Consider the following 229,626-nt stretch of genomic DNA (forward strand, 5'->3'; position numbering starts at 1 on the left):
CCCTGGTAGGGGCCGTGCTTCACCGTACAGCGCCCGTCGCGGAAAAGGAGGCGCGTGCGCGATTTGCTGCCACTCAGGCCGGCGCCATCGACGAAGCGACCGCTCTTCGCGTACTCGCCGATGAACGCGCCCATCTTGGTGACCAACTCCATCGGCGGCGGCTGCCCCGCTTCGGTCTGCGGATCGTTTTTGTGCATGATCATGAAACGCATGTTCGACTCCTGGGTGGACCGGCGGCTGCCGGCGTTTCCAATGACACGACGAACGGCGCCCCGGTCAAGCGACAAAGAGGGACGATCTTTTTGTAAGTGCGCGAAACCTGGGGTCTTTTTTTTCGCTACCCTCGAAGCATGCACGACATTCGAGAAGGTACGTGTCCCCTCTGCCATCACAATGAAATCGTGCGGGCGATGCCGCGAGCCATCGACGATAGCGACGACGCAGGCTCCTACATGCTCACCGTCACGCACGCCCGAACCGCGCAGCTATCCGGGATGGTCTTCAGCCTGAGGCCTCCGGTGGCCTTCGGCATCATCGAAGCCTACGTTTGTCGCCGCTGCGGCTTCGTTCAGACGTTTGCACGCGAGCCGGAGAAAATCCCCATTGGCGAGAAGTTCGAGACCACCCTCGTCCGCGGACCTCAAAACCGAGACGCTTATCGCTAACATGGCGAGGGCACGCCCATGAGTTACGACCTTCACTTTCGCCCCCGCAACGCCTCGCCATCGTCCATGGACGAGATGCGGAGATGGTTCGAAAAGCGCGCTCGCTACCGCTTCCACGGCACCCCGAGCAGCGGCCAAGCCGCCTACGCGAACGAAGCCACGGGCGTCCATTTTCAGTTTGACTTCGAGGCCGTCGATCAGGACCCCGAGGCTCCGGCCGTGCTGCCCATTGCGTTCAACATGAACTATTTCCGCCCGCATGTGTTCGCCCTGGAGGCGGAGCCCGAGATCGCGGCGTTCGTGCGGCATTTCGACCTGGGCGTCGACGATCCGCAGGGCGTCATCGCGGGCATCGACTACGACGGAGCCGGGTTTCTTCGAGGCTGGGACGAAGGCAACCGCGCAGCCTCCCGCATCTTGCTGAAAGGGAACGACGAGTCACCGTGGACCTTGCCCTCGGCCGACATCGCCAGCACCTGGCGTTGGAACATCGCCACGGAGGCTCTGACGAAACACATGGACGACGAGCTCATTGCCTGCTTCGTCCCGAGGATTTTGCTCCTTCGGTCCGATCTGGCGCCGGGGCGTGTGCTGCGTGCGGTCGCGTGGGATGGAAGCTGTGGCATCCTCCTGCCCGAGGTCGACTTGGTCGTCCGCAGCAACAACGAAGGCGGTCTGGGCTACATCTGGATGCAGGATCTCACCGCCGTGCTTCCGCCCTCGAATGCATGGCCCGATCCCCCTGCCCGCATGCTTCCCGTGGAGCAGCTTGGCGATGCACTTCCGGCGCGCATGAAGGGCCTATTTCAGCCTTTCCAGGCCACGCGTCTCGAGACGGGTCAGGTGCTCGATGCGGAGCTCGTCGCGTCATCGAGGGCGGGCTGACGTGCAAGCTCGTGAAGGCGCCGCGCGAAGAAGGCGAGAATCTCGTCGCGCGCAGCCAGGGTTGGCTGGCCCGCCTCGTCGATGAGGTGCGCGGTCACCACGCTGTGCGGGCAGCCCACGTGCTGCGCGAAGAACGGAGCAACGTCGGTGTTGGCGGCGCTGTCCGGAAGAACGCGCCCCACGAAGCGTTTGCCGAGAGCACCGGCGTACGCGGCAAAGCGTTGGGCCGTGCAGAATCGGTCTCCTTCGAATCGATAGGCGAGTACCGTGAGATTCTCCCGTTCGAGACGTTCGCGGACGATCTCGAGCTCGCCGGGCGCGATTTCGACCCCCGCGGGATCGTCGAGCGGCAGCGCGGGCTGGCACAATACCGGTGCCAGCATCGAGCGTTCGAGCATCATCGACAGGGCAAAGTTTCCCGTGAAGCACATACCGATGGCGCCGACGCCGGGGCCGCCACACTCTTCGTGCGCGAGCCGGGCCAGGGCCCTGAGCCATCGGGTCGCGGGGCTCGATTCGTTGGCGGCGAAGGCACGGAACTCCGCGCTGACGCACGCGCGCCGGAACACCTCGGCACCTTCCTTGGCACCGGGTACGGCACCATCGCGGCCAAAGAGCGACGGCATGTAGACCGTAAACCCGGCGTCGCGAACCCACCGGCTGAAACGCGCGACATGAGGGCTGATGCCGGGCATCTCGGTCATCACGATCACGGCTGGGCCCGTCCCCATCCGATGCACCGTCTTGGCGATGCCTTCGAGCGTGACGTGGCGATGCTCGAAGTCGTCCAGCGGATCGTCTTGCTTCATGCTGCGTTCCGTCATCGTGCGCGCTCCTTTTTCGAGGCCATGTTCCGTCACAGGATTGCCCCGGGGCGCGTCTGAGCACTAGTGTCGAATAAGACATACTTCAGGGATATCTCGCCATGCGCAACGTCACGGTTCTCGAGCTACCCGGTGGCATGGCCTCGAGCCTTGCCATCGCCTTGGACGCGCTAAAAGCCGCCAATGTGCTTTGCGTGCATGCGGGCCGGCGGGCGCCCTTCGAGATCCGCTCGCTGAAGGTCACTCGCGCGAGCAGCTGCACGTTTGGCAGCGGCGATATCGTCATCGTCCCGGGATTGGGCGGCTTTTCGGAGGCCGATTTGACGGCGCGCCTTTCCACGCCGATGGTGCGGCGGGCCGTTCGCCTCGTCGAGGAGGCTCGCTCGGCAGGAGCCGTGGTCGCCGCCTCGTGCGCGGGGACGTTCATCCTTGCCGAGGCGGGATTGCTCGCCGGCCGGCGCGCGACGACCACGTGGTGGTTGGCGCCCACGTTCCGCAAGCGCTACCCCGACGTCGAGCTCTGCGCCGAACAGGTGGTGGTGGCCGATTGGCCCATCGCAACGGCCGGCGCGGCGATGGCCCAGATGGACCTGATGCTCGCGGTGATTGCCAAGTTCGCGGGAACGCGAACGGCGGAGGACTGCGCGCGGTATCTGCTCATCGATCGCCGAGCGTCCCAGGTCCCTTACATGGCCATGACGTTCCTGGCCGGCCAGGACGAGCAAATCGCGCGGGCCGAGAGCTGGCTGCGGAAAAACATCGAGCGCGAAGTCACGATGGACGACCTGGCCGCCGCCGCCGGATTGACGTCGCGCACATTTGCGCGCCGCTTGCACACGGTATGCGGGATGTCGCCGGTCCGATTTGCGCAGAGGATCCGCGGCGAGGTCGCGACGATGCTTCTCGAGACCACCCGCCTTTCGATCGACGAAATCGCCCAGCGTGTGGGCTACGCGGAACCGTCCACACTGCGGCGACTGCTGCGCCGCGATACGAGCCACCCGCCCTCGAGGCTGCGGCGACCGGGTTAGGAGGGCGCGCGACGCCGATCGCGAAGAACGCATCAGACGCCGAGAGCGATCCAAATCATGACGGACTACACCCGAGTATTTCGTCTCGACGGCAAAGCTGCGCTTGTCACGGGTGCGGCCCGCGGTCTGGGCGCCGAGATCGCCGGTGCGCTGGCGCAGGCGGGGGCCAAAGTGCTGGTCACCGACATTGCGGATGACGGGGCCTACGCGACCGCTCAGGCCATCCGCGCATCCGGCGGGACCGCCGAGCACCTGGTTCAGGACGTCACCATCGAGCCGCAATGGGAAGCTGCGATCGCCGTGGCGGTCAGAAAGCTGGGCGGGCTCGACATCCTCGTGAACGACGCGGGCATCGAGAGCAGCGCGATGCTGGCGCAGTGCAGCCTGGAAGACTTCCGACGCCTCCACTCGGTCAATGTGGAGGGCGTATTTCTCGGCATCAAGCACGCCGTACGCGCGATGTCCCCGGGCGGTGCGGCGGGCAAGGGCGGCTCGATTGTCAACCTTTCGTCGGTCGCCGGAATGATCGGCGTCACCGCGAAAGGCGCATACTGCACCACCAAGGGTGCTGTGCGCGCCCTCACGAAGGCCGCTGCCGTGGAATGCGGCCGGATGGGCACGGGCATTCGGGTCAACTCGATCCATCCCGGCCTGATTCTCACGGAGATGGGCAAGCAATTCGTGAACAGTTACGTGGAACAGGGCCTCGCGCCCGACCGCGATGCCGCGCTTGCAGCGCTACTGGCCCTGCATCCAATGGGCCGCTTGGGCGAGCCTCGCGATATCGCGGCGGCGGCCTTGTATCTGGCATCGGACGCAGCGAAGTGGGTGACCGGCGCCGAATTGGTGGTCGATGGCGGCGTTGCCGCCGCGTGAACCGCGGCGCTATTGACAATGTGTCTAATAGCGCTACGCCTTCGTCCATGAACGAGCTTCGTGTCTCAGGCAGCGGCGGGGCGTCCCTGTACGTGCGCACGTGGGGCGATTCCCGACAGCCCGCGCTCGTACTCGTCCACGGCTATCCGGACAATTCGGACGTCTGGTCGCGCGTGATCCCTGCCCTTTCCGCACGCTTCTTCGTCGTGGCGTACGACGTGCGCGGGGCGGGCCGCTCGAGCGCAGGCTCGATGTTCGGCGGCTACGCCCTCGAGCACCTGGTGGGCGATCTCCACGCGGTGATCGAGGCCACCGTTCCCGATGGACGCAAGGTCCACCTCGTCGGCCACGATTGGGGCTCGATCCAAGCCTGGGAAGCCGTCTTCGACGAACGCACGAAAGACCGCCTTGCCTCGTTCACGACGTTCGGCGCACCGTGCCTGGATCACGCGGCGTGGTGGATCCGCAAGCGCCTGGGCCTCCCCCCGAGAAAGCTCGTGGAGCTTGCCGGACAACTCGCCCGCTCCTGGTACATCTTCGCCTTTCAGGCGCCGCTCCTCGCACCGCTTGCGTGGAAAGGTGGCATCGCCAAGGCGTGGCCGTGGCTGCTGCGGCTCGATGGCGCGAAGCACCCCGAGGTGAACCCGACGCAGGCCGAAGATGGGGCGCGCGGCGTGTGGCTCTATCGCGCGAACTTCGCGCAGAAGCTTCTTCACCCGCGTGAAGCAAGGACGGATCTGCCTGTGCAAACGATCGCGAGCACGAACGATCCGTTCGTCTCCCCGGCGCTGTACGAGGAACTCGCGCTGCGCGTCCCCAATCTGTGGCGTCGCGACTTGAAGGCCGGTCACTGGACGCCGCTCAGCCACCCCGCCGAGCTCGCGCGCTGGATTGGAGAGTTCGTCGATCAGGTGGAGAACAAGGCCGAGAGTCCGGCACTCGCGAGCGCGCGAACGCATGCCCGTGCGCTCGCCACCACGAAAGGGCGCTTCGACGGCCGACTGGTGCTCGTCACCGGTGCCGGGAGCGGCATCGGCCAGAAGACGGCCCTCGCGTTCGCGAACCTCGGCGCCACGGTCGTGGCGGTGGATCGCGACGAGGCCACGGCAAGAGGTACCGCGGAGCTCTGCGAGGCCTCCGGCGCGCGTGCACACGCGTATGCCGTGGATGTCGCCGACCGCGCGGGAATGGAGAAGCTCGCCCACGAGGTCATGGGCGCGCACGGCGTGCCGTACGTCGTCGTGAACAATGCGGGAATCGGCCTAGCCGGCTCGTTTCTCGACACGTCGCTCGATGATTTCCAGCGCGTGCTCGACGTGAACCTCTGGGGCGTGATTCACGGCGCAAAACTCTTCGGCGACGCCATGGCGAAGAGCGGCGTCGGCGGCCATATCGTCAATGTGGCCTCGCTCGCCGCCTACGCGCCGTCGCGCACCCTTTCGGCATATTGCACGAGCAAGGCGGCCGTGCTGATGCTCAGCGAGTGCATGCGCGCCGACCTCGCATCCTCGGGCGTGAATGTCACGGCCATCTGCCCCGGCTTCGTGAACACCAATATCACGCGAACGACACGCTTCGTCGGCGAGAGCGAAGACGGCGAGGCCAAACGCCGCGCGAAAACGTCGGCACTCTATGCACGGCGCAACTACGGCCCGCAGGGCGTCGCGCACGCCATCGTTCGCGCCTGCATCGACGACCGCCCCGTGGTGCCGGTGACCGCCGAGGCCAAGGTGTTCGCGGCACTCGGCCGCATCTCGCCCGACGCGCTCCGCCTCGCCGCGAAAATCGACCCGGCGTGACGCGGCGGCGGCTCGATCCCGAAGAGCGCCGCGGTGAGCTCATCGCCGCAGCGCTGCGCCTCCTCGCCAAGCGGCCCGCGCATGCCATCTTGCCGGAGGACGTGACCCGCGAGGCGGAGGTCTCCCGCGCCCTCTTCTACCGCTACTTCTCGAGCGTGGAAGAGCTCGAGCTCGCGGCGTTGCGCAATGTCGCCGAACGCCTGCCCTTCCTCCCGCCGCCGAACGCATCGCTCCGCGAGCAAGTCGTGCAAGCCATCCACGCGTTCTTCGATTTTGCTGCCATGCTCAAGGGGCCGACGATCGCGCTGCTCGGCCACGGGCCACGCGCATCGCCCAAAGCGCACGAGCTCATCGAGGCGGGGCGCGATCGCATCGTCGCCATCATGTGCGAGCGCGCGGGCATCACCAAACCGAGCCCGCTCGTCGAGCTGACGCTTCGATCGTGGACCGGTGTGGTCGACCGGGCCGTGGTGGGCTGGCTCGAAAAGGGCGACAAGCCGATCCCGCGCACCGAGCTCGAGGCGTGGCTTCTCGAGGAGCTCGTGCACATGCTCGAGCCGGTCGTCCGGCGCGAGCGCCTCACGATCCCGTGGTCCGCCTCCAGGCGCGCTTGACAATCGATAAGTTAAAACTTATCTATCATCCATGCAGGTTGCACTCGCGGCCGAAAACAAGATTTTCCAGGCACTGGCGGATCCCAGCCGACGGGCGATCTTCGAGTCGCTCACGCGGGGTGAGGCGGCGGTGAAGGATCTCACGGCGCGCTTCGAGATTTCGCAGCCGGCGATCTCGCAGCATCTGGCCGCGTTGAAAGACGCTGGGCTCGTGAGCGGCCGGCGCGAGGGGCGAAGCGTCTATTACCGGGTGGAGCCGCGCGGGTTGAAGCCACTCATCGATTGGATTGCGCACTACCAAGCCTTCTGGACCGAGCATGTCGGTCGCCTCGAAAAGCTTTTGGAGAAGATGGACGAATGACCCTTGCCGACAAAACCGCGCCGTCGCAGACGGAACGCCTTTCCTTCGAATTCGAGTTTCGTCATTCGCCCGCGAAGGTGTGGCGCGCGCTCACCGATCCCGTGTTGCTCGCGGAGTGGCTTCTGCCCGTCGTCGGTCTCGAGCTTGCGCCGGGGGCCGCATTCACGTTCACGGCGCAGCCGATGCCGGGTTGGGACGGCCGCGTGAATTGCCGCATGCTCGAAATCGAAGAGGGTCGGAAGATCAGCTACACGTGGGTCGTCGGCGACATGGACACAGTCGTGACGTTCACGCTCACGCCAACGGAAACGAAAACGGGAACGGGCACGCGGCTTTCCCTCCTGCACACGGGCTTCAAGCCCACCCAGAAGCAGAACTTCGGCGGGGCGCGTTACGGGTGGAAGTTGATGGGCGGAAAGCTCGTCGACCTGCTCGAGAAAACTCCATGAGCCGGGTTCACACCGTCGACAGTCAATGACAACATCGCAAATCATGGCCTCCCCTAACCATCCGCACAAAGCCGACAGCCACGACTTGATCCGCGTCCAGGGTGCTCGAGAGAACAACCTGAAGGACGTCAGTGTAGAGATCCCCAAGCGGCGGCTGACGGTGTTCACCGGCGTATCGGGATCGGGTAAGTCGTCGCTGGTGTTCGGCACCATCGCGGCCGAGTCGCAGCGGCTCATCAACGAGACCTACAGCACCTTCGTGCAGGGCTTCATGCCGACCCTCGGCCGGCCCGAGGTCGACGTGCTCGAAGGGCTGACCACCGCGATCAGCGTCGACCAGGAGCGAATGGGCGGAAACCCGCGCTCGACGGTCGGCACGGCCACCGACGCCAGCGCGATGCTGCGCGTGCTGTGGAGCCGTCTGGGCAAGCCGCACATCGGCTCGTCCAACGCCTTCTCCTTCAACGTTCCGTCGGTGCGAGCAGCCGGCTCGATTACCGTCGAAAAGGCAGGCGGGAAGACCGAGAAGGTCATCTTCAACCGCGCCGGCGGCATGTGCCCGCGATGCGAGGGCATGGGCTCGGTGAGCGACATCGACCTGTCGCAGCTCTACGACGACAAGAAATCGCTCAACGAGGGAGCGCTCACCATTCCCGGCTACAGCATGGATGGCTGGTACGGCCGCATCTTCAGGGGCTGTGGCTTCTTCGACCCGGACAAGGCGATCCGCAAGTTCTCCAAGAAGGAGCTGCACGACCTGCTCCACAAGGAGCCGACCAAGATCAAGGTCGACGGCATCAACCTGACGTACACGGGCCTCATCCCGCAGATTCAGAAATCGTTCCTCTCCAAGGACGTCGATTCGCTGCAGCCGCACGTCCGCGCGTTCGTGGAGCGCGCGGTCACGTTCGCCACGTGCCCCGAGTGCAAGGGCACCCGGCTCAACGAGGCTGCGCGGTCGTCCAAGATCAAGGGCATCAACATCGCCGAGGCCTGTGCGATGCAGATCAACGAGCTGGCCGAGTGGGTGCGCGGCTTGAAGGAGCCCTCGGTCGCGCCGCTCTTGGCGACGCTGGGGCACACGCTCGACTCGTTCGTGGAGATCGGGCTCGGCTACCTGAGTCTCGATCGGCCGTCGGGCACCCTGTCGGGTGGTGAGGCGCAGCGCACCAAGATGATCGGCCACCTCGGCTCGTCGCTCACGGACGTGACCTATGTCTTCGACGAGCCCACGATCGGGCTGCACCCGCACGATATCCAGCGGATGAACGACTTGCTGCTGCGGTTGCGGGACAAGGGCAACACGGTCCTCGTGGTCGAACACAAGCCGGAGACGATCGCGATCGCCGACCACGTCATCGATCTCGGTCCCGGCGCCGGAAGCGGCGGCGGTGAGGTGGTCTTCCAGGGCACCGTCGACGGGCTCCGGGCCAGCGGCACGCTCACCGGGCGTCACCTGAGCGATCGGGCCTCGCTGAAGCCGTCGGTGCGAAAGCCGTCGGGGGTGATGAAGGTGCGCGGTGCCCGCACGCACAATCTGAAGAATGTCGACGTCGACATCCCCCTCGGCGTGCTGGTGGTCATCACCGGCGTGGCGGGATCGGGTAAGAGCTCGCTGATCCACGGCTCGGTGTCGGGCCGGGAGGGGGTCGTATCGGTCGATCAGGCCCCGATCCGTGGCTCGCGCCGGAGCAACCCCGCCACGTACACCGATCTGCTGGAGCCGATCCGCAAGGCGTTCGCGAAGGCCAACGGCGTGAAGCCGGCCCTGTTCAGCGCCAACTCCGAGGGCGCCTGTCCGACGTGCAACGGTGCCGGTGTAATCTACACGGACCTGGTGATGATGGCCGGCGTCAGCACGGTCTGCGAAGATTGCGCGGGCCGGCGGTTTCAGGCGTCGGTGCTGAACTATCGGCTCGGAAAGCTCAACATCGCCGAGGTGCTCGATCTTTCCGTACAGGAGGCCGTCAGCTTCTTCGGCACGGGCGACGCGCGTACGCCGGCCGCGCACGCGATTCTGCAGCGCATGGCCGATGTGGGGCTCGGCTACCTGCGACTCGGCCAGCCGCTCACCACGCTCTCGGGTGGCGAGCGACAGCGGCTCAAGCTTGCGACGCACATGGGGGAGGACGGCGGCGTTTACGTGCTCGATGAGCCGACCACCGGCTTGCACTTGGCCGATCTCGAGCAGCTGCTCGGGCTCTTGGATCGGCTGGTGGACTCCGGCAAGTCGGTCATCGTGATCGAGCACCACCTGGCCGTGATGGCGCACGCCGATTGGATGATCGACCTCGGACCGGGCGCGGGCCACGATGGCGGGCGAGTCGTCTTCGAGGGTCCGCCGGCCGACCTGGTGGCGGCGAAGTCGACACTGACCGGCGAGCATCTGGCGGCGTTCGTGGGCAGCCCTGCCCGCCCCGATCGCGGAAAAAACGGCGACGTCACTCATCGTCCGGGCCGAGTCGGACGCGACGCACGAGGCGATCGCGAAGGAAAGCGGGCAACGCGCTAAGCACGCGCATCGCCTGCACCACGGAAAAAGGGAAATCGATGCGCGCCGGCGCCTTTGGCAACCGGCGCACGATAAAATGGGCCGCGTCGTCGGCGCTCCACACCATCGGGGGCTGCATCGAAAAGGCATCGGCGAACGGGGTGCGAACGAAGCCCGGGTGCACGGCGGTGGCATGAACACCGCTGTCCCCAAGCTCGATGCGAAGATTGTCGAGAAAGGTCGTGAGCCCGGCCTTGGTCGCACGGTATCCGCTGCCTCCCGGCGTGGGCCCGTAAACGGCCACGGAGCTGATGCCCACCAGATGGCCGCGGCCGCGGCGCACCATCTCGGGCAGCACGGCCGTCAAGGTGGCCAACGCACCGGTGAAATTCGTCGCGAAGAGCGGCGACATCTTTTCCCAGCTCAACGAGCGCGCCGGCTGCGGCCATCCAATGCCGGCATTGGCAACGACGAGGTCCAAGCCTCCAACGTCCGCGTCGACCCGGCGAATCGCGGCCACGGTGTCGTCCGGTCGCGTGACGTCCAGTTCGAGCACACGGGCACTTCCGCGGCGCGCCCGGATCGAGCGGGCCGTCGCCTCGAGCAGTTCGATGCGCCGGGCCGCGAGGACGACCTCGGTGCCACCTTCGGCAAGCCGATGCGCGAGCGCGGCGCCGATGCCGCTCGATGCCCCCGTAACGAGAGCCGTTCGCCATGGGGTCGGTCGCGCAAGGCTCGGTTTTCCCACTTGGATGTGGGACAGATTCGCCATATCGAGGTCCCCGCGTCAATGCGCGTTCAGAAAACTCAGCACGGCCGTCTGGTATTCGGTGTTGAACGGGGCCTTTTCGATGCGCGGCGTATGGTTCGCCCCCGCAATGCGCACGAGCTCCGCGCGCCCGTGGCCAATGCTCCCGTACGAGGCTTGAAGGTCCTCGGCATCGGATTGCGTCGCGATGTCGTCCACCGTCCCCTGGATGATGAGGCCTGGAGCACGCGCATGGGTCGGGTCGAACCACGGAAGCCCATGGGTATGTGCAAGCATCGGGTCCACGGCGTAGGTTCCCGGTTGCTTGGCGAAGATCTCAGCCGCGACGGGCTCGGGTGAGCGCGGCGCGATGTTGAAGTACATGGCCTCGGTCACGTTCATATAGCCCTTCGGCTGATTGTCGATCATCGCGATGAACGCCGGGTCGAAGTACACGGAGGTGAAGAACGGAGTCCCGGTTCGGTAAATCATCGACGACATGACGCAAGTGCGCGCCGCCGGATCGGCACAGAGTTCGGCAGCCACGGCCCCTCCGTTCGCCTCCCCCAGAACGTCCACCCGGGGAACGCCGCGGAGAACGCGAATCGCATTCAACACCATGCGACCTTCGTCCACCAGGAACGAATGGGTTACGGAATGGCCATCGTCGGGGTAACTGCTCTCGCCACTTCCCTCGGAATCGATGGCAAAGGTAAAAAATCCTGCCTTTGCGAGATCGCTCTGAAAGCGGTAACCGTCCACGTCGATGTCGTAGAAGTTTGACTTCACGATGGTGCCCGGCAAGAGCAACACGACGCGCCGCTCGGGCCGAAGCCAACTCCGCAACGTGAACTTCTCCACGGCGTGCACCCGTCGCCTGGGACCGACCGTGACGAAATGGTCGAGCGTGTAAACCCGGTCGAGCTCTCCTTCCGTCTTGACGAGTGCGGATCGATCGTCCGGCGAGGGGGAGCCCTCCCCTTCTGAAGACCCCGCGCAGCCTGCAAAAGTGGCCACGCACGTCACCACGCCTATCCATTTGCCAGACGGCCAATTCATATTCTTGTCTCCCCTTGGCGTTCGTATGGATGGCCGCACGCCAATACGCACACGGCCGAGGCGTTACCTTTGCGATTCTGTTTGAAATGGTCAAGGAGGCGTTCAATTAAATAGTCTCGGCACGATTCGCCAACGCAGGCATTTTCTCGGCAACCAAATCGCGATTTCGGCCGAACTACATTTTAAAGACCGGCCGAATCCGCATTTGCGCGCAACCCGCGAATTCGGGGGACCGACATACTTTGCGTGCGAAAAAGGCATCATCCGCAAGCACGAATAAGTCACCCGTCGGATACGGATTTTAGCAACCGAGGGACGCTCGTGCCGATTGGCGCGTGCTCCTATTGGTTGAGGTAGCCCATGAACGAAATGTTCGAGATTTCCGCTCAGGAGGTGGGGCCGCCGCCATCACGCCGCCCATCGCCCGGGCCTGGTGTACCCCGAGCGCCCGAATGCGCAACCGACCGGGCTGAAAAAACGCGTTGCGCCGACCGGCTCGTGGATGTCTTGGAGCGGGCGGGCGTCGACACCATTTATGGTGTACCGGGTGGTGCCATCAGTCCCATTTACGATGCGCTCATGGACCATCCCGGCATTCGCGTCGTGCACGCACGGCATGAAACGAGCGCTGTCTTCATGGCCATTGGGCACACGAGGCTCCGCCCCAAGGCACTCCCCTGCGTGCTCGTGACGTCGGGTCCGGGTGTCACGAATTGCGTCACCGGATTGGCTGCCGCGCAAGGAGAGGGTGTACCCGTGGTCGTGCTCGGTGGCGAAGTCCCCCGAAGCAAGTTCGGTCGCCGCGCGCTGCAGGAGGGAAGCAACGAGACCATCGACGTGGTGAACATCGTGCGTACGGTGACGCGCTCCGCGGCCAGCGTCACGATACCGGGCCAGGCGCCGTATCAACTCGCCATGGCCATCGACCGGGCGCGCTCCGAACGCGGTCCCGTTTTCTTGTCGCTTCCGCTGGACGTGGCCATCGCTCCGGTTCCGGCGGTCCAATTCGCGCGCCCGCCGCGGCCACGCCCCAAGCTCGAGGGGGCGCGGCTCGAGGATGCCGCACACGCCCTCCGAAAGGCCGAGCGCCCTCTCCTTCTCGTAGGCTCCGGCGCACGGAGAGCCGCCGGCGAAGTTCGAGCTATGGCGGAGACTCTGCGGATTCCCGTGATCACGTCACCCAAGGCCAAAGGAATCGTGCCCGAAAGCGCTCCCTATTGCCTTGGAGTCTTTGGTTACGGAGGCCACGTTTCGGCCCTCGAGCACCTCCAGCAGAATCCGCCGGACGTCGTGCTCGCATTGGGCTGCGGCCTCACCGAGCCCAGTACGAACAGCTGGTCCACACTGTTGCAAGCCTCGCGCACGATGATCCAAGTGGATATCGACCCGACGCAATTTGGGCGGAACTACCGCGCCGATCTCGCCCTCGAGGCCGACGTGGAGGACGTGGTGCGCGAACTTCGCGTGCGGCTCGCCGGTCGCGCTCCGTGGGGAGGCCCCCTCCGTGGCGTGCGGTACTTCGAGCCGGAAAAGCTCGAGCAGGATCGGAGCCCGCTCCCTCCCGCGCGAATCCTGCGCGTACTCCAAGAGGAAATGCCACCGAGCACGGTCTATACGTCCGACATTGGGGAGCATCTTCTGTTCGCGCTGCACTATTTGCAATTGTCCTTGCCGGATCAATTCATTGCTTCGTACGCGCTCGGATCCATGGGCTCGGGCATCTGCGCGGCCATCGGTGCAAAGCTCGCCGCGCCGGAGCGAAACGTGGTTGCCATCTGCGGCGACTACGGTTTCCAGATGTACGGTATGGACCTCAACACCTGCGTGCAGGAACGCCTCGGCGTCGTCTTCGTGGTGATGAACGATGACCGAATGCGCATGGTCGAAGCGGGCGTCGAGCGCATCTACAAGCGCACCTTTCCGATGCACGGCCCGCGGGTCAACTTCGCCGAAATCGCACGCGCCCACGGCGCCCAGGGCTTCGTCGCAACCACCGTCGAGGAGCTGCGCACCGCCGCAAGGAGCATCCGCCCGAGCATCCCCACGGTCATCGACGTCCGCGTCGACCCCACCGCAGCATTTCCAATGAATGCGCGGGTGCAGGAGATCAGCAACTTCACATCGGGTTGACGTGCGGTATCACCCGCCATGCGGCGGTCCGAGCATCACGCAAACGCCACGGCTTGTCGCACACCGACCACGGTATCGATGGCCGCCTTGGGAATGGCACGCGCCCCCACGTCCTTCGTCCACGGCCCCGACCAGGCAAGGTTCACCAGGCCGTACCCAACTTGAAGGACGGGACGCTGGTTCATCATCTCCGTCAGCGCACGACGAACCGGCTCGGTGAGCAGAGACAGCGATATCTCGGCGCCCGTGATCCAAAAGCGATCGTCGAAGGGCTCGACACCCAATTGCCGTTCCGTCGCGAGGCGGAGTGCCCTGGTCAACTTGAAATCCAGGTTCTCTTTCTGGACTCCACAATAGGGAATCGCCTCCGGAATGCTCGTGCGCAATGCGCTCGTAAAGCCATTTGCACTCCCGGGCAGAATCATCTCGATGAACGTGGGCCGCCCCGATTCGTTCGGGAATACCATTCGCGTGGTAAAGATGAGCGGAATATCCTCGACACGGAACTTCGAAATGTAGCCAAAATCGCCCCACCGCTCGAGCCGGGCCCCCGGAGCGAAGTCCTTTAGCCAACTTGCCACCGCGGCACGAAACTCGAGCGAAGGCCGCTCTTCGATGAGCCAGGGACCTTCTTCGGCGGGCGGCGGCGGATTGGGCACCTCGTCCGGGCACCGCCGCAGATTCGGCGCCTCCATGCGTGCGTCCTCGAAAATCGCCAGCAGTGCATCCAGCGCCCCCACGATGTTCACGAGGGATGCCATGTCGCCATCGTCGACGGCTGCGAACGCACGCGGATAGCACTCCGCGATGGCCTCCCGCACGTGAACGGGCAAGAGGCTATGCAGCAGCGGAGAAATTTCCCGCCAAAGGCCCCCGAGAGCCGCCCGCTTTTCCACGATTTGGTTCGTCAGCCCCGCCAACCCGTCTCGGTACATCGTCATCGAGCATGCCGCATCGGCGCCTGCTGGCGCAAGGTGGGCAGCGACCGATGTCCTTTTCGTCACCGCACTCGAACATCGGGCCGAGATCGTTCGCGTCCGCTCAGCCAGCCGCGGATCGACAGCGGCCCCTCCCCACCCAGAACCAAGGCAGCGAGCGCGGCCAAATAGAGCAGATTCGTCTCGTATCCCGGCTCACCGAAATGTGCGCCGGCTGCCGTAACCGATTGGAGCTTGATGGCGCTGAAGCCGTAGGGCAGATGAACCGTGAAGATGGCGACGAGCATGACCACGGCCATCGGTAGGCTGGCAAGCGGGATCCCATACCCCACGAGAACCGCAAGACCTCCGAGGAGCTCTACGGCGATCGTGGCCCACGCCAGCACCGCGGGCGCGGGTGTTCCCAGCGCCGCCAACAGGTGCGCGAAAACATCGGGGCCGCGAACCAGCTTCGCATACCCGTGTGCCAAGAAGCCGTATCCCACGATCAGGCGCAGAGGCAGCGCGGACCAGGACGGCGAGCGCGACATGATGGTCGAGGTCCAGGAGTCGATGAATTTGGGCATCATGGAACCGGGTACGCGGCCGGCGACCGACGGTTTCCTGAAAAGGACGTCATGACGTCACGACGTCGATTTTTCACGAAAACCCTGCCAATTATTGACCATGAGACATCATGACGTCATGATGTCTCGGTGAAGCCCACAGCTCCGCATCGCGGCCCCCTTTATGCACAGATCGAAGATGCCCTTACGGCAAACATGGCGGACGGTACGCTGCCGCAGGGAAGCCAGCTTCCGCCGGAAGACAGCCTCATCGCGCGGTTCAAAGTCAGTCGCACCACGGTTCGACAGGCGATTCAAAATTTAGCGAATCGTGGCCTCGTCGAAATTCGACGTGGCAGAGGAACCTTCGTTGCAAAGTCGAAGATCACCCAAGAGATCACCCATCTCACGGGCTTCGTCGAGGACATGCAGGCTCAGGGTCGCCATCCCACCGCGCGCGTTCTTCAAAAAGAGATCGTCACCGCCACCAAAGGCGTTGCCAAACATCTCGATCTGGCAGAAGGAGCCCGCGTCGTTCGAATCCGCCGCGTACGCCTTGCCGATGGTATTCCCATCTCGCTCGACGAAACGTACCTTCCTCATGCCATCGGCAAGAAGATTCTCTCGAACGACCTGGAAAGGGAGCCCATTTTTGCCTTGCTCGAGCAGAAATATGGAACGCCTCTCATCGAAGCGAAATATACGCTCGAGGCAGTCGTTGCCGAGGCAAGCATCGCGAAAGCGCTCGCCATCGAACCGAAGAGTGCCATTTTCCTAATCGAGCGCACCGTCTACAGCAGCGAACACCGGCCCGTCGATTACGAAAAACTCTATTACCGGGGCGACCAAATTCGTTTCACCACGCGCCTCGCGCGGGCGACGCGAGAGGGCTAAGTTTTCGTGGGGCCGACGATGCTCCAGCAGTGGCCATAGGGATCCACCAGCTTGCCCATGCGGCCGTAGAACTCGTCGTTGAGCGGGCGTAGCACCTTGGCCCCCGCGGCGACAGCGCGGTCGAACCAGCTGTCGGCATCGCTCACCGCGAGCGAAATGGTGGTCGTCGTGCCGCCGAGCGACTTGGGTGTCCGCACGCCCGTGATCTCGACCGGAAATTCGTCGGAGAGCATGATTTCTCCGCCGTTGATTGAAAGCGTGGCATGCCCGAGCTTTCCCTCGTACGGGTAGGTATCGATGATGGTTGCATCGAAAGCGCGTTTGTAGAAATCGAGTGCTGCGTTGCCATCGTGCACGACGAGATACGGGGCGAGGGGCGCGGGCTTTCGTTCGGTCATGGCCATCTCCTGGTGGCCCATCGTACTGACTCCCCTCGACCGAGGCGAGCGGAAGGCTAGCTGATGCTCGCGTCACCCGCGATTATTCGCTGCGCGCATAATGCTTATGTCTTCGATGGGCCTTCGCTTTCTCGATGCCGAGCCCACAATGAATCGACAGAATGACCCTCCAAGAACAACTCGACGACTTCAAGACGAGATTCGAGAACGGGGAGTTTTCGTTCAAGCCTACGCGAACTCAGCTCGACATCATGGATCGGGCCACGTCGGAGCTCATCGACGGCAAAGCCGCAGTGCGTGCGCTCGAAGTCGGCGAGCTCGCACCGAGCTTCGTGTTGAAGGATACGGACGGGCGCACCGTCCGCTCGGAGGACATCCTTGCGCGGGGCCCGCTCGTCGTCAGCTTCTACCGCGGCGTATGGTGCCCATACTCCAACCTGGATCTGCAGGCGCTCGAAGCATCCCGCGCGGCGATCGCAACGCACGGTGCCGAGCTCGTGGCCATCTCTCCGCAGAGCCCCGCCAACAGCCGCATGTCTCAGCGCCAGAACCGCGTCGGATTCCCGATTCTGAGCGATCCGCAGGGCGAGGTGGCCGTCGCATTCAAAGTCCGCTTCGAGCTGCCCGATTACCTCGTAGAACTCTACAAAGGCATCGGCATCAACCTCCCCATCGTGAACGACGATTCGTCCTGGGCACTCCCCATGCCCGCCCGCTACGTGATCGCCTCCGACCGCACGATCGCCTACGCGGAGGTAAGCCCTGACTATACGCGGCGCCCCGATCCTCCCGTGCTTTTGCCGGTATTGGAACGACTCCGCACCGCATCGAGGCATCGATCGTTCTAGATTCGCCCGCGGGAGGAGCCAGGTTTGCCGTCGGAGGTAAATCCATGTTCCTGTCGCGTCGATCGGTCCTTGCGGCCACCACCACGTTCCTTCCCCTGCCCTTCGCAGCCGCGTGCACGGCACCGCGCGCGCACTCGGGCTCGTCGACGACGGCGGCCCCTCGTAAACTGCGCGTCGGTTTTGCGATCAGTGAGGGCTTCAACGTCATGGATATGGCGGGGCCTTGGGAGACGTTTCAGGACGTCGTCGTTCGTGACGAGATGGCTTGCGAGCTCACGACCGTGGCGGGATCGCACGCGCTCGTCGAGGGCACGGGCGGCATGCGCGTCGAGGCGCGTTGGTCGTATGCCGACGCGCCGCAGTTCGATGTGATCGTCGTGGGCGCACAGAAAGGCGGCCCGGCGCTCCACGAGTGGCTGCGCGCACAGGCGAAGGGCGCGCGCGTGATCATGTCGGTGTGCACAGGGGCCTTTCAGCTCGCGCGCGCCGGACTCCTTCATGGAAGATCCGCAACCACGCACCACGATTACTACGACGCATTCGAGCGTGAGTTCACCCATGTGAAGCTCGTGCGGGGCCCGCGCTTCGTCGACGAAGGCTCGGTGTGCTCGGCGGGTGGCATCACCTCGGGCGTGCACCTCGCGATCCATGTGGTCGCACGCATCTTCGGCGAAGACGTCGCGAACGCCACCGCCCGTGAATTGGAGTTCGTCCCCACGGAGCGACCGACATGAGCAAGGGTTACCGCGCCCGCGGCATCCGCCTTCGAAACGCGGCCGGCATGCTCCCCGTCAAGCGGCGGAAAACGCGCGTAAAGTAGCTTTGATCGGTGAATCCGCAGTCGAATGCCACCTTGCCAATCGGGGCGCCGGCGACGAGGAGGCGGCAAGCCCGCTGGATGCGATGGAACTGCACGTCCTCGCCCACGGAGCGTCCGCGGAATGCCCTGTACGTCTCGATGGAGAAGGCGTCGTAGACAATCGACCTACCGCCGCTTCGTTCTTCGTAGTCGCCGTCGACCAGGAGTGAAAAATAGGGCCGCTCGTGCGCATGCTCGGCGAGCGCTCGCCCGCATCGATGCCGAATGACACTCAGCAAGGCCCCGGCCATCGTGACGCGTCGCTCGGTCTATCCATGGAACACGCCCGCTGGGAGCGTGGTGATCGAGTGCGTTGCAGACGGGAAGGTCGTCGCCATACTTACGCGAGAACATGGCTCCGTTCCGGGCGCGGCGCGAAGGTGCCATCGGTGTCCACTCGAGTGGACAGGTGAGCACGTGAGGGGACACGGTGGTGCGCGAAAAGGCTAAAAATGCCCGCGATCCTGCTCCATGGGCCGTGGTGTGACTCGTGCTGAAGGGGGACCGGCGCGTCGTCGCGCCAAGGAGATATCCCCTATGAAATACACATTTTTCGGCCCGCTCCTCGTCGTGGCCGCGTGCAGCACGGCGTTGTATGCGTGCGCCAGTTCCGATGCGGGCGAACCGACCCCGCAAACCACCGAGAAGGCCCTGACACTGACGGGGCATACGCCCACGCTCCTCGAAGGAACGTTCGTGGACGCGAATGCGAACTTGAGCTTCAAATCCGTGGAGAGCGCCCCGCGCAAGGTGGACTTGACGGTGCGCGCGGGCGCGACGGAGCTTCGGTTCCATCTCGATTTCGCTCGAGGTGAGGGCGACTTCGATGCTCACTCGGGCCGGCTCGATGCGGAGCAAATTGCGGCGATGCCGCGGGTCATCGATGCGCTCTCCAAGGAGTTGCCCGATGAAAATACCCTCGCCGCCGACGCGCTCGGGCGAACACTGAACTTGCTCGGGGCGGCCCCCGCGTCGGAGACGCTTCGCACGTTCAAGTTCGTTTCCGAAAATGGGTGGGCCCACCTGCCCTGTAGCTGCGGCGTGCGAAGCATCGGCGGCGGTCGCAGGGCCCGCGTGGGCAAGGGCGAGACGTGCGGCAGCCAACCCGCACCACACTGCCCTGGCCGTTGCGGGGTGGGATGCGGTCCCGACAACCTCGTCGCGCGTTGGGGCTCGGGCGTCTACACGGTGGATTGCGCTCGACACGATTACGGAATCGGCACCTGGGAAGCCGCGTTCGACGATTACTCGTTCGCTCCGAAAAATTGCCCGTGAGTTCCATGGCGCAGGAAGGGGAGCTTGCGCCGCTCATCGTCGGGGGCGCGCCGGATGCCCATCACGATGCCGTGGTGGCGCTCGCCGCGCTCCCCGTGGAGTACGGCGAGCGCCCCCAGGCCATGTGCACCGCTACGCTCATTGCCCCGCGTGTCGCGCTCACCGCCGCCCATTGCGTGGCCCATGTCGATGCGGATGGAGTCGAGGTCGTGCTGGGCGGCGACGTCTCCGCCCCCGACGCGCGGCATATCCGAATTACGGAGATCGTGCGGCATCCAAAGTGGGATTCACCGTCGCACGACTTGGCCCTCGTGCAGCTCGGCGACGATGCAGGCATCACACCCATCGCGCTCATCGACGCGCCGGGCGCGGCCTCGCTCCAAGGTCAAGCGGTGACCCTCGTCGGCTATGGACGCGACGACCGTGGTCAGGGCGGCGTACGACACGCGGGCACCGCACGCGTGGTGGAAACCCTGGAGAAGCACATTCGCATCCGGCGAGAGCCCGCGCTGAGCTGCGCCGGCGACTCGGGCGGCCCGGCCTTGGCCATCGCCGACGGCCATGCGCAGGTGGCGGGGGTGGCCTCTTACGGCGATCCGAGTTGCGCGGAGTTTGCCACCTATGCGCGGCTGGACATCGAGCTCGCGGAATTCGTTCTTCCGGTCCTCGCGCAGCTCCAAAGCGCGCACGCACCGCCCTCCGCGGGCTGCGCCTCCACGCCCCACGTACCCGCCGCGTCGATCGGGCTCGCGCTGACCATCCCGCTCGCCCTTCTTTGCCGCCGGTTCACACGCGCCGTTTCCACGTACGAAACGACAAGGGCACGGCAAAGAGCGAGCCGACGGCGGCGATGATGAACAGCGAGCTCAATCCTCGTGCCATGGTCTGCCCACGTTCGAGTCCCATTTCCAACCACGCCGTGCCAAGGCCGCTGAAGAGCGCGGTCGCGAGGGATTGCACGATTTGCAATGCGCCGGCCACGACGCTCTTGTCGTCTTCGTCGGCCCGAGCGAGTGCGCCACTCACCACCGCATTGAGGGAAAGGCCGGTGCCGAATCCTCCGATGGCCCAGCCGAGAACTCCGAGAAACACGGGCACCTCGGTCAGCGTGCATGCGGCGCCGATGCCGCTCACGCCGACGAACAGCAAAAGGGCCCCCGCGATGGCGTTTCGGCGTTGCGCGCGGTCGTTGGAGCCGGTGCGTGCTTGAAGGCTGGAGCCCGCGACCCAGGAAATGGCGCCCACGGAAAGCGAAAGGCCCGCACGCGTCAGGCTCAATCCGCGGACATGGGTGAAGCCGAGGGGGACGAAGGTTTCGCTGCCGAGGTAACCTGCACTGATCAGGAATCGAGCCCACAATGCGGAGGGGGCGCCTTCGGCGAACTTCAATGTTCCTTTTGGCATCACGCGGGCGAAGCCCCATAGGCCCAAGGCGACGCCTGCTGCCGTCAGGACATAACCTACCCACGGTACCTGCCCTTGCGCGGAGAACACGAGGGCGATGCCCAGGGTAAGGGCTGCGCTCTGCACGATGACGTTGTCGCGAAGTCGTGAAGCCGGCGCCTCGGCGCGCAGGGTCGATGGCGCAGGCGTGGGCTCGATGCTCGACATGGCCATGGGCCACGCCATCGCGACGAACGGTACGATGGCCCAGAATACCGAGCGCCATCCGAGTCGCTCGGCCAATGCGCCCGCAATGGTGGGGCCGATCAATCCGGGGATGGTCCACGCGGCGGAGAGCCAGGCCATCATGGCTGCACTCGCCGATTCGGGGTACTGCTTCGCGACCAAAATGAAGCACACCCCGCTGATGCCGCCGGCGCCCAATCCCTGCGCGCTGCGCGCGATCAAGAAAAGCCACCACGATGGTGCCAGTGCACCGAGAACGCACCCCACGAGAAAGAGCAGGGTGCCGGCGGTGAAGAGCGTTCGCGTTCCGAACTGGGCATCGCCTTTGCCGATGATGGCCGACCCCATGATCTGGGCCAGCGTGAACGTCGAAAACGCGAGGCCATACGAATGCATCCCGCCAAGTTGCTCGGCCGTCGCTGGCATGACGGTGCCCACCCCCATGTACTCGAAGGCCATGGCGCTGCTGGCGCAGAGAAGGCCAACGGTCAAAAGGCGATGCGACGGCGAAAAGGGGCGCGATGGGCTCGATGAACTGACGATGGAGGGCGACATGAACGTGTATCGGGAAGCGTGGGGCGAAGATCGCCCACGACCAGGACGATTCTTCTTAATGAGAATTTTGCCAATCGGCTAGGCCGTCCCGACCCACGCTTACTCGAGACGAGTCCCTAGCCGCGCATCAATTGCGTGATCTGAAGGAGGTTGCCACAGCTGTCGTTCAGCGTGGCGATCTTCGACGCGGTCACGTCGGTTGGCGGCATGGAAAACTCGGCGCCGCGCGCCTTCATGCGCTCGTAGTCGGCCTGCACGTCGTCGGAGAAGAACATGGCGGCGGGCTGGCCCTGCTGGAACATCGCCTGCTGGTAGGCTTTGGTCGCCGGCTTGTCGCAGAGCGCGAGCTGCAGCTCCGTTCCGTTCGGGTCCTCGGGTGAAGCGACCGTGAGCCACCGGAACGGTCCCTGGCTGAAGTCAGCCTTTTTCACGAAGCCCAACACCTCCGTATAGAAACGGAGAGCCTTCTCTTGGTCGTCGACGTACACGGTGGTCAGCTTGATCTTCATTGGCTTTTTCTCCTGTTGTCACATTCGAGTCGGAATTCATTCGTCCATCTCGTCGAGCCGCTGCTCGAGGCGACGGACATGGTTCATCCAAAAGGCGCGGTAGTACGCGAGCCAGTCCCTGAGCGCTTTCATCCCACGCGCCTCCTCGCAACCTCCGCCAGCACCTGGGAAAGCTTGTGTTCGGCCACCATCGTGCTGTGCATGACCATTTCATAAGCCATGACTTATGAGATGTCAAGCGCCGGATCGACGGGCTCGTGACGATGCCTCGCCGAGCTGGTTCGTGGGGGAGTCCGCAGCAGAGAACAGGAAGCTCACAGGCCCCATTGGCGCAATCGTCCACCGCACGCAGCCGGTATCGTGCGCACCACGCATGTTAGGTTGCGCGAATGAATCTTATCGATCCCGTCCTCAATCACGCCATGCTCGTGGTTCGCAGCGTTCTCTCCGAACGGTGGGTTGCGGCGGAACCGGAACAGTACACGTTTCAATTTCAGCATCTTACGGATTGCGGAGTCCCACTCACGGGGCTGATTTGGATCAACCCTGCAGCCCACGCGCTCCACCTTCGCGTCCTCTTCCAGAATGTCGAACCCGCAGCGCGCGAGGAGGTGGTCCAATACATGACCGCCGTCAATTACCAGCTTCCCAATGGCTGCTTCGCCATGGATCCCGATTCAGGCGAACTGCGGTTCAAGGCCAGCATTTTCTTCCGAGGGGCAGAATTGTCGTACGCGCTCGTTTCGAATTTGGTCGAATCCTCGCTCGAATTCGTCGATGCGCATGCGCACCAATTCATCCACGTGATGATGGGCGGAGAGGCGGCTACGGCCGATGCGCATGTCGAAGAGGAGAACGACGGTTCTTCGTCGGATCCCCGCCCGCCATTCGAGCAGTATCTCGACGACTATTTGCACCATTTGCTTCGTGAAGCGGGCATGGCGCTCGTTTCACGCGAAGACGTGCGCTCGCTCGGTGCATATTTCGAAGAGACGACGGGGACCCGTTTTCCCGTGGAGGTGTTCGAGGGGCTGCCCGCATCGACGCGAACGCCACAAGGCATGTTGCGTGCGTACCAAGCGCGCACCCTTCGCTTTTCCACGAGCGGCAAAGGGCAGCAGATGGTGCTCGACTTCGTGACCGCCCATCGTCGCCAAAAGCTGCCGCGGCATTAGGTAGAAGCTAACGCGGAGCCTCGTGGAGCTCGATCGGATTGCCGTCGGGGTCTTCGACCTGGATCTGCCTGCCGCCGGGCCCCACCTCCACCTGGTTTCGGAAGGCGGTTCCGGCGCTCCGAAGGGCGGCCACGGTGACGTCGAGGTCGTCGACGTAGAGGACAATCCTGTTCCACCCGCCGGGTTCCTGCCGGCGGCCGTCCGGCATCGGCCGCGAGCCCGAGCTGTCCGGTCCACTCAGCAAAAGGTGCAGGTCGCCGCGCGACACGGTCGCGAAGACCGGACCGAACCGCTGCTTCGATTCGAAGCCGAGGTGCTCGGTGTAGAACGCGATGGCGCGCTCCACGTCTCGAACCTGGTAGCGGATGACGGCCGCCTTGGTATCTGCGGAGAAGGGCGCTGTTTGCGCGCTGCGTGCTTCGCTCATCGTCAAACCTCCGTGTGGTTCTTGGCCCTAAATAGGCACGGACGCGGACGGAGTCTTGGACGGATTTTACCCCGCATCGGACAGAGCGACGTGGTTCTCCTTGACGTGGGTCCGACGCAGAGCCAGGAACTCGCCCGGCGAAACGCCGGTAAGCTCCACCCAATCGCGACAGAGGTGAGCCTGATCGAAGTAGCCGCACTCGAGCGCCACGCGGGACCATTTCGGCCGTGGGCTCTGCATCGTGAGCGCGAGGGCACGCTGGAATCGACGCACCCTGGAGTAGCGCTTCGGCGTCATGCCGACGTCCTCCGTGAAGATCTCGATGAAGCGCCGTCGACTGAGGCCGAGCGTTCTGGTGATCTCTCCGATTTCGACCTCGGGTCGGTCGAGGCAGGAGAGCGACGACCTCACCGAATCGCGCACCGCCCGGCTGCGTCGTAGCCGCGCGAACAGAGCGCCCTCGAGGATCCGAAACCGCTGGTACGAATCGGCTGCGGCGCAGAGCCGCTCGCGAAGCTCGATTGCGCGAGCCCCCCACAGAGCATCGAGACCAACGTGCGCATCGGCGAGCTCGCCAGGGGGCGCGCCAAGCAGGCCGCCAACCCCACCAGGCCTGAAATGAACGCCCATGACGGAGGCATGCTCGCGCGTGTCGATCCCGAAGGACGTGCCGTAGCAGCCGGACACCATCGCTCCCGGAAACCGATGGCAGACCTCACCCGCGGGCTCGAAACCGTAAATGCGAAATTCGTCCTCTTGCAGGTTGATGACCAGCTCGATGGTACCGCTGGGAACGATCCGCTCGCGCGCGTGATCGGGGACGTCGCTCAAATACCAAAGGTAGTCCACGATCCCACGCAGAGGCGGGCTCGGTTTGCAAACGCGGTAACGCATCGAATGGCCACCCTCCTCGCCGGGAAGAAACGAGCGTACTGGAAACACCTCGAACGGCAAGACGGGCTCGGCGCCTCTCATTCGATGAATCTTGGAAACGCTTGAGACAAGAGCATCATCCAAGTTTCGCTCCCCTGCCCGGCGTCCCGCCCCCCCCTTTGGACGCCTGGTCGATGAAGTCCCTCTCCAGGAGTCCTCCATGGCACTTCGTTGGTATGCGGTCGCGACCGGTGTGTCCGCGGCCCTGCTCTGCGGCTGCGCATCGAGCCATGATTCGAGTGGCGGCGCCCGATCCGATGGGATCGTCGACGTTCCCCAGACCCCCGTGGAGCGTCAATCGATTGGAAACTGTTGGCTCTACGCCGAGGCCAGTTGGATCGAGTCCATGCACCTGTCCGCCACCGGCGAAGTATTCGATATTTCGCAGTCGTATTGGACCTATTGGCATTGGTTCGATCAAATCGCCGCGCAGGGCGCGAACACCATCGAGACCGGCGGCAACAACGAGATTGGCAATCGCATCGTGGCTTTGCGCGGGCTGGTGCGCGGCGCCGATTTCGTGGCGACGGATCCCAACGGCGAAATGTCCGAGCGGCAGAAAAGCGCCCTCGAAGCGATTCAGCGGGAGCTCGCCTCCGGACGGCTATCGGCCTTTTCGGGCCGCGGGAACGGCGCACTGATCCGCCAGGTGCTCGACGATGCGTGGGATCTGCCACGAGAAACCCGTGCCTGGCTCGACCGCGCATTTGGCGCAGATGCCTCGCGCGCGCTCACGCCGCAGGATACGCCGATCGTTTCGCCCGGCGCATTCCAGGTTCGATATGCCGATCGCAGTACCGATTCCGAAAAGGCGGCCTTCAAAACGGCGAGCCTATCCCATGCCCTCGCCGACTGGCATTCGGTGCCTTATCCCGCGGACGAGCGCCCACGACGCGACTTCCTCGTGCGGGTCCAGAAGGCTTTGCACGATCGGCAGCCGGTGCTCCTGTCGTGGGACGTCGACTTCAATGCCTTGGAGTCCGGCAACAATGAACGGCGCGGCTCCTTCAACATGACGACCCTTCGCGCCGCCGGCGGGCCGGGCACCCAGGGCGGGCACATGGTGGTCCTCGAAGACTACCAAGCCACCACCGAGTCCTTCGGCTTGCTTCGTGCGGGGACGACCCTCGATCCCAATCAGCCGGCGGACAAGTCCAAGTTGGACGCGGCGCTCCTGCCGTCGACGCAAATTCAGTTCCTGCGCGTCAAGAATTCGTGGGGCACCTTCCGGGAGGACCGAGGGACCGTGCCCGGGTTTCCGGGCTATCACGATCTCTATATGGATTATTTGAACGGCCCCATCGCATGGTGCCCCGGCTCGTCGTGGTTCTGTGGTGGCATGACCATTCCATTGCGGACGGTGGGCCTGCCACCCGGGTATTGACGGCGTCTACCGGCTCTCGAGCCACGCCATCGACCCGGTGTGCAGGTTCACCCGACGGGGGTTGCTGGCGTGGGCCGCCTCGAGTGCGCGTCGGTTGATCGGGTTCGTCGTGAGAAAGCGCATTCTCGCGGTGGAGTCGCCGATGGCATCGGCGCGGGTCCCAAGTTGTTCGATGACACTTTCGAGAATGCGCTCTGCCGAGTGATCCCCGGCGGACGCGTAGGCTTCGAAGGCGGCGAGCTTCAATCGCACCTCGGCGAAGCCGCCGCCGCCGAGGCGATCGAGACGGAGAAGCGCCGCATTCGCGTACTCGCGTGCCTCGGCATTTCGGCCGCGGCGCAGCGAGACCTTCACCCGGGCAGCATCGGCGTAAGGACGAATGGCGACGAAGTCGACCAGTCTATCGAGCGCTTGCGCCAGGTGCTGCTCCGCCGCATCGAGCGCGCCACGATCGAGGAAGATCTGCCCGAGGATGGCATTGGCAAACGCTGCCAAGTTCTCGTCACCCGGATGCTCCAAAAAGCTTCGAAGCATCTGCTCCGCCTCCTCGAGCGCGGACGCGTCTTCCTTGTCGACCAGCGTCATGGCCAATTGAAGCGTGGCGATGCCGTTCGTGAATTTGTCGCCATCCCGCAAAGCCTCCGCGCGGGCGGTTCGCAGTTTTTCTTCGCCGGCGTCGATGTTCCCCAGATGCGCGAGCGATACGCCTCGGTAGATCCGCGCCTTGGTGAGATGGCGCCGGTGGCTGGCCGTCTCGAACAAAGCTTCGGCGCGGGCGGCGGCCATCGATGCCGACCAGGGATCGCGCGAAAGGAACCAGCCTGCATGGGCGTGCGAAAATTCCCACGACCCCCGAACCGAGAGCCTATCGCTCGTTTCGACGATGGCGTCCATTCGGGCCAAGTAGGTTTGGACCTGCTCGCGGCGCCACAACAAGGTCAGCATGGCCGACAGGCTGCGCAACGATTCCACGTAAGCCCCGACCGCGTCGGGCTCCGGATCGGTCGTACGCAGGACTTCGCCCCATTCGAGCGCCTCGTCGTAGCGGTTGAGTGACGACAACATGGCCACGACCATCGTTCCCACCGCATTGCACCAATCGACGCTACCGCGATGGAGCAAGGGGAGCGCCTCGGAGACGAGCTCGTATCCCTTCAGGTAATCGCAGTCCAACATGAGGGCCCGCGCCTGCACGCCGCGAAGGGTGCCGCGCAGCTCACCACTCGCTCCACACGCGATTCCCTGTTCGGCGAGCCGCGAAACCTCCCGAAGGTTCGCATGGTCGAGGGCCTGCGCGGCCGCGCGCGCAAACAGCACGGTCGCGCGATCCAACTCGCCGCCAAGCGCGTAATGCTCCGCCAGGACGTGCGGCGCGTGCTCGCCGGTCGATTGGAGAAATTCGGCGGCGGCGCGGTGGCCTGCCTTTCGGCCGTCGTCGGTCAGCAGACCGTGCGCCGCCTCACGCACGAGCGCATGGCGAAAGGTGTATTCGGTATCCCCGAGAAGCCGGCTGGTGCCGTTCTTCGTGATGAGCTCGCGACGCGTCAGCTCCTCCAGGTGTTTGTCGACCCGGCTTGCAGGCATGTATTGCCGCATCAGGGCCAGAACGCCGCCGCGCCAGAAAGTGCCACCGTAGACGCTCGCAGCGCGGAGCACCCGCCGCAGCTCGGGCTCGAGGTGCTCGAGCCGGGCCTGCAAAATGGCCACCACCGTGTCCGGCAAGATATCGGTTCGGTCCTCCGCAACGAAACGGATCAATTCCTCCAGAAAGAGCACATTGCCCGCAGCCTGCTCGACGATGCGCATGACGATCCCCGGTGTGACGCCGCCACCGAGGGCCTGCACCACGAGCTGCGCACTCGCCCGCGTGCTCAAGCCATCCAGGTAGAGATCCTCGCCTTTGCACTCGTGCCAGAGCTTCGGATACAGCGCTTCGACCTCGGGCCTCGCCAGAGCGAGAACCATCACGGGCTTGTCATGGCAATCTCGGAGCGATGCGTCGATCACCCGCACCGTGAGATCGTCGCCCCAGTGCAGATCTTCCAGGACGAGCAGCACCGGATGCGCGGTGCATTCCGCGCGTAAGAACGAGACGAACGCAGCCGAAATGTGCGCGTCCATGCTGCGCCGATCCAATCGCGCGTCCCAGAGCTTCGGGCTCGTGTTCGAGGGAAAGGGGATCCCGCAAAGCTCGCCCAGAAATTCGCTGACGAATCGAGCTTCGTCCGGCGGCACGTGCCGGCGCACCCGCTCGGCGAGCTTGCCTTGCTGCACGGCCAGCTCCTCGTCGTCGTGCACGTCGACCAGCCGGCGCAGGGCATCGGCGAGCAAACCATAGGGCGTACCGGCACGCGTTGGATCGCTCCGTCCAATCCAGACGTCCACGGATTGTCCCTGACGCACGCCGCGCACGAATTCGTGACGCAGACGCGACTTGCCCACCCCAGGTTGCCCGATCACCAGGCCGAGGCGCGCGGCCGACTCCCCGCGGCACTCGTCGAAAAGGCGCTGCAGCTGCGCGAGCTCGCGATCGCGACCAATGCACGGCATGGGCTTGCCGAGAAGCAACCGCGCCTCGTCGACGGCGAGTTCGGAGTCCAAGACGAAGAATCCGGAATCCGCAGGCCGCATTTTGAATCGCGCATCGAGCAGATGCGCGGTCATGGCGTCGAGGTAAATGCCGGGCCAACCGCCCGAGGCGGACTGGACTTCGCCGCTGGGCATATGCTGTCCTGCGACCACGACGGGGCCGGTCGTGATCACCACCCGCCGCGAGGGAAAGCGCCCGCGTAGAAAGAGGGCGCAGCGCGCGGCCTGCACGCACTGGTCGGTCGCGGTCGTGCGCTCCGTGAGCGCCAAGGTCACCAGCATCGAACCGCCGCTCGGCCCTTCGATCCGCGCATCGAAGCGGTCACGGAGCGTGTCGCCGAGAGCCCGGAATTTCTCGTCGAAGGCCGGATCTTCGTTCGGCGGCGCGCGCTCCTCGATCACGGAGATGACGCTGACCAGCCGCATCGCCTCGGTCTCCTCGGAAAGGAGCGAGTGGGCGCGCGCCTGGCGTGAGCTCTTCGGTGCACTCTCCTCCAGAGGCCCCAGCGCATTGAGCTCCTCCAGCAATGCGCCGGCATCTTTGGGCCGCCGCTCCGGATCCTTTTCGAGCATGCGCTGGAGCAGCAGGTCCAACTTTTCCGGCATGTCCGGTCGGACCGCGCGCAGGTTCAGAAAATCGTCGAGGAGCACGCTCGGGAGTACGATGGTGGCCTGGCCGGCCACGAGCGGCGTGAGGCCGGTCAGGCACGTGTACATCAAGCACCCGAGCGCAAAGACATCGGCGCTCGGCCCGATGTTTCGCTCCCCGCGGGCCTGCTCGGGGGCCATATAAAGCGGGGTTCCGATGGCGTGCCCCGCCCCCGTCAATTCGGACGCCATCAGCCGCCCTACCCCGAAATCGAGCAAAATGGGACGAGCAGGGAGTCCGTGACGGAGAAAGATGTTTTCCGGTTTGAGATCCCGATGCACGAACCCTCGCCGGTGCGCGGCCGAAAGCGCGTCGGCGATACCGCGGAACATGCTGACCGTCTCGACCAGCGTCAGGCCGCAGCGCTCGAGCCGCTCGTCGAGATCCTCGCCATCGAGCCACTCCATTGCCAGAAAGGCGCGGCCGCGCGCGGAGATTCCATGATCGACGTACGCAACGATGCCCGGGTGCCGGAGCTCCGAGAGCATGTACGCTTCGCGGCAAAATCGCTCTAGGAAAAAGCGACGGTTCGCAAAAGGGTGCAGCACCTTGAGCGCCACGGTTGCGCCACTGCATTGCCGATCGCGCGCCCGGTAGACGACACCCATGCCGCCCTTGCCCGCAACCCGCTCGACGATGAACCGGTCCGCGAAGACCGTCCCGGGGGCGAGTTCCGTATTGTCCATCGTATCGGAGTTACCTCTCTCCTTCCGATGTCGGCTCGAAACTCCGGACGGCGCTCGCAATCCACAAATTGTTCGATAAATTTGGCAACTCAAGCAGCGATTCGCCGCGCACCCACTGAGCAAAATATTGCTCAAATTGTTGCCCTAACACCTAATGACATTGAACAGCATCCGCGCAAACGCGGATTTATGCGGGCAATTCGCCGGCGAACGCCCGAATACGAATTATCCCCATAACGAGGATTGCGCACGACGTCGAATTGGCGTGTACCGACGGACTCGACGGACGGTATGGAAATCTTCTAACTACACACACATTTAGTGCCTCACCATTTGCCCAGTGATCATCAGAACAGCAAGAAACGTGAGCCCGCAAAGTCGCGGGTTGGAACGTTAGGGGAGGTCACGACAATGATTCGATCTAATTGGTTTCGTGCAGGAGTAATTGCACTTTTCGCGGCATCGATCGGAGCACTCGGTTGCGCTTCGGGCGACAGCGGCACTTCTTCGAGCGACCAGCTCACCGGAGATCAGGGTGCGAAGCCGGTGCCTGCGGCCGTCAAGGCCAAGGGTCACTCGGGTCGCGCGGTGGCGGCGTCCGTGGATTTCAAGCCGTTTGGACTGGGTAACTACGGCGGGCTGAACGTCGCTGACCCGGGCGCCCTCGACGCAGCGGGCACGCCCAAGGCCTGGACGTTGACTGGCGTTAACGCGGACAACCTCGCGCAATATGCCAACCTCAACGCCTCGGTCAAGGGCTCGGACAGCGGCACCCATGCCGCCTCGGCGAGCGTCAATGGCACGGTCTTCGAGGCCGCGCCCGAGGGCTCTTTGCTGAGCGACCTCTTTGCGCCAGGCGGCGGCGGCATCATCATCGACCTCGCGAAGCTCCTGCAGGGCCTCGGGTTGTCCGATCTGATCGATGACCTCGTTGGCAAGAACGCGCCCGACTACCTCAAGCTGATGATCACCTACGACGTCATTCAGCAAGACGCGGACGCATCGTGCTCGGCGGGCGGCCCGGTGGTGTCGGCGAAGACGACCATCACGAACATGAAACTCAATGGCAAGCCCATTGTCGACTACACGGCCGTCCCGAACACGGTGGTGTACGATCTCAAGGACGTCCTGGGGCTCAACCTCGGGTACATGACCATCAATGCACAGTCGAGCGACGGCAGCTCGATCGACTCGGCCGCCGTGGTCCTGAACGTGTTGGACCTGGTGGAAGTCAAGCTCTCGCGTGCGAGCGCCGGCGTGGAATGCGCCGCGGGCGACCACTGAGTAGCTAACGGATAGTACCGCGGGCTCGACCGAGGCGAGCCCGCTTATTCTCGCTGACGCGTAACGCGCGTCTCGTCACTGGATTTCGCTCGCATGGTCCGTACGGGTTTTTGGGAGGGGACCGTCTCGGATCTTGGCGGGCGAAATCCAGAAATTCAAATGAATGGACGCTGGCCGCGTCCTCGGAGGGACGTGGCCACCGCCAGGACGCCAGGGCCGCCGCCGACAAGGGGTTAATCCCCCCCTCATGCGCCGGCGGCCCTTGCGTCCTGGCGGTTTGTCTTGAATACGAGCCCGACATTTCAGATCCGTCCTAACGGTCATATCTGCGACCGATTTCGCGAACGGATTCCTGATTTGGTCGCCGGCGCCAGCGACGGCACCTAGGATCCCCCGTGGACCGCCAACGCAGGGGGCGCCATGGCCGTAGACAGGCTCGAGCTCAAGACAATCTTCGCCGAACGCTTCCTCGTGGAGGCGGTGGCGGGCACGGGCGGAATGGCCGTCGTTTACCGTGCGCTCGATCAAAAGCGCGGCAGCGCACCGGTGGCCCTCAAGGTACTTCGTCGACTCGGACACATGCTCCGTCCGCACGAGCGATTCGCACGCGAGGCGTTCGTTTTGTCGACATTGCAACATCCCGGAATCGTGTCGTACATCGATCACGGGATCACACCGCAGGGTGATGCCTTTCTCGTGATGGAATGGCTCGAGGGAGAGAGCCTCGGCCAACGATTGCACCGGCAAGGCCTGTCGCTCGTCGAGACGGTGACCCTTTTCCGAGGCATCGCCGAGGCCCTTTCCGTCGCACATCGCCTCGGCATCGTGCACCGTGACATCAAGCCCGAGAACATCTTCCTTCGCGGGGGCCAACCGGAACGCGCATCGCTGCTCGACTTTGGCGTGGCACGTCTGATTTCGTCCGATCTCACATCGACGCAAGTTGCACTGGGGACACCTCATTACATGGCCCCGGAGCAGGCGCGCGGGGAGGCCATCGGTCCGAGCGCGGACGTGTTCGCGCTAGGGTGCGTGATGTTCCAATGCCTGACCGGGCGGGTGCTCTTCGAGGGAGCCCACCCCACGATGGTCATGGCGGGCATCCTGCTGAACGAGGCCCCCGCACTGTGTTCGATGCGGCCCTCGATGCCGAAGGATCTGGAGACGCTGCTCGCGCGGATGTTGGCCAAGGATCCCGAGCGGCGTCCCAAGGATGCGAGCGCGCTGCTCGAAGCACTGAACCAGCTTGCGCCCCTCTCGAACGATGCCGCCCCCGAGCGTGCGTTGACGCTTCTCGCTCCGGTCGCCCCTCTATCGGGCGAGCAACAACTGGTGAGCGTCATCCTGTCGCTCGCCCGAGCGCCCGTCGAAGGCAAGGTGCATCACGCGCTCGTCGGGCCTCTCGCCGAAGCGCTGCGCGGTCGCTTCGGCGCACGGGTCGAGCACCTCATGGACGGCTCGATGATTGCCACGCTCGCGCAGACGGAAAGCATGACCGCGACCGATCAAGCCGTGCAGGCGGCGCGGTGTGCGCTCTTCCTTCGCGAAGAGGCCCCGACCCCTTTGCAACGCATCGTGGTCACGACGGGTCGGGGCATCGTGGGGGAGCACCTGCCGGGCGGCGAGGTCATGGATCGCGCGGGCAAGCTGGTCCAGCTGTCGCACGCGTCGGAACCGCCGCCCACCACCGGTGCCGTCTGGGTCGATGACGTGACGGCGCAATTGCTCGATGCGCGCTTCCGCACGAGTCGAACGGAATCCGGTGTCTGCATCTTGAATGCGGAGCGGACGACGGACGAAAGCCGGCTTCTGCTCGGCAAACCGACGCCATGCATCGGTCGCCAGCGCGAGCTCGCGCAGCTTCGCATGCTGCTCGCGGAATGCTGCGAGAACTCCGTGTCGCGGCTCGCCGTGGTGCTCGCGCCGCCCGGTATTGGCAAATCGCACCTGCGTCGCGAATTCGTTCGGCAGGTGCAGCGCGATCCTCCGAGCAGCGTGCCGACGGTGCAGGTGTGGCTCGGACGCAGCGATCCGACGCGGGCGGGTGCTCCGTACGGTTTGCTCTGGGATGCGTTGCGAAGCCTCATTCACGTCCACGATGGCGAGGAGCTTGCGACGCAACGAAGCCGGCTTCACGAGAGGGTGCGACGGCACGTGCCCGCGGGCGAAGCGCAATTCGTCACGGAATTCATCGGCGAGCTCTGTAGGATCCCTTTTCCCTCGGAGACCAGCCCGCGGCTTCGAAGCGCGCGCACGCAGTCGGACATCATGGCCGACCAGGTGAGCGCAGCCTTCGTCGCCTTCGTGCGCGCCGAGTCCAGCGCACACCCCGTGCTGCTCGTGCTGGAGGATCTCCATTGGGGCGACGGGCTCACGGTGCGGCTCATCGACGACATGCTGCGCGAGTGCAGCGACCGCCCCGTCATGGTGCTGGCCCTCGCGCGGCCCGAGGTCGAGGCGCTTCACCCGAAGCTCTGGGCGGAACGCAAACGCGAGGATCTCCGGCTCGACGGGCTGACGAAAAAGGCGAGCAGGCAGCTCGTCACCCAGGCCTTGGGCGCGCACGTCACACCCGACGTCGTGGAACGCATCGTCGAACAAGCCGGCGGAAACGCGCTCTTTCTGGAGGAGCTGATTCGGTTCGTGGCCCAGAACAGGTCCGACGCCATTCCCGATACCGTGATTGCGATGTTGCAGGCGCGGCTCCAGCGCCTCGAGCCCGAGCTGCGCCGGGTGCTTCGCGCGGCCAGCGTTTACGGGGCAACGTTTTGGCGCGCCGGGTTGATCGCCTTGCTCGGAGAGCACGATTCGGCCCAAAGCATCGACACCTGGCTCGAGGCGCTGCTCGATCAGGAGCTGCTCGCGCGAAATGTCACCAGTCGCTTCCTCGCGGACACGCAATATTCGTTTCGGCATGCGCTGCTGCGGGAAGCGGCTCACGGCACGCTGACCGATGCGGATCGCGCGGCGGGTCATCGCGCCGCCGCCGCGTTTCTCGAATCGATGGGGGAGCGCGATCCCGGTGTTCTCGCCGAACATTTCGCACTCGGCGGCGACAACGAGCTCGCGGCGGTCCATTACGCGCGGGCAGCGACCGAGGCGATCAACAACAACGAGCTTGCCGCCGCGGCGAAGCACTCCGAACGCGGACTCGCATGCGGGGCAACGGGCGACGTCCTCGGAGCGCTCATCACCGCGCGAGGGCGAGTAAGCTTCTTCGTCTTCGACCTCGGGAACGCTCGCTCGCTGCTCCAAGAAGCGCTGTCGCTCCTCCGCCCCGGAAGCGACGATTGGTGGCTCGCCGCCGGGACGCTGATGCTGGTGACGACGGCCCTCCTTCGCTGGGACGAAGCCTTGGAGTTGGGCGACAAACTGCGGACGGCTCCTTGCGAGCCGGAGGCGGTGTCGATGCGGATGCGGGCCCTGTGCTCGTTGATCATGAAGCTGGTCTGGTCCGGGCAGCACGCCAAGATCGCGCCGTACGTGGCGCACGTGGACGGGTTGATCGATTCGCTCGACGAAGCGCATGGAAGGGCCTGGTGGGAGCTGGCGCACCTCGTCGATGACTTGTGCTCCCAGCCGAATCCATGGGAGGCCTCGATGGCGGCCTCTCGGGCGGAGGCTCTGCTCGAGCAAGACGAATTTCTGCGCCTCCTCGCGTTCGTGAGGGTCTTTCGAGGCTACGCGCTCGTTCATCTCGGCAGCTTCGATGCGGGTGAGCCGAAACTCCGAGCGGCCTTCGAAGTGGCGCGGCACAAACGCGAGCCGTGGTTGCTCTCGGTGGCCGTGCCCTATCTCGCGCTGGCGTTGATCGAGAAAGGAGACACGGCCTCGATCGACGAAGCCGAGCGCATCCTTCGCGCATTCTTGGAAGGTCCGGGCGATCCCAGCATGCAAGGCCACGCGAAGAGCCTCCTGGCGGAAATTCACCTCGGGCGCGGTGAGCTTGAGCCCGCAGAACGCCTCGCGCGAGGCGCGCTCGAGATGATCGCGGAGTTCGTGGTGCTAAGGCCACATGCCGACGCCGTATTGACGAATGTCCTCCGGCACAACGGTCGCCTTGCCGAGGCCTGCACGCATGCGGACACCGCGCTTGCCTGGGCCGAGTCCATCGGGGGCTGCGGCACCTTCGAGGTGCGACTTCGCGTTGCAGCATTCGAAGCTCACGCTGCGGCGCGTAGCGCGAAAGCTTTGCGCATTTTGGAGGACGCGCTCGAGCAGCTCCGCCTGCGAGCGAAAGGGATCCCCGACGCGCGCCTTCGAGAGCGCTTCCTGACGACGGATCCGTCGAACCGGCGCACCCTCGAGGAAGCGCGAAAATTGCTGCCGGCTTGGCTCATGGAGCCGTTTGCGGATTACGTTGGTATCACCGGCTACTAAAGAACCGAGAGACTGAGGAGACCGAGGGAAGCGCCAATGGAACTCAAGACCGTCTTCGCAGGACGGTTCATCATCGAAGAGCTTGCGGGGACCGGCGGCATGGGCGTCGTGTACCGCGCGCGCGATCAGCAGCGCGATGGCGCGATGGTGGCGCTCAAGGTGCTCGCCCCGACCGCGTACGTGCGCCATCTTCACGAGCGATTCACGCGCGAGGCCAGCGTCCTGTCGCAACTGCGGCATCCGGGGATCGTCTCGTACATCGACCATGGAACCACCCCGCAGGGTGAAGCCTTTCTCGTCATGGAGTGGCTCGAAGGCGAGGACCTGGACCAACGCCTGGCGCGGCAAGGTCTCACGCTTCCCGAAACGGTGACCGTGTTTCGACAGATCGCGGAGGCACTCTCGGCGGCGCATCGGCACGGAATCGTGCACCGCGATCTGAAGCCCGAGAATATCTTCCTGGTCGGCCGCCACCTGGACAAGGTGTCGCTCCTCGACTTCGGTGTGGCACGGCTGGTTTCCTCCGAGCTCACGGCCGCCGGCCTGGCCGTGGGAACGCCTCTGTACATGGCGCCGGAGCAAGCGCGCGGCGAGCGCAACGTCGGTCCGGCTGCGGACGTGTTCACGCTGGGGTGCGTGATGTTCGAGTGCCTGACGGGGCGATTGCCCTTCGCGGGGGATCACACCTCGCTGATCATGGCGAGCATCCTTTTGCAAGAAGCACCTCGCCTGCGAACCCTGCGGCCGGCGATGCCGGAGGCCGTGGAGGACCTGCTTGCGCGCATGCTCGCCAAGGATCCCGCGCAGCGTCCGAAAGATGCCAGCGCGCTCCTGCGCGAGCTCGTTGCGCTGGGGCCGCTCTCGGATGTGCCCGCCCCCGATGCTCCGTCGAGCACGCAGCGTGTTCCTGCGACCACGGCGCGGCCTCTGAGTGAAGAGCAGCAGCTCGTGAGCATCGTCGTGTCCGTCGGCGCGAATGCGCGGCACCGCGCCATGCTCGCCGACGCCATACGCGGGCGGTTCGGGGCCCACGTCGAGCTCCTCGTCGATGGGTCGATGATTGCCATTCTCGCCCAAACGGAGCGAATGACCGCCACCGAGCAGGCGGTGCAAGCCGCACGGTGTGCACTCCTCGTCCGCGAAGTCGAACCCTCGTTCCGGGTCGCGGTGACGACCGGGCGAGGCGTCGTGGGGGCGCATCTGCCGAGCGGCGAAGCCATCGAGCGCGCGGGCACGTTCCTTCGGACGCTCGCGCAGTTGGAACCGCCGCCGGACTCGAGCGGCGTGTGGGTCGACGATGTCACGGCGCAGCTTCTCGACCCACGGTTTCAAGTGGGCCAAACGGCCTCCGGGTTCCGGGTCATCGAAGGGGAGCTCCCCGCCGACGAAGCGCGGCCACTGCTCGGGAAGCCGACGCCCTGTGTGGGGCGCGATCGGGAGCTCGCCCTGCTTCGTATGCTGCTTTCGGAGTGCTGCGAAGAACCGGTGGCCCGGCTCGCGATGCTCATCGCGCCGCCGGGCATTGGCAAGTCCAGGCTGCGTCGCGAGTTTCTGCGGCAAGTCGCCGCCGAGGTGGACGGGCTCCAGATCTTGGTCGGCCGAAGCGATCCAACGCGCGCTGGAGCGCCGTACGGCCTTTTGTGGGATGCCTTCCGCGAGCTCTTCGACATCCGTGACGGGGAGGACCCGTCGACGCAGCAGACCAAACTTCGCGACCGCGTCCGGCGTTTCGTGCCCGCCAACGAAGTGCAATTCGTCAGCGAATTCCTCGGTGAGCTATGCGGAATTCCGTTTCCTTCGGAGAGCAGTCCCAGGCTGCGCGATGCACGGAGCGAACCCCACTCGATGTTCGGTCACGTGAGCTCCGCGTTGGTCTCGTTCTTCCGAGCCGAGAGCACGGCGCATCCCGTGCTGCTCGTCCTCGAAGATCTGCAATGGGGCGATGTTCTCACCGTGCGTGCCGTGGATACGATGTTGCGCGAGTGCAGCGACAAGCCCATCATGGTTTTGGCCTTGGCCCGGCCCGAGGTGGATGATCTTTTTCCGAAGCTCTGGTCGGAGCGCAAACGCCAAGATTTCCGCCTCGACGGCCTCACGAAAAAGGCGAGCACCCAGCTCGTGGCACGCGTCCTCGGGGAAGATGTCGCGCCGGCCATCGTGGCACGCATCGTCGACCAGGCCGCGGGCAATGCGCTCTTCTTGGAAGAATTGATTCGCTTCGTGGTCGAGGGCGACTCAGGGGCCATGCCTGCCACGGTGCTCGCGATGCTGCAGGCGCGCCTCAAACGCCTCGCACCGGATCTGCGGCGCGTGCTGCGGGCGGCCAGTGTTTTCGGCGGCACCTTCTGGCGCGGCGGCGTGCTCGCGCTCCTCGGGGAACACGAGTCCGGTGCGAGTGTGGACGACTGGCTCGGGAGCCTGGTCAATCAGGAGCTCGTCTTGCGTGACGCCGGGGGACGATTCCTCGGCGACGTCCAGTATTCGTTCCGACACGATCTGGTGCGCGAGGCGACGTACAGCATGCTGACCGATGCGGACCGAATCGCAGGACATCGGGCGACGGCCGCCTTCCTCGAATCGATGGGCGAGCGCGATCCGCGTGTGCTGGCGGAGCATTTCGCGCTCGGCGACATGATGACGCAGGCGGCAGGCTGCTACACGAAGGCGGCCATCGACGCGTTCGATCAGAGCGATCTCCAAGCCGTCATTCCCCTCACCGAGCGCGCCATCGTGTGCGGCGCCGAGGGCGAGCTCCTGGGCACCTTGCTCACGGTGCGCGCGCGGGCGCACGCGCTGGATTGCGACTTCGCCAACGTGCATCCGCTCCTCGTGCGGGCGCTCCCTCTCCTGCCCCGCGGCGGCAAGGCTTGGTACATGGCTGCGGGAATGATGCTCATGGCCGCGGGAATTCTCGTGCGGCCGGAGGAGGTGTCTCGTTGGGGTGAGGAGCTTTGGGCGGCCGAGTGCGACGCGAAGAGCACGGTGACGCGCATGGAGGCCGCGTGGCTCGCGGCGGGGTACTTCGCCCGCGCGGGGGCGCGAGCGCAAGCCGAGCGGCATCTCGCGAAGATGGACGAGCACGTCGCGCCCATCACGAGCCTCTTTGGAAAGGGCCTCTGGCGGCTCGCCCACGCAGAATACGCCTGGTACCTGCGCCCGGAGCCCTGGGCCGCGTCCACGGCGGCCGCGGATGCCGAAGGCATGTTCGAAGCATGCGGCCACCACCGCCTGGTTGCGTTTGCGCGCATCTACCGAGGCATCTCACTGGCCCACGTTGGCAACATCGATGCCGGCGAGCAAAAATTGCGAGCCGCCTTGGCCGAGGCGCACCGCTCGCGGGAAGCCTGGCTCATCTCGAATGCAACGCCTTATCTGGCCATGCTCCTGCTCGACAAGGGCGACACGGGCTCGATCGAGGAGGCCGAGCGGCATCTTCGCGCCTTTTTGGAACAGCCGGGCGATCGGAGCTTCCATGGGCTGTCGAACGCGATTCTCGCGGAGATTCTGCTGCTGCACGGCGACATCGGGTCGGCGGAAAAGCACGCCCGGCTCGGCCTCGAGATGATCACGGGGTTTTCGATTTACAGGGCTCATGCCAGCGCCGTGCTGACGAGAATCCTGCTGCGCAGCCGGCGAGCGCCCGAGGCGTGCAGCCTCGTGGACGCGGCCATCGCCTCGTATGCGGACGGTGGCTGCGGTTTCATGGAGGTGGGGCTTTGGCTAGCTGCCTTCGAGGCTTACGCGGCCGCAAAGAGCGCCGCGGCCACGCGGGCACTGGAGGGCGCCGTCGAACGGGTGCGCCTTCGCGCAGAGCACATTTTGGACGCCGACCTTCGCATGCGCTTTCTCACGAAAAACGCGGTGAACCGGCGCGTGCTCGAGGAGGCAGAAAAGCTTCTGCCTCCTTCGGCCCTGGAATTTGCGACCAAGCACTCACAATCCCATCGATCGCCGTCACGCGGGCGTTGATCGGTTAGCTTCGCGCTTCGCGGAATGCCTGCAGATAGCTGATGGGCGAATGATCGCCCACCGAATAGGGCAGACGAACCCGATGCAAAACCGGAATTTGATCGAATACCCACGCCGCCATTCCGACGGGAATGCTCAACGCAGCCGATATGACTTGTTGCGAGAGCTTGCTCCGAGGTGACCACCCGTCCTCACCCCCGTGAAACTCGTAGCCAAAATGCTCGAAGTCTCCCAGGATGATCGATGGCAGCCGGGTCACCAGATCTTTTCCGTAGACGTGCCGGAATACCATTTTGTCGAAGCGCCCGCAGGTCTTGGCGAACTCCTTGTCGCCCACCATCGGTTGCCCGTACGTATAGATTCCGCGCACGAGCGGCCGCCAGTTCACGTACACGGGGCGGCCGAAGATGAGCGCGGCGGCCACGATGGCCATGGCCCCACCCAAGCTATGGCCCGTGATGTAGAGGGCCTTGAGGCGCTTGTCCTCGGCCTGATCGTCGATGGCCTTCTGGACCGAATCGGCCAGCTCGGACCACACGGCGCGCACGTTTCGCACGAAGCCGCCGTGGACGCGGCCCATGGCGAGGAAGTCGACCATTCTGCAGTTGGCATCGGTTAGAAAGTTGATGGCGTTGGCCGGCTCCGTCCCACGAAACGCAATGACGCCGACGTTGCCGGCGCGAATGAAAAAGGCCGTCGCCACCACGAGCATCGGGTGGTTCGATACCGACACCTGTTTGCAGGTCGCCCCGCCGGGGCCGATGATGCCGCGATGCTGGAGCTCGTCCAGGAGGACCTCACAGTCGGAGTACGCCCATGAGGCTACGTCGGCCAGAATATCGGCCGCTTGCCGGTAGTAATAAACCGAGTGATCGTGGGCGGTGGCAACGTCCAGCGAGGAGAGCTGCCGCGAAGGCCCTGTAGAAACCGCGAGCGCCGCATTTCCAGGAACGGCGTCGAGCCCGTTCACGAGTCCAGAATAGGGTTCAATCTCGTAGGTGCTGACTTTGCCCAATCGTTGCAGATTGCCCATCATGCATCCCCCTTCCCTATTTCGAACTCTACGCACGAGAAGCGGCGCGCGCCTCTGGGTCAAATTCGACATCGCCCAGCACGGCCTCGGGAGCCTTGCCCACGGCTGGGGCAATTCGCAACTCTACCGCGATATCGAGCTTCCGGTCACAATGCCGTTACTGCAGTGTCGCGGCGAACCGCTCGATGGCTGCAACGAGGAACGTCGCGCTCGGGGAAGCCTCGGCACGCAGCCGTTCCAGCAAGGGTGCCAGCATCGCCCGTGGACCGAGATCGCGAACGAGGACGGCAAGTGCGAGGCCATCTCGCAGGTGGGGCATGTGTTGTAGCCAGTGATCCCGCAGCCCCTCATCCGTGACCCGCGCGTCGAGGAATGGAAAAGCATGCTCTTCGAGCACCAAACGAAGTTTCGTACCAAACTCCGCGAGGTTCGTATCGGGACGAACCGACCACCACGTATCCCGCGCCTCCGGCAGAAGATGGCCAATCCGTTGCCGAAGGTGGCAGTCCGGTTCCGTTGGTACCCCGGTGACGTCGGGCATCCACGTGATCTCCGAGAGCACCCTCTGGATGCGGCCCGAGAAGACGCCGAGGTTGATGGTGAACTGGACCGTGGCGGCGGTCGAGGCTTGGCTCTTCTGCAGCTGGACAAGCCCAAAGTTGTCCGCGACCTGACGATAGAACGTGAGGCCTTTGGTGCGGAAGCCGCGTGCCTTGAATGTCGGCCTCAATTCGTCGGCCACGAGCTGCTTCACTGCATCCTGCGCGGTCAAGGGCATTTGTCGTATCCTTCGTGCGAATTGCGGGAACCTTCGAGAGAACGCGGTCGATAGGTCTTACAATGGCATGTGAGCTCGATCCACTCTTCGCGGCGATGGCGGCGTCTCTTCCCGAATCGGAGGACGACGACTCGTTTGCCCTTTCAGCCGACACGCTGCCCCGCCCCCCCCCGCAGTCCTGACGACGGACCGTCTCGTGATCGAGAAGAGTGGGCTGGAGAGAAGATTGAAGTGGCAATCAGCCTCGATACTCTCCAATACAGTGCATGTTATACGACACGACGATACGGGTTGCTTTTATCGCGCAACACGGTATGTACGAATGTGGCGTCGCCACCATTGAGGCGATGAAATTGCCCCAGGAAGGCGCAATTCACGGTCTCGCGTCCATGATCGCGTGATTCCCGCACGCGTGGTTCGTGCGATTTTTTGCCGCCATTTCCCAAGAGATGGCGTGTTGTGCCACATGCGGAAAGTACGGCATGCGGTTCGCACCAGGCACGCGCCGAAGGGAGCTACTACTTTGAAATCGCTCGGATGCATTCGACCGACCTTCGGTCTCGCAGGCCTCTTCGTTGCAGGTGCATTGACAATGTCCGCATGCTCCTCCCCCTCGGAGACGGACCCGAACTCGGAGACAAACCCCACGCCCAACGTGGACCATGAATCGGACCCCGGAGTCACGTCCGACACGGACTCGGATTCGGCTGCCGCAAATGACACCGGTCCCATGATCGACACGGAGTCCGCCCAGCTGGCGAACAGTGTCTTGCCGTTCGACATGCCCTCGCGGACCGAACTCGCCAAGAGCGAATACAAAGTATTCGCGCATTGGCACGATTATACCGTGCGGTATTACGACAACCTGGGAGGCGGAAACTACAAGAACCATTATACCGAATGGCTCACGCCGACGGGAACCTATGCGGAATTCGGCGGGCGGCTACGGGATCAACCGATTCCGATCCTGGCCGTCCCCGGGCCAGCCGGCTACGGCAAGGCCGATATGAAAGCGGACATCACGACCGCCGCCGCCGTCGGCATCGACGGATTCCTGTTCAACTTTTGGTTCCCACCGAGCGATCGACGCTGGCAGAAACTCGTCGATCTCTTCGACGCCGCGGACGAGTTCACCGCAGCGAACCCGAACGCGCCGTTCTACGTCATTCCCAACATCGATAGCCACATCATGTCGGGCAAAACGCCCGCAGATAGGGATCCTCGCGGCCGGGCGGACCACATCGCGGCATTCAAGAACCGAGCGTCGTGGCGCAAAATCGGAGGCAAATACGTCGTAGGCAGCTTCCGACCAGAGGCATTGCCGGCTTCCTTTTACGACGAATTTTTCGATCAGCTCGAGAAGGTTCACGGCATCAAGGCGGTGCTATGGGGATCGTTGCTCTCCCCCACGGAGGCCAACCGCAATGCGATGAAGCCCTTCATGAAAGGGGCCACCTATTCGCGCTGGGACAACGTTCCGTACACCAACGACCCGAGCTCGGGGATCAAAACGTTGAAAGACTGGGGCGACGCGAACGGTGTCCCCTATTCACCGCCGGTCAGCCACACGGACAATCGGCCTTATCTATCCATCACCACCGAAACAGCAGGGTTCAAGACGCAGGCCAATACATGGACCGCGGCCATCAATTCCGGGGTGAAGATGGTCCAGGCCATCACTTGGAACGATCACGCCGAAGGGCACGCATTGCGTCCGAATTCCGCCACGCAATATGCGTTTTACGATTTGACAGCGTATTACGCGACGTGGTTCAAGACGCGTAAGAAGCCGGCGATCGTACGCGACGTGCTGTATTATGCGCACCGCATGCACAAGAGCACCGCGGCTCGCGATACGGCCAAGCAACCCGTCGCAACCAAATCGAAAAACGACGTTCCGTTTGTGGATCGCGTCTTCGTGCTCGGCATGCTCAAGTCTCCCGGAACCATTCAAATCACCTCCGGCGGTGCCAACACGAAGGTCGACGTTGCCGCCGGTCCGCAATTCGTCGACGCACCGCTGGCCGCCAACGACCGCCCGAGCTTTCAGCTCACACGCGATGGCGCCGTCGTGACGTCGTTCAAGAGCGCGTTTCAGACCCGTTCGCCCATCGTGTGGCAGGATCTACTCTATCGCGCCGGTAGCTCGTCGCGTCCGGCCGTGGCGGGGGTTCAGAACAATCTGCCGCAAGATCGGGACTGAGCTAGGGGCCATCCCCCTCCTTTGCGTATGGTCCTTTGGACCATGGAAAATTCCACGCAACGAGCATCACGTTTCAAGAAACTGGGGATGGCTCTAGCGGGCCTGGTAATCATTGGGCAGGTGGCGGCGTGTGCAAAGGATACGCCGCCTCCTGCGTCCCCCTTGTCCTCCCTGGAGCAGCGGACGCACGCGGGCGAGTTCCCGAACATTCATTCCGTGCTGGTGCTGCAGCATGGCCAGACCCTGGCCGAATGGTATTTCACCGGTAATGACGAAGAGCGTGGCCGCCCGCTGGGGACCGTGAAGTTCGACGCGGCAACGCTCCACGATGTACGCTCGGTCACCAAGAGCATCGTCTCACTTCTATTCGGAATTGCCGTTTCCGAGGGCGCGGTAAAAAACCTCGATGCGCCGGTACTCGAGTATTTCCCGGAGTATGCCGATTTGCACACCCCCGAGCGGATGAAGATCCGCGTGCGCGACGTGCTGTCCATGACCTCGGGGCTGGCGTGGGACGAAGACACCCTCCCCTATACCGACCCACGCAACAGCGAAATTGCCATGGATCTGGCCCCTGACGGCAACCGCTACGTCTTGGAACAGGCCATCGTGACCCCACCCGGCGAAACATTCCGCTACAGCGGGGGCGACGTCGCGATCGCCGCGACGATTTTGGCCCGGGCCACCCAGACGCCCGTGGAGATTTATGCCGAGCAAAAGATCTGGAAGCCTCTGGAGATTACCCAGCACGTCTGGCTGAAGAACGACAAGGGAGTGCCCTTTGCCGCCTCGGGCCTGCGGCTCACCCCGCGCGACATGGGAAAGATTGGCCAGATGATGCTGGCGCACGGCCAATGGAATGGCCACCAAGTGGTCCCTGCCGCGTGGGTCGATGAAGCCACCGCGAGCCACGCGCAAGTCGGGACGGATCCGAAATGCGGCACGCGTTATGGCTATTTCTGGTGGCTGTCGCCGGGTTGCACCGTCACCCCGACGACACCTTGGTACTGGGCCAATGGCAATGGCGGACAACGCATCTGGATCATTCCCTCACGCGATCTGGTGGTGGTCATGACCGCGGGCAATTACAACGTACCGAACCATAGTGCGTCCGCCTCGGCGTTGCTTTCCGCCGTACTGGCGGCCGTTCCCGCGCCCTAGTGGATTCCGTGTCAATGCGACGTCGGGATATCGCGCTGGACGATTCGCCAAGTTCGATGCAGCATGGGATCATGGAGCTCGCACCCGGATCTCAGTTGCGCGCCGGCCGTCTCAAGACGATCATCGCGTACGGCGCGATGATCGCCGCCTCCGTCGGATTGTTCCTCGGTATCCGATCTTTCGGATCGGATCTCATCGCGCCCGATCCCAAAGGGCCCATTTTCGGAGCCGGCGGAGGAAGCGCGGGCGCGCATGCGATACTGCACGTGCTGCTCGCGATGCTGGTCGTCATCATCGCTTCGCGCGCGCTGGGTGCTCTCTTTCGCTACCTCCATCAGCCGCCGGTCATCGGCGAGGTCATCGCCGGCATCCTGCTCGGACCGTCGCTGCTCGGTCGCATCGCGCCCTCCGCGTCGGCGTTCCTGCTCCCGACCACGGTGGCGCCCTACCTGGGCATCATCGCGCAGGTGGGGGCGATTCTCTTCATGTTCCTCGTCGGCCTCGAGCTCGACACGTCGCTTCTGCGCAAAAAGTCCCACGCCACGCTCGCGATTTCCCACGCGTCCATCCTCGCGCCCTTCCTTCTCGGCTCGGGCCTGGCCCTCTGGCTCTATCCGAAGCTCTCGAGCTCGGATGTGCCCTTCAGCGTGTTCGCGCTCTTCATGGGCGTGTCGATGTCCGTCACGGCCTTTCCGGTTCTCGCGCGCATCCTCACGGATCGGGGCATCCACAAGACGCGGCTCGGCGTCATCGCCATCAGCTGCGCCGCCGTCGATGACGTGACCGCGTGGTGCCTGCTGGCCTTCGTCGTGAGCGTCGCGCAGGCTCGGCCCTCTGGGGCGCTGCTCACGATCGGGCTCTCCATCGTCTACATCGCATTCATGCTCGGCGCCGTCCGCCCGCTCGTGCAGCGGGCCGTGCGCAAGATGGAGCTCACCAAGGAGCTCGGCCAGAACACGTCGGCGCTCGTTTTTGGGGGTTTGCTCCTCTCGGCGCTCACCACGGACTTCATCGGCATCCATCCCGTGTTCGGTGCGTTCTTGCTCGGTGCGATCATTCCGCACGAGTCGCTGCTCGCCAAGAGCCTGAAACAGAAGCTCGAAGACCTCGTCGTCGTGCTGCTGCTCCCTGCCTACTTTGCGTTCACGGGCATGCGCACCCAGATCGGGCTCGTCAGCGGAATGGAGCACTGGCTGTTCTGCGGCGCCATCATCGTGGTGGCCTGCATGGGCAAATTCGGCGGCAGCAGCATTGCGGCGCGGCTCGCCGGGCTCGAGTGGCGAGATGCATCGAGCCTCGGGATCCTCATGAACACGCGCGGCCTCATGGAGCTCATCGTGCTCAACATGGGCCTCGACCTGCGGGTCATCTCTCCGACGCTTTTCGCGATGATGATCATCATGGCGCTCGTTACCACGTTCGCCACCACGCCCATCTTGCACCTCTTGATCCGCAGCCGTTCGCTCGACGAGCCTGCGACCTCCACGGCCATCGGCGGAGCGACGTAACCGCGCGGAGCTGGAAAGGCTTCGCTATATTTCCATGATGGCGAACGAACGTGACTTAACGCGCGATATCCGGCTTCTCAAGATTTACGCAATCGTGTCGACCGTGGCCATGATCGCTTTGGCGCTCGTGGTCTTGCGCTCCCGCGAGAAACAGCACATCACGCGGCTCGAGGTGGAACGCCTCGATGTCGTCGAGCCGGATGGCAAAGTGGGATACGTGCTGGCCAACCGCGCGCGCGTGCCCAACCCCGTTTTGGATGGCAAGGAGCTCGTGCGACACGCGGTGCCGTCCAACAGCATGATCTTTTTCAACGATCGCGGCGACGAAAACGGCGGATTCTACTTCGATAGCAAAACCGAGGCGGACGGGAAGTACGTGGCGGCCGCCGGACTACTGTTCGATCAGCACCGCGGTGATCAAATCATCGGAATGACATACGACGAGGAAAATGGGAAACCCGAAGCGGGGTTCCGCATTTGGGAGCACAAGCTCAGTGGCTCCGAGTATCACCGACTCCTCGATGCCGCGAAAGCCATGCCGCCTGGCCCCACGCGCGATGCGAAAATCGAAGAGATACGCATGCAATGGGGCGAGGAGCGCATGTTCCTCGGCCGCCACGCCGATGGAGTCGCCGAGCTGGTGATTGCGGACCGCGAAGGTCACGCACGCATCCGGCTGGCCGTCGACGATGCGGGCAATCCGCGGTTCGAGCTGCTCGACGCCGAAGGGCACGTGCTCAAAGCCATCCACGGCGTGGAGCCGTGAGGGCCGAAGGGCGCTTTTCCCCTCGGCCCGATGGTCAGCTCACTGACTCAGCAGCTGTCCAGTCGATCGAACGAGCCGGGCCACCACGAGTAGGTATAGCCCGTGCGGTGCGCCGGGATTCGGATGCAATTCGAATCCCGTCCCCAGCTGATGATGACACGCACACCCGTATCGAAGTTGCAATCGCTGCTGAGATGGATCTGGTTGCTGCTCAAGAAGGTCTTCTTGATGCACGAGGGTGCGGCCCCCAAGGTCGTCAAGCCTTCGGTCGCAACCCCAGAAACTTCGGAAGCGACTTCTTCCGGCGCGGCGCCAATGGCTTCTTCGGAAACGACCGCTTCGGACGCGGTGCCTTCGGAAGCCACGTTCTCCGTGCCCTCTTCGCCTTGATCGGCCGCGCAACCAACCGTGGCGGCACACGTCAGACCGACCATGAGAGCGAAAATGTTCCTACCCGTTGTCATGCGTTTCTCCTGCCCCATCCAAGAGGCGCTCGAGCACACCGTGCGCTCTGAACGTCCTCTACGCAGGAATCGGGAATTCATTTGATGACCGAATCCCCATTTCGATAGGCCTTCATCGAAAGGCGCCCGTCGACCGCTCAACTCGTAGTGGCTTTTCCGTCCTGGTCCATATGACGTCCACGCGGACGAATGACTCAAGAATCGATATGCTGGCGAATCCACGAAAGGTGCTGGGCCGTGCCCGAGTAAGCCGTCGTTCCGCCGCAATGAGGTTCGCTGGTATTGCCCACTCCGCTGGTGGCGCCAACGAGGATCCATGCGTCGTTGGACTTCACCAATGCCGGACCACCGGAGTCGCCGTGGCAAATGGCTTGGGTCGGTGATCCCGAAATGCACACACCCTTTGCGGCGTTTCGCGAATTCGGGCAGCGGCTGTTCGCGAGAACCTGGAGATCGATTTGCTGCAAAATGACGGGATCCGTCTCCGGAGGCCAGCTGGTGTCGCCCCAACCCAAAAGGCGGGCGTCCGTGGCTGCGGCGGGAGCGCTTTCCGCGATTTTGATGGGCGTCGCTTGGGCGGGGCTCTTCAACTTCACCAGCGCGATGTCGTCGCCTCCAAGCACGTAGCCACTCGAGCGAAAACCATACGTCTTTTCGATGTCGATCAGCTCTCCGCCTTCATCCTTGTTGTTCGAGCCAATGCGGGCAGCCACCAAACGGCTTCCCTCGATGCAGTGTTGTGCGGTGACGATCCATTGCGGAGCCACCAAGCTTCCACCACAGTAATGGCCGCCATCGGACGTTTTCAGTGACACGATGAAGGAATAGGCTTCGGTCGCGTCCACACCGCCGATGACAGGGTCGCTCGACGCACCCACCGACTCGGTGGGGGACGATGCACTGCAACCTGCTGCCACGGACAACATCGTCATCATCGCAAACATCACGGATCGATTCATCGCGATCTCCGTCAGTGGGTGGCTTCCCGCCTCGCGATGAAACACGGTCGATGCGACGTGCTTTCAGCGACGGGCCAGGTAGCCAGGTAGCCGGGTGGCCGTTGGCGTTGCTCGTGAGAAGCAGCTCGCAAGCGCATTCGCGACCCGCCGCTCGTAGCGAAGCGGCCGCAAAGCCCACTCATCCGAAGTGCTCCGTCCTGTACGGCCATTATTAGCCACACGTTCGGAGCGTTGACAACGAAATATTCATGATTCGAATATCTCGCAAACGCATGATCGCTTGATGAAGTGACCGGCACACGAGATGGCGTCGCCCGAGCGGTGCTCGGGCGACATTCACCGAATCATCCTCGTTCGGCCACCATGATGGAACTTGGCAAGCCCGCTGCCGGATACACCTTGAATGCGCCAAGGCCGGCCGCTTTGCTCCACGCCCCGTAATCCGAGCTGGCAAACGCTTGGCCTTTTTTGGTCGTGCCGAGCATCGTGATGGAAAACATCCGTGCTGCCGGGTTGTCGCCGTCGATCAAAAAGTCGTGGATGACGAGCTTTCCATCGGGCTTCAGGGCCGCAGCGGCCTTCTTCAACAAGGACTGACAGACCGTCGGTTCGAAGTGATGAAGGATATGGCTCATGACGATGACATCGTAAGGTCCGCCGAACGGGGCCTCGAAGAGGTTCCCCTCGATGAACTGGACGCGCGAGGAATCGACCCCAAGGCGACCTGCCATCTGACGCGTCTCGACCAACACATTCGGCCAATCCAGCAACGTCGCCCGCAGCGCGGGATTTTCCTTCACCAGCGTGAAGCCATAGGTGCCGCTGCCCGCAGCGACATCGAGCGCGGTGGGCGCCGAACGCGATGCGAGCCACGGCGCCAAGATGCCCTGAATGGCCATGGCCGCCGGAACGGACATACCGACGGTGCTTTTGGCAAAGATCTCCCAAAACGGAAGCTGCGGGGTTTCGGCGTGTTCCGGAAGGACGCTGCCGCCCGCCTTCACCGATTCTTTCAGGTGCGTCATGGCACGCCAAAGGTGCTCCGATCCCATGATGCTCGAGACGCCGCCGAGGTATTGCGGCTTGCCGGGCACGAGGTGCTCGGCGGCGATGGGACCGAGGGAATACCTCTCCCCATCTTTGGTCAGAAGCCCGAGCACCGCAAGGGCCTCGGCCACGACGCGCGTGGTCCTTTCCGGACACTGGATCTTGGCTGCAATCGCCGCCGCATCGTGCGCTCCGTCGTGGACGGCGGCAAACAGCCCCAGGTCGATGGCCGTCGTGAGGACAGCGGTTACATGATGTGCCTGAAGCATCTGAAATAGCGCCTCCGGCCCCGATACGTTCTTGTTGTCCATCGCGAACGATTCTCCTTTTCGCGCTCCAACATAGAACGATATCGACGTCGGCGTCGACGGACCACGAGAGCTCATCCCCGTAGTCGTTTTGGCTCCACGGCTCGGGCGATGCAAACGACGACGGCGATTGGCGCGAGGAGTGCGGCCAGAACGAGCGAACTGCCGGCCGGGCCCATGACTGCAAAGAGATAATCGAACATGGCTGTCGGCCTCCAATATTGTCAACGACAACATTAGGTCCGAAGTTGGCATCGTCAACATCGATCTTGTCATTGACTACATGCGTTGGGCTCGCTAGGTTACGGCTGTGGCTCGCGTTGCACGTCCATACCATCACGGCGATCTTCGGAACGCGCTGCTCGCCGAGGCGGCGAAAGTCGTTGAAACGGATGGCGTCGCGGCCCTGACGTTGCGCGAGCTCGCACGGCGGCTCGGTGTCTCACATGCGGCCCCGACGAACCACTTTCCCGACAAGGATGCGCTGCTTGCCGAGCTCGCCGCGCAAGGCTTCGACGAGCTCGCACGCGATCTCGAGGCGGGTGCGCATGGCCGGTCCCCGGAGGTTCGGCTTCGGGAGCTCGGACGCGCGTACGTGCGCTTTGCACTGCGCCGTCCAGGGCATTACCGCGTCATGTTCGGGCGCGGCTTTGCGAAGGAGTCACGCACGCGCCTCGCCGAAGCGGGCGACCGCGCGTTTTCGACGCTGCAGCAAGCCGTCACCGCGGCCATGCCGCCCACGCGCGCGCGCTCCGCTCAGCGCGTCCGCGAGGCGTGTTTCCTTGCCTGCTCCGTCGTGCACGGCGCCGCCATGCTCCTTCTCGACGGCCCCTTGGCGCCGCATCTATCGATTTCGCCCGACGACGAGGCTGCCGTGTCGGAGCTCATCGATCAAGCGACGGCGTCGGTGTCCACCGCCATCCGCGAGGGGCGCTGATCCGGATCACACGATGGCCCGAATGCGGCGCATCGCCCGGCGAAACGATGCCGGATCGTCCAGCGCACGCGCCAGGACGATGGCTCCCTGAATGGTCGCCACGATCTCCTCGGCGCGTTCCCTCGCCGCCTTTCGATCGAGCCCCGTTCGTACCAGCGTCCGAGCGAGCGCGTCTCGCCAAGCGGCAAAATAGACATGAATGGTCTCGGCGAAACGATCCCGCGCGTCGCCGAGGGCAAAGGCTCCGACGAGGCAAATGCGCATTCCCGATTGGAAATACGTTTCCACGGCGGTGAGCATGCGCGCCAAGCCCTTTCGCGGATCCTCTTCGCTACGCAGCGGTTCGAACATGTTGCCTTCGAACCACGCGCTGACGTCGGCGAGGACGGCGGCGGCCATCTCGTCTTTTCCTCCCGGAAAGAAGTGGTAGAGGCTTCCCTTTCCAAGCCCGGTGCGCTCGCCAATGATCGATAGACTCGCCCCTTCGAAGCCGTGCTCGCGAAAGACTTCGGCCAATGCGGGAATGACGTCTTGGCGCTCTCGAACGATTCTGGGCATACCGTTGCTCAGAGACCAAGTTCGGTGAGCCCTGGAAAATCCGCCGGGCGCGGGCCCAGCGGCCAGGTGAACTTGCGATCGGCCTCCGGAATGGGAACGTCATTGATGCTCGCCTCGCGGCGGCGCATCAATCCGTTCGAATCGAACTCCCATTGTTCGTTGCCGTGGGCGCGGAACCAGTTTCCTGCATCGTCCCGCCATTCGTATTGGAAGCGCACGGAAATGCGGTCGCCGTGAAAGGCCCAGAGCTCCTTGATCAGACGATACTCGTGCTCCTTGGCCCATTTGCGGCCGAGAAACTCCACGATCGCGCGGCGCCCGGCGAAGAACTCGGACCGGTTTCGCCAGCGGCTATCTTCGGTGTACGCCAGCGCGACGCGCTCGGGATCCCGGGTGTTCCATGCGTCTTCGGCCAGGCGGACTTTCTGGATGGCGGTCTCGAGTGAAAACGGCGGAACGGGAGGACGCGCAGTGGACATGTACCGATCGTTACACACTTTACCGAATGGTACAATCGTCACAGTCGCTTCGCGCAGACCTTCACCACGTTGGAGCGCTGCGGGTCCGCGCCGGAGAAGGGACGGGCTCCGCCGTGGTTCGGGCTGGCCCAGTCGGCCAGGTGATCCACCACGGCTTCCACGGTGTATCCCAACACGTGCTCGGCGGTGTCTTGGGTAAGCTCGTTCGTGTTGGTTGCGATGATGGCCCGGTATCCTTTTTCCCGGGCGCGCCGAATCAGCTCTTCCTCCATGAAGAGCATCGCCCGGACCCGCTCCGCCGGCGACGAAATCGCACTCCGAGCCACGGCGACCACGAATCCGTGCAGGACCTTCTCGGTTCCATTCGCGAGAAGGCGGGCCAGCGGGACGCGTTCGACCTCGGTCAGGAACTCGACAATCATACCGACCAGCTTCATGTTCGGTAGTTCCTGCGGCGGATGCTCCTCGTCGAGGTTCAAACAAATGCCGGCCAATTGGCCCTGTCGTTCGATGCCAAACGAGATTCCATCATGCAAGAAATAAGGCCACATGGCGCGAAGCAGTGCCTTCATCTCGGAATCGCAAATGGCCATTCGTTCGGGGTGGTGACCATGAAGCATGGTGAGCAGGGTCTCGTCCTCCAGGAAACTCGCCGTTACGAGACGAATCGCCGAGGCTTCGTCCAGCTCGGCCGCCGGGACGACGTCGAAAGCACTCGGACTACGCGCTCCCTGCTGCCCCCCGGGTCGGAGAGCCAATGTGGCGACGATCTCTTCCAAGCTCGCCGCCGCCAGGAACGATTCCATCGATACATCGAACGAGCGGCTTCGCAATTTGCAAATGGCCGAAATCGCATTCATCGACGTGCCGCCCACGGCGAAGAAGTCGCTTTGCCATGCGCTGGGATCGGAGGGGGCTTCGATGCCCAGCTCCTCCATCACCTCGATCAACGCCCGGCGCGCCGGGACGATATCGGTGGACTCGATTCGGATGCGCGTGGCCCGGTGCATCTGCAACAATCGCTGCCGATCGATTTTTCCCGAGCCGGGCAGGAAGGGCAGTTCGTCCACTCGAACGATGCGCGGAATGGCATACCCGGGTAACCACCTTGCCATGCTCGCGCGGTCCAGGTTCACCGGCTGCTCGTCGCGGCTCAGAAATGCGACGACGGTGTCCCCGTCCAATGCGACGACCGGTTGCTTGCATGCACAATGATTTCGCAAGATCGCCTCGACCTCATCCAGGGCGAAACGATTCCCAGCGATTTTTACCTGGCTATCGTCGCGCCCCACGTACACGACGGATCCGTCCGCGAGCAGTTTTCCGCGGTCGCCGGTTCGAAAGCAGATTTCGGCATCCGGGAGTTCGATTCCCAGCGATGCGGGCGCGACGAACTGGCCCGGGCCGTTGGTACCCGCCGGGGTCCCGAGATATCCCGACGCGACGCCCGCACCGGCGAAGACCATTTCGCCGACCCCCTGGGCGTCGACATCGTGCAGGATCAACGTGGTGTTGTCGATGGGCCGTCCAATGGCCACGCGGCTGCCATCGCCATATCGATGGATGTCCTCGATGCCGCGGAAAGATTGCGTGAGAACGTCGCCCATGACCTCGGTGCTGCCGTAATAATTGCTCAAGGTGCAGCGGGACCCGTCGAAGGCACGAAAGAAATCGCGTCCCAGATCGGGCGGCAAGACTTCGCCGCTGGCGACGACATGCTTCAACGAAGTCGGTATTTCGCCCGATGCGAGGATGTGGTCCACCAGAACGCGAAGGAGGGATGGAACGAGAATGAGCCTGGTCACGTGGAATCGCTGGAGCACCGCCACGGTTTTCTCGGGCGACATCAGGAAGCGCTTTGGGAGCGTGACCAATGGGACGCCGCGGAGCAACGGGGCCCACCATTCGGCAATCGAATCGACGAATGCGAGCGACGTCTTTGCACATGCGACTTCGCCGGCTTCGTCGAAGGGAACCGACGCCCATTGCCAATGAATTCGGTTCAAGACTGCGCGATGAGGGATGCGTACACCCTTCGGCTTTCCGGCGCTGCCGGAGGTGTAGAGGATGCAAAAGGCGTCCTCCTCGGTTGCACGCATGGGCAATTGCGATGCGGACGGCGCCGGGCCATTCATGACGTCGTGAAAGCTCCGCCACGGGACGGTGCCCGTCGGAAAGACGGGGCGTCCCTCACCAAGGACGATGTCGATGCCGCTGTCACGCGCAATCCATGCGAGGCGTTCCGGCGGAAGGCTCGGGTCCAGGGCGACGTAGGTCAGGCCCCGCCGCACGATCCCGGCCACCGTGATGATGGCCTCGAGGGACGGGTTCATGCAAATACCGATACGCGTGTCGTCGGCGAACGCGATATGGGCTCGTGCGATATGGGCGCTCGCCCGGGCCAATTCACCGAAGGAAAGCGTTGCCTCGGATTCGGCATCGATGGCGCAGACACGCGATTCGAGGTGCGGGTCTGCGAGCAGCCGCTCGAGAAGGCCCCCCATGCTTCGAATGCGCGGCGGCAAACTTCGAGAAGGGCCTCGTAGGATGACCATGGTTTCCCGTCTGCGTTATAGCCTAGTTTGCCCCTTTCCGGTTTCTCGCATCGCAAACGTGATGGCTGTACACGCAACTGCCAGGCAAGCGATCTGCAGCGCGAGGATCCTCGCATCTGCACCGCCGATTTTCGCGTTGAGGTAGCCGGACAGCGAGCCCGCGCTCATCTCGAGAAGGCCCAGGATGGCCGAAGCCGTCCCCGCGATGGCCGGAACTGGCGCCATGGCCATCGCGGTGGCGCTCGGGCTCATGAGTCCGAGTCCAAAGAAACAGGCGAGCATGGGAAGCACGAGGCCTAGCGCTCCCGTGGCAGGCGCATGCACCAACGCGAGCGCAAGCAGCCCGCCGCCGAGAAGCGCGTAGGCCCCGAAGGCCACGACATGCCGTGGTGCGAGACCCTTTCCCAGGAGGCGAGCTCCCCATGCCGAGCCAAGCATGAGCGCGACGGCGGTGGCACCGAAATAGATGGCAAAGTGAGACGGATGGACCCGGTAGCCTTCGAGGAGAACGAAGGGCGAGGCGGAAATGAATGCAAACTGACACGCAAACGAGAGCGCGACGATGCACGCGGGCAGCCGGGTGGCCGGCGTTCGAACGAATTGCAGCATGCCCGTCGCCATCCCGCCCAGCGAAGGCGGATGCCGCGCTTCGAGTGTCTCGTTCAAGGTCAGTGCGCTGAGGGCTGCGAGCACCGCGCCGCAAAGACCCAGGGTCACGAAAATCGCACGCCATCCCGCGTACGCCAGGAGCTGCCCGCCCACCAGCGGAGCGAGCGTGGGGGCGAGGGCAAGTATCGCGATCATGCGCGCGAAGACACGCGCAGCGCCTGCTTCGGTGTGCGTGTCCCGAACCATTGCCTGGGCAACCACCGTGCCGGACGCGGCGCCGAGCCCTTGAACGAAGCGCCATGCAATCAAGAGGCGGAGGCTGGTGGACGCGGCGCAGGCAAATCCCGCCAACGAGAAGACGACGAGCCCCGTCAGGAGAACCCCTCGCCGCCCGCGGGCATCGGCGAGGTATCCCGCGATGGGTTGGCCCATCGCGTAGCCCATCAAAAACACGCTCAATGTCAGCTGTGCGTGATCGGATATCGTGCGGAATTCGCGAACGAGGGTCGGCTGGGCCGGCAAACTCATGTCGATGGCCAGCGCCGTGATGGCAATCAAGGCCGACATGGAGGCTATCCAGCGCCGTGAGCCGACCGGCGACGGAAAACGAGGCACGAAGATCGATTACAACGAGATCAGCGATAGGGTGACAGGACCGCCGATCTCCCGCACACCGGCGGGGGTGGCACACGCAAGGGGATCCAACGTGAGCAGTGCACCAGGCGAGGCGACGGTGGAGCCTTTGAACTTGCCTGCCGTGACCGTGCCGGTGACGACGACGACAGCTTCGCCCGCGGGCTGTGCGATGACACCGAAGGTGTACGAAATGGTACTTTTTTCGCCGGTGTTCCAGCGGATTTCCTCGACGGTGGATCCATCCGAGGTGAGGCAATTCAGCTTACCGGCGCCGGTGACGCGGGATCGTCCCGAGGTGATCGCCGGATCGGTTCCGATGCATCCGGTGTACTGCCCCTCGCCGGTGATGGTCGTATCTTGCACGGTGAAGGTCAAACCGGGATCGAACTGCACCACATTGGTGCCGACCAAGCAGTTGATGGTGCCCAGCGCAGCGGAGGCCCTGGGTGCAAACATGAGAATCCCGAAGGCTGCCGCACCAAAAATGGTCAGCGCCGTGAAAATCGGTCCACCCCTTTTCATGTTACCGATCCTTTCGTCCTTGCGAAACAGGCGTCAAACTAGGGCCCCATTGCAGACTGTCAATCATCTTTCGACAGGAATGCAATTCAGTTACCGGTCGGTCACGTCGGAATGAGTCGCTTGGTTCGATGCACTCGCGACATCACCGCCCTCGGGCATTGGAATACGAAATACTCAATTGCGGCCACTCGAAGGTTGCCCGCACGTGCACATGCCGTCCCCGGGTCGCGCATGAGAACGCATTGCGGCAAACCGCAGTATCACGCGTTCGTATCCGCATTACCAGACTGGACACTACCTCCGAGTATGCGAAGGTATTTGCATGCGGAAACGCATCATCGTGGCCATGCTTTCGTTCTCAGTGGGCAGCATCCTCGCTGCGGGGTGCGGACTCGACGAGGGCGGATTTTCCCTGGCCTCCGAGGATGGATCGCCTGGCCCCCGCCCCGATACGGGTACGTCGAATCCGCCCGTCGACGGCGGCGGCATCGGCGATGCGAAGGGCGACGTGTCGAGCGGCCATGACGCGGGAGCATGCGCCGCATGCCCGCCGCAAACGGTGTGCGTGGAGAATGCGTGCGGCGCCGCCCGGCGCGTTTTCGTATCGAGCACGCAATCGACGGCAGCCTTTGGCGGAGTATCCGGCGCCGACACCAAGTGCCAGAATCTTGCAGATGGAATGAAATTGGGCGGAAATTGGCGAGCGTGGATCTCGGATCAGATCAACTCACCGTCCGCTCGTTTCGCAAAGGCCAACGTTCCCTATCGTTTGCTCGACGGAACGCTCGTTGCGGACAATTGGAGCGATCTGACCGATGGCGCGTTGGACCATGGCATCGACCGCGATGAAAAAGGCAATCTCGTGGACGACGCCGAAGTGTGGACCGGTACGACGGCGTCGGGCGGCGTCACCGGGGATCATTGCAACAATTTCAGCAGCGAAAGCCCCACGGGCTACCTGGCAACGGTGGGAAATACCACCTTGCTCGCCAACTGGACGGCTCGATACAAGCAATTTTGCAATCGCACCGACGTGCGCATTTACTGCTTCGAACAATGAAACGGGTCCGACGTGGGTGGCAACGACGTCCACCCACGTCCGGCCCCGAAAATACGGCTACTCCTTCAGCGTGCGGTACACCGCACCACCGTAGCTCCCGATCCAATACAGGTATTGATCGTCCAAGGTCATGTCCCCGGGGGTGACGAGGCCACGCCGCAGTCGGGTGCTCGTCGTGCTGGTTTGGACCTTCTCGATGGACACCGTGTTCGCCTGTCGATTGTACAATCGGAAGTAGATATTTCCCTGCGCGTCGGGGTGGTACGACTGGATACCGACGCGCTGCTGGGCGAAATTCAAGCTTCCACCACCGGCCGCGGGCGCGTAGGTGAGACCTTCGTCGCGCAGCCAATAGGCATTGCCGCCGAGGATCGTGGCATCGTGCGGGTAGTGCTGAGAGGTTGCCAGCGAGGTGGGCGTGGTGTTCGAGACCGTGATCGTGTGCACCCAACCGCCGCTTCCCCCCGCGGGGTAAACGATGCGGTTGGTGACCGGCCCGTCCAACGCGAAATCGTTGCCGTAACCGATGTTGGAGATCAGGCGCGTAAAACCAGTGCCCGAGGGGCTCGTCACCGAGACGCGCTGGATCGAGTTCTGCGTGCGGCAATAAATGTGGCGGGTATCGGCCGCGATGTACGTGCAGTTCTCTCCGGCCGAATACCTCAAGGGCGGTGCGGCGAGGTTCGTGGTGTCGAAGGCCGTGACTCCTCCTTCACCCTCTTGGAAAACGAGGTACTTCGAATTGGCGTCGGCGTGCAACTGCCTGAGAAAGCGATAGGTCCCCATCGAGTCGAAAAGGGTGGTCACCGTACCGCCCGGGGTGGCGCTCGCCGCCAGGATGTACGAGCCCGTCGACCCCTCGCACAGCCAAAAGAGTTTGCCGTCCTTGGCGACAATCCGGCGACCGATTTCACTCGCGTCGCGGCATGCGTAAATGGGGGTCCCGTCCCCCGTGAGGCACACCTGATTGGCGAGGATCTGTTGATCCGTGCGAATCTCCGTTGCGCCATCGGTGCAGGTCACATCGAAGCGCCCGTCGGCGCGTTTGGTCATCGTTTGGATGTCGCTGACCGCCGGGGACTGGGCCGACGACACGTCTTCGTTCGCATCGGGAAGGTGCGTTTCCGCCGCACATCCCGACGCAAGAAGGGCAACTGATCCGATGGCAAGATGAAGTTTCAATTTCATTGGGCTCCCGTCTTCTACGGCGGGGGCCGTAACAAATTCCCAATGGATGGCGAGCGCCATCCGCGTCGCCCTCAGCGTGTGCGGCGAGTCCTGGATGGGCTAGGGCGATTGGCGACGGTGACGTCGGCGGGCGTGAGCGCGCGGCCGTCTTTCGAGAGGATGCGGAGCGGGGCCACCTTTTCTCCGCGCTCGGCGTCGACCAAAAAGTTGTCGCATTCGCCCGGCGCGAACAGGTAACGCTCGCCCCACTGTCGCAGGGCCGCGAGGATGACGAACAGATCGCGGCCTTTCTCGGTGAGGACGTATTCCTGGTAGGCACTTCCGTCCGACGCAGGCACGAGCTCCATCACGCCGTCGGCCACGAGCTTGCGCAGACGCGCGGCGAGGATGTTCTTCGCGAGCCCGAGGCTCTTTTGAAAATCGCCGAAGCGGCGCCTGCCCCGAAGCGCGTCGCGCACGATGAGGAGCGACCACCAGTCGCCAATCGTGTCCAGCGATCGAGCGATGGGGCAGTTGTCGCCCTGCAGGCTACGGCGCTTCATGTCCTCGCTCCGGGTGCACGGCTCCCATGGCTCGATCTTTAGAGCCACTTGCGCGTTTCGCGAGCTTTTTTCCGCAGGATGGCCGTGTGGCGCTCTCATGCACGAAATCTGGTTGCATCATGAAACCACGACCCCATAGTGACGCTGGTTGCAATATTAAACCAGTTCAGCAGGAGAGACGACCATGTCGAATCAGCGGAAGCTCGAAGGCAAAACAGCGCTCATTACGGGCGGAAACAGTGGACTCGGACTCGCGACCGCGCGCCTGTTCATTCAGGAGGGCGCCAAAGTGGCCATCACCGGGCGCGACCAGGCGTCGCTGGACGCGGCCGTCAAGGAGCTCGGGCCCCATGCGGTAGCGTCCAGGACGGACGTCACCGATCCCGCCGGGCGCGAGCAGCTGGTGGCGAGCCTGCGCGAGCGATTCGGAAAGCTCGACATCGTCTTTGCCAATGCGGGCATCAGCGGCAACACCCCGGTGGGTTCGACGGAACAGAAGGCGTTCGAGTCGGTGATCGACATCAATGTCACCGCGGTGTTCTTCACCGTTCAATCGGCACTGCCGCTTTTGCGCGACGGAGCGTCCATCATCCTCAATGGCTCGGTCATCGCTTCGCTCGGAAGCCCGGGGTACGCGGCTTACGCCGCCAGCAAAGGCGCGGTCAGCTCGATGGCCCGAGTCCTGGCCGCGGAGTTGAGCCCGCGCAATATCCGTGTGAACGTGGTCGTCCCCGGACCGATTCGCACCCCCATTTGGGCACGGGGCCGAGGCGAAGAGGGGGCGCGCGCCATCGAGCCGTACCTCGCAAGCATGGTACCGCTCGGGCGAATGGGAGAAGCCGAGGAACTCGCAAAGGCGGTGCTTTTCCTCGCGTCCACCGATTCTTCGTTCGTCCAAGGCACGGAGCTCTTCGTCGACGGCGGTTCCGTGGGCGTGCCCTCCGGCTGGCCGCGCAATCTGGTGAGGTGAATCGGGGTCGGGATAACGAACGACGAACCGAGCGTTAATACTCGAGCATGTCGCAACGCTTGAAGCTGGCGCTCGTGATGGTGATGGCCGCTATCGGAATGATGGCGGCCTTACGCTTTTTGTCGCATTCGACCTCGGCCGAACCGCTGCGTGCAGCATCCGATGACGCCAGTGCGGACGTGGTCGACGCAGGCGCTCCCCTGCCCCTCGTGGATCTGCTGCACCGGACGCACGCCGCGGTCGCCGTTTCGAGCCAGGTGAAGGGCGAAAAAGAGCGGCCCGAACATCTTGTCGACGGCCGCCCCGAAACGGCGTGGCAAAGTCGCCCGAACGATCTCGTGGGGGCGTGGATCCAGTTCCGCACGTCGCCCGCGACCACCGTGAAACGGATTGGGCTGACCGTTGGATACGATGCCATCTCGCCGAAGCACGGCGACTTGTTCACATTGAATCATCGAATTGCCAAGGTGCTCGTCCGCCGAGACGGCGTCATCCTCGGTCAATGGGCCCTCGACGTGGAAAACCGTGGTGTCCAATACTTCGATGTGGAGGCTTCTGGCGGCGAGTACAAGCTCGAGATCCTCGAGGTGAAACCGGGCCGTAAGAAAGAATGGCGCGAGGTCTGCGTATCGGAGTTGGTTGTCCTCGGGACGTCGGACGTCCTCGTCGACGAGCATGTGCCGGTCGTCGAGGTGGGGGACCTGGCTGTCAACGAGCGCTTTCCCCTCGTCGCGGACGCCGTGCCATCGCCCGCGGATCGCTGCAACGACAAGAGCCTGCATGATTGGAACGGCGGTATGGCGGTATGGAACACGTGCCCGGGCGACGAGCAGAACGTCGACTTCACGCCGGATGCCGTGTTTCAGGAGCTCGTGGCCTACGAAGGCTGGATGAACCACTTCGAGGCGCGCGTGAACGGCAAGTGGTTCGTGCTACCCCTCGAATTCTCCCACGAGCCATTTGGGGACACCCATGGTGGGCAGGAGGCGCGCGTGATGGAGGCGAAGGTCGAGCAGTCGCATTTGTGGCTTCGCGTCCGTTATGCGAAAGACGATTTTCGCAAATTCGATGAACATGGGAACGGCGTGTACCCCGCGACGGCCGTGTACTCGGAAAAGACCATGGTCTGCCGAAAGAGCGGAAGCGACCTTCGCTGCCTCGTCGAAGAAACGGCCACCGCCTCCGAGCGGGTCGGCGGAAAGCTCGCCGACGCGAAGTGGACGACGACGCAAACGGTGCGAATGGGCACCTCGGGCCGCGTCATCGTCGCGAATGCCATTGATTTGTGATCGACTCCCGGCAAATCCGAGCTCGGCGTCTTCGCCCCACGAGCAGGCGCGACCGTTGCTGTAAATCGAATGTTAAGAGCATTAATAGCATTTACGCGATACCCGGTCGGATGGGACATGCCGGACATATTTAACCGCGAGATAACCTTTCCCCCGGGAAGATAAACCCCATCGTTGCTTTGCCCGAAGGTAACCGGTGGAATGAAGGCCGATTCATGATGGCCTCATCGGCCACAGCGCGTGTCGAATCTGCATTTCGTCCGAAATATGGATTCATTCGCCCGCGCGCTTCGCGTCGATGAAAATTCGTTTCGTCGCACGAAACGATCCGCTGCGTTGGACAGAGAAGGAGCAAACGACATGGCATTGAAGAACCTGTTTGGTCATCCGTCGAATGGACCGTTCAAGCGCGCTCTGACGCTCGTCGTATCGGCGAGCCTCATCGCCGCCACCACGAGTTTGCCCGTCCATGCGGAGGACGCATCCGAGGCCGCCGAGCTCTCGGAAGCAGCGGATTCTTCGGCGCAAGCCGACGAAAACTGGCACCGGGTCAGCACGACGGCACGCACGCACACGCCTGTCGCCGCGGCCATCTTGCGTGGCCGCGAATGGTTCTTCCTTCGCGGCAACGACGACAATCATATTTGGTACTCCAGCGACGGTCAGAACTTCAATCAGCATCCGCACGGCGGAGCGACCGATGCAGCGCCCGCGGCGGTCGTATTCCACGACACGCTTTACGTATTCCACGTCGGCCAGGGCGGCGATCTCTGGTACAGCACCCTCACGCCCGGCCCCGGAAGCGGTTTCTCGGAGTGGCACCGGGTGCCGGGCAGCGAAGGACTCCACCTCCGGACCACCGAGCCTCCGACCGTCACGGCCTCGGCGCGAGCGCTGTATGTCCTCGGCATGCGGAATGACGAGCACATCGTCTTCGCGCGCACCAACGACGGAACCCACTGGAGCAACTTCGATGAGCCGACGGGCAACGCGGCAGGCCCGCGCACACTCTCCGCCGTCGGTGCGACGGCCGCGACCGATGGCTCGGGCACCGACTGGCTCGTCGTCGCACACCGCGGGACGAACAACGGCGTTTACTGGTCCGGCCGCCGAGAATCGGATGGGTTTTGGCTTCCTTGGACCGAGCAAAATCCTGGTGCGAGGACGCTCAGCCAACCCTCTCTCGAATCCTTCTATGGCGACGATCGACACGCGTACATTGGCGCGAGCATCGAGGGTATCGACCATCGTGTTTGGGCCCGCTCTTGGGACTTCTCCACTGGCCAGAACCACGGATGGAGACACGTGGACGATGGTTCCAATGTCGTAACGACCGACGTTGCACCCACCTTGATTTGGCTTGCGCGCGCCGCCGTCCTCCTCCTCGCAGTCTCGCAGAACGGCATCATTTTCCAGAAGCAATTTGGCGGTGTCCAGTGAAGGAATCTGCCCTCCTCCCAGCTCTGTTCATCGCAGCAGCCGCTGGCTGCACCTCCGAGGTGACGGACGACCCCCCGCCGCCCAAACCGCCGCCCATGACGCTTTCGATTCAAGGCCACGCATCCAGCAGGGCCACGGCCGAGACACGTACCATGAGCGTGACTCTGTACGGTGCATGGGACAATACCCCGCCCGGCGCGAACATCGCGTATCCGAAGATACATGGTAAAGCGGGTGGCACCGGTACATTCTCCGACCCGGTGACCTTTGCATCCAACAAGGACGAATTCGCCCCGGGCAGCAAGGTCTATTATCCCTTTCTGAAGAAGTATTTCATCATGGAAGACGATTGCACCCGGTGCGACACCGATTGGTCCAACGGAAAGAAGTGGCACATCGATCTATGGGCGGGGAATTCCACGGACCCGGCAATCGGTGACTGCGAGCGATCGCTCACGCGGAGCGGGGAGGTCATCCTCAATCCGCCGAGCAACGAACCCGTGGACACCACGCCGATTTTCGACCCAGATACACACCGGTGCTACCGGCCCTGAAGCCGGATCGAGCCCGAGCTGATTCAGCCGCAAACGTCGGCGAAGAGGCGGGCGAAGTTGCCACCCATGATCTTGTCGAGCCGCGCTTGACCATGACCGCGCGCGCGAAGTTTGTCGCGCAGGATTCGAAACTTTTGCGGCGTATTCAGATCGGGGCACAGCGGAAAGACATTGGGATCTTCGCCGGGCGCGGAGATCCCTTTCTTTCGACGCTCCTCGACTTCCTTGCGAAACTCCTGCACGTAGGCGGGATCGTTGATGTTCACCGTGGAGACGCTCCCGTCGGAGCCGATGCCCACGTGGTCCTCGCCGCACACGTTGATGGCATGCTCGAGGTGCGCGATGACGTCGGCGGCCATTTGCTGTCCCTGCGCGCGCAGAAACGGCATGAAGTAGATGCCGGCCACACCGCCTTTGTCGGCGCATCGTTTGAGCTCTTCGTCCCGCTTGTTGCGTGGATGATTGACGACGGCGGAGCAACCCGTATGGGTGATGGCAATGGGCTGTTTCGAGAGCTCGATGGCCTCGGCGGTCGTGCGCTGGCCGCAATGGCTCACATCGATGAGGACGCGGCTCGTGTTCATTCGCTCGACGGCGCGTCGCCCGAGTGTGCTGAGTCCCGCATTCCCCGCTTCGAGACAGCCGTCGCCGAGGAGGTTCCGCGTGTTGTACGTGAGCTGCATCACGCGGACACCAAGGCCGTACAGCAGATCGAAATGCTCGAGCGCAGGCCCCAGTGCGGTGGCACCTTGAAATGCGAAAATGAAGCCGACGCGCTTCGTCGCTTTGGCAGCTCGCACATCCGCCGCGTTGCGCACCAACATGAGCGACTCGGGATGGGCAGCAATTTCCCGAAGGCGCACGGAGATCGTTTGCATCGTGTGATCGAACGAGTGCTCGCTGTTGGTCACATCGTCGACCGTGATGCTCACGCACGTCAGACCCGAGCGCAATCCATCTTGGATCTCGGATGCGGTCAGCGGCGGGTCCCATTCGTAACGGCCAATGCCGCCGCTGCCATCGAAGATGATTCCGTCGTCGAAGGCCGCCTTCGGACCGGGCGCTCGGTCCGCGGCTTGAGCATCCCTGCCCTGCCCTGCGCAACCGGAAAGCGCAATTCCGGATGCAAACTGCACGAAATGACGCCGGGTCACTCGACTCAAGGACATGGAGGCCTCCTCAGACCCCCGGTTATAGGGCGTGGCTGTCCCCCGATGCCGATATTTCGATTCAGAATTTGCCAGTCAGGGTAAAGCCCGCGGTGGTCGGCCCCAACACGGGTATGACGGACATCTCCACGGGCTCGAATGGCCCTGGCGAACGCGGCGTACGCTCGATGGGATGCGACCGCGGTGGAGGCACCGCCGGTGGGTCGAAGGCGTGGAGCACGATCCCCGTCGCGAGCGCCGCGCCTCCCACCGAGAACGCTGCGATGGACGCGGTCCGCCACCGATCGCGCGCTTCCCGAGCATCGCGGTAGTCCTGGTCGTCGCCCTCCAAACGGAGGCGGGACCTCTGCGCTTCCTGCACATCGAGAGCCGCCTGTTGCTGCTTCAACGCGAGCACGATGAACACGCCGCTGGCCACGACGAGCGCGCCTCCCCCGATCATCAACGAGCGCGCGAGGACTCGTTGCCCCGTCGGACGCAGCGCGACGGACAGCGCCCTGCGCTCGTTGCGGCGAAAATCGATATCCTGCGAGAACGTCCTGTATCCATTCTTCGTGACCGAGATCCGATGAACCCCGGAGGCGATTTCGAAGAAATCGGGCCGAGGCGTTATCCCGACGGTTTGCCCATCGATGGCAATTGCACAGTCCTTCGGCGCCGAAACGGTAAGACGCGCAGGGCGCTCTCGCAGCTCCACCGGCACCGGAACGAGAACGTGATCGACGGCGAGCACCTCGCGATCCTCATCGAAATAGCCATCGAGGCTCACGTGGATGCGATGCTTGCCGGCCGAGACGTCCGCGGCATACGGAGCCTTCCACCATCGCCCGCCGTCGACGGATACCCGTGCGCCGCTCGGCTGCGTCGTGATCATGAGCCGTGCAGGCTCCTCCTTGCTGCGCGCGCCGAGCTCTTTCGCGCCCCCCGTTCGCGCGACAATCGACTCCAGCTCGGACAGAGACTCCACGGCCTCGGCACGACGGCCGCCAATAGGGACCTGCTGCACGTACGATTGGAAATTCGCAATCGCCTTTTGGAGATGCTCGGGATTGCGGTCGATGAAATACTGCCGCCGGTGTGCCTGCGCCAACGAATAGACGATGGCAGGCGTGGGCGTTGCACGATTCGCCGCAGTGAAGGCCTGAATCGCAGCCGCGTATTGCCCGGAGGCATAGGCTTGGCCCCCCGAGCTGAAAAGCATTTTTGCACGCTCGTCCTCGGCATGTTTCACATCGTCCGCCGCCCCGGCAACCCCAACGAGACCGGTCATGGCCAGTGCGAAAAAGGACGCGGCCGCGCGGTGCTTCATCGCCGTCCTCGCGGAGGGTCCGACGTGGTGGGCGTCCCCTTCAACAAGGTAGCCTCTCGCCCAGTCGAATAAACGATGTCATCGACTCCATCGCCGTCGATGTCGCCGGCCGTGATGCTGCCTCGGAAGCGACTCGATGAAACGGCCGCCCCCGGCCGCAAGGCGAGTGCGGATTCCTTGGCCTGCAAGGCACGAGGGGCAGAAAAGCTTCTTTTGGTGGCGTCGGTCGTCAGTACGAAGACATGCGCTTCGCCATTCGGATCGCTCGATTCGCGCACGAGAACGACGAGGTCCTTCTTGTCCTTTGCGGCGGAATGGGGATCCGCGTGGAGCCATGCACAATCGACCATGTCGTAGCCGGGCATGGCAATCGAGACAGGATTCCCCAGCGTTCCGGTTTGGTCATTGAAGTAGACGTCGAGCTTCACCCGCGTGCGACCGTCTTCCTCCTTGCCCTCTTCGAACAGGACCGCGAGGTCCTTGGCTTGGTCGCCGTCGATGTCGACTGCCTGCACCTTCCAAGGTATGCGGGACTCGAGGGCGTCCCCGAGGGGCCGAGACGATTCGATCGCCCACTTGCCTTCGACGAGCCGTGCGACGACGAGGGCTCCTTTGGGGTCCTTGCTCTCTGCCGGTGGAACGGCGATCAGCAGCTCGTCCAGCGGCACATCCGACTTGGGATCGAGGTCCAGCGCGGCAATCGAGGCCTTCTTCCACGCGAGCGGCCGCAAAGGATCCTTCGGGAATGCCTCGTAGGTCGACCCTCCCAAAATGACTTGGGCATCGCCGGCCAACGGAAGTCGCCAGAGGCCATGGGCCGGCCGATCCTCCGCGGACTCCACGAGCGCAGCGATGCCCAAGCGACCATCGTCGGCAAAACGGCCCACGGCCACCGCCAGCGACTCGAACGACTCATTCTTGCCGCGGAGGTGGTCGAGTTCGAGCGGGGAGACCATTTCCTTCGCGGCCGATCCCTGAAGCAATGCCAGATACCGCGAATCCGCCTCGCTCGATTTGCCCACGATAGCGATGTCCGCGAGTCCGTCCGACCCCAAATGGCCGGACACCATTCGCTCGATGGGCGGGAATTGCCCCATGGGCACGCTCACGTCCTCCTTCTCGGTGCGCGCCTCGTCCGGCGAGCTCACGTTGTATACGACCCGGAGCTCGGAGTGGGTGGCATCCGAAATGGAACACGCGGCATCTGGCTGCGAATCCCCATCGAAGTCGCCCACGACGAATCCCGTCACATCGCTCACGGTATGATTGGCACGCATCATCACCATGGGTTCTTTCGACCCCTGGTGAAACATGAGCGCACCCTTGGATCGAGTCACGATATCTGGAAAGCCATCGCCATTGAAATCGTCGATTTTGGCCTCTTCCCACCGAACGTGCGGCGGCGAAGGTTGCTTTACGTATCGTTCTTTTTCGGAAAATCGAAATAGGATCCCATCAGGGAAAACGAAATCGCAAAGACGCTCGTCGCTGGGACCAACATTGGTCAGTTGGCCCGCGGCCAACGGAAACGAGGAGCCCAGTTGCACGGACGGATCGGGATTCCATATCGAGGCGTGTCCGTCGCCGTGGCCCGTGGGCGAAGGGTTCGGCGACGAGTCGAACGTTCCGTTGCCCAGACCGTAGGCGACAGCGATTGGCGACTTGGATGCGCCGCCTTCGACGTGCACCAGGATGTCACGCTTTCCGTCACCGTCGAGATCCTCCAGGAGAATTCCTTTGCCGCCAACGACGTAGCCGCTGGGCAGCGCCACCGTCATGTCGGAGGGTGGTTGGGCGGGCAAGAAGACGTCGACGACCGTACTCCCTTTGAATGCAAAGGCCATATCGGCTAGCTTGTCCCCACTGAGGTCGGCAATCTGCACCTCGCCGGCCAGTCTCGCCGGCGGCTCCCGCAGTAGATGAATCAGCTTGGGGACGTGCGCCTGCAACCGCGCGATATGAGGACCAAGCCCGTCGGAACTCGGCCTGAAGAGGTACAACTCGGCCCCCGGCGACGCCTCACCGTCGATCGTCAAGTGGGTGTCCGCAGCCACCACGCGCAGCCCCTCCGCATGCTCGAACACCACGGTTGGATATTGCACCGGCTCCAAGGTGTGCGAGCGCGCGTCAGGAAGCCATACGGCCAGCCTTCCGGCCGAGAAAAGCAACGCATCACCGCCGGGCCCGAGCCAGGGGGTGACGACGGGCCTGACGTAATCCCGATCAGAACTCCAATTTGGAATTTTGATGAAAACCTTGCTGAACGCCGCATCCGTTGGGTTGAAGCGCCGCGGATTCCACGAGTAAGCTTGCGTGAGCGACGACGACGTCGCGATCACTTCTTTCACTCCGTCTCCATCGACGTCGGCCACGTCGAGGAACGCCTTGGAGGCCGCTTGAAGCGGGATGACCTCGAAGTTGCCAGATGGAGCACGGCATCGGTGCTGTTTGTCGTCCCGAGGTCCGCCTGGCCATGTTCGATCGGCTTTCGGGGCGCAGAAATAGCCAATTGGGCAGTCGATGCGCTCGGATGTCGTGCTGTCCGGCGCCGTGCACCGAAAACGGCATTCCTTGCACACCGTCCCCGGCAATGTACCGTCGCAGTCTTCCCCCGCCTCGGCAACGTCGTTTCCGCACTCGCCCGTATCGGGCAATGCGCGACAGGAGAACATACCGGCCAGCCCCGCAACCAGGACTCCGCCGAATCGTCGAAATTTCATCCGCCTCCTCGTCTCATTGCTCGTGAATGTCCGTCGGAATCTCTCCTCTTTGACTCGGAGCTCGAGGTGGTGGCGCTTTGACGCCCGCCGCGGGGCGCGCGACCATCCTGGTGAGCGTCACGACGGCACTCGCGTTGCTGCTCGTGTCGACGACGATGTCCGAGGACTTGTACCCCTCGGCCTTCACCGTGAGACGCGTCGTGCCAAGGGTTCGCGGAAGCCGGAAGGGGCCCGGCGCGGTCCCGAGCTTCTCTTCGCCATGCCAGACCATCGCATTCGGGGGCGTGGCTTGCACGATGACCGAAACGTCGTTCGCCTGCACCTCACTCGGCGCAGGAGAAGGGGCTTGCACATGATCGACGGCGGCCGCGAACGACGTTGGCGCAGGCCATCCATCGGGCCGACTCGCTTGTCGTATCAGCCCGGCGCCAATCAAAATGAGTGCGATCGTCACCAATGCGCCAGCGCCCGCAAAGCCTACCCTGGTCAATCGAACGACGGACCGCCGCAGCGGGGGAACGTCGGCCGCGACGGGAGCCGGCAACGTCATGGCCGCACCGGTTCTTGGCGTGGGCCGAACACGGCGCACCGGCGAATGGGGCACTCCGCGCTCGGTCGCAAGGGCGCCTGCCGTACTCACGCGAAAACCTGCCGCCTTCGCGACAGAGGCCAGCAACTCCGCGGCCTCGCCGGCCGATTCGGGGCGAGACGCGGGATCTTTTTCCAGCATTTGCAATACGGGCGCGTCGAGCGCCGGAGGGACCGCACGGCAGACCGACGACATGGGAGCCGGCGCCTCGTTGGTCTGCTTGAGCAGCACCTCCACCACATCGTTGCCGCGAAACGGGACGTTGCCCGTCAAAAGCTCGTAGGTGAGCACACCGAACGAATAGATGTCCGTGCGCTGGTCCACGGCCCGCCCGCGGCATTGTTCCGGCGACATGTAGCTCGGCGTGCCGATGGGCGTGCCCGTTTGCGTTTTGCACCCCAGCGCCGCCTCCGCATCCCTCAACTTGGCCACGCCAAAGTCGAGCAACTTGGGGAGAGGGCTGCCGTCTTCGTCGAACGAAAGGAAGATGTTTTCCGGCTTCAGATCGCGATGAATGATGCCCGCCGCATGCGCCGCGTCGAGCGCGCGTGCCACACCGCGTAAAATCGGAATCGCCTCTTCGGGGATGAGGCGTCCTTTTTCGCTTCTCAAATATTTGTCGAGCGGCATCCCATCCAGGAGCTCCATGACGAGGTACTGCCGCCCATCGTCCAGGGCCCCGAAGGAAAAGATATCGACGATATGCCGGTGCCGAATCTGATTGACCGCTCGGGCCTCCGCAATGAATCGCGTGACCATCCGGGGGTTGGAAGAGCTCTGGCGATTCAACACCTTGATGGCCGCCGCTTTGCCAATCAGCGGATGGATCGCGCGATAAACGGAGCCGAAGCCCCCCTCTCCTATCTTCTCCTCGACCCGGTATTCTCCGACGACTTGACCAGGTTCGAGATCGCGATCCACGCCGCTGAAGGCAGCATCCGGCAACAGTGCCGCGCCATCTTGCGCACATATGCTCACGCTATCCGGGTAGTGCCCCCGACAATTCGGACAGGTCGCCATGCGATACTCGGGTTTCCGACTCTTACATGGCCGAGCTTCCTCGCATGCATCGAAGAACGAACGACGCCAACGCCGATCGAGTCTGCGTTCACGCGATCGTTACAAATGGCGAAAAGGCCGTTGGCACGACCGGTCAATGCGGTGCCGCCAACGCTACTTCTTGTCGATCGTCGTCAAATTCTTCTCATTGGTGTCGACGACGAATACGGCCAGCAATTTCGCAGGCTCGGTCTTGCTGGCGTTTTCGCTGACACCGTGGTGGTCGCCCGGCAATTCCGTGAAGCTCTCGCCGGTCCGGTACGTGATGACGGGGCCTCCATTCACCGAGCTGCGAATCGCTCCCTGCAACACGGTTGCGTAGATGAACGCGGATTTGGCATGCGTGTGCCCGGCGTCGAATCCGCCCGGCGCGTATTCGACGAGGAAACTCTTCACGCTTTTGCCAGGAATATTGGAAATGGCATGGTCGTAGACCAGTGTCACTTTGTTGCCCAAACCATCGGCCGCCTGGGCGGAGGGATCGGGCACGAATGCGAGGGCGATCGTCATCGCCCAGAGAGCTCTCTTGATCAAGGTCATTCTCCTCAGTGAAATGGTGCTAAACAGCCGATTTTTCGAGCCAGTCCGCGAAGCGGGTCGCTCCAATGTGGGCCGTGCCTCCGGGCAGGAGGGAGCGCTCGTGGAGGAGGGTACCGAAGTACTGCGCGTTCGGGTCCCCGAGCACCAAGCGGGGATCCTTGCGCGCGCTCAAGCCCTGTCGAACGAGTTCGTCGAGTTGGAAGGTCTCGGGACCTGCAATCTCGATGATTCCGTTCACGGGCTTGGTGAGCGAGGCTTCGGCGAGCGCGTAAGCGACATTGTCTGCCGCGAGGGGCTGAATGAGGGCCGTCGGCAGACGAACCGTACCGTTTTCGGTCGCGGAGTCGGCGATGCCCTTCACGAATTCGAAGAATTGGGTGGCGCGGACGATCGTGTACGGGATCGAGCCGGCCTTGATGAGCAGTTCCTGGGCGACCTTCGCGCGGAGATAGCCGCTGTCCGGCATGCGCTCACAGCCAACGACCGACAAGGCCACGTAGTGCTTCACGCCCAGCGCCGCAGCTGCGGTCAGCAGGTTCTTGGTCGACTTCGTGAAGAACTCCAGAACGGCCGCATCCTCGAAGGACGGCGAATTGGAAACGTCGACGAGAACCGACGCATCCGTGAGAGCTTCGCGCAGCCCATCGCCGGTGAGCGTGTTGACCCCCGTATTCGGTGACGCTGCAAGAGCCTGGTGACCGGCCGCGGTGAGCTTGCTTACCAGCTTCGACCCGATGAGCCCCGTACCGCCAATGACTACGATTTTCATGGAAACGACCTTCCGTGGTTCGCGTGGCGTTGGCCGCCACCCGGTTGCAGCAAGGACCGGGCAGCCCACCGTTTCGTGACAGGTCGTTCGAAGAAATTTTCAAGCCGAGGTCAGCGTTGAGCCGACCCCAAGCACGATGCGACATCGTCGAGCTTCGCCGGGTTCATCACCCACAGCAGACGTTCAATCCCCTGCTCCGACGCATCGAGGGTCACCAGGCCAAAGGCCTTGCCGTCGCGTGAAATCAGAATCGATGCGCGAGCGTTGGCCTCCACCCAGGTGAACTCGACACCGCCCCAGAATTTCTCCGGGAAGGACGCGACGAACTTCGCGACGGTTGCCCTCCCCACCACGGGAACGCGAGCGACACCGCGGATGCCGCCGCCATCCGAGTAGTTCGCGATATCGGCGACGAAGAGCGATTCCAAAGCCGTTCGATCGCCCGCCTGCGCCGCCTTCAGGAACGTGCCCAGGAGCCGTCGTTGCTCGGCCGGGCTCACGGGCGTACGCCGCTCGGAAGCCAGGTGCGTTCGGGCGCGGGTCACCAGCTGGCGCGCGTTGGCTTCGTTGATCTCGAGAATAGCGGCAATCTGCGAATACGCGTAATCGAACGCCTCGCGCAGCACGTACGCGGCGCGCTCCGTGGCGGAAAGCTTCTCCAGGAGAAACAACACCGCAATCTCCAAAGCTTCTCCGCGCACCGCCCCGAGCTCGGGATCCGCGTGCGTATCCACGGGCTCGGGAAGCCACGGGCCAATATAGGTCTCGCGACGCGCGCGCGCCGACTGCACGGCATTGATGGCCAGTCGCACCGCCGTGGTCACGAGAAATGCGGCGGGGTCCAACACCTGGCTGCGCTCGTCGTACGTTTGCCACCGCAGCCAGACTTCCTGCACGACGTCCTCGGCTTCTGCCTTGCTGCCCAGCATGCGGTAGGCCAGCCCGAACAAGCGACGGCGGACCCCTGCAAAAATGGAAGCTGCCTCATCGAGATTGGCCGCCGTGCCGTCGGGATCCGCGTGCATGTCATCCACGCTAGCACCCCGGCGAAGGCTTGGAAGAAAACGGCGCGGGACGCTCGTGCTCGGCGGCGAAGTTTCTTTTATTTTCGTTTTCTTTCGTTTCCCGTGCGCCTCCCCACTCCGACTCGCGTCTACGGAACGGAGGGCAAAGCAAAGTTATGAAATGGTCGAAACTCGCTTTTCGAAAAACGATGTTGCGCGCGGGTGCGCGGTCGACGGCTTGTCTTGCGGCGGCTTCGTTCGTGGGCGCACTGGGTTGCAGCTCCGACGTGAGCCCCGACGGAGGTCGAAACGACACGCGCCCGCCGCCGTCCGAGGAAAAATTCCCACTGGGGCTCTCCGAGAGGAGCCTTGCGGCCACGGGCACCATCCCCGATCCCACCCAACCGGGGCCGAACGCCGTGACGAGCGCGGAATACCGATTTGCCGCGACCGAGGATCCCGACGTGCTTCGGGACGTGAAAACGGAGCTATGGGCACGCGTTTATCGCCCCACGGATCTTGGGAATACACCGCACCCGCTCATCGTGTTTCTCCACGGCAACCATTACACGTGCGGAACGGGGCAGAATCCGCGCATCGACGACGTCAGCGACTACACCGATTCCGGCACGTGCCCGAGCGGCTACGTCGTAACACCGAATCATCTTGGCTACGGATACCTTGCCGAGCGGCTCGCCTCGTTGGGATACGTCGTCGTCTCCATCAATGCCAACCGCGGTATCACGGCAGGTCAGGGCGTTTTCGGCGATGAAGGACTCAATCTCGCGCGCGGCCGGCTCGTCTTGAAGCATTTGCAGCGTCTCGGTGAGTGGAATGCGAACGGCGGGACGCCGGCGTCGCTCGGTGTGGAGCTGAAGAACAAACTCGATTTGTCGCAGGTCGGCCTCGTCGGGCATTCGCGCGGCGGTGAAGGCGTGCGCGCCGCGTACAATCTTTATCGCGATCCCGGCAGCAAGTGGCCTGCGAGGATTGGGCACCCGGTCGGCATTCGAGGCATCTTCGAGATCGCTCCCGTCGATGGCCAGACGCACAGTCGCACGCTCGATGCCGATGGGACCGCGTGGGCCGTGCTGCTCCCCATGTGCGACGGCGATGTATACGGTCTCAGTGGGATCAAGCCGTTCGACCGCATGCTGCAAGCGCAGTCGGAATCGTCCGCCACGATGAAGGCCGTTTTCACGGTGTGGGGAGCCAATCACAATTTCTACAATACGGAATGGCAAACGAGCGACTCGACCGGCTGCGTGGGCCATAGGGCCCTATTCCCGCAGGCAAATGGCTCGGCCGCGCAACGCACGACGGGACTGGCCAGCATCATGGCCTTCTTCCGCGCGCACGTCGGCGCGCAGACCCTTCCGATTTACGATCGGGTCTTCAATCCGCTTTACGCGCTTCCGGACGTCGTATCCAACGTCACGCGCGTAGACCGGGGTTACACGGATTCGCCACACGCCTCGGTCACCCGCGTACGGGAGGACTTCGACCAAGCCGAGGGAACCAGCTCCGCAGGCTTTTCCAACGATGCCGTGGGGATCACCCTTCGTCACGACGTCGTTCCGGATCACGACGAGTCGCTTCGGGCGGGGCTCATTTCCTGGACGGAGGCTTCCGACAATGCCTATTTTCAGACGAATTGGGCGGAGGACGGCCAAGGAGACGACTTGAGCGCGTACAAGACGCTCGATTTTCGGGTCGCACGTCAGCGAAGCACGCTCAATCCAGCCGGCCAGACCGACTTTGGCATTCGCCTCGTGCTCGCCGACGGAACGGTCTCCAACGCCGTGTCCCTCGCGAACTACGTCGATCTCACCGGGCCGGTGGGCGGGATTTATCGGAATCGACCGAACTACCACTCGATCCTGCAATCCGTGCGCATTCCGCTGGGTGACTTCGGTGGCGTCGACCTCACCAAGGTGCGAGGCGCGCGGTTCGTCTTCAACGCGACCTCGAAGGGCGCCATCTACCTGGCGAACGTGCGATTGTCCACCATCGGGGTGGCGCGCTCCTCGCTTCCGGCCATCGCGCGCATCGAAAACGATGCTTGGGCATCGCGAAGCCGTTCGGCGCGCGACGTGTCCGAGGACGCGGCAAACGCGGTCGCCCCCGCTCATTTTACACGAGGCAATGCCATTACCCGTGTTCGGGACGTGGTCGCGACGAACGTGGACGATAGCCATGAAGCCGCTGTCGAAATCGAGCTGCGGAGCGATGAGAAATTCTTGATCGGTGATGCGCTTCCCATTCTGCAGATCGGAGAGCGCGCCTTCGATCTGGGGTACCAGCCAAACGGCGATACGCACCGCATCGTCTTCGTCGTCCGCCGTGCCGACTTCGCCCAGTTGTCCGACGGCGTCGACGTGAGCGTCCACCTCGGCGCCCCCGACAGCGGCGCTCACTGGAGCTTCGGTCACTTCGACAAACGCGCACTGCGCCGCTGAGCGGATTGGGGGGGCGGATGCGCGGGAGCATTCACCATTCGCTGGCAGCGCATGCGTCCATGATGAGGCTACGCAGCCAGCGATGTCCGTCCTGCTGGTGCGTGCGCGGATGCCAGACCATCGAAATGGCCACGTCGGCGACATCGAGCGGTGCGCGGAACACGTCGAGCGGCAGAAGCTCCGCGAGGGCATGGGCAATGCCATGCGGCAGCGTCGCGATGGCGTCCGAGCGGGCAACGATTTTCGCCGCGACGAGGAAGTCCGGTGTTCGAACCAGCACGCGCTGCCCGAGGCCGCGATCGGTGAGGGCCGTATCGGCGATGCCGCCCGGCCACGCATCGGGTGAGACCACCACGTGAGCCAATTCACCGAATGCGCGCAGGGTCAGTCGCCGGCGCGTCTTTGGGTGGCCGCGCCGCGCAATGCAGGCAAAGCCATCGTGGCGCAAAAGATACGAGTGGAGGTGGGTGGGAATTTTCGACCAAATGCCCACGAACAGGTCGACCCGTCCGGTGCGAAGCTCTTCCTCCGTGTCGCTCGTTGCACGCGTCACCAGCAGTTCGACGTTTGGCGCGATGTTCGCCACGCGGGGCGCGAGGTCCGGCAAAAGCGAAAGCTCGAAGTCGGCGGTGCTCTCGATGCGAAATCGATGGCTGCTCGTCGCCGGGTCGAACGACTGCGTCTGTGCGAGCACCTGGCGGGCATCCATCAGAAGACGGTGCACGGGCGCGGCCAAATCCAGGGCTCGCGCGGTGGGTTCCATTCCGTGGCCGGTCCGCACGAGAACCGGATCCTCGAGGAGATCGCGCAGCCGAGCGAGCGCGTTGCTCATCGCCGGTTGGCTGAGCCCCATCCGCTGCGCGGCACGCGTGACGCTTCGCTCGGACAAAAGTGCGTCCAGGGCCACGAGCAGGTTCAGGTCGACGCCGGCGAGGCTAACATTGGCCATGTGAATAACGATTATAAGACAAATCCGTTTGATGAATGAAGGGTCGAACCGTAGCTTCCAGGCATGGACTTCTACACGAACCCTCTGTCTCCAAACTGTCGCAAGGTCGACGCCGTGGCCAAGCAGCTGGGCATCGACCTCAATGTCAAATTGATCGACATCCGCAAGGGTGAGAACCGGGAGCCGGCCTATTTGGCGATCAACCCGAACGGAAAGATCCCCACCCTCGTCGACGGGGATCTCACGCTTTGGGAGAGCAACGCCATCCAGTGCTACATCGCCAGCAAGAAAGACAATGATCTCTGGCCGAAGTCGAACCTGCGCTACGACATCATGAAGTGGCAGGCCTGGGAGCTTGCGCACTTCGGCGCCGCCGGGCGCGGGCTCATTTTTCAGCGGATCGTCAAGCAGATCCTCAACATTGGCCCCGCGGACGAGGCGCGCTGTGCCGAAGACGAGGCGAACTTCAAACGATTCGGGGCGGTGCTGGACAATGCACTCAAAGGCAAGCGTTTCGTCTGCGGCGATCAGTTGACCCTCGCGGATTTCTGCCTAGCCTCGACCCTCACCTTCGCCGAACACGCAAAGTTCCCGGTGGCCGATTTCGCCAACATCCGCCGCTGGGTCGCCTCCCTCGACGAGCAACCCGGCTGGCGCGCAAGCAAGCCCCCGCCGATGTGAAGGACGACTGGCTCGTTTTTTGACCATCGCAAGCAGGGCGGCCGATACTTGCCATGCGAGGAGCCCACGTTGTCCGTATCGGTCAAGCCTGCGTATCTTTTGCTCCCCGCTCCAGCGGTGGCACTCGGTGTGGTCGTGGCCATGCGGCACGGAGCTTCGCCCATGGCGTTTGCGCCCAATGTTCTCGCGATGGTGCTTGGTGCCATCGCGAGCGTTGCCTTCGCGGGGCAGACGGCGCAACGGCAGCAACGGATCCTCGGGTGGGCCGCCGTTGCAGCGTGCGCCCTCGTGGGGTTGACGCTCGCTTCGAGCGGCCTCGAAGGGGTGCATCGCTGGATCCGCCTCGGCCCCGTGTGGCTGAACGCGTCGATGGCCTTCTCACCGTGGGTCCTCGGCGCTGCACTTGCGCGGTCGCGGGCTTGGGCTTCGGCGATGCTGTTGGCGCTTTTGGGCCTGCATGCCGTGCAACCCGACGCAGGGCAAGCGACCGCGCTGGGCGCAGCCATCGTGGCGATCACGCTGAGGCGTTCTCCTTTGTCGGTGCTCGCCGTGCTGGCGCTGGTGGCGGGCACTTGGATGCGGGCCGACCCGCTCTCGCCGGTCGATCACGTGGAACGGATCCTCGTGCTCGCCGTATCCGATGGGCCGCTGCTCGCCGGCGCGGCGGTCCTGGCGCTTGGGGTGCTCTTTCTGCCGATGGTGCAGGCGCTCAAGCACGCCAATACCGAATACCGATGGCTCGGCATGGCCTTCGGGCTTTATTTCGCCGGGGAAATCGCCATGACGTTCGTCGGGAATTTCCCCGTTCCCATCATGGGCGCCGGAGCGGGCGCCGTTCTCGGTTGGTATGCCATGCTGATCAACCTCCGTGCGGGCGTGTGAGCGTCACTCCTTCTTTCGCGAGTAGCGAAAGTCGCAGTGGCTGGCGCCCTGCATGATGGTTCGCGTGCGCGACAATTGCACGCCACCGCCGAAGCCTTCGGCCATGGGAAAGTCGGCACTGCACACCAAGAGAAAGCCCAGCTCCGGAACGCCGATTTTCTCGTAAAATTGGGCGTAGCGGCATCCGGTGACATTCACGTCGAATGCATCCGGACCTTGCTGCAGCACCTCGTAATCCAGGGCGTCTCCGGCGGCAAATCCCTCGAAGCTCGCAGCCATGTTCTCACCGAGGTTGGTCCCCGCCTGCGCCCGCCACCATCGCTCGCCAAGCTTGCGATAGTGGGCACCGAGAGCCTTGCGAACGAGGGCATTCGCGCGCTCCTCCCCCAGCTCGGCTTGCAGAGTCTCGACGAGTGGAACCAACACCCGGGCTTGGATCTTGACTTGCTCGATCAGCGGAATGTCCATGGTTAACTCCCGCCCTCAGAATAAATCCGAACGGCGGCGACTTGACGATTTCTGAAACGCGAATAAATGATTCGCGTATGAGCACTGGACACGACGGGGCGCTTCTCGCGCAGCTCGACGCTACGGCCCAGGCGGAGCTGGTGGCACGTGGTGAACTAACGGCTACCGAGCTGCTCGACGCGTGCGAGGCGCGCATCGCGGCGCTCGAGCCGCTCCTGAACGCGATTCCCACGCTGGACATGGGACGCGCCCGCGCGCAGACGCCCGGCGCGGGGCCCTTTCGAGGCGTGCCCTTCCTGGTCAAAGACGTGGTGCCCTACCCCGGTTTGCGCTGGTCGCTGGGTTCGCGGCTCATGGCGCACAACACCGCGCCGTCCTCCACGCCATTTTCGGAGCGTCTCGATGCGGCGGGCCTGGTCACCATTGGCAAGAGCGCCACGTCGGAGTTCGGGCTGCTCGGAAGCACCGAGACCCGTCTCGAGGGCGTGACGCACAATCCCTGGGATCTCTCGCTCTCGGCCGGAGGATCGTCGGGCGGCGCCGTCGCCGCGGTGGCGGCCGGTCTCGTTCCGATGGCACACGCCAGCGATGGCGGCGGTTCGATCCGCGGCCCCGCCTCCATGTGCGGACTCTTTGGCTTCATGCCAACCCGCGGGCGGCCGGTCTCCTCGGGCTACGCCTCGTCCGAATTTACGGACTTCGTCGTGGATCACTGCGTGAGTCGCTCGGTGCGCGACAGTGCGCTTTTTCTCTCGCTCATCGAAGAAAATGCCGTGGGCTTCGTGCGTGAGCCTTCGCGCGGGCGCCTTCGCATCGGGGCATGGACGCGTACCCTTTCGGGTGGCGAGCCCGATCCGGAGGTGCGGCGTGCGCACGATCGCGCGGTGGCACTGCTTGGCGAGCTCGGACATCACGTCGAGGAAGCCACGCCCCCGGCCATCGACGGTGCCGCGATGGGTGACGCGTTTTTTCTCGTGGGCGGCGCCATGGTCGCGGGCATCGTCCAAATGGTGGCGTCGCTGCGCGGTGAGCCGGTGCGGCCCGACGAGCTGGAGCCCTTCGCCTGGTGGACTGCCGAGAACTTCCTTCGGCGCGGCCCCGCGGCATTGGCGGAGGCGCGCACGATCTTCGCGACGGCCGAGCGCACGTACCTCGAAGCCACCGCGCGCTACGACGTCGTGCTCACGCCCACGCTGGCCGTGCTTCCGTGGCGTCTCGGTCATTTCTCGTCGTTCGTGCCCGGCGAGGAACTCATGCGACGCATGCGCGAGGCCATGGGCTACACGCCCATTCACAACGTCGTCGGTTGCCCGGCGATGTCGGTGCCTTTGCATTTCACCGATGGCGGCATTCCCGTCGGCGCACACTTCGCCGCCGCGCGTGGTCAGGATTCGACCTTGCTCGCCCTCGCCTACGAGCTCGAGCAAGCGCGCCCGTGGGCCGCTCGCCATGCGCCCTTCTCGTGTGCGAAACTCCTTGCGACCTGATGCCGCAAGTCCTGAAAATCGAGGTCCGCGCACGCATCCTCGAGGCCGCCCTCGAGATCATGGCCGCACACGGCTACGAGCGCGCCACCATGGGCGCCATCGCCGAGCGCGCGGGCCTGGGTACGGCGAGCCTCTATCGCTACTACGCCTCCAAAGAGGAGCTTTTCGATGCGGTGATCTCGCCCGACTTGGCGCGACGGTTCGAGCAGCTCATGGAGCGCCGCGTGCGCGCACTCGCCCGCAACACGCAGAGTGGTGTTCCCACCGACGACTTGGGCGGCGATATGTTGACGTTCTGGTTGGAGAATCGCCTTGCGGTGGTCATCCTGCTCGACCGCGCCGCGGGAACCCCTTATGCCGGATTCGGCGAGCGCTTCGTCGAACAGCTGACGGCCCATACGCTCACGGAAATCCGCGGCCTGCATCCGGGCGTGAAGATCAGCGCGGGCGCGCGCTTCGTGCTGTCGCGCATTTTCGAGAACACGCGCCGGCTTCTCGCCACCATTCTCGAGCAACACGCGGATCCGGCGGCCATGCGGCACGCCATCGAGGCCTTCTGGAGCTACCACATCGCGGGCTTGCACGGATTCACCTCATGGATTGGTGAGCCCTAAGCCTCTGCAGCAACGACCGAGAAAATTACGCGCGAAGCGGTGTCTAATGTCGTATGGCTGACGCAATGCCACTGCGTGCGGAATCATCACACATCGGGTCCTCGTTGTTCGGCGCGCTGCCAACATCGCGGTCGATGCGGCAATGGTAACCGATATTTACAAGAGCAGTATTCGACTGCTTGTCGACGATATGTGCCGCCTACTCAAGGGAGTTAAACTCATGAAGAAGACTTCTCCGACGCGGAGCATATTGGCAATCATCCTTGGGCTGTCGGTCGCCGCCGGTTGTGCCTCGGGAGCCGACGACGGCAAAACAAGTGGAAATGACACATCGAAGGACGGCTCCTCCGCGCTTTCGATCGTGAATGGACACGTTACGGCTCAAGGCTCGGGCAAGGCCGAGCTAGGATTCGCGGGATCGGCGGCCGTCGATCTGGCGAAGACGGTCACCATCTCCGCGCTGGGGGCCACCGGTCAACTGACCGCGATTGTCGAAACGACGCTCGACGCGACCGGCTTCTTCTCGGCGAAGATTCCCATCGATGCGAAGCTGCTCATCGTGCAGGCCCTCGACGCCTCTGGTCACGTCGTCGGCTCTTCGATTTTGGAAGCTGCCTCGAAAATTGCAGGTCAAGTGACCCTTGCCACGCCGATTTCGACGGAGTCGTCGATTGAAGCGCAGGCACTCATCGACATTGCAAGCTCAATCACCGGCGCGATCTCGGCCAATGGCTCGCTCAATGCCAATATTGCGGCCACGCTTCGCGCGCTCGTCGACGCCAATCTGGCCGGCTCGATCTCTGCGGCCATCTCCGCAGGTGCCGACGTTCAAGCCATCGTGCACGCCGTGGCCAAGGCCACCGTCGTCGCCGCGCACACGCAGGCCCTCGCCATCACCAACGCGGGCGGGAAGCTCGATGCGAGCGCCTTTGCCGACCTCGAAGCAAAAGCCGCGCTGGCACTCAATGGGGTGCTGGACGCCAAAGTTTCCGCGAACGCGGTGGCCAATGCCACGGCGCAGTTCTCCGCCGATCTCGACGCAGCCCTGAAAGCTGCGGCCTCGGGTTCGATTTCCGCCGAGGTGGCTGCGCTGGCCCATGCCGCCGCGAACCTCACGTTCAACTCTTCGCTCGAGGCATCGCTCGCCGGGATACCGCTGACGAAGGGCATTGCCTTCTCGGCACTCAAGTCTGCCGCGACGGTGGAGGCGACCCAGATCACCAATGCGATCGCCGACATCCTGAAGGGAAGCAACGCGCTGGATGCCGCAATCGAGGCCACGACGAAGCTCACGGCATCGATTTCGGCAGCGACCAATGCGGGCGACATCGCCAAAGCGCGCACCGACTTCGCGAGTGCGATCACCGGCAGCCTTTCCGGTGGTGTGGGCTCGCTCCTGGCGCAGCTCACGGGGAACGTTCAGGCGACACTCGACGGGCTTCTGGACACGTCGAGCCTCTTGAACGGGCGGCTCGATGGTGCGCTGAAGGCGGCCCTCGATGCGGTGGCCAAGCTCGATCTGGGCGCCCTGACTTCCGGCAAACTCGATGTGGTTCTGCAGCAAGTGATCGATGCGTTCACGAGCTTCGCCCATGGGTTGGACCTGAAGATTCCGGAGCTGACCGCGCTCGGCGCAACGTTGGATCAGGCCAAAGCCATTACGGATCTCATCACGGTCGTGCAGGGCGCGCTGAAGAGCGCACTCCCGCTCGGTCGCTGATTCGCGTCCATTCGATTGACCCGCGAGGGTACCACGACTGGCGTCCGTGGTGCCCTCGCGGCATTCCATGCGTACAGCAAGATGCGCCACGCCGTGAGACGACGTGCAAAGTTGGAGGCGATGCGGCTAACGTGCGGCCATGTTGCAATGGAAGCAGCTAGGGTTCGTCGCGAGTATTTTGGCAACGGCTGCGGGGGTGGTGGCGGCCGTGGCCTGCAGCTCCGACGACAAGGGCGGTTCGGGCAATATGTGGGATGAGGATTTTCGCCGCTCGTGGTGCATCGACCCCAAATCGGTCGAAGACGGAACACTGCGACCGGACGGCGTTCCGCCTGGAGCAACCTTGGCGCAAATTCAGCGCGCGAAGGACCAAACCTGCGAAGGAACCATGTACTACTTCCGAGAGCGCACCGATGCGGGCGCAGAGCAGTATTGGCAGGCCCTCGCCACCAATTGCCTTCCGCACACCATGCGAGGCAACGACGGTGGATACGTTCACAACAACGGCTTTCCCGCGGACTGCTTCGTCAAGCCAGGAGCGTCGGGCCCGATCGACTCATTTGCCATTACGACCCATTGCGTCTGCTGTGCCGAGGATCAATGCGGACGATATTGCCGCCCGCGCCTATTCCCAAGCAGCGATGACGCAGGCACCTATGGCATCTCGTGCGCAGACTACAGCTACGACTTCAAGGCTGCGACGATTGGAGATCCGGCTACGAGTCCGCATTGCGATTGCCAGGGCTTTTGACGCATTCGTCAGAATCCGATGGATCGAAGTAGCGCTTCGCTGAAGAGCGGCATGGTCAGCGCAAAGATGGCGACGACGTAGGCATGGCCAAGGGCGCGGGGCCAGCTTCGTGCTCCGAGGCGTGGCTCGAGGGCGACCGCGGCTCCGTGCACGAGGAAGAAGGCGCCCATCGCCATCGCCGGTGCGAGGCCTGCACCGATGGCCGTGGGGTAGACGTGAACGAGACCGCTCACCGCGAATGCGAGGAGCGTCCCCGTGCGGCGCAAGCCCACGCGTGCGAGCGGCGCGTGAATGTGTTCGCGGAGCCAGGTGGTCACCGGGAGGTTCCATCGCTGGCCCCAGAATTCCACGAGTGTGCGCGATAGGGCCGGGGCTCGGTACAAAGGCGGGATTTCGAACCCCGCGGCTGCGCCGGCGACGCGAACGAGCCGGTCCATGCTTTCGCCTGCGGCCAATACGGCCAGCGCCGCCATCATGCTGCGTGCGAACTGACGCGTGGAGCCGAATGGAGGCTCGGCCGCGAAAAAGAGATGGGCCGTGACGAAGAGCGCCATGCTCGCGGCCCCGAGGGCGATGCCCGCGACCGCACGCCCCCACGGAAATCCGCGCTCGCGCATCCGAGACACACGCCGTGGGTCGACGATCGGAAGGATGAGAATGGCGATGCGTTGAACCGGTCGAAAGGTCTCGGGCGCACACGCGAGGTCGATGACGCGAAGAAGGCACGCGGCGGCGGCGTACCCCGCAAGCGTTCGCGCGGCCACGGCCTCCGCGGGAATGCACAATGGCGCCGCAAGCATCGCGGTGCCGAGAAAGATGACGGCGAATGCGATCACGAAATGAGATTACGCGCAGCTGCGCTACGGAAACAAATGAATACGCGTCGAACAATGCCCCACCACACGGTCGTTCTGCATGCAGGAAAACGCGGTTGGTCATCATCGAACGCGGCGGCAACACGACGCAGGTGGACATGTTCGGTTTTCCCATGACGGCGCGTCTGCAGCAGACGGCCATCGGCTACGATCAGACCGTGGGCATCACGCGGACGCGCGATCAGGTGATCACTTTGGCCACGCGAGATCGACCCAATCGGACCATGCCTTGACCCTCTGCGAATCGGCACCAAGCTGCGTCGCGGCGATGATTCCGTATTGATTGTACTGATCCGTCGTCGTCTGGGTTACGTCGTTCTTGATATAGTAGCGGCCCTTGTCGTCTTTCAACACGGCCGAGCGCGCCTTGTCCAAGCAGAATCGGAATCCCGCAAGCGGTTCACCGCCCGCATTGTCGCCCAGTGACGTGTTGCTCGGATCGCAGCGGCGCCAATCGGCGGGATTGGTGCCCGCGAACAAGGCATTGTATTGCGAAATCGCGCCGTTGACCACTTTGAGAAACAAGCCGGGCGCCAACTTGTCCAGCGCACGATTCGGATGCTGCTGATTGGCATTGGGGCCCCAATCGAGGAAGTTCGTCGGCACCAGGTGCTTGATCACCTGACCGCGCCCGTAGCGCCCCCGGTTGTTCAGCAGGTTCTCCGGATCCTTGGGATCCGGTTGATTCAAGGGAATCGCGTTGTTCACGTACTGCGCGGACTTGATTCGATCGTGCAACAGCCGGAAATACTGCGCATTGCGCATCTCCGTGTGCGCCGGTGTCGATGAACCGATGGCGTCGGCCAACACTTGATCGAACCGGGTGAGGTACGGCCAGTCGATGGGAAAATTCACCCAATCGCCCTGCCCGCCCGGATTCAGGCTGACCTGCATCGCATACCACTGGTTCGTACGATAGTACGAGGCAACCTTGGTGTCGGCCTCCCAAGCAAAGTACCATTCGCGTTTGCCGTTGGCCGTCTGCTCCTCCTGATAGAGCATGTGCGGTGCGAGGAAAAACGCGCCCGCGGTGTTGAAGGGGGATCCGCGCGACTCACCGCGCCCCTTCCACTTGCCCGAAGCGTCTTTTTCGCCCATGAACCACTGCTGATTGCCTTCCAAGCCGTATCTGTGCTGGAGCTCCCATATCTTCGTGGTCACCCAATGCATGCCGCTCGACATCGCGCGCTCGATGAACGCGGCATCGGTGAAGGCCGCCGGAAAGCTGGCCGTGGTGCTGGACGAGGCCAGCGCCTTCAGGTTCTTGGCACCATATTGCAAGCCATACAGGCCCGAGCCTGCGTAGACATGATTGCCGCGCCCGCCGCCCATGAAGCGGTACATGTCCCAGCCGAAGTTCTTCAATAGCCCCTGGAGCGTCGCGCGCTCGTCGGCGGTCAGGTGGCTCCAGTCGCCGTACTTGCCATTCGGGTTCACGTGCGAGGCGAGCCATGTATCGAGCTTTCGGTAGCTTGCGAGCGGCGACGGGCGCGAACCATCTGCGAATTGGCCGCCCGTCTCGAAGGACCCTTCGGCGCGATTCTCGTTCGGCCACACGTCGACCGGGTGCGTGGTGGGAAGCCACGCATTCCAGTCGGGATACTGGAGCGGCACGGGCATCTCCCGCGCATTCATGGTCGCGGAAGGATTCATGACTCGGTCGACATCGGCCTGCGAGATCGCGCTGGGCGAGCCGTCCAGCGGTTTTCCAAAAATGGCATTCACGGTTGCCGAGGCACTGGAGAGCACGGCATCGAGACCGCCGCCCGCGGCCCACTCGACCACCGGCTTGCCATCCAGCCCCGCCGCCGGCTGGTACGGCGGCGCCCAGGGCGACGCTTGCGGCACGTGAGGAACATCGCGCTGCGAATAACGAATGAACGCGGCGATTTGTTTGCCCTGCTGCTCCGTGAGCCCGTGAAAGCGGCTGCGTTGCACGATGGAGTTGTTCGAATAATTGAAATACTGCAAGTCGCGCGCATTCTCGGCATGACACGATGAACAACTCGCGTGGATCTTCCGATTCACGATGGCCGACTTCGAAAGAATGTCGGCGCCGTACCATAGATTCTTCCCCGCCTCGGCATCGGCGGACGCACCCTTGCCGGCGTCTTTTTCCACCTTTGGATCGGTTTTCTGGATGGTCGTCTTGCCGATGTCGGCCGCCGTGGCATCGCGCATGCGCACGTCGAGAATGCGGAAGCCGTTGGACTCGCCATCGGTTCCATTGAATCGGAACTGAATCCGATTGAACGATGGAAGCCCGACCAACCGTGCCCGCGTCGGCGCGTCCAAGTCGACGGTGATGTGCGTGGTGTAAAAGCCGCCGTTCACCCCGCCGCTGACCCTCTCGGGGTCGGCGAGTTGGACATTCGCATCCGTGATGTCGACCCAGGGAACCGAAGCATCGTTGGCGGCATCGCCACCGCCGATCACGCGAAAGCTCGCTTTGACCTTGGTGGGCGCGGCGGTGGTGGCCTCGAATTCCGGCGCCGCGTAAGAGCCACACCGACTGCACACGAAATAAAGCTTGGCGGCTTTCGCCACATTGGCGGACTCGATACCCAAGTTGGTTTCCGCAATGGCCGGGGCCGAGGGCGAGCCGCTGCCCAGCACCTCGATGGGAAGCACCATCGTGCCGGGCGGCGCGACCGAGAGCTCGGGGTTGGGCGCGCCATTCCCTTGGCTGCCGTCGCCTTCATCGCTGCTTCCAGAGCTGCTGCACGCACTCGCCCAAACACCCAATACGACTGCCAAGGAGAGACACGAGCGCGTCTCCCACTTCGCCGAGAAGGTTCGCATTTAGTGACAATGATAAATATCATCATTGTGAGCAAGAGGCATTGAGCCGTCGCGCGCACTTCCAGTCACCAGGTCAAACTCATCTCCAGCTGGAAATGCGCACCGTTTCATCGAGTTTTTGTGGCGGCTGCGGTATTGCCGCGCGCGTGGCAAGCTTCCCCCGTTAGGGGCGAGTCCCCCCAAATGACATCACTCTACGACATGTGCCCATAGGGCTGCGCGCGACGCGGCAAAGTTATGTACGTTGCTTTCCTTCAAGGAGGTACGCATGAAAGCCATTTCGTTCGTTCGGCATCGCCTCGCCATGTGGAGCGCCGGTTTGCTGCTTGGTTTGCTTCCATTGGCCAGTGGATGCGCATCGGACGAGGGCGATGGGCTCGTTCGGAACGATGGCCGTGTGGCGCTGGCGCCCACTGGGCTCGCCGAACAGCTCGATGGCATTCTGGCGAGCCCTCTTCTCGAAGGAGCACTGGCGGGTGTGGTCGTCCGGGATGCGCGAACGGGCGAAGTACTTTATTCGCACCGTGGAAATGATCGACTCGTTCCGGCGTCGAATGCCAAGTTGCTGACCGCCGCGGCGGCCCTGGAGGTGCTGGGCACGGGCCATCGCTTCGAGACCAGCGTCTGGACCGATGGGCAGCGACGGGGGCCCATTCTTCAGGGCAATCTCTATTTGAAGGGGACGGGCGACCCGAGCATGCTCGCGCAGGATTACGATGCGCTGGCGGCCAAGCTGGCCGATTCGGGACTGACCTTCGTCCAAGGCGAGCTTTGGGCCGACGATACGTGGTTCGATGACGTGCGCCTCGGGAGCGGATGGGAATGGGAGGACGAGCCCTTCTATTACGCTGCGCAGGTTTCGGCCCTCACCGTCTCGCCGGACGAGGACTTCGATGCCGGCAACATCGTCGTGGACGTGAACCCGGGCTCTGCGGTGGGGCAACCGCCGCGGGTCGCGCTCCTGCCCAATACGGATTACATCACGATCGACAATCGCGCGATCACGGCGGAGGCCGGATCGTCCAGCACGCTCTCGGTCGAGCGCCAGCACGGGACGAATACGTTTCTCGTTACCGGGTCGATGCCGCTCGGCGCGGATACGGACCGCAGCTACAACAGCGTGTCGCAGCCCACCGGTTATGCAGCCGCCATTTTTCGTGCGGCGTTGGAGGCACACGGGGTTCGCGTACTGGCGCCCGCGACGCACTTCGGGCCTACCCCGTCGTCGGCAACGCAGTTGCTGAAACGGAGCTCCCCTCCTCTTTCCGAGTTGCTCCCGCTTTTTCTCAAACTCAGCAACAATGGGCACGCGGAAATTTTGACCAAGACAATGGGCAAAACCCTTCATGGTGAAGGGAGTTGGGACGCCGGAATCCAGGTTATCTCGGAGTTCCTTTCCGCGAACGGGGTCGATGCGAATACCTTGCAGATCAGCGACGGATCGGGTCTTTCCCGTCACAATTTGATCTCCGCCGCGCACCTCACGGCCTTGTTGCTGGCCGTTCGCAACAAGCCATGGTTTGCGACCTTCTACGATGCGCTGCCCATCGCTGGGGTGCCGCAAAGGCTGGTCGGAGGTACGCTGCGGTCCCGCATGAAAAATACGGCGGCCGCCGGGAATGTTCATGCCAAAACCGGCAATTTGGATTCCGTCTCTTCTTTGTCGGGCTACGTCACCAGTGCGGCTGGAGATCCTTTGGTATTCTCCATTCTGCTGAATCACTACTTGCAATCGGGGGTGGCTCGCCTCGAGGATGCCATCGCCATCACCCTCGCCAATTCTGGGGCCAATCCGCGGGTGCAGCCGCCGGCCCCTCCGATCGACGTCCAGGCACGCCCCCGACTCGAGTGCGGCTGGACCAAGGGTTGCTAGCTCACGACGAAGGTCGATGGCATTTGATCGATGCATGCGCATCGATCTGCGCCGGCGCCAGGTCTTTTGGTCGCCGGCGCATTTCTTTTGTACTCGCCTAAAGGACCGCGCCCGAGCCGCGTAAATGCATGTAGACCCCATGCTTACGCCATCCCTCCCGTCGGAGTCACGTGCGTCATTGGACGATCTCGCGCAGGCCGAGCGGGCGCTTTCGACCCATGCCGAGTTCGGCGACTCCATTCAAATCGAAACGCGGGTGCTCGCCCGATATCGCTTTGGGCTGGAAGTCCTCGCAGAGTATCTCCCGTCGCTCCGTGACAGCGTCGAGCGCGTGAACGATGCCCCGGACGAATGGGCGCGGCATTTCCTGTACGATCCCGGCCTGCGGCTGGCCATCGAGAACGCCCTCGCGATGCTCGAACGGAAGTCGCTCCGCTCCCCCGATCTGCTGGAAGCGTGGCTCCCTGCGGCATGGAATGCCATCGAGCGCGATCCGGATCGGACGTATTCGGAATCGGCCTTCGCCCCATCGGGATCCGTCCGCGTGGGTCCAGGCAAATGGTCCTGGGTGGCTCCATTCGACCAGACATCGGATCCGCTGCTGCAACCACTTCGCAGAAACCTCGAGGCTGCACTGCCTACGACGTCGACCTGCCTGGCCACTTCGCCGTGGATCATCCAACGACTCGATACTGCATGTTCGTTGCTCGGAGCCGTCCTTCCGCAATTGGGGGCCAGCACACTCCGCCACATTGCGGCCATCAGCGTCATCGAGACGAAGGCAGAAGAGGGGAATCTACTCTCGGCATCGGGTGGGGACGTAGCCCCATCGACGATGGTCGTCTCGCCGCGTCAGCTCGAAAACCCGTGGGATGCAGCTGGCCATCTCCTGCACGAAGGTTTGCATCTGAAGTTGTTCGACGTGGCGCGTTCGCACGCACTCTTGCGCGACCCGGACGAACGGGTCGAGATCCCCTGGCGTCAGGTCCCTTTCACCCTATCGCGGGTGGTCTTTTCGTTTCACGTATACGTCCACATGCTGCTCTTCAAAGCAGCGGTCGAACGCCGCGGCGCCAGATATTTCCATATCTACGGCGAGCCTCGTGCTCATGACACGCGCGCCCAGGCCATGTCCGTCGTACGCAACGATGAATCGGCACGATTCGGTCGCGCCATCGACCGAACGCGGTTTCTCTACGAGCGGCTCTCGGGTCCGTGGTCATCGCATCTCACACGCGACGGTCTCCGGCTGGTGGAGTGGCTCACGTCCAGCGTCGAACGCATCGAGGGGAGTCTTCGCCCGCCGTCGGGGGAACGAACATGAGCACGGATCGACGCATCGAGAAGACGCCTGGACTGCGGGTCAAACCATTGATGGACTCGGGTTATCTTTTGGTATTCACGCCGGATCGGCCCAAGATCCATTGGCTGAATGCCAAGGCGTGGCTGATTTTCGAACTCTGCGAGAACACGCCGGAGGACGAAATCTTTTTGGAGTATGCATCCGCGTGCGCGCCTGGCGAAGGGCCCGCACCGTCGAGGGGGGAGCTTCGCGCAGGAATCGACGACCTCTTACGCAGCGGGATCGTTCGAGAAGCTCTCTCTCCGTATCGTTCATTTCAACATTCAAACAAGGAGTCAGACGTATGAACAGCAAGTCGCTCGACAAGAAGAACACCATCGAAACGCTGAAGAAGATTGTCGCGAGCAAAGGCATCGCGGAGCCGAGGGTGACGGCGGACTCCGGACAGGAGCGCCGTTGGTACCCGCCATTCATCGTTGCAGAGTGATCTAGAAGCTTGAAGGAACGGAGGGCTGTTCGGAAGCATCGGGCGGCCCTCCGTGATTGAGTCCCACCCTTGGAATGGTGACCATCATGTCGACCCATGTCACGGAATCCATGATCCGCGCGGCGGACCGCGCGCTGGCCCAACATCCGGAATTCGGGGACTCATCGGCCATTTCGACATTGGTGACGGAGCGCTACAAGTTCGGGCTCGATCTTTTCGCTCCCGCACTTCCCGGCGTGGCGCGGGCCCTGCCAATCCTGGAGACCTGGGAGGAGTCCACCACGAACGCGCTCTTCGCCGATCCGCTGATCCAATTTTCCATCGAGCGCGCATTCGAGAGCCTTGCGAATGGCGAGCCGGCCACATCGCCCCACGAGCTGGAGAGGTGGCTGGGGGTTGCGACAGCCTCGTTTGCGCGGGGCGGGCGGCTCGGTTTGGTGCAGGATCAAATGAATCGTCCGTGGCCGGTCGCAAAGGGAAAGACGTACCTATGGGATCTCCCAGCGGCCAACCCGGTGACCTCGGAGCTCGAACGAAATTTCCGTGAGCACTTCATGACGGGACGCGACGTGCAGGTCGAATTCGTCGCGCCCGACGAACGCACCGCTGGAGCGGTCGACCGTGCCTGTTCGCTATTTGGGGAACTCCTTCCAGAGACGGCGGACAGCGTGTTCCGCCACGTATCCGCCATGGCGTTGGCCGTCATGCGCGCGGGTGGCGGCCGGCTTCTCACGGGCTCCGCGGGGGACGGTGTTCCCGGTACGGTCATCCTTTCGTCCGAGGAAATCGACAATCCGTGGGATACCGCGGCGCATCTGCTCCACGAGGGATTGCACGAAAAATTCGCAGACATTACGCGCTTTGCCAGCTTGATTCGGGACAACGTCCCCGTCGGGTTCCCGTGGCGCGCCGACGAAGAAGGCTTCACCTTGGCTCGGGCGCTTTCCGCGTTTCACGTTTATGTTCACTTCGTCCTCTACGAGTCCGCGGTGCGATGCTACGGCGCGCGGCTCACGGGCCGTTATGGTTCACTCGATGCCCACCCCGTGAGTGCCCACGCCATGTCGGTCGTACGAACGGGATCGGGCCCCTACGCGCGCGGGGCCGAGCGATGTCGGTATCTCGGGAAGCAGCTTTCCACGACGTGGGCGGCCCATTTGACGTCCGCAGGGCAGCGCTTCGTGCATTGGCTCTTGGAGTGCATCGAACCCATCGGCGTCACCGAATCGCCGCCGGTGCGGCTTACGGGCGAGGCGCCGCCCATCGTGCGGGTGTCGAGAGCCGTTGGCTATCGAAAGAATCCCCATTTGAAGGAGCGGCCCCTGGAGAACGAAGGTCTCTTGTTCGCGTTTGCGCCCGAAATGCCGAGGGTTCAACTGCTGACGCTCAACTCGTGGATCATTTCCGAATTGTGCGACGGGAGCACGATGGAGGCCATCGGCGAGCGATACTTCGATATCGTCGGGGCCAGGCTCACACCCGCCGAGGCGCAGCAGCAGCTCGCGCTCGGGTTGCAGCAACTCGAGCGCGGCCGCGTCATTGAAAAGGTTCCCTAGGGTGCACGCGAATGCCGGGCCAGGCCATAGCTCGTGGCCAATGAGGCGAAGAGCAGCGCGAAGCCCAGCGCGATGACCGTCGAACCCCACGCGACGAGCGAGTGCGGTATTGGAACGAGGCCCGCGGCGAGCACGCCATGCACGATGCACGCAAGGGCTGGTAGCACGGATATTCGCATGCGCGCGCGCCATGCGAGCAGGATCATGGTGAGGATCAGCACCAGGTCGAGCGCGAGAATGTGCGCCGGCCAAGGGCCGCCGGACCAACGAAGCGTCCAAACGCCGAAGTAGACCGCGACGAGTGCGCCCACCACGCCACGAAGGTGAACACCACGCCAACGAGAAGCCAGATGGAGGACTCGCGCCGGATCCACCGCACCGCGACCAGCGCCATGGCGGGAACGAATGGCGCAATATCGAGCGCCTGGGCGGTCGACCACATGTAAATGTGCAAACCCGCGAGCCCGAGCCAAATGAGCCACGTGGCGCGCATCACCCGCCGCAGGACGACCGCCGCCCACGCGTCGAGTGGCACGAGGCTCGTAATCCCATGGCGCTCGTGCAGCATGATCAACGAAAAGAGCCACATGCCGATGAGCACACTGCGCTGGCTCGGTCCGAACCCCGGGAGAACACGCGGAATCAGTACGAGCCCGAGCGCCCCCACGATGGCCGTTGCCAATGAACGCGTCGATGCGCGTATCTGGAATATCCATGCGAGCACGCGCAGCTTGGCAACGAATGCCGCGAACCAAATGACCGAGGCCACGGCGCCGGCCATGCCGAGGTACGCGCACGTCTCGGTGTGGAGCGTCAGGTCACCTTGATAGACCACGGTGAGCAGCGCCAGCAGGACGGCCGGCCTTCGCTGGCCAAGGCGCGTCAGGAGCGCGGCGCCACCGAGCAGCGCCATGGCATAAAGCTCCGCCACCGCGGCAACGCCGAGCGAGCCATAGACGCTGCCCTCTTGCGCGAGACCGCGCGACCAGATCATCGTCCCAACGAGAACGAGCGTTGCGCTGCACAGATAGAATGGATTGTATTCGATGAACCATCGGTGAAGGAGGCGCGCCCAAAACGCATTCGCCCCCTCCCCGGCCGGCACCGGCATCGTTGCGGATTGCTCTTCCATGACGCCTCCTCAAAAAGGGTGCCTCTGCAACGCCGGGCCTCCTTGCAGAATGCCCGCCAAAGTGTCAATCGCTATTCGCGTGCCAGTGCCACGACGAAGTCCAAAAAGGCGCGGACCTTCGCCGACATCCATTGGGCGGAATGGTGGTACGCATAGAGAGGATACGTTTCCTCCGCCCAGTCGGGGAGCACCTGAACGAGGCGCCCGTCGGCGAGGAATTCGCGCACGTAGAGCTCGATCAGCTGCGTAATGCCTTGTCCTGCAAGGCACGCCGCGATGAGTGAACCACTTCCGTTCACCATGAGCTGTCCGGTGGCATTCACCGGAACGACTTTCTTGCCGCGAATGAATTCCCATTCGTAGTGGCTTCCCGTGCTGGGATTTCGCATCAGAACGCACCGATGCTTCTCGAGATCGCGCGGGCGGCGGGGCGTGCCGTGGCGCTCGAGGTAGGCCGGTGAGGCGCAGGTGACCACGTGCGTGCGCATGAGCAAACGGGATTTCAAGGACGAGGGCTCCGGATGGCCAAAGCGGACAGCGACATCGAAGCCTTCGCGGACCAGATCGACCATGCGATCGCGCACGGCCAGCTCCACGGAAAGATCGGGATGCTGCTCGAGGAACGGCTCCAGGCGGGGCGTCAGCACGAATTGCCCGATGCCCTCGTCGATGAGCACCCGCAGGCGGCCGCGGACCTTGGTCGAGGAGCCGCCGGCTTCGATTGCGGCATCCTCGATGGCGGCCAGGTGCGGTGCGACCGACTCGTAGAAGCGAAGCCCCTCGTCGGTCAGCGAGATGGATCGGGGCGTGCGACGGAACATGCGCACGCCGACCCGATCCTCGACGCGTGCCACCGCGCGGCTGACCGCGGATTGCGTGAGGCCGAGCGCCTCGCCTGCCCGCACGAAGCTCCCCGACTCCACCACCGTGCGCAGGATGCCGAGACCATCGAGTGCGTGCCTGTCGAATCCGCGAGACCTACTTTTGCTCATGCTTAGTCTTCCCAATATGCACGTGCAGAAGGCTCAGGGAAACGCCAATCTCTCCCCATGGATGCCGCAGCGTTGCGGCGGACCAGCTTTTCACAAGGGGATTGAACCATGCGTGTCTTCGTTACGGGGGCTACGGGATTCATTGGCTCGGCCATCGTTCAGGAACTCATTGGCGCCGGCCATCAGGTGCTCGGCCTGGCTCGCTCGGAGGCAGCCGCCGAGCGCCTTGCGGCGATTGGCGCCGAGGTGCATCGAGGGAGTCTCGAGGATCATGACAGCCTAAAACGCGGGGTGGCGGCATCGGAAGGCGTGATCCACACCGGGTTCATTCACGACTTCCGCAACATTGCGGCTTCGGGCGAGACGGACCGGTCCGCGATCGAAACCATGGGCAAGGCCCTCGAGGGTTCGGGCCGACCTTTCGTCGTCACCTCCGTCACGGTGCTCCTCGCGCCCGGCTACCTCGGTACGGAGGACGATGTGCTCGATCCCGAGCGGCCCATGGGCGCGCATCGCCGGGGCTCGGACCAAGCAGCGTTCGCGCTGGCATCGCGCGGCATGCGCGTGTCGTTGGTGCGCCTCCCACCCTCCGTCCACGGAGATGGCGATTACGGTTTCGTTCCCGCGCTCATCCGCATCGCCCGCGAAAAGGGGATTTCGGCGTACATCGGCGATGGACGCAACCGGTGGCCTGCGGTGCACCGGCTCGACGTCGCTCGCCTTTACCGGCTGGCGCTGGAGAAAGGGCCCGCGGGGGCGACCTTTCACGGGGTTGCCGAAGAGGGCATGCCGACACGTGACATCGCGGAGGTCATCGGGCGGCGCTTGAACGTCCCCGTCGTGTCGAAATCGCGCGACGAGGCCGCCGCGCACTTCGGCTGGCTTGCGCACTTCTTCGGGTACGACAACCCAACGTCGAGCACGCGAACGCAGAAGCAGCTGGCATGGGTCCCACGGCAGCCAGGACTCATCTCGGACCTCGAGCAAGGCCGGTATTTCGAGCCAGTTTGACGGCGCCTGCTGCTAGTGATAGAAATATCACTATGCGGATGGAGGTCGGCGCGACGGGCGGAGGGGTGCACGTGGCCGGGGTCGATATCGCGTACGACGACGCGGGGCCGAAGTCGGCGAGGACGACGCTGGTGTGCACGCACGCCATCGGCCATGGGGCGCGCGATTTCGAACTGCTGCGCGATCGCCTCGGCGGGGATCATCGGGTGGTGGCATTCGATTGGCCGGGGCAAGGAGGCTCCGGCCCGGATGACGCGCCCCCGTCGAGCGCGCGGTATGCGGAGATCCTCGCGGCGTTCCTCGCCAAGCTTGGAATCGAACGCCCCATTCTCGTGGGCAACTCGATTGGTGGCGCCGCGGCATTCGAATTGGTTGCCACCCGACCCGAGGCGGCGCGGGCGCTGGTCGTCGCCAACCTCGGGGGCCTCTTCCAACGAAATGCGATGTCGCGCCTGGTCACCCGCTCGTTTGCGCGCTTCTTCGAGGCGGGCGCACGCGGAGCGTGGTGGTATCCGCGCGCCTTTGCTGCGTATTACCGCATGGTGCTGCCGCAGCCACCCGCGCATGCACAACGCGCGCGCATCGTGGCCAGCGCACGAGAGATTGCGCCGATCCTCGCCGCCGCTTGGCGTGGGTTCGGCGACACGACGAGCGATCTGCGTCCGCTCGCCCCTCGCGTGCAGGTCCCCGTGCTCGTCGCATGGGCCATGGGCGACGTGTTCAATCCGCTCTGGGGAAGCCTCGATGCGATTCGCTCCATACCGCACGCGCGCGTCGTGAAGCTTCGGGCCGGGCACAACCCGTTTCTCGAGTGCGCCGACGAGGCGGCGGCGGCCGTGCGCGACTTCGAAGCGGACTTGCCCTCGTGAAGGAGCGCCTACCCCGAATGGGACGCCGGCCCCGGCGGGGCCATCCGGAGGACACCGCATTGCGCCTCACCGTGGCCGCAGCGCGCATGTTCGAGGAACATGGATACTTCGCGACCGACTCCAACGCCATTGCGCGCGCCGCCGGATATGCACCAGGCACGTTCTACAAGCACTTCCGCGACAAGACGGACGCATTCGTTGCAGTATACACATGGTGGGTAGAGAACGTCTGGGCCGAGGTGGACGCATCGTGGTCGGCGCCGCTCGAACGCGAAGATCGGGCGCGCACGGCCATTGCGCACGTGGTCCGCGTGCACGCAGCCTGGCCGCGGTTTCGCCGCGATCTCCGTCACCTCGCGGAGAGCGATCCCCGCGTGCAGAAGGCCTTCACGGAGAATCGCCGCGCCCAGCTCGCCCGCCTGGTGGCGATGGCCGGTAAGCCGCGCCGTGCATCCTGTTTCGGGCTGCTGCTCGCCATCGAGCGCACGGCGGACGCCATCGCCATGGGCGAGGCATCGCGCATGGGCATCTCGCCCGAAGTCCTGGAGGCCGAGCTCGTGACCGCCGTGCGGGCCTTGCTGGCCCCCTGAGCAAGACGAGCAGCGAGCTCCGGATTTCACCGGGCACGATCGCAGAGGGCGTGCTCCGCCAGCTGGAATGCGGCGGCGTTGGTCGATTCTTCGTCGATGGTGCTGGTCAGCGAGAGGACGATGCTTCGGGCACCATCGGCCGTGACCCCGGTGCGCGTATGCGGGGCCACGGGGCTATCGCCTGCATGATGCCAATAGCCGCCGCATACCGTGGGGGTCCAAAAGATGCCGAGGCCGGCGCGCGTCCCCTCCGGCCCTACGCCCTCGGGCATCGGTACCGTGCGTTGCATTTCCGTGAGCTCTTGGGCGCGAAGCAGCTTTCCCGTCATGAGCGCACGGTAAAACCGATTCAGATCCGCCGTGGTGCTGACAATGGCCGAATCGGCCGTATGCTCGAGGGTATTTTCCGTCGTATCGATGGGGTCCGCCCCCGCGGTGACTCTGAAGTACGCCTGGGCGTGCGGAGTCGGGAGCACGGGATCGGTGGTCGTCACGAACGTGTGTTTCAATTCGAGCGGCACCACGATTCGTCGGACGACCTCCTCGGACCAATCGCGGCCGGTGATGGTCTTGATGATCATGCCGGCAAGCAAATAGTTGGTATTCGAATAACCCCAACGTTGGCCCGGCGCGAACGCCGGCGGATGTTTCATGGCCATGGCGACGAGGGTTTCGGGCGGTGTCTGATCGGAAAGGGCGCGCGCGAAGTCTTCGGACAAATATTTCTGCAGCTGCTCGTCTCGGACATAATCGAAGATTCCGCTGGTATGTTGCAGCAATTGACGCACCGTGATCGCGTTGCCGTCGTAGCCCTGCCCCGCTACGACGCCGGGTAGCCATCGCTCGACGGAATCTTCCAGCGACAGCTCGGCCTCGCCGACGAGCTGCAGGACGACGATGGCGACGAAGGATTTCGTGACGCTGGCCACGCGAAATTGTGCGTCCCACGGCACCGGCTCCTCTTTTCCGAGGGTGCCGACGCCGGCGCGCGCGCGGATCACGCCCTCCGGCGTCATGACTTCGGCCAGCGCACCGACGATGTCGGCGCTTCGCCGCACGCTTTCGAGTTCCGCGCGAAGGGATGCTTCATCGAACCGTGCCGGGGCTTCGTTCTTGTCGTCCGAGCAGCCGAAGGCAGCGATTCCAAAGACGAGTACAGGCCAAGGGAAACGAAGGGTCATGCGTCAAGGTGCCCGAACGCGCCTCGGACGTTCATGGGCTCGCGATTCGGTTCGGGACCGCGGAGTTGACAGTGACAACATCGGGTCTATATTGACACTGCCAACATGCCGCTCCTATCCCTCGTCATCATCACGGGCCTCGCGCGACTCGCGGGCTGGCGCCGCCTCGGCGGAAATCGATTCAACTCGCTGTCCGGCGCACTTCAGGCCGGGGTGGCCGCCCTGTTCGTGCTCACCGGCACGGTCCATTTCGTCGGGCTTCGTGCAGAGCTCATGAAAATGGTGCCGCCCATGTTCGGCGATCCCGGATTCTGGGTGACCGTCACCGGAATCGCGGAACTCGCAGGGGCCATTGGCCTCTTGCTACCGACGACACGCCGCCCGGCAGCCGCCGGTCTCCTTCTGCTGCTCCTCGCGGTGCTTCCGGCCAACGTGTACGCGGCAACCCACCACGTCACCTTCGACGGCGCGCCCGCCACGCCCCTGCTTCCAAGGTTGCTCGAGCAACTTCTGTATTTGGCCGCCGTGGCCTGGGCTGGATTCGGCTCGGCGCATCGCGGAAAGGTCAATGCCGGCCCGCGCGGATCGAGGTCCATGCGAGTGCGCTCCCAAGCAGGAGCATCGCCGTCGAAATGAGTGCGGCGCGTCCGACGCCGGTGACGATGTGTGCGGGGCCGCCGGCGACCAGTGCGCCGAAGAGGGCCACGCCGATGGCGGCGCCGGCTTGACGGGCGGCGTTGAGTACGGCGGATGCGGTGCCGGACCATTCGCGATCCACGCTGGCCAGCGTTGCGGTGGTCATGGCAGGAACGGCGAAGCCCATGCCGCTTGGGATGAGGAGAAAGGCAGGGAGCATTTCTCCGTAGCTGCTCGTGGCGTCGAGTCGGACCAAGAGCACGTACCCCAACGCGCCCACGAGTGCGCCCACGGTCATGGGCAAACGCGAACCCACGCGCGCGGCCACGCGGCCGCTCAACAGGTTCGATACGAAGAAGCTGCCCGTGAGCGGCAGGTATGCGAGGCCCGCACGAAGCACGCTGTAGCCAAGGGCCTGCTGCAAATAGAGGCTGAGCACGAAGATCATTCCGTAATACGTGAAGTTCACCAGCACGCCGAAAGCGACAGCCGGCGTGAAGTTCGGCCGGCGAAAGAAGCGCAGAGGCAGCATGGGCGTGCGCGCATGGGCCTCGGTCCACACGAAGGCCGCGCCGGCCACGAGCGCGAGCAACATGCCGCCGGCCACCACGGGGTGCGATGCGCCCAGCGGACGCCATTCGATGACGGCGCCCGTCATGCCCGTGAGCGCGAGCACCGCGAAGATCTGCCCGGGTACGTCCAGGCCACGCGGCGTGTTGCTCTTTGGCGCGGGTGGCACGTGCGCCCCCACGAGCCACACGCCAATGGCGCAGAGCGGCAGATTGACGAGAAAGATGCTGCGCCAGCCGAAGGCGGTGAGCAGCAAGCTGCCCAGCACGGGGCCCGCCGCAATGGAGATGGCGCCGGCCGCCGTCCACTGCCCCACGGCCCGCGCACGCACGTCGGACGCATGCCCCGTCGCATGGTTCAGAAGCGCGAGCGAGTTGGGCACGAGCAGCGCAGCCCCGGCCCCCTGCACCGCCCGCGCAGCCACGAGCGCCGCCGCATGGGGGGCCAGGCCGCATGCGGCGGACGCGGCGCCGAAGAGCAGAAAGCCACACTGGTACGCTCGCTTCGAGCCATACCGGTCCCCGAGCACGCCGGCCGAAAGCAAGAGTACGGCAAAAGCGAGCGTGTAGCCGTCCACCACCCACTGCAGCGCCGCTACGCCTGCCCCGAGGTCCGAAGCGATACTCGGCAGTGCGACATTGACGATGGTCACATCGAGCTGCGCCACCACGAAGCCGAAACTCGTCGCCGTAACCGTCCAGAGCAAATCGCGCGCATGCGTCCTCACGCACGCTACTCTAGGGTCGATGCATGCGCCGACACTTCGACGCCCATCGAAGTGTCGTTCCATCCTGGACCGGCCGCCGCGCGCCGGCCCGAGCCATTAGACGATCGGGTATGCGAATGAACCTCTGGATGGCGGCCATCGCCATCACCTTTCTTGCCGTTGTTTCTTTTTCGATCGGCGGAGGCGGCGACCACGCGGATAAAATCCCACGCTCGCTGCCGGTGGTGGTGAGCCACGGTCAGCGTCGGCTGGCTCACGCGGAGTTCGCGCGCGGCGGCCGTCAGGTTGCCGTGCCGTGCAATGGCCGTCCGTGTCCCGCAACATCGGTCGGGCTCACCGTTCGATGAGGTTCGCTGGGCTATCGCTTTGCAATCAATGGGGAGAGATGACGAGATACGTCAATAGTTGATCTCGAGGATGGGCCGCGTCCCCGCCGGCGCTTCCATCGAATGGAAAGATGCAATTTCGACGTTGCGCTCGCCGGTAAGCAAAATACCGTTGTTCGCGCCGCTCGTGCACCACCGTTTGGCGATGGCGGTGACATCCCATTTGTACCAAGCGCACCCGTGATCGACGACGGCGGTGCTGACGATGGGGCCGAACCCGGGCATCGCAAACGGGACCGCATTGGTCGATGCGACATTGCAGGTGGAACAGGCATTTGGCGAATAGCCACTCCCGCCGGGCACCCACGGGCCGGAGACCCAATGGGTGGAGACCGGCATGCCGAAGCCCTGATCGGCCAAAAGCCTCAAGGTCGCGCTCGAGAGCGTCGAGCAAACGGTGGAGAGGGGTACGGGGAATTTCAACAGAGCAAGTGCTGGTATGGACGATGTGTGGATGTCGTTGACACGCAATTCGCAGCTCTTCCCGTAGTCGACGAAGCCGCTGGAGGTCCTTTGGACCCAGGTATCCGCATTGGGATTGAGATTCAATACGAGGGCCTGGTCGACCGAGCCCACGTTTTCCGCGTCGTTCGCGTTTTCCGCGTCGGTGCCGGAAACACACGCAATGGCACCGGACATCGCCAACGCAAGCCCCAAATGCACAACGATAGGACGTGTACCCATAACGCTCATCTCCCTTCGAGCATGGGCCGCGCCACCGTACCGGCAGCGCTGGTAAACCTACTCTCGCCCTTATCTAAGAGCGGCGCTCGGCACCCGCGATACCTCCGAACGGACGACACGTGTGCAACTCGGAGTTGACCGCTCGAAGCGCGAGTGGTGCGTTCGCACTGTCGAGGAATTCGACGGTGATGAATAGCAACTCGGTATTGCCCACGTTCTCGAGGTCGTGGACCATGAATTCGCCTTGACCGAACGAGACGTGCTTCGTGTCCCCTGCTGCATAGTTCACGCGAATCTCGCGGCCATCGTGATACCGCGCCAGGCCCTCGCCGGAGGTGACCGCCGTCCAGAAGTAGTCGAGCACGTGGCGATGAAATGGCATGCGCTCGCCGGGCTTCAGGCGGATGGCCCATACCCGCACGCGTTTCGTCTCGGAGAGCAGCACCTGCCCTACCCGCCCGTCACCTTGCCGTTGGGCGAATTCACGCTTCGACATGTCGTCCCAGTATTCGGGAGTGATCATCGATTCATGCGTCAACGAGGCAACCCAAGGGATGGCCGAAAGGCCCGGTCCGTGATGGATCACGATGGCTCCGAGCCACGCGCCGAATGGCTCGCCCCAGATTGAACGCTGCGATGTTGAAGCTCGATGCGAGGCTCTGGCCCGTGCCCTCCGCCGCGCCGAGGACCTGCATTTGCAGCGCGGGGGCAATACCGAATCCTGCCGCACCGAGACAGGCTACGAGCAAGACGATGGCCGTCTTCTGGTGCACGGCCCATGTCATGGTCGCAAGCACTGCCGCCCGGCATGCGAGGCTGCCAAATAGCGCCGACACCGCATGTCGGTCTGCCATTTTTCTACCCACGATATTGCCGAGGACCATTCCCGCCCCCAACACGATGAGAATGGGCGATACCGCAGTTTCGGAGAAGCCGCCGATTCGAGTGAGAATCGGCCCGAGGTATGTGAGCATCATGGACAACCCCGCCCAGCCGAGCGCGGTGGTCAACAGGCTCAGAAGAACCGAACCACGTCCAAGCATCGCCACGTCGTCTCGCAGACTCCCACGTTATTGGGTAAGAGTCGCCCGCCAGCCCAACGCACCGGCCAGCCACGTCCCGCCGGGGACTCCGACGATATTGGCCAATGTGAGACCGGCAAACATCGTCGCCACGGCGGACGCCTTCTTTTGGGAAGGGACCATATGGGTGGCCACCACCGAGCCAACTCCAAGATACGTACGATGAGCCAAAGACGTCACCACCCGGGCGGCCATGAGGAGCGGATACGATGGGGCAAGCGCGCAAGCCGCATTGCCGACGGTGAAGATCAGCATCAAGAGCGCTAAAACCATCTTGCGCGGCAGCTGTCGGCTCAACGCCGTAAGCGCAGGCGCCCCCACCGCAGCCCCCATGGCGTAACCCGATACGAGAAGCCCTGTCGAAGCAATCGACACATCGAGATCCGCAGCGATTGGGACGAGCAACCCCGTCATGACGAACTCGGTCACACCGATTCCAAAGGCACCGACGGTAAGGGCATAGAGGGCCAGGGGCATCGAGCAATCTCCCTTTCGACGAAGTGCCGAAAGCAAGTTTCTACATGCTCGCCCCCGCGCCCCGAGACCAGATTGCAAATGCAGTACTTGTGCCCTGAAATCACGAATGCCGGACGTACTACGGACCGTTCCCGAGGCAGCGAAAGCGATCCTCGTCATGGTCACAACAGCCAGCGGCAACGTTGCGCCGACAAGGATTCGTCTTGGGAAATCTCACGTGCACGCCGCACGGAAGCTCCATGGCGTACATCTCTTCCTTCCCCGGGCCCGCGCTCGCTCGCGGAAGGGCGACGTAGAACCAGTCCGCGACGACCACGAAGCGGGCGGGCCAGGGTCCATCGTCCATGCCGCAATCCATCGTGTAGCCGCTCGGGGCGGGATAAGGCCTCACGGCGCAGACATTCTCCGCCGTCTCCCATTCGAAGGATTGCGAAACGCCGGGAATCGCAGCACGAAGCCGCCACGTGTGCGACGCAACGCGGGACACGCCTAGTCGCATGTCCACGCTCCTCGACGGCTCGTCTCCTCGACAACGGGACGCGTGCGCCCGGGCCCACGCGTCCCTCATGGGCGCCAAATCGTGGTCTTCGAGGGACGTGGTCCCGAAACGAACCACCGCTCCAGGCGGTATTGGGAATCGCACCGGCGCAGCACCGTTGAGCGATTCGACGATGGCGGCCGCCTCCCTCGTGGCGACCATCGTATCGATCTCGCCGCGCGGGGAGATGCACGCCACCTCCAGGTGCTCGCCATCGGCCGCGCCTCGACAGAGATCTCGGAGGCCAACAGGTGCTTTGCCAAAGTGGGGCAGCGTAATCTCGAGCTTCAGGACCTCGCCAGCCGGATACATCGATTCGGACGCCCCCGACATTCGGACTGAACGCGATAATTTGAGGCTGCCGCCATTCGCAAAGTCATACTGAAATGCGGCGACATCCACGGTAACCGTGGCGGGTGGCGCTGTCGGCGATGCATCGTATTCCACAACGGGCGCGGGCCGCGGCAGCCATGGCACCAGAGCGGGCTTGCCGACAATCTGGTCCTCGCGATGCTCGAAGCACGAGACCTTGTTCCATGATGAGGATCACGAGAGGTCGAAGCGGTTCGGTGGAAAGCCCGCGAGTGCACGCACCATAAGCATCTTGAAAAGGGCCAATAAGGATCGTGAACGTCGTCATCACCGATCGACGAACATCGTCGCCGCGAACGAGTTCCGCGACCTCACGATCGATGCCGGCTGACCGAATCCGTCCCGACGCAACGATGTGGGCGCTGCCGCACGGGCAGCCGCGGTGAAGCGCTCGGGGCCTTCCAGGCTCATCCCGCTTTGCGACGGAAGTGGAGCGCCTGCACGCCGGACTTGAACCGCTGCGTCGATAGGAGCTCGAGATGCCGCGCACTCGACAGGCCATGAAACAACGTCGGCCCGCGGCCACTGATGATGGGATGAACGACGATGCGGTACTCGTCGATGAGCCCCAACTCCTCGAGCGCACCCGCGAGCTTGGGCGCTCCGACGAGGACACCCCGCTCGGTCTTCGCTTTCAGCGCCGAAATCGCCTCGCGAAGGTCACCCTCCACCTTGATCGTGTTCTGCCACGGAAAGTCGCTCCGCGAGCCCGACACGACGTACTTCGCCTTCGCCTCGAGCTTCTGTGCCCACTCGCGCATCGCGCGCGGCGCCTTTTCGTCGCGTGCCACCGCGGGCCAGGCTCCCTCCATCAGCTCGTAGGTGTTGCGCCCGAAGAGCATCGCCCCGCTCTGATCCATGAGCTGCGTCCAATAGTCGTGCAGCTCGTCGTCCGCGATCGCCTGGGTATGATCGATGCACCCGTCCAAAGTCACATTGAGACCGAAGGTGAGGAGGCCCATGACGTGGGATTCTACGAAGAGCGCGCCCACCGGGCAATGCCCATCCCCCGTGGGTATCGGCGCGCAGAAACTCGACACACCCATCACCCGGATCTGCTGCAGAAACCAGCCCCCATCACGGGCGATTCGTCGAACGAATACGTAACTTCTCTCTCCCCAGTCTCGGCCCGAAACACCCGGAGAGATCGATCGGACGACCGCCGCGACGGCCGCGAAGAATCGAAGCCCCGGCCACCTCGCGACGACCGGGCTCCTGTTCAACTGGCGGTCGCCTGGTTGAAAGGCGCTCCTCGTCCCGAATGCCGGGGTAGTCTGCCCCTTCCCGGCCGCTCCCGTAAGCATGTCGTCTGCAAGGGGCTTACGGCATGACACCGTAAAATGGCAATCATCGTCCTCTCCTTCGTTACCGACGGCGTTGGAACGTCCGATGCTCTTCGCCTGGAGGGATCACTCGCAACGCGCGCGAAATGCACATAAGTTCCTCACTTTCACGAAGGTGGCGTGCGTTGCGATTCTGCTCCGTCAACCCATGGTTCGCGGAGCCGGGCTTTCGTCGACACCGAGCAAGCGGTGGCGACGCCAACCATCTCGAGCGAGCCACGTTCGCGCAGGTTGCACAGGTGGCGAGAGTCCAGCGTTGCCATCGAGATCGCGCAGTGCGTACTCGAAAAAGACGTCTTTTCGCCATCCGTCGAACCAGCCGGCGGACGAACGCGGATCGAGCCAGGCGGGGGATGCTTGGTGCTTTCGATGATTCATGAGCACGTAGAGAAGCGCGTTGCGAACCTCTCGGGGACGTGTGAGTGCATGCGCGTGATAACGCTCTTTCCAGACGGGTCCCCGACGCATGAGGCCACGATTGATGGCACGCGCCAGCCGAATCGCGAGTCCGCGCATTCCGCGTGACAAGCTGACCTTGTCCTGGGCTTCCACGATGAGATGAACATGGTCATCCTGAACCGAGAAATGCACGATGCGAAATTCCGCGTGAGATGCCACCCTGATGCTTCGCACCACCAAAGCGAATACGGCCGCCGCTCGCAACCCGCGCACATTCTCTCGGGCTCGCAGTGTCGCATGAACTGGGTGCGCCGCTTTGTGAACGGGGCGCGCGCGATGAGGCACCCCGGATCTGGGATTGCGCTTCCTCCCCGCCCCCTGCCGCCGCCCACCCCATGAGCGGCAAGGCGGCAGCTCGAGCTGTACTGGCTTGATGGCTCGCCTCATCTTGAATAAGGCTATATCTTATTCATCGAACAATCAAGCCAAATACCCTCCAGATCGTCTGGAGAGATGGTGACATATTTCGTTCGCAGGGAGACGCTTCGCGCTCACCAACTTGTCATCCGGTGACACGGCAACACGACTAAAGCGAGAGCGTGTAGCCTTGCCCCAGGGCGAGATGTTTGCCGTGGAGCAGAGGAAACCATTCGTCACCTCGTATATGGACAAGGAAAAGAGTCTCGAGGAACTCCGTCGAACGCCATATGCCGGAAGACCGGATACAAGTGATTCACCCGATTCTACGCCATTGCGAGCTCGAAGACCGTCCGCGTCAACCGCACTCGAGGCCCTCCTGCCGTAGCGCAATGTCGCATGAACCGGGTGCGCCGCTTTGTGAACGGGGCGCGCGCGATGAGGCACCCCGGACCTGGGATTGCGCTTCCTCCCCGCCCCCTGCCGCCGCCCACCCATGAGCGGCAAGGCGGTAGCTCGAGCTGTACTGGCTTGATGGCCCGCCTCATCTTGAATAAGGCTATATCTCATTCATCGAACAATCAAGCCAAATACCCACCAGATCGTCTGGAGAGATGGTGACATATTTCGTTCGCAGCGAGTCATAGCGCGCTCACAAACTTGTCATCCGGTGGCAACGGCAACACCGGCCCCTTCTCCGCCTCCCGGCATGGTGGTTAGAACTTTGCATTGTCGACAAGGGCATCGAGCCGGGGCAAACCGCAGCAAACCGATCATCACGAATCGCAGCGTCTCACGCTCTACTTGATACGGCATTAGCGCCAAGCATTCGATGCACGCTCAGCAGCGCGCCAAAGCTTGCCCGAACCGTCCTTTGAAAGCCCTGGCAATTCGCCGCCCGCGCGTACTGTAAGAGGGCGACAGGTTCAGTCCGCGAGCGCGGTGGCGCCGCCCGCCCCACCAGCACCACCCGTCATTCATCGTCCTCGACCCCTCACGGGCGAATGGGCTGGGCCGCGCTGGTGCCGGCGACGGTGGTCCATTCGCGCACGCGCCAGGAGGTGACGCATCCGCTCACCACATAAGGGTCCTCGCGGGCGAAGCGGCGGACGACTTCGGCGTTTTCAGCTTGGAAGAGGAGGACGGCGCCGTCGATGGGGTCGGCGAGGGCGCCGCCGAGGAGGAGCTCACCGCGGTCGTGGGCGGCCCATGCTTTCTCGAGGTGGGCGGCGCGGTATTGCGCGCGCCGCTCGGTGTAGTCTGCTCCGACTTCGTAAAAGAGAAGGAAATGACGCATGCTCGTTGCTCCTTTATTCGAGGCGTACGACCCATTCATGAGGATCGCGCGCTTTTCCCGTCATGATGGCCACCAGCGACTCTTTCACCTTGGGTGCGATGCGGCGCTGTTCCACGGGGGGCAAGATGAAATCGCGGTCGCGCCAGCGGATTCGTCGGATATGGGACACCGTGGCGGCCGTGCCGGTGCCGAAGCATTCCTCCAGTGCCCCGCGATCGAACGCGCGCGCGACTTCTTCGATGGATAAGGCCACCTCGTGGACCGTCACGCCTTGGTCGCGGAGAAGCGTTATCACGCTATCGCGCGTGACCCCCGGCAAAATGGTGCCACCGAGTGGCGGCGTGAATACCTGCCCGTCGATGACGAAGAATACGTTCATGACGCCGCACTCCTCGACTTGCGTGCGCGTGAGGCCGTCGAGCCATAGTGCCGATTGGCAACCGGCGGCAGCGGCCTCTCGCTCGGCGAGCAGCGCAGCGGCGTAATTGCCGGCAGGCTTGATATCCCCCGTACCGCCGGGAAAAGCGCGCACGTATCGTTCGGTGGCGTATACGTCGATGGATGCACTGTAATAGTTGGCAAATGGGAACGTGAACATCACGAATCGACACGCCTCCGCGGGCTTCACGCGGATGGATGCATCGATGGAAAACAGGCAAGGCCGAATGTAGAGCGCCCCACGGTCGCCCGGCGGAACCCATGCGGCATCGATGTCCAGCAAGGCGCGCAGCCACGCGAGGAAACGCTCGGGCGGCAACGGTGGCAATGCGAGCCGCTCGGCGGAGCGCACCAAGCGCTGCGCGTTCAGCTCGGGCCTGAAAAGAAGCACCTCGCCCGACGGCGAGCGATGCGCCTTCATCCCCTCGAAAACCGATAAGCCGTATTGCAGTGCACTTATTCCAGGTACCAGGGGCATGGGCCCGTGCGGCACGATGCGCGCCTCGCCCCACGCGCCTCGTGCGAAGTCCGCGACGAGCATGTGATCGCTCATCTCGGAGCCAAACACGGATGCGCCTAGGTCGAAGCTGGGAAGGCGGCTCGCCGAAATGCGTTCGACGCGAACGTCGACAGCCCCGAACGCACTCATCGCTGCACCTCCGCGAGACCATCTAGCAGCACCATATTTCCGTCGGTCGATGACTGACGAAGCGCGCGCAAGGGCCGGTAATCCGCGGAATCCCACCAACGCCGCCCCTCCAACATGGATGAAAACTCGACCAGCACCAAGCGCCCCGGACTCCACGTCCCCTCGAGCACGTCCACTCTGCCGCCACGTGCCAAATAGCGCCCGCCGGCGCGTTCCAGCCCCGGTGTCACCCTTTCACGGTACTGCGCATAGGCGTCCGGATCGCGGACGCGCGTCACATCGACAATGAGGTATGCAGCCATCGAGTGCCCTCCGATGCGCTCAACATAGGCATCTCGGACTATGTGTCCAATGCATAATATTCATGTATACTATGCGTAATGGATTTAGAGGACGTGCATACCTTCGTGAATCTCGCGACGACATGTTCCTTCAGCCGCACCGCGGACGAGTTGCATCTGACGCAACCCGCGGTGACGCGGCGTCTGCAGCGGCTCGAGACCGCCGTGGGTGCAGCCCTCGTGGATCGCACACGCAGACCGCTGCGCCTCACGCCAGCGGGCCGGTTGGCGCTCGAAGCGTGTCGCCATCTGCTGAATGCGCGCGAGGAGCTGCTCACCTCCGTATCGGGCAGCGCCGGTCAGCCGCTCAGCGAGATCCGTCTGGGTGTGGCACATGCCCTCACCGAGCACGCCCTTCTCTCTCCCGTAGACCAATTGCGGCGTGCGCGTCCCGATGTCCGATTGGTCCTCACGACGGGATGGAGCCATGACCTTTTGGGTCAGCTCAAATCGGGCCGCCTCGACGCCGCCCTGGTTCTACTCGACCGGCGCGAGAAGCTGGGGCTCGGCCTCCAAGGGCAAGTCTTGGCGAACGAACGACTCGTGGCCATTGCCGCGCGATCGCTGGACAATCCTCCGCATAAAATGGCCGACTTCGGCAACTCGGACTGGATCCTCAATCCCGAAGGTTGTGCAGCGCGAGCGGCGCTCGAGCAGGCCTTTCATCGTGCGGGCGCAGCCATGCGCGTCATCGTCGAGACCTATACCTACGAATTGCAGATGGCGCTGGTTGCCCAAGCCCGCGGACTTGGATTGGTCCCCGCACGACTGCTCGCACGGAGTAGCTCGCGACGCAGGCTGCAACCGCTGGCACTCGACTTCCCTGGACAGGATCTGCATGTGTGGCTCGCCGCGCGTTCGCTGCCCTCGTCCTTGGAGAGCGCCGTGGCCGCACTCGCGGCCGCCGTCGTGCGCTCTCTTGGAGATCCCGACACACGCACACGCCGGCGGCCGCCCCACCGCACGGTTCGATGAACGCGCGTTCCGGAAACAACGCCTACAATTGATTTCGTAAAGGTTCTTTCCTAACAATGACGCCATGAAATCCGATGAACGCGTTGCACGGCGTAGTTTCCTGGTGGGCTCGGCGGGTATCGCGGGCGCGGTGGCTTTGCCCGCGGCGGCTTCGGCCCAGGAAGAGGGCATCTCACGCGATGTGTACGAGGTCCTCGTCAACCAGGTTGGTTACGAAGCGGCAGGCCCGAAGCGGGCCATCGTCGCCGCATGGGATCCGCGGCGAGTGCCTCTATTTTTCTCGGTTCTCGATCGCACGGGGCGCACGATCCATCGCGGCCGAACGGTGCCGGCCGGCGCGGTCGACGATTGGCAGCGCGACCGATTTCCGGAGGGGCCTGATCACTATTGGACAGCGGACTTCACCGCAGTGACCGCGCCGGGGGAATACACCCTGGAGGTGACCGGCCCCGGGGCCTCGGGCCGATCGTGGCCATTTCGCATCGAGCAGAATGCGCTCGAGCGCTACACGCTCTCACAAGTCATCCACTATTTCCGAGACTCCCGCTCGGACGGACAGTACGACAAAGCCGACCGGCACCTCGCCATTCCCGGAACCTCGCGGTTCTGGGACGCACATGGCGGCTGGTACGACGCAGCGGCCGATTGGGGGAAACACTTCACGCAGCTTTCGCAGCTGTCCTATTTCAACACGTTGTCGATTCCGCTCACCGCGTGGGTGTTGTTCGCGGCACACGGGAACCTCGCCCGCCGCAACGACTCGAACTTTGCGGCCGCACTCTCGTGGTTGCTCGACGAAGGCTTCTACGGGGCCGATTTCCTCGCGCGCATGCACGAACCCGGGCTGTCGTTCTACGGCTCGATCCATCAGCCCGAGGCCGACGATCTGAGCATCGACCCCACGCAGCGGACGATGGACGCGAACCAGATGAATTTCCGCGAGGGCGCCGGCCTCGCCATCGCGGCACTCGCCAGGGCCAGCACCTACGGCATCTCCGGCGAATACCACCCCGCGGATTACCTCGCCGTAGCCATCGATGCCTTTGCCTATTTGCAAGCCAACAACGTTGCGCTCACCAATGATGGCAAAGAGAATATCCAAGACGACTACAATGCCCTTTTGGCCGCGACCGAATTGGCCAAAGCCACCGGGGATACGCAATACCTGCGGGCCGCGGATGCGCGCGCAACCAGTCTACTCGACCGACTCGCGTCGTGGCGGAATTATCGAGATTATTGGCGCGCCGATTCCGCGGATCGCCCCTTCTTTCACCCGTCGGACGCGGGCTTGCCCGTGGTGAGCCTCCTCACGTATTTCAATATTGCCCCAGCCGACATGCGCACGCGCATCGGCGCGGTGGTGCGGCGTTCCCTGGAGTTCGAACTCGCCATCACCGGCGAGGTGACGAATCCGTTTGGCTATGCGCGACAGCTCATTCAAGGGCGAGCGGGCAATCGCTACAGCGGTTTCTTCATGCCGCACGATATCTCGCGCCCCGGAGACTTCAATTGGTGGCAAGGCGAAAACGCGCGCATCGCCTCGCTCGCCGCGGCAGCACGGCACGCCGCACGCATGTTTTCCGACGGCACCATCGATACGGATGCCGCCTTCGCACGCAAACTCGCCGACTATGCGCAGAACCAGATCGATTGGATCCTCGGGCGCAATCCGTTCAACGTCTGCATGATGGAGGGCCCCGGCCGGGCCGTGGCGCTCTATTTGGAATATGCAGACGCGGTGGGATCGTGGCGCTGGCTGCGTTCGGCCGGTGGCATCGTCAACGGCGTGACCGGCAAGGGTGACGACGGACGCGGACTCCATTGGGATCCAGGATTGGCCAGCACGGGCCCGAACACGGATTGGCGCTGGCTGGAGCAGTGGCTGCCGCACTCGACCTGGTACCTCTATGCCATTACGGTCGGCGCCCTTCCCGTCGGCTGATCGCATCGCCTGAGCACGGCAGCCGACGAGCCCCGCGCCCCTTGACGTTAGCATGCTAGCATCCTAGTTTCCTTGCAGATGGCCGACGACGTGAAGCAATTCAACGTGTACTTGCCCACCGAGCTCATTCGGGAGGTCAAGCACCATGCCGTTGAAACGGAGCAATCGCTGTCGGCCATCGTCGCGGCCGCGCTGCGTGCCTACTTGGACGATCCGCGCCGCAAACGGAGGAAACATGGAGACTGAGGGCATCGAAGGTTTGCTCATCGAGACGCACAACTGGGGCAAAACGGTCGCGTTCTGGAAGGCACTGGGCTACGAGCTCGAGTTCGAGACGGATCACCACTCGGGGCAGCTTCGCCACCCGCGGGGCGGGCCATACATCTTCATCGCCGAGCGGCCCGAGGACCAGGTGCTGCAAGTGCAGCTCGCGGTGGGCGTGCGCGATGCCGCGAAGTTCTCGCCGCCGAGCTCCGGGGTCGTGGTCAGCCCCTTCGAGCCACAGCATTGGCCGGTGCTGCAAATGGTGGTCGCCGATCCCGACGGCCGGCACATCAGCGTGCACGCGCCCCTGCCCGCGACGGAGGGAAAATCCCATGGCTAACGTTCCCGATCACACGGCGGTGCGCGTCGCATTGTGGCGAGCGATGCACGTTCAATTGGATGCGGCACCGCACGTTCTCGAGGACGAGGTGGGCCTGCGCTTGGCGGCGCCGCCCGAGGACTGGCGCCAGCGCCCGGACATGGACGCGAACTTCACGCGCAGCTTTCGAGCCTCCATCGTGGCCCGGGCGCGCTTCATCGAAGACCTGGTGGGCGAACAATCCGGACTCGGAATTTCACAATACGTCATCCTCGGCGCCGGACTGGACACCTTCGCGCAGCGCAGACCGGAACTGGCTTCGCGCCTGCGCGTCTTCGAGGTGGACCAGCCGGACACCCAGGCCTGGAAGCGACAGCGCCTCGTCGATCTCGGCTTCGGTATTCCGGAATGGCTACGGCTCGTGCCCGTGGACTTCGAGGCGGGTGGCTCCTGGTGGGATGCGCTCGCGCAGGCCGGCTTCGATGCGCGCCAGCCGGCGGTGGTGGTCTCCACGGGCGTGAGCATGTACCTCACGAAGGAGGCAATCGCCGCCACGCTGCGCCAAGTAGCCGCGTTGGCACCGCGTTCCACCTTGGCCATGACGTACATGCTGCCGGTCGATCGCGTCGATCCCGAAGAGCGCCCCAGTCGCCTCGCGTCCGAGAATGGCGCACGCGCCTCGGGAACGCCGTTCATTAGCTTCTTCGCGCCGGAGGAAATCGTGGCCCTCGCGCGCGAAACGGGTTTTCGAGAGGCCCACCACGTGTCGGCGGCAAATTACATTCAGCGCTATTTCGCCAATAGAGCGGACGGTCTCCGCCCGGCGAGCTCCGAAGAGCTGCTGATTGCCACGACGTAGCGCACTCAGTCCTTGAACGCCGTAGGGCCAGTCGGACATGCGGCAACGGGCTCGTTGCGGGTCGGGTCCGAGCGGAGCGACCAGCACTCGTCGAGCACGGAGCAGTAACAGATGACCATGGTCAGGCGATGGACCTGGCTCGCAAGGGACTTGGCCAAGGATTCATCGAGAACATGAAGGGTCTCGACGCGCGCTCCGGCCGCAGCCGAGTAGCACGATACGACGAGGGCCAGCGCTGCAATGAAGCTCGCAAGAAGGGCCGCCGTCACCTCGAGACGGAGCCTACGCGTCTTTGCAGGCGCTTCGGTCGCGGTTTCCTTCTCGGGAATCGAGTCGGCGTCGGGCATGGCAATGGCGGCAGCATAACATTAGCTTGCCTCCGCATTGGAAGATGCTAGGTATCCAAGCAATGCGCCGTTTTGGGATGCATCACCATCTTTGACGCTTTTTCAAGTTTGGGGCTCCGCCGCCCCAAAGCCCAAAAGATGGATTGTGCCCGGAGCGCGCTCGACGAAGCCTCGAAATAGGCGTTCCGGGTTTTGGACCATGAATATCCGAACCATGGAGAACGAACATGTTACGAGGGACCCGATTCATCGAAGGCCGTGAAGCCGCGCAATTCTCGAGTGTGACGGAGGGTATGCGGAGGTTGCTTCATCGACGCCGGCTATGAAGAAATCATCGTACCCGCGCTCTGGAGCCAGCAAACCTTCATCGACAAAGGCGGCGCGGAAATCGTCGAGCAAATGTATGCATTCGGCGACAAAAAGGGCCGTCCAATTTGCCTCGTCCCCGAGATCACCGGCATGGTGCAAGAGATGTGGCGGCGCGACTGGTGCAAACGCACCCGCGGCGCGAGACGTCTCTTTTACGTAGCCCGCTGTTACCGTTACGAGCGCCCGCAACGCGGACGCTACCGGGAGTTCACCCAGATTGGCATCGAGCTATTGAACGGCATCGCGCCAGGCGATCGGCGTGAAGTCGAAGAACTCCTCTGCCGTGTGCTGGACGCGACCAATGTCAATTACACACTCGAGCGCGAGGTAAAACGAGGCCTCGGCTATTACGTGGAAGGCGGCTTCGAAGCACGATGCCCCGAACTCGGCGCGCAACAGCAAATCGCTGGCGGCGGACGCTATGCCGAAGGCATCGGTTGGGCCATCGGTTTGGAGCGCCTTCTCCTGGCGCTGGAGGCCTCATGAACCTCCGCCGAATTCCTTGTCCAATTGCTTCGCGGCGATTGTCGCCCCATTCGGGATGATTCGACTGGCCAAGGCGCGGGCGCGCGCTTTCATTTCGGCGCCCGAACATTTGCGCAATGCCGAGACCATGGCATTCACGGTCAGGTGCTCACGGCGGGGGCCGTACACGCCCACGCCCAGCGTCTGCACCCGGCGCGCGAAGTAAAACTGGTCATACATGTGCGGTGCGATGATCTGCGGCTGGCCTGCCCTCGCGGCGGCGGTCGTCGTTCCCGCACCGCCATGGTGCACCACCCCAGCGACACGCGCGAACAATCGCTCGTGATTGACGTCGCCGATGGATATGCAATCGTCGCCGGCATCGGCCGTGCGGAGATTTCCCCATCCTCGCGAGAAAATCGATCGCAGTCCCAGGGCTCGCGCGGCCTCGAGCAGCAGGCGGCCGGTTCGTTGCGATCCACGCATGCTGCCAAAACCGAAATAGACCGGCGGCTCGCCGCCCGCGAGAAAGCGCTCGAGATCGTCCGGCAAGGGACTCTCGTCGGGCAGAAACCACGCACCGGTCTGCACGATGTGGAGGGCAGCGCCGGACGAATCCGGGGCGAGCGCGGGATCGGCACAGAGCCACGGTCGCTCGGTGAAGATATGACGTTTGACGCTGTCGACAGGGGCCAGCCCGAGTTTGGCGCGCTCCTCGTTGAGTGTGGCGAGGAATGCTCGGTTGAAACTGCGCTCTTCTTCCTTCCATAGGAGACGAAAGCGGCGCCGCTCCCTCGAGGGACTTCGTCGAGTTCGGCCGACCGCCGGCAACCATTGCGGATGGGGCAGCCCCATCTTCAGCGGTGGATAATCCGGAGAGGGAAACGTGACCGGACAATAGGCCGCAAAGACATACGGAATCCCGAGCGCCTCGGCCACGGAGCGAGCCGCAATCTGCAGCGCCCCCGCGCCGACGACGAGATCGCACCCGCGGACTGCCTCGCCCAATACCTGAAACTGGTGACGGACCGTGGCGATGCCAAGCTGGCGTCTCTGTTCCGGAGTGGGCACGAAAGGCTTCGCAGGATCACTCCTAGGAAAGTCCTTTTCGAGATCGGGCCCTATTGGAACGCACCGCAGTCCAAGAGACTCCACCCAATGCTTGTAATTCGGAGGCACGCACAAACTCGCGTGATGCCCCAGAGCGCGCAGTTCGAGTGCCAACGCGAGAACGGGTTGTACTTCACCACGGGTGCCTATGCTGGAGATGAGGACGTTCATGCAGACGCCAGCACACAAGAAATCGCGCACCACGGCAACTGCTCGAGATTTTTCGTTACGTCGCGAACGCGCTCTATTTTATAATATATAAATAGCATCTATTCATTTTGGACTCAAGACTTCACGACACGGAAATTTCCTGGAACCGTCAAGCCCGGCGAGAGAAACATGCATCGTTGACCTCGCTGGCGTCGCACCGGGTGGCTTGACGTAGGTGCACCCTACGCAGCATCGTGTGGGGCACGGCAACATGGCATTCCCGCGTCCATCCAGCTCCGAGCGCGTTCTGTCGCGCATCGGAACGACGGTTCGAGGCTATCGCATCGAGCGTCTCGTGGGGATGGGCGGCATGGCGGCGGTTTATGCGGCCACCCACCCCGATGGACATCAGGTCGCGCTCAAGTTCATGCTCGAGCGCTTTCTCGATGATGCAGCCGTGCGCGAATTGTTCGTGCGCGAGGCCTACCTGGCCAACCAAGTAGGCCACCCGGGTGCGGTGCCCGTGCTCGGCCAGGACTTCGACGACGACGGCTGCGCCTTCTTGGTCATGCCGCTCCTTCGCGGGGAAACCCTGCGCGCGCGCTGGGAGCGGGCGGGCAAGCGGCTCGCAACCGGTGAGGTCGGCGTCTTGGTGGCCGATGCGCTCGACGTGCTCGCGAGCGCCCACATGCGGGGGCTGGTGCATCGCGACATCAAACCGGAGAACCTGTTCGTCCTGGCGACGGGCGAAATCCGCGTGCTCGATTTCGGAATTGCACGGCGCGTCGATGGCACCGGCACCGCGAGCCTCGTGGGAAGCATGATCGGCACCCCCGCGTTCATGCCTCCGGAGCAAGCACTCGGCCGAATCGGCGACATCGGACCCCATAGCGATTGCTGGGCCGTCGGGGCGACGATCTTCACCTTGCTCTCGGGCGAATTCGTCCATGCGGCGGACAGCGCGCCCGAACAACTCGCCGCGGCGGCCACGCGGCGTGCGCGCTCGCTGGGCGAGGTATCGCCGAATCTACCGCCGTCGATCGCACGGTTCGTCGACAAGGCGCTCGCCTTCGATCCCGAGGCGCGATGGCGTACCGCACGTGAAATGCGCGATGCACTGCTCGAGGCCTTCGAGGACGTGCTGGGCAAGTCGGTGGCCGCCGCCGCACCCGACATTCGCAGCGCCATCGCCACCGAGTTGCTGCGCGAGGTCGAGGCAACCCACGTCAAGGCCACGCTCCGCTCGGAAGGGGAACCCGCTGCACCAGCCAAGCCAAAGCGCGCGCCGGAACGCGATCTCGCCGGATTCGAGTGCGATGTCGGCGATCTGCTGAGCGCGTTCCGGCTGATGCCCGCCGCGGTCCACACGATCCTAGCCAAACATGGCCTCGGCGAATTCGCGAGCGATGGAAAATTCGTCCCCCACCCGCAAACGTGGTGGCCCGTTGCAACGTATGCCGCGGTCACGCGCGAAGTTGCGGCGGCACTCGGCTCCACCAAGACGATGGAGCTCGTCAAACTGGTCACCCAGTACCACGATCTTTCGACGTCGGTGCGCGACATTCATTCGGCGCTCCAGGACCTCGATCCTGCCTTCCGCATGCGGCACCGCAAGGATGGCAAACCGCTCGGCGATCCCGCCGGGCCGGACGAGCCGCTCGGCCATTTCCAATACCGCGGCGAGCCGGGCGCCAACCTCGTGGCCATCGAATCCGATTATCCGTATGCCTGCGATTGGGAGCGTGGCTGCTTATTTGGAATCGTGCGCCGCTTCGAGCCTCACTCGCTGGTCGAGCACGCGACGGGCCCATGCCGCAAAAACGGCGACGATCGCTGCATCTACCACATCACCTGGTGGTAACGGCCTGGATCATCAGATCGACGGCGAAGTCGAACTCCTCGTCGTGATCGCAGCGTGCGAGGAATGCTGCGCTCTCGGCCAGCGCGGGAAGGCCCGCGGTTTCCAATGTCTTTCGACGGCGCGCGATGCCCTCGAGATCGCGCACGCCAAACGCGGGCCCGGCGTGGACCTCGCGAAGCAGCGTGCCCACCACCGTCGCTAGGAGCGCGCGCAGCAGATGCACCGACTCGTCGGGCGAATAGCCGGCGCGGAGAAGTACGGACATCACCGCCTCCACCGGCCGAAGCGCCTCCAACGACGCGAGCTGGCGCGTGAGCACCAACGCGGCCGCATGCCGATGGGCCAGCGTCGCACGCCGAAATGCACGCGCGATGGCCCGCAGATCGTCGGCCAAGGAGCCCGTGGGCTTGGGGATGCGAATGCCCGCCAGTACGTGCTCCGCCACCGCGTCGAGCAGTCCATCTTTACCGTCGACGTGGTGATAGAGGCTTTTCGCATCGACCCCCATCTCCCGCGCCACGCTTCGCATGCTCACCGCCTCGATGCCCTCCGCGTCGATCACCGCCAAGGCGGCCTTGAGAATGGCCTCGCGGGAAAGCGGTTCGGCACCTTTCGGCGGTCGGCCTCGACGGGGCGGCTTTGTCATGGCCGCATGATGCATTTGGCCTTGCAGAAATCCACACTGTGGGTAAAGTTTCCATAAAACCCACACCGTGGATTAATTCATGCCCGAACGCTTCGACATGCCCAGCGCCGACGTGCTCCGCGCACGCGAGAAGCTCGTCCTCGATCATTTCCACGGTGAGGTGGCGCAGCGGTGGGACGATGTTCTCGCCACCTTCCCTCACCCGCATTACGAACTCATCGCGACGATGACCGTGCACGACGGCGATGCCAACGTGCGCCGCTATTACCGCGACACGCGCGCAGCCTTTCCCGATCAGCACCATGAGATCATCGCATTGCGCCACAGCGCCGACGCGGTCATCGTCGAGTTCTGGCTGATGGGCACGCACCAGGGACCGCTCGGAGGCATTCCGCCCACGGGGCAACGGTTCCGCGTGCGGATGAACGCGTTTTTCGTCTTCGACGCGAACGAGACGCTCGTCTGCGAGCGCGTGTACTTCGATAGCTTGACCATGTTGAAACAACTGCTCCGCGGCCTGAGCCTCAAGGATCCGCGCAACTGGCCCAAGCTCGTCCGGGCGCTGCGCGGGCTTGCCGCCATGACGCGGGAGCCCGATCCGAGGCTGCTCTAGCTGATCAACGAAACATGCGCGTTCATCACCTCAATTGCGGCTCGATGCGGATGCCCGGCGCGCCGCTCGTGTGCCATGTGCTGCTGCTGGAAACACGCAACGGGCTCGCGCTCGTCGATACCGGGTTCGGTTCGGCGGATATTGCCGATCCGGCGGGACGCATTGGCTTCTATCGTCACGTGACGCGGCCGTTGCTCGATCCCGCGGAGACGGCCATCGAGCAGGTGCGGCAACGCGGATTCGATCCGGCCGACGTGCGCGATATCGTGCTCACGCACTTCGATTCGGACCACGTCGGCGGCTTGTCGGATTTCCCGTGGGCCCGCATCCACACGACGGCGGACGAGTGGGCCGCCGCCTCGAACCGATGGTCATCACTGGAACGCGCGCGATACCGCCCCGCGCAGTGGACGCACGGTCCAAAGATGGTGCCCCACGGGGCCGGCGGCGATGTGTGGCGTGGTTTCGCCTCGGCCAAATGCCTGACCGAGATCGACGACGCCATCGTGCTCATCCCGTTGCCAGGCCACACGCGCGGCCACGCCGCCGTTGCCATTGACGCAGACCACCCGCGTCGTCGGACGATCCTGCACGCCGGCGACGCCTTCTACGACCGAAGCATCGTCGCAGGCATTGGGCGCGAACCGCTGGTTTTGACCGTCCAAGAGTGGTTCGTGGCCCACGACTGGGCACGCGTCCGCTCGAATCACGAGCGACTTGCGGAGCTGCATCGGACCGATCCCGAATTGCTACTCGTGAGCGCCCACGATCCGGCGCTTCTCACCCAGGCCCTGGGCACCGAAGATCGAACGCGGCTCAGGTAAACGCGGCCTCGTGCACGCGCTTGCCGAGGTGTACGATGACGCAGCATCGAGGTGCGCACGGATGGCGCACGATGCGGGGGAGACACGTCATGGGAATCTTCGACAAGGCAAAGGAAGCCACGAGCTCGGCCAGCATGAAGGCCGCCGAAGTGAAGAACGATGTGGCGGCGAAGGCCGGTGAGCTCAAAGAACAAGCTTCGGCCAAGGCGACGGCGCTGAAGGACTCGGCGACCCAAAAGGGTGTCGAGCTTCTGGAAGGCGCCGTGGCCAAGGTCAAAGACACCATGCGCGATTTCAATTCCGCGCTGCCCATCGTTCGCAAGGCGGGTTACACGCTGCAGGGCGTGTCGGTCACCCTGGGCCTGCCGCCGCAGGTGCACGCCGATTTCGACGCGGTTCACCCGCTGAGCGACGAGGCCGTTCAAGAGCTGCTGGCGGCCAATGCCGAAAACAAATTGGCCGTCGTTCTGGTCAAATGCCTTTCGCGTGCGCAGCGATTGCAGAACAATATTCAATTTGCGGGAATGGCACCGCGGGGCATGACCGTCGAGTTGGGCCTCATCCCCACGTTGGTCATTCGCTTCGGCGCGCCACTCGTCGTCGACATCGCCCCGGTCGTGACCGTCCTTCCCGCGGCCGTGGCACCCGCAGTGGAATAGGCGCTATTTCGCGCTTCGGCGCAAGATGGGGGCGAACAACTTCGACAGCCACCACCACAGGGCACGCCGATTCGCCTTCGGGCCACCGGTAGGCTCGGGCGTTTTCCCACGTGCCACGAGATCCAACACGAGGGGGAACTTCTTTCGCAGCATGGCGCCCCAACCCGCACCAAGGATGAACGAGGTCAGCACGGCCGGGAGCCCGTCGAATCCCGTGTGCTCCAGCACGAGGCGCGTTGCCGGCCGCGCGTAGAGAATCGCATCTTCCAGGCGAAAGGTCACCGTGGTGTCGATGGATCCTCCTCGCCACGACCAGCGCATCAAGCGCTCGAGTTCCATGTCGACGACCTTGCAATGCACGATGCCGTCGAAGCCGGGCCCTGGGTCGGTGCGAAAGGTGAACTCGTGCCCAATCTCGGCGACGAAATCGTTGGGCATGAGCCATGTCGCAAGCAATTCCGGATCGGAGAGTGCACTCCACACCAGCGCACGAGGGTGAGGGTAAATGCGCTCGAGCTGGAGGCTACGCTTCATGGTTCCCGCGCCGTCGCTTGGCAGCCTCGCGATCGAGCGTCCGCCCGAGCGCATCGAGTTTGCTCGTCCAAAAGGTTTCGTAATAGGCGACCCAGTCGAATACCGCCCGCATGGGCTGCGGATCCAATTCGTAGTAAATCATGCGACCTTCGCGGATGGTTCGCACCAACCCGGCATCGCGAAGCACCTTGAGATGCTGCGATACCGCCGACTGCGTCACATCGAAGAGTGCGCACAGCTCGGACACGTTTTTGTTGCCGCCCGCCAGCGAATCGAGAATGCGCCGGCGCGTGATGTCCGAGACGGCTCGAAATGTCGCATCGTGCTCCTGGGTCGATCGGTCCATTAGGGTTTCTTAGGAAAGTACTTCTGCGCTCCTTCGTCGAGTTGTTCTTCGGTGGGGGTGGCCTTTTCCGTGGCCAGCGACCATCGATGCCCGAACGGATCGGTCACGATGCCGTAACGCGCACCCCAGAACATGTCCTGCAAGGGCATCGCCACCGACGCTCCGGCCTTCAGCGCACGCGCCCAGACGGCGTCGACGTCGGACAGGTCGAGATGAATGGTGACCGGCGTCCCGCCGAGCGCTTCGGGCGTTTGCTTGGCGCCCTGGTGCATCTCGGGAAACGCGTCGCAAAGCATGACCACGCCACCACGCTCGTTCTCCATGGAACAGTGAACGATTTTGGCCTTGTCGGGCGTCTCCTGCAAACGCGTGACCTTGAAGCCGAAGGCATTCTCGTAAAAGGCAATCGCGGCCCGCGCGCCGTCAACGGTGAGATGGGGGATGACAGAGGGGTTGTTCATTGTAGAAGGCAACATATTAGATATTTCTAATATGTCAAGCGCCGTCATCCAGCCCTACATCGTGTGGATGGCCGGGACGAGTACCTCGCGGGCGAAGTCGGTGATGGAACGCGGCGCGTGGCCCGTCATGTTCGCGAGATTGGGTGTCGTAAAATCGCCCCAACCCTTGGCGTAGGCTGCGCAATATTCGGTGAGGACGGAGGCGGTCCATGCGTCGGTGCCGAATCTGCGGGCGGCTTCGCCGGCGGCCTCCGGTGAAATGGGAACGTAGCCAACGTCGCGGCCGAGCTCCGACGCGATGGCGGCGGCGACGGTTTCGAAATCGATGGCGGCGGGGCCGGTCAGCTCGAAGGTTCCGCCGTCCCAGGTTTCGCGGATCGAAGCGACGACGGCAGCGTCGGCGATGTCGCGCGCGTCGATCATGCCGATTTTCCCCGAGCCGGAGCCGAAGTACAGCTTTCCCTCGTCGCGGATGCTTCGAATGCCCTTGAGGATGTTTTGCATGAAGCAATGCCCGCGGAGGATCACGTGGGTGAGGCCACACTCGCGGAGATGGTTCTCGGTGCGGCCGTCTTGACGGGTGGGATCCGTTGGACCGTCGACGCTCGCTTTGAGCGAGGAGACGCGAACGATTTTGCGAACCCCCACAGCGCACGCGGTGTCGATGGCCGTTTTCGCTTGCTCCGCCGCGGTCGCCCCGGCGGTGATGAGGACCACCGTATCGGCGCCGGCAAAGCCCGCCTGGAGCGATGCGCTATCCTCCAAGGTACCGCGCCGGAGGACCGCTCCGGCCGCGGCGAGCGGCGATGCCTTGAGTGGATCGCGCACGAAGGCAATCACGTTTCCATGATTGCCGTGTTGGCCATGGTTGCGCGCGGCAAGCTCGAGCACGACGCGGCTGCCGATGTTTCCCGTAGCGCCAGTAACGACGATGTTTTTCATGCCCCCATGGGTAGCGTCGTCGATGGCGGTGCACTAGTACGCTATACGGAAAGCCATTGCTATCATGGATGCACGAATCAACTTGGACCTCAACGACGTGGCGCTGTTCGTGCGCGTCGTCCAGACGCGCAGCTTCGCCGCGGCTGCGCGCGAACGCGGCGTCCCCGGATCCACGGTGAGTCGACGCATCGCGCGGCTCGAGTCGGTGCTCGGGATTCGTCTTCTCGAGCGCACCACGCGCAACCTTCGCCTCACCGACGCGGGACGTGCTTACTTCGCGCATGCGGAACGCGCCGTCGATGACGTGTGGCAAGGAACCGACTTCGTCCGGGAGCTACGAAAGGAGCCGCGCGGACGCGTTCGTGTCCTCGCCCCGCTCGTACTCGGCGCCGCCGTGTCGAAGGTCATTCACGTGTATCTTGCAAAGTACCCTGGCGTATCGATCGACCTGGAGCTCGACGACCGGCGCCTCGACCTGCTCGCCGAAGGATTCGACATTGCGATGGTCACGGGAAAGGTCGATAGCGCCGACTTCGTCGCGCGCGAACTATGGCGCTCCACGCGCAAGCTCCTGTACGCGAGCCCGCGTTACCTCGAGGCACGCGGCAAGCCGCGGCGTACGAAGGACCTTGCGCGGCACGATTGCATTGCCACCCGCGCGCGCGACGGCTTTGCAACGTGGACCCTCGGCCGCGGGCGCCGCAAGCGAAGGATCACCTTCGCGCCACGGCTCTACGTCAGTGAATTCTCCGCCGCCCACCGCGCGGCACTGGCCGGCGTCGGCATCGCGATGATCCCCGAGATACTCTGCGCAGAGGACGTGCGCACGAAGCGCCTCACACGCGTCCTTCCAGGGTACGAGGGTGAGACCGGCGGCGTCTATCTTCTCTATCGCGCCCACCGCTCGATGACCGCGGCCGTCCGTACGTGCATCGATCATTTGTTGACCGAGCTGCCGGCCACCGATCCAAGCCGCGGGGCATGATGCGGGGGAACGGCTCCGTTTCTGCGAAGGAGTTGTACAATCCTGCAAATGAAAACTGGATGCATCGAGCAATGGTAGATTCCTAGCAAACGATGCACGATGCTTCCGTCCTCATCGTCGAAGCGCGACGCGCCTTGCGGATGGAGGGGATCGATGTGACGACGGCGGGCCTCCGCGTCGGCTACTCGAGCCTGTCGCAATTCAGTCGCGAGTACGCACGGCAATTTGGAGCGTCGCCGCGATTCGATGTTCAAAAGGCGGCACGGCCCTCCTGATGCGGTGACGTGGTGCTAGGATGACGGCTCGTGAAGCGCGCCCTCGTTGTTTTCGCAGTTCTCATCGGAATGGCGGGCATCAACGTTGATCAGAAAATCCGTCCCGTCGTTCGAAAGGAATACGAGCACTCGTTTTCATCGTCGCCGTTCAGATATGATATCGGGCACGCACCATGAGCTATGTCGAGCGCGCCACGGCCGTGATGGAATCGGCGGACGGTACGGGCACGACCAGGCTCCTGGTTTACGGGACCTTGCTCTCCGGGCAGCCGAATTCCTGGTGGCTTCGCGATGCGCGCTTCGTCGGGCCGGCGCGCACGGAGCGGGGTTTTCGGCTGCATGATCTCGGAGTGTATCCCGGCCTGGTGGCGGGCGGTGATACGTCCGTGGCGGGCGAGCTGTATGAGGTGGATGCGCACACCCTCGCCGCACTCGATGCCTTCGAGGGTGACGAGTACCACCGCGAACACATCACGCTCGACGATGGGCAGTGCGCCGAAGCGTACCTGCTCGCGCGCGAGATCGCCGCGGGATTTCCGCTTATCGCATCGGGTGACTGGCGCGCCCACCGGCAGAACGCTCAGCGATTGACCAGCCGCTGAAGGTGTTCGGGATAACGAGCGCCGTGCACCTCGATGTTGGAGAGGGCCGCATCGATCTCGTGCAAATCGTCCGCGCCGAGCTCGATGGAGGCCGCGCCAAGATTTTCCGTCAGGCGGGTCAACTTCGTAGTGCCTGGAATGGGGACCATCCACGGCTTCTGCGCAAGGAGCCACGCCAGTGCGATTTGCGCCGCGGTGGCGTTCTTTCCCTGCGCGATGCGGCCGAGCACATCGACCAGCGCCTGATTCGCTTCGAGAGCCTCGGGCGTAAAACGCGGAAAGCCTGCGCGGATATCGTTGCTTTCGAACTTCGTCGCTTGGTTCACCGTCCCGGTGAGAAAGCCCCTGCCGAGCGGCGAGAACGGAACGAACCCGATGCCCAACTCTTCGAGCGTGGGGAGCACCTCCGCCTCCGGATCCCGCGTCCACAACGAGTACTCGCTCTGAAGGGCCGCGACGGGCTGGACGGCATGCGCGCGACGGATCGTCTGGGCGCCGGCCTCCGAGAGACCGAAGTGTTTGACCTTCCCCTGCTGAATGAGATCCTTCACCGTCCCGGCGACGTCCTCGATGGGAACCGCCGGATCGACGCGGTGCTGGTAGAAGAGGTCGATGGCATCGACTTTGAGCCTGCGGAGCGAGGCTTCGGCGACAGCACGAATGTTGTCGGGCCGGCTATTGACCTGAGTGAAGCGCGCGGTCCCTTCCAGTTTGGGGGAGAATCCGAACTTGGTGGCAATGACCACCCGCCCTCGGAAGGGAGCGAGCGCTTCGCCCACCAGCTCTTCGTTCGTGAAGGGGCCGTAAATCTCGGCGGTGTCGAAGAAGGTAACCCCACGACCCACCGCGGTGCGGAGAAGCGCGATCATCTCCTGCTTGTCGGGAGGCGGGCCAAAGCCATAGCTCATGCCCATGCAGCCGAGTCCGATGGCGGAGACCTCGAGGCCGCTTTTTCCCAGTTTTCGCTTTTGCATGTTGCTCTCCTTCGATGCAATGGCCAGGAAGATAGGGCGCAAGCCCCGTCCTGATACATGGGTGAAACGCAAAGGGGGTATTTAGGAAATCTTCATGATGGACGTGCGCGGCCGCGGGGACGGCGTGCTTGGGTACGACCGTTGACCACGGCGATGATGGCATCGCGGATCCAGCGATGGCCCGTGTGTCCTTGAGTGCGCTCGTGCCACACCATGCCAACGGCGAAGCCTTCGGCCGGCGGGAACTCGACGATTTTCAGCCTGTCGATGCGATCGCGCACGAGGCGCTCCGGTACCAGCGCGACGAAGTCCGATTGGGCGACGATTTCCGGAACGAAGAGGAAGGATGCTGCCGAGAAGACCACATGGCGACTACGCCCCAGCGCCGTCAACGTATCGTCCACGGGTGTGACGAAGGCACCCCCGCGCAAGGAGACGATCACGTGCTCCAACCGGGCGAATTCATCGAGTGTGATGCCGTGTCGGAGCCCCGGGTGATTCCGCCGTCCGATGAGCACGTAACGCTCGTCGAACAGGTGCCGTGTGCGAAGGCTGGGCGGAGCGACTTGCGGCGTCATCAGCGCCAAATCGACATCGCCCCGCGCCATCTGCGCCTCCAACTGGTCTAGATCGAGGTGGCGCACGGCCACACGCACACCGGGCGCCTTTCGACGGAGATCCATGACCAGGGGCATCACCACGGCGGCCTGCACGTAGTCGGTGCACGCGATGGTGATGGTGAGCTTCGCCTTCGCCGGGTGGAAGGTCCTTTCGGTGGCGACGATGGCGCGCACTTGATCCAGCGCGTGGCGCAAAGGGTCGAGCAATTCGAGCCCTCGGGCCGTGGGCGTCATGCCGCGGTGGGCGGGAATGAGGAGAGGGTCCTCGAAAACGTCCCGCAGGCGACTCAATTGAGCACTGACCGCGGGTTGACTGAGGTGCAGGCGAGCAGCCGCCTTCGTCACATTCTGCTCCACGAGCAACGCCTCGAGCGTGACGAGCAGGTTGAGATCGAGTCGCTTGGTATCCACCAGGTGGATAGTAGCCAAGAACTTATATGGTTTCACGAATAGCTTCGTTGGGCCCAAGCTTCATGACTGGAAGCAGACAGGTCGACTTTTTTTCGAAGGAAGATGAAACCGTGAAAAAGAATGTGCTGATCGTTCACGCGCACCCCGAGCCCACGTCGTTGACCCACCAGCTCGTCCAGGTGACGCGGCAGACGCTGGAGAAAGGGGGGCATCAGGTCTCGTCGTCGGATTTGTATGGCATGCACTGGAAGGCGGTATTCGATGAACATGATTTTCCAGCGCGCCTCAATCGGCGGCGGCTGTCGTTCATCGAGGAGTCGGGACATGCCTATTCGACGGGGCAACAGACGGCAGATGTGACGGCGGAACAGGAAAAGCTGCTCGCCGCAGATGCGTTGATTTTGCAGTTTCCGCTTTGGTGGTTCGGGATGCCCGCCATTCTCAAGGGCTGGGTGGACCGGGTGTTTGCCTATGGATTGGCATATGGGTACAAGGGCGAAGGCAATCGCTATCGCTATGGCGATGGTGGATTGAAGGGCAAGCGGGCCCTGTTGTCGGTCATCGTCGGCGGGCCGGCGGAGGACTATGGGCCCCGCGGGATCAATGGGCCACTCGAGGAATTGCTGTTTCCCATCACGCACGGGATGCTCTTTTTTGCCGGAATGGAGGTGCTGCCGACACATGCAGTTTATGGCAGCGGCCGAATGACCGAGGCCGCCGTCGAAGAGGCGAAAGAGGGTTGGCGCACACGTCTCGAGCGGCTGTTCGAAGACGCGCCCATTCCCTTCCGGCCGCAGAACGGCGGGGACTATCCCGACCGGCACATGCTCGCGAACCACGTGGCCAGCGGGCAGTCGGGGTTGCGAGCTCACATCGAGGCACCGCGCACGTGACCGGGACCCAGAGGAAACAATGGCGGCCGCCGCTGGAATGGGCGCCGTCGGCTCTCCTGGGTTGCTTATGCCGGGCTGAGCTGATGCGCGGCGTCGCCCCCAGTGAACCGCGGGCACCGCCACATTGACGCGACTCATGCCAGCACGCCGCTTCGCGCGAGCCTTCGTCGACCTTCTCATCGCGGAGGTTTCAGCGGCGGTGGCGGCTTAAAATGGCCTGCGCGCCGCAACCCAGGAGCGGCGGCGGGCGGATCGTGCTGCAGATCGCGCCAGATCACGCAACCCAGGAGAGGAGCGCGGCGCCCGATTGTGCCTGGGCGGGACGATCTGTGCCGGCAGCTTGGGGCAGTTAGAAACGAGAGAATACCAAGGTTGCGTTCGTGCCGCCGAAGCCGAAGCCGTTCGACATGGCGTGGCGCACGGCGCGCTTGCGGGCGACATTGGGCACCACGTCGATGGGGCACTCGGGATCCTGCGCATCCACATTGATGGTCGGCGGGATCACTCCTTCGCGGATTGCGAGCACCGTGAAGATCGCTTCCACGGCGCCCGCGGCCCCCAAAAGATGCCCGGTCATGCTCTTCGTGGCGCTGACCGCAAGCTTCCCATCCCGAGCATGCGCCCCGAACACGTGAAGAACACCATCGCTCTCGGCCTTGTCGCCCACCGACGTGGACGTGGCGTGCGCATTGAGATGCTCAATCGCGTCCGCCGGCAACCCCGCGTCGTCGAGGGCCATGCGCATGGCGCGCTGGCAGCCCTCGCCTTCGGCCGCAGGCCCGGTAATGTGAAACGCGTCACTGGAGGCTCCGTAGCCAGTGAGCTCGGCGTAAATCCGGGCGCCGCGGCGCCGCGCACGCGTGAGGGACTCGAGGACGACGACACCACCGCCTTCGCCGCAGACGAACCCGTCGCGGGCGCAATCGAAGGGCCGACTCGCACGCTCCGGTGCGTCATTGCGCCGGGAAAGTGCGTGCATCGCTTGAAAGCCGCCAATGCCGATGGGCGTGATGGTCGATTCGGCCCCGCCGGCCACCATCACATCAGCGGCCCCGCGGCGAATCCACTCGGCGGCCTCTCCGATGGCGTGCGCCCCGGTTGCGCAGGCGCTCGTCGTGGCGAAGCTCGGTCCACGCAAGCGATGCGCAATGGAGACTTGGCCGGCAGCCAGATTGGCGATGATGCGCGGTATCGTATACGGACTAAGTTTCGACGGGCCTTTTTCGAGGAGCGTCTTCGCCGCCGTTTCGAGCGCCGAAAGCCCACCGAGTCCGACGCCAATGAAGCAGCCCGCACGTTCCTCTTCATGCTCGGCCAGGGAGAGCGACGCATCATCGATGGCCATCTTCGCCGCCGCCATCGCGAACTCGGAAAATCGGTCGAGCTCCTTGAGCTTCTTTCGCTCGATGAACGGAGCGGGATCCCACCCCTTCACTTCGCAGGCAAAGCGAACCGCAAAGGAGGATGCATCGAAGAGCGCGATGGGCGCCGCGCCACTGCGCCCGGCAATGAGTGACGACCACGTCGAGGCCACATCGTGTCCGAGTGGTGTAACGACCCCCATTCCCGTGACAACGACCCGTTCGCGTGAGGAATTTCCCATGGTGGCTCCTATGTCCCCGGATCCGACCCGGACGACGTGCTGGACATCGCCTCCGGTGCACTTGCGAGCCGCACTGGTGCGCGGAGCGACGTCCGGAGTTGCTTGCTCGCCCCTGGCCCCGCACCGAGCCCCACGGCTCCGGCCCGAATGGGCTTGGACGTCGCGCGATCGACGAGCACCGGCTCGATGCGCGCCCCCGTCTTCGGCTCGACCGGAACGATGAGCGCACCGCCCGGAGCAAGCCAACGGTTGCCCCATTCACCGAGCAAGAGAAGCACGGGCAAGAGCTCCGCCCCCTTCTCGGTGAGCTCGTACTCGTCGCGCGGAGGTCGGCTTTGATAGCTTCGCCGCTGCAAAATCCCGCATTCGCAAAGCCCTGCGAGGCGGCGGGTCAGCGTACTCGGTGGAATTCCGAGCCGCTCCTCGAATTCGGCAAAGCAACGCGCACCCTTGAAGGCCTCGCGCAGCACGAGCAGGCACCACCCTTCGCCGATTTCGTCGACGGCCCTGGCAATCGGGCACTCCATCTCCGCAAAGGACGTCCGCTGCATATCCCGTCGAATATCATCGTCACTATCATCATGCAAGTGACATCTTCGCCGTGGGGTTGAAACCGTGCGATAGCGCGCTGATTTCGAAGAAGACCTCCCACGCGTCATCTTTGACGAAGTGGCCGTCCGCCATGCCTTCTTCGAGCATACGTACGGCGAGGTTGGCCGTCGGCGAGCGGCTGGCTTTGAAGTCGCGCGGATACCGGCGGGCGCCGTCACGCTTGGCCAGAAACATGAGGTCATACAGCGCAGGGCTGATCATGGCCGGTCGAGGTACATCTCCGCGAGCTTGATGAGGCGTTGCTCGAAGTCGCCGGTGAGGCGCTTGCGGGCAATCGTGGCTGCAAGCTCCTCGAAGCCGTCGTTCGCCACCGCATTCAGCAGCGCCGCGCGATCGCGGTAGTGGCGGTAGATCGCCATGGCCGTAAGCCCCGCGGCATCGGCGACGCGACGCATGCTGACCGCGCTCGGCCCCTCTTCCAGCAGGCGCCGAGCAGCCAGGAGGAGTCATCGCGCGGTCGATGCCATGTGTATATTGCATACGTCGCAGTGGCGGGTGTGCACGGCGCCCTCGTGCGGAAGCCAGAATCAATGTCCGCGGTGCTTTTCTTTCCGGCGGGCGACGCGAAGGTCCCAGCGGCGCTCCGCCTCGCGTAAGCGCGCTTCGCGCGAAAGGACCTCCCGTTCGACGGCGTTCGCCTCGAGGGCGGCTTTCAAGGCATCCTGGGCGCGCGTCGAGATCCCGCGCTCGGAGCTGGCGCGGGAGGCCTCCCGCTGCGCTCTTTTGGGATTTCGCGGTCGCGACTCGTTCACGTCGTCAGGGCAAAAGGCGCCACGACGGAACTGCATCCGCCGGAAGCCTTGAAGCGCCCAGTCGCGCAGCTCCGCGCCGGTCGGCTCCGCGCCAAAGACCACGCGAGCGATGGAGAGGCCGTCGTCGTCCTCTCGTTCGGCGACGCCGACCCAAAATGGTGCCTCGTAAAACACGGTGAATTTGCCACGCATCGCGACCTCCGGAGTCCGCTCAGCGCACACGGGTGCCTTGCGGACGATCCGATCGCGGGTTCCTCGATGAATCGAGGATACCGAAGCCCACCGTTGGGCTGGCCGGCCTCACCATACCGGCCTGTCGTTTTTCGACCGACGTACCGCGGCGGAATCTGACACGCGGCCTCGCGAGCGTCAACCCCGGTGAGTTTGCGTCATTTGACATTTCGTCCAGTTGTAGACAGTATGAACAAAATGCAGTCCACGGCGTCGTCCAAGCACCAATTCCTGCGTTTGGTCGACGGGGAGCAGGTGCGGGCGCTGCTCTCGCACGAGGACGCGCTGCAGGCGGTGCGTGAAGCCTTCGTGCTGCACAGTCGCAGGGAGGGGCGCGTTTTCCCCGTGGTGCGGGAGGCGCTCGCCACGGGCGGCGTGTTTGGGATCAAGTCGGGAGACGTCGCGGCCCAGGGACTCCTCGGATTCAAGGCGGCTGGATTTTGGCCCAACAATCGTGCACACGGCGGCGAGCCGCATCAAGCCACCATTGCGCTGTTCGATCCGGCGACGGGCCGGCCCCTCTGCATCATCGATGGAAACGCCATCACCACGATGCGCACGGGCGCGGCCGGAGGGCTCGCGCTGCAGGAGCTCGCGCGCCGGGAAAGCACGCGGCTCTGTGTCTTTGGCACGGGGACGCAGGCGCACATTCAGGTGGAGTTCGCGCTGCGCCTATGCCCTTCGCTGCATCTCGTTCGATACGTGCGCGCGGATGGATCGCGAGATGCGAAGTTCGAGGCTCGATTCGCAGGCCGATGCGATATCGAACACACGCAAGCGGGCAGTGCAGCCGTCTCGGAAAGCGATATCGTGATCACGGCAACTCCGGGTCGGACCGCTCTGTTCGACGTGGCGGCCATACGTCCGGGGACGCACTTCAATTGCGTCGGGGCCGACACGAAGGGCAAGCGCGAGCTTCCCGAAGGTGCCCTGCAGCGCGTTCGCCTGTTCGTCGACGATCGCGCGCAAGCGCGCCAGATCGGCGAGATGCAATGGGCAACGGACGCGGACTGCATGGAATTCGGTGATTTGTTGAGCGGAAAGGAGACTTTCCATCGCAGGGCCGAGGATGTCACTTTGTTCGATATGACGGGGCTCGCGTTGCAAGATCTCACGGTGGCTCGTGTCGTGTGCGAGCGTGCCGAGGCAACGGACACGGGTACCGTCGTCGCCTGGCCTTGGTGATTGGATATACCATGACGAATCTGGATTCCTCCTATCTCGCCGAACTCGACACGCCGGCAGCCGTGATCGATGTGAGCCGCATGCATCGCAACATCGAGCGGATGCAACGCTGCGTAGATGGTTTCGGCGTTCGTTTTCGGCCGCACGTAAAGACGAGCAAGTGCACACCCGTGGTGCGTGCGCAGCTCGCCGCAGGGGGGCGAGGCATCACCGTGTCGACACTCAAAGAAGCGGCGCAGTTTCACGCAGACGGCATCGACGATATTCTGTATGCCGTGGGAATCGTTCCCACCAAGCTGCCGCAGGTCTGGGCGCTGCGACGGCGCGGGTGCGATTTGAAGGTGATTACCGATAGCGTCGCTTCCGCGTCGGCCATTGCCGAATTTGGCCGTGCGCAGGGCGAAGCGTTCGAGGTGTGGATCGAGATCGACACCGACGGGCATCGATCGGGGATCGAGCCCGAAAGCGGCGCGCTGCTCGAGGTAGCGCGTATGTTGCGCGATGGTGGTGCGCGGCTCGGCGGGGTGATGACTCACGCGGGATCGAGCTACGATCTCGATACGCCGGGGGAGCTGGCCGCCATGGCAGAGCAGGAGCGCGCCGGTTGCGTGCTGGCCGCCGAGCGCCTTCGTGCGGACGGGCTTCCTTGCCCCGTGGTGAGCGTAGGTTCGACCCCAACGGCGCTATCTGCCGGCTGCCTCGATCGGGTGACGGAAGTACGGGCCGGCGTCTATGTTTTCTTCGATTTGGTGATGCACAACATCGGTGTCTGTACCCTGGACGATATTGCGCTCAGCGTGCTGACGACGGTCATCGGGCACCAAGTCGACAAGGGATGGGCCATCGTCGACGCGGGCTGGATGGCCATGAGCCGCGACCGAGGCACCGAGAAGCAAAAACGCGACTTCGGGTACGGACAGGTTTGCAGCGTGGACGGAACGCCGCTCCTGGGTTACGCCTTGCGCGGCGCAAATCAGGAGCACGGGATCGTGTGGCGCGAGGGGGAGCGTGACGCGGATATCGTTGCGCGATTTCCTCTCGGTAGCCGGCTTCGCATTTTGCCCAATCACGCCTGCGCAACGGGAGCGCAATTCCCCGAGTACCACGCGCTTGACGGACACGGACTTACCCGGTGGAGCCGGTTGCACGGTTGGTGAGTCATCGGTGCGGGCGCGGTCCTCAACCCCGGAGCTTGAGAGAATGAAGAAAAAGGCGAATAAGCTGCTGTTGGACACACTGCAAAATATCGCCGAGGGGTTAGCCGAGACGTTCGCCCCATTCTGCGAGGTGGTTGTTCACGATCTGCGCAACCCAGGAAACGCGATTCACGGAATTTACAACAATCTGAGCGGTCGCGGCATAGGAGAGCCAGCTACCGAGCTGGGCTTGGCGCGCATTCGCGATCCGGGGTTTCCCGCGCGCTTCTCCAACTACGCGAACACGTTCTCGGATGGCCGAAAGGTGAAGAGCACATCAATCGGTATCAAGGACGATAGCGGCGCGTATGTCGCCGCCCTATGCATCAACGTCGACCTGACACTTTTTCAAAGCTTTCAGAGCGCGATTTCGCAGTTTACGCGAATCGATGACGGCCGAATCCACGAACACCTGGATCGAACCCCGGCGGAACGTATTCATGCAAGGATCGACGAATTTGCGGCATCGAGAGCAACTACGGTGCGCTCGCTGAGCGCAATGGACAGAAAACAGCTTGTACAAGAACTAAAAAAGGAAGGCCTTCTGGAGGTTCGTCGAGGCGCCAACATCGCGGCTGCACACATGGGAGTCTCCCGCGCCACCATCTATGGCGACGCCAAGTGAGGCCCCCCACCGGCAAAGCCATCTTATTCGACTTATTGACGGCGCTGCTCGACTCATGGACAGCCTGGAATCAGGCCGCCGGCAACGAAGCCGCTGGCCGCCGATGGCGTGCACGCTACCTCGAGCTCACTTACGCCTGCGGTCCCTACCGTCCCTACGAGGAGCTGGTGCGAGAGGCGGGGAGAGATATCGGCCTCAACCCAGGAGCGGCCGATCGCCTGGAATTCGGCTGGCCCGACCTCCAACCCTGGAGTGGGGCGACGGAAGCTGTTCTTGCACTCGCGACGAGCCATCCCCTGGGCATCGTCACGAATTGCTCGACGCGATTGGGCCGGCTCGCCGCCAAGTGCATTCCCGTAGACTGGCAAGTTATCGTTACCGCCGAAGAAGCAGGTTACTACAAGCCGCACCCTCGCCCATACGAGCTCGCGCTGAAGCAGCTCGGTGTATCGGCGACGCACGCGCTCTTCGTTGCGGGATCTGGCTATGACCTATTCGGCACCACCGCCGTAGGTTTGCCAACCTATTGGCATAATAGGGTCGGTCTCCCGTTGCCGCACGACGCCCCTGCCCCCGACGTCGAGGCACGCGACCTCACGGGCCTCGCCACATGGGTGAATGCACACGGCGCAGCCCAATCGGTCCCGCGTTGACAATGCCATGTACCGTTAGGTCGAACGCAACTCGCGTCTCGAGTTACCGTCGTGCAACATGCAAATCCGATGGATTGCGGCGCTTTTATGTGAGAGGTGTCTGGCGCCGCCTCCGCCGCGAAGTGCGAACGAAAGCGCAGCATCCAGTAGGTACCTATCGGGAACTCGACACCAACCTCGCCACGCTGAAAGCGCAATCGCGCGCTACGATGCGCCAAGCGAAACGCACGAAGAGCCAAGAGCTCACGCGTGCGGCGTTCTCGGTCGCGGCATGCGATATACGGTCTTAGATTGCGCCGAGCCTCGACCGTGGGCGGAGAGTCGGTAGGTGACATCCTCAAGACATTCTTGCGTCCGAGCACACGGCGGCCGTTCCTAAGGCGCTTTTTCCGGGCGAGTTCCTCCGCCGCTTGCACCGCCTTTGCAATCTGGTTCCTCCAAGCGTCCTCACTCAGGCCTTCGTAGCCTTCGAGTGGTTCCGGCTTGAGCGTAACCTCCTCCGGCATTGTCCCGTCCGCACGGAAGAAGATGCGCGGGCGCTTGACGGTTTTTGCCCGATTCCTGAGGTGAAGGCTGTACGAGGATGCTCCAGGCCAGTCCGCAATGCGGTCGACGAGATCGCTCGATACTGGATTTGCAAGCAAATAGACGAGCTTCTCGAAGGCATCGCTTGGAGTAACCAAATGGACCGCGTTTGGCTGTTCGGTCGCCCAAAGATTTTCCCATCGACCACGGTACGTGTTCATCACCTTTGCGACCATCTTGTGAAAATGCGCGAGGAACTCCGGGAAGTTGGCTCGGTTATCACGCACGAGCACGTGCTCGTGATTGCTCATTGCGACCCAACCGTGCAACGTAATACCAAATCGCTCGGCAGCCTCCCCCAAGCAGTACTCGTACGCCTCCTCTACGAACCGATCGGGGCGTAGCAGATACTGCCTCTGGGTACAGCGGCGAGTGAGCAAATAGGTCCGGCCTTCGACTACTTGTCGTGCGATTGTCACGAATCCGCTCGTCAGCAGGTTCGAGGCCATTGCGAACTCGCGTAATTCTCGATGCTTCTGCACTTCGCTGCCTGTCCCGGACAGTCAGCCACCTGTCCCGGCCACCTAGCTCTACCCATAATGGTGAGGCACGCGGATCTCAACTCGGGAGCGGCTTGCTCACTGTCCGCCCATCCCGCGCCCTCCCCCGCCACGCACAAGAACTATGGCGCGAAGTCAACCGAATAGACGACGGAGACGTCACCACCTCGTGGACGCGGGAAGATCAAGGAAAACATCGTGCGCGCAATGCACGGGACGATCGCGGGACGTACGTCGGACTCCACGTGGCCGGTAGCTACCTTGCCGTCCGCTCGTATGACAAAGTGCATGTCGACACGCATGGGCGGCTGGTCGTCCATATCCTCATAGCACTGGCGCAACTCAGGAAACTTTGCGCGCACCGTCTGTTGGATCATGGCCTGCGACAAGCCCTCGCTCGGAGGTGCTGCCTTTCGAGTAGCCCAGGAGGTGTGCGCGACGGATAAGCAACTCAGGAACCCTACGCCGAGGAAAAACGTTCTTCGTCGAGACATGCGCCTGCTCAACGCATGGGGCATGCCGCCGTTGTGCGCGGGAACTCGCAGTCGCCGGATGCACGAACTTCCGCGAAATTCGTCCCACGCTGTTCCGCAACCCAGGTGCCCTCATGGAAGCGCGCCTTCCGACGCGGCAACCGGTGTTCCCATCGAGTTGGGGCTCGAAGCCCGAGTCCAGCTCAGCTGCGTGTACTCCATTCGAGCTATTGCAACGCCGTCCCGGGTGACGAGGTTGAATCCACCGGGAGTGCGCGCACCTCCCGGGTTGCGCATTGCAACATCTCACGTTGCGCGGACGCAACCGCGGAACGTGTCGCACGCGCATCATTTCCGCGTTTGGGCGGCCGGTACGCAAGTTGTTTTTCCAATGACGAAGAAGGTAGGTCGGTGATGGGCAACACAATATCGAAGATATGTCATGACAGGGTACTGCCCCAGGAGCTCTCAAGGCCTCAACGCACGCTGGCCCTACGCAGTGGTGCCCTAAGGGCCGTGCTGGAATTCCGCAAACTATGGGTAAACGGGTCGACTCTTCGAGTGCGCTTCCTGGACGGAACGGAAAACCAGCGGGCGATTGCGCGCGAACAAGCACTGTGGTGGACGCGCCACGCCAATCTCAAGTTCGAGTTTGGCAACGCTCCAGATGCCGAAATTCGCATTTCGTTCGATCCGAGCGACGGCGCGTGGTCCTGGGTTGGCACGGACTGCAAGAAAATCCCGCAAAACGAAGTGACGATGAACCTCGGATTCCTCGATGGGGGCACCGCGGCACACGAATTCGGCCACGCCATCGGCTTGGGGCACGAGCACCAGAACCCGGCCGGCGGAATCGAGTGGAACGAAGACGTGGTCATCCGCGAACTCGGCGGTCCGCCGAACAACTGGACTCCAGAACAGGTGCACTTCAACGTTCTCCAGAAGTATGCCACTGACCAAATCCGGGGGACGCAGTTCGACCCCGATTCGATCATGCTTTACTTCTTTCCCGCGAGTTGGACCAAGAACGGAGTCGGCACCAAGGCCAACGAGACGCTATCGGCCTTGGACAAGTCGTTCATCGCAAGTGCCGCGGCATACCCTCCTAGCGCCGCGCAAAGCGTCGAGCTCCATGTCAACGGCGCAGCCAAGTCGGCCTCCATCGGTGCGCCTGGCGAAGAGGACGTCTATCAATTCACGGCAAAGACGAAGGGGCGCTACATCATCGAGACGGGAGGGCCGACCGACTTGGTGATGAAGCTTTTCGGACCAAATAGCCAAACCGCGCTCATCGCCGAAGATGACGACAGCGGCGTCGGATTCAACGCTCGGATCATCGCCACCCTCGCGCCGGGTCGCTACTTCGTGCAGGTTCGCCACTTCAACGAAGTTGGCGGAACGGGCTCTTACTCGGTCAAAGTCGTCCATTCGTAACTCGCGACGGGGCGCGCGAGCCCTCGGCAAGAAAGCGGCCAAGCTCGCGCACGAACTTCCTGGGTTGCTCAAAAAGCGGCAGGTGCCCCGATCGTTCGAATCGCACCACACGGACATTCGGCGCCGCCTCCGCGATGGCCATCTGCCCCGCGTACGGATACGGCGTCGATTTCATGCCAATCATGAGCGTGACGGGCATTGCGAGGTTCTTCAACGATGGCCGGTAATCATGCCCTCCTGCGAGGTACGCGGCGATGTACGTGCGCGCATCGCGCAGCGAGAGGGGAAACTGACTCGCAACCCAGGAAGGGAGCAAAAAGAACCGCCGGAGGGGCGCCTCCATGCGAGGTGTCCCGAAGGTCCACGCCGCGATCCTGGCAAAGGACTCGGCCGCGCGCACCCGGTCCACGGTGGGCAAATCGGCGAGCTCTCGCGCGTTGGGGAACCGGCCCAAAATCTCGGCAAAGACGCGAAACTCGTCGAAGCACGCGTCCTGCCTTTCGCCGAAGAGGCCATGCCGCCATCCCTCGCGATTGCCAACGCAGGGCGATTGTTCGATGTGGAGGTACGCCCGAACACCGGCCAGTCCCGCGCGATGGTTCATGTGCAAGGCGGTGGTGCCGCCCAGCGAAATCCCGCCTAGGAGGAAATTGCGCAAGCGGAAGTGCGCGATGACGTCGTGCACGTCCATGGCGTGGCTCTCGAACACGTCATCGCGCTCGATCGCCAGGTGCGACGAGCGGCCAAATCCACGAAAATCGGGCAGGATGAAGCGATACCGACGCGCAAAAGGCAGCACGAACGGCAGCCAGAGCATGCTGTTCATGCCCAGACCGGGCAACAGGACCACGGGGGTCCCCTGCCCCACGACCCGCACATAGAGGCCCCGCCCGTCCCGCATTGCAACAAAAGGCATGCCAGGCCCTTACCATGCCGCGGCGATATGTTCCTGGGTTGCGGAACGCGCCATAATGGTACACCTCCGTCCCACCATGAGACGAGCCTGGGCTTCTCTATTTCTCGCGGGGGTGTGCCTTGCGTGTGCGGGGGCCTCTTCGAACTCGGCATCCGGTCCTTCGGTGACGGAGGCGGCGGGGGAGCGTGCCGACAGGTTGCGCTTCGGCGGGGGCTTTCTGACCATGCCCGATGGCGTCTCGGTTTGGTACAGAGTTTCGGGCCCGCCTCGAGCGCCTACCCTCCTCTTCCTTCACGGCGGCCCGGGCTACAACTCCTTGGCGTTCGAGCAGAGTGCCGGCAAGGAGCTCGAATCTCGGTACCGCGTCGTCTACGTCGACCAACGCGGCTGCGGGCGCTCGGGATTCGACGGGCCCGATTCGAACTACGGCATGACGAAAACCGTCGAGGACATCGACCGCATTCGCGAAGCGGTCGGTGCCCCCAAAATCGTGGTCATCGGGCACTCCTTTGGCGGCTTGGTCGCAGCCGAATACGCACACCGCTTTCCCGCACGCACGAGCGCCATCGTCATGGCCGACACCACCCCCGATATCGGAGCAGCACTTCGGCAGCAAGTCGCATATACCGAATCCATTGCTGAATCCGATTTTCCGGAGCATGCGCAAGCCATTCACCGTATTGTGCGCGGCGAAGGAACGCCGATCCAAAAGGTCCAAGAGCTCTATGGCACTATTGGCCGAAACCCTCTTCAAGGAAAGCTTCACTTCGCGTCGGCCGACGTCCAGAAGCGCATGAATGCCATAGACGACGACTCGCACTTGCTCAATATGACTTCTCCGAAGGCCATAAAGCCGTACATCGAAGCAGGCTACGTCAATGGCTCGCTACCACAGGTCCGAGCACCATTCGGAGCCCCCTCCCTACTCATCGCGGGGCGCGCGAGTCATGTCATCGGCGAGGCCAATATTCGCGAAGCTGCGCGCGCCTGGGGATGCGAGCTCGTTTGGCTCGACGCGGGGCACTTCGTCTACTTCGAATCACCGCGTGAATTCGTCGACACCATGACGCGATTCCTGCACGACCACGCAATATAGAATTTTTCACGACTCGGCGGCTGCCGCACCCAGATGGAAGGCCACCGCGTCGTCCGTCGCCCATACCCATTTATCGACAATGAGCACCTAGCACTCGACGCTAAGGAGCGAAACGCCGACGTGGCTCGCACCACATGGCGCCAGTCTATTTCAGCGAGGAGAAATTCGAACCTCCGTCAAATGAGCTCTACATCGAGCACGTAGAGTAGCGAACATAGGCCGCCTTTCGCGCGGGGAACCGACAGGAGGAAACATGACAGTGAATGGCAAGATTCTCGGCATCATCATTGGAGGGGCGTGCGCCACGATCATCGCGGGCTGCACTGCCGAGCAGGGCGAGACGGCGAACGAACCGAGCGACGCGGTGGCCGAGCAGACTGCGACCATCGAGATCGCTCCGTCCGCAACCGACGAGGACTCCGATATGAGTGCGATGGCGGGTGCGCCGGGTTGCGTCGAGAGAAGCATGTTGGCCCAGCGAAGTCTGTATGTGCACAACAATTGCGGAAACCGGCAGAGGGTAAAGGTCATCATCCGCACGGGGCCTGATTCCGATTGCTTCGCTATCGATCCCAATCAGACGAAGGTCGTCAACTGGGCATGGCCAGGCACCTTCGATCGGCTGGACAGCTGCTGACCGTCGACGTACGGCAGTTGCTCGCATCGGAGGTGCGCCAGAATGCCTATGCGAACATGAACGCGGTTCGCTTTTCGAACCACGGCGGCCGCTCTCGCCGTCGCATTCAACTGCGACGGCGATCGCGGCGCACGCGATGCACGAAGAATCCTCTACTTCAGGTCATTGCGCAGTGTGGCTATGCGACGAATGGCCGCGTTGAATGCTGCCTTGTCGAGTTGGCCGTTTTGAAGCGCCCCTGCGAGTGCATTCTTCGCCTCATCGCCTTGGGCAACGTCACCGAATGAGCACAGGAGAAGGTCGATCCCCGCATCGGCGGCCAAAACGCTGCGCTGCCCGACGGAGCCGAACGGCTGCAGGGCCCCGGCAATGAGCGTGTCGCTGATGGTCACGCCTTTGAAACCAAGCCGCTTGCGCAATTCCTGCTGCAGCACGACGGGCGAGAGACCGGCCGGGTGTTGCGCATCCAAGCTTGGATAGATTGCCCAGGAGAGCATCACCACTTTGGCACCGGCCGCGATCGCGGCGGTATACGGTGCCTCGTCCACGTGGCGTAGATCGGCGCGCTGTACCTCGAGTGTCACGGGCGCTTCGTCGGTATTCTGAGTCGCCGTGGCTGACCCCAGGCCGGGAAAGTGCTTTACGCCGGCGGCGATACCAAACCGCTGCTCCGCGGTGATGAACGATGAGCCGAGCGACCCAACGAGGTGAGGATCCTGGCTGTACGAGCGTTCGGCGCGATCGATGAAGTTGCCCGGCTCGCGAAAAACATCGAGCACGGGCGCGAGGTTGACGTTCATCCCAACGTCGTGCAGGTTCTGCCCCGCTTCACTGCCAGCCTTCCACGCCAATGCAACGGCGTCCGGAGATTGACCAATCCGTTTTGCGGAGATTTCGGGTGCGCCGGGCAATCCGCGAACGGTGCCACCTTCCTGATCGGTAATGAACAGGAGTGGCGCATGAATGGGACTCTCCTCTTGTGCGCGCACCAGCTGCGCAATCACGTCACGAATCTGCGAGGGACTCGAAACATTGTCGCTCCAGAAATGGACGCCAGCGGCTTCGCCTGCGCGAATACGTTCGAGCAGCGCCGGTGGCGGCGTCTGGCCGGGATAGGAATAAATGATGCGTTGACCCGCGCGCTGCGCGGGTGTGAGCGTGTCGAGCGCGGACTCGGTGCTCGATGAGCCATCGGTCACGCGCGACTCGGAGGAACTGCAACTCGCGGTGAGAGCCGCGACTAGGACGAATGAAATGGCAAAAGGACGAGACATGGCATCACAATCCTAAGAGACCCGCGACCACGGTGTCGCCCGGGAAATGGCAATTCGAATGGGATGTGCAAACGACCTATCGTCTCATTGAGCGAGCCGCGCTTTATTCGTGGAGATGGGCCGACAATGACCACATCATGTTCTTCTGGGTAGGCTTTTTCGTGCGGCGGCATTGTACGGGTCTTGGCGCAATCGAGCCTCGTACACGAGGTGTCATTGGTGCCGCGGATTGGATTCATCAACCCAGGACCAGAACGGGGACGCGGCGGTTGCAAGACGAGCCACGGTGTTTGCCACTGGGATCGACCATTGTCGTCCAGGTTTGCCCTTTGACGTACCCCATTCGAACGAGCACCGCCCTCGAGCGCGCTGCCACTCCGTGGTTGGCATTGACGCGTTCGACTTGGCTTGCACGTCGCTCAAATAGATACGCGTTGTCGCTCGACCGGGTGCTCCACGGTGAGCTCCCGTACGCCGTTCGCCGTGTTGGAAACGGAGGGGGCCCGCACGCCAACCCTTTCCCCCGAGCAACTTGCGCGCCATCGCAAAACCGCGCGCCAATTTGCGCTATTTCCCCGCAACCCAGGAGAGCAATTCGGCCCCCAGCGGAATGTCGGGGCAAGCGAGGAGCTTCACGATGTAGCCATCCGCGTCGCGCCTCGTTGACAAACAGACACCACCGCCGCCCACGGCGAGAAACAGCGCCGTGAATGACCCCGGCGCGCGTACCCCGTGTAGGGCATCCAGTTCGCAACGAGAGTCGGCTCAGCGTATCGCGCCCCGATGAACGCCTCTTGCTCCTGCCTCCCACACAATCCTATTCCCGCTTCACATACACCTGCGAGTCATTTTCCCCTCTTCGAAAGGCCTGCTCCTCGCTCGAATGCGCCTACCACCCCAAGCACGCGGAGCGAACTACGCATATTTCCCAATTCTGGGACCGGACGTCCCAAAAACGCGAATCCCAGAGTCGTGATTCGCCAAAGCCAGCGCCATTCCGCAAGATTTACGCGGCCCTTGATTGGGCATGGGCTTTGCCGTAATTCGAGACCAAACGGCGCCCACCATGCTCCAAGACATCCGACTTGCCATTCGGCTTCTCCTGAAGAACCGCGGCTTCACGGCGATCGTCCTTGCGACACTTGGACTCGCCGTTGCTGCGAACACGGTCGTCTTTAGCATTGTACATGCCATTCTCTTTCGCCCTCTGCCCTTTCCCGAACCAGAGCGGTTGCTTCAGGTCAATACGGAATCTCCCTTCGAAGAGCCCGGCGATTGGGGATTGTCGTGGTTCGAATACGCGGATGTCCGGACGCACGCGCGCACGCTCGAATCGGTGGGTGCGTGGGACATTGGCGATGCCAACCTGACGGCGGGCGAGCGCTCGGTGGTGGTGACGGCGGCGAAGGTCACCTCCACATTTCTGCCGACGCTCGGTGTCCGTCCCATGTTCGGGCGCCTCTTCGATGCGGGTGAAGACGTCCCTGGGGATCCGACCGTCACCACATTCGGATACGGCGGCGCGCATGCCGTCGTACTTGGATATGGCATTTTCCAAACCGCATTCGGCGGCGATCCGAGCGTCGTGGGGCGCACGGTAAAGATCGATGCCCTCCCCGTTACCGTCGTGGGCGTGATGCCGCGAGATTTCGCGTTCCCCGAGCGCGCGCAAATCTGGATGCCCCTTGCCGCCGATCCTGCGAAAATGCAGCGCGCCATCCATCGGCTCAACGTGATCGGCCGCCTCGCCCCCGGGGCCGGCATCGAATCGGCGCGTTCGGAAATGGCCGCGCTCATGCCGGTATGGGCCCACGAGCACCCGGGCGAACATCAGGTCGATCCCGTGGAACATCCCATCGTCTTTCGCCACCTTCAGGAGCAGGTGACGGGGCCGGTGCGCCGAGCCTTGCTGACATTGCAGGCGGCCGTCGCGTTCGTGCTCCTCATCGCGTGCGCCAATATCTCCAATCTATTGCTCGCACGGACCGAGGCCCGCAGTGCGGAAATCGTCGTCCGTAGCGCACTCGGAGCGAGCCGGCGACGCCTCGCCCGTCAATTCCTCACGGAGAGCCTCGTGCTCGGCGTGCTCGGTGCAGTCATTGGCATCCTTTGCGCGATGTGGGCGCTCGATCTCGTGGTCGGATTTCTTCCCGAGGGCTTGCCTCGCGCCCACGAAATTCGCCTCGACACCACCGTGCTGATCTACGCGCTCACCGTGGCGGTGGGCACCAGCGTGGTCTTCGGACTGACCCCCATCGTCCACGCCTCCGGAAATCTCGCAGGTGCACTTCGGGCGGCCGGTCAGCGAACCACCAGCGGCCGTAGCCATCGCCTTTTTCGCCGTGTGCTCATTTTCGCGCAGGTGGCATTGGCCATCGACCTGGTCCTCGGTGCGGGGCTCATGGTTCGAAGCCTCGTGCGCCTTCAAAAATCCGAGCTCGGATTCGATCCGCGCGGCCTCGTGACCTTGACCCTGCAACTCCCCAAGAAGGCCTACCCCACCGACGACGACGTCATGGCGTTCTGGAAACGCTTGCAGGAAGGTGCGCGAAGCTTACCCGGCGTCCAATCGGCCACTTTGATGGATGGGCTGCCGCCGCAGCGTCTGCCCAATTCGAACTCCTTCCAAATCGTCGGGCGCGTGGCGCCTGCAGGCCGCGAATGGATCGCCGATTCTCGCCAATTCGCTGGCGACGATTATTTCTCCACGATGCGCATTCCATTGCTGCGCGGCCGCATCTTCTACGACACCGATACCGAAACCGCGCCGCGGGTGGCCATCATCAACGAGGCCATGGCCAAGAAGTATTGGGCCGACGAAGATCCCATTGGAAAGCGCATTGGCTTCTTTTCGACGTCACCGCCCGGTGAGCCGCCCATCGAACAAACCATCGTCGGCGTGGTGGCCGACGTCAAACAGCACGGGGTGGAACTCCCCGCGGGAACGGAATTGTACCTTCCCCTCCGGCAAACGCTGGGTTGGCATCATTATGTGCCCGGCGAGACCTTCGTGCGGCGCACCTTGCACCTGGTGTTGCGCACCGACGGCGATCCGCGCGCGCTCCTCGGAACCGTGCGCGCCTATATCGCATCGCAGGATCCCGATCTGCCCGTGGCGAGGCTGCAGACCATGGATCATGTCGTCTACGAGACCATCGCGAAGCCGCGCTTCCTCACCACGTTGCTCGCTTGTTTCGCAGGGGTGGCCTTGATGATGGCGGCCATCGGCATTTATGGCGTCATGTCGTATTCCGTCGCGCAACGCACGAAGGAGCTTTCGATTCGCATGGCGCTGGGTGCAAACGCGGAGCGCCTGCAGCGCATGCTCGTACTCGAAGGGCTCCAGCTCGCAGGGACCGGCGTGGCCGTGGGGCTCGCCTTGGCCGGACTTACCACATTGGCATTCCGGCCGTGGGTCTCCGCGCTGCTGTTCGAGATCAGCGGACTCGATCCCGCTACGTACGCGGTCGTCGTGGCCGTAACCGGTTGTATCGCCGCGCTGGCGAGCTACCTGCCCGCCCGGCGGGCGACGCGCATTCATCCCATGACGGCGATGCGCCACGAATGAATCAGCAGCCGCCGGCCGCGTCGCAGTAGCGCGCGCGTGTCTCCTGCAGCGTTTTCGTCGGCTGCCCATACGGCGAATACGGCAACGATGCCCATTCCAAAGAGAGCTTGTGCATGGCCGCCTCGAATTCGCTTTCCGACAAAGGTCGGTCCGTGGGCAGGTCCACTCCGCGCTGGCGAATTTTCTCTATTGCGGCGATATCCTGATTGGCCGGGCCGAAATCGCTTTTTCCGAGTTCGTCCCACGTGAAGTCGAGAAACTGGTAGCGCCCCGCGGCGGTCGAACTTCCCCATTGCGTATGGGGATGCTGCGCGCAGCTGTCGAAGCAGTTGTACCCGAATCCCGTGCTGTATCCATCGGTGCCGCACGAACCCGCCGTCCCTTCCGTGAAGGCAATCGTGTCGAGCAGGGCGCGGTGCATCGGCGGCACCGCACATTTGGCGCGGTCGGGATCGCAGCTTGCCAATTGCGATGTATCCTGCGAGGCCGCATCGCTGCACGAGCAACCTTGATCGACCTGCCCCTGCGCCTGCGGCATTTTGTTTGCGCTCGCCGCGCAGTCGCTGGAGCTCGCGCCCGAGCTGCACGTATCCACCGTGCTGGCCCCGTTCGAGGCCGACCCGAGGAGCGCCGAAGAACACTTGGACAGCAACGTCGTATTCGGATTCTCGATCAGGCCTGCGGCGTGAAGACTTCCTTTGGCACTTCGAACCTGCTCGCGCACCGGTTGCGTCTTCAAATCGTCCACGATGCGAGCCAGCACCCCGTGCGCCGAGGCGTCATTGGCAAACGTGTTCTCGATTGTCTTCAACGCCGTCGCCGATTCCAACTCGAGCTTCATCTTCGCGAGATGGCCATTTGCCTGCAGACTCGCTTGGAACGTCCGAACCATGCCCTGGTCGACCTTCTGTTCGAGCTCGACGATGGCCGCGTGCCCTGCATCGTATCCGCGCACGACGGTCGCCGTGCCTTTGCCCGTCTGGATTGCCCACGTCACGACGCCAATCGCGGAGCGTGTCGCACTCGAAGCCTCCACCGTCAGCGTATCGCCGCCCTCCGACGTCGGGGACTCTTCGCTCGAACTGCCGCAGGCGGAGGCAACGAATGCGAGCACGGCGAGGCCCAAGAGCGCTTTGGTCTTCATACTCCAGCGCACAGCAACCGGCGCGCCATCCGATCATGCCGCCGCGCCAACAGTCGTGCGGTAAGAATGCGCTCTTGGGTGCATGGAGAGGAACGGTTCGTTCCTCACCGCGGAAGTGTTCGTTCCCGGGATCGGGTGGACCCGGCGTTTCAGAGCTTCGCCGCCACGTGAAGCGCGACGCCATCCTGGGCCGCGACGTCCGCGCGGAACCAGCCATTGGAATCCACCGTATAGGTCGGGCCCGTGCAGGATCCATTGGCGAAATCACCGTGGATGACATCGCAATAGACGCCTGCGGGCAATGCCGTTTGAAACGAACGCCCCGTGACGGCGAAGCCCTCGTCGTTGATGATCAGGTATCCCTTGCTGCCGCGTCCGAAGGCAATCGTGTCGTTGCCGTTGTCCCACCAATTGACCACGGCGGTGCCCCGCACGGCGTTGTGAAAGCCGACCATGTTCGCGATGACCCGCCAACGATGCTCGCAGCGCCAACCATTGCTGAAACAGGTCGCGTCGGAGGTGCGGCCGTTGGCCCCGGAGGGCGGCCCTTGGTCGGTGGAGTTGAACTCGTAGCTCGACATGAGCATGGGCGCCCCGTACGTCCAGGCCAGCATGAAAGCATTGGCCAGGGCATAGCGACCGTTGTCGCGGAACGTGAGCACGCCGCTGCCGCGCTGCGTATCGTGGTTGTCGGTGAAGACGACGGCCTTGTTCGAGGCGAGCGGCGAGCCGAACGTCCGCAGGTACGCGAGCTTCTCGTGGTTGAAGATCTTCGCCAGATCGCTGCCATAACGAAACTCGAGCACGTCGCCGTTGCCCGTGTACTCGTCCGGCGTGATCGGCTCACCACCGCCGTAGATGACCTCTTGATAAAGATACACCGGCGCATTGAGCCTTGCTTTGATGGCTGCAATATCGGCGGCCGGCATGTGCTTGCTCGCATCGAGCCGGAAGCCGTCGACGCCGAGCGAAATCAGGTCGTTCAAATACGCCGCAATGCGGCCGCGCACGTAATCCGACTCCGTCGCCAGGTCGGCGAGATCGTTCAACTCGCAGTTTTGCACTTCGTAACGATCGCCGTAATTGACGATATCGTCGTTGCCATTGCGTCCGCAGTGATGAAAATCCTGAACCTGGTAAATGCCGGGATAGTTGTAGTGCGTATACGACGAGCCCGCGCTACCCGGCCCCGAGCTGGCGCCCAAGGTCATATGGTTGATCACCGCGTCGGCGTAGACCTTCACACCCGCCGCGTGGCACATCGTGATCATGTTCGCGAACGCCGTCCGATCGCCCCGCCGCGTGTTGTCCAGGCGGTAACTCACCGGTTGATAATCTTGCCACCAGGGATATGCCTGGCCAGGAAGCACCACGTGCTCTTGCGGGGGCGAAATCTGCACCGATCCGTATCCCTTTGGACCGAGCACATCGCGGCACTCCCGCCCTACGGCCGCCCATGTCCACTCGAAAAGATGCACGCCCACGTCCCGCGTTCCCGGCGGACTGGCCGACGCCGGTGGCGGCGCAATCGAGACGAGGGCAGCCACCGTGAACAGGGACAGGGTCGTTCGCAGCATCATCGGCCTCCAGCGAAGGGAAGGCCGTCAGAATGCCACGAAACTCCACTGCTGGGAGCTGCCTCCGTGGTCGGCCCACTGGACCACGGCGGAAGAGCCTTGCCGTGTATCCATATTTTGACCGTCGTAGCGGCTCACCACATCGTAATAGCCGCCGCGAACGGGGGTGAGCGCCCATTGCGCGTTCGAGCTTCCGTCGTCGCCCGATTGAATCAGCTGCGTGCCTTGCGTCGTGGTCGGCCCGGGAATGCTGAGCCATTTGCCGCTGTTGCGATTGACCACCTTGAAATGGCCCTCGCCCGCATCGCCGAGCGCCCATTGCTGGCTTGCACGACCGCGGCCCGCGCTCTGTTCGATGGTGGCGCGATCCGCGGTGGAGGCGTCGCTGACGTCGAGGTACTTGCCGCTGCCGCGGTTGACCACGCCCACGTAGCCGGCACCGTTCACCGTGATGCGATCGATATCCGGCGCCCATCCGGAGGGATTCGCGAAGGTCACCGTGTTGCTTCCGGCCTGCAGCACCACCGGCACGCCAAAGCTCTGCACGTTGCTCCAAGCACCATCATCGGTGCCCGTGAACGGCAGATCCATGGGGGCCCCGCCGTTGATGCTCACCTGAATCGAGCGCCCGCTGTCCCCCACCGTATAGTCCACTGTGAGCACGTAGGTGCCCGCGGCCGATGCCTCGACTCCATTGAATTGCAAGGTGCCGCCGTACCCGAGGTAGCCGATCTTTTGGCCGCCCGAACACCCCACGCAACCCGACAACACGGCGCTGCCCCCGAGCGTGTTCGCCGAGGACTCCGCCTCGTACCGGCGCCCCCGTGTCGCGCCGGTGGCCGGTGTGACCTTGAGCAACCGCGTCGCATGGGCGTCGAGCGTCGCCCCGAAGCCCCCCGCGAAGGAGCCGAGCTCGCGATGGTCCCACACATCGCGCACCGACGCGGAGCCGCTAAAGCCTAGATCGTTCCAGTTCGCGGTCACGTTCACCGCGGTGCTCGCGAGGTTGAAGAGCGCGACGGTGTACGTGCCATCGCCATGGTTCGCGGCCCACACCTGCTGGTTCGTGGCTTGCGAAACGGGGTGCGCCGGGTGGCCGGCTTGATCGATGGCGATGACCTCGTCGTTGGTGAGCAGCGACCAACCGTAATTGTCGATATGGGTCAGATCGTCGCCTGCATAAAGCGGCGCGGCCGAGATGGCCCACAATGTCATGTACGTGCGCCGTTCGTCATTGGTGAGACCATCGAGGTGGCCATTGGCCACGTTCAAGGCGTCCAGGTCGTTCCATCCATTGGCACCGGCGAACGGTACCCATTTGGGCACATCGCCGAAGCGGGTGACGACCGTGCTCCACGTGACCTGCGTGGCGCAGAAACACGCGATGTCGGCATCGACGCGCCATGAATTCGCATGTTGCTTCCACGCATTGCCATTGTTGGCATCGAGCGAATTGGCCACATTGAAATGAATGGCGCGCCCGGTTTGCCGGAGTGCCTGCGACCACGCCTGCACAGCCCCGACGTTGCCATTGTTCACGCCATCCAACTTGAGGAAGTCCGCCCCCCAAGCGGCCAATTGGTTGGCCCACGATTGTACGTATTCCTGCGCACCCGGCTTGCTGTAATCGATGGCGTGCATGACGCGGGTGCCATAATTGTAGTTCGTCTCGTACCGCCCGGTGTCGGCGATGTCCTTCGCGTGGAGCGACGTTCCTTCGATGGGCGTATTTTGCTCCACGGCAGCCACCGGAATGCCCGGGGTCACGTAGAACCCCACCTTGAGCCCCAGGCCGTGCAAATGATCGGCAAGTGCGGCCAGGCCATTCGGGAAACGCGATGCATCGGCCACCCAACGGCCATAGGCGTCCACCGTCGTCGACGGATTCGCGTACCAAAAGTCGTCCACGAGAACGGTATCGTAGCCGTGCGACTTCAATCGATTCGCCAACACGCGCGCTTGGGACTTGATCCCGGCCTCGTTGAGATTGCGTCCGAGAAACCCCGCCGTGCTCCAGCCCATGACGGGCGTGGTCCGCGGCTCCGTCGAAGTCGACACTTCGTGCGAACCCTGCCGCGACTCATCGGTTGGCGCCTGCGCCGCACAGGCTGCGAGCAAACCGAACGACAGCAAGGTCAGACCTCTCCGCGTATATCTCATTGGCGATCGCTCCCTAAAGCAAACGCAAAGACTGTCACGATTCGATTGTGCGCAGACAGCGTTTTTTCATCGACCAATCGTTCGCGTATTCCTGCGTCATGCCGATCTCCACGGAGATCGGTCCGATTGTTCGAAAACGACCGTAACGTTGATTCGAGCATTCGTGCTACCAGTGAAACCGTGATCACGAGAAAAGCCATTGGGCTGTCTTTGTTGATTGTTGCAATGGGGCTGGATACCGGTGTCAGCTCGGCATCCGGAGCACCCGGAGCACCCGGAGCACCCGGAGCACCCGGAAACAGGGTTACCGTTTGGGGGACGAGTTTGAGCATGGGCGGCGGCCCGACACTCGGAAATCAAACGATACGCATGGTGGCCCACGCCAATGCGGCAGGGTCCCAGGTGCGCATTCGCCTGTCCAATTTGCGCGGTACCACCCCACTTGCGGTGGGCGCCGTGAGCATTGCCGCACAATCGGACGGAGCTACCCCCGTGGCGGGCACGTTGCGCACGGTCACCTTCTCCCAGGCGAAGACATTCTCGATTCCTGCCGGCGCCGACGTGGTGAGCGATCCCATTCCCATGTCCGTCGCCGCCGAGCAAAACGTCTTGGTCAGCGTGTACCTGCCGCAGGGTAGCCCCTCCCCTTGTTGGCATTCGGACGCTTTTGACCGAACCTGGCTGTCCGCCGCGGGCGACCATACGGGCGACATTGGGAATGGCAACTACACCCAATCGACGACATCCTGGTATTACCTGGCCGGATTGGACGTAATCCCTTCCGAGGCGCGCGGCACCGTCGTGGCCTTCGGCGACTCCATCACCGATGGCTACAGCACGCCCACCAGCGCTTACCAGCGCTGGCCCGACGCCTTTGCACGGCGCCTCGCGGAGGATCGCCATCCCATGGGCGTCGTCGATGCAGGCATCGGCGGCAACAAAGTCCTCACCGACGCACCGAACAACCTGGGCATCGCCGCCCTGAAGCGCTTCGGACACGACGCCCTGGAACAACCCGGGGTGCGTACCGTCATTCTGATGGAGGGGATCAACGACATCGGCAACGACGCCGGCCCGAATGGCGGACCACTCACCGCGCAAGATCTCATCAATGGATACAAAGCCTTGATTGACCAGGCGCACCGGGCCGGTGTGCGCATCCTCGGCGGCACGATGCTGCCGTTCAAGGGCGCCGGCTACTACAATGACGCACGCGAAGCCATCCGCCAAGCCGCGAACCAGTGGATCCGCACCGGCGGCGCCTTCGACGGCGTGGTCGATTTCGACGCCGCCACGCGCGATCCGTCCAATCCGGCGGCCCTGCATCCCAAGTACGATTGTGGCGACCACCTCCACCCGAATCGTATTGGCATGCAGGCCATGGCCAACGCAGTCGATCTCAAGTTGGTCTATCCCACCAAATAGGCCCGAGCGCTCACTCGTAGGCCAGGGCCGGAGACGCAGCGCCGGCCACCATCAGGCGCGCAGCACCCGATCCATCGGCGGCAACGGCCCACACGTCGGACTCGCCGTTTCCGCGTGAGAGGCCGTACATCACCGTCCGATCGTCGAGCCACGCGGCCTGATCGTCGACATTCCGCGTTTCCGCGAGCGGCGTGATCTCGCGCGTGCCCAAGTCCATCACGGACAATCGCCACGTGGGGTCATCGGGCGACACGCGTCGCTTGAAGGCAATGCGTTTGCCATCGGGGGATAGCGAAGGACATTCCACGTTCTCTTCCAGGGTGCGGCCGCGATAGCGACGGTAATCACCTTGCACCAGATGCGTTTGCCCCTTGCTGGACAGGGTCGCGTAGAAGTGCGTGTCGTCGGCGGCAAACGTGATACCCCAGAAATTCACGTCCGCCGAGAAATACCGCTTGGCATTGGTGAAGATGGGCATGTCTTCGAGCGTCTTCGTGAACTCGTCCGTCGCGAGATTCCAGATGCCCGCGCGGGTGGAAAATCGGTCCTCCGAATAGTCGTCCCCGATGACGAACAAGGTCCACACGGCGAGCTTCCCATCGGGCGACAGCTTGGCCCGGCTCACCGTCCCAGGCAGGGTGCGCTCTCGAACGACGTGCAAATCCTGGTCGAGGATTCGCACATCGCTCACCGGCGGCAGCACCGCCGCTTGCTGCGCCACGCACAGGCCGACGCCCGCGGCCACCGCGAATCGGTCACACGATAAATCGAATACGCGCCGCGAGGCGTTCGGCTGCCCGAGCTGATCGATCGGCACCGCCGCCACCCGGCCGAAGTCGGACCCGTGCACCGTATTCCGGAAGAACAACTGGCCCGGTGTGCGCAAGGAAATCGCCGGCGCCGACGCGGCGGATGCGACCGGAACCGCGGCACGCGCGTGGAGTTTTCGAGCGTGCCACGTGTAGCCGGCGCCGCTCACCACCATCATGACCACGAACACGACAAGCCATCGTCCACTCATGACGTATTCTCCGTGCGCAACGGGCGCGCGATTGCGGCGGCCAGCACCACCACGGCCAGTGCTGCGGCCATCACCAACACGGCCGCGTGCGAATCCCACCGACTCCACAACCATCCGAACACCACCGACGACAGCATGCGCGCCGTCGCCTGGCCGGTTTGAATCAAACTCATACCGCTGGCCTGGCCGTGCTCCGGGAGCAGCGCACCGGCGGCCGCCATCAGCACACCGTCGGTGGCCGCGTAGAACGTGCCGTGCAGAACGAGTGCCGCTGCCGCAAACGCGATACCGTGCGCAGGTCCGAGCAGCACGAGCAGTGCCCCGAGCAACGCGCAATGCCCACCAAGGAAAACCGCCCAGCGCCCGATCCGATCGGCGAGGTATCCGAGCGGAATGGCCAATAGCAGGTACACGGCCGCGCTTCCGAGCGGCATCAGCGGAAACCAAACGGCGCCCACGCTCCAGCGCCGCTGCAAAATCAAATACACGAACGCGTCACTCATGGTGACGAGGCCGAGCAGACTGGCCCATCCTACGATCCGGCGAAAGGACTTCAACCTCAGGAGCGCCAGCATGGCGCCGAGCGATTGCGCCTTGGCCGGCGGCCCTTTCCGATCGCGGACCAGCGAGACCATGAGCAGCACACCCACCACGGCGACGCAAAAGCTCGTGACGAAAACCGCGTCGAAGCTATTGAGGCTCGCCCATAGGATCCCCATGGCCGCGAGTGGCCCCAGAAAAGCGCCCACCGTATCCATCGCACGGTGCACACCGAACGCGCGCCCAAGCGCGTCCGGCGTGCTGCTCAACGAGATCAGCGCATCACGCGGCGCCGTACGAATCCCTTTGCCCGCGCGATCGGCGGCCAGTGCCATGCCCAGCGCCGACGTCGACGAACCGGCCCAGAGGCAACCGAGTCTGCTCGCCGCAGAAAGCGCATAACCAACGACCGCCGTCAATTTGAGCTGACGCCACCGATCCGCAAAATGCCCCCCGAGCAAGCGAACCAATGCCGTCGTCGCACCGGAGACTCCTTCGAGCGCGCCGAACTGCAGCGGACTCAAACCGAGCCCCATCACCAGATAGAGCGGCCACACGGCCGTGACCATTTCCGAAGAAATGTCGGTGACCAGGCTGACCAGGCCCAAGGCCACGACATTGCTCGTCGTCGCTCGAAGCGCTCCGACCGATCTCGAAACGGCGGCCCCACCCGAGCCGCCCCGGCTGGCGAGGTACATATCAGCTCAATGGCACTTGTAGGTCGGACTGCGATCGAGCACCTCTCCATTGGTCCCAATGAGCTGGGTGGAGAAGGTGCTATCGGTCATCGTCAACTTGAGCACACCGTACTTCTTGAGCAGCGCCTCCGTGGTCGAGTGCTCGGCCTTGGGGTTGCTCAGCCTCCTGCCCGCACTACCCACGATGATTTCCACGGGGCCTTTCGAGCTAGCTTTCCCATTGGCATCTTGCGGCGCAAAGCGCTCGTAAAGGTGATCGTGCCCATTGAGCACCAGATCGACCTTGTTCGCTACCAGCGTGGACCACACCGGCGCGACGTCCTTGTTGTCACCGTGGGGACCCGAGCTGAATCGGGGATGGTGATAATAGACGGCCACGCATCCCTTGGTGGTATTGGAAAGATCGCTCTTGAGCCATTTCAGCTGCGCGGAATCGGCAGCAAGTTCGACATCGTCCGTTTGGGCGTCGTCCGTGAGCGGGTATTCCCCGGAGAAGTCGTTCGAATCGAGGGCAATGAAATGCCAATTGCCTTTGTCCCAGCTGTAGTACGTTTTACCCTTCGGTGTGGCAATGGAGCCGAAATACTTCTTGTAGCCAGCCAACGGGGTCGAGTCGTACGTCTCGTGATTTCCGGGGACCGGGCGCATGATGTTCTTGAAACGGCCCCACGTCTTGTCGAAATAGTTCTTGAAATCCTGATAGCGGGCGTCGTCATACTGGTTATCACCCATGGTGATCACCACGGCGGGATTGATCTCTTGGACCAGTGCGGCCGTTTTGGGATGCACACAATTCGGGTCGCTGGCTGTACACTGCTCCGCAATGTCACCCGCAGCCACGAGGACGAATGTCGCATCCGTTCCCACGTCCTCCGTGGATTGGGCGCGGGCTTGGGGAGACAACCCCCACGTAACAGCGGCGGCGGCAACGATGGGAGCAATTCCGACCAGCATCCATCGGCTTCGGCGGGGCCTTCGGGCGCGAAAATTCATATTGATCCTCCTCTCGGGTTAGGAGCACTGCACGGGAGGGGATTTAATTAGGAAAGTTTCCTAATAAATGCAAGCGCCGGAAAACGACCGACGATGCGCGCCTTAAATGGCGCCATCCGGGTGTGTGGGATCCACCCATAATACCTTCTCAGGTGCTTCGACAGGCGCAATGTCCAAGTTGATGGCCACGGCCTCTCCGTCGCTGCGGCACAGCACGCACTCGAGGGGCTCGGTGGGGCTCGCGTTGATCTCTTGATGGGGCACGAAAGGCGGGACGTAGATGAAATCGCCCGGTCCCGCCTCGGCCGTGAACTCCAGGCGCTCACCCCAGCGCATCCGAGCGCGTCCCTTGACGACGTAAATCACGCTTTCCAGATGCCCGTGGTGGTGCGCGCCCGTCTTGGCGTTGGGGTGGATGGTTACCGTGCCCGCCCACAGCTTCTGCGCGCCCACGCGGGCGAAGTTGATCGCCGCCCTTCGGTCCATGCCGGGGGTCTGCGCCGTGTTGGGATCGAGCTGGGTGCCAGGGATGACGCGCACGCCATCGTGTTTCCAAGGATGGGGGTCGTCGCTCATCCCCCTAGGCTACGACTTAGCCGCCCATCGATCCACGCGAGAGTTGCACGCAGAGGTTCTCGGCTCGGCACGAGGGGATGCGGGTGATTTTCTCGAGCTTGTTCGAGCACCCTTTTTCGTGCACCGCGTCGATGCAGTCCTCGAGCCTGCGATTCTCGATGGCCAGGGAACACGGGGTGGATCCGTATTCGGCCTTCGTACTTTGATAAATCTCATGCATGCACGCGTCGCCGTCCGCGTACTTGTGCTCTCCGCCCTCGCCCGTGCAGCTCGTCTCACGATTGCATCGCTCGGCGGCGAGTCGATGCACGGCTTCGTCGATGGGAACCCAAGTCGGGTTTGCTTTGGCCGTCGCATCGGCGGGATGAGGTGCCGTGCTGCACCCCAATTGGCAAACAGCAAACGTCGTAGACAAGACTGCGAACCCAAGTTTGTGGCCCACGGCCACCCTAATGCGCTCGATCATGAAGTCCTCCGGCGGTGTAAAGTCCATATAGGGGCCGCCGCCAACTCCGGCACTGTAGCTCGCGCCGCCAGCCAAGCAGCTAACACCACGTTAAGAACGCTAGGTTCTCGGTGTGATTCGGCCAGTGTCCATTCTCGTCGAGCGTTACGTCTCTATCGAGCTCGTGCACGATGACAGCGTACTCATGCTGACAATCGCGTGCGCTTTCGCGATTTGCCATCCGGCACGGATAAATAGCGGAAAACGACCGATGTCACTTCGTCGACGAAATGCGGCTGCGCAAGCAGATCGGGCTGACGAAGAACCGCGGCATGGGTCAATGCTTCGACGGTGGTCACAGCAATGAACGCGGCGAGATCGAGGTCGTCCACGCAGAGCTCGTCGCGGTGTATTTCCAAATAAGCCCGCACCAGGCGAATGGCCTCGTCGTCGACCTTTTCCATGTACGCCGTTTTGCCGACGCGCGGGGTCTGCTCGGTGAGGACGCGATGAAGCTTCGGCGCGATGCCATGCGCTTCGATCATCACGCGCACCAATTCACGCGCGGACGCCTCCAGCGGCAGCTGCGCGACGCGAAGCGCCGTCGAACGAATCAGCTCCATCATGGCGTCGGTGTGCTTCGTGATGACCGCCGCGACGAGCGCCTCCTTGTTCGGGAAGTACTGGTACAGCGAACCGATGCTCACCCCTGCCGCTTGGGCAATCTTGTTGGTGCTCGTTCGGTCGTACCCTTCCTTCACGAGAATGCGAGCGGTCGCTTCGAGTATCACGTCCACCGTTTCGCGCGACCGTGACTGTAGCGCTTGTTTTCTCGGCGTCACATTGAGCTTCTTGGCCATGCCCCGTCCTCGTCAATGCGAGTGGTGAACGTGAGCTATAGCTCACATAATGACCGAAGAGCAACCATGAGCCAATCCGAGAGCAAATTCATTCCCGCGTTGGGCTTTTCGGCCCTCACGCCCTTCTACGATCGTCTGACCCGTGTGGCTCTCGACGAAGAGGGCTTCAAAAGTCGATTGATCCGCGAGGCCTGTCTCGCACCGGGGCACCGGGTGTTGGATCTGGGGGCCGGTACGGGCACCTTGACCATCATGCTCAAGAAGGCGCAGCCCGCGGCGGAGATCATCGGGCTCGACGTCGACCCGAACATTTTGGCCATTGCCGAGAAAAAGGCGATGGCGTCGAACCTCGATATCGAGTTTCGTCGGGGCAGCGCCACCGCACCACCGTTCGAGCCGGGCTCGTTCGATCGCGTGGTGTCGAGCCTCGTGTTCCATCACCTGACCACGGAGAACAAGCTGCGCGCGCTGCGTGCGGCACATGCTCTTCTAAAGCCCGGCGGCGAGCTCCATATCGTAGATTGGGGGCGCGCGCAGAATGCGCTCATGCGGGGCGCATTTTTAGCCGTACAACTCTTCGACGGCTTCGAGACGACCACGGACAATGTCCGCGGTCGCCTGCCGGATTTCATTGCGGAAGCGGGATTCACCTCCGTGGCGGAGGTGCATCATCAGATGACCGTGTTCGGAACCCTCGCCCTCTACCGCGCCTCGCGAGGCGTGTAAGCCACTATGGATTTTCCCAGAGATCCTTCGCTTGAAAGAGCACCCGGGCGATGCGCGCGTCTCCCTCCCAGGGCAGATTGCGCAGGTGCGCGAGGCAGGACGTATCGATGGGGGCCTCGGGATCGTGCATGAAGGCGAGCCACATCTGATTGCCACACGTCACGGTCGAATTGTCCACTTGGCTGGTGGACAACGCAATGTGTCCGGCATTGGGCACCTCGACGAATGTCTGGTACGGCCGCTTGTAATGCTCGGCAATGCGCCGCGCGCCCTCGATGCGCGTCTGCGGATCCAAATCGCCATTGATCAAGAACACCGGCACGTGCGTATTCGGATACCGATCGGAAAGTGCCTCCCGCGGATAACGCGGCCAGATGTCCCAAAGGCGGCGTAGAAGCGTGGATTCGTCGAGGGACGCATAGGCGTTGCGCTGGGCCTCCAACAGCGTATTCAGATCCGGAGGCGTCGGGCCGTAGGGATCTTCGCTGAGGATGATGTGCGGATACAGCGCATCGCCGTAGCCGTACTCCGAGGCCGGTGGATCGTCCGGGTGCCATTCGAACCGCGAGAGCATGCCCGTGAGGGCGGCCACGTCCCCCGGCGCGCAGCGCAATGCGCGGTAAACCATGGCCGGAAGGCCGACACGAAAGCGCACGCTCGCGAAAAGCGCGAGCATGCGCCGCATCCTCACGCGGTCGATTCCCGCCTCGACCAGGGGCGCACATACCGTCTTGGTGTCGAGCGCATCGAACAACTCCTTCATGCGCGCCAGGGGATCCGGACCGAGCTTGCCGCGGCAAAACGGATCCTGTCCGCAGGCGTTCATGAGTTTGCGGACGATGTCATCGAACAATGCATCGGAGCCGAATATGCTCGTTTCGTCCGTGCTGCCCACGCTGTCGAGCGTCACCGAGGTGGGCTGCCGGGGAAAGAGCTGCAGGTAACGCTGCGCCCAGAACGTGCCGTAGGAGACGCCCATCACGTGCACGTCGTCTCCCGGGTGGCGCATGCGCCAGATCAGGGCGCCGAGATCGTGGGCCGCATTGGTGACGGTCAGCTCGCGCAGTCCGTCACCCCATTCGGACTTCAGCGCGGTGAGGCAGCGCGACCAGATCTCGACGGCCTCGGGCACGTCGCTGCCTGGTGCCTGGTGATCCGGACAAGAGAACACTTTCGATTGCCCGGTGCCGCGATGATCGGGAATGAAGATATCCAACGTCGGATCCTGCGCCCGGACGACCTGCGCGGAGCCGATCATATCGTCGCCCGAGCCGCCAGGCCCGCCCGCGAGCAACCAGACCTGACGCCCCGAAGGCTGCGCCGCGGCGACATGCTTCACGAAGATGGGAATCGTTGCGCCGCCGGGGTGGTCCCAATCCAATGGCAGCTGCAAGGTCGTGCACTCGGCATCGTTCGTCGTATCGCCGGGCACGAGCGGACAAGGCGTCCACGTAACGCCGGCACCGCCCGCCCCGTCGTCATCGTGGCGACACGCCGGCAATGCGGCGCACGCGGACGCAGCGAGCAATAAGCAAACAGGAAGGCGCCATTTCATCATGCATAACTTCGTATCACGATTTCATGGCACCGTGCCGTTCGAGGCCATGGGCGTCAGAAAGGTAAAATGCGCGCCATTAACGTCCTAAAGAGGGGAACCGCCAAGGCGCCAAGATAAATTGTGCTGAAGCACCGGTTCCCTCTCCTTCCGCAGAATGGCTACGCTCAATCCACTTTTGCCCTGGGCACGAATGCGAATACCGTGGCCGTCGCCCCCGAGCCGCGGCGATGGATGGGACCACCGGCGAGCACGTAGGCGCCCTGCGCGGGCAATGCGTCCAAATTGGCCAGCACCTCGAGACTGATTCGATGCTCTCGGTAAAGCAACTTCGATACGGCATAGGTCGCATCGGTCCCGACGTCCGGGCTGAATGTATCCGTCCCCAGGGCCCCCCGGCGCCCGAGCACCCCTCTCGCGAGAAGCGCTTCGACGGCGGCCACGCTGAAGCCCGGATGGTGCATGCCCCCGTCGCCGTCCGCATTGGCGAACCTCTCCGTGCCCCATCGCGATTCCCATCCGGTCCAAAGAATCACCGCCGCTTCGCGCGGCATCGGACCGTGACGCGCCACCCAGGCATCCAAGTCCGCGACGGTCACCGCGGCGTCGGCATGGGCCTCGGATTGTGCGCGAAAATCCAATTTGATCGCCGGCAACAAAAGGTCCTCGGGATCCAATTCGTCGGCCGCGGCTTCGTTCGCGTGAAAATGCACCGGCGCCCCCCAATGGGTGCCCGTGTGCTCGCCCTGCTGCACGTATTGCAGGTAGAACCCATCGCGTTCCACGGTCGCCACCGTCGTCAGTTGGAAGGGCGGATCGCCTGGGAACACACTCGTCGTCGCGGGATCGTTCACATGGGCGAGGCGGATGAGTCGGTAATCCCGTAAGAGCATGCCCCCGAAAGTACCACGGCCTGTTCCCTAGGCCCGTCGCTGGAGCCAATACCAGTGCGAACGCACCAAGCGTCGGCGGCTCGGGCGTGCGTCTTGGAGTGCGAAGCCGGAACCGAACGTCGTTTCGAGCACGCGCGGGGACAGCGCAATGCCACTCGGCGGCTCGTCGAGGACCCAAATCAAATGGATGCCCCCGGGCTCGAGCAGCCGAAACACCTCGGACACGTAACCACGCTGGGCCGAGGCATCGAGGCAATGAAAGCACCCCACGTCGAAGGACATATTGAACGGCCCGTCGAGCGCATCCAATTGGGTGACGTTGCCGACCAGAAAATGCACCTGGAGGCCTTCCTGGATCGCGCTCGCCCGAGCTTTCCCGATGGCCACCGGCGAAAAGTCCACCGCGGTGACGCGCAAGCCTTGGCGCGCAAGGTACCGTGAGAATCGTCCAACGCCGCACCCCAGCTCCAACGCGGACCCCTGCCCCCGTGCCATGGCCTTGATTTCGGGCGGAGTGCGGATGTCGCCCCAAAACGTGACCGGCTTTCGGTACGCGCGATCGAAGTCCTCGCTCGTCGTGGGCGGCCCCTTCATCTCGAATCTTGCACTTTTAGATAGCATGCTATGTATATTAGTTAGCATGCTATGAAAGTCAAGAAGGGCTCCCGCTGGGATCCGGAGTCGGCCCCCACGTTCTGGATCAACCATGCATCCCGATTGCTCATGCGGCTCTTCGAGCAGGGTCTGCGGCCGCTGGGGTTCGGCATGGCGTACTTGCCCGTGGTGGTCGCCCTCGAGGAAAACGGTCCGCTTTTGCAGAAAGATCTCGCGGACCGGGCGCATGTGGAGCAGCCCACGATGGCGGCGCTTCTCGCGCGCATGGAGCGCGACGGGATCATCGCCCGCGAACCGCACCCGGGCGACAAGCGCGCCAGCCTGGTCTCGCTCACGGCGGTGGCGAAGGCCCGCGCGCCCGTGGCCAGGGAACGGCTGATCGAGGGGGCCGAGCAGGCGCTGGCGGGCTTCAGTGCGGCGGAGCGGGCGACGCTCGTGGCCCTTCTACGCCGGCTGGTGCAGAACCTCGATGGGGCTTCCATGCCCGACTCGCCCCGCTGAAAGGCAAGGCCCCTCATTTTTCTTGCGACCGTCGGCCGCGGGCTGTCTCTAGGAGGCATGAACGCGAAGCTCTCTTCTCCATCGTCGCTCTTGCTTGCCATTCCCACGTTGGCGGTCCTTCTCACCGTGGCGCCCGATGCTGCGGCCGACGGTGCCGCCCCCGCCCCGGCGGCCGCCGAAATCCGCGTCACCAGCGACCGTGAGAACACCACGCTGCTTCGGCTTTCGGGCGCCGGGACCGGCTACGGCAACGTGGGCGGCTACGGCGTGGCCATGGCGTTCGAGAGCTACGAGCCCTTGTGCACGGCCCCGTGCACGGCGTCGGCGGATCCCAATGGGATTTATCGCATTGCTGGCGAAGGCATCACGCCGTCGAGCGTCTTCCGCCTTCCCGGCCGCACCCACGCCGATTTGCGCGTGCGGGCGGGATCGTCCAGCAAACGATGGTGGGGGTGGGTCTCGACGTACGTCGGTGCGGCACTGGCCGTGGGCGGCGGCACCTTTCTACTGCTGGACGCAATAAGCCCCCAGACGAATTACGATGTGAAGACGGGCGAGGAAACACGAAGCACGACGTTTCGGGACATTGGCATCATCGGGCTCGTCAGCGGGGCGCCCTTTCTCATCCTGGGCATCGTGATGGTCGCCACCAGCGGCACGGATGTCACCACCGCGTCGGGCGAAATGTTGGCGCGCCGGTCGCCGCGGCCGGGAAAGCTCTCCCTCTCCCCGACGGGTCTCGTCTTTTGATATAGCGTGCGGCCAATCGAATGATCACGGCTGGCCGATGGACTTCCTTTCTTGCTCTAACTGTGACGGGCATCCTCGGCGGGTGCGTCCTCGTCGTGAGCGACGATAGCTCGAAACTCGGACCCACCTGCCACTTCGAGGGTGAAAACGCCACCGCCCGCGGGCGATGCATCGTTTCGAGCTGCCAAGGGTCCGTGAATGCGTGCTGCGGCGATTCGAGCTGCCGCAACGCGCTCTCCGGCCTCGACCGGTGCGCGCAAACCGGCGGACCGGATTGCGCGCAGTTGAAAAGCGCCACCTACGACAAAGCGCCGGTCGCCGTGCAAAAGCTCGGCGATTGCATCGTGGGCTATTGCGCCTCGTCCTGCGAAACCTCGCGCGATGGGGGCGTGTCGGGGCATGCCAACGTCCATTGCTCGGGATCGCAGGACTCGTGCACGTGCGATTACTCGCCAGCGTCCTCGAACGAGGAACGTTGCGGTGAACTGACGGTGGACCATGCACTCTGCTGCCAAGACATCGGCTGGCCCGGTCGAGGTCTATCCTGCGGGTGCCATCGATGGGCCTGCAAGGACACCAGCTCGGGCTGCGAATGCAACGACTACAGCGACGGCCCCAAAACCACGTGCGAGAAAAAGGCGTCGGGACACCATTGCTGCGCCACCGACTACTCGACCTGCGTCTGCTCGGCCGAGGCCTGCTTTGGAAGCGCGGTCGAGGTTGCATCCTGTGCCAACACCACCGCTCGATGCAGTAGCAACGAAGAGAAAGTCGATCGGTGCAATTGAGTCAGCGCGGCGCGATTTCCTGAAGCCGCCGGCGAACCGTGCCATCGAGTTGGCTATGGACTAGACGCATGATGCTGTCGCATTCCTCGTTGCTGATGCGCGCGGTCCGGATGAATCGCTCGCGCGTGCGGCGCAGCAGAAGTTCGCGCGCCGAGGCGAGCCAGCGTGCGACGGTAGCGCGGTGGGCGCGGTAAAGACCGGACAAATCGTCGATTCCAAGCCCGTCGACGATGTTCTGTCGAAGCAGGTTTTTCTCGCGGTCGGAAAGCGAATCGAGCGCCGATTGGAAAGCCTCTTTGAATTGCGCGCGGTAAATCTCTTTGATGTAGGCCAGCTCCGGATCGTCGTTCGACGTGTGCGCGGCCAAAAGAGCATCGTCCTCCATCGGGAGCTCGCGCTTGCCTTTGCGGGCAAGCCGCAGCGCCGCCCGCACGGCCGTGACGCGCAGCCACCCATGAAGATCGCCCCGGCCGGTGAAGGCCGAAAGCCGTGGCGGCGTGGCCGCCGTGCCCACGAGCAGCTGGTCACGTAGCGACTGCTTGACGTCGGCCACACGCTCCGCGGTCAGGCGCAACTTGCCCAGCGCCGGATCGAGCCTCGAGAAAAAGCGCTCCTCGAGAATGCGCAGCGCGGCGCGGTCTCGGTGCAGCGAGGCGCAGGCCAGGTAGAGATCGCCCGAGCGCAGCTGCTCCAGTTCCGCGGCCGACGAAACGCGGGCCGCGGCATGGGCCAGAAAGGCCTCCGCCCCGAGCTGCAGCTCCGGGTACGCATCGCGGGCGCGGGCAGAAATTTCCGCCAGCGTTTTCTCCAAGAGAACGGGCGTCCAGGGCGTCGCGGTCACTTCCGCACGGAGGGGCGGAGCGGCGGCGGCGAGAAAAGCACCGGAAAGAGGATGCTCAGTTGGCACTCTCCAAGTATACCAGGGCCGGCGTCGTGACCATTGGGCCGGGTTGTTTGGAAGAAGGTGTGATCCTGGATTTCATCCAGGGCCAGCTCTCGACGCCCGATTTCGAGGAAGCGGAGGCGCACCTCGCCCGCTGCACCGAATGCCGCGAATTGGTCTCCACGTTGGCGCGCGGCCTGGGAACGACGAGCGCGACGAACGAGACGGGCGAGTTGCGCGATGTAGCCTTCGCGCCAGCCCGCCAAGATGCGCGGGCAGCGCCGGTGGCCCCGGGAGAGCTCATCGCAGGGAAATACCGCGTGGAACGGTTGCTCGGCCACGGCGGAATGGGCGTGGTGGTGGCGGCAACGCACGTGCACCTCGGCCACAAGGTGGCGCTCAAGTTTCTCCACCCCGGGGCAATGGAGGCATCGTCTCGGGTCGTGCGTTTCCTTCGCGAAGGGCGCGCCGCCGCACGAATCCAGGGGGAGCATGTCGCCCGCGTCATGGATGTCGGAACGCTCGACAGCGGTGTGCCGTACATCGTCATGGAGTTCCTGCAGGGGCTCGACTTCGCGGCGTTGCTGGCAGAACGCGGAACGCTCCCCATCGAGGAGGCGATTCATTACGTTCTGCAAGCCTGCGAGGCCGTCGCGGAGGCGCATGCACTGGGCATCGTGCATCGCGATCTCAAGCCGGCCAATCTGTTCCTGAGCGCGCGCCCGGACGGCTCGCCGCTGGTGAAGGTGCTCGATTTCGGCATTTCGAAGGACGGAGGGGCGGCCGCGCCGCAGCTCACGTCGGGCGAAGTCATGATGGGCTCTCCGCGGTACATGTCGCCCGAGCAGATCATGAGCCCGCGCGACGTCGACACGCGCACCGACATTTGGGCGCTCGGGGTGATCCTCCACGAGCTCTTGGCCGGCAGTCCCCCGTTCGATAGCGATTCGGCCGTCGGGCTTTCGACCCTCATCGTCTCGCACGCCGCGCCCAAGATTCGCGCCTCGAGGCCCGACGCTTCGCATTCGCTGGAGGCCATTCTTCTGCGCTGCCTCGAGAAAGAGCGCGCGCGGCGTTTTTCCAACGTCGGCGAGCTCGCAGAGGCATTGCATCCCTTCGTTCGCACGGGGACGGCGGCGGCCTCGGCACGTGTCTCCGTGGATCGCATCGTTCGCTTGGTGCACGGAGGTGTCGTCCACCCCGACGCCGTGCCGCGGGGCATATCCATCGTGCCGGCCACGGCATCGACCCGCGATGCGTTCAGCGGCACGCAGCCGGTGGCTCCGCCGCCAAAACGGCGTTCGACCTTGGGCATCGCGGTGGTGACCGCGGCCTCTCTCGGTCTCGCAGCGTGGGCCTTCATCCCGAGCCGGGCACCGCCGCCCACGGTCGAGAAGGTGGAAAAACTTTCGCCTCCGCCCGAAGTCGCCGCGGTGGTCGAAACGCCGCACCCCGCGGAGGTCGTCGCGGCCGTGGATGCCGGCCCGCCGCCGCCGAAGACGCCGGCCCATCGCACACCGGCCAAGGTGCCCAAGCGCCCTGCCCCTTCCGCCGAGCCTGCGCCAGCGCAAACCCCGGAGAGCGATACCAATCATAGCGGCTTGCTCGATCGGAAGTGACCATTCCCATGGTAAGGAGCCGCGTCGCAATCGAATGTCGCGCAGTTTTTTTTCCAATCCCGTGAGACCGTCTTCGAGCATCATGTCCGCAGTGCGCCGCTTCCTAGGCATCACCGCATTCGCCTCCATCGTTGCGATGTCGCCCGCCGCCATCGCGCAATCGGCAACGCCCCCGCAAGCGGGGCCTGGGCCATCCGGCGCCGATCGCGCCACGGCGCAGGAGCTCTTCGATCAAGGGCGAACCTTGATGCAGGCGGGCCGTTACCCCGAGGCCTGCGCGAAGTTCGAACAGAGCCAGCGCATCGATCCGGGCGGGGGCACGCTGCTGAATCTCGCGGTGTGCCACGAGAAGCAAGGCCGCCTGGCCACCGCGTGGGGCGAGCTTCACGATGCCCTGTCCTATGCGCGCCGCGATGGGCGCAAGGACCGCGAGGGTCTCGCGTCGGAGCGCATCCAAGCGATTGCGCCGAACCTCCCGCGCCTGGCGGTGCATGTTCCCCCGGCGACAGCCCCCGGGGTCGAAGTTCGCATCGACGGAGCGCTGCTCGCGCGCGAAGCGTGGGATGTCGCCACGCCCGTGGATCCGGGTCCGCACGAAATCGTGGTGGGCCGCCCCGGCCTGCCGACGTGGAGCCGCTCCGTGGTGCTGCGCGAAGGGGAAACGCAGCACGTGCAGGTCGATGCCGTCGATACGTCATCGCCACCGGCAGTCGTCATCGCACCGCCACCCGCACCGGAGTCTGCGCCGGAGCCACCGAAGTCCGTCTGGGCCAATGTCCCCATCGAACCGATGCCCGAAGGACGGCGCTCCGTGGCCTTTTACGTCGTGGGGGGCGTCGGACTCGCATCGCTGGCCACCAGCGCCATTACGGGCATCCTGGCCCTGAGCCTGCGATCCAAATCCGACGACACCTGCATCAGCGACCGAGATTTTTGCACCGATACGGAAGGAATCGACCGCGCCAAACGAGCGCGCACCTTCGCCTGGGTAAGCACCGGTACGTTGATCGGGGGCGCGACCGCCCTCGCCGTGGCCCTTGTATTGCCACTTCGTTACGATAAGAAGAAAGCTGCCTCACTCCAGCTTTCTCCCCTCCCGAATACCGGCGCGCAAATGACGCTGCGCGCTTCTTTCTAATCAAGGAGTCTTCACCATGAAGTCGGCCAAGGGCATCGCTCTCGTTTGCGCGTGCGCGGGTATTGGAGCCTGCAGTGCCGCGCCGTTGGAGCCGGCACGTGCAACACGTGCTGCGGTAGCACCCACCTCACCGCCCGCCCCCGTTTGCGGCAACGCAGAACTGTTGACCGGCCCTGAAAATGCCCCGGAAGGCGCGGTGATCGTTCCCGCGGGCGACAACACCGGGTTCGACTTCCGACGTCCCGGCCTGACGTATTGGTTCGCGCCCGGCGTGCACACGTTGGGAACCGAGTTGTTCGGACAAATCGCCCCCGGCGCACACGCCACCTTCGTCGGAGGCCCCGGCGCCATTCTCGATGGGCAAAACGCGAATCTCTATGCCTTCACCGGCGAGGCCGAGGGCGTGACCATCCGGTATTTGACCATTCGCAACTTCGGCCGTGGGCTGGACAACAACAACGAGGGCGTGGTCAACCACAACGGCGGCTCGGGCTGGATCATCGAGCACGATACCATTCAGGACAACGACGGCGCCGGAGTGTTCCTCGGCAGCGACAACATATTGAGCTACAACTGTTTGAAAGACAACGGCCAATACGGCTTCAGCATGTTCAAAATGCCCATCGAGAGCGATTCCGCGATCAAGAATCTCGTTTTGGATCACAACGAAATCGTGGGAAACAACAAAGACGACTGGGAAACGCGCAATCCGGGGTGCGGCTGCACCGGCGGCGGCAAATTCTGGGACGTCAACGGCGCCCGGATCACCAACAATTGGGTGCACGACAACGACAGCGTCGGTTTGTGGGCGGACACCAACAACGTCGATTTTCTGTTCGAGGGAAACTACATCGACCACAACACCGACGAAGGCATTTTCTACGAAATCAGCTACAACGCGACGATTCGATACAATACGTTGCGCCGCAACGCGTGGGCCAAAGGTGTCCGCAACACGGGCTCGCCCGGCCCGGCCATCTACCTTTCCGAGTCGGGCGGCGATGCACGCTTGGCCAGCACCGTCTCCGGTTCGACGAAACTCCGCATTTACGAGAACGTTCTCGAGGACAATTTCTCGGGCATCTCGATTTTCGAAAATGCCAATCGCTTCTGCAACTCCAACGGCAACACCAGCAAGGGCTATTGCACGCCCTTCGTGCACCCTACCCTGATTCCGTCGCCTCACGACGAGACGTACGTCAATCCCATCAATGCGACGCACCCGTGCTATGCCCAAGTTGGCAATGAGCCCTATTTGACCGATTGCCGCTGGCATGCGCAAAACGTCGAGGTCACGAACAACGAGTTTCGCTTCGACCCCACCGTCGTTCCGTGCGCGGGCACGTATTGCGGCGTGCAAGCGCTCATGGCCACCGGTGAAAACAACATTCCGTGGTCGCCGTACACCGTAGCCAGCGTGCAAAACGCGGTCATGTTCGGCAATGGCAACGTCTTCGCGAACAATCATTATTACGGCCCCTGGCGTTTCGCCAAAGGGTACGGGGAGAAGATTCGCTTCGACACGTGGCAGGCCGCCCCGTTCCTTCAAGATCAGGGAAGCACCAGCGATCAGGGCCCGCCGCCCAAGGTGCCCAATGTTTTCGATGCCGACACGGCGACCCTCGAGGGCTCCACCGGCCAGTGGAGTGCCTGGTTCTCGGACACGATTGCGCAGACCACCAACGAGGCGCACGGCGGCACGCACAGCCTCGAAATTGCCGTCACCGCCCCGGACGGGTGGGGCGTCCAGCTGGCGAACTACCCCGGATATGACATCACGCCGGGCGAGAAGCTCGTGCGTATTTGGGCCAAAAGCCGCACCGCCACGGCGATCCAACCGAAGCTCACCATCAAATGGCTCAACGTGAACCGGGAGATCCTCCAGACGGACACCGTGCAGCTGCCGACGTTGACCATGGCCTGGCAAGAGGCTTCTGCCACCGTGACTGCGCCCGCGGGCACCATCACGGTCTGGGGTTACCTCACCGGCCCGGGAAGCGCGGGCACGACCTTGTACATCGACGACATCTCCATCGGCGATCCGCCCTGAGCTGGAACCTGCAGCGGATGCATTTGACAGGGCCCTCGTTTGGTGGTCGGCTCCGGCCGGCATGAGGGCTCTGGGCATGACCGCGCTGGCCATCGCGCTCTTTGCGGGCTGGGAGGCGCGGGCGGACGAGGAGGAGCCGAAGCATCGGAGGCGGCCGTTGGCGGCGGGGGCGGCGGTGGTGCCCGGGTTGGTCGTGCATGGAACGGGGCACTATGTGCTCGGGGAGACAGCGACCGGGCATCGCCTGCTGGCCATGGAGGGAATCGGTGCGGCGGGGCTCGCGGGCGGGTTGGCGGGCCTCGCCATCACCGGTGCGTCGCGGCGTTTTGCGGGGGCGTTCGGCCTGCTGACCATCGCCGGCGCGGGGCTTTTTCTCGTCTCCGCCTTGACGGATCTTTATGGCGTCTTGGCACCGGAGGGGTCGCGCGGTGAGCCGCTGCGAACGATGCCGTACATTCGGACCGAATTGGGCCTTCGCTACGTGTACGATCCCAATTTCGAATACCGAAGCTTTCTCGTCCAAGGCATCGATTATCGCCTTCGCGGATTCAAGATTGCACCCACGGCCTGGTTTGCACTGAACGACGACAATGCGCGTCTCATGGGCCATGTCGGGTATCGCTTCGTCGGCCCGCGCCCCGACAGGCGCGCGAGCGATGGCTCCTATTTCGATATCGACGCGGGCCTGCTGCACCACCGGTACGGCACCGAGCGGTTTTCCATGACCGGCGGCGAAGTCATGATCAAAGGGAGGCTCGATATGGCTCTTCTCGGTCGCACGCTGCGCGGCTCGTTCACCGAATTGGGGGGAGGGTTCGGCCTGCAGTCGTATCGGTATTTCGAAATTGCCGACGAGGGGAATACCCTTTTGCTCGGGTGGTTCGCCTGGGGCTTTTACATCGGCTCCGGCAACGAGGTCATGGTCTATTACGATCACCGCCACGACGACTTCGCCGCGGGCATGAAATTGGGCGGCCTGGGCGCGGTTGGCAGCGGCGTGCCCGGCCACGTGGGCGCACGCGGCACGTATTTCTTCACCGACGACTGGGGCGTCACGGCCGATGCGCAGATTGGTTCGGCCTTCGTGGGCGGTGCATCTCTCCTCTTTCGCCATGGGGCCACGCGATGAAAAAGACGTATCTCCTGGGGATCTCGCTTTTGACCTCGTGCTTGAGCGTGGCGCAGGACCGCGCCGAGCGCGATCGGACCGTTGGCCATGCCGCGAACCAGGGCGCGGAGGTTCACGTCGACGATGGCCTCGCCGCCGTGCGCACGTTTTCGCCGGGCACCGCGGAGCTGTGGACGGAAGCGCCCGCGCTTCGCTTCGAGGTAGTGACGCCGGGCGATGCCGGGCGAAATTGGACCCTGCGCCTGCGCAATGTGCTGCCCGACGCCGAGGTGCGCGCCACCCTGCCCGATGGCACCGCCGTTTCGCTGGCGACGTCCCGCCCCATTCCGACCGAGCTCCGCGTCACGGCCGATCTTCCGGCGAGTGCACGCATCGTCTTTTCGTTGGCACCGCCCGATGCATCGTCGCTCGAGCCGTGGCGCTTCGCAGCCCTGGCGGACGTGCAAAATGCCCTCGATCGCGTGGAGGACATCTACCGCGTGATGAACGAGGATGCGGCGATTCGCTTCGTCGTTTTCAATGGCGACCTCACGGAGCGCGGCAGCGACGAGGACCTTTTGCTCTTTCAGCAAAAGCTGGCCACGCTCCGCGTGCCCATGTATGCGACCTTGGGCAATCACGAATTGGGAACACGCGATGACGCATTCCAATCGTTCTACGGCCGCTGCAATTTCAGCTTTTCCTACCGTGGCGTGCGTTTCACGCTGCTGGACTCGGCCAGTGCGACCATCGATCCTTTGGTCTATTCGTGGCTCGATGGTTGGCTTCAGCAAGGCCGGCATCAGCTTCACGTGGTCACCATGCACATTCCGCCGTTGGATCCGGTGGGCGAGCGCAATGGTTCCTTCGGCAGCCGCGCGGAGGCCAACAAGCTCATTGCGCGCCTGGCCGAAAACCGCGTCGATCTGACGATTTACGGTCACGTGCACTCGTATTATGCCTTCTCCAACGGGGGCATTCCCGCCTTCATCTCGGGCGGCGGCGGCGCCATTCCCGAACGCCTCGATGGCATCGGCCGCCATTTTCTCGCGGTGGACGTCGACCCGCGTACGCAAAAAGCAACGACGTCATTTCGCCCCGTCGATTAACGCGAATCGGTCGCCAGCTCGATCCCGAGTCCGACGAGGATGGCGCCCATGACGCGCTCCATCCAGCGCCGCACCGGTCCCTGCGCGAGCCATTTTCGCGCGCGTGTCGCGGCGATAGCCACGCATGCGCACCAGACGCCGTCGATGAGGATCCATATCAGCGCGAGCAGCACGGTGCCGAGAAAGACCGAGCCCTGGTGCGGAAGGAACTGCGGGAAGAACGAGAACGAAAACACCGCGGCCTTCGGATTGGCAGCCACCGACAGCAGCGACGCGCGGAATGCCGCGCCCTTCGAAGCGCGGCGCGCGCCCAACAGCGGCACCACGTCGACACCGCGCCCCGCCGCACGCCATGCGGAGATCCCGAGCCATATCAGCATTCCGGCCCCGACCCACCGCATCGATTCGAAGAGCACGCGGTGCGCTTGCAAAAGCGCGGTCAGGCCGGCACCGCTGGCCAGCGCCCATCCGAAAAGGCCCAATTCGTTTCCAGCCATGGACGCGAGCCCCGCACCTCGACCATCGCGCAAGCTGCGCTGAAGAACCAACGCCGTCGCCGGACCGGGAATCAAGGCAAGGACGAGACACGCGAGCGCGAAACCGGGCAGGACCGAAAGGATGTGACGAAGCAGATCACCCATGGTGGGCAATGAAAGCAGCTCGAACCGCCGAGGCAACTTGGCATGCGACGCGCTGCAATGGCGTTCAAAACGGCGCGCTGCTACGGTTTTTCCCAGCAGCCATGCGTCGAACGGAAAACGTCCAAACTGCGCTTTGGTACGCTGCCGACCTCGGCGGTGCGGAGCTTTTGCACGGCAGTTTCGTCGATTACGCGTTCGACCTGCATACGCACGATACGGCGTGTTTCGCATTGGTCACGCAAGGGGCCATTCGCATCCGGACGCGCGGGTGCGATGTGGTGGCGCGCGCGGGTGATTTCTATGCCGTCGATGCGGACGAGCCGCACGCCGGGTGGGCGGTGGACGGATCGGGGTGGCGTCTGCGAACGCTCCACGTCGATGCCGAGCGCTTGAAGGCGCTGGTCGGTGGCGATGGTCCTCGGGTGGCGCTCGCGGGGCCGATTCTCCGCGATGCTGTGCTCGTGAAGGGGTTCGAGGAGGTTCATCGCGATTCCGAGATGGCGGGGCCATCGCTCCATCGCGAGGAGCGCTATTTGGAATTCGTCGCCCGGCTGCTCTCGCGGCACACGCGCGAGCCTGCGCGCGTGGCCGTGGCGAGACACGAACCGCGCGCGGTTCGCTTGGCGCGGGAATACCTCGATCAGCGACTCGACCAGCGGGTGCGACTCGACGACATTGCGGCGGCGGCGGGATTGCCGCCGTTTCGACTGTACCGCGCCTTTCAACGGGCCACGGGCATGTCGCCGCACGCTTACCAGCGGCAGGCGCGCCTTCGGCGGGCGACCCGAATGCTGCGCGAGGGCGATGCGATTCACGACGTCGCCATCGCATCGGGGTTTGCCGATCAGGCCCATTTGACGCGGTCGTTTCGCCGGATCATGGGCGTGACGCCGGGAGCCTACAAAGCGGCATTCGCAGGGTCAAAAGCGCACGCCGAGTGAGGCGCTGGCCGTCAGGCCGGCGACGCCGCGCACCTGCGACTCTTCGCGAAAATAGAGAACCCTTCCCGTTGCACCGATGTCGACGAACCACGGGGTGCCCAGGCCGATGCGACCCGCCGCGAAGACCTCGGGCCCGAGGAAGAACGCGCTGTCGTGCTTCGCCGCAACCCACGATCCGGCCATGGGCTCGAGGCTCTGCGAAAGGATGCCCGCGCGGGCGCCGCCGCCGAATCGCGCGGTGAAGGCGCCCATCCGCGCGCGGATCTCCAGGCCTGCGCGCCCGTAGCCGGAGACGAGGTGCTCCTCGGTGCGCTCGAGGGTGCGATCCGCGAAGTCGGCGCCGCCGCCGAACGAGAGCGCCAGGAACGACCACGCGTACGCGTAGGTCACCTGCGGGCCGTGGACGAAACCCGTGCGCGCATTCCAGCCGCTCTCGTAACCGGCGGAGAGCTCGTGGCCACGCTCGCCACGTTCGTCCCCTTTGCGCGCGATCCGTCCTCGCGGCGAGGTGGCGAAGTCGCGCTCTTGGAGATCCCGCGACTCCCCTTCCGTGAGGGCCACCATCGCCGTGCTCGAGACGCTCCCGGCGCGACGTTGGACGACGTAGTGCCCCGCCGGGACGCGCATCGCGATGCGGCGCTCGTGCGAGCTCCACATCTCCGACAGTACGCTCTTCGCATCGGCCAGGTACACGAGAAAATGCATGTCCCTCGCTTGCGGGAAGGTCAACGTCGCGCCGTGCGACAACGGCTGCGTGAGCACAATGGGCGCCGTCTCGCGCAAGGTGACGATGGCCTCGGGCTTCTGCAGCACCCCGGTGCTCTTGGCCGAGCGAAGGAGCGTTTGCGCGTGGGCGAATGCAAAGCTCTCCTCGAGGGTTACGCGTGCATCGCCGTTGCTGTCCGCGGCGCCGCGCAAGCCATTGAGCCATGCGTGCGTGAAAATCGCGCCCTGAAGCTCGTCGGATTCCTGCGCGGCTTCGCCATCGCCGGAGGCGTGCAGCCACACTTGGCCCGTTGCCTGCGCAACATTCACCGCCGTGATGGTGAACGGCTCCTCCGCGGTGAAGCCCTTCTCGCGGGAGGCGCGGCATGCATCGGTCACCGCGAGGCGCAGGCCCGCGGGAACCTCGGCCAGCTTTCCCGAAAGATCGGCCAAGAGCACGCGCTCCCCGGCCAGGTGCAGGGCATCGCGATCGCCGTGCCCGCTGAAATAGAAGACCAGGGTGACCTCGTCGGCGCGATGCTTCTCGGCTTCGTGCTTCGCGCGCGCGATGCTTGCGAAAAGCTGCGCACGCGATGGCTCGTTCACGACGAACGCGTGCTCGGGCCGCACACCGCCGAGGGTCACCAGAACGTCGCGTACGCGTGCGGCATCGTTCGTGGAAAACCGGAGTGGCCGCTCGGCCTCGAGGCCGACGGTGCTCGCGGCGGCCACGAGAATGCGCACCGGTTCCGCGAATGCGCGCGGCGCGTGCAGCCACACCGCGAGGGTCACGAATAGGAACACCAGCGCCCTCGCCGTCACCCTCACGGGGCGGCCTCCCATCGAATGCGCACGTGGATCACGTCGTCGAAGCGGTGCAGTCTCCGTGCCCGGTCCACGGCCTCGTCCGAGCCGACCACGATCGTGGCATCCAACGGGGTCGCATCGACGCGCGCCGAGCGTTCGGATAGATGGGTCCCCGCAGGGCGCGTCTTCGCCGAGAGCAACTCGAGGTAGCTGCCGTCGTCCCCCACGATGGCGCCAAGAACCGATTGCTCGTGATCGAGCGCCACCTCCAGCCGCAGCTGGTCGCCCGGCTGCACGGACAACGACGACGTGAACCACGCTTGCGCACCATCGCGGTCGCGCATGACGGCGAGGCGCGTACCGCCCTTGAAGGTCGTTTCCGATTCCGGCGCGCGCACGACGAGAAGCAGCGCGGCCGCGGCGGCCAATGCAGCCGCCGCCAAGGGCACGACGAACCGTCGGGGCGTCGTGCGTCGCGCCGGAGGGCGAGGCGCGTCCGATGCTACGAGCTGCCGCGCGCGCTCGACGAAGGCGCGGCACTCGGGGCAAGCCTCGAGGTGCGCCGAGACTCCGGCCACGGAGTCTCCGCACGCGAAGGCTTCGAGGTCGAGGCTATTCGGGTGCGTCATGTCGACCCTCCGAAGGCGAAGCACTCCAGCGAAAGTGGGCGCGAATCTCCTGCGCGCGCCGGTTGACGGTGGCGCGTGAAACCCCGAGTTCGTCCGCGGCCTCACCTTGACTGAGGCCGTCGACGAACAAAAGAATGGCCAGCGCCCGATGCTCTTCGGGCAGCCGCTCGAGCGATTCCAGCACCGCGTACCGCGCCTCGGCATCGACCCCGGGCGCCGGCCCGATGGGGTCGATTTCGTCGATGGCCACGGCACCGCGAACGTGCCGGCCGCGCCGGAGCAGGTCGATGCAGGTGCGATCGACCGCGCGGCATAGCCAGCGGTAAGGCACGTTCGCGGTGCGCAGGCTTGCTCCACGGCGGAGCAGTGCAGACAGCAATTCCTGCATGGCGTCTTCGGCCAAGGCGCGGTCGCGAAGCAAAAGGCGGCATCGACGCGCGAGGAGCGCACCGTAGCGCTGATGAACAGCGCTGACCTCGTCGGCGGAGAGGCCGCGGCAAAACACGTCGTAAGGCGAACCTACTGGGTCCCCGCGTCCCGCCCAGGTGGTGGCGGCGGCGGAGATCCGGCGTCGCGTCCAGGTGGTGGCGGCGGCGGAGATCCGGCGTCCCTCCCGGGGATGGGGCACGGCCATCCGGCGGGCGGCGGGCCGCCTAGGGGGACCGCCTCTCCCCAGCCTCCGTGGCACTCCTCCGATGCGCCGCCGCGGTTGCAAAGCGATGGCGCCGCAGGCGGAGGGCAGACAGCGTCGTACTCGCAGCTCCATCCATCGGCTGCGCAATGCAACCGTGGATCGCTCCGATCCGGGTAAACCATCCCACCACGGCCGGAATCCGCCCAACCCCCGCCAGCGTCCTCACCAAAGCCACCATCCCCAGGAAAGTTCCTTCGCCCGAGAACGCCGCCACAAACGATGCCCGGCAGCGTCGCGTTGCTCGACAGGGTCAGATCGGCATGGTCGAATTGCAACCACCCTCCGGTCCACCCGAGGTTGAAGCCCGGGTGTGGCACCGCGCCCGTTTTATCGCGCAGCTTTTCGTACGCAAGCGAGGCGCCGCCACGGAAACATGTCAGCGACAAATCATGATCGCCGCCAATCACGGTATCGGCATCGGCATCGAGTTTGCCATTTCCATTCTTGTCGACGTAGACCAGAAACCCGGCTACCGCGCGCGAAAGCGGATTGGCTACTTGTCCGCCGACCGATTCACTCTGTGTCTTGACCGCGTCATGGCCGCTCGCGCCAATGCTGCCCTCGTCGGTGAAGAAATATCCGTCCGGAGGAGTCTCCACGGTAAGCGAATATTGCCCATTCACCACGGGGGCATCCGCAGCGACGGCCACACTGCCATCGGCCCCACTCTTCCATACGAGCGCCACGTGCGCCCCGTTCGGCACGTCCGAGCCGGTAAGTGCCCCGGAAAGTGAAAGTGTATTTTCCTGGCGCGAAGGATCGGAGATCCCTCCACACGCCAACAGGGCAGCGCCCGCGGCGGTGGAGGCGATAACGGCGAGCTTGAGGTATTTCATACGTGGTCTCCCTCTCTGCAAATGCGTTTACCGAAGGAGACGCAGCGAGGAATCCCATCTGTAACATCGAATTTCGTCTTTTCGTACGAAGTCGCACGCAGCGAACGCCGCGCGCGCCATTTACGATTCCGCAGGACGCGGGCGCGCGGCACTTCCGGCGAGGATGCCGCCGTCGATGTTGAACTCCGTCCCCGTCGTGTACGTCGATTCGTCGGAGCCGAGATACACGGCGAGGGCGGCCACTTCGTCGATGGTGCCCCAGCGGCCGAGCGGGGTCTCCTTCGTGAACTCTTTCATGCGCGCCTCGCGCTCGGCGCCCTGCCCCAGCACGGGCTCCCACATCGGAGTGAGAATGGCGGCGGGCTGAATGACGTTGCAGCGAATGCGCAACCCCTGCTCCGCGCAATACAATGCCACCGACTTGGTGTGATTGCGAACCGCCCCCTTGCTCGATGCATACGAACAGGCCGCTGGTATTCCCACCACCCCCGAACGCGAACCCATATTGATGATCGAGCCCACCCCCGTCCGCCGCATGGCGCGGATGCCGTATTTGCAGCCGAGTAGTACGCCTTCGAGGTTGGTCGCATGCACCGCGCGCCAGTTCTCGATTGAAACGTGCTCCGGATCGTGTGGGGCGAAAGCCTCCTCGAAGCCGATGATGCCCGCATTGTTCACCAGCACGTCGAGTCGCGCGTGCGTCGCGAGCACATCGCCGATGACCCGTTCCCACTCCGCCTCGATGCGCACATCCAAGTGCACGTAGCTGGCGCGCTCGCCGAGCTGGCGCGCGACGGCTTGGCCCAAGTCATCCTTGATGTCGCTCGAAATGACACGCGCGCCCTCGCGATGAAACGCGCGCGCGATACCTTCACCGATGCCTCGTGCGGCTCCCGTGATCAGGGCCACTTTGTCGTTCATTCGTCCCATGGGGGTCGGACCTTAGCGGAAGTTTCGCCACGTCGCGACCGCGCCATTCTTTTATATACATCATGTATACCATTTTCCTGAATCACCTCAATTTCGAGCACCCAAGCCCAATTTCGATGGCGTGCGGCCATACCTTGGTATACGCGACGTATACCAACCTCCCACGCGAGAACGGAGTCATCATGATGCGTTTCACTCGATTGTTGCCGGCCGCGCTTCTTGCCACCCTCGTCGGCTGTTCATTCGCGGCCGACGATGCTCCGTCCGACCCTTCCCAAACGGTCCTCGGCAACGTTGCAACATCGCAAGCGACGGTTCGGGTGCATTATCCGGTAGGGGCGCGGGCGCTCACCCTCACCGCGGATCATGCGCCCGTCAGCGGGCAAAATGTCGGGGACGATACCTGGGAGTTCGTCTTCGACGACGTGGCCTCGGCCCTGAGCGTGAAACCGGTGCTCGACGGCACACCCGCGCGGGGGCCGAATTACACGGCCCTCGCGGGACGGACCGTGGACATCTATCCGCACTTCTTCGATCAAAAAGGTTCGGTGAGCACGCGCTGGCGCAACTTCAAATCGAACGTGCACCCGCAACCCTTTGGAGCGGGACGGCCCATCGAGGTGTACCTGCCGCCCAGCTACGAAGAGAATACCAAAGCACGATTTCCGGTCATCTATATGATGGATAGCCAAATCGTCTTCGGCAATTCCATTCTTGGCACCGCGCTCATGGGCGACATGAAGGTCGACGAGCAACTGGACGCGGCCGCCGAGGCGGGCACCATCGCGGAGTCCATCGTCGTGGGCATCCTCAGCCCCGTCTCGCTCAATCTGTCCGATCCCATGGAGGCGCGGAATCTGGAGCTCACGCCCACGAAGGCCGCCGATCCGACGGGGAGCGTCAAGAAGAGCGGCGACGGCCCCAAGTTCATTGCCATGTTGGTGGATGAGCTCAAACCGCTCGTCGACTCCGAGCTGCGAACGAAGCCCGCTCGCGAGAGCACCTTCATTGGTGGCGCATCTCTCGGAGGGCTCATGTCGGTGTACGCGGGGGTGACGCGGGGCGACGTCTTCGGAGGCATTGTCGCAATGTCATCCTCCGCGTTTTGGGACAACCGCATTGCCGCGCGCATGGTCCGCGAAGCGAAAACCGGCCCCAAGCAAACATTGCGTGTCTATGCCGACATCGGCGGCGGCGAGGTTTACCCCGACACCGACATCAAGGACATGATGATTGTGACCAACAAAGACCTCTTCCAGGCCTACGCCGACGCCGGATACGTCGAGGGAACGAACCTCATGACGCAGGTCACACCGGTGATGGAACCCGGCAAAGAGCACAACGGTAAGTATTGGGCGATGCGCGTTCCCACGGCGTTCGCATTCGTCGTCGGCGCAGGACGCTAGCCACACGGGCGCTGGCGACCTATACATCACACCATGATCGAAACCTCGCTCGTGACGAGCCGCGCGGACCTCGAAGACATTCTGGCACTGCAACGCGAAAACCATCGCGATGTCGTTCAGGAAGAGGACGCGCGGCGCGAGGGATTCGTCACGGTCGCGCACACCATGGAGGCCCTCGAGGGCATGCACGCCATCGCGCCGAGCGTCATCGCCCGCGAAGGCGCCGAGCTCGCGGGCTATGCCCTGGTGATGCCGGTGGAAGCGCGCACCCTCGTGCCCATTCTCGACCCGATGTTCCGCCAATTCGAGGTGCTCGAATGGCGCGGCAAGCCCCTCGGTGCCCTGCGTTATTACGTCATGGGCCAGATTTGCGTGGCCCGCGCCCACCGCGGCCGCCGCGTCGTCGACGCGATGTACGATGAGCACCGTGCCCAGTACGCCTCACGGTTCGAGCTGTGCGTCACGGAAATCGCCACGCGCAACACGCGTTCGATACGCGTCCACGAGCGCGTGGGCTTCCAGCTCGTGAAGACGTACCGCGATGCGAACGACGAATGGGCCGTCGTCGCGTGGGATTGGTCCCCGCCGAAGTGATTCCCTGATCGATTCACGATTTGCCGATTTGCGACGGGCTGACCCCGAGTGCGCGTCGCATGCAGCGGGCCATGTGGCTCGGGTTGGCGAAGCCCGTCTCGAAGGCCACTTCGACGATGCTCTTGCGCCCTTCGAGCAAGAGGGCGCGGGCGCGCTCGACGCGACGCTCGAGAACGAATCGATGCACCGGCTTTCCAACGGCTTGCCGGAAGAGCGGCTTGAAATGCGACAGGCTATAGCCCGCCACCTCGGCCAACTCGGCCAGGGTGAGATCTTCGTCGAGGTGCGCTTCGATGTACTCGATGACGTTGCGCAGAAGTCGCGCAGGAAGCGCGCGCCCGGGCTTCACCCCCGTCCCCACGTGGCGCGATTGCAGTGCAAAGAGGCGCGCGACGAGCGCGGAGGCCAGGCTGTCGGTGAACAAGCGGCCACCGGGATAGGCATCGTGATCTTCGGCCTGCATCATCCAGCCGATGCGCTCGATGTGCGGATCGCGGACGTGAATCGACGGCGCAAGGTCCGCATCCAGCGTACTCAGGCCCATCGCGTGGGCCGTTTCCCGTAGGAACGAGGGCGAGAGTCGCAAGAGCAGCGAGGTCGCAGGCGCCGAGACGACCCAGCGCGTGCTCGATCCGGCGGGCACGACGCAGAATTGGCCATGCAGCCGCACGCCGTCCCGCTCGCGATTGTCCGTGCGGTACGAAACCGGAACCGGCGTGCCCACGTGCAGGCAGAGCACATGACGGACATCCACCGGTGAAGGGAAAAGCCCTTTGGGAACCGGCGACGTGAGCACATCGAGAAGCACCGAACGGTTCCCGCCAGACTCGGGTGCTACCGGGATCGGATAGCAGGGAGGGCGCGGAAAACCGTCGAGCATGGCACGAAGTTTTCTACCGGTCGCGATTTTGCGCAAGGGACGAAAATCATCCGTTCGTATCCGCGGCCATCCGCGCGTGTGCGCGCCGCAGCGAAGGCGGTGCCAGCATCCTCGGCATGATCCCCGGACATTTCAGCATGAGACGTCGGCAATTCGTGGAACTCGCCCTCGCCACCTTCGCCAGCGGCGCGGCAGCGGCCTGCGCTTCGCGGGTGGAAAGCGCCCGCGCAGCTCCGCCAAGCGCTCCCCGGCCATTGGACGCCGCCGCGTTCCACGCCGAGAGGCGATTCGCCGACATCCCGTTTGGCAAAATTGCGTACATCGAGCGCGGCTCCGGTGACGCTGCACTGTTTTTGCATGGCGCCCCGCTCAACGGCTTTCAATGGCGTGGCGCGATCGATCGGCTTTCGGCGCATCGGCGGTGCATCGCCCCCGACTTCATGGGCCTGGGGTATTCGCAAGTTCCCGAGCGCCAAGGTTTGGCGGCAAAAGACCAAGTCGCCATGCTCGGATCCCTGCTCGACAGCCTTGGCGTCTCCACCGTGGACATCATTGCCAGCGACAGCGGCGGCGCCGTCGCCCAATTGTTCATGATCCGGTATCCCCGGCGCGTTCGCACGCTGCTGCTGACCAATTGCGACGTCGAGCCGGACAGCCCGCCACCGAAGGTCCTGCCCATCATTGCGCAAGCGCGCGCCGGCACCCTCAACAAAGGCATGGACGAATGGCTCGCCAACAAGTCACTCGCTCGTTCCACGTTCGGCGCGGCCGTGTTTCGCGATCCGAGCCAATTCACGGATGACGTCATCGAGTACTATTTCACGCCGCTCATCAGCTCGCCATTGAAACGTAAGCAATACGAAGCCTTCCACATGGCACTCGAGCCCAATCCGCTGGCCGGCATCGAGCCCGCGCTTCGGAGCGTCGTCGTTCCCACCCGCATCGTATGGGGCACCAGCGACGACCTTTTCTCCCCTGCGAGCCCCGATTACCTCGATCGCACGCTCGGCAGATCCATGGGCATTCGCCGCGTTCCCGGGGCCAAATTGTTCTTTCCGGAAGAGTTCCCTGATCTCATCGCCGAAGAAGCACGCCGACTATGGGGCCTTTCCGGGTGAGATCGCGGCAATTCGCGGTACAAGGGTGGAATGTGCGCCGCCAGGATGCATGCCCACGAACTGGACATCGACATTCGCCTCGTGCAGCGATTGATCTCGATCCAGTTTCCCCAATGGGCATGCTTGCCACTCGCGCGCATCGAATCCGCTGGAACGATGAATGCCATCTACCGGCTCGGTACCGAAATGGCCGTGCGGCTTCCCCGCGTCGAGGAGGCCCTCAAGGACGTCGAAAAGGAATGGCGCTGGCTGCGGCGTCTGGCATCCGCCCTACCCGTTCCAATTCCCGTGCCGCTGGCCAAAGGCGAGCCCACCGACGACTATCCGTGGCCTTGGTCGGTCACGCGCTGGCTTCGCGGCGAAACTCCGGTGGTGGGCCGCCTCACCGACCCTCGCGCCCTCGCGAAGGACCTGGGCCAATTCGTTCACGCGCTCCATCGCGTCGATGCGACGAGGGGACCGAGTTCGTACCGAGGCGTGCATCTCGCAGCCCGCGATGCCCCAACGCGCACCGCGATTGCCGAACTGCACGGCATCATCGATCGGGATGCCGCCACCGCCGCGTGGGAAGCGGCCCTGCGGGTGCCCGCTTGGACAGGTCCGCCGGTGTGGATCCACGCCGACCTTTCACCGGGCAATGTGCTCGTCTCCGGCGGAAGGCTTGCAGCGGTGCTCGACTTCGGGGCCGTCGGTTTGGGCGATCCTGCGGTGGACGCGATTGCCGCCTGGAACCTGCTCCCGGAGAACGCACGGGACACCTTCCGTGAGGCCCTCGCGATCGACGATGCCACCTGGGCGAGGGCCCGCGGGTGGGCATTGTCGATCGCGCTCATTCAATTACCGTATTATCGAATCACCAATCCCGTGCTCGCCGACAACGCGGTCCACGTGATTGGCACCATCTGCAATCCTTAATTCAGCTCCTCCCGGCTCTTCTCGGCCGCATTGACCAAACCGTCTTCCCACACGTTGACCAGGCGCCCCGCCACCTTGAGGAAGCGCCCGTGGACGACGACGTACTCCACGTTGCGCGGCTGGCCGTTGAACACGATTTGGGCGAGCCAATCGACCTTGGGGGCGAAGTTGATCGCGTGCGGATCGATGACGATCAGGTCCGCCTTTTTTCCGGGCGTGAGGGACCCGATCTCGTTCTGCATCCCGAGGACCTCGGCGCCGCCCATGGTGGCCATGCGAAGGACCTCCGCCACCGTCGGGGTGGCCGTAGCCTTCAAGAACTTCGCACGCTGCAGGCCCACGGCGGCGCGCATCAAATTGAACATGTCGCTCGTGTCGTTGGTGCCGCCGTCGAGGCCGAGTCCGATCTTGATGTGGGCGTTCACCAGCTCGGGCATGCGGATGATCCCGGAGGCGAGGCGCATGTTGCTGAGCGGGCAGTGGGCGATGCGCACCCCGCGGCGGGCGAGCAGGGCAATTTCGGAATCGGTCAGGTGGATGGCATGGTTCACCATCAAGGTCGACTTCAGCGCCCCCGCCTGCTCCAGGGAGCGTATCTGGTCGGCTTGGCGGTCGGCGATGTTCTCCAGAAGGTGCGTATTGATATCGACGTGCAATTCATCGGCCACTTGCACCATTCGCTGCATCGCCGGCACGTTCTCCGGAACGGGGTGGCTGGCAAGCTGGAGACGCGCCCGCGGGTTTCGATCGATGATCTCGCGCTTTACGCGGCGAATGTCCGTCTCCCGATTGAAATCGAACGCGTACGCGTAGACGAATCGAAGCCCCGAATCGATCAGTGCCCGAATATTGCCGTCGACGAAGTTCGTATTGAAGCTGTGAGACCAGTCGGTCACGGTGGTAACACCCGTGCTGATCACGTCGGCCGTGCTCAAACGCACGGCATTGTAGGTCTGCTCGGCGTTCATCTTCTGGCCGACGGCCAACATGCATTGCGTCAGCCAGCCATTGAGATCCGTATCGGTGCCGCAGCCCCGGATCATCGACTGCCACAAGTGGGTATGCGTATCCACGAATCCCGGCATGACGATCTTGCCCGTGGCATCCAGCACCCGCGCACCCCGGGGGGAAATTCCCTTTCCCACCTCCACGATGCGCTCGTCTTCGAAGAGCACGTCCCCCTTGTCGATGATCCCCAAAGGCCCCTTCCCCAACCGGGGATCCATGGTGATCACCACCTCGGCGTTGCGAACCAGCACGCGCCCGCGCGCGACCGAGTCGGCGCGTGCGGTCGCGGGCGACAGGCATACGAGCATCATCGCCGCAATGAGCACCACACGCCAGAAAGCCAACGGACTCGCTCTCATCGAACAGCCTCCTCATCGTCGGTCGAAGCTCGATGGACTCCGACACCTCTCGTCCACTCTAAACGAGATATCACGCTGTCGATGATTTCAATTCGTTAATAGAAAGAAAGATCGCGGTTCCATCCTGGTCACGCCCGGTCACATTTTGGTTCTCGGGGCACATTCTGGGTAGAGCGCGCAGGAGGACCGGTCGTCAGCTCCACCGACGTGACGCGGCGCCGCGCCAGGATGGCACGTCCGAGGTAGTAGGCTGGGTTCGGCATCACCGCGTCACAAAAAGGAAACGTTTTTCCTCGATGCTTTCGCGACATTTTCGCGAAGCTTGTGCTATCACTCCACCCGGTTCCATGTACATCGCCCGGAGTGACTGGCAGCACGGTGTAGCCGTGTGGTGGTACGCCGGTGTGGTGAGCGACGAAGAGTGGGAGGAAACGTTCGCGCACCGCAGGGAGCTTTGCGCGCGCAGTCCGGGCCTTCGTTTTCGGCCATCCGTGCTGCTGGTGACGGGCACGGAGCCCATGCCCAATGCCCTTCGCCGGCGCCAACTCTGCGAGGTGCAGGATCACCCGCACTACAATCCGTATATTGCGTGCGTCAATCGCGACCCTCGCCAACCGGGCATCACCACCGCCCTTCGCTGGGTCCGAGGCCGTCCGAACTGGGACGAATCCACGTTCCTCACCATCGAACAGGGCATCGCGTGGCTGGAAGAGAAGCGCGGCACACGGCTTCCTGCACTGCGTCTCATGACCGCGAACATCCGCCGGTTGGTCGCCGCGCAATCCCAATCACCGGCCTAGGAAGCCACGCCGCATTCGGTGCGCATGCACCTCAACCGTCCGGTCCGATGGGGGAGCGGTCTTCGAAGTGTGCAGCTTTCCGCCGGCGTGGCTCGATTCGAATTCAGCGTTCGCCGCAGCTCTCGCCTTTGTCCTCGCGACCGAGACACGCCAATAGACCATGGCTTGCCCGGAGCGCGGAGTTGTATGCGGCCGCGAAGCTGCCGTTGTACGTCGAGAAATCACAGGCCTCGCCGGCGAAGTAGAGAACGTTCTCCACGGGCTCGGCCAGCTTCTGACGCATGGCCGACTTGCCCGGCGCGGCCGCCGAATAAGCACCGTATGTCCAGTTCTCGGTACCCCACGAGGTCGTGCGGGCCGCAACGAGCGAAGCCGTCACATCGCATTTGCACATGTCGTTCATGGCATCCGTGGCGAGCTTGATCATGGCATCGCGGCCGTGGTTCGGAAGCTTCTCCAACTTCCACGCGCGCTCGCCACCGATGAAGCCAATGGCAATGTTGCTCCGCATGGGGCTGAAAACGAAGGCCATGTCATCATCGGGATTCTTCGTATCGCCGCCATAGAGCACCCACGTGTTGGCGAGGGAGGCGCCATTGTCCTTGGGAAAGACATCGGGCGTCTTGAACTCCATGATGACCTTGTCGAGAACGCCCATGGGCAGCCCATCGAGCGCCTCCAATTTGTCTTTCGGCAACTCGGGGTCGAATTTGATCTTCCCCGCGCGCAGCACACCCGTCGAAACGGTGACCAGCACCTTGCGCGCTTCGAATCGCTCGCCCTTGCTCGTCTCCACGACGACCCCGTTTGGGCCGCGCCGTATCCTGGTGACGGGTGAACTCAAATGCACGTCGGGGAGCATTTCTTTTCCGTATTCCTCGACGAAGGTGCCATATCCCTTTTTGATCAGAACGTCATTGCCCGCCAGAAATTCCGTGGCATCGACATTCGAGTTCTTTTCCAATTCGGTGGCGCTCTCCAGAGGCCCGGTGTTGAGTGCGACCAGCGAAAGCAATTCGTTGAACGTCGCCTCCACCACCGGGGGCTCGGCGGGCTGTGCCCGTTTTCCATTTCCCTTTTTGGCCGGTTTGGGGGTCGCTTTGCAGTCCGTGTTGGAGTCGGAGCCGGCCGGCTCGCTCTTTGGGAGGTAGTTCGACGCGGCATCGTCCGCCGCCACCTCGGAGGGACCCGAGGGGTGCACGCTATCCTCGAGTGCCGCTTCGAAGGCCTCCGAGATCCTATCGAACCTCTCCCGCTCGCAACGGGTCGCGAAGCGATGGTTCAGGAAAAAGTGCTTCGACGCGTCCACCTCGGTGGGCTGAACGGCCAAACCAGTGCCAAGAATGATCGGCGACAGTGGGTTCGTTTCGACCCCATGGATCCAGGCGCCACCCAAGTCGATGGGTGCGCTGAACGTCGTGGTGTCGGTGATCCCCCTTCCTCCAATGCGATCGGTTGCCTCCAAAAGGAGGACGTTTCGCCCTGCGTGTTTCAGCGTTTTTCCCGCGGTGAGGCCGGCCATGCCCGCCCCGACGATGATCACGTCGTAGCGATGCGATTCCACCGGGCGCGTGGCGCGCGCCGACGGTGTTTCTGCACGTTTGGCAGGCGCCGGCGAACCAGCACACGCGGGCAACGCTGCGAGACTCGCGACGATGATCGCGCCGAGCGCACGATATCCATATTCCAGTTTCATCGATCCCCCAGGTCTCGCCCGCTCGAATCGGGCGTTCGCAAAAGGTGCGATGACCTGACCCACACCCCGGTGGCGCAGTGCGTATACGCGTCCTCTCGATAGGTGCGCCCGCTAATTCGAAATACATATTTGCATTTCGCAGACGTCGCCAGCATGTTCGTGAGTGGGCTCATGCGCAAACTTATTTGATCTTTGCCAGCGCCCTGCGTAGTGTCGTCGAACCGTGTTGTACGACCTTGTCAAGGCGGTCTCGCGGCGGCGGCAGCTAACGATTCTCGCGTTGGTCGCCGTATTCTTCGCAGCGCTGGCTGGGCTGAAACTGGTGCCCGGGCTACCCATGTGGCTCGATGCCACGCTGCAGATCGTGCTCGCCGCGGCGTTGGCCCACGTGGTCATTTCCGTGGTGCGGCGCTGCTATCCCGTCGAAAATCGCCTGCCGGCGGACGACGCCATCGTGAGCAGCTCCTTCGCCACGGTGGGAGGTGTGTACGGGCTCATCGCCGGATTCCTCATCGTCATGGTGTGGCAAAGCTACTCGGATACCGGCGTGGTCGTCGCACGGGAGGCCAATGCCATCGCCGATCTCGAGCGAATGTCACGTGGATTTCCGGTCACTGTACAGCTCCAGATCCAGCAGGCGTCACGTCGATACGTTCGCTCCGTGGTGAAAGAAGAGTGGCCGCTGATGGCCAAGGGCGAGCAGAGCCAGTCCGCAGACGACGCATTGGCCGCACTTTGGAGCGCGTACACGGAAATCGAGGGCCGCCAACGCGGTAGCTCCCTCTACGATCAATCCGTGCGGCGCCTCAACGAGGTGGACGACAACCGCCGATTGCGCCTTTTGGCCAGTCGGGACGGCGTGCCCGTTCCCTTGTGGATCATTCTATGGGGAGGAGGTATCGGCACACTCATCATTGGGTGCCTCTTCGAGGCGGGCAACTTCGTGGTCCATCGCGCGTTGATCACGTTTCTCGCCGCCATCTTGTCGTTCTCGCTTTATTTGATTTCCGCGCTGGAACACCCGTTCGACAATCGCCTCCCCACCTCGGCGGAGCCCCTCGAGCGTGTTCTGGCAGGTATGCTGGAATTGGAAGCGCCCAAGTCGCTGGGCAAGGCCGAGGGAAAGCTCGACCTGGTCACGTGGGCTGGGTACGCGGAAGACGGCTCCCACGATCCCAACGTGGATTGGGTGCATCCTTTCGAGGGAAAAACCGGATGCAAGGTCAACGCGAAGATCGCCAATTCGTCGGACGAAATGGTGAGGTTGATGAAAACGGGGGAGTACGATGTCGTATCGGCATCTGGCGACGCGTCGTTGCGATTGATCGCATCGGGTACCGTCGCGCCGGTCAATACCGACCTAATTCCTAGCTATGCGGATCTCTTTCCCGCGCTCAAGCTCAAACCGTGGAACTCGGTGAATCGCGTGCCGTACGGCGTGCCCCACGGCCGAGGTGCAAACCTGCTCGTGTGGCGAACCGACAAGGTGCCCACGGCGCCGGAGTCGTGGGCCGCGGTGCTCGAGCCTGCCGCGGGCACGCCGCCACAGCTCTCGGTGTACGACTCGCCCATCTACCTCGCCGATGCCGCGGTTTACCTGATGATGGCGCGTCCCCAATTGGGGATTCGAAATCCGTATGCGCTCGACGACCAGCAATTTCTGGCGGTGCTCGACGTGCTTCGCAATCAACGGCATTACGTCGGTCAATATTGGAGCGATTACACGGAACAGATTCAGAGCTTCAAAACCGGGACGTCGGTCATCGGCACGACGTGGCAGATCACCGCCAATCTGGCCAAGGCCGAAGGAGCCCCCATCGCCACCACGCTTCCAAAAGAGGGCGCGACGGGGTGGTCGGATACATGGATGATCGCAGCCAAAGCCCGCCATCCGACGTGCGCTTACGAATGGATGAATTGGATCGCGTCGCCCAAGATCAACGCGCAGGTGGCCGAGTTCTATGGCCAGGCCCCGGCGAACGCGAAAGCCTGCAACGAGACCGCGGATCCCAAGTTTTGCGAAGTATTTCACGCGGCCGACGAGGCGTATTACGCGAAAGTTCACTATTGGACGACGCCCACGTCCCAATGCCTGGACGGGCGCACCAGTGTACAATGCAAAGATTACGCAGAGTGGTCGCGCGCGTGGGCGGAGATTGCAAAATGATTGCATCTCCGCCCACGGCACACGAAACTTTAGAACGTCACATACGGTGCGCGCGGTTTGGCCGCGGGTTGGGCGGGGGGATGGGCTCGGGAGGCTTGACGGCCGAGGCATTGGATGCACTGGAAACGACGGAGGCGGATGCATCGATGGTGCGCACCCCCGGCTGGCCCGCGGTGAGCATCTCGGTGCTCGCACGGTTGGACTCGCCGGTGCGCTGCATGTAGAAACCCGGCGCGAGCTGCACGGTCGGAGCATCGCCACTCGGCGCACTCGTGAAGGACTGAACGCTTCCCCCGAGGATGGCACACTGCTCGGCGGACAGGTCCTTCTCGAAGGTGAGAATGCTCGCATTGCGAACGGTGGACTCACCGCGGAAGTTGCCGGTGAGGGTGAAGGTCCGATCGCTCAACGACGGCAAGAGCGACGCGATATCACGGGGAGCCCCCGCCTCCGCGACGGACTGCGGCACGATGTAGCAGGCTATCCCTTCTTTGTGGTAGTCGAAACGCGCCTCGCCCAATTCATTGTAATCCGAGGTGTAGTGGTGATCCTTGCCGTTGTAATAGCGATACAACGGAATCGCACCGTTCTCCGGCGTCGTATAGACGTATCCAGCGATGCCTTCTTTCGTATAGCCACCGCGGCCCTCACCGAGCTCGCCGTAGTTGGTCGTGTAGAAATGGTCGCCGCCATCCCAGTAGCGGTACAGAGGCACCGTGCCCGGCTGCTGCGTCTCGAAAATGTATCCGGGCGATCCCTCCGGACTGTAGCCATTGTCCTCGGGGTGCTCTTCGTAAATGGTGAAGAAGTGCTCGTTGCCGTTCCAGTAACGCCTCAATGCCTTTAGTCCGCGTGGAACCACGCCGACCTGACCACCCAGCAAGAACACGTGCAGTGTAAAGGGCACGTCCTGCACCTTCTCCTGCTGCAAAATGGCTTGAAATATGAGCTTCTTCATCGAAGGAACGCGCAGCGGCGTTTCGAACTTGTAGGTAAAGGCCTCCGTTTCGGTGCCTTCTTTGCCGCCCTCCAGCGATATCTCGAAATTGAACTCGGTCGAAGCTTTGACGAACAGCGCGTTGACCGCAAAGCTGACCTTCCACCCAATCTTGGTTCCCGCCTTCACGTACCATTTGACTTGATTGGTAATCGATTTGTCCACGGCGGCTTTGACGTCCTGGGGGGTCGACGAGCAGTTGCTGTAGACGATCTCGTCGATCAGCATGGGCGCCACCGTCGAATCCGGCGGGTGAGCGATCATCTGCTTGTCGTAGTTCGCCCCCTCGAACTCCCGCTCCGCAATGAACACCGCGCTGTTTCGCGCCTCGAGGCGCTTGTTCATCTCCCTGACCATCTCCACGGTGATTGTCGGCATGACCCCTCCTGACCGGCGCTTGGGTGCGCGCGGAAACGACCATGGTAACGCGAAGGTCTAGGGGCTTGTCTCCCGGAAAGATGTCGTCACGACGCCACGATTGGTTGCCTTAGCATCGACTCGGCCAGAGCTCAGGCGTGCCTCGATGCCCGCCCGGGCCCCCGGCAGGAGCGTCCCGCGTGGAATGCCGGGACGCTCCTCCTCCCCATTCACACGCTCCTAAGCGGCAAGATCCCCGCAGAATACGTGGGTTTCGAACCCGCGACGGTCAATTCCAAAGCCACCGCTCGTTGTCGCCGTCGTTGCAGGGACGCGTATAGAGATCGCCCCCGTGCGTATCGAGGCACTTTCCCGTGGCTTGATTGGAGAACCGCCGCGTGCCATTCCCGTAGACGTTCATGTACCAGCTTTGCAGCTGATCGTCTTTGTTGCACGGCGCCGTATAGGCATCGTTGTCGTAATTGGGACCGCCGTGGGTGGCGAGGCAGCGACCGGTTGCGATGTTTTTGATCTCGTACGTATTGTCCCTCCACGGGTGGATATTCCAGATTTGATAATTGCCGCCGTTGCAGCCGAGCGTGTACGCAGAGCCTGCAGAGTTGCTATCCATGCATTGCGACGTGGCAAGATTGATGAAGCGGCGCACTTCGTCCGGGAGCAGCTCGGAGCTCGTTTCCTTCGAATCGATTTCCGATTCGGCGTCCGTCGTAGCAGCACAGCCCATGGACGCAGCACAAAGCACGACCGTAAAGAGCGAGGAAATGAACGTGGACTTCATTTACAACCTCCAATGATTGGCGAATAAGCAGCAACCTCGACGCGCGTCGAGGAGTATCCCGTCATTTAATACAAATCACTCGAATGACAAGCATCCAATCTGCCGGCATCACAATTTTTCGAAGTGTAAACTATTCGTGGATTTCGACCAGGCGACTCCGCACCTCCGCGCATCGAGCGCCAAATTGGCGCAGTCATAAGCGGATAGGACTCGAGCAAATAGCCATTATGACACTCGATTTGCCCGTATCGATGCGTCGGTTCAGGACGACGTGAACGTCACTTCCCCGGGTCGCTTCCCCGGGTCACGCCTTGCAGAATGAGCTCGACGGTGTGCTCCGAGAAGCGCTCCACGAGCGCATCGTCGAACGCCTCTCCGGTGGTCGGAAATAGCGCGCGCGCCGTGAAGAGGAACTCGCACATTCCCAGGAGCGAAAAGAAGAACAGCGTCGCATCCACCTTGCGGAATTTCCGGAGCCGCGCGCCCCTCGCAAAGAGATCCCGGTAAAAGGCCAGCGCAGGCTCGGCAAAGAGCGTTGCCGCGCGAACGACGCGTCGATCACGACTGTGGCTGCGCTCGAAGAGTTGGCGCACGTAGGGAAAGCGGACGAAGTTTTTCACCATCGCCCGCACGTGAACGCGAAGCATCTGCTCGGGCTCGAGCCCCTGTGCCGCGAGCCGTTCGAGCTCTCCCACGATGCCTTGAACCGCGCGTTCCACCAGGGCCTCGAACAACTGCGCCTTGCCCCCGAAGCAGTAGCTCACCATGGCCACCTGAACGCCGGCCCGCTCGCAGATCTGGCTCACCGACGGTTCGGTGCCACCGTGTTCGAAAAGAAGCTCGTGGGCCGCCTGAAGCAGCTTTTCCCGCGTGAGGGCCGCCCCGGTCAGCTCCGCGGGGGCTTGCGGCAGCTGCGGTGCGCGCGGCGACCGCGAAGGATGCGGCGCGCGGGCGGGTCGGCGACGGGAAGCGGTACTGGTCACGTCCCCTCAGCTTGCCACGCGGATGGCCCTTGTGTCGATTGAATGTTCGTGCAAATGATTTGAATGAGCCATCAATAGACTGCCCGAGGGAGATCTCATGCTGTTTACCGAGGAGCATCATCAGATCCGGAGAACGGTTCGCAAGTTCGTCGAGGAGGAGATCAATCCCCACGTCGAGGAATGGGAAAACGCGGAATCGTTCCCCGCGCACGAGCTCTTCAAAAAAGCGGGCGACCTCGGTTTGTTCGGCATCACCAAGCCCGTGGAATACGGGGGCATGGGGCTCGATTACAGCTACTCCCTGGCCTACGCCGAGGAACTGGGCCGCGCCAACTGTGGGGCCATCCCGATGGCCATGGGCGTGCAGAGCGATATGGCTACACCGGCCCTCGCCCGCTACGGCTCGGAGGAGCTCAAACGCGAATTCCTCGCGCCCAGCATCGCCGGCGATCTGGTGGGCGCCATCGGGGTGAGCGAGCCCGGCGCGGGTTCCGACGTGGCGTCCATCACGACGTCCGCCCGCAAAGACGGCGGCGACTACGTCATCAACGGCAGCAAGATGTGGATCACCAACGGCATGCAGGCCGATTGGATCTGCCTTCTCGCCAACACCGGCGACGGCAAACCGCACGAGAACAAGTCGCTCATCGTCGTGCCCTTGAACGCGCCGGGCGTCGTCCGCGCAAAGAAGCTGAAGAAGCTCGGCATGTGGGCCTCCGATACCGCGCAGCTCTACTTCGAGGACGTGCGCGTACCCCAGCGCTACCTCATCGGGGGCGAGGGCACGGGCTTCATGATGCAGATGCAACAATTCCAAGAAGAGCGCATGTTCGTCGCGAGCACGGGCCTCTTGGTGCTCGACATCATGATCCAGCAGACCATCGAGCACACGCGCGAACGCAAGGCCTTCGGGATGTCCGTGCTCGACAATCAGTCGGTGCACTTCCGACTCGCCGAGCTGCAAACGGAGGTGGAAGCGCTCCGGGCCCTCATCTACCTCACGTGCGAACGCTACGTCGCCAACAAGGACGACATGGAGACGGTGAAACTCGCCTCGATGTGCAAACTCAAGGCGGGTCGCCTGGAGCGCGAGGTGAGCGATGCTTGCCTGCAGTATTGGGGCGGAATGGGCTTCACCTGGGACAACCCGGTCTCGCGCAACTACCGCGACCTGCGTCTCACCTCCATTGGCGGCGGGACCGACGAGGTCATGTTGGGCATCATTTGCAAGATGATGGGCACCCTCCCGAGGAAGAAGAAATAAGAAGGACCAAGGAGCCGCCGATGAACCTTCCCGAGTGCACGAACCTCGAGCTTCGGCTCGATGCAGGCGTCCTTTACGTCACCTTCAACCGGCCGGAGTCGCGCAATGCCATGTCGTCGGGCACGGTCGACGAGCTGCTGGCCACGTTCGAGGCCATTGCGGACGACCGCAGTGTGCGCGCGGTGGTGCTGCGCGGTAAGGACGGGAATTTCTGCGCCGGCGGGGACATCAAGGAGATGGCCCGCATCCGCGCATCGATCGGCACCGTCGAAGGCGATCCGGTGGCTGCGTACAATCGCAAATTCGGCACGATGCTCGAGCGCGTGAACGCAGCACCGCAGGCGACGGTGGCCATCCTCGAAGGCGCGGTGCTGGGCGGCGGTTTCGGGCTGGCCTGCGTCACCGACGTGGCCATTGCCCGCCGGGATGCCAGCTTTGGGCTACCGGAGACGGGCATCGGTGTATTCCCCGCCCAGATCGCCCCCTTCGTGGTGCAGCGCATCGGCCTTTCGCATGCGCGGAGGCTCGGTGTCTGCGGCGCGCGCTTCGACGGGGCCGAGGCACTGCGCCTCGGGCTGGTGCACCTCGTCGCCGAGGCCGAAGAGGACCTCGACGAACTCCTTCGCACCACGCTCTCGCAAATCCGCCGCTGCGCCCCCCACGCCAATGCGGTGACGAAAGAGCTCATGCTGGCATCCCTTCACACGGAGCTCGGGACGCTTCTCGACGACGCCGCGCGCAGGTTCTCCGAGGCCTCCCGCGGCCCCGAAGCCGCCGAGGGCGCGATGGCCTTCCTCGAGAAGCGAAAACCGAATTGGGCGTAGCTGGCTACGGCGTATAGCCTTTGAGCTTCGCCGCAAAGCCGAGGAGGACTTCGCTCGCGCCCCCTCCGATGCCGAGGATGCGAAAATCTCGGTAGATCCGCTCCACCTCGCACTCGCGCATGTAGCCCATGCCACCGTGGAGTTGGACCGCCTGATCGACGACCCACGCGCCGTTTTCGACGGCGGTGTTCTTCGCGAAGCACGCTTCGGCAAGGAGACCGGCCTCCCCGTGGGCGATGCGCAGGGCGAGCGCGCGGGTGTAGACGCGGGCGACGTCGACCTTCCGCGCCATCTCGGCGAGCGTATGCTGCACCGTCTGGCGCGTGATCAGCGGGCGGCCGAAGGTGACGCGGTTGCGGCACCAGTCCACGCTGAGATCGAGCGCGCGTTGGGCGTGGCCATAGGCCTGCACGGCCAGCGCGAGCCGCTCCCAGACGAAGCCTGCCGAGAGCTGGTAAAAACCGGTGTTCTCCTCGCCAACGCGATGGGCGACGGGAACGCGCGCATCCTCAAAGGTCAACTCGGCTGTGTCGGAGCAGAGCCAGCCCATCTTGCTCAGGCGGCGCGACACGGTGAAGCCGGGCGTGCCCTTTTCAATCACGAGCAGCGAGAGGCCGTGTGCTCCCTCGTCGCCGGTCCGAACGGCGGTGGTGACGAAATCGCACCGTGCGCCGTTGGTGATGAACGTCTTGGATCCGTTGACGACGTAGTGGTCCCCATCGCGTTTCGCGGTGGTGCGGAGCGCGGCCACGTCCGAGCCGCCCCCGGGCTCGGTGACGGCGAGAGCTCCTATGAGATCGCCGGCCAAGGTGGGCCGAACCCAGCGCTCGATGTGCTCGGGGTTGCCCGCGGCAATGATGTGAGGCACGGCAATGGCCGCGGTGAACAGCGAAGCCGCAAGCCCTCCCGAGGCACCGGCGTAGAGCAGCTCTTCGGTGAGAACCACACCGTCGATGGCGTTGCCGCCCACGCCCCCCGCCTCCTCCGGAAACGAGATACCGAGCAGGCCCAAATCGCCGGCCCGCTTGTGCAGCTCCCGTGGGAGCTCACCGGCTTGCTCCCACGCATCCAACCGCGGAAGGACGTCCTTCTGCACGAATTTGCGGACGGTTTGGCGCAGCGCAAACCGTTCCGGGGTGTTGAACACGTCAGTCATGGGCCGGGTGCTCCCGCTTGTGTTGAATGAATATTCAATCAAGCTTGCATTGATCACTTGGGGCCGTCAACCTCGCTCAGCACCCAGCACCGCACGATGGACAGCACCTAAAATCAGCGAGCACGATCCTCGAACAGAAGAGGGAAAACCGCCAAGACACCAAGAGCGCCAAGACCTGAAGGGGTTGTGAACAGCGTTACTGGATGCTCAGCACATGGAATCTCTCTTGGCGTTCTTGGCGCCTTGGCGTTTCCCCTCTCCCTTCCGCACGTTCGAGAATCGCGCTCGCCTATTTTTAGCCGCTGTTCTTCTTCGCGTGCTCGATCAGGTTGTCCCGAAGGGTCACGACTCCCTTCTGCATTTTGCGAAACTCCTCCGGTGTGAGACCGGAAGCCTTGACCAGGTTCATGGTCAGCCCTTTCTCGCGCAGGCGCCGTCCGGCGTCGGTCAGACCGACGATGACGTGACGCTCGTCCGCGGGATCGCGCTGGCGTCGAAGGTAGCCCATGCCCTCGAGCTTCTTCAGGATGGGGGTCAGGGTATTGGACTCGAGAAACAGCTTCTCGCCGAGCTCGCTCACCGTCTGGTTGTCGTTCTCCCAGAGCGAGACGATGGCGATGTACTGCGTGTAGGTAAGCCCGAGCTTCTCCAAAATGGGCTTGTAGGCTCGGCCGTACGCCAAGTTCGCCGAGTAGATAGCAAAACATAAGAAATCCGCGAGTTTGGGGCTTTTCGGATCTTTCGGATCGACAGGACTCATCAGGGCCTCGCGACCTATTATATCGCATACGAACCAATCGGATGCTTGACATCGTGATGTGGCCGAAGCATAGAAATCGCACCCGAATGAATCGCATCCGATTTACATCCGATCCCCGCGACGAACACATCGACCACCAGCGCCGCCGTCTTCTGGGCGGGGCTGCGTTGGGCCTTGCCGCGGCCTCGTTCGGGCTGCTGTACTGTGTGAAGGCACAGGCCAGCAAGTACGTGCCCGGCACGAACACATCGTTCGGGCCGCTCAAGCAGATCAATGCCGGACTGTTGAACGTCGGCTACGCCGAAGCTGGCCCGCCCAACGGACCGCCGGTCCTTCTGCTGCATGGGTGGCCGTACGACATTCATAGCTTCGTGGACGTTGCCCCCATCCTGGCGTCGGCCGGGTACCGGGTGATTGTCCCGCACCTGCGCGGGCATGGAACCACGCGGTTTCTTTCGAACGACACACTCCGCAATGGGCAGCAGTCGGTGGTGGCCTTGGACATCATCGCGTTGTTGGATGCGCTCAAGATCCGAAAGGCCATTTTGGCGGGGTACGATTGGGGCGCCCGAACGGCCGATATCATCGCAGCACTGTGGCCGGAGCGCTGCAAAGCCTTGGTGTCGGTGAATGGATATTTGATCAACAACCTCGAGCGAAACAAGCAGCCCCTCCCCCCCAAGGTGGAGCGCGGGTGGTGGTACCAATTCTACTTTGCCACCGAGCGCGGGCGGGCCGGTTACAAGGCCAATGTGCGCGAGTTCAACAACCTGGTGTGGACGCTCAACTCGCCCAAATGGAACTTCGACGCCGCGACGTACGACCGCTCGGCGGCGAGCTTCGACAATCCCGATCACGTGGACATCGTGATTCATAATTATCGTTGGCGTCTGAGCATGGCACCTGGCGAGCCACAATACGATGAAATGGAAACGCGCCTCGCCGCGGCCCCCACCATTTCGGTCCCCACGATCACGCTCGACGGTGATTCCGATGGTGTCGTGCCCGCCACCGATGGCAGCGGACACGCCGCGAAATTCAAGGGAAAGCGCACACACCGCATCGTGAAGGGCGCGGGACACAATCTGCCGCAAGAAGCACCGCAGGCCTTCGCCGACGCGGTTCTCGAAGTCGATGGTTACTGATTGATCGAAACCGACAACGAACAACGGCGTACACGAAGCATGAATCTTCTCGGCCAGAAAAAATGGATTGTCCCGTTCGGGATCTGCGCGCTCGCTTTCGGGGGACTCCAGCTCTTTCGCCCCACGTTGGAGAACCCGCCCGTCACCGGCGATCTGGCGGCGCCGGAGCCCGTGAAGGCGATCTTGCAAAAGGCCTGCTACGACTGCCACTCGAACGAGACCCAACTAAAGTGGTTCGACCATATATCGCCCGGCATCTGGCTGGTGGCCTCCGACGTGCAGCACGCGCGCGCGGCCATGAATTTCTCGAACTGGGACAAGCTTTCCAAGGACCAGCAGAAGGCGAAACTGTTCGAGTCATTGAACCAGGCCACCTTCGGCACGATGCCGCCGGCGCAGTACACGGCATTGCATCCGTCGGCCAAGCTGACGCAGCAGGATATCGCCGTGCTGAAGGAGTACCTGGCCACGCAAATTCCGAAGACGGAACCCACGCCGCAGAGGGCCGTCGCCGCGGACAATCAATTCGCCGCATGGACGCACGCCGCCGCCGTTCATGACGTGCAGCCTTCTCCCAATGGCATCGATTACATTCCGGATTACAAGAACTGGGAAATCATCAGCACCTCCGACCGGCCTGACACCGGTACCATGAAGATCATCACGGGCAACGATGTCGCCATCAAGGCGGTGCGCGACCACCAGACCAACCCGTGGCCGGATGGATCCGTCCTCGCCAAAGTGCAGTACGAGGCCTCGGCCGACGCGAACGGCGCCGTCCACAATGGCGTGTTCAAGCAAGTCGGGTTCATGATCAAGGACAGCAAGAAGTACTCGAAGACCCAAGGCTGGGGCTACGCCAAGTGGAACGGTACGAAGCTGGAGCAGCCGTACAAAGATGGCTCCTATCAAATGGAGTGCACCAGCTGCCACGCGCCCATGCACGACAATGACTTCGTCTTCACCAACGGCATCGATTTTTCAGCAGGCCCGCTGGGCGCGCCGTCGCGATCGGATTCGGTCAACAGGGTTGCGTCGCTTCCGAAAACGCCGCTCTTCGATACCCACGGCTGGAAGATCATTACGTCCTTCACCGATCGAAGCCAGGGCACCACGTACATGCTCTTTGGCAACGATTCGGCCGCCCAAGCGGCCCGTTCGGGGCAAACCACGTATCCGCAAGGCGCCGTTCTCTCGCTCGTAACGTGGAAAAGCCAAGAAGACGAGAACTGGTTCGGCGCCACCGTCCCAGGCGCGCTCCAATCCGTCGAACAAGTGACGTTTTCCGCCGCACAACCGAAATACGACCGCTACGAAGGTCCGGCCTTGAACCAAGCCGCCACGGATCCGGCCAAGGCGGAACAACGCGTCGCTTACATCGTCCAGCAGCGAGCATCGATCATGCCTTGATTCTTTAGCGCGTTGCGAGTTGGCGCGTTACGCAAGGTTCGTGACGCCGCCGAAATGGATGTTTCTCTGGCGACTGTCTTTCGGACATCGCCTCGATATGGAACGACGGTGGCACGAATTGCGTGAGCATCTCGGGATTATCTCGCCCGAGGCTCACGCTTTTTTTTTGCTTGGCGCCAACTTTTTTCCCGCAGGGCATCACGGCGGAACATTGTTCCGCGCCACGGAACGCCTAGGAGGTGTTGGAACTCACCTAGAGGACAAATGACCAATCGACATCTTTCTCAATTTGGGCGAACTTCACTCTTTGCATTGCTTCTCACTGGAGGCACGGCGTTGGCAGCCGGCTGCTCGGGGACGGACAGCGCGGGGCCATCGGGCGAAACGGAGAATGTGGGTAGCACGGCAAAGACCTTCGAGCAGTTCGAAGCCTCCGTGTACCGTGAAGCTGACACGGGCATTTACATCGTGGATGGAGATATCCCGATCACGTCACGCGACGCACTCAAGGAGTACTTCGAAAAGTACGTACGCGACGGCGCGCTGATCGTGAATCGCGTCAACAATGCCGACGACCGGTGGAACGATACCCAGAAGCTGGACTTGACCTATTGCGTTAGCACGGGCTTTGGAACGAACTACAACGCCGTCGTGGCCGCGATGGAGGACGCCGCCTCCGCTTGGTCGAGCAATACCCGGGTCGCCTTCCGGCACGTCGCCGGCCAAGACGGCTCGTGCACGGCGACCAACGACAATGTCCTTTTCGACGTGCGACCCGTGAGTGGGCAGTCCTACCTCGCGCGCGCCTTTTTTCCCAGCTACGCCCGCGCGAACCGCAATGTCTTGATCGACGGAACGGCGTTCTCGAGCGGGACCTACACGCTGACGGGTATTCTTCGGCACGAGCTGGGACATACCCTCGGGTTCCGGCACGAGCACACGAGACCCGAGTCGAAAACGTGCTTCGAAGACAACAACTGGCGACCACTCACCGCTTATGACGCGGCGTCCGTCATGCACTACCCCCAGTGCAACGGCACCAACCGAGGCGACCTCCTGCTAACCCCGAAGGACATCGAAGGCGCCGTTGCACTCTACGGGCTTCCCGCTGGACCGCGCGCCAAGAGCCTTTGCCGCACGGCGCCGACGGCAACCTCGCTCCGAGTGCGCAGCGATCTCGCAGCACCCTGGAACAATGCTGGCACGACCTCCGTCGCGGTCTACCCGTCGACGGGAAGCTCGTTCAATGGCTGGTACCAGGGACTCACGGCAGGCGGATGGTCCGACACGGACAAATTCGCTGCGGGTGACTTCAACAAAGATGGCCTCGCCGATACCGCCACGGCGTGGAACGACAACGGAAAGGTCACCATTGCGGTGCGCCTTTCCACCGGCAGGGCGTTTACCATGGCAACGTGGGCGCAAACGCAGCTGCCGTTCTTCGAGTCGAGTCAGCTATTGCCAGGTGACTTCAACAAGGACGGCTTCGCGGACCTCGCGATTGCGTGGAACGATCAAGGGAAAACGACCGTCGGGGTCCTCTTGTCGAATGGTTCCAGCTTTGGTGCCTACCAAGCATGGTCGACGCGACAGGGCGGGTGGAGTGACACCGATCGGTGGACCGTCGGCGATTTCAACAACGATGGCTCGACGGACCTTGCCACCGTTTGGAATTTCAACGGCGAGAACGCCATTGCCATTCGGCGCTCGACGGGCTCCTCGTTCGTGCTCCAGGACTCCGCGATCCATATGGGCGGCTGGCTGGAATCGACGAAATGGCTCGCGGGTGACTTCAACGGCGACAGCAAGACGGACCTGGCCGCAGCATGGAACGACTCCAAAAAGGCAAAGGTCGCGGTCTATCTCTCCACGGGGTCGACGTTCAATGGCTGGAACCAATGGGACACCTCGGGCGGCGGCTGGTCCGACGACGACAACTGGGTCGCCGGTGACTTCGATGGCGATGGTTACTCGGACCTCGCGACGGCATGGAAATTCAACAACGACAACGTTCTCACCGTGCGCAGGTCGACGGGAACGGCTTTCAAGGCGGGCGAGGCATGGCTGAATCCCGCCGGTGGCTGGATCCCTTCGACACAATGGTGCGCGGGCAAGTTCGCGCGCTAAGCCGATAGAACCCCATGCGGGCGGGGATGTCCGCCTCCCCGCCCGCGCGGATTAGGTACATGTGCCGTACCGCGACTGTACCAATTGGTACAGTCTAGCCCGTCGTGGCCAGGTACTCCTCGATGGCGGCCTTCAAGAACCGCGCATGCGGCTCATCCTCGAGATCCGAGAGCACGCGTTCGTGCGCGCCCGTCGTCAGCACGGCGGTGACATGGTAGATGGGCCGCCAAATTTCCGTGTCGTTCACCGAGCCTTCGAGGCGCTTCGTTTCCTCGACATAAAGACCCGTGACGTTCTGCGTTGCAAGATCGCGGGTGACCTTCGCCCGAGGGGAGAATAATGTCTGCCGCACCGAAAGGCTCTGCGGCGTAACCACGACGGTGAGCCGGCAGAGAAACGCCGTCACGGCCAGGTACGTGACCACGATTCCAGCGATGACGTGAAGCGTGATCCAGGCGCTCCACCCGCCCGTGCTCAGCAGAACCAGCAAACAACCGTCCCAGCCGAGCGCAAAGAGCGCGAGAAACCACCCGCGCCGATCCGGCCTCCACCGGGTCATCGTCAGCGGCGAGAGAAATGTCCGACTCGGATCGCGGTAGCCGCCGGCCCCGAGCACCCCGAGGGTATCGCCGCCCTGCACATGGATGCCCGCCGGCTTCTTCGCCGATTGCCAGATCTTCGGGCCCACATCCATCATGCCGACGCAGTGTACCATCGGCGTGCCCCGAGGCGATGGTACGAACATTGTTATGTCCCCTTGGATCCGGCTGCGGGCGGTACAGGGAGGTCATCATGAAATGGGTATCCATCGTCTTTGGGTGCGCCTCGATCCTCGGCGCCAACGTACTTGCATGCGCATTGGACGAGCCGACGAGCTCGAACGCATGGTCTCTTTCCACCGGCGGGCGCACGCTTTACGTGACCAACAGCGGCAACCTGGGAGGCGACGCGCGCATCGCGCGTTTTACCTTGGGACCCTCGGGCCGATTGGCCTTCGAGACGAGCATTCCTTTTTGCGAGGGGGGCCGCGGCCTGGTTTTCACGCCGGATGCTCGCTTTGGGTATGCCGCATGCGCCGGCACGGAGACCATCGACATGTACCGCGTCGAGCCCGACGGAGCGCTGGTCCGCATGGGGGATGTTCCGGCCCCCGGGATCTTTGGCATTGCCATCGCGCCCGATGGACGCGCGGTGTACGCGGCGGACTTCGACAAAGGCAATGTCCACGCATTTCGCGTGGCGAAGAACGGCATGCTCGCGGCATTGAACTCGGTGAACACGCACGTCCGGCCGCCCGCGAAGGGCGTGGTCGTCACCCCCAATGGCCATTTCGTCTACGTCAGCCATGGCTTTGCGGACGAACCGCCGAACGAATTGGTCGGCTTTGCGCTCGCCGCGGATGGCTCCATCCTGCGCAGGGTGGCGAAGGTTCCCAATGGCCAGGGCGGTGCGCAAACCGTGATTACGCCCGACGGCCGCTTTCTTTATGTCGTTTCGCAAGGCTCGGGGGGTCAGACCTTCGGCTACCGCATCGGCAGCGACGGGAGCCTCACACCGGTCGCCGGCAGCCCCGTGTCCTCGGGCGACTTCTCGGAAGGCGCGGCCATCGCGCCGGACGGACGCCGATTGTACGTCGCCGCCGTCGGACGCTCCCCCGACGCGGTGGGCGAGATCACCGCATGGAACATTGGCGACGACGGCGCACTCCTGCCGATCCAGCGCCTCACGGTGCAGGGCGATCCCGTCGGCATCGGCTTCGCGCCCGACGGGAGGCACCTTTACGTCAGCGACTTTCTGCACGATGAAGTCACCGCCTTCCGCGTATCGGCCGAGGGCAGCTTGACCGCCATCCAGACCGTGCCCTCCGGCGGGGCCGATCCGGCATTCCAGTCCATTGCCATCTTGCCCGCACGGATGGGCATTACCGAATAGCTCGTGCGATTACGCGGTACGTGCGCGTACACGTGAACTGGCCGATCCGTCTCGCGAATGCGCACCGTTGGTGTGTTCTCGACGTCTCGCATTCAATAGGCATCGAAAAGTTCCGAAGGCAACGGTTGTGCGAGCGGACTCGTGTTGGGAAACGTGCCCCGAATGCGCGAAGCGGGGTTAGAGTTCGACCAACCCCGGCCATGCATCTTCCTCCCCGGATCATCGAATTATCGATCTTTCGCGCGAGCGGACAGGCGGCGTGTACACGTCAGCAACCGAAGTTCTATCTGGGCAAAGGGGAGAGGCTCGGAGCGAACGACGTCGCCATTCCAGAGCTCTCCGTCGATGGATACCACGCGGAGATCGCGTGGGATGGCACCGACTACGTCATTCGCGGGCTCGATAGCACGGACCTGTTGCGGGTGGGCGGCATCCCGCTCACGCCAGGCATCACGCGGACGCTGCTTCCCGAGTGCATCATTCAGATGGGTGCCACGCGCATCGTCGCGCGCCAGCCAAGTCTGTCGCCCATCAAGAGCTACCTCTCGCGCGACGAGCTCGATATTGCGCGAGCGGAGATCGAGCGCGAGCGGAAGGATCGCACGCGCTGGGGCTACGCGCGGGTCATCCCCGTCGAAGCACCGCCGGACGTCGTGCGGCGAAATCAGACGTTTTTCAGCACGATCGAGCTCAAGCCCCGCACGCCGCCCAAACCGTATCGCGTGGGCAGGAGCCGCATCTGCGAGGTTCATGTCGTCGGCGACGGCGTGGCGGACGAGCATGTCGCGCTCTCCGTCGAGCCCGACGTCGTTCGCGTGACCAACACGCACACCGCGCTGGTTCATCTGGGCAATCGCACCTTGGAGCCCGGCGCGCAGGCGGTATGGCATGGCAGCGACATGCTGAAGATCGGCCCCGTCGTCTTCGGGCTGTACGATCCCATCGAGCATGCTCTGCGCCTGGTGGGTCCCCCACCCTCCGAGCGCGGTGAGGATGGCCGCCTTTTGCCCGCCGCGCAGGCCGAGGCGCCGTGCCGCAAACCCCTGGCGTCGCTGGCGTCTCTTTTGTCGGGCACCGTGACCATCGAGCTTCCGGAAAGCGAAGCGCTGGTGCTGTTCGATTGGCTTTTGCGATTCAACAACAACGCCGCCCACGACAATGCGAAAGACCTCGCGGGACGTCGTTTGCTGCAAGAGCTGGAGGGCACGCTCGAGCCCATCCTGCTTCCCAAGCTCATCGATCCGACCTATGAGCGCCTGCTCGAAGAAGCCCGTGCCAAGTTGCGTGATCCCGATACGAAATTCGAACTTGCCGCACACCTCGGCGAGTCGAATGACGATTCGTCGAGCGGCTGAGACCGAGATCGTCCATTCCGGGAATAAAGTTGCATCGCGCCTGCTTTACGGGCCATTGTGCACGAGCCGCTCTCACGCCGCACCGTCGCATCGCTCGCCGCGGCGTGCGGTGTCCACGCCGTGCTGCTCGCGGTGACGTGGAAGCATGCGCCGGTGCGCCCGCCGCAGGACCTGCCCGCCGCGGCCGATGCCGTCGAAGAGTGGGAGATCGAGACGCCGCCTGACATCGGGAAGCCCGAACCGAGCAGCAACGCGCCGGCGTCGCCCCTTGCAGCACGCGAAGTTGCTCGGCGCTGGACGGCTCCGTCGGAGGTGCCCGCAACGCCGCCGCCGTCGGACTCGGGTTCGAGTGAGACCGCGACGCCGCCGTCGGAGTCGGGCGAGGCCTGGAGCCTTCCGTCCGTTGGCCGCAAGCCCATCGACCTTGGGCTGGGTACGGCGCGCGGACCGGCGATCCTAGCGCCCGGCGGCGCGGCAACGGCCGAACCGCCCGCCGACGAGCGACCATCGCGCACCGGAGGCCTCGTCGAAGCACTGGATGCCGAAGATGCGGCGCGCGGATTCGGTCGCGGCGGGCCGGTGAAGCTCGCCGTGGAAGCGGCTGCGCGCACCACCGATGCCCCCACCGTCGGCAAAGCCACGTTCGATGTCGCGGTGAACGGCGACGGGAGCCTGCACGTCACGTTGCTTTCCGCGAATACCGATTACGAAGGATGGAATCGCATCACCCAGGCCATTCGCTCGCACCTCGGCCGCAAACGCGTGCGGATTCCGCCCGGCGCCAAAGGTCTTCACGTGGTCGTCGAGGTCGAGGCCAAAGAGCAATTCCCCGATGGCACCTCCCCGAGCTCCCTCGGCGGCAAAGTCGGTATCGGCCCCGCGGGCCCGGCGGCGAGTTATCGCGGAAAAGTCTGCAGGGCCACGATCTCGCTCGCAGGGATTACAGGCGGATGCAGCCCCGAAAATGCCGGCGTGGCCCCGACCCGCATGGTCTCGTCGCGCATCGTCAAAGAGACACGCTTGTAAAGGCTACAAGCAGTCGCACAACGGATCGCCCTTGGCGCAGATGCAGGCGGATGCGTCGATGGGGAGCTTCGGCGGCTCCCCGAAGGGCGGCGGGACCTTGTCCAGAAGCGGCGAATGGCCCGAGTGCGAAAGGGCAGGATGCGGTACGACCACGATTCCGCGGAAGGACGAGGGATCGTCCCTGCCCTCGAGGCACGCGCGACGCAGCGTCCCCAGGAAGAGCGCGGTGGACGTGACGCAGCCGATGGCCACGGCCAGCAAAATCGCGAGCCGGGCGACGCGAAGCGGATCGGCCGCGGCACGTCTTTGCTTCAGTTGGGATGCGAGCTCGCGGTTGCGGAGCTCGAGTTCTTCCTTTTCACGCTCGAGTTGCGCAATGCGCTCATGCGCGGCTTCTTGCTCGTTCCGAAAAGGGTCCATTGTCTCAGTTTTCACTACGGAGCGACGTCGTGCAAAGTGATACGTCGTGCGCCAACTCGTTGCGCCGTAATGCCGAAAAGCGCACTAGCTCGAGCGGTTCATCTCAAGCGCCCTAGTGTTGCCGGTCGGTCCGGGTGGCGTACATCATGGTTGCTTCCTTTGCCTTGTAATAGGCAATATGCGGGCGGCCATTGGGGCTGATGGCAATGGCCACCATGGGGTCGCTCGAAATATCCGACATGACATCGTCGTCGATGATGTCGCTCAACCAGCTAACCTGCCCGCCTCGGCGTGATTGCCGAAGGTATTCGATTTCGCCACCGAAAGGGCCCGGGCGCGCTTGCACGATGTGCACGAGCCCCCAACGGTCCATGGCCATCGCCGCGCGGTAGCGCGGGGCATTCGCGTTCTCCGATGGGATGTTCTGATCGAGTATCTGGATGGTTGGCATGGAGTCCACGCCCGTCCACGTGGCGAGCAGCAAATCGGCAATCGTGGCCGTGAGCGGGCGGTGATAAAAGACGGCATGGTGCACCGAGCCGGCGAGCCCCAATGCGATGGAGAAACCCGTCGTGCTGGACCCCGCGGTGTTGAACAGCACTTTGCTATCGTTCCATGCCGTTCCCGTGAATTGCGTATAACGCGGCTCGGAATAGCTTCCCACGCGGGGCAAGTGAAATGCCGCGTGCGTGCTGCCCGTCTCGTCGGACACCGCACTCACTTGCCACGCCCCAGGGACGCTGGTGCCGCCATCACCATCGCGGTACGCGGCGACGACACTGGCCGCCCCCCACGTTCCGCCGCGGGGTTTGGCCTTGGAGAAAATGCTCTTCTGCGCGGGCGATGCGTACAATGCCCGAATCTCGCCGCTCGGTGCCACGGTGAGTGCCATGCTCGCCGGCTCGGCGATACCGCTGGCGACGGGCTCCTTTAGCGAAGGGGGCCCGGACGGCGCCAGCGTGCGGAAGATGATCTCGTTGTTCGGTATCGTTTGGTACGCCAGGGCGAAATCCGCATCCGGCCCGGCGACGATGTCGAGCGATACACCGACATTGTCGAATTGCGATTCCGAGATGACGAGGGGCGTGGTCGATACGGTATCGCCAGTGAATCGAATGACGTGAATTTGCCCCTCGTCGGCGCTCTGCATGGCATTGTATGCAATGCCGATGCGATTGATCGCGCTGACGGCGAGGCGCAGGGTCGAGCTATCGATGACCGTGTTCTTCTCCAGGACGAAGGTGCGGCGCGGCGCGCAGTCCGGATCGCGCGGCTCTTTGGTCCAGCGAGGGCACTCGAAGTCCGGAGGGCTATCCTCCGTCGTCGATCCATCATGGGCGTCCGCTCCGGCATCGGCATCGCCATCCATGGAGGCGTCGCCGCCGGGGGATACGTCGGCGGACTGGATGTCCTTGCCCGCATCGACGCCGCCAGGGCCGCCGTCGGTTCGAAAATCGTTGCAGGCGTCGAGCGCGCACGTGGATGGAACGACCACGACGGCAAAGGCGCCGAGAAGGAAACGTCGATGCTTCATGCAGGGCGGGAAATCTTACCCACTCGCCGTCGCCGTGGGGCATCCTTCGTGGGTACGATGGCTCCGGCGCGCATTTTTCTTCTCTCGCCCGCTCGGCTCGACGGAAAACGCGGCGCGCTCCTTTTCAACCCGGGCGCGGCATTTCCCGTGGCAGCGGGATTGCGCACGCCGGAAGGGATCCCCATCGGCCACGTGTATCGCTTCGTGTCAGGCCTCTATTTTCGAGGCAAGCTCGCATACGCAGAGCGCTTTGCGCGTCCGCCGGGTGAGAACCCCGTCCTGGGTGGGGGAGTGCTGGTCATCACGCCGAGCCGTGGATTGATTCCTGCGGCGATGCGCGTATGCCTCGAGCACCTCGACGAGTTCTCGCAAATCGATATTCACCATAAGCACGAATCATTTCGCAAGCCGCTGGTGCGCGATGCCAAACTGATACTCGGCGCCCTCGAACCGGAGGACGAAATCGTGCTTCTGGGCAGCGTCGCCAGCGTCAAATACGTCGACCCGCTGCTCGAGGTCCTGGGCAATCGCCTTCTCTTTCCCAAGGACTTCGTGGGCCGCGGCGACATGAGCCGCGGTGGACTGATGCTCCGCTGCGTCCAATCCGGCACCGAGCTCCCGTACATCCCCGTCCTGGGCGCCACCCGCCACGGCACCCGCCCCCCAAAACTGACTCCGCGGCGCTAAGGCCCACAACATTTCTCAAGCGTGGCCGAATGCGAAATCAACCCAGGAGAGGTGGCGCGGCCGTGATTGCCCGAAATTCGGCCGTTTAAGATCAACCCAGGAGAGGTAGCGCGCGCAAATTTGGCCATTGTCGACCAAGCGGGCGCGGCGGCAGTTTTCGTGCGCCAGGTGCGCACATGGGGCGTCACTTCGGTGGAGACCTGGTGCACGCATGCCGCGGACACGCTTTTTTCGACGAATCCAACGAGCCCTTCGAGTCGCTGACCCTCCCGGGTTGACGGCGGCGCGCCCGCCGCAGTTCGGCCGGCGCCAATTGATGCGCGGGCTCGGCCTCTCCACGGGCGCGTTGGCGCTTTCTGCCATGTTCTCCGCGTGCCGCGGACGCGTGCGCTCTGCGCACGGGCCGCACGTCGTGGTCGTCGGAGCGGGCCTGGCCGGCCTCACCGCCGCGTACCGCCTCGCCGAGCGCGGCCGATCCGTGGACGTCTACGACGCCAACCACCGCACCGGCGGGCGCGTCTACACCTTACGCCAACACTTTGCCACCAAAGTCGAATTGGGCGGCGAGTTCATCGACGCGAATCATTTCGCCATTCGCAAACTCGTCACCGAACTCGGATTGAACCTCGTCGACCGAAACGCCACCGCCACCCAACTCGACGACGAACGCTATCTCTTCGGCGGCCAACGATGGACCGAAGCCAGCGTTCAAGAGATGTTCAGCCCCATCGTCCAACGAATCGAAACGGACCGCATCGCCCACGGTGCGGGCTCCGCGTCGTATGCTTCCGTCAATCCCATACATCGCGAGCTCGATCACCTGAGCATCTCCGAGTGGTGCCACCGCCACGGCTTCGATGGCCCGGCGCGCAAGCTACTCGAGCTTTCGTGCCTCTCCGAATTCGGCCGCGAGCCCTCGGAGCAGAGTTATCTCAATTTGCTTTACGAAATGTCCGACCATCAAAACGAAGACGAGGAGCGATTCGTCCTCAAGGAAGGCAGCGACGCCATCACCACGCGCCTCGAAGAGCGCCTTCCGCGCAAGGTCCACCTCGAGCATCGATTGCAAAGCGTGCGACTGCGCGCCGACGGCCGCCTCGATGCCATTTTCGACGTGAACGGGCGGACCACCCACGTGGCCGCCGACGAGTTGGTGCTTGCCATTCCCTTCACGCAACTTCGCAAGTGCGAGCTCTCCGGCCTGCCCATCACCCTCCCGCAGCGTCGGGCCATCGAGACGGCGCACTATGGCACCAACAGCAAAGTCGTCGTGGGCATGGCCTCGCGTCCCTGGGTGGCCGATGGCGCCAGCGGCAGCTCGCTCTCCGACGACGTCTACCATCTCAGCTACGACGCCTCGCAGGGCTTCCCCACCGCGGGCGCTGCCATGGTCTCGTTCACGGGCGGCAACCTCGGACTGGCCGTCGGCGAACGCGATGTTCGCGCCCGGGCCGAACACTTCGTGGCGCAACTCGACCGCGCCTTTCCCGGCGCACGCGCGGCCTACGACGGCAACGCGGTACGCATGGTGTGGGGCACGGCACGCCACTTCGAGGGAAGCTACATGTGCTACGCCCCCGGCGATTGGACCGCCTTCGCCGGTGCGGAACGGCTCCAGGCCGGCAATGTGCACTTCGCCGGAGAGCACACCGGAAGCGCGCAAGGCTTCATGGAGGGGGCCGTCGACTCCGGAGAGCGCGCCGCCGCCGAGATTCTCCGCGCAACCGCTTGACCGCTCAGGTATGCTCGCCGCGCGCGCATGAAATGCTCCGCGGCCTTCCTTATGTTGGCAATCGTAGGCGCGACCACGGCCCTCGCCCCGACGGCCCACGGCTTTTGCCGCACCATGACCGGGCGAGAACCGGGCGATCCTTCCTCGACGAACCGATGCGACGGTTGGAACGAGCAGTCCAAGAGAGCCTGCTGTCCCTACGGCAAACCGCTCTTCTGGAAGAACGCGTGCGTGGGCTACAGCCTGCAACGCGCCTCCAGCCGGCAGCTCTCGTTGAACGACGCCGAAGCGGTATTTGCCAAGGCCTTTCAAACCTGGACGAAGGTCACCTGCGGCAGCGGAACCTCGAACCGGGTGAGCCTCGACATGCGCTACCTCGGCCCCGTCGAGTGCGGTGAGGTCCGCTACAACAGCGAGGGGCCCAACCAGAACGTCATCGTATTCCGCGACTCGGAGTGGCCGCATCGCGATCCCACCAACACGCTGGCCCTGACCACCGTGCGCTACGATGCCGACAACGGCGAGATCTTCGGCGCCGACATGGAAATCAACGCCGCGCAGCCGAGTCCTCTCTCCGCCAGCGACAGCCTTCCCCCCGGCGCGCTGGATCTCCTCAGCATTGCCACGCACGAGGCCGGGCACTTTCTCGGCTTCGCGCACTCCGTCGACACGGAAGCCACGATGTACGCGTCATACCGCGCCATCTCCATGCGCGATCTGTCGCCCGACGACACGAACGGCATCTGCGGCGTGTACCCGCCCGATCAAACGCGGGCCACGGGCGACGGTCCGGTTCCAGCCGAGGCCTGTGATCCTACGCCTCGGCATGGCTTCGTGAGCACCTGCGAGGACACCTCCTCGGTCGAGGGCGGCGGCGGATGTGCCGTCGCTCCCCCAGGCACGTCGACCAACCCCTCCGAGGAACCGTGGCGGTGGCCATCGTCCATCCCCGTACTGCTCGCGGGAACGGGCCTCGTTCTGCTGCGCCGGCTCCGCGGTCAATTGCGCCCACGATGACGAGACGGTAGCATTCGCGCTGCATTGGACGACCTGTCTCGCGGTGTCACGGGGGAATTCCGTGGCATCGAGCCTCACCTGCCCTTCGCCGAAGGTCGCTTCCTCGTCGAGAAGGAAGCCGGTCGAGGTGGCATGGGGATCGTCTACCGCGCCTTCGATCGCATGACCGAGCGTGCGGTCGCACTCAAGGTGTTGCGCAAAACCGATGCGACGGCCATCCGACGCTTTGCCACCGAGGCCGACGCGCTGGGCAAGCTGGAGCACCCGGACATCGTGCGTTACCTGGCCCAAGGCATCGCAGAGGATGGCTCGCCCTACCTGGCCATCGAATGGATCGAGGGTGAGAACTTGAGCGCGCGGCTCGGGCGCGCCATCGACCAGCGCGAACAGCTGCCGCTGGAGGACGTGCTCGAGCTGGGGCAGCGCCTGGCCAGTGCGCTCGCCGCGGCGCATGCCATCGGCATCGTTCATCGCGACGTCAAGCCGAGCAACATCTTGCTCGTGGGCGGTAACCTGCGGCGGCCCAAGCTCGCCGATTTCGGCATCGTGCGGGCGGCCAACACGGAACACGAGACCACCGCCGGGACGATGCTCGGAACCGTGGGCTACATGGCCCCCGAGCAAGCGCGCGGCGAAGAGCACCTCGACGGGCGCGCGGATCTCTTTTCCTTGGGCTGCGTGCTCTTTCGCTGCCTCACCTACCGCGACCCCTTCGCTGGCCCGGATCCCGTCACGGTGCTTTCGCTGTTGCTCACGCAACATCCGCCAAGGCCGAGCGAGCTTCGCCCGGACGTGCCGCCCGATCTCGATGCGCTGGTGATGCAGCTCCTCTCCAAGGAGCGCGAAAGGCGGCCGGCATCCGCGTCCGACGTGGAACGCGTCCTCCTGCGCATCGCCCAGGGCGTCTTGGGCCAAACGCTCACCTCGCACCGCCTCGTGTACGTAGCGCCCCACTCGGTCAAGTCGGTGGACAAGACCATCGATCCGCCGCCGACGACCCGCGCGTGGCGACCGCGATGGATGCACGCAGCCATCGCGGTGGCCATCGCAGGCGCGGCCATCGGTGTCGCGTTTCGCCCCTGGCAGCGTGCACCCGATCCGACGCCGCAGGCAGCCCCGCCGCCCGGCCCCACCGTGCTGACCGCGTTTCCTGCGGCGCCTTCGTGCAACCCTCGCGCGGTGGCAGCTTACCAACACGGCCTTCAGGAGCTGCACGAGGGCCGGTGGGACGGTGCCGCCCGTGCGTTCGATCTCGCGGCGCAAGCGGATCCTTCGTGCCCGCAGGCCGTCCTCCGGCGCTTTCTCATCAGCCGCGAGCAGGTCGTACCCATCTCGCTCCGGCGCGAGCGCCTGCGGGAGATCGCGCGGCTGCGCGATGCGTTGAGCGAGCGCGATCGCTTGGTGCTCGAGGCGTTCGCCATGGTCGTCACCGAGGACGTCCCCCGGCGAGAAGAGGCGGTGCGACGTCTCGACGAAGCCGTGCGTCGTTTTCCCATGGATGCCGAGCTGCTCTTTCGCGCCGCCGGCGAGCGGATGAACGTCGCCAAAGGTCCGGAGGACTTCGAGGCGGCGCTCGAGCTGGTGCGGCGGGCCGCGGAGTTGGATCCCACGTATTCCGATGCATGGCAAACGCAGGCGCGCCTCCTCGAGCACCTGGGCCGCGACAACGAAGTGCAGGCCGCGCTCGAGCGATGCCTGACGATATCGCCAGGCTCGGTCGACTGCATGAAGGATCGCGTCTTCGCCTTGAGTCGCGAGGGGAAGTGCGACGAGGCCGTGTCCTTTGCGCGTCGTCGCTCGTCCTGGGACCCCGACGACCCCACCGTCTACCGCAGCCTGGCCGAGACCCTCGCGACCACACGGGCGCCCAAGGAGGCCATCGAGGAAGTGCTGCAGCAGCGCTATGGTCGCCTGCCCGACGATGTGCGCGAAGGCGAGCGCCTCTTGGACCGCGCGCAATTGGAGGCTTGGCTCGGGCAATTCGACGCGGCGCTCGCCACGGCCGAGCGGCTCGAGCGGCACCTCGCGAACTCCGCATCGCGCGAGTCGCATTGGGCGAGGGCGATGCTCTCCGCGGAGTCACTGTTCGAAATGGGCGACCCCGCACGCGCTTCGCAGGTCGCCGAGCAGGCGTTGCTGCGCAAGGACGCATGGACACCGGATCAAACCATCGCGGTGTCGGCTGCGCCGACGGAGGCGTGGCTTCTCGGGGCGGCCTTCCGCGGCGGACGCCGCACGGCGGCACAATGGCACGAGGCCGCGCGCACCTGGGAACGCGCAAACGAGGGCTCGGTCAATGCATTCGAGCGGTGGGCGCTCACCTGGGGTGCGAGCAAGTTGGAGTCGCAGGCGGACGCCGTCGAGGCCACGGGCAACGCCCCGTCGATCGGGCCGCGGGAGGGCGCGCGCCATTTCCACGTGGCCTGGCACGTCGGCGTGCTCGACACCTTTGCGGGGCACATCTTTTTGCAGGCGGGAAATCCGGCCCGGGCGTTGCCGCTGCTGGAAAACGGGGCACGCGCCTGCCAGAGCCTCGAGTACCCCTTCGTCAACGTGCGCGCGCACCTCTGGCTCGGCATGGCCAAGGAGAAGCTGGGCGAGACCGCCGCCGCCTGCACCGCGTACCGTTTCGTGGTCGACCGATGGGGCCATGCGACACCGCGCTCCGTGACGGCCATCGAAGCCGAGCGACGGATGCGCGCCCTCGCGTGCAAATCCTGATGGTATGGTGATTCGATGACCGCCAAACAGCGCGACATCGAGGAGAGCTACAGCCATATCGCCGGAGCGTACGCGGAGCATTTCTTCGACGAGCTTCGGCACAAGCCGTTCGATCGTGCGCTGCTCGACGTTTTTGCCGATCAAGTCCGCGGCACGGGGCCGGTGCTCGACGTGGGCTGCGGGCCGGGGCAAAGCGCGCGTGCGCTTCGTGAGCGCGGCATCGACGTCACCGGCGTGGACCTCGCCCCGGAAATGATCGCCGAGGCAAAGCGCCGGTTGCCGAATATCCCCTTTCGCGTCGGCTCGATGCTCGCGCTCGAAGATGCCAATGCCTCGTATGCAGGCCTGGTCGCGCTCTATGCCATCGTGCACTTCCACCGCGAGGAACTCACCCAGGCCTGCCGCGAGTTTTTCCGAGTGCTGCGTCCCTCGGGCCTGGCCCTCGCATCCTTTCACTTGGGCACCGAAGTCGTGCACCGCAACGAGCTATTCGGCAAACCGGTGAATCTGGACTTCGTATGCTTCGAGCGCGCCATCGTCGAGGGTGCCTTCGTCGCTGCAGGATTTCGCATCGAAGCGTACCTCGAGCGCGCCCCTCACACCGAGATCGAGCACCCCACGCAGCGCGCCTATATTCTCGCGCGTAAACCGTATTCGGCAGGCTGAGATCCAGTCGTCAAAGAGCCACTGGGCTGCAACCGACGTTAATCAGGCCGTTGTAGCCGTTATTTTGGCAGCAAACGGGCTGTGCGCTGCACGAGTTGCCGCCGGCACCGATGACCGAAATGGGGTTGCACTGGAGTCCGACGAGCGCATCCGGTGCCGCGGTACCATTCAAATTGCTCAAAAGCGCTTGCACCGAAGGATCGTCCGCACTCTGCACCGAGTTGCAACACTGAACCGCTCCGACATTGCACGCGTCGACGGGCTGCCCAACGGTGGATCCAGGGCCGCCCTCGATGACGTCGACCATCAAGCTTACCAGGCCCTCGATGCTCGCCGCCCCCGAGAGATGCGCCACGTTCACGATGAGCGCGCTCGTCGACGTTGCGGGATCCGTGGACACCAACTGCTCGTTCAGCACGAGCTCCAGATCCACGGGCAACTTCACGTCGAGCCCCGGAATCGCAAGGAGGCTGTTCACCCGCAACTTCGTATTCGGCGCAATCTCCAGTAACGGAATCTTCTTCCCGCCGATGGTCAATTCACTGACCGACATGGTCCCGTGGCACTCTTGGCCGGCCGCCGTGGCCTCGCACTTCGATTCCGCGACGAGATTGCGAAGCACGACCAAACCATTGAGCATCGTCACGTCGCCCGCATTCGTCTGCCCGGTGGCACTCACGCTGGTGCTGGTCTTCGTATTTTTCGGATTGCTCTCGGCCCCCTCCACACGAAGCAACCGCAAGTCGCCCAATTTCACATCGATGTCCACGAACGGATGATCCGTTCCGCCTGCCCCGCCATGGGTCGCGCGGTGCACGGCCGTCGGACCGATCGTCAGCGTGTCGTGCCCGAAGAGCCAGAGGCTTGCAAAAACCGTCGCCGTATTCGCCTCCGACCGCGAGGAGAGCCCCAACTCGTTCGGCATCGCCGCCCCTGGCGTGACATCTTGGGTCGCCTGCCCTTCTCCGCCTGCGCCAGCCCCGCAAGCCGCGGCCCCCGCGACAAGGCCGAGAATCGATAGAGCCCTCACTCCGTATCCCAAACGATGACCTTTCATGGTTGTCCCCTCCCCACTCGTTGCTTCAGCAACGAACGGGCCGGCGGGGATGACACGTCAACATCGCCGCGCAATGGGTGACCTGCGCTACTGTGGATTGCGCCTTTCGGAATGCGAATACCGCTTAAGGGATGGAAGTACGCACTGTCGCTGTCCACTCGCTGAACGGCTACACGTCCAGTCCTGCCGAGGTTTGCCGTATCGAAACACTTCCGACACGAAGTTCGTAAACCAACGCCTTACTTGTTCGGCATGGCTGTACGAAACGTGAGAAACGGAGTTATTCCCGGCACTTTGACAGTCAGAAAGGGTTGAAGAAGGTTGCTGGATACCTTAGACTTTCGAGTTCCGTGAATCGCGTTTCCGCACGCCGCTCTGCCCTGCTCGCCGTCCTTTGCGGCCTCATGGCGCTTATTTTTAGCGCCGTGCCGGTAGGATCGTCGTTTGCGGCTTGGGCGACGGTCCATCTCTCGGTCGCGTCCGCAATGGCGCCCGCGCAGGTTGCGGTGGATCGCGAGCGGAACGAGCAGGATGGCCAAAACGGGAACGCTTCCATGGCTTTCCCGCCGGAAGAGGAAGAAGACAGTCGTCATGATGAGCCCGTCGCAAAGTTCGAACGGGTCATCGATACCTCGCAGCACGGCAAGGATCTGAAGGGGTGGGAGCGGGTTGCAATCGAGCGGCCGGTTAGTGACGTCGACGCCGAGTGCCCGAGTCCCCCTCCACGAGCCTGAGATACGTCTGCGCGACGGCATCGGGCGCCATTTCAGCGCCATCCGTCCGAGGGCCATTTGCTGGGCAGTGACGGCTTCGTACCGCGAACGTTCGCGGTGAGGGCCCCACGCAACGGCGGGCTCCCTCCACGGATCGCGCGCCGCGCGACGCGATAGTTCGATTTCGCGATTGGCAATCGGGAACGCTCCGGCTGCCGCGGTGAGATCTTGATTGGCATTCGGTATTATCGAAATGCGATGCACCATTCCATTTACGAATCGATACGATCACGTTTCGAACAATCGCAAAAACGTCCCTTGCAACCCGCACTTTGACGCTTCATATCGTCTACAGCGCACCGCGGTACGAGACGAAAGACCGCCGGCTTCTGCTTCTCTTGATCAAACACCCATGACCAAGAACGGTCCCGCCAAGAACATCGCAGGGAAAGCAGGATGGGCCATGCGTAACTTCGTCTGGCATTTTCGAGCGCAAATCGGATTACCGATTCCCCACTTTAAAATCAGTAATCGGCGGGAAACAAATCGGCGCGCCATCAGGTTGTCCACGGCGTCGTATGGGAAGAAGGCGCGGTCCTCTTCGCCATACTTCATTCATGAAGGGTCACGCTAAATTTAAATTTAGCGATCGACCGTTCGAATTTAGACGGATTTTGGAAGGGTAGATGTGCAGCGCCCGGATATCGGCGTCGAGTCGAGGTTCGCCAGCCATCACCTGGATTGTCACGGAGCCAACATGCAAAAGCTGATTCAAGGGATTCACGAGTTTCAACGCAGCATTTTCCGTCCGCAGCGAGAGTTGTTCGAGAAGCTGGCGACCGGTCAGAACCCCGAGACTCTCTTCATCACGTGCTCGGACTCGCGCATCAATCCCAACCTCATCACGCAGACGCAGCCCGGCGAGTTGTTCATCATCCGAAACGCCGGAAACATCATTCCACCGCACAGCCTGCACGTGGGCGGTGAGGCAGCCACCATCGAATACGCGATTGCCGCGCTCAAGGTGAAGGACATCATCATCTGCGGCCATACGCGTTGTGGCGCCATGAAAGCCGTCGTGCATCCCGCCGACGTGAACGAGCTCCCGCGCGTGGCCAGCTGGCTGGCGCATGCGGAGGCGACGCGGCAGATCATCCGCGAACACTACCGCCACCTCGAGGGCGAGGCGCGCGTCACGGCGACCGTGCAGGAGAACGTGCTCGTGCAGCTCGAGCATCTGCGCACGCAGCCGATGGTCGCCGCAGGCATCGCCGGAGGAACGCTCCGCCTGCATGGCTGGGTCTACAAGATCGAGACCGGCGAAGTGTTCGCATTCGATCCCGAGCAACGGCAGTTCTTGCCCGTCGCAGACGCGCGCCTGCCGGCTGCTCCCGAACCCGTCACCCACTTCCAATCTATCTGAGCCTCGTTCGATGGAATCGAAAGCCCATAACAGCAGTCGCACCTACTCGCAGGACCTCCTCGCGTCCGTCGTCGTCTTCCTGGTGGCCCTTCCGCTGTGCATGGGAATCGCCATCGCATCGGGCGCTCCACCCGCCGCGGGCCTGATGACCGGAATCATCGGCGGGCTCGTGGTGGGCACCATCCAGGGCTCACCCCTGCAGGTCAGCGGGCCTGCGGCGGGCCTCACGGTCATCGTCTGGCAGCTCATTCAACACCACGGCCTGGCCGCGCTCGGCGTGATGGTGCTCCTCGCGGGCGCCATTCAAGCCGCGGCGGCCCTGGTCAAGGGAGGTCGCTGGTTCCGAGCCGTTCCGCCGTCGGTCATCCACGGCATGCTCGCCGGCATCGGCGTGCTGATCTTCGCGGGCCAGTTCCACGTCATGGTGGACGACAAGCCGAAGAGCAGCGGCTGGTTGAACCTGATCAGCATCCCGATGGCGGTGTGGAAGGCGCTGTTCCCCGAAGGGAACATCCACCACCAGCAGGCGGCCCTGGTCGGCGTCGTCAGCATCGCGACGCTCTTGCTCTGGACGCGTGTGCCGGCGCGTTTGCGCCTCATCCCCGGCCCGCTCGTGGGGGTCGTGGTGGGCACCATCGTGGCCAACGTTTTCGGCTTCTCCATCGCCCACGTCAACGTACCGAGCGATCTCACCGCGTCCATCTCACTGCCCACGTCGGCCTCGCTCCAGTTGCTGACGAATCCGGCCGTGTGGGGCACGGCGATGGCCTTGGCCGTCGTTGCTAGCGCGGAGACGTTGCTCTGCGCGGGCGCCGTCGACCGCATGCACACCGGACCGCGGACGAACTACAACCGCGAGCTCTTCGCCCAGGGCGTCGGAAACATGCTCTGCGGCCTCGTGGGTGCGCTTCCCATGACGGGCGTCATCGTCCGTTCCTCGGCCAATGTCCAAGCCGGTGCGAAGTCCAGGCTCTCCGCCTTCCTGCACGGCGTGTGGATCCTCGTGCTCGTGGTGGCCCTGCCCCAGGTGTTGCGGCTCGTGCCGGTCGCCAGCTTGGCCGCCATCCTCGTCTTTACCGGCTACAAGCTGGTCAACGTCAAGATGATGAAGGAGCTCTCCAAGTTCGGGAAGAGCGAGGTGGCCATCTACGCCGTCACGGTCGTCGCCATCGTCGCCACGGACTTGCTCAAGGGCGTGATGGTGGGCCTGGGCCTGGCCATTGCGAAGCTCCTCTACCGCATGTCCCGCATGGAAATTCATCTCGAGGACATTCCCGAGCAGGCTCGCGCCGTGCTCCGTCTGCGCGGAACGGCCACGTTCTTCCGCCTGGCCGACATCGCCGAAACCGTGGACCGCGTGCCGCCGGGACGCGAGCTGCACATCCACTTCGACGAGCTCGACCACGTCGATCACGCCACCTTGGAGTTTCTCACCAATTGGGAGAAGCAGCATCGCACCCAAGGCGGTTCGGTCGTGGTCGACTGGCATGCCCTCGAGCAGCGTTACCATTCGCACCGAGGCAACCACCGCAAGGCGACCCCACAGGTCGAGAACGAGGCCATGCCGAAGGAGGGCGATCCCCTCGCGGGGGCCGCCTAGCTCCTTCCGCACCAGCCTTTTTCGTCGGTATCTTTCCACGCGCCAACGCTTTCGCGATTGGCGCGTGTCATCTTTTGTGGTGTCCGGTCGAGTTTTGCTAGATGAAGGACCGTGGCATCGGCGAAAGCATCGGCATCGAACGAAGCGTTGCGTCCTCTCGCAGTACCCGTGGGTCCGCGGTTGGAGCGCGTGCTCGACGTGGCCTATCGGGCACGGCGGGCCGTCTTGCTCGAAGGGCCGACGGGCATCGGCAAAAGTGAAATCGTGCGGAGCGTGGCGGACAAGCTGGGCATCGCCACCACCGTGTTGGACTTGAGCCTGCTCGAACCGCCCGATCTCGTCGGGCTGCCGGTGGTGCGCGACGATGGGCGCACGCACTACGCGCTGCCCTCGGTGTTGCCGCGCGATGGCTCCGGGATCCTTTTGCTCGAGGAGCTCAATCGCGCCGAGCGGTACATCCAGCAGCCCGCCTTGCAGCTGCTCTCCGCGCGGCGGCTGCACGAGTACGAGCTTCCGCAGGGTTGGATCTGCGTGGCCACCGTCAACCCGCAGACCGCGGAGTACCATGTGACCGCCCTCGACAAGGCGCTGCGCGCGCGCTTTCTGCAGGTCAACGTGCGCGCCGATCGCGGTGCGTGGCTCGCGTGGGCGCAGACGCACAATCTGCACCCCGGCATCGTGGCGCTGGCCCACGGGCACGAGCGCATCTTGGACGACGTTCCACCGCGAACCTGGGCGTACGCCTCGGAGCTTCTGCGCGCGTTCTCGCCGGCCGAATTGCACGATGGTGCACTCCTGCGCGATGCGCTCGGTGGGTACTTGCCCGCGGCGTGGGTCGAAGCGCTCTTGGCGTCACGTGCATCGTGGGGCTCGCAGCTCTCGTTCGACGTGCGCGAGCTGCTCGCCGCGTACACCGCCGACTCGCCCCGCGCGCGCGAGATCACCGGCTACCGCGATCGTGGCCAGACGGACCGCATCGACGAAATCGTGCATCGGCTGGCACCGCTGCTGGCGGGCCCCGAGGCGGGCGTGCTGGTCGCGCAAAAGCAATTGCTCCTCGCGTCGTTCGAGGCGCTGCTCGCCGATCTGCCCGGCGATCAGCGCGAGAAGCTGCAAGAGGCCATCGGCTCCAACGTGACGGCGACGCCGCTCATCGACGTCGAGCCCAGCGAGCTCCTGGCGCGCTTTCCTGGCAGCGCCGCCGAGAAAAAGCTCGCGGCCTGGCGTGCGGATCCGGTCAAACGGCACCGGATTTCGCTGCTGATCACCGCCCTTTGCGTCTTCGTGGAGCAACCCTCGCGCCTGCCCGAGCTCAAAAAGAGCAACGTGGCACGCACCAGCCTCGGACACGTGCTCACGCAGCTGCCCGAACGCGACGCCTTGGTGCTGGTGGAGACCTTGAAGCGCGTCGGCATCACCCCGGTGCGACCGGGCACGTGAGTGCAACCCCGGTGAATGCGGGCAAATCCGCGAGCGAACTCGAAAGGTGGCTCGACGGGTTCGTGCGCGATCCGAGCTTTCTCGAGGCGTACCCTTATTACGCGGCCATTCTCGCGAAGATCACGCCGGTTGCCGATCCCTCCGTGAAGCGCATGGCCATCTCGCTGCACGAGGGCCGGCTTTACCTGCACGTCAACGTGGAATCCTTCATGGCCGAGCCCCAGTTCTTGCGCGGCGTGCTTCTTCATGAAGTGCACCACGTGGTCTTGGGTCATCTGACGCACCCCAAGTTCGTCGACGTCGAGGAGCCCGAGCTGATGGACCTCGCGGTGGAAATGTCTGCCAACGAGTACATCGAGGAGCCGCTGCCCCCGGCGGTGACCTGCCGCGCATACTCGAACGTGGGCATCCGCCCGGGGCAGAGCACGCGCGAGCGCTATGAGATCCTCGTGGAGCATGCGAAGAAAACAGGGGTGCGCCCGCGTCCGTCGGCCGGTGAGCAAGGCGCGGGCACCGTCGATGACCATCGCTTTTTGGCGCGCGGGCGGGCTGCGCCAGGCGGTGTGGCGCAGACGGCCATCCTCGTGGCCAACGCGGTGAGCGAAGAATCACAGGAGCACGAGGCCGAAGAAGCGCAGCAAGACCGCGATGTGCCCCGCCGCTTTCTCCTGGCCGGACGAACGCCGGCGCGCATCGTCGAAGAGCTCATGGACACGACGCGCCTGCCCGACGAGCCCCTGGATTGGCGCACGGCACTGCAGATGTTCGCCGCGCGCGCCCGGGCGCCGGTGCACACGTGGTCGCGTCCAAGCCGGCGCTTTCCCCATCGCATTTTCGAGGTGCCCGGCCGCAGCTGGTCGCTCCGCCGCTCGGACGTTCCGCACCTGCTCATCGCCATCGACACGTCCTTGAGCATGAGCAAAATCGAGCTCGAGGATATCGCCCGCCAGTTGATGGTGCTCTCCGAGCGGGCCCACGTCATCGTGGCCGAGTGCGACGCCGCCGTCTCACGCATCTATCCCTTCGCGGGGCGCATCGACAAGGTCACCGGGCGCGGTGGCACCGATCTGCGACCGGTGTTCGCGCCCGAGGTTCTCGGCGCACATGACGTCGACGGCGTCGTCTATTTCACCGACGGAGACGGCCCCTTCGCACCGGAGCCCCCACCGGTTCCGACGCTCTGGGTCCTGACGAAGCCCACCGCCTTCGGCTGCCCCTGGGGCCAACGCGCACGGTTGCGGCCTCACAAATAACTGAGCCACGCGGACCGATTGCGCCGTTTGACCTCGGCAAACCAGTGGCAAGGCCCATACAGCAAGGCCAAGGCCGCGAGCCAAACCACGTACACCGTCCCCAAGCCATAGCCATTCCGGCCCGCAACGAGCGCCGCCGCGTGAATGAGCGGTAAATGCAGCAGGTAAAAGAACAGCGGCACGCGCCCGAGCACGAGAAAGGGCCGGGCCGCACGTGCGAGCGCCAACCCAGGACGATCCAGCGCCGAAAGCACCAGCAGCGCCGGCCCCAGGGTCATGGCCAGATAAAGAAGCGACGGCGGGTACTTCGAACAATTGAGAAACGAGATGAACGTAAAGATCGCGCCACGCGCCTGCACGCTCCAGGGCTGCGGATCTCCGTACACGTTTGCGGTGCGCAGCACGACGAAGAGCAGGAGCACGGCCCCACCGAGCCAGGCCACCCGACGTCGCCGCAACGCGGCCTCGCCCTGAAGAAGCGCACCAAAGGCATATCCTGCGGCCATCACGCCTATCCACGGTACGAGCGGATACGCGACGTAAATCGTACTTGGCCCGGGCTGGGACAAGACGCCCGACTCGTGCGCCACGAGCCACGCGGCCTTGAACGAGCCCAGGGTCTCCGCGTGCACCCCATCGAGCGCATCGTGGAGGCCAATCATGGCTACCGCGAACACGGTGAGCACCCGCAGCGGCAAAAAGACGAGGACCGCGAGGGCGACCATGCTGCAGCCCAGGGCCCAAATCACCTGGAGCACCACGGTGCCCGGCAGAAGGTGCCACGTCCACCACGCGCGAACCCAGATGATCTCGAGGAACACGAGCCAGAGCCCGCGGGTCACGAGAAACTTGGCCAGCTCCGGCTTGGGTCGCCGGCTCAAGTAGGCGCCCGTTCCGGCGAGAAACACGAAAACGGGCGCGCAGAAGTGGGTGATCCACCGGGTCGCGAAGAACGCCGGCGTCGTTTGGTCCAAGTCCGTCGGGTCGAACCCGGCGTTCGAGAAGAAGTCGCGCACGTGGTCGAGCGTCATGATCGCCATCACGATGCCGCGCAGAAGGTCCACCGATTCGATGCGTTCCGTGGCGCGAATCACTCGATCCATGAATGAGGAGTCCCCATGATGGCGCGAACGTATCATGGCTGTCATGGTCCGCATCGCAATGGACCAATCGCGCCGCGCACGCGAGCGCAGAGATACGTTGTCGAACGCGCGATGATGCGCAATGTTCGAGTGCAATGGATGTTGCGATGCCGTCGCTCGTGGGCAACTACGACGACCTGCGCTGCCGATTGCAGATTGCGGACGTCGATGAATCAACCCTCACCGTTGCCTCGTTCGAAGGATATGAGCGGCTTTCTTCGCTGTTTTCCTACACGATCGCGGTCATCACCGAGCCGGAGGACGTGCAGGATCTCGAGATGGCCCTCGGGCGCGATGCGTCATTCTCCGTGGCGCGGGGCGGGACGACGGAGCTGGTCGTTCACGGAATCGTCACCGAGGTCGTGCCGGATGGCGCCTACGTAGGAGACAACCGCGCCTCCACCGTCGTGGTGATCGAACCGCACCTGGCAAGCCTGCGCTACTCCGGCGGATATCGCATCTTCCAGCAGATGACCGTGGAGCAGATCATCCGCGAAATCGTGCGCCCTGAGGGTATCCAGACCGTCTGGCACGTCTACCCGCCCCTGCCCACGCACGAGTACACGGTGCAGGCCGACGAGACGGATCTCGACTTTCTCGCGCGCCTCGCGGCCCACGAGGGGCTTCACTATTACTTCGAGCGAACGGCGGATGCCATGACGCTCGTCTTCACGAACCGCCGCGATGGGTTCACCGATCTGGCGAATGACGCCGATGTCGACTTTCACCACGACAGCGGTGCGATCTCCGGTGAGCACGTGAGCCGCATTCAGCGCGCCCAGCGCGTGCGGACGGGCGCCGTCGAACATCGCGATTACGATTTTCGGACGCCGGCGACGCGGCTGAAGGGACGGGCCCAGGTCGATGCGAGCACGGGCCACGCCCGCCGGGAGCGGCGCGGCTATGCCGCCGGATTCCGCGATTTGCACCAGCTCGCCGAGAGGCGCGCGCAATTGCGGCTCGCCCAGGAGCGCTCCGATTCGTTCACACTGAATGGCACTGCGTCGATGCTTCGGTTCTTTCCGGGCAAGACGTTCACCCTCCACGGCCATCGCGATGCGGCGTTCAACCGCAAACTCCTTCTCACGCAGGTGTCCGTCGCGGGAAAAGTGCACGGCGTGCGCTCGATTGGCGCGAATGGCCCGAGTGGCGTGGGAGGAAGCATCGCCGGCAAGGCCAGTGAGGAGCTCACCGCGTTCGAGGCGGTGCCGGCCGAGGTGACCATCCATCCGCCGCACCTGCCGAAGCCCCGCTCACGGTTGGAGAGCGCGCGGGTGGTGGGCCCCACCAACGGCGACCCGTTCGTCGACGAGTACGGCCGCATCAAGGTGCAATTTCACTGGGACCGCGACGGCAAAAACGACGAGAACAGCTCCTGCTGGATCCGCATGATGACCCCCGTCGCCCACTTCGACGAGGGCTTTTGGCAGGCGCACAAAGTCGGTGCCGAGGTGCTGGTGGACTTCATCGATGGCGACATCGATCGGCCCGTGGTCATCGGCGCCGTGTACAACGGAGTCGACACCCAGCCGTACAAGATGCCGGCGGACGTGGCCAACAGTACGTGGAAAACGAAGAGCGTTCCCGGCGGCGCCGGCTTCAACGAGATTACGCAAGACAACCACGCCGGCCAGGAGAAGATTTACATCCACGCGCAGAAGAACATGGACATCACCGTCCTGGATGCGCACACCGAAAGCATTGGCTCGAACAAAACGAGCACGGTGGGCGCGAATCGAACGAGCACCATCGGCGCGAACAATACGGTGACGGTCGGGGCGAATGAAACCACGACGGTCGGCGCGAACCAGACGCACTCCGCGGGCGCGAACCAATCGTTTTCCGCGGGTGCCGATCAATCGCACTCCGCGGGCGCGAATCAATCTTTGTCGGCCGCCGTCGATCAAACGCATTCCGCGGGCGCGAAACAGACGCTCTCCTCGGGTGCCGATCAGTCGATTTCCTCGGGGGCGAATCAGACGATCTCCGTGAGTGCGAACCAAACCATCAATGTGTCGGGCAGCCGCACGAAGTCGGTCCAGGGAAGCGATTCCTCCACGGTCCAAGGAGCTTTGAGCCAGACCGCAACGGGCGCGATCAGCATTTCCTCGGCGGCCGATCTGTCTCTGCACGCGGTCAATGTCACCATCGATGCGGGGGCTAGCATTACCCTCAATGTCGGCGGCGTCTCGCTGAGCATCACGTCGGGCGGGGTCACCGTGACCGCCCCCAACGTGTCGCTGGACGGAAGCGGCGCCACCTTGACCTTGGCGGGCGACGCCCACATGAACGCGGCGGGTGTGGCCAAGGTGACCGGGGGAACGGTCAAACTCAACTCTTGAGGCTCTGTGAAGAAATGTGTAGGCGATGGCACGCGCCATTCGTGGCGCGCATGCTGCGGGCATGCGAAGCGCGCTTACCCTTGTCTTGATAACCGGTTTTGCTGCGTTCTTGCCGGCAGAGCTCCAGGCCGATGAAGCGGCGCCGCGGCCGGTACCCGCGGAGCTCCTCGCGAAGCTCGCACGAACATCGGCGCAGTTCGAGGCGATGATGGGCAAAGCCTCGTTCACCGTGACGGGCCACATGGACAACAAAGAAGGAACGGCCCGCGTGACGATGCAAGGCGATCGCAGCAAGGTGGAGATCCTCAAATACGTCGAGGACGGGCAGGACAAAACCGAGGAGGCGAAAAAGCGCGCCGCCGAACGCGCACGGGAGCCGCGCAAGGCTCGCCAGTCCCGCGACGAGGTCCATATGCCTTTTCTCGCAAGCGAGCAGACGAACTACGACTTCTGGGTCGGCGACGTCGACGCGCACGATCCCACGCACATGCGCGTCTTTTTCCACGCCAAGGTCCCCGCCGAAAATCGAATGAATGGCTCGGCCTGGGTCGACGAGCGCTCGGGCGAGCTGCTGACGGCGAGCGTCACCGCGAGCAAAACGCCCGCGTTCATCGATTATATACGCGCCAAATTCGAGTTCGGTGAGCAAACCAGCATGGGCCCGGCCATTTCGAAGCTTTCGTTCGACACCGCGGGCGGATTCCTATTCGTGCGAAAGCACTACGCCGGATCGGCCACGTTCGCGTCGTACGAGCTCAGTCCCTGAAGAACGACGCCTGCTGAAAGCGCAGGCCGTCGAGGATCTGCTCCACCCGTGGTTGAGTGATTGAACCAATTCGCTCGCCCAAGCTGGACTTCGCGATGGACTCGATCTGCGACACGACCACGACGCTCTGCTTTGGCAAATTCCCCTCGCCTGGCTCGAGAAGAACGTTCCCCGGCTCGTTCGCCCGGTGCAAGTTCGAGGTCAGGGCGCAGACGATCACGGTCGCGATGCGCGACTGGTTGAACCAGTCGTCCTGCACCACGACGTACGGGTGGGCGTAGCTCGGGATCCAGAAGATGTCCCCGCGGTGAATCTTCATGCGCGCCCGCGGTGCTCGCGATAAATGCGGCGCACGAAGGCCCCCGCGGGGCGTCCCTGCGTCTCGCGAACCAGATCGAGGGCATCTTGCGGCACCGGGCCAAGCGAATCGATGGACGGATAGGCTTTTTCCGACTCCGGCGGGAACACGCTCACCCCGGCGAGCGCGGCAAAGGTGAGATCCGCCGCGGTGAAGCGATCGCCCGTGAGGTACGGCCGCCCGTCCTCGAGGCGCCGCTCGACGTCGTCGAATACGCGGAGCACCTCGTCGCGTGACTGCGTAGCGGTGCGCGCGTCGATGTTCATGAATCGGTTCATCGTCAAACGCACCGCGGGGAACAGCCACCGCAATGCAGCCTGCTCCCACGGCGGCGTCCCGCGGTCCATGAGCTTGCGCGCCATGTCGGGATTCGGCAGGAGATAGAAATAGATCACCCGGCGAATGTGCGGCCCGAGGCGCTCGTCGAAATCGTCCTCCAAGGACTGCACCTCCGCACGCCGCACGGCATCCTCCGGGTACAATTTCCTTTCGGGGCCCGCCAACGTGTCCGCGTGGGCCAGGATGTCCGTCGAATCGGCGAAAACGCGGTCCCCGTCCACGAGCACCGGCACCGAAGTGCGCGGGCTCGTGGCACGCCAGACCGCGAGGCGATGCAGCACCGGCGCATGCCCCTCCTCCACGTAGTCGCATCCCGTGTAGTCGAGCGCCCACCGGGCCTTCTCGCAAAAGTGACTGAAGGGGATCGTGACGAGCGTCGCCATCGATCCCCAAGCATACCCTCAGGGAAGTGCGGAATACACGTACGGTCCCTTGCCGTAGTTGGAGATTTGCAGCTTGACGGGGGCCGTGCTCACGGCGATGGGCGTCGGGTTCATACGGCCCTCCGAGGTGTACATGGTCGGCGAGGTGTTGATCTCGTAGTGCATCGTCCCGTGGCGATCGGCCCGCGTGGAGCGAACCAAGGCGCCGCTCGCGTCTTTTTCGAGCGCAAACCAATCCATGCCCGCGAATTCGAATCCGACGGCATCGTCGTGGAAACGCGCACCGCACGCGATCCAGCGACCTTGAAGTCGCTCTTTGAATTGCTCCACGGTGGGGCGGGGCGGGAAAACACCGGCCTCCGGCAGCGAGCATCCGGCCTCGCCGAGGCGTGCTCCAGGCTTGCCGGTGGGCGGCGCCTCGACGGCCTCCGTCGAGCGAACGAACATGTCTTGGCCATAAGGAAATTCGGACTTCCACGTATTGCGCGATGCGGAGAACGAAATGCTCCGCGGGTAGGTGCCGCCATCCCCGCGCGACTGGTAGGCCCACCAGCGGTCGCCGTTCAATTGGGGCGCAAAAAAGCTCTCATTGGCGAAACCGGTGACGCGCTCGAGTTTCCCCGCGGCATTGCGCTTCAAGGAAAACGCGCGCCCTTCCATGTCGATTTCGACGCCGGCCGCGCCGTCGAAGGGCGAATCCTTGCTGCTGCAACGCAACCAAATGCCATCGAGGCGCTCCATGAGCTCTTCGCCCGATGCCGCGCCAGGCCCGGTCGTGGGCTCCGCCCCGTCGCACGTCAGGTTTGCCGTGTTGCTGGTCGAACGATGCAACGGCGTGTAGGCGGCAAGGTCTTTCTCTTCGTTCTTCGGCGGATCATTCGACTCGGTGCCGCCACACGCGGCAAGCGAGGTAACGGCAAAAATGGCGTAAAATGCACGAAAGGAAGGCATATCGAACTCCTTGAAAGAGATGCGGCCCTCGAGCAATTCGGGTGCCGCCGTCGAATCCCGCGCTCCACTCCTACTCCGCGCGCGCGCCCGTGACATCCACGACATGGTGGTTCGAAAGGCCATGGCCCAAGCGGACAGAAGCTGCTTGACTGAGACAATGATGGCGATCATCATTCGCGCGGCATTTCGCCAAGAACAATGGAGACACCAATGAGGCTGACGGCACCGAATGTCGTTTTTGCAGGGTGGATGACCATGTTGGCTACGGCCTGTGCGGTGAGTACCGACTCGCACGATCCATCCGATGCACCGGAAAATGCGCCGCCCGCCCCGCAGGCGTTGCTCGCCCACGAACCCTATCCGGATCCGTCGCTGCCCGTGGCCACGCGGGTCAGTCAAATTCTCGCGAAGATGACCCTGGACGAGAAACTCGGCCAGATGACCCAGCCCGAGCGAGCTTCCGTCAGCAACGCCGACGTCACCAATTTCTACATTGGCTCCGTGCTCTCGGGCGGAGGCTCCGCGCCCTCGCCGAACAATGCCACGAGCTGGGCGAACATGTACGACGCCTACCAGAACGCGGCCACCAACACCCGCCTTGGTATCCCGCTGTTGTACGGCATCGACGCCGTGCACGGGCACAACAACGTATTCGGCGCGACGATTTTCCCGCACAACATCGGCCTGGGGGCGACGCGCAATGCCAACTTGGCGCAGCAGATTGGCCGCGCGGTGGCCGAGGAGGTCTCCGGCACCGGCATCGATTGGGACTTCGCACCGTGCCTCTGCGTCGCGCGCAACGATCGCTGGGGTCGCACCTACGAGTCGTTCGGCGAAAAGCCCGAGCTGCCCTCGCAGATGGCCGCGTTCATCACCGGCCTGCAAGGTAGCTCGCTGAGCGCGTCCGGCTCGGTGCTCGCGACGGCCAAGCACTATGTCGGCGACGGAGGCACCACCAACGGCACCGATCAGGGCAACACGCAGCTCAATGAGGCCGATCTGAGGGCCATCCACCTGCCGCCCTTCCGCGAAGCCATCGCGCGCGGGGTGGGCTCGGTCATGATCAGCTACAGCAGTTGGAACGGGGCCAAGATGCACGGCCAGCAATATTTGATTACCAATGTACTGAAGAACGAACTCGGATTCAGCGGATTCGTCGTTTCCGACTACAATGGTATCGATCAAATCGACGGGCAGGCGGGCTTCACCGCGGCCGAGGTGCGCCAGGCGATCAACGCCGGCATCGACATGGTGATGGTACCGACGGCTTGGCGGGAGTTCATCTCCACCTTGCGCTCCGAGGTGCAGGCCGGCCGGGTGCCCATGTCGCGCATCGACGATGCGAACCGCCGCATTTTGACGAAGAAGTTCGAGCTCGGCATTTTCGAAAAGCCGCTCACCGATCGCAGCTATACGGGCACGGTGGGCAACGCCGCGCACCGTTCGATCGCGCGGCAGGCCGTGCGCGAATCGATGGTGCTGCTCAAGAACGCGGGCAACGTTCTGCCGCTGGCCAAGGCGAACAACAAGATTTTCGTCGCCGGCAAGAGCGCCGACAACATTGGCAATCAGAGCGGCGGGTGGACCATTTCGTGGCAGGGCAGCAGCGGCAACATCACCACCGGGACGACCATCCTGCAGGGTATCCGCAACGGCGCCGGCGCGGGCACCACGGTGACGTACAATCAGAGCGGCTCGGGAATCGACAGCTCGTACAAAGTGGCCATTGCCGTCGTGGGAGAGACGCCGTACGCGGAGGGTGCAGGTGATCGCCCCAACGACATGGGCCTCGACTCCGCGGATTTGAACACCATCAACACGCTGCGAAACAGCGGGGTGCCGGTGGTGGTCGTCTTGGTGTCGGGCAGGCCGCTGGACATCGCTTCGCAAGTACCCAATTGGAATGGCCTCGTGGCTGCGTGGCTTCCCGGCACCGAGGGTGCGGGCGTGGCCGACGTGCTCTATGGCGATTACGCGCCCACCGGCAAGCTGCCCATGACCTGGATGCAGTCGGCCAGCCAACAACCGATCAACGACGGCGATGGCAAGCCTTCCCTCTTTCCCTTTGGATTCGGCCTCACGTACGGCGCGCCGCCCTCGCGCAATCCGTACGATACGATCCAGGCGGAGTCGTTCGACGGGCAGTCGGGCATTCAGACCGAGACGACGACCGACACGGGCGGCGGGCAGAACATCGGATACATCAACCCCGGTGACTCCGTGTATTACGCAAACGTAGACTTCGGAGCCACGAGCGCCGTCTCCGTCACCACGCGGCTCGCGTCGGGCGCGGGCAGCGGAACGTTGCAATACCGCCTCGACAGCGCCACGGGCCCGGTCATCGCCAGCACGGCGGTTTCGGGCACGGGCGGCTGGCAAAGCTGGACGAGCGCCACCGCGAACCTCACCGCCTCCGCCACGGGCCGGCACACGGTGTACATCACCTTCACCGGGCCGGGCGGCGATTTCGTGAACATCAACTGGTTCCGATTCGCGCGCTGACGCGAGAGCCGACGAACGCGATACGGTGTACCAACTCGATTGGTACACCGTGATACACGCGTGCGCGGTTTTCTGCGAGAAAACCGCGCATGGGCGTGACGGATTGCCCCTTCCCTTCCCAATTCCTAGGTAAAGGGGCATTCGAGAATGAATCACCTGATCAAAGGAAGGCTCGTCGTTCCCGCAGGGCTCATCGTGGTCGGCATCATGGTGGCCTGCCGGGGCAGTGACTCGCAGAAGGCTCAGGAGGGCCCCTTGAACGGGCTCGAGGATTCCGGCCGAGCCGATGTCCGCCAGCCCGACGCTGCAGCGCCGGACGCGGAGCAGCTGGATTGCGCACCGCCGGATGCCGGGCCCGATGCCCGAACGGACGCCGCGCAAGATGCGCCCACGGAGCCGCCGGACAGTGGCCCCGTCGTGTTCAGGCCCTCGAATCTACCGGCTGGCATTTGCGACACCGCAACGAGCAAGGAGCTCGTCGTAGCCGCCAACGAGACGGCGGGCATCGATCCCGATCGGGACTGCGACCTCGTGATTCCGCAAGGGCCCGACCTGCAGGAGATCTGCGTTCGCATCTATTCCACGGTTAAAATCGCGGGTAGGTACCTTGCGAACGGCGGAAGACGGGCGGCGGCCATCGTGGCCACCAAGTCGTTCACCCTCGAATCGAGCGGGAAGATCGACATGGTGCACCCCGGCCCCAACATTCTGATTTGGTCACCCGGAGCGGATCTCCGAGGAAGCGGCAGCAAAGGCTCCGGCGTGAGCGGCGGCGGAGGCGGCGGACAAGTGACCTCGCCGGGAGCTCGAGGAGGAAGCTCGGGAGGCGCCGGGGGACCCCAATATGGGGATCCGACATCGAGGCAACTCATTGGAGGAGGCTTCGGTGGCTACGGTGGAGAATCCGCGCGGCCTCAACAGGATCCCGTGCCCCCGGGCGGCCCGGGCGCGGCCATGCAGTTCGTCTCCTGCGGAGAGATGACGGTCGCCGGCACGATGGACGCCTCGGGTTCCGGAGGTGCAGTTGGGAACTACGCCCCGGAGTACGGAGGCGGTGGCGCCGGAGGGGGCGCGGGCGGCATGATCCTCATCGAGGCCACGAAGGTCACGGCATCGGGTGGAAAGATCCTCGCGCGCGGAGGTCAGGGCGGAGCCGGCGGCGCCGTCCTTTACGGTGTCGACATTCTCCTGTACGGCGGGGCGGGTGGCCAGGGCGGGACCGGTGCGAGCCCGCCCACCGAGGGCGAAAACGCGAAGGTCACGCACGACCCGATGCCCCCGGGCAAGTACTCGGGTGCAGGCGGAGGCGGAGGCGCAGTGGGACGCATTCTAATCAACGTGCCCCGAGGCACGTCGCCCGTGCTGACCGGCGTCGAAATCGATCCGCCCGCGGTGATCGGTACGACGAACTGATTGCACCAGCGTGGCGCACGACTGGACGACGAAAGGCATTCGCAACATGAAATCGTATCCGCGGATTGAAAGAAGCATGGTCGTTCCCGCAGGACTCATCGTGCTCGGCATCATGGTGGCCTGCGGGGACAGTGGTTCGCAAAAGAGCCACGAGGGGACCTTGAATGGGCTCGAGGACTCCGGCGCAGGTCCTGTCGTGTTCCAGCCATCGAATCTGCCGGCCGATATTTGCAATACGGCGACGACCACGGATCTCACGGTGCCCGCCGGCCAATCGGTGAGCATGAATACCGACCAGGACTGCGATCGCGTGATTCCGCAGGGCCCGGGCCTCCAGGACATCTGTGTTCGGATTTATTCGACGATCAAGATCGCGGGCACCTATGTCGCCAACGAGGGAAGTCGGGCGGGGGCCATCGTGGCCACCAAGTCCTTCACCCTCGAATCCGGCGGCGAGCTCGCCCTGACTTGGCCGGGAGAGGCTCTCGGGGTCGAACCGCGACCAGGCGCGGATGCGCGAGGAAATGGCACGAAGGGCAGCTCGGGTGCGACCGGTGGCGGTGGAGGCGGGCAGATGACCTCCGCAGGGGCTCCAGGAGGCAACTCGGGAGGCGCCGGTGGTCCCCAATATGGCGATCCGACAGGGCGCCAGCTCATTGGGGGAGGCTACGGCGGTGCCGGTGGACCCGCTGCGCGGCCTACATCACCCCTCGCGATCCCGGGAGCACCGGGCGCGGCCATGCAGATCGTCGCGTGCGGAGACCTCGCGAGCGCGGGCACGATCAACGCCACGGGCTCCGACGGCGGCCACGGGGACTACAGCCCCGAGTGGGCTGGTGGTGGCGCGGGAGGAGGCGCAGGCGGCATGATCCTCATCGAAGCTGCGAAGGTCACGGCATCGGGTGGAAAGATCCTCGCGCGCGGCGGAAACGGCGGCCCGGGAGGCCCTGTCGTTTGGGGCGGCAGCGTTCTGCTCTATGGCGGTTCGGGTGGCCGCGGTGGAACCGGTGCGAGCCCGCCCACCGCAGGAGAGAATGGGCAGACCAGCCAACCTCCCATGCCTCCCAACCAAAGCTCCGGCGCGGGCGGAGGCGGCGGGGCAGTGGGCCGCATCTTGATCAACGTACCCCAGGGCACGTCGCCCGTATTGACTGGCGTCGAAATCGACCCACCCGCAATCATCGGAATAACGCACTAGTTCCGTGTATGCCGGAATACACCGCTGCCGCCCTGAGCGATGTGCGGATCGAACGGGATCCCAATGGCTACTTCGGTTGGCGTGCAAATATCGCATCGATGGGTCGTGGGTATTGCTGCTCTTCCTA

General features: G+C 63.6%; 212 protein-coding genes (1 of these 212 running past the window's edge). 108 read left to right on the forward strand and 104 right to left on the reverse strand.

Annotated elements, in window-relative coordinates; genetic code table 11:
- On the reverse strand, positions 1–203 hold the beginning of the coding sequence (locus LZC95_27525) for a YciI family protein (protein WXA90200.1). Its footprint begins 526 nt before the window's first position; only the first 203 of its 729 coding nucleotides appear in the window; its start codon is at positions 201–203; its stop codon lies off the left edge, out of view.
- A gap of 147 nt (positions 204–350) precedes the next feature.
- On the opposite strand from LZC95_27525, the gene LZC95_27530 reads away from it, so the two are divergent.
- Both LZC95_27530 and LZC95_27535 read left to right on the forward strand, forming a co-directional pair.
- On the forward strand, positions 351–665 hold the full coding sequence (locus tag LZC95_27530) for a hypothetical protein (protein ID WXA90201.1): 315 nt from the start codon (positions 351–353) through the stop codon (positions 663–665).
- An 18-nt stretch (positions 666–683) separates the two neighbouring features.
- Positions 684–1,550: a hypothetical protein gene (locus LZC95_27535; protein WXA90202.1), complete on the forward strand. Its 867-nt coding sequence runs from the start codon at positions 684–686 to the stop codon at positions 1,548–1,550.
- Here the strand turns inward: LZC95_27535 and LZC95_27540 are convergent.
- Positions 1,505–2,374, reverse strand: coding sequence for a dienelactone hydrolase family protein (locus tag LZC95_27540; protein WXA90203.1), 870 nt, complete (start codon positions 2,372–2,374; stop codon positions 1,505–1,507). The genes LZC95_27535 and LZC95_27540 overlap by 46 nt on opposite strands.
- Before the next feature lie 101 nt (positions 2,375–2,475).
- Here LZC95_27540 and LZC95_27545 point away from each other — a divergent pair, with 101 nt between their 5' ends.
- Genes LZC95_27545 through LZC95_27575 form a run of 7 tightly spaced genes read left to right on the forward strand, consistent with a single transcriptional unit; the run spans position 2,476 to position 10,016 of the window.
- The gene (locus tag LZC95_27545) at positions 2,476–3,405 is read left to right on the forward strand and encodes a helix-turn-helix domain-containing protein (GenBank protein WXA90204.1); all 930 of its coding nucleotides are present in this window, start codon (positions 2,476–2,478) and stop codon (positions 3,403–3,405) included.
- 57 nt (positions 3,406–3,462) lie between these two features.
- Complete coding sequence (locus tag LZC95_27550) at positions 3,463–4,281, forward strand: glucose 1-dehydrogenase (protein WXA90205.1); 819 nt, start codon at positions 3,463–3,465, stop codon at positions 4,279–4,281.
- A 47-nt stretch (positions 4,282–4,328) separates the two neighbouring features.
- Positions 4,329–6,080 carry an SDR family oxidoreductase gene (locus LZC95_27555; GenBank protein WXA90206.1) on the forward strand — a complete coding sequence of 584 codons (1,752 nt, stop codon included), beginning with the start codon at positions 4,329–4,331 and terminating at the stop codon, positions 6,078–6,080.
- Entirely contained in the window at positions 6,077–6,694 is a 618-nt protein-coding gene (locus tag LZC95_27560; protein ID WXA90207.1) for a TetR/AcrR family transcriptional regulator, read from the forward strand. The genes LZC95_27555 and LZC95_27560 overlap by 4 nt, the downstream gene beginning before the upstream one ends.
- 31 nt (positions 6,695–6,725) lie before the next feature.
- Positions 6,726–7,055, forward strand: coding sequence for a metalloregulator ArsR/SmtB family transcription factor (locus LZC95_27565; protein ID WXA90208.1), 330 nt, complete (start codon positions 6,726–6,728; stop codon positions 7,053–7,055).
- Positions 7,052–7,504 (forward strand): SRPBCC domain-containing protein, encoded by a 453-nt coding sequence (locus LZC95_27570; protein ID WXA90209.1) that lies wholly within the window; start codon positions 7,052–7,054, stop codon positions 7,502–7,504. Before LZC95_27565 ends, LZC95_27570 begins: the two co-directional genes overlap by 4 nt.
- A 43-nt stretch (positions 7,505–7,547) precedes the next feature.
- Positions 7,548–10,016 (forward strand): excinuclease ABC subunit UvrA, encoded by a 2,469-nt coding sequence (locus tag LZC95_27575; protein ID WXA90210.1) that lies wholly within the window; start codon positions 7,548–7,550, stop codon positions 10,014–10,016.
- Here the strand turns inward: LZC95_27575 and LZC95_27580 are convergent.
- On the reverse strand, positions 9,946–10,767 hold the full coding sequence (locus tag LZC95_27580) for an SDR family NAD(P)-dependent oxidoreductase (protein WXA90211.1): 822 nt from the start codon (positions 10,765–10,767) through the stop codon (positions 9,946–9,948). The genes LZC95_27575 and LZC95_27580 overlap by 71 nt on opposite strands.
- A 15-nt stretch (positions 10,768–10,782) precedes the next feature.
- A complete protein-coding gene (locus LZC95_27585) occupies positions 10,783–11,802 on the reverse strand; it encodes an alpha/beta hydrolase (GenBank protein WXA90212.1) in 1,020 nt (339 codons plus the stop codon).
- A gap of 360 nt (positions 11,803–12,162) precedes the next feature.
- Here LZC95_27585 and LZC95_27590 point away from each other — a divergent pair, with 360 nt between their 5' ends.
- Entirely contained in the window at positions 12,163–13,932 is a 1,770-nt protein-coding gene (locus tag LZC95_27590; GenBank protein WXA90213.1) for a thiamine pyrophosphate-binding protein, read from the forward strand.
- Between the two features lie 35 nt (positions 13,933–13,967).
- Here the strand turns inward: LZC95_27590 and LZC95_27595 are convergent, their stop codons facing one another.
- Entirely contained in the window at positions 13,968–14,873 is a 906-nt protein-coding gene (locus tag LZC95_27595) for a hypothetical protein (protein WXA90214.1), read from the reverse strand.
- 59 nt (positions 14,874–14,932) lie between these two features.
- Positions 14,933–15,439: a DoxX family protein gene (locus tag LZC95_27600; GenBank protein ID WXA90215.1), complete on the reverse strand. Its 507-nt coding sequence runs from the start codon at positions 15,437–15,439 to the stop codon at positions 14,933–14,935.
- A gap of 192 nt (positions 15,440–15,631) precedes the next feature.
- Here LZC95_27600 and LZC95_27605 point away from each other — a divergent pair, with 192 nt between their 5' ends.
- A complete protein-coding gene (locus LZC95_27605; protein ID WXA90216.1) occupies positions 15,632–16,309 on the forward strand; it encodes a GntR family transcriptional regulator in 678 nt (225 codons plus the stop codon).
- Here the strand turns inward: LZC95_27605 and LZC95_27610 are convergent.
- Positions 16,306–16,707 (reverse strand): VOC family protein, encoded by a 402-nt coding sequence (locus LZC95_27610; GenBank protein WXA90217.1) that lies wholly within the window; start codon positions 16,705–16,707, stop codon positions 16,306–16,308. The genes LZC95_27605 and LZC95_27610 overlap by 4 nt on opposite strands.
- Before the next feature lie 161 nt (positions 16,708–16,868).
- Here LZC95_27610 and LZC95_27615 point away from each other — a divergent pair, with 161 nt between their 5' ends.
- Together LZC95_27615 and LZC95_27620 are read left to right on the forward strand one after the other, a co-directional pair.
- Complete coding sequence (locus LZC95_27615) at positions 16,869–17,555, forward strand: AhpC/TSA family protein (protein WXA90218.1); 687 nt, start codon at positions 16,869–16,871, stop codon at positions 17,553–17,555.
- A 44-nt stretch (positions 17,556–17,599) separates the two neighbouring features.
- Positions 17,600–18,289, forward strand: a complete 690-nt coding sequence (locus LZC95_27620; protein WXA90219.1) for a DJ-1/PfpI family protein — start codon at positions 17,600–17,602, stop codon at positions 18,287–18,289.
- Between the two features lie 7 nt (positions 18,290–18,296).
- Here the strand turns inward: LZC95_27620 and LZC95_27625 are convergent, their stop codons facing one another.
- A complete protein-coding gene (locus LZC95_27625; GenBank protein ID WXA90220.1) occupies positions 18,297–18,665 on the reverse strand; it encodes a helix-turn-helix domain-containing protein in 369 nt (122 codons plus the stop codon).
- A gap of 286 nt (positions 18,666–18,951) precedes the next feature.
- On the opposite strand from LZC95_27625, the gene LZC95_27630 reads away from it, so the two are divergent.
- Both LZC95_27630 and LZC95_27635 read left to right on the forward strand, forming a co-directional pair.
- Positions 18,952–19,689, forward strand: coding sequence for a hypothetical protein (locus tag LZC95_27630; protein WXA90221.1), 738 nt, complete (start codon positions 18,952–18,954; stop codon positions 19,687–19,689).
- 5 nt (positions 19,690–19,694) lie between these two features.
- The gene (locus LZC95_27635) at positions 19,695–20,543 is read left to right on the forward strand and encodes a trypsin-like serine protease (GenBank protein ID WXB00231.1); all 849 of its coding nucleotides are present in this window, start codon (positions 19,695–19,697) and stop codon (positions 20,541–20,543) included.
- On the opposite strand, the gene LZC95_27640 is transcribed toward LZC95_27635, so the two are convergent.
- Entirely contained in the window at positions 20,476–21,873 is a 1,398-nt protein-coding gene (locus tag LZC95_27640; GenBank protein ID WXA90222.1) for an MFS transporter, read from the reverse strand. The two genes, LZC95_27635 and LZC95_27640, sit on opposite strands and share 68 nt — an antisense overlap.
- A 116-nt stretch (positions 21,874–21,989) precedes the next feature.
- On the reverse strand, positions 21,990–22,382 hold the full coding sequence (locus tag LZC95_27645) for a VOC family protein (protein ID WXA90223.1): 393 nt from the start codon (positions 22,380–22,382) through the stop codon (positions 21,990–21,992).
- 389 nt (positions 22,383–22,771) lie between these two features.
- Between LZC95_27645 and LZC95_27650 the strand changes: the two genes are divergently transcribed.
- Positions 22,772–23,557, forward strand: coding sequence for a YbjN domain-containing protein (locus LZC95_27650; GenBank protein WXA90224.1), 786 nt, complete (start codon positions 22,772–22,774; stop codon positions 23,555–23,557).
- A 7-nt stretch (positions 23,558–23,564) separates the two neighbouring features.
- Here LZC95_27650 and LZC95_27655 read toward each other — a convergent pair whose 3' ends face one another.
- Complete coding sequence (locus LZC95_27655) at positions 23,565–23,984, reverse strand: VOC family protein (GenBank protein WXA90225.1); 420 nt, start codon at positions 23,982–23,984, stop codon at positions 23,565–23,567.
- A gap of 66 nt (positions 23,985–24,050) precedes the next feature.
- The gene (locus LZC95_27660; protein WXA90226.1) at positions 24,051–24,959 is read right to left on the reverse strand and encodes an AraC family transcriptional regulator; all 909 of its coding nucleotides are present in this window, start codon (positions 24,957–24,959) and stop codon (positions 24,051–24,053) included.
- A 118-nt stretch (positions 24,960–25,077) separates the two neighbouring features.
- Between LZC95_27660 and LZC95_27665 the strand changes: the two genes are divergently transcribed.
- A complete protein-coding gene (locus LZC95_27665; protein ID WXA90227.1) occupies positions 25,078–26,301 on the forward strand; it encodes a hypothetical protein in 1,224 nt (407 codons plus the stop codon).
- Positions 26,302–26,307: 6 nt separating this feature from the next.
- Here LZC95_27665 and LZC95_27670 read toward each other — a convergent pair whose 3' ends face one another.
- Entirely contained in the window at positions 26,308–30,225 is a 3,918-nt protein-coding gene (locus tag LZC95_27670; GenBank protein ID WXA90228.1) for a protein kinase, read from the reverse strand.
- A 546-nt stretch (positions 30,226–30,771) separates the two neighbouring features.
- Here LZC95_27670 and LZC95_27675 point away from each other — a divergent pair.
- The 3 genes from LZC95_27675 (at position 30,772) to LZC95_27685 (ending at position 39,858) form a co-directional block, all read left to right on the forward strand.
- Positions 30,772–31,509, forward strand: a complete 738-nt coding sequence (locus LZC95_27675; protein WXA90229.1) for a hypothetical protein — start codon at positions 30,772–30,774, stop codon at positions 31,507–31,509.
- A 420-nt stretch (positions 31,510–31,929) separates the two neighbouring features.
- Positions 31,930–35,889 carry a protein kinase gene (locus tag LZC95_27680; GenBank protein WXA90230.1) on the forward strand — a complete coding sequence of 1,320 codons (3,960 nt, stop codon included), beginning with the start codon at positions 31,930–31,932 and terminating at the stop codon, positions 35,887–35,889.
- A 36-nt stretch (positions 35,890–35,925) separates the two neighbouring features.
- Positions 35,926–39,858 (forward strand): protein kinase, encoded by a 3,933-nt coding sequence (locus LZC95_27685; GenBank protein ID WXA90231.1) that lies wholly within the window; start codon positions 35,926–35,928, stop codon positions 39,856–39,858.
- Between the two features lie 4 nt (positions 39,859–39,862).
- Here LZC95_27685 and LZC95_27690 read toward each other — a convergent pair whose 3' ends face one another.
- Together LZC95_27690 and LZC95_27695 are read right to left on the reverse strand one after the other, a co-directional pair.
- Positions 39,863–40,894 (reverse strand): lipase family protein, encoded by a 1,032-nt coding sequence (locus tag LZC95_27690; protein WXA90232.1) that lies wholly within the window; start codon positions 40,892–40,894, stop codon positions 39,863–39,865.
- A gap of 154 nt (positions 40,895–41,048) precedes the next feature.
- Positions 41,049–41,669: a DUF4304 domain-containing protein gene (locus LZC95_27695; GenBank protein ID WXA90233.1), complete on the reverse strand. Its 621-nt coding sequence runs from the start codon at positions 41,667–41,669 to the stop codon at positions 41,049–41,051.
- A gap of 730 nt (positions 41,670–42,399) precedes the next feature.
- Here LZC95_27695 and LZC95_27700 point away from each other — a divergent pair.
- The 4 genes from LZC95_27700 (at position 42,400) to LZC95_27715 (ending at position 47,307) form a co-directional block, all read left to right on the forward strand.
- Positions 42,400–43,872: a hypothetical protein gene (locus LZC95_27700; protein WXA90234.1), complete on the forward strand. Its 1,473-nt coding sequence runs from the start codon at positions 42,400–42,402 to the stop codon at positions 43,870–43,872.
- Positions 43,873–43,959: 87 nt separating this feature from the next.
- Positions 43,960–45,033 carry a beta-lactamase family protein gene (locus LZC95_27705; GenBank protein ID WXA90235.1) on the forward strand — a complete coding sequence of 358 codons (1,074 nt, stop codon included), beginning with the start codon at positions 43,960–43,962 and terminating at the stop codon, positions 45,031–45,033.
- A 14-nt stretch (positions 45,034–45,047) separates the two neighbouring features.
- Positions 45,048–46,541 (forward strand): cation:proton antiporter, encoded by a 1,494-nt coding sequence (locus LZC95_27710; protein ID WXA90236.1) that lies wholly within the window; start codon positions 45,048–45,050, stop codon positions 46,539–46,541.
- 34 nt (positions 46,542–46,575) lie between these two features.
- On the forward strand, positions 46,576–47,307 hold the full coding sequence (locus LZC95_27715) for a hypothetical protein (protein ID WXA90237.1): 732 nt from the start codon (positions 46,576–46,578) through the stop codon (positions 47,305–47,307).
- A gap of 47 nt (positions 47,308–47,354) precedes the next feature.
- Here LZC95_27715 and LZC95_27720 read toward each other — a convergent pair whose 3' ends face one another.
- The 3 genes from LZC95_27720 to LZC95_27730 all read right to left on the reverse strand — a co-directional run bounded on the left by LZC95_27720 (position 47,355) and on the right by LZC95_27730 (position 50,088).
- Positions 47,355–47,771, reverse strand: coding sequence for a hypothetical protein (locus LZC95_27720; protein WXA90238.1), 417 nt, complete (start codon positions 47,769–47,771; stop codon positions 47,355–47,357).
- A 194-nt stretch (positions 47,772–47,965) separates the two neighbouring features.
- Complete coding sequence (locus tag LZC95_27725; GenBank protein WXA90239.1) at positions 47,966–48,730, reverse strand: serine protease; 765 nt, start codon at positions 48,728–48,730, stop codon at positions 47,966–47,968.
- Between the two features lie 344 nt (positions 48,731–49,074).
- Positions 49,075–50,088: a class I SAM-dependent methyltransferase gene (locus tag LZC95_27730; GenBank protein WXA90240.1), complete on the reverse strand. Its 1,014-nt coding sequence runs from the start codon at positions 50,086–50,088 to the stop codon at positions 49,075–49,077.
- 307 nt (positions 50,089–50,395) lie between these two features.
- Between LZC95_27730 and LZC95_27735 the strand changes: the two genes are divergently transcribed.
- Positions 50,396–51,022, forward strand: coding sequence for a TetR/AcrR family transcriptional regulator (locus tag LZC95_27735; protein ID WXA90241.1), 627 nt, complete (start codon positions 50,396–50,398; stop codon positions 51,020–51,022).
- A gap of 6 nt (positions 51,023–51,028) precedes the next feature.
- On the opposite strand, the gene LZC95_27740 is transcribed toward LZC95_27735, so the two are convergent.
- Genes LZC95_27740 through LZC95_27760 form a run of 5 tightly spaced genes read right to left on the reverse strand, consistent with a single transcriptional unit; the run spans position 51,029 to position 56,381 of the window.
- Positions 51,029–51,580: a TetR/AcrR family transcriptional regulator gene (locus LZC95_27740; protein ID WXA90242.1), complete on the reverse strand. Its 552-nt coding sequence runs from the start codon at positions 51,578–51,580 to the stop codon at positions 51,029–51,031.
- Positions 51,581–51,588: 8 nt separating this feature from the next.
- Positions 51,589–52,059, reverse strand: coding sequence for a nuclear transport factor 2 family protein (locus LZC95_27745; GenBank protein WXA90243.1), 471 nt, complete (start codon positions 52,057–52,059; stop codon positions 51,589–51,591).
- A gap of 38 nt (positions 52,060–52,097) precedes the next feature.
- Entirely contained in the window at positions 52,098–54,614 is a 2,517-nt protein-coding gene (locus LZC95_27750) for an AMP-binding protein (GenBank protein WXA90244.1), read from the reverse strand.
- A 15-nt stretch (positions 54,615–54,629) separates the two neighbouring features.
- Complete coding sequence (locus tag LZC95_27755; GenBank protein ID WXA90245.1) at positions 54,630–55,790, reverse strand: multidrug effflux MFS transporter; 1,161 nt, start codon at positions 55,788–55,790, stop codon at positions 54,630–54,632.
- Positions 55,791–55,847: 57 nt separating this feature from the next.
- On the reverse strand, positions 55,848–56,381 hold the full coding sequence (locus tag LZC95_27760; GenBank protein ID WXA90246.1) for a hypothetical protein: 534 nt from the start codon (positions 56,379–56,381) through the stop codon (positions 55,848–55,850).
- A 322-nt stretch (positions 56,382–56,703) separates the two neighbouring features.
- On the opposite strand from LZC95_27760, the gene LZC95_27765 reads away from it, so the two are divergent.
- Positions 56,704–57,441 carry a DUF1554 domain-containing protein gene (locus tag LZC95_27765; GenBank protein ID WXA90247.1) on the forward strand — a complete coding sequence of 246 codons (738 nt, stop codon included), beginning with the start codon at positions 56,704–56,706 and terminating at the stop codon, positions 57,439–57,441.
- Between the two features lie 57 nt (positions 57,442–57,498).
- Here LZC95_27765 and LZC95_27770 read toward each other — a convergent pair whose 3' ends face one another.
- Positions 57,499–58,629 (reverse strand): hypothetical protein, encoded by a 1,131-nt coding sequence (locus tag LZC95_27770; protein ID WXA90248.1) that lies wholly within the window; start codon positions 58,627–58,629, stop codon positions 57,499–57,501.
- 71 nt (positions 58,630–58,700) lie between these two features.
- Entirely contained in the window at positions 58,701–59,171 is a 471-nt protein-coding gene (locus LZC95_27775) for a helix-turn-helix transcriptional regulator (protein ID WXA90249.1), read from the reverse strand.
- A 184-nt stretch (positions 59,172–59,355) separates the two neighbouring features.
- Here LZC95_27775 and LZC95_27780 point away from each other — a divergent pair, with 184 nt between their 5' ends.
- The 4 genes from LZC95_27780 to LZC95_27795 all read left to right on the forward strand — a co-directional run bounded on the left by LZC95_27780 (position 59,356) and on the right by LZC95_27795 (position 63,424).
- Positions 59,356–60,141, forward strand: a complete 786-nt coding sequence (locus tag LZC95_27780; protein WXA90250.1) for an SDR family oxidoreductase — start codon at positions 59,356–59,358, stop codon at positions 60,139–60,141.
- Positions 60,142–60,188: 47 nt separating this feature from the next.
- Positions 60,189–61,430, forward strand: coding sequence for a hypothetical protein (locus LZC95_27785; GenBank protein ID WXA90251.1), 1,242 nt, complete (start codon positions 60,189–60,191; stop codon positions 61,428–61,430).
- A gap of 360 nt (positions 61,431–61,790) precedes the next feature.
- On the forward strand, positions 61,791–62,870 hold the full coding sequence (locus LZC95_27790) for a hypothetical protein (GenBank protein WXA90252.1): 1,080 nt from the start codon (positions 61,791–61,793) through the stop codon (positions 62,868–62,870).
- Between the two features lie 152 nt (positions 62,871–63,022).
- Complete coding sequence (locus LZC95_27795; GenBank protein ID WXA90253.1) at positions 63,023–63,424, forward strand: hypothetical protein; 402 nt, start codon at positions 63,023–63,025, stop codon at positions 63,422–63,424.
- Positions 63,425–63,447: 23 nt separating this feature from the next.
- Here the strand turns inward: LZC95_27795 and LZC95_27800 are convergent, their stop codons facing one another.
- The 7 genes from LZC95_27800 to LZC95_27830 all read right to left on the reverse strand — a co-directional run bounded on the left by LZC95_27800 (position 63,448) and on the right by LZC95_27830 (position 72,604).
- On the reverse strand, positions 63,448–64,593 hold the full coding sequence (locus LZC95_27800) for a dipeptidase (GenBank protein WXA90254.1): 1,146 nt from the start codon (positions 64,591–64,593) through the stop codon (positions 63,448–63,450).
- A gap of 61 nt (positions 64,594–64,654) precedes the next feature.
- Complete coding sequence (locus tag LZC95_27805; protein ID WXA90255.1) at positions 64,655–65,902, reverse strand: PEGA domain-containing protein; 1,248 nt, start codon at positions 65,900–65,902, stop codon at positions 64,655–64,657.
- The gene (locus LZC95_27810) at positions 65,899–68,622 is read right to left on the reverse strand and encodes a VCBS repeat-containing protein (GenBank protein WXA90256.1); all 2,724 of its coding nucleotides are present in this window, start codon (positions 68,620–68,622) and stop codon (positions 65,899–65,901) included. The genes LZC95_27805 and LZC95_27810 overlap by 4 nt, the downstream gene beginning before the upstream one ends.
- Before the next feature lie 13 nt (positions 68,623–68,635).
- Positions 68,636–70,189, reverse strand: coding sequence for a protein kinase (locus tag LZC95_27815; GenBank protein ID WXA90257.1), 1,554 nt, complete (start codon positions 70,187–70,189; stop codon positions 68,636–68,638).
- Between the two features lie 195 nt (positions 70,190–70,384).
- Positions 70,385–70,804 carry a cupin domain-containing protein gene (locus tag LZC95_27820; protein ID WXA90258.1) on the reverse strand — a complete coding sequence of 140 codons (420 nt, stop codon included), beginning with the start codon at positions 70,802–70,804 and terminating at the stop codon, positions 70,385–70,387.
- Between the two features lie 25 nt (positions 70,805–70,829).
- On the reverse strand, positions 70,830–71,579 hold the full coding sequence (locus tag LZC95_27825) for an SDR family oxidoreductase (protein WXA90259.1): 750 nt from the start codon (positions 71,577–71,579) through the stop codon (positions 70,830–70,832).
- 110 nt (positions 71,580–71,689) lie between these two features.
- Positions 71,690–72,604, reverse strand: coding sequence for a sigma-70 family RNA polymerase sigma factor (locus tag LZC95_27830; protein ID WXB00232.1), 915 nt, complete (start codon positions 72,602–72,604; stop codon positions 71,690–71,692).
- 155 nt (positions 72,605–72,759) lie between these two features.
- Between LZC95_27830 and LZC95_27835 the strand changes: the two genes are divergently transcribed.
- The gene (locus LZC95_27835; GenBank protein ID WXA90260.1) at positions 72,760–75,042 is read left to right on the forward strand and encodes a hypothetical protein; all 2,283 of its coding nucleotides are present in this window, start codon (positions 72,760–72,762) and stop codon (positions 75,040–75,042) included.
- A 31-nt stretch (positions 75,043–75,073) separates the two neighbouring features.
- On the opposite strand, the gene LZC95_27840 is transcribed toward LZC95_27835, so the two are convergent.
- Entirely contained in the window at positions 75,074–75,991 is a 918-nt protein-coding gene (locus tag LZC95_27840; protein WXA90261.1) for a LysR family transcriptional regulator, read from the reverse strand.
- Between the two features lie 63 nt (positions 75,992–76,054).
- Here LZC95_27840 and LZC95_27845 point away from each other — a divergent pair, with 63 nt between their 5' ends.
- A complete protein-coding gene (locus LZC95_27845) occupies positions 76,055–76,672 on the forward strand; it encodes a glutathione S-transferase family protein (protein ID WXA90262.1) in 618 nt (205 codons plus the stop codon).
- A gap of 69 nt (positions 76,673–76,741) precedes the next feature.
- Complete coding sequence (locus LZC95_27850) at positions 76,742–77,554, forward strand: hypothetical protein (GenBank protein WXA90263.1); 813 nt, start codon at positions 76,742–76,744, stop codon at positions 77,552–77,554.
- A 3-nt stretch (positions 77,555–77,557) separates the two neighbouring features.
- Here the strand turns inward: LZC95_27850 and LZC95_27855 are convergent, their stop codons facing one another.
- Positions 77,558–78,022 carry an L-2-amino-thiazoline-4-carboxylic acid hydrolase gene (locus LZC95_27855; GenBank protein WXA90264.1) on the reverse strand — a complete coding sequence of 155 codons (465 nt, stop codon included), beginning with the start codon at positions 78,020–78,022 and terminating at the stop codon, positions 77,558–77,560.
- Between the two features lie 77 nt (positions 78,023–78,099).
- Between LZC95_27855 and LZC95_27860 the strand changes: the two genes are divergently transcribed.
- From LZC95_27860 to LZC95_27875, 4 genes are all read left to right on the forward strand, one after another.
- Positions 78,100–79,509 carry an amidase gene (locus tag LZC95_27860; protein ID WXA90265.1) on the forward strand — a complete coding sequence of 470 codons (1,410 nt, stop codon included), beginning with the start codon at positions 78,100–78,102 and terminating at the stop codon, positions 79,507–79,509.
- Positions 79,509–80,123 (forward strand): TetR/AcrR family transcriptional regulator, encoded by a 615-nt coding sequence (locus LZC95_27865; GenBank protein ID WXA90266.1) that lies wholly within the window; start codon positions 79,509–79,511, stop codon positions 80,121–80,123. The genes LZC95_27860 and LZC95_27865 overlap by 1 nt, the downstream gene beginning before the upstream one ends.
- Before the next feature lie 220 nt (positions 80,124–80,343).
- Positions 80,344–81,843, forward strand: a complete 1,500-nt coding sequence (locus LZC95_27870) for a hypothetical protein (GenBank protein WXA90267.1) — start codon at positions 80,344–80,346, stop codon at positions 81,841–81,843.
- Positions 81,844–81,982: 139 nt separating this feature from the next.
- Positions 81,983–82,594, forward strand: coding sequence for a hypothetical protein (locus tag LZC95_27875; protein WXA90268.1), 612 nt, complete (start codon positions 81,983–81,985; stop codon positions 82,592–82,594).
- An 8-nt stretch (positions 82,595–82,602) separates the two neighbouring features.
- Here LZC95_27875 and LZC95_27880 read toward each other — a convergent pair whose 3' ends face one another.
- Positions 82,603–83,430 (reverse strand): membrane bound O-acyl transferase family-domain-containing protein, encoded by an 828-nt coding sequence (locus LZC95_27880; protein ID WXA90269.1) that lies wholly within the window; start codon positions 83,428–83,430, stop codon positions 82,603–82,605.
- A gap of 95 nt (positions 83,431–83,525) precedes the next feature.
- Here LZC95_27880 and LZC95_27885 point away from each other — a divergent pair, with 95 nt between their 5' ends.
- Positions 83,526–83,702, forward strand: a complete 177-nt coding sequence (locus LZC95_27885; protein ID WXA90270.1) for a hypothetical protein — start codon at positions 83,526–83,528, stop codon at positions 83,700–83,702.
- On the opposite strand, the gene LZC95_27890 is transcribed toward LZC95_27885, so the two are convergent.
- Positions 83,659–86,271, reverse strand: a complete 2,613-nt coding sequence (locus LZC95_27890) for a hypothetical protein (GenBank protein ID WXA90271.1) — start codon at positions 86,269–86,271, stop codon at positions 83,659–83,661. The genes LZC95_27885 and LZC95_27890 overlap by 44 nt on opposite strands.
- 268 nt (positions 86,272–86,539) lie before the next feature.
- On the opposite strand from LZC95_27890, the gene dacB reads away from it, so the two are divergent.
- The 4 genes from dacB to LZC95_27910 all read left to right on the forward strand — a co-directional run bounded on the left by dacB (position 86,540) and on the right by LZC95_27910 (position 91,490).
- Positions 86,540–88,144, forward strand: coding sequence for a D-alanyl-D-alanine carboxypeptidase/D-alanyl-D-alanine-endopeptidase (gene dacB, locus LZC95_27895; protein ID WXA90272.1), 1,605 nt, complete (start codon positions 86,540–86,542; stop codon positions 88,142–88,144).
- A gap of 139 nt (positions 88,145–88,283) precedes the next feature.
- Entirely contained in the window at positions 88,284–89,468 is a 1,185-nt protein-coding gene (locus LZC95_27900) for an HEXXH motif-containing putative peptide modification protein (GenBank protein WXA90273.1), read from the forward strand.
- Positions 89,469–89,790: 322 nt separating this feature from the next.
- Positions 89,791–89,934, forward strand: a complete 144-nt coding sequence (locus LZC95_27905; protein WXA90274.1) for a hypothetical protein — start codon at positions 89,791–89,793, stop codon at positions 89,932–89,934.
- A gap of 86 nt (positions 89,935–90,020) precedes the next feature.
- The gene (locus LZC95_27910) at positions 90,021–91,490 is read left to right on the forward strand and encodes an HEXXH motif-containing putative peptide modification protein (GenBank protein WXA90275.1); all 1,470 of its coding nucleotides are present in this window, start codon (positions 90,021–90,023) and stop codon (positions 91,488–91,490) included.
- Here the strand turns inward: LZC95_27910 and LZC95_27915 are convergent.
- The 3 genes from LZC95_27915 to LZC95_27925 form a co-directional block, all read right to left on the reverse strand.
- The gene (locus tag LZC95_27915; protein ID WXA90276.1) at positions 91,487–91,696 is read right to left on the reverse strand and encodes a hypothetical protein; all 210 of its coding nucleotides are present in this window, start codon (positions 91,694–91,696) and stop codon (positions 91,487–91,489) included. The genes LZC95_27910 and LZC95_27915 overlap by 4 nt on opposite strands.
- Before the next feature lie 8 nt (positions 91,697–91,704).
- Positions 91,705–92,622 (reverse strand): hypothetical protein, encoded by a 918-nt coding sequence (locus LZC95_27920; protein ID WXA90277.1) that lies wholly within the window; start codon positions 92,620–92,622, stop codon positions 91,705–91,707.
- 71 nt (positions 92,623–92,693) lie between these two features.
- Positions 92,694–93,614, reverse strand: a complete 921-nt coding sequence (locus tag LZC95_27925) for a LysR family transcriptional regulator (GenBank protein ID WXA90278.1) — start codon at positions 93,612–93,614, stop codon at positions 92,694–92,696.
- 108 nt (positions 93,615–93,722) lie between these two features.
- Here LZC95_27925 and LZC95_27930 point away from each other — a divergent pair, with 108 nt between their 5' ends.
- From LZC95_27930 to LZC95_27940, 3 genes are read left to right on the forward strand one after another with little or no spacing between them, the layout of a single operon-like run.
- Entirely contained in the window at positions 93,723–94,625 is a 903-nt protein-coding gene (locus tag LZC95_27930; GenBank protein WXA90279.1) for an SDR family oxidoreductase, read from the forward strand.
- 32 nt (positions 94,626–94,657) lie between these two features.
- Positions 94,658–95,494: an alpha/beta hydrolase gene (locus LZC95_27935; GenBank protein ID WXA90280.1), complete on the forward strand. Its 837-nt coding sequence runs from the start codon at positions 94,658–94,660 to the stop codon at positions 95,492–95,494.
- A gap of 17 nt (positions 95,495–95,511) precedes the next feature.
- Positions 95,512–96,084, forward strand: coding sequence for a TetR/AcrR family transcriptional regulator (locus LZC95_27940; GenBank protein WXA90281.1), 573 nt, complete (start codon positions 95,512–95,514; stop codon positions 96,082–96,084).
- Between the two features lie 26 nt (positions 96,085–96,110).
- Here the strand turns inward: LZC95_27940 and LZC95_27945 are convergent, their stop codons facing one another.
- Positions 96,111–97,265, reverse strand: coding sequence for a beta-lactamase family protein (locus LZC95_27945; GenBank protein ID WXA90282.1), 1,155 nt, complete (start codon positions 97,263–97,265; stop codon positions 96,111–96,113).
- A 105-nt stretch (positions 97,266–97,370) separates the two neighbouring features.
- On the opposite strand from LZC95_27945, the gene LZC95_27950 reads away from it, so the two are divergent.
- Positions 97,371–97,901: a DoxX family protein gene (locus LZC95_27950; GenBank protein WXA90283.1), complete on the forward strand. Its 531-nt coding sequence runs from the start codon at positions 97,371–97,373 to the stop codon at positions 97,899–97,901.
- Here the strand turns inward: LZC95_27950 and LZC95_27955 are convergent.
- Positions 97,831–99,198 (reverse strand): MFS transporter, encoded by a 1,368-nt coding sequence (locus LZC95_27955; GenBank protein WXA90284.1) that lies wholly within the window; start codon positions 99,196–99,198, stop codon positions 97,831–97,833. The two genes, LZC95_27950 and LZC95_27955, sit on opposite strands and share 71 nt — an antisense overlap.
- 23 nt (positions 99,199–99,221) lie before the next feature.
- Here LZC95_27955 and LZC95_27960 point away from each other — a divergent pair, with 23 nt between their 5' ends.
- Positions 99,222–99,545, forward strand: a complete 324-nt coding sequence (locus LZC95_27960; GenBank protein ID WXA90285.1) for a hypothetical protein — start codon at positions 99,222–99,224, stop codon at positions 99,543–99,545.
- Positions 99,546–99,596: 51 nt separating this feature from the next.
- Here the strand turns inward: LZC95_27960 and LZC95_27965 are convergent, their stop codons facing one another.
- The 10 genes from LZC95_27965 to LZC95_28010 all read right to left on the reverse strand — a co-directional run bounded on the left by LZC95_27965 (position 99,597) and on the right by LZC95_28010 (position 107,582).
- Positions 99,597–100,268: a DNRLRE domain-containing protein gene (locus LZC95_27965; GenBank protein ID WXA90286.1), complete on the reverse strand. Its 672-nt coding sequence runs from the start codon at positions 100,266–100,268 to the stop codon at positions 99,597–99,599.
- A 73-nt stretch (positions 100,269–100,341) separates the two neighbouring features.
- On the reverse strand, positions 100,342–100,791 hold the full coding sequence (locus LZC95_27970) for a hypothetical protein (GenBank protein WXA90287.1): 450 nt from the start codon (positions 100,789–100,791) through the stop codon (positions 100,342–100,344).
- Positions 100,792–100,795: 4 nt separating this feature from the next.
- Positions 100,796–101,311, reverse strand: coding sequence for a hypothetical protein (locus LZC95_27975; GenBank protein ID WXA90288.1), 516 nt, complete (start codon positions 101,309–101,311; stop codon positions 100,796–100,798).
- A 27-nt stretch (positions 101,312–101,338) separates the two neighbouring features.
- Positions 101,339–101,827, reverse strand: a complete 489-nt coding sequence (locus LZC95_27980) for an MFS transporter (GenBank protein WXA90289.1) — start codon at positions 101,825–101,827, stop codon at positions 101,339–101,341.
- Positions 101,828–101,945: 118 nt separating this feature from the next.
- On the reverse strand, positions 101,946–102,677 hold the full coding sequence (locus tag LZC95_27985) for a hypothetical protein (protein ID WXA90290.1): 732 nt from the start codon (positions 102,675–102,677) through the stop codon (positions 101,946–101,948).
- Positions 102,678–103,144: 467 nt separating this feature from the next.
- A complete protein-coding gene (locus LZC95_27990) occupies positions 103,145–103,699 on the reverse strand; it encodes a dihydrofolate reductase family protein (GenBank protein ID WXA90291.1) in 555 nt (184 codons plus the stop codon).
- Positions 103,700–104,221: 522 nt separating this feature from the next.
- A complete protein-coding gene (locus tag LZC95_27995) occupies positions 104,222–104,671 on the reverse strand; it encodes a transposase (protein ID WXA90292.1) in 450 nt (149 codons plus the stop codon).
- A gap of 1,219 nt (positions 104,672–105,890) precedes the next feature.
- Positions 105,891–106,193: a YciI family protein gene (locus LZC95_28000; GenBank protein ID WXA90293.1), complete on the reverse strand. Its 303-nt coding sequence runs from the start codon at positions 106,191–106,193 to the stop codon at positions 105,891–105,893.
- A 13-nt stretch (positions 106,194–106,206) separates the two neighbouring features.
- Positions 106,207–107,280 (reverse strand): branched-chain amino acid aminotransferase, encoded by a 1,074-nt coding sequence (locus LZC95_28005; GenBank protein ID WXA90294.1) that lies wholly within the window; start codon positions 107,278–107,280, stop codon positions 106,207–106,209.
- On the reverse strand, positions 107,277–107,582 hold the full coding sequence (locus LZC95_28010) for a DUF1330 domain-containing protein (protein ID WXA90295.1): 306 nt from the start codon (positions 107,580–107,582) through the stop codon (positions 107,277–107,279). The genes LZC95_28005 and LZC95_28010 overlap by 4 nt, the downstream gene beginning before the upstream one ends.
- A 78-nt stretch (positions 107,583–107,660) precedes the next feature.
- Here LZC95_28010 and LZC95_28015 point away from each other — a divergent pair, with 78 nt between their 5' ends.
- The 5 genes from LZC95_28015 to LZC95_28035 all read left to right on the forward strand — a co-directional run bounded on the left by LZC95_28015 (position 107,661) and on the right by LZC95_28035 (position 111,980).
- Entirely contained in the window at positions 107,661–108,596 is a 936-nt protein-coding gene (locus tag LZC95_28015; protein WXA90296.1) for a LysR family transcriptional regulator, read from the forward strand.
- Positions 108,597–108,660: 64 nt separating this feature from the next.
- The gene (locus tag LZC95_28020; GenBank protein WXA90297.1) at positions 108,661–110,538 is read left to right on the forward strand and encodes a glycoside hydrolase family 9 protein; all 1,878 of its coding nucleotides are present in this window, start codon (positions 108,661–108,663) and stop codon (positions 110,536–110,538) included.
- Between the two features lie 78 nt (positions 110,539–110,616).
- On the forward strand, positions 110,617–110,784 hold the full coding sequence (locus tag LZC95_28025; GenBank protein WXA90298.1) for a ribbon-helix-helix protein, CopG family: 168 nt from the start codon (positions 110,617–110,619) through the stop codon (positions 110,782–110,784).
- On the forward strand, positions 110,774–111,142 hold the full coding sequence (locus tag LZC95_28030) for a hypothetical protein (GenBank protein WXA90299.1): 369 nt from the start codon (positions 110,774–110,776) through the stop codon (positions 111,140–111,142). Before LZC95_28025 ends, LZC95_28030 begins: the two co-directional genes overlap by 11 nt.
- Positions 111,135–111,980, forward strand: a complete 846-nt coding sequence (locus LZC95_28035; protein ID WXA90300.1) for a class I SAM-dependent methyltransferase — start codon at positions 111,135–111,137, stop codon at positions 111,978–111,980. Before LZC95_28030 ends, LZC95_28035 begins: the two co-directional genes overlap by 8 nt.
- Positions 111,981–111,985: 5 nt before the next feature.
- On the opposite strand, the gene LZC95_28040 is transcribed toward LZC95_28035, so the two are convergent.
- Complete coding sequence (locus LZC95_28040; GenBank protein ID WXA90301.1) at positions 111,986–112,327, reverse strand: hypothetical protein; 342 nt, start codon at positions 112,325–112,327, stop codon at positions 111,986–111,988.
- Between the two features lie 366 nt (positions 112,328–112,693).
- Between LZC95_28040 and LZC95_28045 the strand changes: the two genes are divergently transcribed.
- Complete coding sequence (locus LZC95_28045; protein ID WXB00233.1) at positions 112,694–113,182, forward strand: ATP phosphoribosyltransferase regulatory subunit; 489 nt, start codon at positions 112,694–112,696, stop codon at positions 113,180–113,182.
- On the opposite strand, the gene LZC95_28050 is transcribed toward LZC95_28045, so the two are convergent.
- Complete coding sequence (locus LZC95_28050) at positions 113,177–114,442, reverse strand: glycosyltransferase (protein ID WXA90302.1); 1,266 nt, start codon at positions 114,440–114,442, stop codon at positions 113,177–113,179. The two genes, LZC95_28045 and LZC95_28050, sit on opposite strands and share 6 nt — an antisense overlap.
- Before the next feature lie 250 nt (positions 114,443–114,692).
- Here LZC95_28050 and LZC95_28055 point away from each other — a divergent pair, with 250 nt between their 5' ends.
- On the forward strand, positions 114,693–116,282 hold the full coding sequence (locus LZC95_28055; protein ID WXA90303.1) for a serine/threonine protein kinase: 1,590 nt from the start codon (positions 114,693–114,695) through the stop codon (positions 116,280–116,282).
- On the opposite strand, the gene LZC95_28060 is transcribed toward LZC95_28055, so the two are convergent.
- Positions 116,269–116,928 carry a TetR/AcrR family transcriptional regulator C-terminal domain-containing protein gene (locus LZC95_28060; protein ID WXA90304.1) on the reverse strand — a complete coding sequence of 220 codons (660 nt, stop codon included), beginning with the start codon at positions 116,926–116,928 and terminating at the stop codon, positions 116,269–116,271. The genes LZC95_28055 and LZC95_28060 overlap by 14 nt on opposite strands.
- 79 nt (positions 116,929–117,007) lie before the next feature.
- Here LZC95_28060 and LZC95_28065 point away from each other — a divergent pair, with 79 nt between their 5' ends.
- The 3 genes from LZC95_28065 (at position 117,008) to LZC95_28075 (ending at position 119,024) form a co-directional block, all read left to right on the forward strand.
- On the forward strand, positions 117,008–117,541 hold the full coding sequence (locus tag LZC95_28065) for an ester cyclase (GenBank protein WXA90305.1): 534 nt from the start codon (positions 117,008–117,010) through the stop codon (positions 117,539–117,541).
- 14 nt (positions 117,542–117,555) lie between these two features.
- Positions 117,556–118,365, forward strand: coding sequence for an MBL fold metallo-hydrolase (locus LZC95_28070; protein WXA90306.1), 810 nt, complete (start codon positions 117,556–117,558; stop codon positions 118,363–118,365).
- An 89-nt stretch (positions 118,366–118,454) separates the two neighbouring features.
- Positions 118,455–119,024 (forward strand): hypothetical protein, encoded by a 570-nt coding sequence (locus tag LZC95_28075; protein ID WXA90307.1) that lies wholly within the window; start codon positions 118,455–118,457, stop codon positions 119,022–119,024.
- A gap of 3 nt (positions 119,025–119,027) precedes the next feature.
- Here the strand turns inward: LZC95_28075 and LZC95_28080 are convergent, their stop codons facing one another.
- Genes LZC95_28080 through LZC95_28095 form a run of 4 tightly spaced genes read right to left on the reverse strand, consistent with a single transcriptional unit; the run spans position 119,028 to position 121,307 of the window.
- Positions 119,028–119,558, reverse strand: coding sequence for an SRPBCC domain-containing protein (locus LZC95_28080; protein ID WXA90308.1), 531 nt, complete (start codon positions 119,556–119,558; stop codon positions 119,028–119,030).
- On the reverse strand, positions 119,548–119,904 hold the full coding sequence (locus tag LZC95_28085) for a metalloregulator ArsR/SmtB family transcription factor (GenBank protein WXA90309.1): 357 nt from the start codon (positions 119,902–119,904) through the stop codon (positions 119,548–119,550). Before LZC95_28085 ends, LZC95_28080 begins: the two co-directional genes overlap by 11 nt.
- On the reverse strand, positions 119,904–120,365 hold the full coding sequence (locus tag LZC95_28090; GenBank protein ID WXA90310.1) for a VOC family protein: 462 nt from the start codon (positions 120,363–120,365) through the stop codon (positions 119,904–119,906). The genes LZC95_28085 and LZC95_28090 overlap by 1 nt, the downstream gene beginning before the upstream one ends.
- Positions 120,366–120,419: 54 nt before the next feature.
- Entirely contained in the window at positions 120,420–121,307 is an 888-nt protein-coding gene (locus LZC95_28095) for an NAD(P)H-binding protein (protein WXA90311.1), read from the reverse strand.
- A 64-nt stretch (positions 121,308–121,371) separates the two neighbouring features.
- Between LZC95_28095 and LZC95_28100 the strand changes: the two genes are divergently transcribed.
- The 3 genes from LZC95_28100 (at position 121,372) to LZC95_28110 (ending at position 123,169) form a co-directional block, all read left to right on the forward strand.
- Positions 121,372–122,292, forward strand: coding sequence for a LysR family transcriptional regulator (locus LZC95_28100; GenBank protein ID WXA90312.1), 921 nt, complete (start codon positions 121,372–121,374; stop codon positions 122,290–122,292).
- A gap of 92 nt (positions 122,293–122,384) precedes the next feature.
- A complete protein-coding gene (locus LZC95_28105; GenBank protein ID WXA90313.1) occupies positions 122,385–122,567 on the forward strand; it encodes a helix-turn-helix domain-containing protein in 183 nt (60 codons plus the stop codon).
- A 173-nt stretch (positions 122,568–122,740) separates the two neighbouring features.
- Complete coding sequence (locus LZC95_28110; GenBank protein ID WXA90314.1) at positions 122,741–123,169, forward strand: gamma-glutamylcyclotransferase; 429 nt, start codon at positions 122,741–122,743, stop codon at positions 123,167–123,169.
- On the opposite strand, the gene LZC95_28115 is transcribed toward LZC95_28110, so the two are convergent.
- The gene (locus LZC95_28115) at positions 123,148–124,143 is read right to left on the reverse strand and encodes an aldo/keto reductase (protein ID WXA90315.1); all 996 of its coding nucleotides are present in this window, start codon (positions 124,141–124,143) and stop codon (positions 123,148–123,150) included. The genes LZC95_28110 and LZC95_28115 overlap by 22 nt on opposite strands.
- Positions 124,144–124,235: 92 nt before the next feature.
- Positions 124,236–125,174, reverse strand: a complete 939-nt coding sequence (locus LZC95_28120) for a LysR substrate-binding domain-containing protein (protein ID WXA90316.1) — start codon at positions 125,172–125,174, stop codon at positions 124,236–124,238.
- A gap of 110 nt (positions 125,175–125,284) precedes the next feature.
- On the opposite strand from LZC95_28120, the gene LZC95_28125 reads away from it, so the two are divergent.
- On the forward strand, positions 125,285–126,067 hold the full coding sequence (locus LZC95_28125) for an NAD(P)H-dependent oxidoreductase (protein ID WXA90317.1): 783 nt from the start codon (positions 125,285–125,287) through the stop codon (positions 126,065–126,067).
- Between the two features lie 349 nt (positions 126,068–126,416).
- Here the strand turns inward: LZC95_28125 and fabF are convergent, their stop codons facing one another.
- The 5 genes from fabF to LZC95_28150 form a co-directional block, all read right to left on the reverse strand.
- On the reverse strand, positions 126,417–127,670 hold the full coding sequence (fabF, locus tag LZC95_28130) for a beta-ketoacyl-ACP synthase II (GenBank protein WXA90318.1): 1,254 nt from the start codon (positions 127,668–127,670) through the stop codon (positions 126,417–126,419).
- Between the two features lie 8 nt (positions 127,671–127,678).
- Complete coding sequence (locus tag LZC95_28135; protein WXA90319.1) at positions 127,679–128,221, reverse strand: helix-turn-helix transcriptional regulator; 543 nt, start codon at positions 128,219–128,221, stop codon at positions 127,679–127,681.
- A gap of 28 nt (positions 128,222–128,249) precedes the next feature.
- Positions 128,250–128,483, reverse strand: coding sequence for a hypothetical protein (locus LZC95_28140; protein WXA90320.1), 234 nt, complete (start codon positions 128,481–128,483; stop codon positions 128,250–128,252).
- A complete protein-coding gene (locus tag LZC95_28145; protein WXA90321.1) occupies positions 128,480–128,677 on the reverse strand; it encodes a TetR/AcrR family transcriptional regulator in 198 nt (65 codons plus the stop codon). Before LZC95_28145 ends, LZC95_28140 begins: the two co-directional genes overlap by 4 nt.
- A 132-nt stretch (positions 128,678–128,809) precedes the next feature.
- On the reverse strand, positions 128,810–129,226 hold the full coding sequence (locus tag LZC95_28150; protein ID WXA90322.1) for a YjdF family protein: 417 nt from the start codon (positions 129,224–129,226) through the stop codon (positions 128,810–128,812).
- A gap of 237 nt (positions 129,227–129,463) precedes the next feature.
- On the opposite strand from LZC95_28150, the gene LZC95_28155 reads away from it, so the two are divergent.
- From LZC95_28155 to LZC95_28175, 5 genes are all read left to right on the forward strand, one after another.
- Positions 129,464–130,450 (forward strand): ornithine cyclodeaminase family protein, encoded by a 987-nt coding sequence (locus LZC95_28155; GenBank protein ID WXA90323.1) that lies wholly within the window; start codon positions 129,464–129,466, stop codon positions 130,448–130,450.
- 11 nt (positions 130,451–130,461) lie between these two features.
- The gene (locus tag LZC95_28160; protein WXA90324.1) at positions 130,462–131,607 is read left to right on the forward strand and encodes a DSD1 family PLP-dependent enzyme; all 1,146 of its coding nucleotides are present in this window, start codon (positions 130,462–130,464) and stop codon (positions 131,605–131,607) included.
- A 43-nt stretch (positions 131,608–131,650) separates the two neighbouring features.
- A complete protein-coding gene (locus tag LZC95_28165) occupies positions 131,651–132,271 on the forward strand; it encodes a PAS domain-containing protein (protein WXA90325.1) in 621 nt (206 codons plus the stop codon).
- Positions 132,268–132,924, forward strand: coding sequence for an HAD-IA family hydrolase (locus LZC95_28170; protein WXA90326.1), 657 nt, complete (start codon positions 132,268–132,270; stop codon positions 132,922–132,924). Before LZC95_28165 ends, LZC95_28170 begins: the two co-directional genes overlap by 4 nt.
- Positions 132,925–135,043: 2,119 nt before the next feature.
- Positions 135,044–135,916, forward strand: a complete 873-nt coding sequence (locus LZC95_28175) for a M12 family metallopeptidase (GenBank protein ID WXA90327.1) — start codon at positions 135,044–135,046, stop codon at positions 135,914–135,916.
- Here the strand turns inward: LZC95_28175 and LZC95_28180 are convergent.
- On the reverse strand, positions 135,897–136,832 hold the full coding sequence (locus tag LZC95_28180; protein WXA90328.1) for an alpha/beta hydrolase: 936 nt from the start codon (positions 136,830–136,832) through the stop codon (positions 135,897–135,899). The genes LZC95_28175 and LZC95_28180 overlap by 20 nt on opposite strands.
- Before the next feature lie 76 nt (positions 136,833–136,908).
- Between LZC95_28180 and LZC95_28185 the strand changes: the two genes are divergently transcribed.
- A complete protein-coding gene (locus LZC95_28185; GenBank protein WXA90329.1) occupies positions 136,909–137,928 on the forward strand; it encodes an alpha/beta hydrolase in 1,020 nt (339 codons plus the stop codon).
- A gap of 253 nt (positions 137,929–138,181) precedes the next feature.
- The gene (locus tag LZC95_28190; GenBank protein WXA90330.1) at positions 138,182–138,565 is read left to right on the forward strand and encodes a hypothetical protein; all 384 of its coding nucleotides are present in this window, start codon (positions 138,182–138,184) and stop codon (positions 138,563–138,565) included.
- A gap of 152 nt (positions 138,566–138,717) precedes the next feature.
- Here the strand turns inward: LZC95_28190 and LZC95_28195 are convergent, their stop codons facing one another.
- Positions 138,718–139,839, reverse strand: a complete 1,122-nt coding sequence (locus LZC95_28195; protein WXA90331.1) for a hypothetical protein — start codon at positions 139,837–139,839, stop codon at positions 138,718–138,720.
- Between the two features lie 1,066 nt (positions 139,840–140,905).
- Here LZC95_28195 and LZC95_28200 point away from each other — a divergent pair.
- Positions 140,906–143,407 carry an ABC transporter permease gene (locus LZC95_28200; protein WXA90332.1) on the forward strand — a complete coding sequence of 834 codons (2,502 nt, stop codon included), beginning with the start codon at positions 140,906–140,908 and terminating at the stop codon, positions 143,405–143,407.
- Between the two features lies 1 nt (position 143,408).
- On the opposite strand, the gene LZC95_28205 is transcribed toward LZC95_28200, so the two are convergent.
- The 4 genes from LZC95_28205 to LZC95_28220 all read right to left on the reverse strand — a co-directional run bounded on the left by LZC95_28205 (position 143,409) and on the right by LZC95_28220 (position 148,620).
- Complete coding sequence (locus tag LZC95_28205; protein WXA90333.1) at positions 143,409–144,551, reverse strand: glycoside hydrolase family 104 protein; 1,143 nt, start codon at positions 144,549–144,551, stop codon at positions 143,409–143,411.
- 149 nt (positions 144,552–144,700) lie between these two features.
- Positions 144,701–146,131, reverse strand: a complete 1,431-nt coding sequence (locus tag LZC95_28210; GenBank protein ID WXA90334.1) for an alpha-amylase family protein — start codon at positions 146,129–146,131, stop codon at positions 144,701–144,703.
- A 24-nt stretch (positions 146,132–146,155) separates the two neighbouring features.
- Positions 146,156–148,288, reverse strand: coding sequence for an RICIN domain-containing protein (locus LZC95_28215; protein WXA90335.1), 2,133 nt, complete (start codon positions 148,286–148,288; stop codon positions 146,156–146,158).
- Positions 148,285–148,620 (reverse strand): hypothetical protein, encoded by a 336-nt coding sequence (locus LZC95_28220; protein ID WXA90336.1) that lies wholly within the window; start codon positions 148,618–148,620, stop codon positions 148,285–148,287. The genes LZC95_28215 and LZC95_28220 overlap by 4 nt, the downstream gene beginning before the upstream one ends.
- On the opposite strand from LZC95_28220, the gene LZC95_28225 reads away from it, so the two are divergent.
- A complete protein-coding gene (locus tag LZC95_28225; GenBank protein WXA90337.1) occupies positions 148,619–149,713 on the forward strand; it encodes an SGNH/GDSL hydrolase family protein in 1,095 nt (364 codons plus the stop codon). The two genes, LZC95_28220 and LZC95_28225, sit on opposite strands and share 2 nt — an antisense overlap.
- Positions 149,714–149,723: 10 nt before the next feature.
- On the opposite strand, the gene LZC95_28230 is transcribed toward LZC95_28225, so the two are convergent.
- The 6 genes from LZC95_28230 to LZC95_28255 all read right to left on the reverse strand — a co-directional run bounded on the left by LZC95_28230 (position 149,724) and on the right by LZC95_28255 (position 154,846).
- The gene (locus LZC95_28230; GenBank protein WXA90338.1) at positions 149,724–150,734 is read right to left on the reverse strand and encodes a hypothetical protein; all 1,011 of its coding nucleotides are present in this window, start codon (positions 150,732–150,734) and stop codon (positions 149,724–149,726) included.
- Positions 150,731–151,972, reverse strand: coding sequence for an MFS transporter (locus tag LZC95_28235; GenBank protein WXA90339.1), 1,242 nt, complete (start codon positions 151,970–151,972; stop codon positions 150,731–150,733). Before LZC95_28235 ends, LZC95_28230 begins: the two co-directional genes overlap by 4 nt.
- A gap of 6 nt (positions 151,973–151,978) precedes the next feature.
- On the reverse strand, positions 151,979–152,965 hold the full coding sequence (locus LZC95_28240; GenBank protein WXA90340.1) for a metallophosphoesterase: 987 nt from the start codon (positions 152,963–152,965) through the stop codon (positions 151,979–151,981).
- A 102-nt stretch (positions 152,966–153,067) separates the two neighbouring features.
- A complete protein-coding gene (locus tag LZC95_28245) occupies positions 153,068–153,541 on the reverse strand; it encodes a cupin domain-containing protein (protein ID WXA90341.1) in 474 nt (157 codons plus the stop codon).
- Between the two features lie 16 nt (positions 153,542–153,557).
- Complete coding sequence (locus LZC95_28250; protein ID WXA90342.1) at positions 153,558–154,007, reverse strand: DUF6184 family natural product biosynthesis lipoprotein; 450 nt, start codon at positions 154,005–154,007, stop codon at positions 153,558–153,560.
- A 182-nt stretch (positions 154,008–154,189) separates the two neighbouring features.
- A complete protein-coding gene (locus tag LZC95_28255; protein WXA90343.1) occupies positions 154,190–154,846 on the reverse strand; it encodes a TetR/AcrR family transcriptional regulator in 657 nt (218 codons plus the stop codon).
- 66 nt (positions 154,847–154,912) lie between these two features.
- Here LZC95_28255 and LZC95_28260 point away from each other — a divergent pair, with 66 nt between their 5' ends.
- Positions 154,913–155,572, forward strand: a complete 660-nt coding sequence (locus LZC95_28260) for a methyltransferase domain-containing protein (GenBank protein WXA90344.1) — start codon at positions 154,913–154,915, stop codon at positions 155,570–155,572.
- 4 nt (positions 155,573–155,576) lie between these two features.
- Here LZC95_28260 and LZC95_28265 read toward each other — a convergent pair whose 3' ends face one another.
- The 3 genes from LZC95_28265 to LZC95_28275 all read right to left on the reverse strand — a co-directional run bounded on the left by LZC95_28265 (position 155,577) and on the right by LZC95_28275 (position 158,641).
- Positions 155,577–157,130 carry an alpha/beta hydrolase gene (locus LZC95_28265; GenBank protein WXA90345.1) on the reverse strand — a complete coding sequence of 518 codons (1,554 nt, stop codon included), beginning with the start codon at positions 157,128–157,130 and terminating at the stop codon, positions 155,577–155,579.
- A 164-nt stretch (positions 157,131–157,294) separates the two neighbouring features.
- Positions 157,295–158,020, reverse strand: a complete 726-nt coding sequence (locus tag LZC95_28270) for a cyclase family protein (protein WXA90346.1) — start codon at positions 158,018–158,020, stop codon at positions 157,295–157,297.
- A 27-nt stretch (positions 158,021–158,047) separates the two neighbouring features.
- On the reverse strand, positions 158,048–158,641 hold the full coding sequence (locus LZC95_28275; GenBank protein ID WXA90347.1) for a class I SAM-dependent methyltransferase: 594 nt from the start codon (positions 158,639–158,641) through the stop codon (positions 158,048–158,050).
- A gap of 24 nt (positions 158,642–158,665) precedes the next feature.
- Here LZC95_28275 and LZC95_28280 point away from each other — a divergent pair, with 24 nt between their 5' ends.
- The 3 genes from LZC95_28280 (at position 158,666) to LZC95_28290 (ending at position 160,674) form a co-directional block, all read left to right on the forward strand.
- The gene (locus LZC95_28280) at positions 158,666–159,136 is read left to right on the forward strand and encodes a MarR family transcriptional regulator (GenBank protein WXA90348.1); all 471 of its coding nucleotides are present in this window, start codon (positions 158,666–158,668) and stop codon (positions 159,134–159,136) included.
- Between the two features lie 57 nt (positions 159,137–159,193).
- A complete protein-coding gene (locus LZC95_28285) occupies positions 159,194–159,886 on the forward strand; it encodes a hypothetical protein (GenBank protein ID WXA90349.1) in 693 nt (230 codons plus the stop codon).
- Positions 159,887–159,981: 95 nt separating this feature from the next.
- Positions 159,982–160,674 carry a hypothetical protein gene (locus LZC95_28290; protein WXA90350.1) on the forward strand — a complete coding sequence of 231 codons (693 nt, stop codon included), beginning with the start codon at positions 159,982–159,984 and terminating at the stop codon, positions 160,672–160,674.
- A gap of 1 nt (position 160,675) precedes the next feature.
- Here LZC95_28290 and LZC95_28295 read toward each other — a convergent pair whose 3' ends face one another.
- The gene (locus LZC95_28295) at positions 160,676–161,581 is read right to left on the reverse strand and encodes an RNA polymerase subunit sigma-70 (protein ID WXA90351.1); all 906 of its coding nucleotides are present in this window, start codon (positions 161,579–161,581) and stop codon (positions 160,676–160,678) included.
- Between LZC95_28295 and LZC95_28300 the strand changes: the two genes are divergently transcribed.
- The 5 genes from LZC95_28300 (at position 161,575) to LZC95_28320 (ending at position 168,581) form a co-directional block, all read left to right on the forward strand.
- On the forward strand, positions 161,575–163,176 hold the full coding sequence (locus tag LZC95_28300; protein WXA90352.1) for a protein kinase: 1,602 nt from the start codon (positions 161,575–161,577) through the stop codon (positions 163,174–163,176). The two genes, LZC95_28295 and LZC95_28300, sit on opposite strands and share 7 nt — an antisense overlap.
- 82 nt (positions 163,177–163,258) lie before the next feature.
- A complete protein-coding gene (locus LZC95_28305; GenBank protein WXA90353.1) occupies positions 163,259–164,314 on the forward strand; it encodes a hypothetical protein in 1,056 nt (351 codons plus the stop codon).
- Positions 164,315–164,330: 16 nt separating this feature from the next.
- The gene (locus LZC95_28310; GenBank protein ID WXA90354.1) at positions 164,331–166,364 is read left to right on the forward strand and encodes a right-handed parallel beta-helix repeat-containing protein; all 2,034 of its coding nucleotides are present in this window, start codon (positions 164,331–164,333) and stop codon (positions 166,362–166,364) included.
- Positions 166,365–166,425: 61 nt separating this feature from the next.
- A complete protein-coding gene (locus LZC95_28315; GenBank protein ID WXA90355.1) occupies positions 166,426–167,493 on the forward strand; it encodes a hypothetical protein in 1,068 nt (355 codons plus the stop codon).
- Positions 167,490–168,581 carry a metallophosphoesterase gene (locus LZC95_28320; GenBank protein ID WXA90356.1) on the forward strand — a complete coding sequence of 364 codons (1,092 nt, stop codon included), beginning with the start codon at positions 167,490–167,492 and terminating at the stop codon, positions 168,579–168,581. Before LZC95_28315 ends, LZC95_28320 begins: the two co-directional genes overlap by 4 nt.
- On the opposite strand, the gene LZC95_28325 is transcribed toward LZC95_28320, so the two are convergent.
- The gene (locus LZC95_28325) at positions 168,578–169,222 is read right to left on the reverse strand and encodes a LysE family translocator (protein WXA90357.1); all 645 of its coding nucleotides are present in this window, start codon (positions 169,220–169,222) and stop codon (positions 168,578–168,580) included. The two genes, LZC95_28320 and LZC95_28325, sit on opposite strands and share 4 nt — an antisense overlap.
- A gap of 101 nt (positions 169,223–169,323) precedes the next feature.
- On the opposite strand from LZC95_28325, the gene LZC95_28330 reads away from it, so the two are divergent.
- Positions 169,324–170,163 carry an AraC family transcriptional regulator gene (locus LZC95_28330; GenBank protein ID WXA90358.1) on the forward strand — a complete coding sequence of 280 codons (840 nt, stop codon included), beginning with the start codon at positions 169,324–169,326 and terminating at the stop codon, positions 170,161–170,163.
- On the opposite strand, the gene LZC95_28335 is transcribed toward LZC95_28330, so the two are convergent.
- The 5 genes from LZC95_28335 to LZC95_28355 all read right to left on the reverse strand — a co-directional run bounded on the left by LZC95_28335 (position 170,143) and on the right by LZC95_28355 (position 174,764).
- The gene (locus LZC95_28335) at positions 170,143–171,696 is read right to left on the reverse strand and encodes a caspase family protein (protein WXA90359.1); all 1,554 of its coding nucleotides are present in this window, start codon (positions 171,694–171,696) and stop codon (positions 170,143–170,145) included. The genes LZC95_28330 and LZC95_28335 overlap by 21 nt on opposite strands.
- A complete protein-coding gene (locus tag LZC95_28340; GenBank protein WXA90360.1) occupies positions 171,693–172,304 on the reverse strand; it encodes a hypothetical protein in 612 nt (203 codons plus the stop codon). Before LZC95_28340 ends, LZC95_28335 begins: the two co-directional genes overlap by 4 nt.
- Positions 172,288–172,809 carry a sigma-70 family RNA polymerase sigma factor gene (locus tag LZC95_28345; GenBank protein WXA90361.1) on the reverse strand — a complete coding sequence of 174 codons (522 nt, stop codon included), beginning with the start codon at positions 172,807–172,809 and terminating at the stop codon, positions 172,288–172,290. The genes LZC95_28340 and LZC95_28345 overlap by 17 nt, the downstream gene beginning before the upstream one ends.
- Before the next feature lie 14 nt (positions 172,810–172,823).
- Positions 172,824–173,834 (reverse strand): hypothetical protein, encoded by a 1,011-nt coding sequence (locus LZC95_28350; GenBank protein WXA90362.1) that lies wholly within the window; start codon positions 173,832–173,834, stop codon positions 172,824–172,826.
- Positions 173,835–173,954: 120 nt separating this feature from the next.
- Positions 173,955–174,764: an SDR family oxidoreductase gene (locus LZC95_28355; protein WXA90363.1), complete on the reverse strand. Its 810-nt coding sequence runs from the start codon at positions 174,762–174,764 to the stop codon at positions 173,955–173,957.
- Positions 174,765–174,946: 182 nt separating this feature from the next.
- On the opposite strand from LZC95_28355, the gene LZC95_28360 reads away from it, so the two are divergent.
- Positions 174,947–176,170, forward strand: a complete 1,224-nt coding sequence (locus tag LZC95_28360) for a hypothetical protein (protein WXA90364.1) — start codon at positions 174,947–174,949, stop codon at positions 176,168–176,170.
- A gap of 33 nt (positions 176,171–176,203) precedes the next feature.
- Positions 176,204–176,764, forward strand: coding sequence for a GNAT family N-acetyltransferase (locus LZC95_28365; protein WXA90365.1), 561 nt, complete (start codon positions 176,204–176,206; stop codon positions 176,762–176,764).
- 13 nt (positions 176,765–176,777) lie between these two features.
- On the opposite strand, the gene LZC95_28370 is transcribed toward LZC95_28365, so the two are convergent.
- Complete coding sequence (locus tag LZC95_28370) at positions 176,778–177,644, reverse strand: AraC family transcriptional regulator (protein ID WXA90366.1); 867 nt, start codon at positions 177,642–177,644, stop codon at positions 176,778–176,780.
- Between the two features lie 137 nt (positions 177,645–177,781).
- On the opposite strand from LZC95_28370, the gene LZC95_28375 reads away from it, so the two are divergent.
- Positions 177,782–178,762 (forward strand): alpha/beta hydrolase, encoded by a 981-nt coding sequence (locus LZC95_28375; protein WXA90367.1) that lies wholly within the window; start codon positions 177,782–177,784, stop codon positions 178,760–178,762.
- A 45-nt stretch (positions 178,763–178,807) separates the two neighbouring features.
- On the forward strand, positions 178,808–179,677 hold the full coding sequence (locus LZC95_28380; protein WXA90368.1) for an aminoglycoside phosphotransferase family protein: 870 nt from the start codon (positions 178,808–178,810) through the stop codon (positions 179,675–179,677).
- Here the strand turns inward: LZC95_28380 and LZC95_28385 are convergent.
- On the reverse strand, positions 179,674–181,044 hold the full coding sequence (locus LZC95_28385) for an amidohydrolase family protein (GenBank protein ID WXA90369.1): 1,371 nt from the start codon (positions 181,042–181,044) through the stop codon (positions 179,674–179,676). The two genes, LZC95_28380 and LZC95_28385, sit on opposite strands and share 4 nt — an antisense overlap.
- A 347-nt stretch (positions 181,045–181,391) precedes the next feature.
- On the opposite strand from LZC95_28385, the gene LZC95_28390 reads away from it, so the two are divergent.
- Positions 181,392–181,844 carry a hypothetical protein gene (locus LZC95_28390; GenBank protein ID WXA90370.1) on the forward strand — a complete coding sequence of 151 codons (453 nt, stop codon included), beginning with the start codon at positions 181,392–181,394 and terminating at the stop codon, positions 181,842–181,844.
- A 103-nt stretch (positions 181,845–181,947) separates the two neighbouring features.
- On the opposite strand, the gene LZC95_28395 is transcribed toward LZC95_28390, so the two are convergent.
- The gene (locus LZC95_28395; protein WXA90371.1) at positions 181,948–183,540 is read right to left on the reverse strand and encodes an FAD-dependent oxidoreductase; all 1,593 of its coding nucleotides are present in this window, start codon (positions 183,538–183,540) and stop codon (positions 181,948–181,950) included.
- A gap of 223 nt (positions 183,541–183,763) precedes the next feature.
- Between LZC95_28395 and LZC95_28400 the strand changes: the two genes are divergently transcribed.
- Positions 183,764–185,707, forward strand: coding sequence for an extracellular solute-binding protein (locus LZC95_28400; GenBank protein ID WXA90372.1), 1,944 nt, complete (start codon positions 183,764–183,766; stop codon positions 185,705–185,707).
- Positions 185,708–185,744: 37 nt separating this feature from the next.
- On the opposite strand, the gene LZC95_28405 is transcribed toward LZC95_28400, so the two are convergent.
- The 3 genes from LZC95_28405 to LZC95_28415 form a co-directional block, all read right to left on the reverse strand.
- Entirely contained in the window at positions 185,745–187,082 is a 1,338-nt protein-coding gene (locus LZC95_28405; protein ID WXA90373.1) for a hypothetical protein, read from the reverse strand.
- Positions 187,083–187,350: 268 nt separating this feature from the next.
- Entirely contained in the window at positions 187,351–187,860 is a 510-nt protein-coding gene (locus LZC95_28410; GenBank protein WXA90374.1) for an RICIN domain-containing protein, read from the reverse strand.
- A gap of 278 nt (positions 187,861–188,138) precedes the next feature.
- A complete protein-coding gene (locus tag LZC95_28415) occupies positions 188,139–188,843 on the reverse strand; it encodes a TetR family transcriptional regulator (GenBank protein WXA90375.1) in 705 nt (234 codons plus the stop codon).
- 97 nt (positions 188,844–188,940) lie between these two features.
- Between LZC95_28415 and LZC95_28420 the strand changes: the two genes are divergently transcribed.
- Both LZC95_28420 and LZC95_28425 read left to right on the forward strand, forming a co-directional pair.
- Positions 188,941–190,107 (forward strand): acyl-CoA dehydrogenase family protein, encoded by a 1,167-nt coding sequence (locus LZC95_28420; protein ID WXA90376.1) that lies wholly within the window; start codon positions 188,941–188,943, stop codon positions 190,105–190,107.
- 20 nt (positions 190,108–190,127) lie between these two features.
- Complete coding sequence (locus LZC95_28425; protein WXA90377.1) at positions 190,128–190,931, forward strand: enoyl-CoA hydratase-related protein; 804 nt, start codon at positions 190,128–190,130, stop codon at positions 190,929–190,931.
- A 4-nt stretch (positions 190,932–190,935) separates the two neighbouring features.
- On the opposite strand, the gene LZC95_28430 is transcribed toward LZC95_28425, so the two are convergent.
- Together LZC95_28430 and LZC95_28435 are read right to left on the reverse strand one after the other, a co-directional pair.
- Positions 190,936–192,087 (reverse strand): acyl-CoA dehydrogenase family protein, encoded by a 1,152-nt coding sequence (locus tag LZC95_28430; protein WXA90378.1) that lies wholly within the window; start codon positions 192,085–192,087, stop codon positions 190,936–190,938.
- Between the two features lie 295 nt (positions 192,088–192,382).
- Entirely contained in the window at positions 192,383–192,769 is a 387-nt protein-coding gene (locus LZC95_28435) for a MarR family transcriptional regulator (protein ID WXA90379.1), read from the reverse strand.
- Positions 192,770–192,933: 164 nt separating this feature from the next.
- Between LZC95_28435 and LZC95_28440 the strand changes: the two genes are divergently transcribed.
- From LZC95_28440 to LZC95_28450, 3 genes are all read left to right on the forward strand, one after another.
- The gene (locus tag LZC95_28440; protein WXA90380.1) at positions 192,934–193,992 is read left to right on the forward strand and encodes an alpha/beta hydrolase; all 1,059 of its coding nucleotides are present in this window, start codon (positions 192,934–192,936) and stop codon (positions 193,990–193,992) included.
- Between the two features lie 39 nt (positions 193,993–194,031).
- Entirely contained in the window at positions 194,032–195,402 is a 1,371-nt protein-coding gene (locus LZC95_28445; GenBank protein WXA90381.1) for a heme-binding domain-containing protein, read from the forward strand.
- A gap of 264 nt (positions 195,403–195,666) precedes the next feature.
- Positions 195,667–197,529 (forward strand): M57 family metalloprotease, encoded by a 1,863-nt coding sequence (locus LZC95_28450; GenBank protein WXA90382.1) that lies wholly within the window; start codon positions 195,667–195,669, stop codon positions 197,527–197,529.
- A 94-nt stretch (positions 197,530–197,623) separates the two neighbouring features.
- Here LZC95_28450 and LZC95_28455 read toward each other — a convergent pair whose 3' ends face one another.
- Positions 197,624–198,226 (reverse strand): hypothetical protein, encoded by a 603-nt coding sequence (locus tag LZC95_28455; protein WXA90383.1) that lies wholly within the window; start codon positions 198,224–198,226, stop codon positions 197,624–197,626.
- 95 nt (positions 198,227–198,321) lie between these two features.
- On the opposite strand from LZC95_28455, the gene LZC95_28460 reads away from it, so the two are divergent.
- From LZC95_28460 to LZC95_28470, 3 genes are all read left to right on the forward strand, one after another.
- Positions 198,322–199,461: a beta-propeller fold lactonase family protein gene (locus tag LZC95_28460; protein ID WXA90384.1), complete on the forward strand. Its 1,140-nt coding sequence runs from the start codon at positions 198,322–198,324 to the stop codon at positions 199,459–199,461.
- A 200-nt stretch (positions 199,462–199,661) separates the two neighbouring features.
- The gene (locus LZC95_28465; protein ID WXA90385.1) at positions 199,662–200,816 is read left to right on the forward strand and encodes an FHA domain-containing protein; all 1,155 of its coding nucleotides are present in this window, start codon (positions 199,662–199,664) and stop codon (positions 200,814–200,816) included.
- Between the two features lie 57 nt (positions 200,817–200,873).
- Positions 200,874–201,842, forward strand: a complete 969-nt coding sequence (locus tag LZC95_28470) for a hypothetical protein (protein ID WXA90386.1) — start codon at positions 200,874–200,876, stop codon at positions 201,840–201,842.
- Between the two features lie 3 nt (positions 201,843–201,845).
- On the opposite strand, the gene LZC95_28475 is transcribed toward LZC95_28470, so the two are convergent.
- The gene (locus tag LZC95_28475) at positions 201,846–202,262 is read right to left on the reverse strand and encodes a hypothetical protein (protein ID WXA90387.1); all 417 of its coding nucleotides are present in this window, start codon (positions 202,260–202,262) and stop codon (positions 201,846–201,848) included.
- Between the two features lie 112 nt (positions 202,263–202,374).
- A complete protein-coding gene (locus LZC95_28480; protein ID WXA90388.1) occupies positions 202,375–203,796 on the reverse strand; it encodes a hypothetical protein in 1,422 nt (473 codons plus the stop codon).
- 57 nt (positions 203,797–203,853) lie between these two features.
- On the opposite strand from LZC95_28480, the gene LZC95_28485 reads away from it, so the two are divergent.
- From LZC95_28485 to LZC95_28505, 5 genes are all read left to right on the forward strand, one after another.
- Positions 203,854–204,483, forward strand: coding sequence for a hypothetical protein (locus LZC95_28485; protein WXB00234.1), 630 nt, complete (start codon positions 203,854–203,856; stop codon positions 204,481–204,483).
- A 274-nt stretch (positions 204,484–204,757) separates the two neighbouring features.
- Entirely contained in the window at positions 204,758–206,215 is a 1,458-nt protein-coding gene (locus tag LZC95_28490; protein ID WXA90389.1) for an NAD(P)/FAD-dependent oxidoreductase, read from the forward strand.
- A 51-nt stretch (positions 206,216–206,266) separates the two neighbouring features.
- Positions 206,267–207,232, forward strand: coding sequence for a matrixin family metalloprotease (locus tag LZC95_28495; protein ID WXA90390.1), 966 nt, complete (start codon positions 206,267–206,269; stop codon positions 207,230–207,232).
- Positions 207,233–207,256: 24 nt separating this feature from the next.
- Positions 207,257–209,953, forward strand: coding sequence for a protein kinase (locus LZC95_28500; GenBank protein ID WXA90391.1), 2,697 nt, complete (start codon positions 207,257–207,259; stop codon positions 209,951–209,953).
- Positions 209,954–209,968: 15 nt separating this feature from the next.
- On the forward strand, positions 209,969–210,619 hold the full coding sequence (locus LZC95_28505) for a class I SAM-dependent methyltransferase (protein ID WXA90392.1): 651 nt from the start codon (positions 209,969–209,971) through the stop codon (positions 210,617–210,619).
- A 10-nt stretch (positions 210,620–210,629) separates the two neighbouring features.
- Here the strand turns inward: LZC95_28505 and LZC95_28510 are convergent, their stop codons facing one another.
- Entirely contained in the window at positions 210,630–211,676 is a 1,047-nt protein-coding gene (locus LZC95_28510; GenBank protein WXA90393.1) for a hydrophobin family protein, read from the reverse strand.
- A 239-nt stretch (positions 211,677–211,915) separates the two neighbouring features.
- The gene (locus LZC95_28515) at positions 211,916–212,656 is read right to left on the reverse strand and encodes a hypothetical protein (protein ID WXA90394.1); all 741 of its coding nucleotides are present in this window, start codon (positions 212,654–212,656) and stop codon (positions 211,916–211,918) included.
- Between the two features lie 490 nt (positions 212,657–213,146).
- Here LZC95_28515 and LZC95_28520 point away from each other — a divergent pair, with 490 nt between their 5' ends.
- The 4 genes from LZC95_28520 to LZC95_28535 all read left to right on the forward strand — a co-directional run bounded on the left by LZC95_28520 (position 213,147) and on the right by LZC95_28535 (position 218,105).
- Positions 213,147–213,812, forward strand: a complete 666-nt coding sequence (locus LZC95_28520) for a carbonic anhydrase (GenBank protein ID WXA90395.1) — start codon at positions 213,147–213,149, stop codon at positions 213,810–213,812.
- Between the two features lie 10 nt (positions 213,813–213,822).
- Entirely contained in the window at positions 213,823–215,412 is a 1,590-nt protein-coding gene (locus LZC95_28525; protein WXA90396.1) for a SulP family inorganic anion transporter, read from the forward strand.
- Positions 215,413–215,523: 111 nt separating this feature from the next.
- On the forward strand, positions 215,524–216,852 hold the full coding sequence (locus tag LZC95_28530; protein WXA90397.1) for a MoxR family ATPase: 1,329 nt from the start codon (positions 215,524–215,526) through the stop codon (positions 216,850–216,852).
- Complete coding sequence (locus tag LZC95_28535; GenBank protein ID WXA90398.1) at positions 216,849–218,105, forward strand: VWA-like domain-containing protein; 1,257 nt, start codon at positions 216,849–216,851, stop codon at positions 218,103–218,105. Before LZC95_28530 ends, LZC95_28535 begins: the two co-directional genes overlap by 4 nt.
- On the opposite strand, the gene LZC95_28540 is transcribed toward LZC95_28535, so the two are convergent.
- On the reverse strand, positions 218,096–219,208 hold the full coding sequence (locus tag LZC95_28540) for a heparan-alpha-glucosaminide N-acetyltransferase domain-containing protein (protein WXA90399.1): 1,113 nt from the start codon (positions 219,206–219,208) through the stop codon (positions 218,096–218,098). The two genes, LZC95_28535 and LZC95_28540, sit on opposite strands and share 10 nt — an antisense overlap.
- Before the next feature lie 146 nt (positions 219,209–219,354).
- Between LZC95_28540 and vgrG the strand changes: the two genes are divergently transcribed.
- Positions 219,355–221,589 (forward strand): type VI secretion system tip protein VgrG, encoded by a 2,235-nt coding sequence (gene vgrG / locus LZC95_28545; GenBank protein ID WXA90400.1) that lies wholly within the window; start codon positions 219,355–219,357, stop codon positions 221,587–221,589.
- Positions 221,590–221,614: 25 nt separating this feature from the next.
- Entirely contained in the window at positions 221,615–222,355 is a 741-nt protein-coding gene (locus tag LZC95_28550) for a hypothetical protein (GenBank protein ID WXA90401.1), read from the forward strand.
- On the opposite strand, the gene LZC95_28555 is transcribed toward LZC95_28550, so the two are convergent.
- Genes LZC95_28555 through LZC95_28565 form a run of 3 tightly spaced genes read right to left on the reverse strand, consistent with a single transcriptional unit; the run spans position 222,345 to position 224,386 of the window.
- Complete coding sequence (locus LZC95_28555; protein ID WXA90402.1) at positions 222,345–222,674, reverse strand: type II toxin-antitoxin system PemK/MazF family toxin; 330 nt, start codon at positions 222,672–222,674, stop codon at positions 222,345–222,347. The two genes, LZC95_28550 and LZC95_28555, sit on opposite strands and share 11 nt — an antisense overlap.
- On the reverse strand, positions 222,671–223,435 hold the full coding sequence (locus LZC95_28560) for a glutathione S-transferase family protein (protein ID WXA90403.1): 765 nt from the start codon (positions 223,433–223,435) through the stop codon (positions 222,671–222,673). Before LZC95_28560 ends, LZC95_28555 begins: the two co-directional genes overlap by 4 nt.
- Before the next feature lie 18 nt (positions 223,436–223,453).
- Complete coding sequence (locus tag LZC95_28565; protein WXA90404.1) at positions 223,454–224,386, reverse strand: hypothetical protein; 933 nt, start codon at positions 224,384–224,386, stop codon at positions 223,454–223,456.
- A 210-nt stretch (positions 224,387–224,596) separates the two neighbouring features.
- Here LZC95_28565 and LZC95_28570 point away from each other — a divergent pair, with 210 nt between their 5' ends.
- The 3 genes from LZC95_28570 to LZC95_28580 all read left to right on the forward strand — a co-directional run bounded on the left by LZC95_28570 (position 224,597) and on the right by LZC95_28580 (position 229,499).
- Positions 224,597–226,888, forward strand: coding sequence for a glycoside hydrolase family 3 C-terminal domain-containing protein (locus LZC95_28570; protein WXA90405.1), 2,292 nt, complete (start codon positions 224,597–224,599; stop codon positions 226,886–226,888).
- Positions 226,889–227,035: 147 nt separating this feature from the next.
- Positions 227,036–228,301, forward strand: coding sequence for a hypothetical protein (locus LZC95_28575; GenBank protein WXA90406.1), 1,266 nt, complete (start codon positions 227,036–227,038; stop codon positions 228,299–228,301).
- A 46-nt stretch (positions 228,302–228,347) separates the two neighbouring features.
- Positions 228,348–229,499, forward strand: coding sequence for a hypothetical protein (locus LZC95_28580; protein ID WXA90407.1), 1,152 nt, complete (start codon positions 228,348–228,350; stop codon positions 229,497–229,499).
- Positions 229,500–229,626: the final 127 nt, after the last annotated feature.

The sequence above is a fragment of the Sorangiineae bacterium MSr12523 genome (assembly GCA_037157775.1).
GTDB classification, from domain to species: domain Bacteria; phylum Myxococcota_A; class Polyangia; order Polyangiales; family Polyangiaceae; genus Pendulispora; species Pendulispora brunnea.

Coding starts and splice junctions, on each gene's coding strand:
- LZC95_28040 (WXA90301.1), bottom strand. CDS start 112,327: ATGCCCGACGCCGACTCGATTCCCGAGAAGGAAACCGCGACCGAAGCG.
- LZC95_27910 (WXA90275.1), top strand. CDS start 90,021: ATGTCGACCCATGTCACGGAATCCATGATCCGCGCGGCGGACCGCGCG.
- LZC95_27610 (WXA90217.1), bottom strand. CDS start 16,707: ATGACCGAACGAAAGCCCGCGCCCCTCGCCCCGTATCTCGTCGTGCAC.
- fabF (WXA90318.1), bottom strand. CDS start 127,670: ATGGGAAATTCCTCACGCGAACGGGTCGTTGTCACGGGAATGGGGGTC.
- LZC95_28495 (WXA90390.1), top strand. CDS start 206,267: ATGTTGGCAATCGTAGGCGCGACCACGGCCCTCGCCCCGACGGCCCAC.
- LZC95_27845 (WXA90262.1), top strand. CDS start 76,055: ATGGACTTCTACACGAACCCTCTGTCTCCAAACTGTCGCAAGGTCGAC.
- LZC95_28185 (WXA90329.1), top strand. CDS start 136,909: ATGAGACGAGCCTGGGCTTCTCTATTTCTCGCGGGGGTGTGCCTTGCG.
- LZC95_27905 (WXA90274.1), top strand. CDS start 89,791: ATGAACAGCAAGTCGCTCGACAAGAAGAACACCATCGAAACGCTGAAG.
- LZC95_27825 (WXA90259.1), bottom strand. CDS start 71,579: ATGAAAATCGTAGTCATTGGCGGTACGGGGCTCATCGGGTCGAAGCTG.
- LZC95_27570 (WXA90209.1), top strand. CDS start 7,052: ATGACCCTTGCCGACAAAACCGCGCCGTCGCAGACGGAACGCCTTTCC.
- LZC95_27795 (WXA90253.1), top strand. CDS start 63,023: ATGAGCGTGACTCTGTACGGTGCATGGGACAATACCCCGCCCGGCGCG.
- LZC95_27705 (WXA90235.1), top strand. CDS start 43,960: ATGGCTCTAGCGGGCCTGGTAATCATTGGGCAGGTGGCGGCGTGTGCA.
- LZC95_27775 (WXA90249.1), bottom strand. CDS start 59,171: ATGAAGCGCCGTAGCCTGCAGGGCGACAACTGCCCCATCGCTCGATCG.
- LZC95_27830 (WXB00232.1), bottom strand. CDS start 72,604: ATGCACGCGGATCCCGACGGCACGGCGGCCAATCTCGATGAGGCAGCT.
- LZC95_27760 (WXA90246.1), bottom strand. CDS start 56,381: ATGAAAAGGGGTGGACCGATTTTCACGGCGCTGACCATTTTTGGTGCG.
- LZC95_27805 (WXA90255.1), bottom strand. CDS start 65,902: ATGAAGCACCGCGCGGCCGCGTCCTTTTTCGCACTGGCCATGACCGGT.
- LZC95_28215 (WXA90335.1), bottom strand. CDS start 148,288: ATGAGATATACGCGGAGAGGTCTGACCTTGCTGTCGTTCGGTTTGCTC.
- LZC95_28020 (WXA90297.1), top strand. CDS start 108,661: ATGAAATCCGATGAACGCGTTGCACGGCGTAGTTTCCTGGTGGGCTCG.
- LZC95_28070 (WXA90306.1), top strand. CDS start 117,556: ATGCGCGTTCATCACCTCAATTGCGGCTCGATGCGGATGCCCGGCGCG.
- LZC95_28115 (WXA90315.1), bottom strand. CDS start 124,143: ATGCAAAAGCGAAAACTGGGAAAAAGCGGCCTCGAGGTCTCCGCCATC.
- LZC95_28425 (WXA90377.1), top strand. CDS start 190,128: ATGAACCTTCCCGAGTGCACGAACCTCGAGCTTCGGCTCGATGCAGGC.
- LZC95_27990 (WXA90291.1), bottom strand. CDS start 103,699: ATGGGCCTCCTCACCTTCGGTCTCAATGTGACTTTGGACGGGTGCATC.
- dacB (WXA90272.1), top strand. CDS start 86,540: ATGAAAGCCATTTCGTTCGTTCGGCATCGCCTCGCCATGTGGAGCGCC.
- LZC95_28235 (WXA90339.1), bottom strand. CDS start 151,972: ATGTACCTCGCCAGCCGGGGCGGCTCGGGTGGGGCCGCCGTTTCGAGA.
- LZC95_28575 (WXA90406.1), top strand. CDS start 227,036: ATGAATCACCTGATCAAAGGAAGGCTCGTCGTTCCCGCAGGGCTCATC.
- LZC95_28445 (WXA90381.1), top strand. CDS start 194,032: ATGAATCTTCTCGGCCAGAAAAAATGGATTGTCCCGTTCGGGATCTGC.
- LZC95_28360 (WXA90364.1), top strand. CDS start 174,947: ATGATGCGTTTCACTCGATTGTTGCCGGCCGCGCTTCTTGCCACCCTC.
- LZC95_28030 (WXA90299.1), top strand. CDS start 110,774: ATGGAGACTGAGGGCATCGAAGGTTTGCTCATCGAGACGCACAACTGG.
- LZC95_28080 (WXA90308.1), bottom strand. CDS start 119,558: ATGAAGCGTAGCCTCCAGCTCGAGCGCATTTACCCTCACCCTCGTGCG.
- LZC95_28135 (WXA90319.1), bottom strand. CDS start 128,221: ATGCAGCGGACGTCCTTTGCGGAGATGGAGTGCCCGATTGCCAGGGCC.
- LZC95_28440 (WXA90380.1), top strand. CDS start 192,934: ATGAATCGCATCCGATTTACATCCGATCCCCGCGACGAACACATCGAC.
- LZC95_28000 (WXA90293.1), bottom strand. CDS start 106,193: ATGCGTCATTTCCTTCTCTTTTACGAAGTCGGAGCAGACTACACCGAG.
- LZC95_28090 (WXA90310.1), bottom strand. CDS start 120,365: ATGAACAACCCCTCTGTCATCCCCCATCTCACCGTTGACGGCGCGCGG.
- LZC95_27630 (WXA90221.1), top strand. CDS start 18,952: ATGAAATACACATTTTTCGGCCCGCTCCTCGTCGTGGCCGCGTGCAGC.
- LZC95_28365 (WXA90365.1), top strand. CDS start 176,204: ATGATCGAAACCTCGCTCGTGACGAGCCGCGCGGACCTCGAAGACATT.
- LZC95_27595 (WXA90214.1), bottom strand. CDS start 14,873: ATGACGATGTACCGAGACGGGTTGGCGGGGCTGACGAACCAAATCGTG.
- LZC95_27660 (WXA90226.1), bottom strand. CDS start 24,959: ATGAGAGGCGCCGAGCCCGTCTTGCCGTTCGAGGTGTTTCCAGTACGC.
- LZC95_27915 (WXA90276.1), bottom strand. CDS start 91,696: ATGATCCTGCTCGCATGGCGCGCGCGCATGCGAATATCCGTGCTACCA.
- LZC95_27975 (WXA90288.1), bottom strand. CDS start 101,311: ATGCTTGGACGTGGTTCGGTTCTTCTGAGCCTGTTGACCACCGCGCTC.
- LZC95_27790 (WXA90252.1), top strand. CDS start 61,791: ATGGCATTGAAGAACCTGTTTGGTCATCCGTCGAATGGACCGTTCAAG.
- LZC95_28510 (WXA90393.1), bottom strand. CDS start 211,676: ATGAAAGGTCATCGTTTGGGATACGGAGTGAGGGCTCTATCGATTCTC.
- LZC95_28305 (WXA90353.1), top strand. CDS start 163,259: ATGTCCGCAGTGCGCCGCTTCCTAGGCATCACCGCATTCGCCTCCATC.
- LZC95_28565 (WXA90404.1), bottom strand. CDS start 224,386: ATGCCTTCCTTTCGTGCATTTTACGCCATTTTTGCCGTTACCTCGCTT.
- LZC95_28310 (WXA90354.1), top strand. CDS start 164,331: ATGAAGTCGGCCAAGGGCATCGCTCTCGTTTGCGCGTGCGCGGGTATT.
- LZC95_28405 (WXA90373.1), bottom strand. CDS start 187,082: ATGCCGACAATCACCGTGGAGATGGTCAGGGAGATGAACAAGCGCCTC.
- LZC95_28155 (WXA90323.1), top strand. CDS start 129,464: ATGCAGTCCACGGCGTCGTCCAAGCACCAATTCCTGCGTTTGGTCGAC.
- LZC95_28165 (WXA90325.1), top strand. CDS start 131,651: ATGAAGAAAAAGGCGAATAAGCTGCTGTTGGACACACTGCAAAATATC.
- LZC95_28410 (WXA90374.1), bottom strand. CDS start 187,860: ATGAAGTCCACGTTCATTTCCTCGCTCTTTACGGTCGTGCTTTGTGCT.
- LZC95_27670 (WXA90228.1), bottom strand. CDS start 30,225: ATGGACAATACGGAACTCGCCCCCGGGACGGTCTTCGCGGACCGGTTC.
- LZC95_28195 (WXA90331.1), bottom strand. CDS start 139,839: ATGTCTCGTCCTTTTGCCATTTCATTCGTCCTAGTCGCGGCTCTCACC.
- LZC95_27585 (WXA90212.1), bottom strand. CDS start 11,802: ATGAATTGGCCGTCTGGCAAATGGATAGGCGTGGTGACGTGCGTGGCC.
- LZC95_27710 (WXA90236.1), top strand. CDS start 45,048: ATGCGACGTCGGGATATCGCGCTGGACGATTCGCCAAGTTCGATGCAG.
- LZC95_28225 (WXA90337.1), top strand. CDS start 148,619: ATGGGCGGCGGCCCGACACTCGGAAATCAAACGATACGCATGGTGGCC.
- LZC95_28525 (WXA90396.1), top strand. CDS start 213,823: ATGGAATCGAAAGCCCATAACAGCAGTCGCACCTACTCGCAGGACCTC.
- LZC95_28010 (WXA90295.1), bottom strand. CDS start 107,582: ATGGCTGCATACCTCATTGTCGATGTGACGCGCGTCCGCGATCCGGAC.
- LZC95_27890 (WXA90271.1), bottom strand. CDS start 86,271: ATGCGAACCTTCTCGGCGAAGTGGGAGACGCGCTCGTGTCTCTCCTTG.
- LZC95_27650 (WXA90224.1), top strand. CDS start 22,772: ATGAATCTTATCGATCCCGTCCTCAATCACGCCATGCTCGTGGTTCGC.
- LZC95_28180 (WXA90328.1), bottom strand. CDS start 136,832: ATGCCTTTTGTTGCAATGCGGGACGGGCGGGGCCTCTATGTGCGGGTC.
- LZC95_28050 (WXA90302.1), bottom strand. CDS start 114,442: ATGAACGTCCTCATCTCCAGCATAGGCACCCGTGGTGAAGTACAACCC.
- LZC95_28060 (WXA90304.1), bottom strand. CDS start 116,928: ATGACAAAGCCGCCCCGTCGAGGCCGACCGCCGAAAGGTGCCGAACCG.
- LZC95_27575 (WXA90210.1), top strand. CDS start 7,548: ATGGCCTCCCCTAACCATCCGCACAAAGCCGACAGCCACGACTTGATC.
- LZC95_28270 (WXA90346.1), bottom strand. CDS start 158,020: ATGCTCTTACGGGATTACCGACTCATCCGCCTCGCCCATGTGAACGAT.
- LZC95_27765 (WXA90247.1), top strand. CDS start 56,704: ATGCGGAAACGCATCATCGTGGCCATGCTTTCGTTCTCAGTGGGCAGC.
- LZC95_27550 (WXA90205.1), top strand. CDS start 3,463: ATGACGGACTACACCCGAGTATTTCGTCTCGACGGCAAAGCTGCGCTT.
- LZC95_27870 (WXA90267.1), top strand. CDS start 80,344: ATGAAGAAGACTTCTCCGACGCGGAGCATATTGGCAATCATCCTTGGG.
- LZC95_27970 (WXA90287.1), bottom strand. CDS start 100,791: ATGATCACTCCCGAATACTGGGACGACATGTCGAAGCGTGAATTCGCC.
- LZC95_27695 (WXA90233.1), bottom strand. CDS start 41,669: ATGCCCTTGACCGCGCAGGATGCAGTGAAGCAGCTCGTGGCCGACGAA.
- LZC95_28210 (WXA90334.1), bottom strand. CDS start 146,131: ATGATGCTGCGAACGACCCTGTCCCTGTTCACGGTGGCTGCCCTCGTC.
- LZC95_28475 (WXA90387.1), bottom strand. CDS start 202,262: ATGGACCCTTTTCGGAACGAGCAAGAAGCCGCGCATGAGCGCATTGCG.
- LZC95_28055 (WXA90303.1), top strand. CDS start 114,693: ATGGCATTCCCGCGTCCATCCAGCTCCGAGCGCGTTCTGTCGCGCATC.
- LZC95_27680 (WXA90230.1), top strand. CDS start 31,930: ATGGCCGTAGACAGGCTCGAGCTCAAGACAATCTTCGCCGAACGCTTC.
- LZC95_28280 (WXA90348.1), top strand. CDS start 158,666: ATGAAAGTCAAGAAGGGCTCCCGCTGGGATCCGGAGTCGGCCCCCACG.
- LZC95_27745 (WXA90243.1), bottom strand. CDS start 52,059: ATGTCCACTGCGCGTCCTCCCGTTCCGCCGTTTTCACTCGAGACCGCC.
- LZC95_28065 (WXA90305.1), top strand. CDS start 117,008: ATGCCCGAACGCTTCGACATGCCCAGCGCCGACGTGCTCCGCGCACGC.
- LZC95_27625 (WXA90220.1), bottom strand. CDS start 18,665: ATGGCCGGGGCCTTGCTGAGTGTCATTCGGCATCGATGCGGGCGAGCG.
- LZC95_28350 (WXA90362.1), bottom strand. CDS start 173,834: ATGAAATACCTCAAGCTCGCCGTTATCGCCTCCACCGCCGCGGGCGCT.
- LZC95_28205 (WXA90333.1), bottom strand. CDS start 144,551: ATGAAGACCAAAGCGCTCTTGGGCCTCGCCGTGCTCGCATTCGTTGCC.
- LZC95_28255 (WXA90343.1), bottom strand. CDS start 154,846: ATGGCCAAGAAGCTCAATGTGACGCCGAGAAAACAAGCGCTACAGTCA.
- LZC95_28385 (WXA90369.1), bottom strand. CDS start 181,044: ATGAGAGCGAGTCCGTTGGCTTTCTGGCGTGTGGTGCTCATTGCGGCG.
- LZC95_28330 (WXA90358.1), top strand. CDS start 169,324: ATGCGTCGAACGGAAAACGTCCAAACTGCGCTTTGGTACGCTGCCGAC.
- LZC95_28085 (WXA90309.1), bottom strand. CDS start 119,904: ATGGACCGATCGACCCAGGAGCACGATGCGACATTTCGAGCCGTCTCG.
- LZC95_28110 (WXA90314.1), top strand. CDS start 122,741: ATGAGCTATGTCGAGCGCGCCACGGCCGTGATGGAATCGGCGGACGGT.
- LZC95_28160 (WXA90324.1), top strand. CDS start 130,462: ATGACGAATCTGGATTCCTCCTATCTCGCCGAACTCGACACGCCGGCA.
- LZC95_27540 (WXA90203.1), bottom strand. CDS start 2,374: ATGACGGAACGCAGCATGAAGCAAGACGATCCGCTGGACGACTTCGAG.
- LZC95_27930 (WXA90279.1), top strand. CDS start 93,723: ATGCGTGTCTTCGTTACGGGGGCTACGGGATTCATTGGCTCGGCCATC.
- LZC95_27605 (WXA90216.1), top strand. CDS start 15,632: ATGGCGGACGGTACGCTGCCGCAGGGAAGCCAGCTTCCGCCGGAAGAC.
- LZC95_27950 (WXA90283.1), top strand. CDS start 97,371: ATGCCGCTCCTATCCCTCGTCATCATCACGGGCCTCGCGCGACTCGCG.
- LZC95_28515 (WXA90394.1), bottom strand. CDS start 212,656: ATGGTGCATCGCATTTCGATAATACCGAATGCCAATCAAGATCTCACC.
- LZC95_28340 (WXA90360.1), bottom strand. CDS start 172,304: ATGACGCACCCGAATAGCCTCGACCTCGAAGCCTTCGCGTGCGGAGAC.
- LZC95_28520 (WXA90395.1), top strand. CDS start 213,147: ATGCAAAAGCTGATTCAAGGGATTCACGAGTTTCAACGCAGCATTTTC.
- LZC95_27750 (WXA90244.1), bottom strand. CDS start 54,614: ATGGTCATCCTACGAGGCCCTTCTCGAAGTTTGCCGCCGCGCATTCGA.
- LZC95_27645 (WXA90223.1), bottom strand. CDS start 22,382: ATGAAGATCAAGCTGACCACCGTGTACGTCGACGACCAAGAGAAGGCT.
- LZC95_27925 (WXA90278.1), bottom strand. CDS start 93,614: ATGAGCAAAAGTAGGTCTCGCGGATTCGACAGGCACGCACTCGATGGT.
- LZC95_27730 (WXA90240.1), bottom strand. CDS start 50,088: ATGGACAACAAGAACGTATCGGGGCCGGAGGCGCTATTTCAGATGCTT.
- LZC95_28560 (WXA90403.1), bottom strand. CDS start 223,435: ATGGCGACGCTCGTCACGATCCCCTTCAGTCACTTTTGCGAGAAGGCC.
- LZC95_27945 (WXA90282.1), bottom strand. CDS start 97,265: ATGACCCTTCGTTTCCCTTGGCCTGTACTCGTCTTTGGAATCGCTGCC.
- LZC95_27545 (WXA90204.1), top strand. CDS start 2,476: ATGCGCAACGTCACGGTTCTCGAGCTACCCGGTGGCATGGCCTCGAGC.
- LZC95_27770 (WXA90248.1), bottom strand. CDS start 58,629: ATGAAATTGAAACTTCATCTTGCCATCGGATCAGTTGCCCTTCTTGCG.
- LZC95_28140 (WXA90320.1), bottom strand. CDS start 128,483: ATGATCAGCCCTGCGCTGTATGACCTCATGTTTCTGGCCAAGCGTGAC.
- LZC95_27810 (WXA90256.1), bottom strand. CDS start 68,622: ATGAAATTTCGACGATTCGGCGGAGTCCTGGTTGCGGGGCTGGCCGGT.
- LZC95_28380 (WXA90368.1), top strand. CDS start 178,808: ATGCATGCCCACGAACTGGACATCGACATTCGCCTCGTGCAGCGATTG.
- LZC95_28395 (WXA90371.1), bottom strand. CDS start 183,540: ATGAAACTGGAATATGGATATCGTGCGCTCGGCGCGATCATCGTCGCG.
- LZC95_28100 (WXA90312.1), top strand. CDS start 121,372: ATGGATGCACGAATCAACTTGGACCTCAACGACGTGGCGCTGTTCGTG.
- LZC95_27755 (WXA90245.1), bottom strand. CDS start 55,790: ATGTCGGCCTTGATTGCCATCACGGCGCTGGCCATCGACATGAGTTTG.
- LZC95_28325 (WXA90357.1), bottom strand. CDS start 169,222: ATGGGTGATCTGCTTCGTCACATCCTTTCGGTCCTGCCCGGTTTCGCG.
- LZC95_27665 (WXA90227.1), top strand. CDS start 25,078: ATGGCACTTCGTTGGTATGCGGTCGCGACCGGTGTGTCCGCGGCCCTG.
- LZC95_28480 (WXA90388.1), bottom strand. CDS start 203,796: ATGAAGCATCGACGTTTCCTTCTCGGCGCCTTTGCCGTCGTGGTCGTT.
- LZC95_28075 (WXA90307.1), top strand. CDS start 118,455: ATGGGAATCTTCGACAAGGCAAAGGAAGCCACGAGCTCGGCCAGCATG.
- LZC95_28460 (WXA90384.1), top strand. CDS start 198,322: ATGAAATGGGTATCCATCGTCTTTGGGTGCGCCTCGATCCTCGGCGCC.
- LZC95_27640 (WXA90222.1), bottom strand. CDS start 21,873: ATGTCGCCCTCCATCGTCAGTTCATCGAGCCCATCGCGCCCCTTTTCG.
- LZC95_27965 (WXA90286.1), bottom strand. CDS start 100,268: ATGGGTACACGTCCTATCGTTGTGCATTTGGGGCTTGCGTTGGCGATG.
- LZC95_27920 (WXA90277.1), bottom strand. CDS start 92,622: ATGGAAGAGCAATCCGCAACGATGCCGGTGCCGGCCGGGGAGGGGGCG.
- LZC95_27785 (WXA90251.1), top strand. CDS start 60,189: ATGTCGCAACGCTTGAAGCTGGCGCTCGTGATGGTGATGGCCGCTATC.
- LZC95_28250 (WXA90342.1), bottom strand. CDS start 154,007: ATGATCGAGCGCATTAGGGTGGCCGTGGGCCACAAACTTGGGTTCGCA.
- LZC95_28430 (WXA90378.1), bottom strand. CDS start 192,087: ATGACTGACGTGTTCAACACCCCGGAACGGTTTGCGCTGCGCCAAACC.
- LZC95_28555 (WXA90402.1), bottom strand. CDS start 222,674: ATGAAGATTCACCGCGGGGACATCTTCTGGATCCCGAGCTACGCCCAC.
- LZC95_28025 (WXA90298.1), top strand. CDS start 110,617: ATGGCCGACGACGTGAAGCAATTCAACGTGTACTTGCCCACCGAGCTC.
- LZC95_27900 (WXA90273.1), top strand. CDS start 88,284: ATGCTTACGCCATCCCTCCCGTCGGAGTCACGTGCGTCATTGGACGAT.
- LZC95_27655 (WXA90225.1), bottom strand. CDS start 23,984: ATGAGCGAAGCACGCAGCGCGCAAACAGCGCCCTTCTCCGCAGATACC.
- LZC95_27865 (WXA90266.1), top strand. CDS start 79,509: ATGCCGCAAGTCCTGAAAATCGAGGTCCGCGCACGCATCCTCGAGGCC.
- LZC95_28485 (WXB00234.1), top strand. CDS start 203,854: ATGGCTCCGGCGCGCATTTTTCTTCTCTCGCCCGCTCGGCTCGACGGA.
- LZC95_28355 (WXA90363.1), bottom strand. CDS start 174,764: ATGGGACGAATGAACGACAAAGTGGCCCTGATCACGGGAGCCGCACGA.
- LZC95_27725 (WXA90239.1), bottom strand. CDS start 48,730: ATGAATCGATCCGTGATGTTTGCGATGATGACGATGTTGTCCGTGGCA.
- LZC95_28035 (WXA90300.1), top strand. CDS start 111,135: ATGGCTAACGTTCCCGATCACACGGCGGTGCGCGTCGCATTGTGGCGA.
- LZC95_28220 (WXA90336.1), bottom strand. CDS start 148,620: ATGCTCAAACTCGTCCCCCAAACGGTAACCCTGTTTCCGGGTGCTCCG.
- LZC95_28150 (WXA90322.1), bottom strand. CDS start 129,226: ATGCGTGGCAAATTCACCGTGTTTTACGAGGCACCATTTTGGGTCGGC.
- LZC95_27985 (WXA90290.1), bottom strand. CDS start 102,677: ATGTATCCGGCTGGCGAGGTCCTGAAGCTCGAGATTACGCTGCCCCAC.
- LZC95_27700 (WXA90234.1), top strand. CDS start 42,400: ATGATCGACACGGAGTCCGCCCAGCTGGCGAACAGTGTCTTGCCGTTC.
- LZC95_28230 (WXA90338.1), bottom strand. CDS start 150,734: ATGAGTGGACGATGGCTTGTCGTGTTCGTGGTCATGATGGTGGTGAGC.
- LZC95_28580 (WXA90407.1), top strand. CDS start 228,348: ATGAAATCGTATCCGCGGATTGAAAGAAGCATGGTCGTTCCCGCAGGA.
- LZC95_27960 (WXA90285.1), top strand. CDS start 99,222: ATGCGCCGACACTTCGACGCCCATCGAAGTGTCGTTCCATCCTGGACC.
- LZC95_28260 (WXA90344.1), top strand. CDS start 154,913: ATGAGCCAATCCGAGAGCAAATTCATTCCCGCGTTGGGCTTTTCGGCC.
- LZC95_28455 (WXA90383.1), bottom strand. CDS start 198,226: ATGATGGATGTGGGCCCGAAGATCTGGCAATCGGCGAAGAAGCCGGCG.
- LZC95_27780 (WXA90250.1), top strand. CDS start 59,356: ATGTCGAATCAGCGGAAGCTCGAAGGCAAAACAGCGCTCATTACGGGC.
- LZC95_28370 (WXA90366.1), bottom strand. CDS start 177,644: ATGCTCGACGGTTTTCCGCGCCCTCCCTGCTATCCGATCCCGGTAGCA.
- LZC95_27715 (WXA90237.1), top strand. CDS start 46,576: ATGATGGCGAACGAACGTGACTTAACGCGCGATATCCGGCTTCTCAAG.
- LZC95_27720 (WXA90238.1), bottom strand. CDS start 47,771: ATGACAACGGGTAGGAACATTTTCGCTCTCATGGTCGGTCTGACGTGT.
- LZC95_27740 (WXA90242.1), bottom strand. CDS start 51,580: ATGCCCAGAATCGTTCGAGAGCGCCAAGACGTCATTCCCGCATTGGCC.
- LZC95_27535 (WXA90202.1), top strand. CDS start 684: ATGAGTTACGACCTTCACTTTCGCCCCCGCAACGCCTCGCCATCGTCC.
- LZC95_27565 (WXA90208.1), top strand. CDS start 6,726: ATGCAGGTTGCACTCGCGGCCGAAAACAAGATTTTCCAGGCACTGGCG.
- LZC95_27690 (WXA90232.1), bottom strand. CDS start 40,894: ATGATGGGCAATCTGCAACGATTGGGCAAAGTCAGCACCTACGAGATT.
- LZC95_28420 (WXA90376.1), top strand. CDS start 188,941: ATGCTGTTTACCGAGGAGCATCATCAGATCCGGAGAACGGTTCGCAAG.
- LZC95_27860 (WXA90265.1), top strand. CDS start 78,100: ATGAGCACTGGACACGACGGGGCGCTTCTCGCGCAGCTCGACGCTACG.
- LZC95_28190 (WXA90330.1), top strand. CDS start 138,182: ATGACAGTGAATGGCAAGATTCTCGGCATCATCATTGGAGGGGCGTGC.
- LZC95_28275 (WXA90347.1), bottom strand. CDS start 158,641: ATGCTATCTAAAAGTGCAAGATTCGAGATGAAGGGGCCGCCCACGACG.
- LZC95_28200 (WXA90332.1), top strand. CDS start 140,906: ATGCTCCAAGACATCCGACTTGCCATTCGGCTTCTCCTGAAGAACCGC.
- LZC95_28570 (WXA90405.1), top strand. CDS start 224,597: ATGAGGCTGACGGCACCGAATGTCGTTTTTGCAGGGTGGATGACCATG.
- LZC95_27940 (WXA90281.1), top strand. CDS start 95,512: ATGGGACGCCGGCCCCGGCGGGGCCATCCGGAGGACACCGCATTGCGC.
- LZC95_27555 (WXA90206.1), top strand. CDS start 4,329: ATGAACGAGCTTCGTGTCTCAGGCAGCGGCGGGGCGTCCCTGTACGTG.
- LZC95_28005 (WXA90294.1), bottom strand. CDS start 107,280: ATGAGTGCGTTCGGGGCTGTCGACGTTCGCGTCGAACGCATTTCGGCG.
- LZC95_28145 (WXA90321.1), bottom strand. CDS start 128,677: ATGCGTCGCGTCGCCGATGCCGCGGGGCTTACGGCCATGGCGATCTAC.
- LZC95_28320 (WXA90356.1), top strand. CDS start 167,490: ATGAAAAAGACGTATCTCCTGGGGATCTCGCTTTTGACCTCGTGCTTG.
- LZC95_27615 (WXA90218.1), top strand. CDS start 16,869: ATGACCCTCCAAGAACAACTCGACGACTTCAAGACGAGATTCGAGAAC.
- LZC95_27800 (WXA90254.1), bottom strand. CDS start 64,593: ATGTCCTTGAGTCGAGTGACCCGGCGTCATTTCGTGCAGTTTGCATCC.
- LZC95_27685 (WXA90231.1), top strand. CDS start 35,926: ATGGAACTCAAGACCGTCTTCGCAGGACGGTTCATCATCGAAGAGCTT.
- LZC95_28245 (WXA90341.1), bottom strand. CDS start 153,541: ATGAGCGACGACCCCCATCCTTGGAAACACGATGGCGTGCGCGTCATC.
- LZC95_28390 (WXA90370.1), top strand. CDS start 181,392: ATGTACATCGCCCGGAGTGACTGGCAGCACGGTGTAGCCGTGTGGTGG.
- LZC95_28015 (WXA90296.1), top strand. CDS start 107,661: ATGGATTTAGAGGACGTGCATACCTTCGTGAATCTCGCGACGACATGT.
- LZC95_28505 (WXA90392.1), top strand. CDS start 209,969: ATGACCGCCAAACAGCGCGACATCGAGGAGAGCTACAGCCATATCGCC.
- vgrG (WXA90400.1), top strand. CDS start 219,355: ATGCCGTCGCTCGTGGGCAACTACGACGACCTGCGCTGCCGATTGCAG.
- LZC95_27635 (WXB00231.1), top strand. CDS start 19,695: ATGGCGCAGGAAGGGGAGCTTGCGCCGCTCATCGTCGGGGGCGCGCCG.
- LZC95_27600 (WXA90215.1), bottom strand. CDS start 15,439: ATGATGCCCAAATTCATCGACTCCTGGACCTCGACCATCATGTCGCGC.
- LZC95_28540 (WXA90399.1), bottom strand. CDS start 219,208: ATGGATCGAGTGATTCGCGCCACGGAACGCATCGAATCGGTGGACCTT.
- LZC95_28095 (WXA90311.1), bottom strand. CDS start 121,307: ATGAAAAACATCGTCGTTACTGGCGCTACGGGAAACATCGGCAGCCGC.
- LZC95_27530 (WXA90201.1), top strand. CDS start 351: ATGCACGACATTCGAGAAGGTACGTGTCCCCTCTGCCATCACAATGAA.
- LZC95_27875 (WXA90268.1), top strand. CDS start 81,983: ATGTTGCAATGGAAGCAGCTAGGGTTCGTCGCGAGTATTTTGGCAACG.
- LZC95_27590 (WXA90213.1), top strand. CDS start 12,163: ATGAACGAAATGTTCGAGATTTCCGCTCAGGAGGTGGGGCCGCCGCCA.
- LZC95_27935 (WXA90280.1), top strand. CDS start 94,658: ATGCGGATGGAGGTCGGCGCGACGGGCGGAGGGGTGCACGTGGCCGGG.
- LZC95_28315 (WXA90355.1), top strand. CDS start 166,426: ATGAGGGCTCTGGGCATGACCGCGCTGGCCATCGCGCTCTTTGCGGGC.
- LZC95_28105 (WXA90313.1), top strand. CDS start 122,385: ATGCACGATGCTTCCGTCCTCATCGTCGAAGCGCGACGCGCCTTGCGG.
- LZC95_28465 (WXA90385.1), top strand. CDS start 199,662: ATGCATCTTCCTCCCCGGATCATCGAATTATCGATCTTTCGCGCGAGC.
- LZC95_28285 (WXA90349.1), top strand. CDS start 159,194: ATGAACGCGAAGCTCTCTTCTCCATCGTCGCTCTTGCTTGCCATTCCC.
- LZC95_28550 (WXA90401.1), top strand. CDS start 221,615: ATGGCACGCGCCATTCGTGGCGCGCATGCTGCGGGCATGCGAAGCGCG.
- LZC95_28375 (WXA90367.1), top strand. CDS start 177,782: ATGAGACGTCGGCAATTCGTGGAACTCGCCCTCGCCACCTTCGCCAGC.
- LZC95_28265 (WXA90345.1), bottom strand. CDS start 157,130: ATGATGAAATGGCGCCTTCCTGTTTGCTTATTGCTCGCTGCGTCCGCG.
- LZC95_28450 (WXA90382.1), top strand. CDS start 195,667: ATGACCAATCGACATCTTTCTCAATTTGGGCGAACTTCACTCTTTGCA.
- LZC95_27835 (WXA90260.1), top strand. CDS start 72,760: ATGAAATGGTCGAAACTCGCTTTTCGAAAAACGATGTTGCGCGCGGGT.
- LZC95_28240 (WXA90340.1), bottom strand. CDS start 152,965: ATGAATTTTCGCGCCCGAAGGCCCCGCCGAAGCCGATGGATGCTGGTC.
- LZC95_27580 (WXA90211.1), bottom strand. CDS start 10,767: ATGGCGAATCTGTCCCACATCCAAGTGGGAAAACCGAGCCTTGCGCGA.
- LZC95_27620 (WXA90219.1), top strand. CDS start 17,600: ATGTTCCTGTCGCGTCGATCGGTCCTTGCGGCCACCACCACGTTCCTT.
- LZC95_27840 (WXA90261.1), bottom strand. CDS start 75,991: ATGGCCAATGTTAGCCTCGCCGGCGTCGACCTGAACCTGCTCGTGGCC.
- LZC95_27980 (WXA90289.1), bottom strand. CDS start 101,827: ATGCCCCTGGCCCTCTATGCCCTTACCGTCGGTGCCTTTGGAATCGGT.
- LZC95_27855 (WXA90264.1), bottom strand. CDS start 78,022: ATGGACATTCCGCTGATCGAGCAAGTCAAGATCCAAGCCCGGGTGTTG.